Below are 230,686 nucleotides of genomic sequence, written 5' to 3'. Positions count from 1 at the left end.
GAAGCGCAGGTCGTCCAGCACCTCGACGAGCCGCTCCGAGCGGAAGGTGACGCTGACGTTGTGGAACAGCTCGCCGTTACCCGTCTGGGGGATCCGGAGGGCTTCCCTGACGGGACTGCGCGGGCCGTCCGCCGCGATCAGGAAGTCGGAGCGCACCGTGACGTGCTCGCCCGTCTTGCGGTCCTTCACCACGGCGTTCACTCCCGTGGCGTCCTGGTCGAAGCTCATCAGTTCGGTGGAGAACCGGATCTCGGCGCCCTGTGCGCGGCTCTGCGCCGCCAGCACCGGCTCGATGTTGTTCTGGCTGCACAGGCACCAGCCGGTCGGGCTGAAGCGGGCCAGCGCCCCGGACGGATCGATCGACTTGATCAGCCAGTTGTGGTCGCTCCTGTCGGTCAGTGAACGGGCTTGCAGAATGCCCTCAATGCCCTCCAGTACGGACGCCGCCTGGCGGATCGCGCGCTCCGCCCCCGCCGTGCGGAAGAGCTCCATGGTCCGGGCGTTGATGCCGCGGCCCCGCGGGTGCGGGGAGGTACCGGAGTGCTTCTCGACCAGCAGGTGCCTCACTCCGTGGCGGCTCAGGAAAAGCGAGGTGGACAGGCCCACGAGGGAGCCGCCCACGACGAGAACCGGTACGCGAACATCGGCGTTGTCTTCCATCAGCTGCGGGCTCCTGTTTTCTGTGTGGGGGAGTGAACTCTTTATGCCCCCGATCCGAGATAAGGCCCGGTTGATTCGCCGGTTGTCACCCGCTTGATCCGGACATGTAGCGGTACGTCGCCACCCGGATGACGATGAGCGACAGCGGCTCCCCTGAGACGCGCCGGCCTGCCGTCCCCTCCGGAGGCGGCCGCCGGCCCCGGGTGGTCGCCACCGGTGACGGACGAGGGGTCCGTACGCGATGGATCTCCACCCCCTCATGAAGGAGTGAGTAGATGACAACCACCCTGTCCGAACGGGTGTCGCAGTCAGCCTTCGACGGCTCCATGCTCCGGGTCGTCCTGCTGATGGATCTCCACGAGGGGACCCAGCAGAGGTTCTTCGAGGCGTACGAGCAGCTCCGCCACGACATCGCGTCGGTCCCGGGCCACATCAGCGATCAGCTGTGCCAGTCCTTCGAGGACCCTTCGCAGTGGCTCATCACCAGTGAGTGGGAAAGCGCCCCGCAATACCTCGCGTGGGTCAACAGCGAGCACCACGCCGAACAGGTGAAGCCGCTGGGCGCGTGCGCCCGCACCATGCGCCCGCTCAAGTTCACCGTCCTGCGCGAGACCGGCCGGGGCTACGACCAGGCGGCCCGCCCCGTCACGGCGCGCCTCCAGTCCAACCCGCGCCTGGGCGCCGGCATCGTGCGCCACGCCCTCACCTTCACGGTCAAGCCGGGCAGCGAGAAGCAGGTGGCGGGCATCCTCTCCAGCTACGCCTCCCCGGCGGCCCGTGTCGACGACCACACCCGCCTGTGCCGCACGTCGCTCTTCATGCACGGCAACCGGGTCGTACGGACGGTCGAGGTCCAGGGCGACCTGGTCACGGCCCTGCGGCACGTCTCCGAGCAGCCCGAGGTACGCGCGGTCGAGGAGGCCATCAACCCCTACCTCGAACAGGACCGGAACCTGAACGACCCCGAGTCCGCCCGGATGTTCTTCATGCGCGCCGCGCTCCCGGCGGTCCACCACATCACCGCACCGGAGCCCGAATCCGCCGACGTGCAGCGGCACGCGCTCTTCTACCAGGCCAAGCCCGGCCTGGGGACGGCCCTCGCCAAGTTCCTCGCCCGGCAGGACGAGGCGGCCGCACACCGCCCGGCGAGCCCCGTTCGGAGCAGCAGCATCTTCCAGCGCGACGACATCGTCGTCCGCCTCATCGACGTGCGCGGCCCGCTCGACGCCGAGCCCGAGACCACCTTCGGCGTCTTCGGGCCGCGCAAGGCGGCGGTGCTCGACCGGCTGACGGTCCCGGCCGACGGGCGGGTCCGCGCCCCGCACCACACCATGAACCTGATCACCGACCGCCGGGCCCCCGCGCAGTCCTGATCCTCCCGGTCCACCCGTCCGGACCCGGTCCACCCGTCCGGACCCATCCCCGTCCCCTCCCCGTTCCACCCCCCGTCCCATCCCCGCATCCGCGTCCAGGCTCTGCCCACACGCCAGGAGGAACCCGCCATGACCAGACAGCGCCCACGCATCGTGGACCTCAGCGAGACGCCGCCGAACCGCCGGCGCGGCGGTGACCTGAGGGCGGTGCTCACCCCGACCTCCGTGGGTTCCACCAGCGGCTTCATGGGCCTGGCTCTCATGGCCCCCGGGGAGTCGATCGCCGAGCACTACCACCCGTACTCCGAGGAGTTCGTGTACGTGGTCAGCGGCCGGCTGGAGGTCGACCTCGACGGCGAGACCCACCCGCTGCGCACCGACCAGGGGCTGTTGGTCCCCCTCAACGTGCGCCACCGGTTCCGCAACGTCGGGGACACCGAGGCCCGCATGGTCTTCCACCTCGGCCCGCTCGCCCCGCGCCCCGAACTCGGGCACGTCGACACCGAGCAGGCCCCGCACCCGGAGGGCACCGCCTGGGAGCAGCCGCCGGACCGTACGGGGGTGGGCTCGTGAACCGCCGGCGGGTGGCCGTCACCGGAGTCGGAGTCGTCGCACCCGGCGGTATCGGCGTCCGCGACTTCTGGGACCTGCTGTCCAACGGCCGGACGGCGACACGGGCCATCAGCCTTTTCGACCCGACGGGATTCCGCTCCCGGATAGCCGCGGAGGTCGACTTCGACCCCGCCGCGCACGGCCTCGGCGAGGGCGAAGCGGCCCGGGCGGACCGGTACATCCAGTTCGCCCTGGTCGCCGCCCGTGAGGCCATCCGCGACGCGGGCCTCGACCTCACCACGGACGAGGCCTGGCGGACCGGCGTGTCCCTCGGCACGGCCGTCGGCGGAACCACCCGGCTGGAGCACGACTACGTCGCCGTGAGCCAGTCCGGCGCCTGGTGGGACGTGGACGAGAAGCGCGCCGGGCCCCACCTGCACCGGGCGTTCACGCCCGCCACCCTCGCCTCCGCCGTCGCGGAGGAGACGGGTGCACGCGGCCCGGTCCAGACGGTCTCCACCGGCTGCACCTCCGGACTCGACGCCATCGGGTACGCCGTCCACTCCATCGCGGAGGGCCGGATGGACGTGTGCATCGCGGGCGCGTCCGACTCACCCATATCGCCGATCACCGTGGCCTGCTTCGACGCCATCAAGGCCACCTCGCCGAACAACGACGACCCGGCCCACGCCTCCCGGCCGTTCGACGCCGACCGGGACGGGTTCGTCCTCGGCGAAGGCGGCGCCGTCCTCGTTCTCGAAGAGCTGGAACACGCCCGCGCCCGCGGTGCGACCGTCTACTGCGAGATCGGCGGCTACGCCACCTTCGGCAACGCCCACCACATGACCGGGCTGACCGCCGAGGGCCTGGAGATGGCCCGGGCCATCGAAACCGCCCTCGCCCAGGCCGGGATCCGCGCCGACGAGATCGACTACGTCAACGCGCACGGTTCCGGTACCAAGCAGAACGACCGCCACGAGACGGCGGCGGTCAAGCGGGTCCTGGGCGACCACGCGTACAAGACGCCGATGACCTCCATCAAATCCATGGTGGGTCACTCCCTCGGCGCCATCGGAGCGATCGAACTCGCGGCCTGCGTACTCGCCATGACCCACCAGGTGGTACCGCCGACCGCGAACTACGAGACGCCCGACCCCGAGTGCGACCTGGACTACGTGCCCCGCGTCGCCCGAGGCCGGAAACTGCGCAGCGTGCTCTCCGTGGGCAGCGGCTTCGGCGGCTTCCAGTCCGCCGTCGTCATGACCCGGCCGAAGGAGGAGGTCTCGTGACCAGCCGTACGGTCATCACGGGCATCGGGGTCATCGCGCCCAACGGCGTGGGCGCCGACGCCTTCTGGAAGGCGACCCAGTCCGGCGCCAGCGTGCTGGACCGCGTCACCAGGGCCGGGTGCGAGCACCTGCCGCTGCGCGTCGCGGGCGAGGTCCGGGGCTTCGATCCGGCCGCCATGGTCGAGGACCGCTTCCTCGTCCAGACCGACCGCTTCACCCACCACGCCCTGGCCGCGGCCGACCTGGCCCTGGTGGACGCCCGGCTCGGCCGGGCCGACTACGAGGGCGATCCCTTCTCCGTGGGCGTCGTCACCGCCGCCGGCTCCGGCGGCGGCGAGTTCGGCCAGCGCGAACTGCAGCACCTCTGGGAGCAGGGACCGCGGTTCGTGGGCCCGTACCAGTCGATCGCCTGGTTCTACGCGGCGAGCACCGGCCAGATCTCCATCCGGCGCGGGCTCAAGGGCCCCTGCGGTGTCGTGTGCAGCGACGAGGCGGGCGGACTGGACGCCTTCGCGCACGCCGCCCGGGCGATCCGCCAGGGCAGCCGGGCCATGCTGGTCGGGGCCACGGAGGCACCCCTCGCGCCGTACTCCATCGTCTGCCAGCTGGAGTACGAGGGACTGAGCACCCTGGACGACCCGGAGCGCGCCTACCGGCCGTTCACCGCGAAGGCCTGCGGGTTCGTCCCCGCCGAGGGCGGCGCGATGTTCGTCGTCGAGGACGAGGAGGAGGTCCGCCGCCGCGGGGCCACCGTCCGCGCGGTCCTGGCCGGCCACGCCGCGACCTTCACCGGCACCCGGCGACGGGAGGAGTCCGGCGAGGGGCTGGCCCACGCCATCCGCGGCGCCCTCCGGGAAGCCGGATGCGCCCCCGAGGAGGTCGACGTGGTCTTCGCCGACGCCCTCGGGACCCCGGAGGCCGACGCGGCGGAGGCGGCCGCCATCGCCGACGCCCTTGGCGGACACGGACGGAAGGTACCGGTCACGGCGCCCAAGTCCGGTACCGGCAGGGCCTACTGCGCGGCGCCCGCCCTCGACACGGCGGCCGCGGTCCTGGCCCTGGAGCACGGCGTTATCCCGCCGACCCCGAACGTCTACGACGTGTGCCACGACCTCGACGTGGTGACCGGCAGCGCCCGCCCCGCGGAGCTGCGCACCGCGCTCGTCCTCAGCCGCGGCCGGATGGGATCGAACTCCGCGCTCGTCCTCCGCAAAGGCTCCCCGGCGACCACGTAGTCGGAGTGGTCCGGCGGGACCCGTGCAGTCCCCTCACAGGAAGAGAGACCCCGCATGTCCGACCGACTGACCCTGGAGGAGCTGGCGGTGCTGATGAAGACCGCCGGCATCACCGTCGACCCCGCCGACATGGCGCGACGACCGGACTCGGCGTTCGACGAGTACGGCCTCGATTCGCTGGGCCTGCTCGGCATCGTCGGCGAACTGGAGAACCGGCGCGGGCGGGCACTGCCCACCGAAGCCGACCGCTGCAAGACCCCCGGGGAATTCCTCGACCTCGTCAACAACAGCCTGATGACCGGAGCCTGAGATGCCAGGACACACCGAGAACGAGATCACCGTCAACGCGCCCGTGGACGTCGTGTGGGAGATGACCAACGACCTCCCGAGCTGGCCGCAGCTGTTCAGCGAGTACGCGTCGCTGGAGATCCTCGAACAGGAGGGCGACACCACCCGGTTCCGCCTGACGATGCACCCCGACGAGAACGGCAAGGTGTGGAGCTGGGTCTCGGAGCGCACCGTCGACCGCAAGACCCTCTCGGTCCGGGCCCGGCGGGTGGAGACCGGCCCGTTCGCGCACATGGACATCCACTGGCAGTACTTCAAGGTGCCCGGCGGCACCCGGATGAAGTGGACCCAAGACTTCGCGATGAAGCCCGACGCACCCGTCGACGACGTGTGGATGACCGACAACATCAACCGCAACTCCCCGATCCAGATGGCGCTCATCCGGGACAAGATCGAGCAGCGCGAGCGCGAGAACCGCACTCCCGCCGTCAGCCGTCTCTGAAGCGAAAGGCAACCACCCGGATGAACCAGATGCACCGCGCCCTCATCGTCGCCCGCATGGCGCCGGGATCGGCGCCCGACATCGCCGAGCTCTTCGCGAGCTCGGACGCGGGCGAACTGCCGCACCTGGTAGGGGTCTCGCGCCGCAGCCTGTTCCAGTTCGGCGACGTCTACATGCACCTGATCGAGGCGGACCGGCCGCCCGGCCCGGCCATCGCGAAGGTCACCGGCCACCCGGAGTTCCGGGACCTCAGCGACCGGCTCACCGCCTACGTCAGCCCGCACAACCCGGAGACCTGGCGCAGCCCGAAGGACGCCATGGCCCACGAGTTCTACCGCTGGGAGAACCCCGGCGCGAAGTGACCCGCGGCCCGGACGGGACCCGCACACCGGAGTGTGCGGGTCCCGCCGCGCGTGCCGAGGACCCCGCAGCAGGTGCCCGAGAGCGCAGAGAACCGAGAACAGAGCGCAGAGAGCAGGAGACCGGCATGAACCCGACAGACAACGACCGCTTCCCGGCGGATCCGGCCCGTCCGCACGACGACGAGCACGCCCAGACCTCCCTGCGCGTGCTCGTCCTGTCCGGCTCCTCCCGCACCGGCTCGGTCAACGCCCGGCTCGCGGCACTGGTCGCCGCCCAGGTGGGCCGGGCCGGCGCCGTCGCGGAAGCCGCCACGCTCGGTGACTTCCCGATGTCGTCGTACGACGGGGACGCGGAGGCCGACGAGGGGCTGCCGAAGGCCGCCCTGGACCTCTGCCGGCGGATCGAGGACGCGCAGGCGCTGATCATCTCCTCGCCCGAGTACAACGCCTCCGTCCCGGGCGCGCTGAAGAACGCCATCGACTGGGTCTCCCGCTACAGCCCGCAGCCCTTCAAGGACAAGCAGACGCTGCTGGTGTCCGCCTCGCCCTCGATGGTCGGCGGCAACCGCGGCCTCTGGGCCCTGCGCGTACCGCTGGAACACCTCGGCGCCCGCGTCTACCCCGACATGTTCAGCCTCGCCAACGCCCACCACGCGTTCACCGAGGAGAGCGCACTCGCCGACCGGGAACTCGACGAACGGCTCAACGCGACGATCGGCTCCTTCCTCGACCTCGTCGAGGCCGACACCCGCTACCTGTGCCTGCAGCGCCGCTGGTACGAGTTCCTGGGCGACCGCACCGACGCCCCGGTGACCTCCCGCGCCCAGGACTGATCATCATCGGCCACAGGGCGTGAGCTATGTTGGAGCGCGAGTGACGTGAGAAGGAGGCCCTCCGGTGTCATCGGGGCAGCGGGCACGCGCGCAGGCGGCTGCGATCACGCCGAGCGGCCAGCCGAGCGGTCAGTCGTCCGAAGAGGTCCGCCCTCCGGCCGACCGGCTCCTCGCGCTCTTCGACGGCCGCCGCCTGTCACCGGGCCAGCGCCGCATCGCCCAGTACCTGATCGACCACCTCACCGAGGCCGCGTTCCTCTCGATCACCGAGCTCGCCGAACGGGTGGGCGTGAGCCAGCCCTCCGTCACCCGGTTCGCCGCCTCCCTCGGATTCAGCGGCTACCCCGCCCTGCGCGACGTGCTCCAGCCGATCGCGCTGAGCGCGGTCGCCGGCGCCACGGACACCCGCGAGCAGATCCGCCGCAATGAGCTCCAGGCGGCCGTCGACGCGGAGATCGAGAACCTGGAGAACGTGCGCCGGCTGCTCGCCGACACCAACCAGGTGCTGGACATCGGCCGCGAACTGGCCGCCTCGGTGCCGCTGACCATCCTCGGCCTGCGGATCTCGGTCTCCCTGGCGGAGTACTTCGCCTACGCCGCCCGGCGCATCCACCCCGACGTTCGGCTGGTGACGCGCGGCGGCAGCGTCGCCTTCGACGCGCTGCTCCAGTCCAGGGCGGCCGGCGGCACCTGGGTCCTGGCCTTCGCCATGCCGCGGCACGCCAAGGAGACCCTGGCCGCCATCCGGGCCGCCCGGAGCACGGGGCTGCGTGTGGTCCTGATCACGGATACCACCCTGGGGCCGCTGGTGGACGAGGCGGACGTGGCCCTGACGGCGGGGACGGGGTCCCGCCTGGTGTTCGACTCGTACGCGGCGCCCGGGATGCTGTCCGCGGCCCTGCTGCAGGCGATGGCCGACGCGGACCCCGAGCGGACGCAGGCGCGCCTGGAGGACTACGAGCACGTGGCCGATCAGCACGGCTTCTTCCTCTAGGGCATTCCAGTCGACTCCACCAGGGGATATTCAGCCGTCGAGGTGCATGAAATTTTTCATACTCTTGCTTACTCGACGGTATATATGTTTACTGACGACGGCGCTCCTGATCCACCAGATGCCAAGGAGGACGTCCCCACGTCCTTCCGAACGTACGCGCGGCACGACGAACCTCCTCACGTCGCGACCGCGTGTCGAGTCCAGGCTTTCGGATCCTGCAGAGCGCCCATGGCGGCCTCGGTCAACCCCTGGGCCGAGGCCGCCCCCAGAACGTCTCGATCAGAGCTTCGACACCACTCGGAAGTGACGAGAATGCCCCAGACGGCCACGTTTACGCTCAGCCCGGACTGGCCCATGCAGGTCAAGGCGCCCGGGACGCACGACTGGGAACGCACGGCCACGCGCTGGCTGCGGGACCTCCTCCCGGCCCGCTACGGCGGCTACCTCACCCTGACCCGCCACCACGCGCTCCTGGCCCGGCACGTCCAGCTCCAGCTGCAGCACGAGATGCGCGCCGTGCGGACGGCCCTGCAGACCAGCCGCGCGGAACTGCCGACGATGGGCATAGCCGAATCGGTCATCGAGAACTCGATCAAGATGTACGCGGTGGAGCTGGAGCAGCTCAGCCGCCTCGCCCGCGGCGCGCGGCTCGTCTCCGACGCGCTCCTCGTGGGCACCCCGGCCCAGCGCCGGCGCTGAGGGCGCGGACGGGCCTGGGCGGCGGGTCCGTACGACGGCCCGTACGACGGGCCCGGACCGGTCCGGCTCGGTCGGGTCCTAGGCGGGTTGCCAGGAGCGGAGCCGGGCGGCCACGCCGAAGACGTTCACGCGCAGCATGCGGATGTCGGTGATGAGGTCGCGCCACTGCTCGTACGAGGCCTCCACCGCCTTGCCGGAGGCCTCGATGTACGCGACGGCCACCCCGTAGGCGAAGTACTCGTTCGAGTCGGGGAGCGGCCGCAGCAGGACGATCGCGTCGAGCAGGGCGGCCGCACGCCAGTAGGCGTCGGGGTCGTCCACTTCCAGGCTGGGCGTGTTCACCCGGTGCCGGGCGACGGCGGCGACCAGGGCGGAGTGGTCGGCCACCTCCACGTCCTTGAACAGCGCCTCCTGCCGCTCCAACAGCCAGCGGTGATCGATGTGCAGTTCCACGCGTCCGAGTATCCCCGCCCGAGGCCCGGCCGCGGGGCGTTTCGCCCCGGGTGGGGATCCGCGCGGAACGTACGCCTCGGGCGGCACGGGGGGCCAGGGGCGGTTCGGCCCGTCCCGGAACCAAGCCGCAAGAGGGCAGGGCGAGTTGGATCCGGGGCCGCGAGAAGGACCCCCGGGCGGCGCCGGCGGCCGCGAGATCTGACCGGCGCAGGGGTGTTCCGCCGGGGACGCTTTGCCTCCTACGGTCTGTGCACCACAGTTCCGGACCAGGAGGCAGCGTGAAGCGCGAGATCGACATCGACCAGCTGGTGACGGCGATGAAGGCGGTCGACGAGGCGGGGCGGCTCTTCGAGGAGGCGCACGCCGTGTACGAGGCGCGCGGCCTCAAGCGCAACAGCGACGACTTCAAGGTGGCGGGCGGCTCCGTCCAGACCCTGCAGGGTGCCGAGGAGATGGCCCTCGGCACCCGGAAGTTCCTCACCGAACTCGCGCTGATCGCCGGGTACGCGGCCGCCGGACTCGAGGACCGCGTGAGCGGGAGATCGACGACCGCGCGGGCCGGATTCACCGGCCTCGCCGGAGGCGGGGCCCGGATGGCCCGCCCGCTGCTCGACCCGACCCTGCGGGGACTGCGGCTCCTGCTGGCCGTCGACTTCTTCGAGCCCGCCTTCAGGGCGGAGATCGAGGAGGTCGTGCGGGCCGAGAAGGCGACCTACCCGGACCCCTCGATGTTCCGCATCCCGGCCGCGTCGGACGGCGCCGCCACCGTCGGCCGTACGCCCTGAGCCCCCGGGGTGCCGGGCCGGGCCGGCGGAGCGAGGCTGGGGGTATGCATCATGCGCCCGTCGTCGTGCACCGGATCTTCCCGTCGGGAGGCCGGCAGGTGACCCTGCGGACCCCGAGCGGAGAAGAGTCCCTCGGCCTCGCCCGCTCGGACGAGGACGTCATCGAGTTCCTGCGGCGCGCCGGCATGCCGGACCCCGACGACGTGGTCCTCAGCGGCATCGAGCTGGTGGAGTGGGAAGGGGACACCCCCCACGTGTACGAGGCGGACCCGCCGACCGACGACCTCCCCTGACGGCCGCCGTCCCCGCGCGACGCCCGCGGGGCCGGCGTCCGGACCCTCGGCGGCGGTGGCCCGATCGCTCGGCTTACGCCGCCCGCTGCTTACGCCGCCCTCGGCTCACGCCGTGCCCCGGTGGAGGGCTTCCAGGACGGCCAGATCGTCCGCGGAGAGGCGCAGCGCTCCGGCGGCCACGTTCGCGTCCAGGTGGCCGGGGTTGCCGGTACCGGGGATGGCCAGCACGTGCGGCCCCCGGTGGAGCGTCCACGCCAGCCGTACCTGCGCCGGGCTCGCCCCGTGCGCCCGCGCGACGGCACGCACCTCCTCGCTCTCGGCGCCGCTCGCGCCCGCCTGCCCTCCGGCGGCGGCGATGGAGTAGAACGGCACGAACGCGATCCCCTGCTCGCCGCAGGTGTGCAGCAACGCGTCCTGCTCGGGCCGCACGCCGATCCCGTACATGTTCTGCACGCAGACCACCGGCGCGATGGCCCGGGCCTCGGCGAGGTGCTCGGGGGTGACGTTGGAGATCCCCAGGTGGCGGATGAGGCCGGTATCGCGGAGCCGGGCCAGCTCTCCGAAGCGCTCCGCGAGGGAATCGGTTCCGACGACGCGCAGGTTCACCACGTCGAGGTGGTCACGGCCGAGCTGGCGCAGGTTCTCCTCGACCTGGGCGCGCAGCTGCCCGGGGGAGGCGTGGGGAAGCCACGTCCCGGACGGGCCGCGGCCGGGCCCGACCTTGGTGGTGATCACGAGGTCCTCCGGATAGGGCGCCAGCGCCCGGTTGATCAGCTCGTTGGCGGAGCGCAGCGGCGAGAAGTAGAACGCGGCGGTGTCGATGTGGTTCACGCCCAGCTCGACCGCGCGGCGCAGCACGCCGATCGCCCGGCCGCGGTCGCTCGCCACGGCGTCGTCCGCGAAGGCCTCGCCCTGCTGCGTCAGGCGCATCGCGCCGAAGCCGATGCGGTTGATCTCCACGTCGCCGAGTGTCCACGTGCCGGATGCCGCAGCGGTGATGGTCTGTGAGGTCATGCCCGGATGATCGCCACCGGGTACGCTGCCAGGCCATTGATTCAGGCATGTGCGAATCCACGGGGTGGCTGTGCTGGCGGAGTTGTCCTTCTCGGTGAGTGATCTGGCGCAGATGCGGTTCGCCGTGTCGCCGATGTGGGAGGTCGGGCCCAGCTTCCGGCTGCTGCGCTCCGGGTCCACACCCCTCGTGCACCGGCCCTGGGCAGCGCAGGTACGGCCGCGGCTGGCGGCCGCCGGCCTGGACCGGGGCTGGCTGGCCGAGCTGATCCCGCCCTCGGGGTACGTGCCGGACTTCCTCAACCCGGCGCCGACCGGGCCGGCTCCGGACCTGGCCGAGGAGCTCGCCGGGATCCGGGCCTCTCCCGCCGACCGGGTACGCCGGGAGCTCGACCGCCTCGGGCAGGAGCAGGGAGGCCTCGGCCCGCGGGCGCGGACCCTGTACGCCGAACCGCGGGCCCGCCTGGGCCGGGTCACGGAAGAGATCGAGACCTACTGGGAGCTGGCGCTCGCGCCCTACTGGGCACGGATCCGGGCGGTACTCGAAGCCGACGTCTTCCACCGGTCCCGACGGGTCGCCGAGCACGGCGCGGGCCGTCTCTTCAACGCTCTGCACCCCTCGGTGAGCCGGGACGACAACGCGCTCCGGCTGGACCGCCGCCACCGGCCCCTGTCCCGGACGACGGCGGGCGCAGGGCTGCTGCTGATCCCCTCGGCCTTCACGGGGCCGGTCCCGTTCACCCGGGTGACGCCGCCCGAGCCGCCCCAACTCGCCTACCCGGCGCGCGGCACGGGCTCGCTGCGGGAACCCCGGCCCGTCACCCGGACCGAGGCCCTGGCCGCCGTACTCGGCCGCTCCCGGACCCTGCTGCTGACCGAACTGGAGACACCGGCCTCGACCACCGAACTGGCCCGCCGTACGGGGCTCTCGGCCGCCGGGGTGTCCCAGTGCCTCACCGCACTGCGCGACGCGGGTCTGGTCAGCGCCCACCGGGCCGGCCGCTCCGTGCTCTACGCCCGCACCGGCGTGGCCGAGTCCCTCCTCGCCGCCCGCCCGTGAGGGCACCGCCGCCGCCCGGGGCGCAAGGCCCGGGGGAGACCGAAAGGCTGCACGGGCCCCTCGTACACTTGCCTCTTTGATCCAACTCATCTTCATCGGGGGAAGAATGACGGTACGTGACATCCGCACCGCGGCGGGCATCATCGGCCGGCGCAACGCGCTGCGCTACCTGGCCATCGGCGTCGGCGCGTCCTTGCTCGCGGCCTGCACGGGCAAGGACCGGCAGGCGGCCACGGGGGCCACTTCCGGCGCCCCCGCTCCCTCCGGGGCCTCGGCTTCCCCGACCTCGGGCGCTTCCCCGACCTCGGCGGCGCCCGCGCAGCCCTCCGCCACCGCGGCCACCCCCACCAAGCGGGGCGTACTGGACCGCTCCTTCGAGGCGTTCGTCAAGGGCGCCTGGACCATCGAGTCGACCGTGCCGGGCGGCGACGTGGCCCGGGGCAAGGCCACGGTCGACCTCCACTCCTGGACCATCGAATGGGGCGGCAAGGCGGGCACCTGGCAGGGCGGCTACCGGCTGCACGGGAGCGGGGTCCTGGCGATCGAGGCCCACGAAGGCCCGGCGGCACTGACCCGCGAGCGGGGCACCCAGGCCCACGCGGTCCCGCTGACGGTGGGCGACCGCGTCGAACTCACGCTCCCCTGGCAGCCGCCGGGCCACAGGAACGCGGGCGACGGCCAGCGCCTCTCGGTCACCTACGCCGACAACAAGCTGACCGTCCGCCACATCGAAGCCTCGGGCAGCACCACCACCCACGTCTGCACCCGGGCCTAGGTCTGTCCGGCTGACGAGCGAAGCGCGGATCGCCTGAGCAGCTGTTGCTCTCCCCGTTCGCTGAGAACGCCGAGCCGCACGATGTCGATTGGACGGCTGAGAAACGGTCCAGCTGCTACGGAAGAGGAAGTCCGACTCAAGCACCGTGTGAAGAAGCCGCGACCCTCAGCGTCATGGCATGCCCTCCAGCAGGCCGACCGTGGCCCGGGCCGACGGCGGCTTCTAGGATCTCCGGCATGGCAACAAGACTCGTACAGATCAACATGAAGGCCCAGGACGACTCCGCGCTCGGCCGGTTCTGGGCGGAGGCACTCGGGTGGGGTGTCGACAGCGAGGGACCCGGCGTGACAAACCTCGAACCCGTGGGCTTCGCCTACCCCGACCCCGTGGCCGTCTGCATCGACATCATCGCCCGCCCGGAACCCAAAACGGTGAAGAACCGGGTACACCTTGATCTGGCCACCACCTCGACCGCCCATCAGGCGGAGTTGGTCGCGCGCCTGCAGGGTCTGGGCGCGACGCTCGCCGACGTGGGTCAGGGCAACGTCCCCTGGACGGTCATGGCCGATCCGGAGGGCAACGAGTTCTGCGTCCTGGAACCCCGTCCGATCCATCAGGACACCGGGCCGATCGCCGCGGTGGTGGTCGACTGCGCCGACCCACGAGCGATGGCCCGGTTCTGGGGCGAGGCGATGGACTGGACGCTCCATGAGGTCACCGACGACCACGCGACCATGCGTTCCGCCAAAGGCGTCGGCCCCTACCTGGAGTTCCTCCGCACCCCCGACACCAAGAGCGTGTGGAACCGCGTCCACCTCGACATCTGCCCCTACCCCGGTGACGACCTGGAAGCAGAAGAGGCCCGACTGCGCGCCCTGGGCGCCACCGACCCCGGTATTGACCAGTCTGCAATCTCCTGGACGGTTCTGGCCGACCCGGAGAGCAACGAGTTCTGTCTCCTCACCCCTCGCTGACCTTGAGCAACGGCTCCGGCCGGTTGCGGGCCAACGGCGCAGACCCGCCACGAGCGGGCCGCAGCCACCGGCGGTGCCCGTAGGGCCCCGGCGCCTACGGCGACGCTACGCGCCGGCCTTCGGCGACCTCCGGACGGTCCGGCACCGGCGGACGGGCGGCCTACGAACAGATCACGTGCGCGGGCAGCGCGGCGGCCTGGGCCGCGGCGAGCTCGCGCACCGTGGCCATGTCGCTGAAGGGGAGCAGTTCCTCCCCGACGATCTGGTAGGGCTCACTGCCCTTCCCGGCGATCAGGACGACGTCCTCGGGGCCCGCGGCCGACAGGGCGAACTCGATCGCCCGGCGGCGGTCGGCGCACCGTTCGAAGGGGGTGCCGGTCTTCGCGATGCCGGGGGCGACCTCGTCCAGGATGGCCTCGGGATCCTCGTTGCGGGGGTTGTCCGACGTGAGGACGCAGAGGTCGGAGTGGGTTCCGGCGATCGTCCCCATGTCGGCCCGCTTGGTGGTGTCGCGGTCGCCGCCGCAGCCGAAGACGGTGACGACCCGGCCGCGCGCGAAGCCGCGGATGGTGGTCAGGACCTTCTCCAGGGAATCCGGCGAGTGGGCGTAGTCCACGATCACGGAGGTGCCGAGCGGGGTCCGGAAGCGCTCGAACCGGCCCGGTACGGGAGGCATCAGGTCGAGCGCGGCGACCAGGGCGCCCAGGTCGTGGCCCAGGACGTGACAGGCCGCGACGGTGGCCAGCGCGTTGGCCACCGAGAACCTGCCCGGGACGGGGATCGACGCCGGATATGTGCGCCCGCCGTGATGGAGGGTGAACCGTGTCCCCGAGGCACTCACGGCGAGGTCGGTGGCCCGGTAGTCCGCCGGGGCGTCGAGTGCGTACGTGGTCACCGCCCCGGGCATCATCGCCTGGATGCCGGCGCCCACGGGGTCGTCGGCGTTGACCACCGCGTGCCGGCACAGGCCCTGGAACAGCCGGAGTTTGGCGTCCCGGTAGTTCGCCATCGTGCCGTGGTCGTCCAGGTGGTCCTGCGTCAGGTTCGTGAAGACGCCGACGTCGATGAAGGTACGGTCGACCCGGTGCGTCAGCAGGCCCATCGAGGTGGCCTCCAGCACCACGCTGCCGGCGCCGTGGTCGCGCATGTACCCCAGCAGGTACTGCAGGTCCGGCGACTCCGGCGTGGTCAGCACCGAGCGCGGCATCGGGATCTGCTCGTCGCCGATCCGGCTGCCGGCGGTGCCGATGACCCCCACCTTCGCGCCCTCGGAGATCCGCAGGGCGGACTCGACCATGTACGACACCGAGGTCTTGCCGTTGGTGCCGGTGATCGCCACCATGTCCATCTGCCGCCCGGGCTCGCCGAAATAGCGCGAGGTCACGATCGCGGCGGCGGTCCGGGTGTCGGGGACCCGTACGGCGCACGCGCCTGGCGGCCACACCGACGCCGGGAGAGCCGGTTCGCTGCCGTCGACGAGCACCGCGGCCGCTCCGCGCGCGAGTGCGGGAGACACGGAATCCGGTCCCCCCTCCCGGTGTCCTGGTACGGCGATGAACAGCGAGCCGGGCATCACCCGGTCGGCGTCGAACGTGGTTCCCGCGGTGATCGACGTCGTCTCCGGGTTCCCATGGAGTACGTGGTGCTCCTGGCCGGCCAGCAACTCGCTCAACTTCACAATGATCCCTTCGAGGTGGCTCGGCCCGGGCGTGCGGCCGTAGCCAGGCGGCAGCGCCGGCGGCATGCCGGGAAGCTGCGGTGGTGCCGTGGAGCGGGGCGGGGCGGGCCTTCGTCCGGTGAGAACGGAACGAGGCGGATCAGCCCGGCGGGAGAGGCCTGACGGTCGCGTGGGGCAGCGGCCCGCCCGGGAGGTGGGAAGCGCTAGCCGTGGCCGTGCAGGGCGATGCGGCGGGTCTCGGGCGCCTCGACGTCAGCCGCGAGGGCGGGGTGGACGACGGCCGGGCGCACGACGGAGGCGGCCTGCTGCAGGCACTGCCTCGTGGAACCCGGATGACCCATGGCCCGAGTGTACGGCCGATCGGCCTACGCGAAGCCCTGGCCGCAGACGATCGGGGCACCCCCTAGGGTGAGGCCGTGGTGACGAACGGGAGTGCGAGCATGAGTGGCGACCGGGTGCTGTACGGGTGCATGGGGCTGGGCGGGAGCTGGGACCCCGGTCCGTACGCGCCCGGCGACATCGACGAGGCCGAGGCGGCGGTCCATGCCGCCCTCGACAGCGGGATCACCACCTTCGACCACGCCGACATCTACCGGCACGGCAAGGCCGAGGCCGTGTTCGGCGAGGTGCTCGCGCGGACGCCGGGGCTGCGCGAACGCATCACGCTCCAGACCAAGTGCGGGATCCGGCTGGGCGACACGGACCGCCCGGGGATCTACGACCTGCGCGGCGAGAGCATCACGCGGCGGGTGGAGGAGAGCCTGACCCGGCTGCGGACCGATGTGATCGACGTCCTCCTGCTGCACCGCCCCGATCCGCTGGCGGACGTGGACGCGACCGCCGCCGCGCTGACCTCCCTGCACCGGCAGGGCCTCGTACGAAGCTTCGGCGTCTCCAACATGGGCGCCGCGCAGATCGCCCACCTCCAGGCCCGTCTCGACGTGCCGCTGGTGGCGAACCAGCTGGAGATGAGCCTGCACAGCCGCGACTGGGTCGAGGCCGGGGTGGTGCTCAACACCCCCGGATCCGCGGCCAACGGGTTCCCGTTCGGGACCCTGGAGCACTGCCGCGACCACGGCATCCGCCTCCAGGCCTGGGGGGCACTGGCGCAGGGCCGGTTCACCGGCCTCCAGCAGACACCGGCCGAACGGGCCACCGCGCAGCTGCTGGACGAGCTGGCCCGGCGCAAGGGCACGACGCCCGAGTCGGTCCTGCTGTGGTGGCTGATCCGGCACCCCGCCGCCATCGCGCCCGTCATCGGGACCGCCCGCCCCGACCGGATCCGCGCCTGCCGCGACGCGGCGCTGCGCGAGCCCGACCTCACGCACGAGGAGTGGTACGAGCTCTGGATCACGGCCCGCGGCGTCCCGCTCCCCTGATCGCGGCCGGGGAAGCCGCGCGGGTACCGCCTCCCGCGCGCGTGCGCAACCCGACGGCGCCACGATGGAGGGAGAACCCGTACCCCGCAGGCCTGGGGAGATGGCGCCATGAGCACGCACAAGGTGGGACCCGACATCACCGTCCTCGCGGATTGCCTGGAGGTACCGGGCATCGGCTTCCTCCCGGTCAACGCGTTCGTGCTGCACGCCGAGCAGCCGGTGGTCGTCGACACCGGCCTCGGACTGCCCGACCGGGACTTCCTCGACACGCTCGGTTCGGTGGTCGACCCCGCCGACGTGCGGTGGATCTGGCTGACGCACCCGGACCGCGATCACACGGGCGGCCTCTTCGCCCTCCTCGACGCCGCTCCCGAGGCGCGCCTGATCACCACGTTCCTGGGCGCCGGGATCATGTCCACCGAGCGGCCGCTGCCCATGGACCGGGTCTACCTCCTCAATCCGGGCCAGAGCCTGGACGTGGGCGACCGTACGCTGCACGCCTTCCGGCCGCCGCTGTTCGACAATCCGGCGACCGTCGGCTTCTACGACGACCATGCGCGGGCCTGTTTCAGCTCCGACTGCTTCGGCGGGCCCATGCCCAGCGCGGACACCGCCACGTGCACCGACGTCGGGGCGGTGCCGGCCGAGGACCTGAGAGCCGCCCAGCGGCTGTGGGCGAGCGTGGACAGTCCGTGGGTGCAACTGGTGGATCCGGACAGGTTCCTGACCACCGTGGACCCGCTGCGGTCGATGGACCCGCAGACCATCCTGTGCACGCACCTGCCGCCGGCGGTGGGCCTGACCACGCAGTTCATCGACACCATCGCCGCGGTCCCCGGCATCGATCCGTACACGGGGCCGGACCAGGCCGCACTGGAACAGATGCTCGCAGGCTTCGAACCTGGATGACCTGAATAGCCTTGGAATCGTAGGGGTAGGGGCGGTTGCACCCCGCTGAACATCTGTTACTGTGCCCGCGCTTGGTGTTCATCCGTCATTCCGTCCCCCCTCGCACGTCGCGCGTCGCGCGTCCGAGGGTGCTGCGAGGTGTCTCGTACGTGCACAAGCCGGTGTTTCCTCGCGAGTAACCCCCGCACCATCCGCACCATCCGCGGCGCGCGGGCGCCGTCAGTTTGCCGGCCCTGCGCAATCCCAACGGCGTCGCCCCGCTCTCCGGGCTGACGGCGCAGGCGGCCGGCCACCCCCGGTCCGCCGCCGCTCTCCGGGCCGCCGCAAGGGTCCCCGCCGGTGCGGCCGCCCTCCGCGGACCCCTTCCGATCCCGCGCCGACGCCCTTCCTGCACGGCCACGGCCTCCCATATCCATCCGTACTTGTGGGTACTGCGGCCGAATGGCGCCGGATTTGATAGTTCTGGACTGGTCCGGTGTGAGAAAGCTGCGGGAAGGACCCGGCATGTTCGATCTACTACGCCCGGAGACCGTTGTGTGTCCCTTCTGCAAGGCCACGGCCGCCGACGGTGTCGTGCGGACCCTGCGGACCGGAGCGGTCTCCCTGTCGGTGACCTGGCACGCCCTCAACTGCCCGCACTACGCGGCCGACCGGATCCTCGCCGAGAACGAGAACTGAGACACCAGCCGGGCCGGGGCCTCAGGAGGGCGCGCCGCTCGGTTCCTCCCGGGCGGCCCGGCGGCGCCGGGCGTCCTCGTCGGTGTGCGCGTCGTAGGAGATCAGCTTCGGCAGCAGCGCGGCCAGCACCGCCACCGATGCCACACAGGCCAGACCGCCGCTCCAGAAGGCCGGACGGGTACCGGTCCAGCCGGCCATGGTTCCCGCCCGGACCTGACCGAGCTGCGGGCCGACGCTGTACGAGAGCACCTCGATCCCCGCGAGCCGGCCCCGCAGCTCCTCGGGGATCGTCTGGTTCCAGATCGTGGCGCGGCCGAGCCCGCTCAGCATGTCGCCCGCGCCCGCCACCGCGAGGCACAGCAGCACGAGCCAGATGCCGGGCAACACGCCGGCCGCCGCGATCGCCACACCCCACACCGCGGCCCCGATGACCACCAGCAGCCCGTGCCGGCGGACCCGGGAGGTCCAGCCGCTGGTCATCCCCAGTACCAGGGAGCCCACCGCACCCGCCGCGTACATCAGCCCCAGCGCCCACACCGCGTCGAGCTCGTCCGCGAGGAAGGGGAAGATCGTGTTCGGGAAGGCGAAGAACATCGCCGCCAGGTCCACGGCGTACGTCCCCAGCAGCACGGGCCGGCTCCACGCGTACCGCGCGCCCTCGGCGATCCCGCGCAGCGACGGACGCTCGGCGTCCTTCGCGGGCGGAGCCGGGCTGAGCCGTAGGCACAGGAGCACGGAGACGAGGAAGCCCACGACCGTGACGCCGTAGGCCGAGGCGTGACCGGCGTACGCGACGACCAGGCCGGCCAGCGCCGGACCGGCGATCGCGCCGGCCTGGTAGCGCAGCCCGTTGAGCGCGGCGGCGGCGGTGAGCTGGTCGTGCGGCACGATCCGCGCCATCAGCGAGTCCAGGGCCGGCCGCTGGAGCCCGGCCAGCGCCGACACGCCGGCCGCGACCACGTACAGCGGCCACAGCAGCGGATCCGGCAGCAGGGCGTTCACCAGGAGCACCAGGGCCAGCACCCCGAGCCCCGCCTCGGTCAGCAGGATCATCCGCCGCCGGTCGACCGCGTCGGCGAGGGCGCCCCCGTACAGCCCGAAGACCACCAGCGGGACCAGCTCCACCGCGCCCATCGCGCCGACCGCCAGCGGCGAGTCCGTCAGGTGCTTGATCTGCAGCGGCAGCGCGATCATCGCCATGAACGAGCCGAAGTACGTGACCGTCCCCTGGTAGAACAGCAGCCGGAAGTCGCGGCTCGACCGCCACGGGGCGAGGTCGGGCAGTACGGCGGTCAGTCGGGAGGTGCTCACGAGAGGCCATCGTCGGCGAGCGTCACCCGCCGCGGCAACGGATTATTCCGGCACCGCCGCCGGATCCCGTCCGCCCGAACGCCTCCGTACCCGCCTCGGACGGGCGAATCAGGGGCCCGGCGCGTGGCATCGGCGGGCCGCGGTGGCACGCATGGGTCATGCCGCCGGTGTCACCGTTCCTGCGTACGGCCGCGGCGTACGCCTGGCGCCTGCTGGTCGTCGGCGCCGCCGTCTACGCGATCTTCGCCGTGCTCGGCCGGTTCCACGAGATCGCCGTGGCAGTCTTCCTCGGCCTCGTCGTCGCCGCGCTGCTGTGGGCTCCCACCCGGCGCCTGGAGCGTGCCATGCCCCGGACTCCGGCCGTCGCCCTGTGCCTCTTCGGCAGCGCGCTGCTCCTGCTGGGCGTGCTGACGCTGGTCGGCGAGGCGGTGGCGGGGGAGAGCACCACCTTGACCCGCGAGTTCCGGCAGGGCCTCGCCAGCATCGAGGACTGGCTGGAGCGGCCGCCCTTCCGGCTGAACCCGCACGCGCTCTCCGACATCCAGGCCCGGGCCGGACAGTACCTGTCGAGCCACCGCTCCACACTGCTCAGCCAGGCGGTCAGCGGGGCCGGGCGCCTGGTGCACGTGCTGACGGTGCTCGCCCTCGCGGTCTTCTGCTCGGTCTGCTTCCTGCACGGCGGCGACCGGCAGTGGACGTGGTTCCGCGCGCAGCTGCCCGGACCGGTCCGCGAGCGGGTGGCGATCGCCGGGAGCGCGGCCTGGCGCACCTTCACCGGGTACACCCACGGGATCCTGCTGGTCGCGGCGACGAACGCGGTCCTCGTCGGCGTCGCGCTGTACCTCCTCGGGGTTCCGCTGGCCGTCCCGCTGGCGCTGCTGGAGTTCTTCGCGGCCTTCATCCCCCTCATCGGATCACCGGTCGCGCTGGCCATCGCCGCGGTGGTCGCGCTCGCCGCGAAGGGGCCGCTGGTCGCGGCCCTGGTGGTCGCGCTGATCGTGGTCATCGGCCAGATCGAGGGACACGTCCTGCATCCGCTCGTGATGAGCCGGGCGGTCCGGCTGCACCCGCTGGTGGTGGCGATCTCGGTGGTCGCCGGGGCCATCGCCGCCGGAGTGGTCGGCGCGGTGGTCGCCGTCCCGCTGGTCTCGGTCGTCTGGTCGGTGCACTCGGCCCTGCGCCGGGCCCGTCTTCCTGCACAATCGCCTGATGAGCGATGAAGACCCCTACCTGTGGCTGGAAGACGTATCCGGCGAAAGCGCCCTCGCCTGGGTCCGGGAGCGCAATGCCGAGACCGTGGACGCGCTGACCGGTGCCCCCGGCTTCAAGGTGCTCGAGCAGGAGACGCGCGAGGTGCTGGACGACGACGGCCGCATCCCCCACGTCGTCCGCCGCGGCCCCCACCTCTACAACTTCTGGCAGGACGCCGACCACGTGCGCGGCCTGTGGCGGCGGACCACGCTCGAGGAGTACCGCACGGACCGGCCGGCCTGGGAGGTGCTCCTGGACCTCGACGCACTGGCCGAGGCCGAGGACGAGAAGTGGGCCTGGGCGGGCAGCCGGGTCCTGGCCCCCGAGCACCGGCACGCCCTGGTCCTGCTCTCGCGGGACGGCGCGGACGCCTGCGTCGTGCGCGAGTTCGACCTGGAGACCCTGGAGTTCGTCGCGGACGGGTTCGCGGTCGCGGAGGCCAAGACCCGCATCGGCTGGATCGACCGGGACCGGGTCTGGATCGGTACGGACTTCGGCCCCGGCTCGATGTCCCCCTCCGGCTACCCGCTCCAGGTGCGCCGCTGGCGGCGCGGCACCCCGATCGAGGACGCGGAGCCGGTCTACGAGGGCCGGCCCTCGGACCTGTCGGCCTCCGGATGGCGCGACGACACCCCCGGCTTCGAACGGGACTTCGTCCACCGGCAGATCGACTTCTGGAACCAGGAGCTGTTCCTCCTCCGGGAGGAGTCCGCCGAACCGCCGCTGAAGATCGACGTACCGGACGACGCGGGCGCCTCCGTCCACCGGCGGTGGCTCACCGTCACGACCAAGTCGCCGTGGCTCGGCCACCCCGCGGGCAGCCTGCTCGCCTTCGACTTCGACGCCTTCCTGGCGGGGGAGCGGGAGGCCGAGGTGCTGTTCACCCCGGACGAGCACATCGCGCTCGCCGGATACAGCTGGACCCGCAACCACCTCATCCTGAGCACCCGCGCCGACGTCTCCTCCCGGATGGAGCTGCTCACCCCGGGACCCGGCGGCTGGAGCCGGGCCCCGCTCCCGGGGGTCCCGCCGCTGTCCACGGCCTCGGTCACCTGCACCGACCCGGACGTGGGCGACGAGTACTTCCACCACGTCTCCGGCTTCCTGCAGCCCTCCACCCTCTACCGGGGCACGGCCGGCGGCGACAGCGGCGGCGACAGCGAGAGCGTCAAGCAGAGCCCGGCGCTCTTCGACACCGCCGGCCTCACCGTGCGCCAGTACTTCGCGACCTCCGCGGACGGCACCCGCGTGCCGTACTTCGTCGTCGGACCCGAGGACCGTCCCGGCCCCGGCCCCACGCTGCTGTACGGGTACGGCGGCTTCGAGATCTCCATGGTCCCGCAGTACAGCGCGGTCACCGGCCGCGCCTGGCTCGCGCGCGGCGGCACCTACGTCGTCGCGGGCATCCGCGGCGGGCACGAGTACGGGCCGGGCTGGCACAAGGCGGCCCTCGGCGCGAACCGGGTCCGGGCGTACGAGGACTTCGCCGCGGTCGCCCGGGACCTCACCGCCCGGGACATCACCACCCCCGCCCAGCTGGGCATCGAGGGCGGCAGCAACGGCGGCCTCCTCATGGGCGCCATGCTCACCCGCGACCCGGAACTGTTCGGCGCGGTCGTCGCTCACGTGCCGCTGCTGGACATGCTCCGCTTCCACAAGCTGCTCGCCGGCGCCAGCTGGATCGCCGAGTACGGGGATCCGGACGACCCGGCCGACCGCCCCCACCTGGAGCGGATCTCGCCGTACCACCAGGTCCGGGCGGACGGGCCGGCGTACCCGCCCCTGCTCCTGCTCACCTCCACCCGCGACGACCGCGTCCACCCGGGCCACGCCCGCAAGATGGCCGCCCGGCTGCGCGAGTTCGGGCACCCCGTCCTCTTTCACGAGCACCTCGGCGGCGGCCACGCGGGCGCCACCGACCACCGGCAGACGGCCTTCAACGAGGCCCTGGTCCACACCTTCCTGTGGGAGCGACTGACCCCGTCGAAGTGACCCCGGTCCGGGCCCGCGACCGTCGTCCGGGCCTGGCCCCGGTGGCGGTTGGGGCAAAGACCGCCGAGGCGCGGATGAGGTCCGTTACCCTTGCCGGGCGAGACGATCATGGAATGGGGGGCCGGTCCGGCATGTCGGTGAACGGGGCAGGTGAACGACTGCGGGCCGAGGATCCGCGGGAGATCGCGGGATACCGGCTGGTGGCCCGCATCGGCGAGGGCGGCATGGGAACCGTCTACCTCTCTCGCACCCGTGGCGGGCAGCCCGTCGCGCTGAAGGTGATCCGGCGCGAGTACGGCAGCGCCCCGGGTTTCCGCCGCCGCTTCGAGCAGGAGGTCCAGGCGGCGCGCCGGGTGCAGGGCTACCACGTCGTCCCGGTCGTCGACCACGACACCACCGGCGAACAGCCCTGGCTGGCCTCGGTGTTCGTGCCCGGTCTGTCCCTGCACGAGGCCCTTGCCGCGCACGGCCCGCTGCCGCTGCCCGCCGTTCTCCAGCTCGTCGGCTGCACCGCACGGGCCCTGACCGCGATCCACGCCGCCGGCATCGTGCACCGCGACCTCAAGCCCGGCAACGTCCTGCTGAGCGACCAGGGCCCGTACGTCATCGACTTCGGCATCGCCCGGGCCGCCGATGCCACCCAGCTCACCGCGTCCGGCGGCGTCGTCGGCACCCCGCAGTTCATGTCCCCTGAGCAGGCACTCGGCGACCCTGTAGGACCTGCCGCGGACGTCTTCTCGCTCGGCCTGATCGCCGCCGTCGCCGCCACCGGCCGCCACCCCTACGGCGAGGGCGGCGCCCTCACCCTCGCCGCGCAGATCGCCAACACGGGCGTACGTCCACCCCGCCTGGATCTCTACGACGACCGGCTCCGCCCGCTGCTCGAGCGCTGTCTCTCCGCCGACCCGGGGGCCCGCGTCGGCGCCGGGGAACTGGCCGCGCTGTGCGAGAAGGCCGCGGGCCGTTCCCTGAACGACTTCGCCGGTTGGCTGCCGCAGCCGCTGACCGAGGAGCTCGCCGCTCGTGGGCGTGCCGCACGCACCCCGACGCCCGATCCGACCGTCACCGACCCGGGGCCACGCCCGCCGCACGGCCCCACCTTCGCCACCGCGCCGACCGCCGCTCCGACCGAGGCGCCGACCCCGCCGCCGTACCCCCCGACGGCACCGGCCGCTCCACGGCGTACGCGGACCGGTCTCGTGGTCGCCGGCACCGCCATGGCCGTCGTCCTGGCCGTGGTCGTGACCTGGACGGTGGCCAAGGCCGGCAGTACCGCGGACGGCAGGCAGGAGAAGGGCGAAGGCAAGCCGTCGGGTCAGCCGTCCCACTCCACCGGGCCGGCTCCGACGCCCTCCGCCTCCGCTGCCGCCTCCGACGACTCCGGGTACACCGTCGTCTTCCGGGACCGGCCCTTCGCCCTGCGTTCGCCGAGCGGGGCCAACATCGTGGAGGCCGACCTCGACGTTCCCCAGGTCGTGCAGGACACCCCTGGCCGGGAGATCCAGCTCAGCGAGATCTCGGGCGGCGGCTGGGAGTTCTACACCCCGATGGGCAAGAGCGCCGGAAAGACCCCGCAGCAGTGCCTGCAGGGCGCCCAGTCCGACGTGCTGCCCGCCGAGATCAAGGCGAAGGACCTGCGCGGCACCCTGCCCGTCGGGGCGCTGCTGTGCACGATCACGACCGACAAGCGGCTGGCCATGCTGGAGGTCACCGACATCACCACCAGCCACGGCAACCTGCCCGACTACGCCACCCGGCTCACCCTCTGGCAGAAGCGGTAGCGGCGGGATCACGACCGTGGGGACCAGGCCGGCGGACGCGGTTCGACGGTCCCGGTGAGCCGGTCGGAAACCGGTCCTGGATCAGGCGCTCATTCACGGGACGGCGCTGAGGTCGCGCGGAGCGTCTCGACGCGCTTCTCGATCGCGGTGATCAGCGCCTCGACCCTGGCCAGGAAGATCTGCTCGTCCGTCACCTCGGCGAGCTGCGTGCTCAGTCGGGTGATGTGGGGGAACCCCTGGGGGTCGACCAGGCGGTACTCCCGGCTCCAGGAGGACTCGTCGGCCTCCCGGACGTCCGGGTCGAACAACAGGTAGGCCGCGCGCTGGCCGACGTACGCGAGGAGCGAGTCGCCGACCATCCGGTAGTGGACGGCCGCCTCGGCGCCGTCGAGCCCGGCCTCCGTGACGGCGCCGAGGATGAGCTCGACGACCCGGAACTCGTTGGGCCGCCGGGTGGTCCGGCTGGCCATGGTCGATCCGACCACCGGGTACTTCAGCGCGACCTCCAGCGAGCCGTCGGCGAGCGCCCGTAGCCGGCCCTTCCAGTCGAGGCCCTCGGGGATGCTGTCGAGCACCTCGCCGAGCGTGCGGTCGGCGACGGACAGCAGGAGCTCGTCCTTGTCGCGGAAGTGCCGGTAGATCGCGGTCGGGTCGGCGCCGAGCTCCTCGCCGAGGCGGCGGACGGTGAAGGCGTCCTCGCTGCCGCGAGCCGCGATGCGCAGGCTCGCTTCGATGATCGCGTCGGGTGTGAGCTGGCTGCCCGCGCGCTTGGACCGGGCGGGTGTGTCGGATGGCTTCGGCATGGTGCGGCCAGTGTATCGATTTGGAACAGAGCCAGCGCAACACCGTTGACAACATTGTTGCGCTCCCGTTCACTCCTCCTCAACAACAAGCCGAGCGGGTTCACCCGCCGAGCCGGAGGATGCGTCGATGTCCAACAACAGGCAGCGGGCCGACACCGTATTCGTGGGCGGGAAGGTGTTCACCGGGACCCGTCCGACGCCGATCGACGCCGCCGTCGCCATCGGGGGCGGGCGGATCCTCGCCGTCGCCGACACCGCCACGGTGCACTCCCTCGCCGACGCGGACACCGAGGTGGTCGACCTCGCGGGCGGACTGCTCGTCCCGGGGTTCCAGGACGCCCACGTCCACCCGGCGGTGGCCGGCGTCCAGATGCTCAGCTGCGACCTGAGCGAGGAGCGCTCCATCGACGGCTACCTGGCGGTGGTGGCCGGCTACGCCAAGGAGCACCCCGAGGCGGCCTGGATCCGCGGTGGCGGCTGGTCCATGGACGTCTTTCCCGGGGGAACCCCGACCCGCGCCATGCTCGACGCGGTCGTGCCGGACCGACCTGTCATGCTCACCAACCGGGACGGCCACGGGGCCTGGGTCAACACCCGCGCGCTCGAACTCTCGGGCGTCGACCGCACGACGGCCGACCCGGCGGACGGCCGGATCGAGCGGGAGGCCGACGGCACCCCGGCGGGCACCCTCCAGGAGGGCGCCATGGACCTGGTGGCCCGCCACGTGCCCATCGCCACGCCGGACGAGGCGCACGCGGGGCTGCTCGCCGCGCAGGAGCACCTGTTCTCGCTCGGTGTGACCAGCTGGCAGGACGCCATGATCGGCGCCTTCCCCGGCAACCCCGACAACTACGGCGTCTATCTGCGCGCCGCCCGCGAGGGTTCGCTGCGCGCCCGCGTCGTCGGCGCCCTGTGGTGGGACCGCGAACGAGGCCTGGAACAGATCCCCGAGCTGGAGGAGCGCCGCCGCACCGGCCGGGTGGGGCGCTTCAACGCCACCAGCGTCAAGATCATGCAGGACGGCATCGCCGAGAACTTCACGGCCGGCCTGCTGGAGCCCTACCTCGACGGCTGCGGCTGCGCCACCGCCAACTCCGGGCTGAGCTTCATAGACCCCGACGTGCTCACCGAAGCCGTGTCCCGCCTCGACCGCTCGGGCTTCCAGCTCCACTTCCACGCGCTCGGGGACCGTGCCGTGCGGGAGGTGCTCGACGCACTCGACGCCGCCCGTACGGCCAACGGCGCCAACGACAACCGCCACCACCTCGCCCACCTGCAGATCGTCCACCCCGACGACATCGCGCGCTTCGCGAGCCTGGGGGCGGCCGCGAACATCCAGGCGCTGTGGGCCGCGCACGAGCCGCAGATGGACGAGCTCACCATCCCCTTCCTGGGACCCGAACGGGCCGCCCTCCAGTACCCGTTCGGGGACCTGCAGCGCGCCGGAGCCCGCCTCGTCGCCGGCAGCGACTGGTCGGTGAGCAGCCCCAACCCGCTGTGGGGCATCCACGTCGCCGTCAACCGCGCCGTACCCGACGAGGCCCCCCACACGACCGGGACGTTCGAACCCCTGCCGCCCTTCTTCCCGGAGCAGGCCCTGACCCTGGCCCAGGCGCTGACCGCCTACACCGCGGGCAGCGCCTGGGTGAACCACCTCGACGAGGTCACCGGCACCGTCGAGGTGGGCAAGTACGCGGACCTCGTCGTCCTCGACCGGGATCCCTTCGCCCACCCCGGCGAGGAGATCGCGGAGACCCGCGTGCTCCGGACCTACCTCGACGGCGAACTCGTCTTCGCCGCGACGGACTGAGCAGCGGAGCCCCGGGCGCAACGGCGCAACGGCTCACCGGCGCAACGGCTCACCGGCGCAATGGCTCACCAGCGCACCGGCCGTCCGGCCCTCCCGGGCACGCGCGCCCCCGCGCCCCCGCGCCCCCGCGCCCCCGCGCTCCGAGCCACCCGCACATCGAGGCGCTGACGCGCTGATCACGGACTGCCGGCGGACCGCGCAGTCACCGGCCGGGCCGCCACCGGCCGAGCACCACGCACCCCACCACGCTCACCCCTCAGGGAGCCAGACGATGTCATCAGCCACATCGGGAACCCCGCTGTACCGGCGCAGCCGGATCCGCCACGCAGTGGCGGCCGCCCTCGCGGCGGCCGCGGTGCTCATCACCACCGCGTGCAGCGGCACCGCCGGCCAGGCGAAGGACGGCACCACCGCCTTCCAGCTCACCGACAGGACGCCCGACGCCACCGGCGACGTGGACTCCTTCACCTGGTCGATCTTCGCGGAGCCGGCCAGCATCGACTACGCCCACTCGTTCGACTACCCGCCGAACCAGATCCTCGCCAACGTCTGCGAGAGCCTGCTCCGCTGGAACCCCGATCTGACGACCTCGCCGAACCTCGCGTCCTCGTACACCAACCCGACCCCCACCACCTGGGTCTACCAGATCCGCCCCGGCGTGCGCTTCCACGACGGGACGACGCTCACCGCCGACGACGTCGTGGCCTCGCTGCGCCGCAACCTCGCCCCGGAGACGGCCAGTGTCTGGGCCTACCCCTTCCGGAACGTGAAGTCGGTCGACCGGACCGGGCCGCTGGAGGTCACCGTCACCCTGACCCAGCCCGACTCGACCTTCAACAAGTACCTCGCCGCCAGTCCGGGCACGGTGGAGTCCGCCGCCACCCTCGCCAAGTCCGGCCAGGACTACGGAAATCCGCAGACCGGCGTGAACTGCACCGGCCCCTTCTCCTTCGACTCCTGGACCTCCGGCCAGTCGCTCACGCTCAAGCGCTTCGACGACTACTGGAACCCCGCGCTCAAGGCCAGGTCCGGCCAGGTGAAGTTCGTCTTCCTGGCCGACGCCACGACCCGCGTCAACGCCTTCCAGAGCGGTGAGGTCGACGGCGGCTGGATGGTCCCGCCGAACGCCTACGCCCAACTGCGCGACACCCAGGCCGGAACGCTCTACTTCGGCCGCAACACCACGGTCGCCGACGAGGTGGTCAGCAACCTCAAGGGACCGCTGGGCGACGCCCGGGTGCGGCGCGCCCTGCTCATGGCCGTCGACCGCGAGGGCATCCTCAAGGCCGGCGCCGGCGGGGTCGGCGAGGTCGCCCACTCGCTGGTCACCGACAACCTCTGGAAGGACGCGCCCGACACGACCCGGGACGCGATCCTCAAGGACCTCCCCAGGTACCCGTACGACCCGGCCAAGGCCAAGGCGCTCGCCGCCGAGGCCGGCGTGAACGGCCAGAAGATCGTGATCGCGACCAGTCCGCTGGACTCCCAGACGACCATCATCACCCAGGCCGTCGCCCAGGCCGCCACGGCCATCGGACTGAAGCCGCAGATCGAGTCCCTCTCCGCGGAGAAGTACACGACTCTCTTCACCGACCCGGCCGCGCGCGAGGGCATCGACCTCTTCCTCACCTTCTGGTACACGTCCATCACCGACCCGCTGGACATGTACGGCTCCCTGCAGACCGGCGCGTTCAGCAACTACGGCGGCTGGTCCGACCCCGCCTTCGACGCGGCCGTCGACAAGGCCATCGGCACGTACGACGCCGTCGAGCACACCGCCGCCAACGCCGAGGCCCATCGGATCGCGACGCGGGAACTGCCCTGGCTGCCCCTGTACACCCAGCCCGTGAGCGTCTTCCTCGGCAAGCGGATCACCGGCGTCCAGCCGTCCATCGCCTACCTCTACTACCCGTGGGCGGCCGAGATCGGAGCCAAGGGATGACGGCCGCCGTGGCACGGGCCGGACGGGTGCTGCGCAAGCTGGCCGGCATGGCGGCGACCCTGCTCGTCACCTCCTTCCTCGTCTTCGCCTCCCTGTTCCTGGCGCCGGGGGACCCCGCCTCCTTCCTGGTGAAGGGGCGCAGCCCCAGCCCGCAGGAGCTCGCCGAGATCCGCCGGCAGTACGGCTTCGACGAGCCGTTCCTGGTCCGGTACTGGAACTGGCTGGACGGCGTCCTGCACGGCGACTTCGGCCGCTCGTACCTCTTCCACCAGGACGTCGGCGACGTCATCTGGTCGCGGCTGCCCGCCTCCATGCTGCTGATCGGCGTATCGGCCCTGATGATCGCGGTGGTGGGCATCGGGTCCGGCATCGTGGGCGCCCTGCGGCGGGGAACGCGGACCGACCGCTCCCTGATGCTCCTGGTGACGGTGGGGGCCGCCGCGCCCGCCTTCGTCGCCGCCCTGCTGCTCCGCTCGGTACTGGGCGTGCAGCTGGGCTGGTTCCCGACGATCGGGAACGGCACCGGCATCCTGGACCGGCTGCACCACGTGGTGCTTCCGGCCGCCGCCCTGTCCGTCACCTTCGTGGCCCTGGTGACCCGGGTGACCCGCTCCGCGATGCTCGACGAACTGCGCCGCGAACACGTCGAGGTCGCCCTGAGCCGGGGCACACCCCGCCGGACCGTCATCCGGCGCCACGTCCTGCGCAACGCGCTGGGGCCGATCGTGACCGTCTCCGCCCTCCTGGTCTCGGGGATGCTGGTCAGCACCGCGATCGTGGAGACCGCGTTCGGGATGTCCGGGGTGGGCTCGCTGCTGGTGCAGTCGGTGGACCAGCTGGACTTCCAGGTCGTCCAGGCGATCGTCCTGCTGGTCGTGGCCGCGTTCGTCGTGGTCAACGCCCTCGTCGACCTGGTGCACCCGCTGATCGATCCGCGCATGGCGGCAGCGGGGAGCGCACGATGAGCACACGCACCACACGCACCACACGCACCACACACGCCACAGGGACCGCACGGGGGGCCACCGCCCGCGGCCCGCTGACCCGGCTGCTGACCGGGCTCCGGACCCTCGGCGGCAGCAGGCTCCAGCAGTTCTGCCTGGTGCTGCTCGTCCTGTTCGTCCTGGTGGCGCTGCTGGCGCCGTGGCTCGCGCCCCAGGACCCGACCTTCGGCCGGCTCGGCGACACCCTCCTGGGCCCGAGCGCCGAGCACTGGCTGGGCACCGACCAGGGCGGCCACGACACGTTCTCCGCGCTGATCGAGGGCACCCGGACGAGCCTCGCCGGACCCCTCGCGGTGGTGCTGTTCTCCACCCTCATGGGCACGGCCGTCGGCCTGTTCACCGCGTGGCGCGGCGGATGGATCGACACCGTGGCCGGCCGGGTGCTCGACGTCGTGTTCGCCTTCCCCGCACTGCTGCTCGCGATCCTCGCGGTGGCCCTCTTCGGCAAGGGGATGACAGCGCCGGTGATCGCCATGGCGATCGCCTACATGCCGTACAGCGCACGCCTGGTGCGCGGCCTGGCCGTGCAGGAGAAGGCCCGGCCCTACATCGCCGCCTACCAGGTCCAGGGCCACTCCGCCCTGTTCGTGACGGTCCGCAGGATGCTGCCCAACATCGCCCCGACCCTGCTCGCCCAGTCGACGGTGAACTTCGGGTACGCACTGCTCGACCTCGCCGCCCTCTCGTTCCTCGGGCTGGGCGTGCAGCCACCGACCCCCGACTGGGGCGCCATGATCAACCAGGGGCAGGCCGCCGTGCTGCAGGGCCAGCCGCTCTCCGCGATCGCGCCGGCCGTCGCGGTCGTCCTGGTGGTCGTCGCCTTCAACGTCGTCGGGGAAAGCCTCGGCGACCGGCTCGCGGGGAGGGACTCCTGATGACACTGCTCGCCTACGACGCCCTCAGCGTCACGCTGCCCGCCATGGCCCGCCCGATCCTGGACGGCATCGACCTGCAGCTCCGCGCCGGGGAGGTCGTCGCCCTGGTCGGCGAATCCGGCTCGGGGAAATCGGTCACCGCCCGCGCCGCCCTCGGACTCTTCCCGGACGGTGCCGAAGTCGGCGGCCGGGTCCGCGTCGACGGAACCGACCTGGTCGGCGCCGACGCCGCGAGCCTGCGCGAGGTACGGACCGCCAAGGCCGCGATGATCTACCAGGACCCCCGGGCCGCCATCAACCCGGTACGCCGCGTCGGGGACTTCCTCACCGAGCCGCTGCGCCTGGTCCACGGCTGGTCCAAGGCCCAGGCCGCCGCCCGGGCGGTCGACCTGCTCGGCGCGGTCGGCCTGCCCGACCCCGCCCGGCACATGAACCAGTACCCGCACGAGCTCTCCGGCGGCATGCTCCAGCGCGTCGTCATCGCCGCGGCCCTCACCGCCGAACCGCGACTGCTGCTGTGCGACGAACCGACCACCGCGCTCGACGTCAGCACCCAGGCGGAGATCCTGGCGATCCTGGGCCGGCTCCAGCGCGAACGGGGCCTCGGCCTCCTCCTCATCACCCACGACATCGAGCTCGCGGCAGCGGTCAGCGACCGGATCTACGTGATGTACGCGGGCCGGATCGTCGAGACGGCGCCCGTCGGGGAACTCTTCGCCTCCCCCCGGCACCCCTACACCGCGGGCCTGCTCGGTTCGTCACCGCCGCTCGACGGCCCGCTCGACCGCCTCATCCCCATCCCCGGCGCCCCGATGGGACTGCTGGAGTCCGCTCCGGGCTGCAGCTTCGCGCCGCGCTGCCGGTTCGCCGAGCCCGGCCGCTGCGACCAGGCCCCGCCCGTGCTGCGGCGGCACGGCCCGGCGGAGGTCGCGTGCCACCGCACCGCCGAACTCGCCGGGGCGGCGGCGGCCCCGTCCCCCGCATCCCGCCAGGAGGACCGTTGACCACCGACCCCACTCCCGCGCTCCTGAGGGTGAGCGGACTGCGCAAGACCTACCGGACGGGCGGGAGCGAGGTCGTCGCGGTCGACGACCTGTCGTTCACCCTCCGGGCGGGCGGGGCCCTCGGCATCGTCGGCGAGTCCGGTTCCGGGAAGACCACCACGGCCCGGATGCTGATCGGCCTCGAACGCCCGGACGCGGGACAGATCCTCGTCCAGGGCGAGCCGTTGGCCGCGTCCGTACGGGGAAGGGCGGCGCGGCTGGCCCGGGCCAAGGCCGTCCAGATCGTCTTCCAGGACCCCTATCTCTCCCTGGACGCCCGGATCAGCATCGGCGCGACCATCGACGGCGTGCTCCGGCTGCACGGGACCCGCGACCGTACGGCCCGGGCCGCCCGGGTCGGGGAGCTGCTCGCCCAGGTGGGCCTGGGCGACCGGGAGGCGGCCGCCCTGCCCCGCCGCCTCTCGGGCGGGCAGCGCCAACGCGCGGCGATCGCCCGGGCGCTGGCGGTCGAACCCGCCGTGCTGGTGCTCGACGAGGCCGTGTCCGCCCTGGACGTGTCCGTCCAGGCGCAGGTGCTCAACCTGCTGTCGGACATCCGGCGCGACACCGGCATCGGCCTGGTCTTCGTCAGCCACGACCTGGCCGTCGTCCGCTACGTCTGCGACGAGGCCCTCGTCATGTACCGGGGCCGCACCATGGAGCACCGCCCCGTCTCGGAACTCCTCACCTCCCCCCGGGACCCCTACACCAAGCTGCTGCTGGCATCCGTACCCCGCCCGGGCTGGGACCCCGACTCGATCAGCCGCAACCGGCGCCGTCTCGCCCCGCCCACGGGCACAGCCTCCCGGGGAGGCAGCCGACCGGCCGCGGCGCCGTAGCGCCCCGCGGGCGACGCCGGCGGCGCCGGGGACACCTCGCGAAGCCGGGCGCCGACCGGGCGAAAACGGTTGTGGACATGGCAGGATACGAGGCATGACCATCCGAAAGGCCCATGCCTCGTAGGCTCCCCGGACGGCTCCGACACGAGTCGTCTCGTCACCGCCGGCCGTCCCGCCCACGGGCGGCGGCAACGTCCCCGCAGGACACCGCGGCCTTCTCGCCCGGGACCGCAGCCGGACAGCTGCGCCAAGACGCACCGATCCCGGCAGAGGCGTCCGAGGCCTGGAAAGCGCTGGCTTCCTTGCTCCCCGAACACACAGCCGACCCCTGCCGGCCGGCAGGGGTCCATGTGAACTGCACTCGGCTGATGCGGACGAGTCCGTACAGCCTTTGGGCACGCCTACGAGAACTGCTGGCCGAGCGCGGGCTGATCATCTCCACCACCGTCCTCGTCTACCTCTTCCCGGACGGGCCCCACTCGGAGACCGGTGTCGCCGTGTCGGACGGGGGTCGCGTCTACGAATTCGGCCTCGGCTACGACCGGACGAAGGCGGCAGGCGAACGCAACGCCGTCATCGAGCACTGGCGCGACATCACCGGCCAGTGGCAGGCGCATGCCTTCAGCGCCGAAATCGCAGACACGTTCATCTGGCGACCTCCCGCGCGCCGCACGCACCTCGTCCTCGCCCCGGGGGTGTCACAGGCCGGCTGATCATGGCCTCACGCCACGGCAGACATCCGTACGGGGGATTCGGGGCGCCACTCGCTGCCGAACTCCGGGTTGTGATTCACCATCGGCGGATGCAACCCCGGCCAGGGAGGACCCCATGAGCACCCCGTTCGCGTCCGCCGCCCCCTTTCACGCCCGCTACCGGCCGCCGTACCCGGCGGAGTTCTACAGGCTGCTCGCGGACCGGTTCGCCCTCGACGGCTGGCAGACCGTACTGGACCTCGGCGCCGGGCCGGGCGCGAACAGCATGGCCCTGGCGCCGCTGGTCGACCACGTCTACGCCGTCGACCCGGAACCGGCCATGCTCGCCGAAGGGCGCAGGCTCGCCGAGGAGCACGGCTGTACGAACGTCTCCTGGCTGGAGGGTGACGCCTCCGTGGTCAGCCGGCTGTGCCTGCCCCGGATCGACCTGTGCGTCATCGGCAGCGCGTTCCGCCGGATGGACCGGGTACGGGTGCTGGCCGACCTCGACGCCATGCTCGCGCCCCGGGGCGGGATCGTCCTCGTCTCCTCCGCGGCCGGTCCGGAGGGGCAGAGTCCGCCCTGGATCTCCGTCGTGGAGGAGGTGTGCGCGCACTTCCTCGGAGCCGACGGGCGCACGGAGGACGGCGTGGCCGGTCCGGATGACCCGGCCCGTCCGGAGGACCAGGCCCGTCCCGAGGACCTGGACGAGCACCTTGCGAAGTCGGCGTTCTCCCGTATCGACACGACCGTCTGGAACCAGCGTCTGCGCTTCACCGCGGACCAGCTGGTCGGCCTCCAGCTCTCCTTCCCCCGGTCCAGTCCGGCCCTGCTCGGCGACCGGCAGGGGGCCTTCGAGTCCGCGCTGCGTCAGGCCCTGCTGGACCACGACCCGGGCGGCACGTACACCCGGACCGTCGCCGTCACGGCCACCCTCGCGACGAGGCCTCGGCCGTGACCGGAGGCCCGGTTCACTGACCGGGCCCGGCCCGCCGCCGTCCAACCGTCACATGGTGGGATGGTCGCACTGGCCGCACTGGCCGAGGGAGGGTTCGGGAGAGTGCGGCTCGCGGAGTTGAGTGAGCGGAGCGGCGTCGCGATCGCCACGATCAAGTACTACCTGCGCGAAGGGCTGTTGCCGCCGGGCCATCGGGTCAGCGCGACGACCGCCGACTACGACGACGGCCACTTGCGCAGGCTGCGGCTGGTCCGCGCGATGATCCAGGTCGGCCAGGTCGGCCAGGTCCCGGTGGCAACGGTCCGTGAAGTGCTCCGGCACGTCGACGACGACTCCCTGGGCCGGACGATCCGCCTCGGCACGGCCCAGTGGGCGCTGCCCGAGGAGCCCGGGCCGGGCGACCAGCAGGGCGACGACGAGGCCGTGGTCACCGCGCGCGCCGAGGTCGGCGTGCTCGGCTGGTCCACCGCCCGGGAGTTGGGCGACCTGTCCCCCGTCCACCGGTCGCTCGTGGCGTGGGTGGCCACGCTCATCCGGCTCGGCCATCCGTGGGATGCCGCCCTGATGGCCCCGTACGCCCGGCTGATGCACCAAGCGGCCGTGCGCGACCTGGACTTGGTGGAGGCGTACCCCTCCGAGGCACAGAAGGCCGAGGCGGCCGTCGCGGCGGCCATACTCTTCCAGCCGGTGCTCAAGGCGCTGCACCGACTCGCCCAGGAGGAGGAGTCGGCCCGGCGGTACGGCCTGTCGTGACCCGCGGGTTCAGCCCCACCGTCGGCCGCCCCGGCCGCCCCCCGGACGCTCCGGGGCGCTCTCAGCCGTCGAGTGCGGTGAGCAGCTCGCGCTCGCGGGCCGTGCTCAGGCCGGCCCGTCGGGTCCGGTCCAGCCCCTCGGCGCGCTCCCACCGCAGCAGGTCCTCCAGCATCTCCACACGCGGCCGGTGCTGCAGCCCGGCCGCGCGCGCCGCGGCTCCGCTGCGCGCACAGAAGCCCGCCCACAGGGGATCCGGCATCCACATGGCCATCGACTCGGGGCCCATGAACGGCCCGACCCCCTGATCGAGCAGCCACTGGGCCTCCACCGACGCCACCGGCCCGGTGTGCCCGGCCACGCGCCGCGACAGGTCCACCCACTCGTCGAAGGGGACGACGGGCCCGACGGCGTCGAAGGTTCCGGCGGCGCGCTTCTCCGCGAGGTCCAGCAGCCAGCCCGCGAGGTCGCGCACGTCGACCGCCTGCGTCGGCAGGCCGGGGGAACGGGGGACGAGCATCGGCTGGTCCACCTCGCGAGCGGAGCGGGCCACCCAGTACCCCGACCGCCCGCTGTGGTCGCCGGGCCCTGCGATCAGGCCGGCCCGGGCGATGACGAGCCGGTCTCCCACCGCCGCGAGCGAGGCCGCCTCGCAGGTGACCTTGGCCTCGCCGTACTCCTCCCGCTCCACGTACGGCCCGTCGGCCGGGGCGAGCAGCGCGGCCGACTCGTCGGCGCCGACCGTGCCGTGGTCGGCGTAGGCGCTGATGGAGGAGACGTAGGTCCAGTGCCTGGCCCGCCCGGCGAGGGCCGCGAGCGCGCCCCGGACGAAGCCCGGCTGCCACGACACCTCCATCACCGCGTCCCAGTCGCGGTCGAGGAGCTCGTCGTAGGCGGACTCCTGCTTCCGGTCCGCCGCCACCAGCCGGGCACCGGGGGCGACGGCGCCGCTCTCGCCGCGCGCCAGGCAGGTCACCTCGTGCCCGCGCTCCAGTGCCTGCCGCGTGATCTCACGGCCCAACCATGCGGTCCCGCCCAGTATCAGAAGATCCATCCCGCTACCTCAGCACATCGGGGGTGCACCCGCGAGCTCGGTTCGCGCTCGGCGAAGGACAGGTGTGGGAGGGGTGCGGATGGGGAGAGGGCGGGGAGAAGGCGGGGTGCGGGTACGGATCCGGCCAGGCCCGCGAGGCGCCGTTGACTGCGTGACAGGGGCATGGAAATCTCAACGCGCGATCCTGGCAACGGATTTCCGGTACGGCGGGAGGGGCGGACATGGCGGTACGTTCACTCAGGCTTTCGGCGGTGGCACTGGTCGCCGCGGGTGCCCTGCTCGGGGCGGGCGCCGCGGTGCCCGCGCAGGCCGCCGGTGCCGCCGGCGGCCACCCGGTCACGGTGGGTGCGCCGGCCATCGAGAGCGATCCGACCCCCGAGGAGCAGGAGCGGCTGCGGGAGATCGCCGGTTCTATCTGGACCCCGGAACTGGCCGCGGGCTGGAACATGAACGCCGAGGTGGCGGACGTGCTGTCGGAGGTGACCGGCGGCATCCTCAAGTGCTCCGAGGCCTTCGCCCTGGTCCCCAGGCCCCCGGGTTTCGTGCCGGGGCTCAGCTACCTGCGCCAGTACTGGAAGCAGATCAGGGACTACTTCCTGGTGGTCAGGGACAACCGCACCTACCGCGCCTGCGTGGTGTCCGCGGCAGCCCATTACCGGTCGATCATCGAGATGGCGTCGGCCGGCATCTGAGCGGCGCGGACAGCCGCCGGGCAGCCGCCGGGCAGCGCCCGGTCGGCCCGGTCGTCACAGGTCCCGCCGCATGCAGGCGCGGGGCCACCGGTCCAGACCGTGTGCCGCCTCCTGCGCGCGGATCTCCCGCAGTCCGGGGGTGAGTCCGGCGTCGTTCAGGAGCCGGAAGCCGCAGCGCGCGTAGTACGGGGCGTTCCACGGGACCTCGGTGAAGGTGGTGAGGGTCAGCGCGGGGACCTCTTCGCGCACGGCCAGCCCTGCCAGGTGTTCCAGCAGGGACCGGCCCACGCCGCGGCGCGCATGGTCCGGATGGACGGACACCTGCTCGACGTGGAGGCTGCCGTCGACCCGGTCGGCGATCAGGTAGGCGACCGGTGCGTCGGCCCCGTCGACCGCGACCCAGGCCAGCCGGGCCCGCTGGTAGCGGGCGAGTTCACCGGTCGTCAGCGGTTCGTCGTCGGCGATCTCCGGCATGCCGATGTCCCGGAAGCAGCGACCGGCTGCCCGCTCGACGTCCTGGAGGACGGTCAGTTCGTCCGGGCGTACTGCGCGAATGGCCATGGACGCATTGTCCGGGGCGGGCCGCCCGGGGGCATCCGAGTATTCGGCTCACGTCCCGGCCGCGGCCGACCGGTTTGTGCTCCGTACGAGTTCTCTTGGGGTGCCGTTCGGCCGCAGGGCCGAGTCCATGATCATCATTTTGTCTCCCCATCGGTTTGATACGGCTATGCCACGAATGCGACGGACACAACCGACCAAGGCGTGGGGCGCCGTTGCGGCGGTGACGGGGGCCATGCTGGTCGTCGCCGCGGCACCGGGCCGGGCGCCCGGTGCGGACAACTCGGAGGGGACGTTCGCGGGTCCCCCGCGGGAAGCGGCGCTCACCCTGCTGGTCGGGAGGATGCTGGACGAGGGCCGCGAGGCCGGTGGGGCGGGGTGCGACGTCCGCATGTTCCGGTCCGGTCTGTGCAGCGGCTGGCAGGAACAGCGGGTACGGGCCACCGCGCGCGGAGTGGGATCCGTACTGAGGGAGCCCTCCCTCGGCGATGCGGCGCACACGGCCCGGACGGAGGTCCTTCCCACGGACGCCGGCGGCCCGCTGGAGATCACCCTCGCGGAACCGGGCCGCCTCACGGACGTGACCGTACGCGACGCGCACGGCCGCCACCTTTCCGGTGAACTCGCCCCGCACAGCGAGCGCTGGACGAACACCGAGCCGCTGCGGGCGGGGCAGGCCTACACCGTGCAGGTCGGCGCCCAGGACGAGGCGGGAACCCCGGTCGGCGTGACCATGGCCTTCCGGACCGCGCCGCCCGCGGACGGGGGCAGGCTGACCGTCGAGTTCGGGCCCCGCCCCGGCACGTACGGCGCGGGGGAGATCGTGACGGCCGCCCTCAGCCGGCCGGTTCCCGCCGACGACCTCCCGGCCCGCGCCCGGCTGGAGCAGGCACTGGAAGTGACCTCGGAGCCCCACGTCGAAGGCGCCTGGCACTGGGTCGACGATTCGACCCTGCACTTCCGGCCGCGCACGTACTGGCCCGCCCACACCGTCGTCCGCGTCCGCAGCGGTCTCGACGGGGTCCAGGTCGGGGACCACGACTACGGCGGCCCCTCCGACGCCCTGGAGTTCACCATCGCGGACCGGATCGAGGCCGTCACCGACTCCGCCACCCACCGGATGACCGTACGCCGCAACGGACGGGTCATCAAGACGATCCCGGTCACCACCGGCAAGGCGGGGTTCAGGACGCGCAGCGGCATCAAGGTCGTCCTGCGCAAGGAGCCCAAGGTCCGGATGCGCGGGGACAGCGTCGGCATCAAGCGCGGCACCAAGGAGTTCTACGACCTGCCCGTCCTCTACGCGACGCGCGTGACGTGGAGCGGCGAGTACATCCACGCCGCGCCCTGGTCGGTCGAGGCTCAGGGCGAGGAGAACGTCAGCCACGGCTGTACGGGCATGAGCACCGAGGACGCCGCCTGGTTCTTCCGGACGGTCCGCGAAGGGGACATCGTGGAGGTGGTCAACAGCGGGGGAGCGAAGATGGCCCCCTTCGACAACGGCATCGGCGACTGGAACATGGACTGGCGGAGCTGGCTGGCGGGCAGCGCCCTGGCCACCATGGATGCCGGCCCGCAGAGTTCACCGACCACTCCGTCCCGGCTGCACCCGACCACCTGACCGCCGCGGGCGCGGTCGGGGTCGCGGTCGCGGTCGGGGTCGGGGATGGTGCCCGGGGTCGGGTGGGCGGCGGACGGACCGGGGAGCCGCAGTACGGCGACCGCTCACGGGCGGGGCCGGGCCTGCCCTACGATCACCGCATGATCAAAGGAGTGATGTTCGACTTCTCCGGCACGCTGCTGCGCATCGAGTCGACCGAGGAGTGGCTCGCCACCACCCTCGCGGCGACCGGCATCACGCTGGCCGACGAGGAGTTCGCCGAGACGGCGCGGCGGCTGACGGAGTACGGAGCCCTGCCGGGCGGGCCGGCGCCCCGGCACATACCCGCGCACCTCGAAACGCTCTGGCACGAGCGGGACATGAGCGCCGAGCAGCACCGCGCCGCCTACGGCGGGCTGGCGGAGGCGGCCGGGCTGCCGGCAGCGGAGCTGGTGCAGGCGCTCTACGACCGCCACATGACCCCGGCCGCCTGGCAGCCGTACCCGGACACCGAACCGACGCTGCGTGAACTGCGGCGGCGGGGCGTCCCGGTGGCCGTGGTGAGCAACATCGGATGGGACCTCCGGCCGGTCTTCCGCGCGCACGGCCTGGACGCGCTGGTCGACACCTACGTGCTGTCCTTCGAGCTGGGCGCGCAGAAGCCCGATCCGGTCGTCTTCCGGACCGCCTGCGACCGGCTCGGCCTGGTGCCGGCCGACGTGCTGATGGTCGGCGACGACCGCAGGGCGGACGGCGGCGCGCGGGCCCTGGGCTGCCCGGTGCACTTCGTCGACCACCTGCCGGTCGATCAGCGCCCCGGGGGACTGGCGCCGCTCCTGGACCTGCTCGGGTCCTCGTAGCCGCCGACTCCGCGGACCGTCAGCGCCGGTAAAGGTGACGGTGACGGTGACGGTGCGTCATTGACCAGCAGGCATCGGCGTCAGAGGTGACTGCCGTCCACGTTCCACTCCGGCGGCAGTGCCCCGTCGCAGAACACGCAGACGAAGTCCCCGTCCCGCACGATGTTGAGCCGGCGACAGGCGGGGCAGCGCCGGAACACCACCGCGTGCGTGAACCCGGACGGGCGCTCGATCCCGGCCGCGTCCAGCGCGTCCGCGACAGCCGTCCACGACCCGACGTCGGGACAGTAGCCGGTCGACTGGTTGCTGACCTCGCAGACCGCCCATGCTCCGGACTCCGTGCGGAAGGCCATCTCACCGGCTCCCAGAACCGGTTCCGCCCCGGCACACGCCACGTGCTCGCTGCGCCGCGGCGCGAGACGCAGGACACCGGCGGTGTCGACGACGAAGGTGAAGGGCTCGGCCAGTTCCTCCGCCGGCAGCGCCGAAGCCCAGTCCCCGAGGTCCGCAGCCGAGCGAATCCTCCGGCCCTCGCACCCGGGCCGGACGAGCGCCAACAGCTCGGCAGGTCCAACGTACCGGTAAGCCCGCCCCCGCACACCCATACCCGCGCACCCCAGCCCTCGCCCTGTCCCGAGGAAGGAGGGTACGCCGACCGAGGCGCCCTGCGGATGGACGGACTCGGAGCAGGCTCCGTCGCAGGCACGGGGGCACACGGACGGTGGGCGGGGGTGGATGTGCGGCCGACGGGCGGCGCGGCGGCGGCTTCGGTGCGGGCAGCCGGTCTATACAGGGGCTGGAGAGGGTCCGTAGAGACTGGGTGCAGGGGAGAGGCAGGAGATCCGCGATGTCGGCACAGGGTCCCGAGAAGCAACCCGCGACGACCGAACTCGACGCCCGCTACAACTCCGCGCTCACTCCTCGCCCGGGTGCCGCGGACGTCACCGCCACCGAGTGGGCCGAGGCGCAGCGACAGCTGGAGGCGGCCGAGATCTTCTGGGTGTCCACGGTGCGCCCCGACGGCCGGCTCCACGTCACTCCCGTGATCGCCGCCTGGCACGCCGGGGTGCTGTACTTCTCCACCGGCCCGGGCGAGCAGAAGGCGAGGAACCTCGCTCACGACGGGCACTGCGCGCTGACCACCGGCGGCAACTCGCTCACCGAAGGGCTCGACCTCGTGATCGAGGGCACGGCGGAGCAGGTCGCCGACCGGGCGGTGCTGGAGGAGGTGATCGCGGCGTTCGAGACGAAGTACGGGCACCACATGACCTCGCCCGAAGGGACCTTCCACGGGATGGGGGACGCGATCCGGAAGGGGGACGACATGGTCTTCGCGGTGGCCCCGGGCACGGCGTACGGCTTCGGCCGGGACGACGGGGTCTACACCCACACCCGCTGGACGTTCTGAACGTTCTGGACGTTCTCGGCAACGGGCCCACGACCCCGTGGGTGGGCATCCCGTGCGGCCGGAGCGACGCCCGGTCGGTGGTGTCGTCAGAGCCACCCGTGGCGGCGGCCGCCACACTCCCCGGCCCGACTGTGGCGGGTGCGCACATGGGAACGGCCCGTCCGTGTCCCGGATGATTCCGACCATGACAAGCGGAACCCCTCCCGTGGACCACCCCACAGCAGCCGCAGCCGCGGGCATCGACCTGGCGGGCCGCACCGCCCTGGTGACCGGCGCCGGAAGCGGCATCGGGCGGGCCTGCGCCACCGCGCTCGCTGCCGCCGGGGCCCACGTACACGTGGTGGACGTCGATGCCGCCGCGGCCCGGTCCGTCGCCGAGTCGATCGGCGGGCGGGCCCACGTGGTGGACCTGGCGCAGGCCGGGCCCGTCGGGGAACTCCCCACCGACATCGACATCCTGGTCAACAACGCCGGACTCCAGCACATCGCCCCGCTGGACGAGTTCCCTCCGGACCGGTTCGAGCACATGCAGCGCGTGATGGTCCAGGCCCCCTTCCTCCTGCTCCGCCAGACCCTGCCGTACATGTACGCGCGGGGCTGGGGCCGCGTCGTCAACATCTCCAGCGTGCACGGCCATCGCGCCAGCGCGTTCAAGGCCGGCTACGTGACCGCGAAGCACGCCCTCGAAGGGCTGAGCAAGGTCGCGGCCGTCGAAGGCGCCCCGCACGGGGTCACCAGCAACTGCGTCAACCCCGGCTACGTCCGCACCCCGCTGGTGGAACGGCAGATCGCGGCCCAGGCCGCCGCCCACGGCATCGACGCCGATCAGGTCGTCGCCGACGTGATGCTCAGCCGCTCCGCGGTCAAGCGGCTGATCGAACCGGAGGAGGTCGCCGCCGCCGTCCTGTGGCTCTGCGGCCCGCACACCGGCTACGTCACGGGTGCCTCGATCCCCCTGGACGGCGGCTGGACCGCGGCCTGAACACCGCGGCCCGGGTCATGCGGTCATGCGGTCATACGGCCGGTCGGCCGTGCCTCGGCGGCCGCCCGGGATCGGCCCGGCGTATTCGCATACGCGTATGATCCGGCGGGCAGAACGGTCGGCGGAGAGGAAGCACCTTCATGTCACGGAGCGCGGCGTCGGGCGGGCAGTTGGACGAGCTCGCGGCGTTCGCCCTGGAGCACGTGTGCGACGCGCCGGCAGAGCGCGGGAACGCGGGCATCGGGGCCGTGTTCCTGTTCGCCGACGACATCGATGACCGGTACCTGTACACCTTCGCGGATCTCGCCGAGGCCCGCGCGCACCTGGCCGATCCGACGCACGGGTACCTCCGCTGCACGGTGGCCTGGCGACCCGCTCCGGACGTGTTCGCCGTCCAGGCCCAGGAGATCGGCAGCGCCACGTCCTTCCTGCTGACCCGGCGCCGCGTCGCGGACGGACCGGCCGACGAGGTCGTACGCACCGATGGAGCGCGAGCGCTCCTGCCGCCGTCCGGCCCGATGGCGAAGGTGACGACCGAGGCGCAGGCGACGACGGAGTCGGAAGCCGCCGATCCGGCGGAGTTGGAAGAGCTGGAAGAGCTGGAGTACGGCTTCGAGCGGGCCGTCGACTCCGGGGAGGTGCTGGCCGAGGCGGACGACCGGCTGCGGAGGTGGGTCGGCCGCGCGGGGGAGAGCGACTTGGTGACCGCCGAGAAGTGGTTGCTCAGCCGGTTTCCCCACGTGCAGGAGCATGACCCGGCGGACGACGTTCTCCCGGAGGAAGCCGCCGGCGGGACCTGGGTGCCCGGACGCTACGTGATCACCTTCCGCGCCGACGCTGCCCCGACCGGCCCGGTCGCGGCCCTCGCCACCTGGGACGGGGTCGCCCGGCAGGCCCGCGAGGTCCTGGGGCCGACCGCCGCCGCGGCCGCCGAGGCCGACGGGACGGCCGTGGTACATCCGGTCAGCGGGGTACGCCTGGCCTGGGACCGGACCTCGGACCGGTACGAGGTGTCGGCACCCCTGCCACGTGACTCCGTGCCGGCGCTGACGGCGCTGGAACAGCTCGTGCAGCTGGCGCTGACCGTCCAGTTGGAGACAGGCCGGCGCGCCGTCGACCCCCAGCTGGGTCTGTACGTCGACCGGCTCGGCGGAACGACGTGGCCCCGCCGGTTCCGGCTGTTCTCGCGAGCCGTACGGGCGTTCCGCCCCGGCCTGACGTAGGGCGGGACGGCCGCGCCGGGCCCCGTCACCCGATCGGCCACGGGCCGCGCCCGCCTTCGCTCGTACGGTGGACCTAGCATGCGGTCCATGACAGGGGTGTCCAAGAAGATCGAGGGCGTTCGCGTGCAGGTCGCCCTGAAGACGGCCGAGGACGTCATCCACCTGGTCGTCGCGGTGTTCCTGGTGCTGCTCGCCGCGCTGCTGGCGGTCGGAGTCGTCGGCGACGTCGTGGCGGCCTTCCGGGGACCGTACGAAGAGCAGACGATCGTGCTGTCGGCGCTGGACAGCAGCCTGGTGCTGTTCATCGTCGCCGAGCTCCTGCACACGGTGCGCCTGACCATCCGAGACCGGGCACTGAACGCGGAACCCTTCCTCGTCGTCGGCATGATCGCCGGTGTGCGCAAGGTGCTCATCGTGACCGCCGAGTCCGAGAAGTCCTTCAGCTGGCAGGTCCAGGGCATCGAACTGGTCATCCTCACGGCGCTGATCCTCGTCATGACGCTCGCGCTCTTCATCTGGCGTCGCGCCATGGCCATCGGCGCGCGCCCCGAGATGAAACTGCCGAGCTAGCGCCGCGAGCGAGCGAACAGGCGTGGCGTCATGCGGTGGAGCGTGAGGGGACGTGAGGGGACGTGACAAATGTAATGGCCTGTCAAGGTGCTTCTCCTTCTGCAGGTTGATGCCCGGTTCGTCCTGGCGGAGGAGTCCGCACCGCAGGTCGGGGGTCAAGAATTGAGGTGACCAAGATCGCCGGGCCCCAACGGGCCACCGACGAGGAGCCGCCGTGCCCCACACCCGTCCTGCCGACCGTCCTGCCCTCCGACCCGCCGACCGGCGCGCACGGCGACTGCGCCGCGCCGCCTCGGCGAGCGCCATCGCCGTGGCCCTGCTCGCCGGCCTCGCCCCGGCCGCCAGCGCCGCGGGCCAGGGCCCGCTGCCCGTTCAATCCCAGGCTGCGGCCCGGCAGCACCTCGACCGGGCCAAGCTGCAGGCCGGGCTGAACGCGGTCCAGGAGGCCGGCGTGTACGGCATCTTCTCCGCCGTCCGGGACGGCCGCCAGCGCTTCGACGGCGCCGCCGGCATCGCCGACGTCTCCACCGGGCGCCCGGTCCGCCCCGACCTCCGCCACCGCGTCGGCAGCGTGACGAAGACGTTCACCGCCGTCGCCGTGCTCCAGCAGTCCGCGAAGGGCCGGGTGGAGCTGGACCGGCCGGTCGGCGACTACGTGCCCGAACTCCTGCCCGGCGAGCGCGGCCGCAAGGTGACCGTGCGCATGCTCCTCAACCACACCAGCGGGATCAACGACTACATAGCGGGTGCCTTCCCCTCCCTGCTGGAGGGCAGCACGACCAGCCTGGACGACCACCGTTTCCGCACGATACGGCCCGCCGAGCTGATCAAGTACGGGGTGGACCGGCCGCAGCTGTTCGAGCCCGGCACCGACTGGACCTACTCCAACACCAACTACGTGCTGCTGGGCGAGATCCTCCGCAAGGTGACCGGCCAGGACCCGGAGCGGCTGATCACCCAGGACGTGATCCGGCGGGCGGGCCTGCGGGACACCTACTTCCCGGGCAACGACCCGCACATCCGCGGCGCGCACGCCCGCATGTACGAGAACTTCTACGGGCTCATCGACCCGCCGCGCGACTACAGCGTCTACAACATGACCTGGGCCGGCACCGCGGGCGCACTCATCTCGACCCCGCAGGACCTCAACACCTTCTACCGCGCCCTGCTGACGGGCGACCTGCTGCCGCGCCGCCAGCTGGACCAGATGCGCACCACCGTCGACGTCAAGGACGAGACGGGAGCCGTGGGCATGCGCTACGGCCTCGGCATCTACACCCTGGACACGCCGTGCGGCCCGGCCTGGGGCCACGACGGGGGCGTCTTCGGTGCCGGAACGTGGGCCATGTCCAGCCCGGACGGCAGCCGCCAGTTCGCCCTCGGGTACAACCTGATGAAGTACCAGCGCCTCACCGCGGACAACACGGCCTTCATCCCGCACCCGGCCGACGCCGCGATGAGGGACTACCGCGACCAGTCCCTGTGCGGCACCACCACGCCGCGCACACCGGACCCCGCCGCGAAGAACCGCTCGGCCGAGCCGCCGGCAACGCAGTCCCCGGCCGCACCCCCCGCCCTGCCCCCGACCGTCTCGCTCCTCCCCGCGCCCCTGCCCCTCCCCGCCCGCTGACCCGACGGCAGAGTCAGGACGAGGGGCCCTCTTCCCGTCGCTGTCCTGCCGGGGCAGCGACGGGGGAGGGCGGCACGCGCTGCGGTTGCGGCGCCGTTGCCGGCTCGGGCAACGGCGCCGGCTCCGGCGTGGTGGCCGGTCGTGCCGCCTCGCCGGCCGGTGGCACCGGCTCGTTGCGGCGGCGGGTCCACAGCAGGGCTCCGGCCAGCAGGGCCGTGCCCCCGAGCAGCCAGGGCAGCGGGCCCGCCGGAAGGATGCCGACGGCCAGGCCGGCCAGGGCAGCGGTCAGTTGCAGGGCGAGGGACTGCGTGGAGAGGGCGGTGGCGCGTCCCGATCCCGCGACCCGGCGGTGCAGCAGGTCGTTCTCGCTCGGGCCTGCCGAGCCGAGACCGAAGTAGACCAGGACGTACCCCGCGGCCGCGAGGCCCAGGGCGACCGGGCTCGTGGCCGCGACGGTGGCCGCGAGCAGGAGCAGGCCGCCCGCGCTGATGCCCAGGCTCGTGGTCACCGCGCGCTCGCCGCTGCCCGCGAGCCGCGCGACGAACGGCGCGAAGTGGCTGCCGAGAGCCGAGCAGACGAAACCGGCGCAGGCGAGACCCGCGAAGAGCACCGCACCGGACTCCGACGTACCGGTGAGCCCTGCGGCACGGCCTGGCGTCAGCAGTTCGAGCGTGGCCAAGGCGGCCCCGGCGGCCGCGGCGCTCAGGATCACCCGGCGGACGAGTGCGTCGCGTCCGGCGAGGCGCAGACCAGCCATGACGGTCGCCGGAACGTCCCGGACGACGCCGCGCAGGGTGGCAGGTGGCCGGGGCGGCTCGGGCAGGGCGGTCAGGACGTACAGCACGAACACGACCTCGACGGCAGCACCCAGCAGCAGTGGGAGGGAGAGCGGGAGCACCAGCCCGGAGGTGGACTCGCCCAGCCAGGTGCCGAGGCCGGGGGCGAGCCCGAAGAGCCACGGCAGACCTCCACCGAGAAGGGTGCCGGCCGCGAGCGCGGCGGAGGTCGCGGAACTGCCACGGGCCAGACCGGTGCGCAGTTCGGCGCCGGGGCCGGAGTGAGACTGGACGGTGTCGACGAACCAGGCTTCGGCCGGTCCGCTGGACAGGGCGCGGCCCGCGCCCATCAAGGTCATGCCGACGGCGAGCACCCAGGGAGTGGTGCCGAGGGCCACGAGGGTCAAAGCGGCCAGGTTCAGCAGACCGGCGGCGGCCAGCACCCTGCGACGCCCGACGACATCGGACAGGCCCCCGGTGGGCAGTTCCAGTACGGCGGCGGACAGGGAGTGTGCGGCGAAGAAGGCCGTGATGGCGACCAGGGCCATGCCGCGCTCGGTGAAGAGCAGGACCAGGGGGGAGATGGCCAGTCCCAGCGGCAGCCAGAAGAGGACGCTCACCGTGACGTACCGACGGCACGCGGCGGGTGGGTCCAGCGGCGGCCTGGTCACGATGCCTCCTCGGTATGCGGCTCGACCTCGGGCTCGGCATCCGGCTTCGCAGGGGAGGATGTCTCCGGCTCCCCGCCGGGGTCACGCGGTGCGAGGGGGAGTCCGGCTGTCAGGAGCACCACCTGTGCGGCACGCGGATCCCCCGCATCGCGGGCCGTCAGTTCCTCCAGCTTGCGGTCGATCGCCTGCCACAGTTCGGTGAGGGACTCCGGGGTCAGACGGGGCATCAGGTCGCTGATCCCTGACGGTTCCGTCCACTCCGGACCGAGGCGACCGGCGCCGGTGTCCGCCTCGTGCCGGACGAGAGACGACCGCAGGTGCTCGATCTGGGTCCTGCGCGACAGGCTGACGTAGGCGCGGCTGTCCGGTGAGGCTTCCATGGCCTTGTTGCTCCAGGAGGTCACGGCGTGCACCGCCTGCCAGCGCCGCTCCCGGCCGTCACGATGCTCGGCCTCGGCGACGAACGCGTACTTCGCCAGCACCCGCAGGTGATAACTGGTCGCGGCGGACGACTCCCCTGTTGCGACCGCGAGTTCGCTCGCGGTGGCGGGGCCGTCCTGCCGCAGCATGCCGAGCAGCCGGATGCGCAAGGGATGGGTGAGCGCCTTCAGGGCCGCCGCGTCCTGCTCGGGGTCGAGTACGCGCTCGTGCTCGTGCTGTTCGCTGACCATGACGGGAGGGTAAGGCAGCCCGGGAGTTTTCCCATAGTATTTTTGCAGACATTGTTTGGGGAATGGTTCGGAGTGCGGCTCGGGGGCTCGGCCCCAGCCCTGGGCAGGCCTGCTGCGGCGTGCGGAAAGGGCTGATGTCAGAACCAGCGCCTAGCCTCTGGGTCATGTCTGAGACTTCCGAGGGTGCGCCCCACGACGTGAGTGCCATGCTGTCGAATCCGGGGCTGCTGGTCGCGGCCGAACCGGGCCGCGCACTCGAGCTGTTGGACCGGGCGCGCGATCCGGAGGCCCGGTTCGTCGCGGCGGTGTACCGGTCCTCGGTCGACGTGCACCGGACCCTCGGGGCGGGCCTGCGCCGCCAGGTGTTGGCCCTGGACGCCGCCCGGCTCGGTGACCGGGAGCTGGCCGCATGGTTCGCGGCGGCTGAACTGCCCGGCGAAGCCCCTGCCGCGTGGACCGCGGACTGGGCGAGCGGGCCGGACCACCGACTGCTGCGCACCCTCGTCGGCCACGACGGCCCGGTGACGGCGGTGGCGACGGCGGTCGTCGACGGCACGCCGGTCGCGGTCTCCGGCAGCCGCGACGCCACGGTGCGCATATGGGACTTGGCAACGGGCGTCCCCTTCCACCATCCCGTCACCGGCCCCACCGACCTGGTGTCGTCGATGACGGCCGAGGTCCGGTCCGTGGCCACGGCGGTGCTCGACCGGAAGCCGGTGGCGTTCACGCTGTACGCCGACGAGACGGTCCTCGTCTGGGACCTGGCCACGGGCCGCGCGGCCGGGGAATGCGTCAGGTTCGTGGAGAGCACGGAGCTGGACGGGCGTGGTGTCGTCCTCACGCGGGGCGGGGCGCGGACCCTGCGTGTGTGGGACCTGCTCACCGGCCGCCAGGTCGGCTCGTTCCCCTGGGCGACGGGCCTTGCGACGCTGGACGGTCGCCGCGTCGTCCTCACCGTCGACGGCATCGACGCCGACCGCACCGTACGCGTATGGGACCTGAGTACGGGCAGCGAACTGGGAGAGTCCCTTGAGGTGGTGAGGACCGCCGAACTCGACGGGCACCTGGTCGCCTTCACCGCCGAGGTCGACCCGGCGCCCCGCGCGTGGGATCTGACCACCGGCCGCCCGGTGGACATCGCTCCGGGCGACGACCCGGCTCGCTCCGAGGCGGAGGACCTGCCCGCTGCGTCGACCGTGACCGTGGTGCAGGGGCGAGTCGTCGCCGTTGGCCTCGACCACGAAGAGCCCGAGCTCATCGGGGACCTCGCCCCCGCTCGCCGGAACGGCGTATCGGTACGGGGTCAGGAGACCGCAGTGCTCGCCGGGCGCACCGTCGCCCTCACCGCCGGAGCGGACGGGACGCTGCGCTTCTGGGACCTGACGACCGAACACCATCGCACGGACGGCATGCGCGTGATCGACAGCATCGCCCCGGAGGGCCGGCCGCCTGTTCCCTCCGCCGACTCGGCCCCCTCCGCCGACTCGGCCCCCTCGGTCGACGCGGAGGAGCAGGGCCCGCTGTGGCGCCTGCTCTCCGGCCGTGAGAACGGCGGGTCCAGCAGGGGCAGTACGGTCCAGGTGGGGAGTCGTGCGGTGCGGGAAGAGGGCGCGGTCGTCCTCACCGCGGAGAAGGACGGCACGGTGGTGGTCCGCGCGACGAACAAGCTTCCCGTGGGCCGGCCCCTCACCGGCCACACCGACCGGGTGTGGAGCATGGACATTACGGAGGCGGAGGCGGAGGGGCAGACGGAGGGGGAGCCGGGGGCCACCCTCGCCGTCACCACCGCTCTCGACCAGACCGTACGGGTGTGGGACGTGGCAGCCGGGCGTCAGCACGGCTCACCGCTGACCGGCCACACCGGCCAGGTCTGGGACGTGTCCACCACGACGGCGGCCGGACGTCCGGTGGCCGTCACCGCGGGCGCCGACCACACCCTTCGCGTCTGGGACCTCGCCGGGGCCCGCGATACCGGCCTGCGTGGAGCGGAGCACACCGGGTCCGTACTGGCGATCGCCACGGCAGTGCTCGAAGGCCGTTCCGTAGCCGTCACGGCCGGCGCGGACCGCACCCTGCGCACCTGGGACCTGACCACCGGGCAGCAGGCTGCCGCCCCCGTCACCGACCTCGAGGGTGAGACAGCCGCCATGTCCACGGCGGTCGTGGACGGGCGCGTCGTCGTCGTGACCGCTGGTCCGGGCGCCACGTTGCGCGTCGTGGATCTGGCCGGCGGGCGAGACGCCCACGAACCCGTACTCACCCACCACGGCCGGGTGTTGGCCATCGCCACCGCGACCTTGGACGGTCACCCCGTCGCGGTCACGGCCGGCAGCGACCGAACCGCGGCCATCTGGAACCTCGCCACCGGCCGGCAGATCGGCGAGCCTCTCACCGGGCACACCAGCAGGGTCACCGCCGTCGCCACGGCTGTCCTGGAGGGCCGGCCCGTCGCCGTCACGGGAAGCTGGGACAAGACCGTACGGCTGTGGGACCTCGCCACCGGCCGGCAGATCGGCGAACCCCTGACCGGCCACACCGACTGGGTGACGTCGGTGGCCGCCACGGTGGTGGACGGGCGGCCCGCCGCGATCAGCAAGAGCCGCGACAAGACCGTCCGCCTGTGGGACCTCGCCACCATGCGGCAGAACGGTGGCGCACAGCTCTCCGGGACGGATCCCAACGGGACGGTGGCCGTCACCGTCAGGGACGGACGGCCGGTGGTGGCCACCGGGCACGGGCGGACGGTGGAGTTCTGGGATCCGACGACAGGGCGCGAAGCCGACGAGCAGTACGTGCTCCCGCTGCCGGTGGACCTCCTGAGCACCGCGCCGTGCGGGCGGCTCGTGGTCGCCTTCGGCCCGGAGATCGCGGTACTCCGCCCGACCTCCCCGAGCTGACCTGGGCCTGGGGGCCTCCCTGCTCGGCAGTGCCGTGCGGTCGGCCCCGGAGCCCCGTTACTTCAGGCCGATCTCCTCGCAAGCGGACTTGAGCCGGTCGGTGCAGATCTCGGCGATCGTGTAGACGCCGTCGTCGACCACGGTGGTCTTGACGTTGCTCTTGGTCAGGGCGACGCCCGGGACGAGCATCGACGGCACGCGCTTGGTGGTCGGGCTGTCGACGAGCTGGTTGATGATGCCGTCGATCCTCTCGCCCCTGGCCAGGGCGACGGCCATCTCCGAGGCGGCCGCGGCCTCGGGGGCGTACCGCTTGTAGACGGTCATGAACTGCTCGCCCGCCACGATCCGCTGCACACCGGCGAGTTCGGCGTCCTGGCCGGTGACCGGCGGCAGCGGGGACACGCCGGCGGTCTTGAGGGCGCTGATGATGCCGCCCGCCATGCCGTCGTTGGCCGAGTAGACGCCGACGATCTTGCCCTTGCCGAGGGCAGAGATGGCGGCCGCCATGTTGGCGTTGGCGTTCTCCGGCTTCCAGTCGACCGTGTCGTACTCCTTGCCGACGTTCACCTTGCCGTCGAGGATGGCATGCGCGCCGGCCTTGAAGTCCTTGGCGTTCGGGTCGATGACCGAACCGTTCATCATGACGATCTGGCCGTCCTTGGCCTTGTCGCCCAGCGCCTCGAGCAGGGCCTTGCCCTGGACGGTGCCGACGTCCTCGTTGTCGAACGAGGTGTACGCGTCGATCGGGCCCTCGGCCAGGCGGTCGTAGGCGACGACCGGAATTCCGGCGTCCTTGGCCTTCTTGACCGCGCCGGCGATGGCCTTGGAGTCCACCGCGTCGATGATGAGGACGTCCACCTTCTTGGCGATCATCGCGTCGACCTGGGCGCTCTGGGCGGTCGCGTCCTGCTTGGCGTTGGCGTAAAGGACCTTGCCCTTGCCGCGCGTGAGCATGGCGACCTCCTTCTCGATCAGAGGCTTGTCGAACTTCTCGTAGCGCGAGGTCTGGTCCTCGGGAAGCAGAAGGCCGACCTTGATGTCGTCGCCCTTCGCGGAGCCCCCGGGTCTTCCGTCGGCGTCGTCCCCGCTACCGCAAGCGGTGAGCGAGACGGCGGCGAGTGCGGAAGCGGCGACTGCTACGGCGGCCCGACCCAGTTGTGCGTTCACGATGTAAACCTCCCTGACGAGGCCGTGTCGTTGCGGCCGAGGTAGGGGCAGTCAACTCGGCGTCGACACCCTCGTCAAGAAGTGAATAGTTAACGTAATGGCAACGTTGCCATCACCCTCCGCGCTCGAACATTCCGGTCTTTTGCCGGTCTTTTCAGCATCATTGGCTGTGATTCACCACTTCAACTTGTGAAGCGAAATTGGGGCCGTTGCGCTGCGAATGGCCCATGTCGATCTGACGTTGGTCGCGGGGGTGGTGACGGGCGTCGAACAGGCGGCAGAGCCGGCGACCAGCCTCAGGATCCGCCCGGACGAGGCCGCGGCCGCCCGGTTCCGCGCACACCCCGTTCCTGCAGCGGCCGGACGGCCACGGGGAGGGCGGGGACCGGAGTGGCGGCCATGCGTCCCGGAGAGGCAGGCTGTACTCATGAGAGCGCCCCTGCGCTCGCCCCCGGGACCGGGAGCCGGCGGACACCACCAGGTCCTTTTCGCGCTCGCGGAGTGCCTGCCCTTCGCGCTCGCCCTGCTGGTGCTCCTCATCGAGCTCACGCCCATGCACGTCGTGTACACCGGCCCCCTGCTGGTGGCCACACCCGCGCTGGCGGCCGTGACGCTGGGGCCCAAGGGCACGCTCGTGGCGGCGGGGGTGGCCGTCGGTGTCAGCGTGACCACCGCCACCTACAACCAATCCTGGGGTGGGCAGCAGGTCTATACGAACTTCCTCGCCCTGTTCCTGGTCACGGTGGCGAGCTTCATCACGAGCCGCGCCGCGCGCACGCGCCGGGAGGGCGAGCTCAACCAGGTCCGCCGGATCGCCACGGCCGCCCAGGACGTCCTGCTGCGGCCGGTGCCGGACCGGCTGGGCCCCGTACACGCGGCCAGCATGTACCTGGCGGCCGAGAAGGGCGCGCAGATCGGCGGGGATCTGTACGACGCGGTGCAGACCCGGTACGGGGTCAGGATGATCGTCGGGGACGTCCGGGGCAAGGGACTGCCCGCCGTACGGGCCGCCGCGGTCGTGCTGGGCGCCTTCCGGGAGGCCGTGCACTACGAGGACGACCTGGCGGAGGTCATCAACCACTGCGGAGCGGCCCTGCGGCGGGACGCCGTCGTCGCGGGCGCGGGCGCGGGTACGGCCGGCGCTGACGACGCCCTCCTGGAGGCTTTCGTCACGGCGCTCGTCGTCCAGATCCCGGACGGCCCTCACATCGAGGTGATCAACCGGGGCCATCCGCCACCGCTGCTGCTGCGCCACGGCACGGTCCAGCCCTTGTTGCCCACCGCCCCCCTGCCGCCGCTCGGCCTTGAGGAATTCATCAGCGGTCCTCCCGTGGGGACGGACAGCTACCCGTTCCAACCCGGGGACCGGCTGCTGCTGTGCACCGACGGCGTCATCGAGGCCCGCGACCGGAACAACACCTTCTTCGACCTGCCCGCGGCCATGGTGACCATGCGCGACCTCCCCCGGCAGGAGTTCCTGGACGGGCTGCGCCTGGCCCTGCTCCGCCACACGCAGAGCCCGCTGGCGGACGACGTGGCGATCATCCTCGTCGACCGGCGCGAAGACGAGGGGCACCGGTCGGCCGGCGGCCCGACGTGACCTGGTGACCCGTTGACCAGGGTGGTCGGACATGGTCGGACCTGGTCGGTGGACGTCGTGGTGGAGTGCCGCCACCGCCGTCACCGGGGCTGTCAGTGGGACGGTCTAGCCTCGTCACATGATCGAGGGGGAATTCGCGGCACCGTCACCGGGCGGGCTCGCCGACGAGGTCGCGGCCGTGCTGGCCGACCGGCGCGACCCCGGCGTGGAGACGTTCGAACGCGTGCTCAACGCCGTGGTGAGTCACGCCTACCGGGACCGGGAGGCAGTGACCGCGGCGCTGCGGTCCGTCCCGCGTGAGGTGACGGTGATGTCGCACTCCCAGGTGCGCTCGGTCGCCGGCATCGTCGGCGCCGCGGTGGGGCCGGTACGAGCCGACGAGTCCTGGGAGAACGCCGGGGCGGGCTGGCTGGAGCTGTGCCGACACGCGGCGCTCGACTACGTCGCGGGAGCGCGCCTCGTGGAACTGGGCGCGCGGCTGCGGGCCGGTGATCCCGTTCCGTTCCTGCTGTCCGTGCCGAGCAGGCCGACCGGGGCGGTGGAGCCGCACGAACTGGTCGCGCGCCTCGCCGAGTACGGGCGGCTGGGCGTCCGGCCCGGCCCGGCGGACCTGGGGCAGGCGCTGCTGCGCTGCGGCGGACCGATCGAGCCCGAAGTGGTGCGCGCCGCGGAGAAGCTGGAGCTGGAGGAGGGGCCCCGGGTGGCCGCCTGGCTGCGGCAGGGCGGTCTGCCCCCACCGGCGTGGTGGCGGGAGCGTGAGTCCGGTGAGCCCGAGCGCCCGAGCAAGCGCCGGGGAGCACGGACAGGCCGCAGGATCCTGGTGGGTCACGAGGCGGTCGAGGGCCGCGGTGCCTTCCCCCGGCGTTTCTGGTCGCTGTTCCGGACGTTCGAGCCGCACATCGGCTGCCCCCACGCGTCCCTGCCGGACGGCCGGGACGCGCACACCGTCGCGACCCTGCCCTGGCACCCGGAGATCGCCGCGGCCCGGCTGCTGACGGGTGTCGCCTCGGCGGCCGACCAGGACGGCCCGGGAGCGCCCGTGTTCCTGGAAGCGCTGGCCGCGGCCGAGGGCCCGGCCGGCCCTGCGGTGCACCTGGCCGTCGCGTACGGACTCGCCTCCGGCCGCGAGCGGGACCGGGAGGCCGCCGCGCGGGCACTGGTCCTGCTGGCCTCGCGGGGCCGGCTGGACGGGGAGCTGCTGGGCCGGGAGACGACCGAACTCGTGGGGCTGGGCACGTTGAAGGTGCCCCTGCTGACCGAGTCGCTACGGGCGGCGGCCGCCCTGCCCCAAGGAGCCGCGGCGGTGTGGGCGGTCCTGGCCCCGGCGCTCCCGGGCCTCCTGGCGTGCACCCGGCCGCAGGCGCACGGGGCGCTGCTGGCCGTCGCGGCGGACTCCGCTCGGCTGTCGGGCGCGCACGGGGAGTTGCCCGAGGTCACCGCTCTCGCGCAGCGGCCGGGTTCGTCGCAGCTGCTCAAGCAGGCCCGGCGCCTGCGCGACACGCTGGCCGTGCGCTGACCGCGGGGCCGACGGCGTCCTCGGCCGGCCGCCCGACGGGGCCGGTGGCGCCGCCTCCGCGCCGTGCAGCGCGCGGCGCCGGGGCGCCCGGGTACCGGACGTACTCGGGCGCCCCGAACCATGCGTGACCCGGGAGGGAGCTCAGGCCCCGGCGCCGGCGAGGCGGCGCATCGTGTCCATGAGCTCGGGCGGCGGGGCGATGCTCATCGTCTTGGTCTCGTCGTCGAGGACGGTGATCGTGGTCAGGCTGCCCGCCCGCCACCAGAACACCCGCGGCGAGAGGCTTCCGGGGCCGTTCTCGTAGGCGCCGAGGCCGAACTGGGCGAGGTCGTTGACGGCCTCGCCCACGTGGTGGTCGGCGAGCGGGTAGAAGACGAGGTTGTGCCGGTTCGGAACCGTCAGCAGCGCTCCCTCGGCGGGGATTTCGGGACCGCCCGCGGCGCGGACCGCCTCCTCGAAGACGAGTGCCTTGCTGGCGGCGTACACGGACTCGCCGCCGATGATGTGGAGGACGGCGCCGCCGGGCCGCTCCAGCGTGTCGTAACCCACCGGTTCGGCGAGCAGGTTGGCGCGCGCGGCCGCGTAGAGCACGTCGCGGTCCACCCGGGCGACGTCCTGGTCGTCCAGCAGGCGGACGCTGTCCGGGGTGTCGTACGCGATGCCCTCCAGCAGGTCGGTGGCCACGGGCCGCAGGTAGCCGAACTGGTGGGCGGCCTCCGCCGGTATGGTCGCGGCGGCGGCCAGCCGCAGGTAGACGTGGCGCAGCGGGTCCGCGGCCGCGTCCGGGGTGGTGGGGGGCGTCTGGTCGGTCATGCGTGCTTCCTTCGGCAGTGTCGGTGGTCGGCCGCGCCCGGCGTGGCGCGCCCGCCGGGTGGGCCGGCGCTGCCGTGCGGACCGGAGCGGGGCACCCCGGCGTGTCCGGCCGCCTGGCCGACGGCCGACCGACCGGGCCCGGCGGGAGGTCAGGGGCCGGCCGCACCGGCGGACCGTCCTTGCGGGGCGCGTCCCTGTCTGCGGGTCAGGTCCGGGATCAACCGGACACAGGCACCGTATCAGCGCGTTGTGGAGGGCTGCGGTCCGGGCCGGATGGGCCGATGTGAGCGGGCCTGGGGCCAGCGGGCCGATACGGGCGGGCCTGGGTCAGCGGGCCGGAACAGACGGGCTGAGCAGCCCCGGCCGCTGTGGTCGTGGGCGCCGGGTCAGGTGGTGGCCGAGACGCGCAGCAGGTTGTGGTCCGAGACGGCCGTGTCGAGGGGGAGGGCGTCGGCGCTCGCCGTGCCGAAGTGCGGGGCGCTGAGGAAGAGGTAGTCGAGCTTCTTCGCGCCGAAGGTCACCTCGCCCGACCGGCATGCGGAGGTTGTGGCAGGTGGGCAGACGGCGGCGTCGAAGAACTCGGGGTCGCTCTCGTCGGCCTCGGTGAAGGCCCCGTCGGCACCGTCCCCCCGCTCCGGCCGGTAGAAGCGCGACAGCGTGGCGGTGCGTGGGGAGTGGTTGAAGTCTCCGCCGAGGACGACCGTGAACCCTTCGTCCAGCCACCGGCGGGCCTGCGCCGCCAGCCGGTCGGCTTCGGGCACCGCGAGGGTGCCGTCGTCCCAGTAGAGGTGTACCGAGCAGGACCAGGTGGGCCGGTCCGCCAGGGAGTTCAGGGCGCAGGGCACCGTGATCGGCTCGCGTTCGCCGCCCACCGTCAGGTCGAGTTCGGCCGTGTCCGAGACCGGGCCGCGTACGAGCACGGCGTTCCCGTACGCGTGGCCCTCGCAGATGGCCGGGTTCCCGGCCGGGAGCGTGGCGGAGTGGAACCCGGCGTATCCGAGCGGGCCCAGGCGGTCGAGGAGCCCGCGGTACTGGTGCTCGCAGACCTCTTGGAGGAAGAGCTGGTCGGCGTCCCAGCCGCCGGGTTCGGCCTCGGCGGCCACGGCCGCGATCCGGCGCGCCGGATCGTACGGGGGACTGGAGCACATGTTGCCGCAGATGTTGTAGCTGGTCAGCCGGACCGTCCCGGCAGCCGCGGCGGCAGCAGCGGCAACAGATGCGGCGGCGGCCGAGGCTACGGCGGCAGGGGCCGCGGCAGCGGGCGGTCCGGGCGGGACGAGGACACAGAACGTGGCGGCGGTGAAGGCGAGGGCGGCCAGGGTGGGAGGGGTTCGGCGCACACCCGTGATGCTTCCCGCAGGCGCTCCGGCTACCCCGACATCGGTTGCTCGTACGCCAGAAGCCGCCAGAAGCCCGCCAGAAGCCCCCTATGGACGCATCGCCTGATTCTCGCTGGTGGGGCCGGGAACGTCCCGGCTAGCATCCGACGATGACGACGCCGGCAGACAAGTCCTTCCACGATGCGTTGTGTCGAGCCGACGTCGACTGGCTGACCGGCCATCTTGACGCGCGGCTCTGCACGCCGGCCGTCTTCGGACGTCTCCTCCGGCACGGCGATCCCCGCCTGCGGCACCTCGGGTTGTTCCTTCTGGCCGAGCGCGTCACGTCGGGCCGGACGGGCGACGAGTTCGAGACGACCGAGTTCGAGATGGCCGAGTTCGCCGGGCTGCTGCCGGCATCCGTGGAGGGACCTCCGGAGGCGGCGCTCCTCCTTGCGCGGCTCCACGAGCGACTGGGGCCGTACCTCCGGGGAGGTGGCCGGCCGTCGTGGCGTACGGCCGACCTGCCGGCCCGGGTACGGATCGCCTGGCTGCGCGCTGAGCTTCTGAACGAGCCGACCGCGATCCGCAAGGAGCCTCCCGGCGAACTGCTCTACCAGGCCGTGCGGGAAACGACCCTCACCCGGGTGCACCGGCCCGAGCAGCTCGTGGACGAGCTGGTGGACAGCGGCGACGCGGTGTTGCAGGCCGAGGCACTGCGGCTGGCCCGCGAAGGGCTGCACGCCGGTCTGCTGGCCCCCGCACTCGTGCGCGAACGTCTGATCAGCCTGCTCGGTGCCGCCGGCGCAGACGTCGTCGCCGCAACCCTGGGCGAACTCGGCCAGCCATGGGCGGCGTTGGACGGCCTGCCGCCGGGACTGCTGTCTCCCTTCCTCGCTGCCGCTGCGGTGCACACCCATCCCCAGGTGGCCGATGCCGCACTCGCGGCTGCGGCCCATCACAGGCACGGCGTCCTGCTGCGGCAGGTCGTCGAGGACCCCGGCCTGCCGCCGGGCCTTCGCCGGCGCGCGATGGAACTGTTCGGTGACCTGGCGGACCGCGGTGACATCGGCGCGGTGACGGCCATCGCCGCCCGGGACACGTTGCTGCTCGGCGGGCCGGCGCTGACGTGCCTGCGCGGGCTGCACCGGCGCGGGCACTTCCCGGACGCTCCGCACGTCCCGTCCCTCATCGGCCTGGCGCTGGCCGACCACTCGATTCCGGCCCACGAGGTCGCCACGATCCTGTTCACCTGCCGACAGGTGATGTTCCGCGTACTGGTGGACGCGGCCGCCGACGATCCGAGCTGGCCGCGGCGGCTCACACTGCTGGTCGCCCTGGCCCGGCAGGGGACGGGGGAGCTGCCGATCGGGGACGCGATCGCACGCCTTCTTCCCTCGGCTCCCGCCCCGGGGCCGTTCCTCGACGCGATCCGCGCGCTGCGCCATGCGGAGGCCGAAGACGCCGTGATCGCTCTCCTGCCATCGGCGCCGGCAGCCGCCCTGGGAGCGCTGGAGGCCATCGGCGGGCCCCGGACGGTGACAGCGCTGAGAGACGGGCTCGGTCTGGCCACGGACGAGAGCGTGGGTGTGATCGCACCGCATCTGCGCGCGGTGCGCCACCGCGCCCTTGAAGTGCTGTGGCATCTGACGCACGATCCGTCCCAGCGGCGCGGCCTCCTCGTCCGCCTCGATCCCGCCGATCTGCCGGCGCGCATCGCGGCGGATCTCGGTGGCCCGGACGAGCAGGAACTGGCCCTGCTGAGTTCCCACCTGGACCCGGACGAGCCGGTGGCGGCGCTGTGCAGGCTGGCGGCCCACGGCGGCGCCGGAACGCTGCCGGTCATCGCGGACCTGCTCCTGCGCATCGTGGCCGAGCTGGCGGTGTCCTGGGAGCCGGGCGCAAGCACCCCGCGGGACGAGAGCGGACAGCCGGCCGGGGAGCCCGTGGTACCCCAGGAGATCCTGCACGCCCTCCGTGGCCTGGGCCGTCGTCTCCACGAGCGGGGACGGATCAGGCCGTCCTGCCTGCTCGACGCGGCGACTCCGGACGAGGCCGGACACGCCCTCGTCGCGACCCTGGCGCTGGATCTGCTGGACCGGCCCGGACTGTCGAGCGGCGAGCAGGCGATCCTGCTCGAACTCCTGCTCCGTGCCCCGTACGCGGGAACCCGCGCGCGGGCACACCGCCTGCTGCGGCACCGGGACCGGCGCGTGCGCAAGCAGGTGATCGCGTTGCTCGCCCGCGACGCCACGGGGGACGACGCACAGGCGTTGTCGGCGACCCTGATCACGCTGACCGCCGCCCAGGACATCCAGACCGTCCGGCAGGCGCTGCTCGCCCTCGGTCACGCGCGGGCCCGCTGGGCCTCGACCGCGATCGCCGCATGTCTCGGCCATCCGAACATGAACATCAAGAAGACCGCCGCCGGGGTTCTCGTCCGCGCGAGCTCGCCCACGGCGGTGCCGGCCCTGCTCTTCTGGCTCGGGCAGCACGACAATCCAGGCCTGCGCGGCACGCTCGTCGAGGCGCTGCGCGCCATCCTCGGCGACGCGTACCCGGCGACCGTCCTCGCGGCCGCCGAACACAGCGAAGGCGGTCGCGCCCGCGAACTGCTGCTGGCAGGCCTCGACGGCGTCCTCTCCGCGCGCTCGGTCCTCGCACTGGACGACCAGGCGTCACGGGTCGCACCGACCCTGCTCACCCTGGTGGCGACCCGTCACGTCGGCCTCGCTTCCGGGACGGTCGAGGACCTGTCGACGGCCCTGGCCAAGCACGGGATCGCCACGCCCGCCGCGCCAAGCCCCGGGGCGGACCGCGGAGCGGACCTCGACATCAGGTCGCTGACCACGGAGGGCTGGAATCCGCCCGTCGCGCTACGCCTCGCCGTACGGCACGAGCTGCCGCACCCCACCCGGCTGCGGGTGCTGCGGCCCATGCTGCCGGACTGGCTTCGCCTGGCCGGCTCCGAACCCGCGGTCCGAGCTCGCGTACTGCGGCTCACGCTCCGGCTCTGCCCCGCACCGTGGACGACCGAGGAACTCGCGGCCTTCGCCCGCTCCATCCGGGTCCTGCTCGACGGGCTCGAAGGGCTCAACGGGCTCGACAGGCTCGACAGGCTCGACAGGCTCGAAGGCCTCGCCGAGGCCGAGGCGGAAGACCGGCACAGCCTCATCGCGGTACTCGAAGCGGTCGCGCCTACGCTGCCGACGGCTCTGAAGCCCGCGGTCGCCGACGTGGTACGCGGGCTGCCTGCCGCACCCGCGGGAAGCCCGGGGAGCCAGGGAGGCCCGGGAAGCCCGTCCACCTTGACGCTGCTCCGCAGTCTCGGCGCGGTGCTGGTCCGCGCCGACTTGGAGCAGGCACTCGCTTCGGCCCGGCTGGGCGCCCACCCCCGAAAGGCCGAGACCGCTGTGCTGCGGGACGCGTTCGCCGCCCCGCAGTCCCCGCAGTCCCCGCACCCCCTGCCGTCCCCGCAGTCCGTTGCGGCCACCGCGCCGGCCAGGGCCGAGGAGTGGCGAGCCGCGCTGGATGCCGCCGTACGCACACCGAGCGCCCTGGAGGAGTTCCGCCGACGCTGCGGGAAGCACGACGGCATCCCGGGCTCCCGGGACCGCCTGACCGCACTGATCGACGTCTACGCCTCCGCCGCGCCCGAGGTCCGCGCCGCCCTCATCGACTGGATGACGGACATCCAGCCCCTCGACGCACCACCCTGGACCATCGCCGAGACCACTCACGCGCCGCCGCCGCGACCGAGGACGGTTCGCATCGACGACCTCGACCAGCCTCGTTCGACCGCATTGCGCGAGCGCCTGCTGGCCATGCTCCAGGCGTCCGCTCCGGACCGCCGGCACACTGCGGCTGTGGCGCTCCTGGCGTGGCCCGAGCCCGAGACCAGGCTTCCCGTACTCCGGGCGTTTCTGCACGGCCGCATCGACGTGCCCGTAGACGCCGACCTGGCCCGCACGCTGAGCGCCCTCGGTGAGCCGGAACTCCGCGGGGACGACGTTTTGCACGACCGGGTGGCCCTCGTGGCCGGCCGGCTCGACCCGTGCGACCTCGAACCGCTGGTCCCGCTGCTGCTGGACTGGTGGGAGCACGGCCCGCCGTCCAGCGGCTCCGCAGCCGGGCAGGCGCTGCGCCGGGTCCCCGCCGACGTGCTGGCGGAGCACCTCGGCGAACGCCTCGACGCGGGCGCCTGGGGGTTCCTCGACCTGCTCGTCGGGCGGTCCCTGCTGCGCACCCCTGCGCTGCAGCGGACCTGCCGGCGGCTGCGCGCAGAAGGGCGCGACGACCTCGCGGACCGGCTGCTCCTCGTCGACGGTCCGCTGCGCCGCCCGGACGCCGTACGGAAGGACGCCGCCGCGCTGGCCGCACTCCGCGACCGCGCCCCGGCCGCGTCGACAGGCGCGTCACGACCTCCGTCCCGGGAGGAGCTGCTGGCCCTGGCCCGTACCGGCGACCCGGTGCGGATACGCCGGGCACTCACGCGACTGACCGAGGGACACAGCGGACCGGACCCGGACCGGGACCCCGGCCTGCGGAACCTGATCGGTGAGTTGCTCCATCACCCCAAGCCCAAGGTCCGCCTGCACGCCCACCGGACCTCGCGGGCCCTGCTGGACCGGCAGACCTACCTGCACCACACGTCGGTCCTGCTGGCCGACCCCCGGCCGGACGTGGTGCGCACGGCGATCCGGATCCTCTGTCACGCGACCTGGGAGGCGGCGATCCCCGCCGTGACCGGATTGCTGGAGCACCCCCATCCCGTCGTCCGCAGGACCGCGGCCGAGGGGCTCATCTCCCTGGGCACGCCGGCGATCCCCGCTCTCCGGCATGCCGCCGACCACGTGCGTCCCGACAAGCGGTCCCTCTACACAGCGGTCCTCGAACAGATCGTGACCGCCGAAGCCGAGTAGCGCCTGAGGAGGCGTGAGGCATGAGGCGCGAGACTTGACCGGCGAAAGTGTGAGTGGTTAAGTACTCACATGAAGCCGGAACGTCCCCGCCAGTTGTCCACCGCCGAAGAGCGCCGCGCGACGGTGCTGCACACCGCCATCGGCGCCTTCGCCGCACGCGGCTACTTCGGTACCACCACCACCGAGGTCGCCAAGGCGGCCGGCATCTCCCAGGCGTACGTCTACCGGCTGTTCCCGAGCAAGGAGTCGCTGTTCGTCGCCGTGGTGGAGCACTGCTTCGTGCAGGTGCGGGCCAGCCTGGAGCGGGCCGCGACCGAGGCTCCGGGGAGCAGCGCGGAAGCGGTGCTGGCGGCGATGGGCGAGTCCTACGCCAGGCTGATCAGCGACAACGACCTGATGCTGATCCAGCTCCAGGCGCAGGCGGCCGCGGCCTCCGAACCGGCGGTGCGCGAGGTCGTGCGCCAGGGCTACGCCCGCCTGGTGGAGTACGTACGGGGTGCCTCGGGCGGCAGTGAGCAGCAGGTCCAGGAGTTCTTCGCCCGCGGCATGCTGTGTCACCTGATCGCCTCGACGGGGGCGGACCAGGTGGACGCCCCCTGGAGCCGGACCCTGTCGGCGGGCATCAGGCACTACTGAGCCCGCGGCCCGGTCCGACGGGTGCTGTTGGCGGGGCATCGCTGCCCCGCCTCTTCTTCGGCCAAATCTGTGAGTGGTTGACCACACAATGGAGCTTGTCGTGCGGAAGCGTTCCGGAACCACCGCCCGCCCCGGGGCCGCGCTCGCGGCACTGGCAGCGGCCCAGTTCACCGTCATGCTCGCCACGTCGATCGTGAACGTGGCCCTGCCCCGGATCCGGTCCGGCGTCGGCTTGTCGGACAGCGGCACGACCTGGGTCGTCAACGCCTACGGCCTCGCCTTCGGGGCCCTGCTGCTGGCCGGCGGCCGGGCTGCGGACCTCCTGGGCGCTCGCCGGGTCCTGCTCGCCGGCCTCGGGCTCTTCGGGGCCGCTTCCCTGGCGGCCGGCCTGGCGACCTCGTCCTCGGCCCTGATCGCCGCACGCGCAGTCCAGGGCCTCGGCGCCGCCGCGATCGCCCCGGCCGCGCTCGCGCTGGTGATGGCCCTGTTCCCGCCCGGTCCCGGGCGGGGCAGGGCTCTGGGGGTGTGGGGAGCGGTCTCCGGCGCCGGCGGCGCGGCCGGAGTACTCCTGGGCGGCGTCCTCACGCAGGCATGGGGCTGGCCCTGGATCTTCCACGCCGTCGCCATCGGGGCGTTCCTCGTCCTGGGCGCCGTAGCGGTGATCACGCCCTCGGCGCCCGTGACCGAGCGAGGCCGCTTCGACCTGCCGGGCACCGCGACCGTGTCGCTCGCGCTGACGGCCCTCGTCTGGGCACTGACGACCGCGCGCCGCTCGGGCTGGACGGACCCGCAGGTGCTCGGGGCGCTCGCCCTCGCGACCGTGCTCCTCGCGCTGTTCGTCCTGGTCGAGCGGCGGCACCCCCATCCGCTGCTGCCCCCGCGCCTGTTCACCACGGGCCGGGTCACGGCCGGGACCGTGCTCATGGCGCTCTTCGGGTCGGTGTGGATCGCCCTGTTCTTCTTCCTTCCGCTCTACCAGCAGCAGGTGCTCGGCTCCAGCCCGCTGGTGACGGGCCTGGGCCAGCTTCCGCTCGCCGGAGCCATCATGCTCGGCTCCACCCTCGCGCAGCGGATCTCGCACCGCTTCGGAGCGACGGCGACCGTGACGGCGGCCCTGCTCACCGAGGCCGGCGGGCTCTTGTGGCTCTCGCGGATCGGCGCCCAGGGCAGCTACCTCACGGGCGTACTCGGGCCGAGCGTCCTGATCGGCCTGGGCCTGGGCATCGCCTTCGTGCAGCTCACCGCGCTCTCCGTCGAGGGGGTGCCGCGGGCGGACGCGGGTCTGGCCGGCGGGTTGGTGAACACCACCCGCCAGGTCGGCGGCGCGATCGGACTCGCCGTACTCACCACGCTCGCCGGCTCTGTCACCGCACGGGCCGCGACCCATCAGCCGGTCCTGGACGCGCTCACGGCCGGCTACCGCACCGCCTTCGGCATCTCGGCCGCCGTCCTCACCGCCACCGCCCTCCTCGCCCTGGTCCTCGCCCGCCCACGCGGACGGGCAGCCGACCCGGCCGCGGCCGCGAAGCACGCGGCGTCGCTCACCCGGACGTCCTGACCCCGACCGACCGCCCCCGACCGACCCGCACCAACCGCCACCACGAGAGGAAACCCCGCCATGTTCACCATCGACGAGAACGCCCCCGTCGTCGCCCGCCTGTCCACCGTGATCGACGCCCCGCTGGAGACCGTGTGGCAGCTGCACACCGACATCGGTGCCTGGGCGACCTGGATCACGGACATCGACCAGGCCGTCCTCAACGGCCCGCTGGCGACCGGCTCCTCCTTCACCTGGAAGACCCACGGGCTCGACATCACCTCCACGGTCCGCGAACTGATCCCCGGTGAGCGCATCGTGTGGGGCGGCCCCGCCAGTGGCATCACCGGAATCCACGTGTGGACCTTCGAGCAGACCGGCGAGCAAGTCACCGTCCACACCGAGGAGTCCTGGAGCGGCGCCCCCGTCGACGCGGCGCCCGAGGAACTCGGCCGGGCCCTGCACCAGTCCCTGCAGAGCTGGCTCGCCTCCCTGAAGTCCCAGGCCGAGCAGAGCGCGTGACCGGGCCCCGGCCCTCCACCGATCCGCCCACGCACCACGCACCGCACACCACGCACAGCGCCACGCACCGCCCATCGAGAAGTGAGGTTCCTGCCATGACCCGCAAGCCTTTCCTGACCGGCCACTACGAGCCCGCCGTCGACGAGGTCACCGCCACCGGGCTGACCGTCGAGGGCAGCCTGCCGCCGGAGTTGAGCGGCCGGCTCATCCGCAACAGCCACAACCCCAAGCCGGGTGTCACCCCCACCCACTGGTTCAAGGGCAGCGGCATGGTGCACGGCATCCGCCTGCGCGAAGGCCGCGCCGAGTGGTACCGCAACCGCTGGGTGCACACCCCCGCCCTGGACGGCGCCCCCTACATGACCGAACACGGCCCCGATCTGACCGCCAGCACCGCCGGCACCCACGTCATCGAGCACGCCGGGCGCCTGCTCGCCCTGTGCGAGGCCAACTTCCCCTTCGAACTCACCCCGGACCTGGAAACCGTCGGCGCCCACGACTTCGGCGGCAAGCTGCGCAGCGCCATGACCGCCCACCCCAAGGCCGACCCGGTCACCGGCGAACTGCACTTCTTCGGCTCCTCGCCCTTCCCGCCCCACCTGATGTACTACGTCGCCGACGCCCGGGGCGACATCACGCACAGCGCCGAGATCCCCGGAGCCACGGCCTCCCTCAAGCACGACTTCGCCATCACCCGCCGGTACATCGTCTTCATCGAAGGCACGGTCACCTTCGACCCGACCGAGCACTCCGGCATCCCCTACGGCTGGAACGACGACCAGCCCGCCCGCATCGGCGTGATGCCCCGCGGTCCCGAAGGCGCCCGGCACATCCGCTGGTTCCCCATCGAGCCCGGCAACATGCTGCACGCCGCCAACGCCTACGAGGACAGCCGGGGCCGCATCGTCCTGGAAGGGCCCACCGTCGACCGCGAGGGCTTCCGGCTCTCCTGGAACTGGTGGGTCGGCGCCCCGGGCCGGGGCACCGAACCCAACACCCGCTCCTCCACGCGGCGCTGGGTCGTCGACCTGGCCGCCGGCAGCGTCGACGAGCAGATCATCGACGACCTGGCCGTCGAGTTCCCGACCCTCAACGACGAGTACCTCGGCGCGGAGCACCGCTACCAGTACGCCGTCTCCTTCCCCGACCAGAACGGCTTCGGCGGCTACGGCGTCGTCAAGTACGACCGCACCACGGGCGCCCGCCTCATCCACGAGGTCGGCGACGCCCGGCTGCCCGGCGAGGCCGTCTTCGTCCCCGCCGCCGGAGCCACCGGTGAAGACGACGGCTACCTGCTCACCGTGGTCTCCGACCTCAAGCAGGACGCCTCGCAGCTCCTCGTCCTGGACGCCTCCGGCCTCGACCGGATCGCCGCCGTCCACCTGCCCCGCCGCGTCACCGCCGGCATTCACGGCTCCTGGATCCCCGACACCGCCCTCGACGGCGTGCGGGACTGACGCACCCATCCCGGGGCACCCGGCACCCACCCGCGCCGGGGGACGAGCGGAAACCGTCCCCCGGATCCGCTCCGCCGGTCTTCGTCTCGCGCAGCCCTCCTCAGTCCTGCCAGTAGAACAGCAGCGTGTCGACGCTGAGAGGGTCGCGCGAACCGAAGTAGTAGACGCCGAGGCCGGTGACGCGGATCGAACCGGTGGCCCCGTCGATCCAGCGGAAGCCGGCCGCTTCGAGGGCGGCGCGAGCCGCGGGGTCGTCCTCGTGGTCGCCGGCGAACCGCCCCAGCGTGCTGATGAAGACCTCGCTGCCGCCGCCCTCCCCGTACCCGATCACGTGGTAGGTACCGTCGCCCTGCTGGTTGGCCTCGCCGCAGGAGACCGGGGTACGGGGAGCCAGCTCCGCCGCCGTCAGCGCGGCCGTGGCCAGGGCCAGTTGCCGCTCCTGGTCCGGCGGTTGCGGAGGCTCGGTGCACAGGGCCTCGATCCGCCAGCGCGGGTCGCTCTGCTTCTCGCACGTGTGCCCGTACTCGTGCACGATCGCCCGGCGGAGCTCCTCGTCCAGGCCGTCGACCTCCACCCGGGGGCGCCCCAACGCCTCGTACACGGCCCGGGTCTGCGCCACGTCATCGGTCATCCGGTGCAGCGCGTACGCGGCCCACAGGGCGGCGTCGGCCGTCGGAGCCCCGGCGAGGCAGGCGCGGATCTGGTCGGGGTCGGCCAGCAGCGACTGCGCGAGGTGGGCCACCTGCGGGTCGGGGTCGGCGAGCGCGTCGGTGACGTCCTCACCGGCACGGTCCCGCATGCACACGATGGCGGCCCGGTCCTCCGGCCGCCCACCACCGAGCTCGCAGAGCACCGCCTCCACCCCGTGCCGGTCCACGAGCGCGTCCAGTCCGGCCTCCCCGGCCGCCCGCCTGCTCCGCCAGGGGCTGAACGCGAGGGTCGCCAACTCGGCCGCCGCGGCGCGGTCCCCGAGGACCCCGCGCGCCTGGAGGATCGCCTCCGACATGCCGTACGCCCCCTCGCGCTGCCGGTCCTCGTGCCGCAGCCAGGGGAGGAGCTCGACCCGGTCCGAGAGGAGGCCCAGCAGGGCCTTGCGGACCGTCGCGGAGTCCTCGGCGTCGCGGACGCACGCGAGCAGTTCGTCCGCCCGGGCCCGGGGTACCCGGCCGGTGAGCGCGTCCACGCAGGCCGTTCGGCGCCACCAGGGCTGCGCACGGTCGACGGCGCACCGCGCGAGCAGGTCGGCGTCGTACGCCCGCAGCCCGGCGGCGTCGACCCGGCCGACCGCGGGCGTCAAGGTCTCGATGTTCGGCATCCGGGGATGCTACTGCGCACGCCGCCGTGCCCCGAAGGGGATTTTCCGGGTCGGCCCGGAGCCGGTCCTGGACGGAACGGCGCCGGACAGGCAGGAGGAGGGTCAACAGACCTTGCGCGCGAGATCCTCGAACGCCTTTCTCGTCATGGTGCCTTGAAGGGTCAACACCTCTCCGGCCGGCACCCCCGCGAGTTGCCCGGGGTCAAAGGTCACCGAGCCGTTGTAGGCATAGTCGTCATGGGGATCGGAGAACGCCAGCTCGTACGAGTAGCCGGCTTGCAGGGTCTGTGGGCCCCGGACCTCGGCCGCCCATCCCGAGGGCGGGGCGAACAGCGGGAAGTCCGCCGCCTCGTGCAGACCGCGGGTGTCCCAGCCGATCCAGGGATCCTCCGCCGGGGCTGCTTCCGGTGTGGTGTCCTGCGCCCCATCCGACGTTGCCTCTTCGGCAGCGCGGACGACCGAGCCCCGCAACCGGGGGGCGTGCACCCGATCGTCGTCGTCACACGGTCTCAGCAGCGCGTGTGCAGTGCCCTCTTGGTCCACGTACACCGCGGCCAGCGGATGCAGCGCCGGTGAGCACCCCGCCGCCGACAGCACGACCGCGCCGCTCAGCGCCGAAGCAAGGCACACCCGCATCGTCGTGCTCGTCCAGACCCTCACCGCTCCGTGCCTCCCCTGGCGGCCTACCCCGTCTCGCCTGCAGTCTCGCACGCGAAGATCCGCACAGACAGAGATCACCTGCCCGTCCGGTCTTCGGCGAACGGGGGGTCTTCGACACGACCCGGAACACCCACCTGACTGCCGATGCCGCCGGGTTCCGCACCCCGATTGGGTAGCCTCGGGCGGAAACGCCGGCGACGGAGGGGATGGCCGTGTCCGATGAGGTGACTGCCTGGCTGGCCCGGAGCGCGTTACCGCTGACCAGCCTGACGGCAGGCGCGCCCACCACCGACCTCCAACCGCTGAAGAGCGTGCTCGGCGGCGTACGGATCGTTGGCCTGGGGGAGGCCACCCACGGGACGCGCGAGTTCTTCCAGCTCAAGCACCGCCTGCTGGAGTTCCTGGTGACGGAGCTGGGATTCTCGGTCTTCGCCATGGAAGCGAGCGCCTCGGCGGGTGAAGCCGTGGACGCGTACGTACGCGAGGGAACCGGAGACGCCGCCAAGGTGCTTGCCGGGCTGGGGTTCTGGACCTGGCGGACCCAGGAGGTGCTGGCGATGCTCGCCTGGATGCGCACGTACAACCAGGGACGGCCGGACGACGTGAAGATACGTTTCGTAGGCATCGACCCCCAGAAGTGCGGCGATTCCCTGGCGATGCTCGATTCCTTCCTGCGTAAAGCGGCGCCCGACCGGGTGGCCGGGCTTCATTCCACGCTCGGTGTACTGGCCACGGCGCATCCGGGTTCGCGCCCCGATCCCGAGCGTCGCCTGGTGCGCGAGGCCGAGAACCTCCTGGAGTTCCTCCGGGAACACGGCCCCGAAGCGGACGACGCGCTGCGCCATGCCCGGATCCTGGTGCAGGCGGCCGACCTGGTGACGCGCGACGCACGGCACACGGACCCGGAGCAGACCGTCTTCGCGGCGCGCGACCGCTACATGGCCGACAACCTCGGCGAACTCCTGGACGAACCGTCCGTCAAGATCGCCCTGTGGGCGCACAACGGCCACATCGCCAAGAGCCGCGGCGACGGCGCCGTAGCGGCGCTGGGCGAGCACCTGGCCGCACGCTGCGGCGATGCGTACTACGCGCTCGGCCTGCTGTTCGGCAGCGGATCCTTCCGCGCCCGTCGGATGTGGCCCGGCCCCTGGACCCGCGCCGCGTCCTCCGCGGTCGTCGATCACCGGATCGGTCCCGCCCGCTCGACCGCCGTGGAAGCCCAGCTCGCCCGCGCCCACCCTGGCGACCACTTCCTGGAACTCCGCAGTGCGGCAGGTGCGCCGAGGGCCGTTCGAGAGTGGCTCGATGCCCGTCACGACATGCGGAGCTTCGGCGCCGCTGCGCCGCTGTGGACCTATCGCCTCCATCTGAGTCAGGTCACCCTGGCGAAGGAGTACGACGGGCTGGCGTACGTCGCGACCTCAACCGGCTCGGTTCCCCTCCCAGCCCCGTGAGCGACCGGTTCGCTCCGCTCCGTCGCGCGTGCGCGTCATCGGCGCAGTCGGTAACAGGAGGTGCCCTGTCGACGACTGGATGTCACAGGCCGAGGGTCACGGCCAGGCGGGTGAGCTCGGCGGTGGTGTGGACGTTCAGCTTGGCGCGGATGCGGCGGAGGTAGGCGTCGACGGTGTGCTTGGAGAGTCCCATCTGGCGGGCCGTCTGCAGGTAGGTGTGACCTGCGGCGATGTATCCCAGGGCCTCCTGCTCGCGCGGGGCCAGTGCCACTGCGGGGGCCTGCGTCTGGGGCTGGGTCTGCGGCATCGTGAGGGTGAGGCTCATGGGATTTCCTCCGCCGGATCGGCTCGGTCATCGCTGCTCACGGCTTCGGAAGCAGAGGGCTTAATGCCCTGGTTTGTTCCTGTATGAAGAGCTTGGCCGGGCGACTTCGCGAGCGTGTCCGCCGACTGTCACAGGCGTGTGACAGGCCACGAGCGCAGGCGCACGCGACGGTGTGGTCAGCCGGTACGCCGGCCCTGGATTCGGCCCGTTTCCCCAGGTCAAACCGGTACCCGGAGCGGATGACCGGCCGAGGGCCTTCGAGGATCGCCGGCGGCCCTGCCTCCGGTCGGCCTGCCGGCCGCAGGTGAGGCGACGCCATCGGGTGCCGATGCGGCGTCGGTGAACTGTGAGAAGGCCGGAGAGGTGCTGCAGGGTGCGGCTGGACAGATCGATGGCGGATGGGTCGTAGATCAGTCCTTCGCTTCGCGGACGTCCTTTCCCTGCTCGGCGAAGGCCTTGAAGTCCTGCATGTGCTGTTGCGACTGCTTGCGGAAGGTGCCGGGCATCAGGAGCCCCACCAGCCGCATCAGCAAACCGCTGAACCGGTATTCGCTCTCGCTCACCCAGAGCGTCGTCTCCGGGCCGGCTTCCGTCAGCCGGTCGCGCACGGCGCTCCACATGCCCTCGCCGACGATCTCGCGGTCGAAGTGAACGACGTGCCCTTTCGGGATCCCGCGCAGGTCTGCCGGTTCCCGGCGCGTGATGGTCTCGGTGCACTCGAACTTCTGCTTCCCCGTCTGCATCACGACCCGCGATTTGGTACCGACCTGCCCGTGCACCCCACTCAGCGGCTCGTGCAGTACCAGACCCCGCAGCCACTTCGACATGTGTGCCGGGTCGGCGAGCAGCTGTACCACCCTCTCCCGCGGCAGGGCGATCTCGATGGAAACGGTGTACTTCATGGCGGAGTGCTCCGGGTTCCCGAGTGAAATGGCATGCACGTGCAGCCTCGCCTCATGTTATTCAGTCACGTCATGTCAACGATTCCCCCGGTCCGCGTGGTCCTGGCGGATGTCGCCCTGTCAGCGGAGGGCGAGGGCACGCTGTGGCCGGCGATGACCTGCACGTTCATGCCGTGCCTCTTGGGCTTTCCTGAGCAGAGGGCCGGCCGTCGGCGATCCGGTCGATCGGCAGCCGGGTCCCGTCGAGGACCACGTACGCCTTGGCCGCGGCCGCCCGCATCGCCCGTCCACCAGGAGCTTCCGTGTGTCTGGACGCCACCCCCAACGTCAACTGCCGTCGTGCTCAAGCAGGTTGGAAACAGCTCAATGGCACTTCCCCTGCTTCAACGATGAGATGGGGGCGGCGGTCGACGCCACCCTCGGCGACTGAACCGCCTCCTGCACCCGGTCGCCGTGCGGGCGGCCGGTGCGGCGCAGGGCGGCCGGTGTGGTGCTGTACCAGCGGTGGACCGCCCGGCGCAGGGCGCGGGCGTCGGCGTAGTCGCTCCGGGCGGCTATCGCGTCGATGCTGAGGTCGGTGCTCCAGAGCAGCCGCGTGATGTGGTCCCGGCGCATGGTTTCGACCTCGTTGCTCCACGTGGTGCCGTGTTCGTCGAGGCGGCGCTGCAGGGTTCGCGTACTGACGGCCATGCGCCGCGCCACCGTGGACAGCGCGGGAGCGGTTCCGTTGTGGGCGGAGGCCAGGGCGGTACGGAACAGGTCCAGCCAGTTGTGCAGCGGGACCGCGGTGGCGAGCGTCTGCTCGGCGTGTCTGCGCAGTACGGTAGACAGGCCGGGCTGGGCGCGTGGTGTCGGGCCGGTCAGGTCGGAGGCGAGGAAGGTGATGGAGCTGACCGGGGCCTCGAACTCGATGGAGCTCGTACCGTAGAGCTCGATCAGGGCCTGGTGCCGGCGGGGTGCCTTGGCGGCCAGGGCGACGTGGACGGGAACGAGGCGCCGCTGTGCGGCTTCGCCGAGACGGCGCTGGTACAGGCCGAGCGCGCAGGCGCGGACGGCGCAGGCCGCCTCGTGGGCCAGATCGGCCTCGTTGATGTGGCTGATGGTGATCCGGTAGCCGTCCTCGGTGATCCGGAGGTTGTCCGTGCTGACGTCGACGACGGTGGCCAGGTAGGTCCCGGCGTCCCGGATCCCTTCGAGGGGGGTGGGCGCGGAGGTGATCAGGTAGTCCCAGACCCCGAGGGTGCCGATGGCCGACTGCTGTGTCAGCAGCTGGGCCACTTCGGTCCAGTGGGCGTGGACGGTCGCCAGTTCGGCGATGCGGATGCTCGTGAGCGCGGGGGGTCGGCACAGGTCGTCGTTGAGGTGCTCGGGCGCCATGCCCAGCAGGTGTGCGTATCCAGCCGCGGGTATGCCCAGCATACGTACGGCGTTGACGTTCAGCCGGGTGAGGGCGGAGGAGGTTGTTCCCTGATGTGCATGCGAGACCACAGGGGTTGAGCATAGACCAGCACGAAATACCAGATGAGTGGCGGTGCTTGGGACCTCGTGTCCCCATCACGGCGTGGAGAGTCCCCTTGTGGCGCGTTGGGTCCCCTTGCTGGCGCGCGGTGCCATGGGCCGAGGCACCTTCTCGGCCATAACGTGGCCAGGTCGGTCGGGTTGGTACGGGTGTCTCGTGCGGGCGGGCCGTGCGATGTGTGTCAGACGTGTCAGACGTGTCAGACGTGTCAGTCGTGTCAGTCGTGACCCCGGGAAACGGGGTCATCTCCGGCGCGGAGTGCGGAAGGTTCCCGCGGGAACGGACTCCCCCACGGGGGTGGGGGGCCCGCGATCCTGGGAGCGGGGTCACCTCCTGCACTCCGCGCACGTGAATCGGGTGGGTGACGGAGGGGATCCGGCGCCTCCTGCTGCCAGGCGGTACGGCAAGCGCTGCGTCGGGGCCGGGCAGGGCCTCACTGCCGGGAAAATCGTGTGCTTCGGCGGGCAGCGCCGCGTTATGGTCCCGCCATGAACGTCATCGGCTTCCACACCACCGCGACCGCGCGAGCGACCAGCTCGCCGGTTGCCGCCGCCTGACGTTCCCCTCTCCCCGGCGACCGGAAACGGTCCGTCGGTAGTGCCGTGGCACCCCTGCCCCGGTCGGATGACTGAACGGTCCCGTTCTCCGGTGCCTCCCCGCTGTGACGCGAAGGAGTCCACCTCATGAGGACGGAAGACCTGATCAGCACGTTCGTCGAGTACTTCGAAGAGCGCGGCCATCGCCGGATCGGCGGCTCGACGCTGCTGCCACCGCCCGGCGACCCTGTCCTGTTCACCACCTCCGGCATGCACCCCCTCACTCCGTACCTGGAGGGCCGCCCCCATCCGCTGGGCAAGCGGCTGGTCAACGTACAGCGCTGTCTGCGCACCACGGACCTGGAGGAGGTCGGCGACGCCACCCACCTCACGGTCTTCGAGATGCTCGGCACCTGGTCGCTGGGCGACTACGACGGCCCGCTCAGTCTCGACTGGGCCTACGGGCTGCTGACCGAGGGACTGGGCATCGACCCCGGCCTGCTGCACGCCACCGCCTACGCCGGCGACGGCGGCCGGACCCGACCGGACACCGATTCCCTTCGGCTGTGGCAGGACCGCGGGGTCCCCGTCGAACTCACCGTGGAGGACAACTGGTGGTCCAACGGACCCGTCGGACCGTGCGGCCCCGACTCGGAGATCTTCCTCTGGAGCGGCGACGGCCCGCCCCGGTCGACACCCACCCGCGACGACCGCTGGGTGGAGGTGTGGAACCACGTGACGATGAGCCACCGCCGGCTCGACGACGGTTCCCTCGTGCCCCTTCCCCAGCGCAACGTCGACACCGGACTCGGCCTGGAACGGCTGGCCTCACTGCTCCAGGGCAAGTCGTCCGTGTTCGAGTGCGACGTCTTCGACCCCTGGCGCCGCCTCGTGCCGGCCCTGTGGCCCCTGGACGAACGGTCCCTGCGTCTGGTCTGCGACCACCTGCGCTCGGCCGTCGTGGTGCTCGGCGACGGCGTGCGCCCGGCCGGCACCGGACGGGGCTACGTACTGCGCCGCCTGGTGCGGCGGGTGCTCACCGTGCTGTGGCGGGACGATCCCTCGCGAGGTGTCGAAGACCTGCCGGAGGAACTGGTCCAGCACACCCTGGACCACTTCCGGCAGGACGTGCGCCCGGGCGACGTGCTGGGGATGCTGCTGGAGGAGGAGCGCCGGTTCCGTCGGCTCCTGGAGCGTGGTCGGACGGTCCTCGCCCGCCCCCGCTTCCAAGGCCCGCTGACCGAGGAGGACTTCCACTACCTCCACGACACCCATGGTCTGCCCCGCGACCTGATCACGAGCCTGCGGCACGAGTGACGACGGGGGCAAGCGCCGCGTCCCGTCAGGACACCGGACCGCTCCCGTCCCGCAGTCGTTCCGCGAACGCCCGCGCGGCGGCCAGGTCCCCGGTGTCCGGCCGCTGCCTGTTGATGCCGCCGACGCCCGAGCCGAACCCCACGAGGTCGGCGCCGGCCAGTTCCCCCAGGTCGACCTCCGCGGGGGCGACGACCTTCGCGCCCAGTACCGGGGCCATGGTGTCGGCGACGCGACGGGTATTGCCGTGCGACACGGAGACGCACACGATGACGGTCCTCATCCTGACGATCCCTTCTCTCGCTTCCGAAGCGAGGACCGCGCAGCCGCCCCGGATGTGACGCCGCCCCCATGTGACCGCGGCCACATGCGCCGGGGGAGCGGCCGGCCGGCTGGCGGGCCCGGTGGCCGGTGCGGGGTGACCGCGGACGTGCGCGGACGCCGACGCGCAGGACCGGGAAACCTGCATTCATCACGATTCAGGCATATATCCTCACTTTCCGTAGCGAGGCTGACGTACTCCTGGAGGCATCATGAGCGAGCGGCCGGTCCTTCTGCCCTACGCCGACCCGGCCTTCGTCGCGGACCCCTTCTCGCTGTACCGGCGACTGCGCGAGGACGGCCCGGTGCGCCGGGTCGTCATCGCGGGCGGCCTGGACGCCTGGATCGTCACCCGTTACGAGGACGGTCTGGAGGCCCTGTCCGACCCGCGCCTCAGCAGTGACGTACGCGACGCCTCGGACACCCGGCTCCTGGCGCAGCTGCCCGACACGGAGCGCGAGTCGATGCTGAGCAACATGCTCCGCAGCGACCCGCCCGACCACACCCGCCTGCGCCGCCTGGTCTCCAAGGCGTTCACCGCGCGCAGGGTGGCCGAGATGCGGCCCCGGATCCAGTTCCTCACCGACCAGCTGCTGGACAAGGTCGTCCCGGCCGGCCGCGCCGATCTCGTCGCGGACTTCGCGCTGCCGCTCCCGGTCACGGTCATCAGCGAACTGCTCGGGGTGCCGGTGGACGACCGTCACGACTTCCAGCGCTGGACCGACCGCATGATCATGCGGGGCGCGGAGCCGCCGGACCCCGCCGTGGTGAACGAGGCGTGGCAGCACATGCGCGCCTACGTGACCGAGCTGATCCGGGCCAAACGGGCTCACCCCGGCGACGACCTGCTCAGCGGCCTCATCACCGCCCGGGACGAGGAACAGCGGCTCACCGAAGACGAGTTGATCGCCATGGTGTTCCTGCTGCTGGCCGCCGGCTACATCACCACGGTCAACCTGATCGCCGGCGGCATCGCCATGCTGCTCGCCCACCCCGGCCAGCTCGACCTGCTGCGCGCCGACCCCGAACTGCCGGCGGGCGCGATCGAGGAGTTCCTCCGCTACGACGGCCCGGTCAGCCCCGGCATCGCCCGGTTCGCGCGCGAGGACGTCGAGATCGCGGGCGTGGCCATCCCGCGCGGCGCGACCGTACTGATCGCCTCGGCCATCGCCGACCGCGACCCGGCACGGTTCCCCGACCCCGACCGCCTGGACGTCACCCGGCAGGACAACGCCCACCTCGCGTTCGGGCACGGCATCCACTACTGCCTGGGCGCCCCGCTGGCCCGGCTGGAGGGACACATCGCCATCGGCACCGCCCTGCGCCGCCTCCCCGGACTCGCTCTTGCCGTGGCTCCGGACGAGATCCGCTGGCGCCCGGGCGGCCTGCGCGGCCCCCTGAGCCTGCCGGTGACCTTCACCCCCGGCGGCCGGGACGCCAAGGGCTGACGCGGTCCCCAACGCCAGGTTCCACGGTCGCCCCCCGAACGACCAACAGCTGGGGCGGAGCGCATGGGAGTTCCGCACCGCGGTGGCTCGGCTCGTCTCGGGGGAGACGGAAACGAGGGCGCAGTCCGAGGTCGAACCGACCGCCGCGTACTCCTTCAGCTCCGGTCCCGGGAACTGGATGACGGACTCGTATGCTCCGAACTCACCGCATGCCCTGCCCGGTGAAGCGGGACCGTCCCGAATGCCTCGACGCCACAGGTGGCGTGCGGTGCGGCACCACGGTGCGCGCCCGGGCCGCCGGGCCCCTCGGCTCACCCGGACGGTACCGTCGCCGGCCGCAGGCGGATCCTGGTCGCGGACGGGAGCGCGGTGGGTTCCGCGGCCGGGTCCAGGGGGTGGTGGGCGGGGTCGCCGGGGAGTTGGTACTCCCAGGCCAGCGAGCGCGTCACCACGCCGGTGACGGGGTGGTCCCGGTAGTAGTGGACCCAGTCCGGCCAGCTCAGGGTCCGGGCCTCGGCGGCCTGCGCGCCGAGCCGCCGGCGCTCCTCCGCCACGGTCTCCTCGATCCGCTTCGCGGTGCGCTGGACCAGGGTGATGCTGTCGGCCCGCATCGGGGTCTTGTAGCCGTTCGGGCAGCGGAAGGGGGCCGTGGTGCGGGTGACCCGGTCCCCATCGGTCCACTCGACGGTGACCCGGCCGTTGTCCTCCAGGGTGATCACCGCGTCGATCGAGGCGTTCCACCACAGTGCGCCGCGCCCGATCCAGCCGATCGTCAGCGTCCGGTCGGGTTCCAGGCCGTGGCGGGACACGGTGCGTTCGGCCCGTTCGTGCGAGGGTACCCCGAGGCGGGCCGCGGCCCGCTTCACGGACTTCACCAGGACGCCATGCGGATGCATCGAGGTGGTGACCTGGTAGTGCAGGGTCCACAGCGCCTCCATGGCGCCGGGGCCGGGCAGATCGCCGAGGGCGGTGAACGCGGCGCCGGCGATGCCGTGGTCCACGCGGTAGTAGGTGTCCATGGCCTGCGCGTTCTTGCGCGCGACGAGGGCGAGGGCGGCGCTCAGTCCGTCGGTGTCCTCGCGCAGCCAGCCGGCGGCGAGGAGGAAGCCGATCGCCAGGCTGCGGGCCCGGGAGGGCGGCTTGACCTGCCCGAGGTCGCGGATCACCGCGTCGGGGTCGCTCATGTTGTGGAAGGACCCGTCCCGGGCCAGTTCGCGCACCGCGTAGCGCACCAGTTCAGCGGCGCCGTCCGCCTTGAGCAGTGCCTTCGCCCGCCGCTTCCACACCGCGTCGACCTTGTAGCGCCAGTTCCAGAACGCATCGGCCGTCGCGAGGTGCAGCAGCAGTTCGGTCAGGTCGGGCGACAGGCCGGTGAGCCGTTCGCGGGTGCGGCCGCTCCAGTCGTTGCCGGGTTCGAACAGGTTCGTCACAAGATCGTTCATACGGTCATCCTGCGGCACGCCGCTGACAGCGCCGGGAGCCGGCTCCGCCCAGGTGAGACGAGCGGGGCGGCCCGCCCGCAATCGGCTTGTCAACTCCCTTGTACGGCACGCAAGGTAGGTGGCCATGACCGTGGGGAGCTGGAAGCGCGGCGATGTCGTCCTCGGGCTGTACGAGGTGCTCGACGTGCTCGACGGCGGCGGCATGGGGCTGGTGTACCGGGTCCGGCACCGCGAGTGGAACACGGATCTCGCGATCAAGGTGCCGCGTTCGGAGCCGGCCGCCACGGCCGCGCAGCGCGCCCGCTTCGAGGGCGAGGCGGCACCTGGGTCGGGCTCGGCCTGCATCCGAACGTGGTCAACTGCCTGTACGTGCGCCGGGTCGAGGATCACCCGCGCGTGTTCGCCGAGTGGGTCGACGAGGGCCTCGGGGTCGGCGGCCGCGTCCTGCGGGGCGAGCGCCGCCAGTCGGTCGAGCAGGACGGGCGGGAGCGAGGCGCTCAGCAGGCTCTGCTCGGGCGGGGCCGCCGCCACGGTACCGAGGAGGTGTCCGGCGGAGCCGCCCAGCCCGACGACGGTGTGCTCGCTGCGGCCGCCGAAGTGGACGGTGCCGCCGTCGCCGATCGCGCCCCACTGCATCGGCAGGACCCCGTGGACGTACTGCCCCGGCTCGTCCACGTGCCCGAGGTCGGCGTGATCCTCCAGGTGACGCGGTACGCGCTCCAGCCGGGCGACGCGGTCGGCCCCGGGAGCCTCGATGCTCCGCTTCGCGCCCGCCACGGTCAGCCCGAGGCTCAGCTCCGTGACCCGCTTGCGCCCCCATGCCGGATCGATCTGCGACAGCAGCATGTCGACCTTGGCGTCACTGATGTACAGGTAATAGCGGACCGACATTCCCGCTGTCTCCCCTGCGCGGCACGAGCCTGGCCATGGTACCCACCAACTCCCGCCCATGGCCGAACGATCCGGCCAACCGCCCGCGGCTGCCGGGAGCCGCGGGCGGCACCGCTCAGCGCTCGTCGTGGGTGCCGACCGCAGCGCCGGCGAAGGAGGAGGCGGCTGAGCCCCGCTGAGGAGCCCCCAAGGTCAACGACGGGCCGACTGTCCCGAACATGCCGAATCCGCGCCGAGTGGCGCCGCGTCACGCCTCGGGCCGGTCCCGGAGGCCGAGCCCGCGGCGTGCGGGGGGCGTGGGTACGGGGGTGCCCTCGCGCAGATCAGGGGAGGCGGCCGCTGCCTTCTCGTGCCAGCGGCCGTACCGCTCGGCGAGGGGTACGGCGGAGACGCCGTGCAGGAGGACACTGAGGCCGACGGTGATCGCGACCACCCTCCCCAGGAGTTCCACCCCCGGAACGTGTTCCTCCACGACGAGCAGCGCCAGCACCACGGACGCGAGACCGCGTGGCCCGAACCAGCCGATGTACGCCACCGTGCGGGGCCGTAGTCCGCTCCCGGCAAGCGAGAGGGCCACCGGCAGCATCCTGACCACGGTGAGGCTCAGCACCGCGTACAGACAGATCCGCCAGCTCAGATGCTCCAGTGCAGGGCCGAGCAGCACCGCCCCGAAGACGAGGAGGCTGATCGCCGCCAGGAGTCCTCCGAGGGTTTCGCTGAACTCGACCGTCCGGTCGGGGTCTTCCTTCTCACCGCCGACCGGGGAGTGGCGCATGGCGAACCCGCAGGCGAAGCCGGCCACCCAGGCGGCGATGAAGCCGCTGCCTTCCGTCACGACGGCGAGTTCGTACGCCGCTGCCGCGACGGCCGGCAGGTAGACCTGCCGCCACTCCCATGCGACCCATCCCCGGGAGCGTGACCACTGGAGCAGTCGGCCTCCCAGCCACCCGATCAGCAGACCGATGGCCGTGCTCAGCACCAGGGCGCGCCAGAAGACTCCCGCGACGCCCTCCTGTGCGTAGTGCGTGCCCGGGATGGCTGCGAGGAAGAGGATGAAGAAGGGCAGCACCATGCCGTCGTTCAGGCCGCTTTCGACATTCAGTCCGTGACGTACGAGCGCCGGTACCCGCGGGTGGGACATCGCGGTCTTTCCGAGGGCGGCGTCGGTCGGGGCGAGGATGGTGCCGACCAAGGCGAGCTCCCACATCGTCAGCCCCGGCAGCAGGGGCCACGCGAGGAGCCAGCCCGCGCCGATGCTCAGGGGCAGTCCGATACTCAGCAGACGACCGGGCAGAAAGCCACCGGTCCGAAGGTCCCGTCTGCGCACCGACAGGGCATCGGTGAACAGCACGAGCACCAGAGTGACTTCGAGCAGCGCAACGATCGGCGCGGCGTCCTGCTCCAGGTTGACGATGTCCAGCACGGCCGGCCCGAGGAGAACGCCGCAGCCGACGAACACGATCGCCGACGACAGCGGCGTCGAGGACAGCCGACGCGAGCCCAGCGCGTACGCCGCCGTGACGGCCGCCACCGTCGCAACGGTCCAGGCGCCACTGCTCATGTACCAGCCCTCCAGATTCACCCGCCGGACCCTGCCGGCCGGTCGTCGGCGCCTTCGCCCCGGTCTGCGACGGCCCCGCTGATCCCGCAGGACCACACCCGTGACCACCTTCTACAGGTCGACTGAGCGCGACAGGCCGACGTCGGCAAGGACACGCCGCGTGGGGCCACCCAGGAGCTGGAGCGGCGGGGGGCCTGGCCACGGCGCGCCCGTTCGGTCCGCGTCGCCATGTCGGCGGACCACATCACTGCACCGCGTGTCATCCGGATGCCGCAACGGAGACTGCATCACCCGTCTGGCCGACCTGGAGTGCCGTCCGCTGCCGCACCCGGAAGCCTAGGATCCGCCACTAGACGGAGGGACGTCGCCTGCCCCCGTCGGGAGTCGCCGGGCCACCTCGTGATCGGAGGAGACGGAATGCTGCTTCGCGCCGGCAGGACTTCCTGGAAGCGCTTCGCCGCCGTTCTCGTCCCCAGTGTCACGGCGGCAGCGGCCCTGGGTATCAGCATGGCGCAAGGGGCGCTGGCCGCGTCGTTCTTCATCTCCGGCCAGAAGTTCCCGGTGTCCGTGGACACTCTGAACGCCCATGGACTGAGCATCTACGGCATGGTGGACGTGACCAGGAAGGGCGCCCTCGTGCCGGTCGTGGTCACCGGGGCCAGCCGTGCGGAAATCAGCGGGCTGTGCTTGTCGGTGGTGGTCCCGATCCCGGTCCTGGGCCCGTACACGCTCAGGCTCACCGGCGGCGAAAAGAGCCAGGTCCAGGCGAAGAACTTGTTCCTCGACGCGACCTCCCTGTCGATCGGGCAGGCAAATTTCGACGGCATCGACATCGGTGTGGCGGCCGGAGCCGTCAGCAAGGGCCCCATCAATCCGGCGGACAGGAGTTCCCGGTTCTTCGATCCCAACGGCTTTGCCCAGCAGGCGGATTCGGCCACCCTGAGCGACGTGCACGCGACCACGGTCGCGGTCTCGGCCGCGACGTTCAACATTCCGGACCTCGATGTGCAACTCAAGCAAGGCCAACACGAGTGCTTCTGACCCCCGGAACGGAACACTCACCTTTCACGCCCACTCGCCCCATGCACCCGCCCGCCGCGCACGAGGGAAAGGCCACGTGTTCCCCAATCCATTCGGCAGACGCCGGAATTCACGCGTCGCTGCCGCCGGCGCCCGACAGCGATTCAGGATCTGGCGGAACGAACGTCCCTTCTGGGCGGGACTGTTCACGCTCGCGGCGGGGCTGCCCGTCATCTACATCCCGTACGCAAACCTGAACTTCGGCGCCATCCCACTGGCACTGTCGACCGTTGGCGGCTCGGGGTCGCTGATCATCGGGGTCCTCCTCGTGGCCCTGGGCATCTCCCTCTGGTTCCACCAGCAGGTGCGCGTGCTCGCCGGGATCACGGTCATTCTGCTTGCCCTCATCTCGTTTCCCGTCGCCAATTTCGGAGGCCTCCTCATCGGGTTGTTCTCCGGCCTGATCGGCGGATCCCTGGCCTGTGCCTGGATCCCTCCGACGGGCACCACCGAGCCACAGCCCGCAACGAACCGTGCACCAACGACCATCCCCGCGCGTGAGGAGCACGGTGAGAAGTGACGACCTGACCGGTCGTACAGCAAGCGGACAGGAACCAGGGCCCGGCCATCCGAGCAGCGCGATGAAGAGCCGCGTGACCGGCCGACTGCTGAGGCCCCTCGTCTGCGCGCTGGCAGCAGCAGCGCTGTCCGTGGTCCTACCGCTCGCCACACCAGCGGCCTCGAAGGCGTTACTCGCCGACGGTATCCGCACCTCCAAGACACCAGCCGGGACCGGCACGCCGACCGACCACCCGCCGACCCGCCCGGCGAACGCCCCCTGGGTACTGCGCGCCGACAGGCTCGTGCTCCACGACAGTGCCTTCCACGGCGTGGTCACCGTGCGGACTGCGGCCGGGTCCGAGCGGGCCCTGAAGTTCACCGTGCGGTCGCTGGACATCGGCGATCTCGACCTGACGGTGGGCCGCGGCAGCTCCGCAATGCGCCTGCGGGCCAAGCCCACGACCACATCCACGGTCACGGGCAAGGACGTGGTGACTCTGTACACCCAGAAGCTGTCCGGCACAGTGATCGGCCTGGGCGGCGCTCCGCTGCCGACGGACCGCAGCGTCACCGTCACACCCGACGCCCTGCCCCCGTGGCTCGCTCACCCCGCTGTTCCCACCCGCACCCTTACCTTCGAGAATGTGACCGTCTCACAGATCGCCTCGGTCAGCGGCAACATGTCCATCACCGGGCCGGCCCTCAGCACCACTGACGGGTAACCCGCGCAATTCGGCCGCCCGCGGAGAGGGACGCGTGGCTGGACACTGTGGTCATCCAGCGGGCGAGGCCTCCGACGTGCAACTTCCCCCACACGCTACAGGCGGTGGCGTACTGCGGCGCCGGTGATGCCGGGTGCGTGCCAGGCTACCGAGGCTGAAGGGTCTTTACCGTGGTGAGCGTGGCATGCGGTCCAGTTGCTGCATCGCTTTGCCGAAGGTCTTGTCCACACGACTGCGGCCGGCGCGCAGGCCCTCGGCTTGGACGCGGTGCGGCTCCTGCGCTCCGGCGGGGCCAGTCCTTGCGGGAGAGCTCGGCGAGGACGTGGGAGGGTGCCGTGGCACCAGCCGAGGTAGCCGGCGGCTGGTCCCTCTACGTCAAGGACGGCCACCTCCACTACGCCCACAACTACGTCCAGCGAGCCCTGCACCACGTGGTCTCCGGCGAGAGCGTGCCCGAGGGGCGGCATGCGCTGCGTTTCGAGTTCGAGCCCACCGGCGCCCCGGACATCGCCCACGGCAAGGGCGCACCCGGCCTCGCCCAGCTCTACATCGACGGCCGCCTCGTCGGACAGAGCGACATGCCGGTCACCACCCCGATCACCTTCAATCCGGGCGGCATGGCCTGCGGCGCCAACCCCGGTTCTGCCGTCACCCCCGACTACCAGGCCCCGTTCCCCTTCACCGGCACCCTCCACAGCGTCACCGTCGACCTGTCCGGCGACCTCATCGTCGACGCCGAAAGCGAGATGCGCATGCACATGGCCCGCCAGTAGGCCGGCTGCCCCACGACAGGCCGGTCACCGGCGAGTCCACGCGGGCAGGTGCAGGCCAGCACCACCCGGCCGGGTGCGCGCAGTCCAGGAGCTTCCTCCATCGGTGGTTGAGCCCGCCGCGCCGCCCGCGGCCGCAGCGTCCCAGTCGGCGAAGACGCCCGACGGACGGGTTGATCGGCGACAGCGTCCGCGCAGACGTGTCCTGAACGGCACGACGCGACGCCCCCGCGGCCGACGGGCCGCGGGGGCGTCGAGCCGAGCATGGGCGCGCCGTGGTCGACGTACCCCTGTGCACCTCCGTCCTCGCCCTTGATCACCGCAGTGAGATCATCGGACCTGGACCGGACGTGCGCAGAGAGGCTGAGCGTGACCCAGGGGCGAGTGACGTATGAAGTGATGACCACGGTGCACCCACCAGCCGTCGCCTGGAGCGATCAACATGGGCAGCAGGGCGGAGCCGCCCGGCTCTGCCGCGATGTCAACGCCCCCGCGTTGGACCGGCTCCGCTCCGTACGGGCCTTCCACATCGTTCCGGATGGCCAGGCTCCGAGCGCCCGTGTCGTCACCGAGCAGGCCCTGGGATCGCGCCTCAGCGGCCGCCCCGCCGTCTACCGTGTCGAGGACCCGTTCGGCATGCCGCTCGGGCGGATCACGCTGCGCCGCCGCCGTTTCCTCCGGTTCGGCCGGAAGCGGTGGACCGTGGAGCCCGCGGCGGGCCCCGTGCTCCACGGCTACCGGGGCCGCCTCGTGTGGTGGGCGTTGTGGTGGCCGTTCGGCCTCCCCGTGAGTTTGCTGTGCCTCATCCTCTCCATCCTGGGCGATGGTGACGGCGGGTTCGATTCACCCCGGCGCATCATCTGGCGCGACGACTCGGGCCGGGCGCACTTCGTCTTCCGCGGCATGGAGGCCGACGACTTCCAGGTGCTGGTCCCCGGCTGGGACCCCCGCCTGGTCACCGCGCTCGTGGGTCTCCACCAGGCATGTGAGCCATCGGAGGCAGCGGGAGCCGACGGCTGGTACGGGCCGTGAGGGAGCCGGGAAGGGAGGGGAGGCGCTCCGGCTGTCAGAGGAAGTCCGGGCACGCCGCGACGAAGCCCTCCGAGACGGGCTGCCACACGCCGTGGTCCTCGCGCGCACTCAGCCGGTCCGCTTCCTCGGTGGCCTCGGTCAGCTGGGCGGTGGTCAAGTGGACGGCGGCCTCGAACACCCGCCCGAGGTGACGGCAGAGGAGTATCGGGCGCAGTTCGTCCGAGTACGGCTCATCGACGACCGCGAACAGATCGGGCAGGGTCCAGCCCAGCGGGCCGGCTATGGCACAGAGTTGGTACCGCCGGTGCGGACTGGGGTCCCAGTTCGACACCATCTGGAACAGCGTGCTGCGGGACAGTCCCATGAACGGTAGTTCCTGGAGGCCGAAGCCTCGGTTCCGGATCAGCCCGTTGAGCACGGAGGCGAGGCCCGTCTCGGCGGGGCGGTGGTACCGCGAGGTCGGCTGCACGAAGGGTCCTGGGGCGGCGACGCGCGGCAGCGAGCGGACGAAGCCCTCCAGCGGGGCCAGTTGCGCGTGGTCGCAGTGGCTGGCGCTGTAGGCGAACTGCCTCATGACCTCGGCGTCACGCTCCGGGGGAAGGAGTTCCGCCGGCACCGGGTGGCCCGCGATGACGAGCAGGTCGGCGGCTGGTAAGTCGAGTTCGGTGGCGAGTTGAGTGAGTCGCTGCTCCGTGATGTCGGTTCCGTTGGCGGCGAGGTTGCTGAGAAGGTGGGCCCGTTCCATACGAGGAAGGTAGTGGGTGGGCCGCCAAGTCCGCCCAGCTGGAAGGCCCTTCCGGCAGGCCGTGGGCCGCGCCGCCCGCACCCGCACCCGCACCCGCACCCGTACGGCCCGCCGCCGACCGGTCGGCCACACGGCGGCGCTTTCCGGACGTTCGCACCGTCGGGGCCCTGCTCCGTGACAGCGGGCCGGTGTTCGGGGCACCCGCGGGAGTGGCTGCGACGTGCAGACCGTGCGACACCACCAGAACAGGGAGGAACAACCATGCTGATCACGGTTACCCGATCCGGAGGCTTCGCCGGCTTCGAGAAGCTCCGCGCACTCGACACTTCGGGCCGCGCGGACGCGGCGGAGTTGGAGGAACTCGCGCAGCGGGCCGTCGCCCCCGTGGCCGACGGCTACCACTACCGGATCACCGTCGACGACGAGGTGCTCGACCTCCAGGACTCCTGCCTGTCCGACGCCCAGCGGACACTGATCCGCACCGTCCTCGGCGAAGGCGCCTGACGACCAGGGAGTGATCCCGCCCCTACCAGTACTCCTACCCGCCGCGCTCCACCTACCGCCCGTTGGAGGAAGGTGCCTGGAACACCCGGGACATCTGGGCCAGGGACCTGGAGGCGTACCAGGTCCCCGAACTCAACCTCTACCTCCACGTCCCCTTCTGTCGCTACAAGTGCGGCTTCTGCAACCTCTACACCGTCATTTCCACCGACGAGGACCTCTACGACGCCTACACCGACGCCCTCTGTACCCAGATCCGCGACCACGCCGAGGTCATCCAGGCCCGCCGGCTCCGCACCGTCTAGACCTGTACGTCGCGGCGGGCGGCGGCGGAGACCCGGTCGGTACGACGATCACGGCAGCGGCCCTCACCAGAGCCGGGGCCTTCACAGGAGCCTCGGCCCTCACGGGAGCCTCGGCCGATACCGGCGCCGTGGCCGGCACCCCCGGTACGGCTGGAGCCCGCCCCCTGATCGCGACCTACGCCTGGGAGCGCCCGGAGGTCGACCCGACCCCCGGCCCCCTGGGCGCGGCCGACTTCACCGGCCCCGCGCCGGAGGGCGGACGGTACGGCGACACCCTCCTGCTGACCCCGGCGTCGCGGCCCGTCCCGCCCGCCGGATCCACCCTGCCGCGCCTGGCCGGGGACCTGCCGGCCCGGCTGCTGCTCCTGGACCCCTGCCGGGGCCTCGCGGCCATGGCCGCGCAGATCCGCCGGCTGGCCGACACCGTCGGCGCGCGGCACGTCCGGATCGTGGACATGGGCGGCGACATCCTCGCGCACGGCGACGAGGAGATCCTGCGCACCCGGCTGAAGGACGACTCCCCGCTCCTCACCCTCCGCTGACCAGGCGGCCGTCAGGACGAGGGGAGCCGGCCGAGCCGGATCAGGGCCGGTGGAAGCGCACTTCCGGGAAGCGGGCCGTCGGGCGGTCCAGGAGCGGGGTGTTCCGTCCGCGCAGGTGGGTGTCGACGAACGCCGTCAGGTAGGTCCTGGTGATGGCGTCGGCGCGGTCGCCGTCCAGTTGCTGGAGCGGCATGCCGAGCTGTTTGGCCAGCGGTGCCAGGTCGGTGAAGGACAGGTGCCCGGTGTCGTCGACGCTCAGCCAGCGCTTCCATCCGGTCAGTTCGGTCCAGGTCTCGTCCCAGGTCGGGTCGGCGCCGCCGGGGATGTGGCTGGGCTGGCCCAGCATCAGGAGCGGCCGGTCCAAGGGGGTGTCGTTCGGGAACCGGAAGTTGCCGTCCATGTTGACCGCCGCCTTGACGCGGGGGTCGCGCAGCATGGCCGGGATCGTGCTGAATCCGCCGGCCGAGTGCCCGACGACGGCGACGCGGTCGGGGTCGATGGGTGCGCCGCGCTTCCAGGCCGTCCGTGCGCCGGTGAGCTCGTCGAGCACGAAGGAGATGTCCTCCGCGCGGACGGCGCCGACCTTGGGGTAGTCCCTGTCCACGCACGCCAGGCAGGAGGTGGTGCGGCCGTCGGGGAACGAGATGCCGTCCGCCTCGTAGTTGTGTCCGATGCCGGCGACGGCGTATCCGCGGGCCGCGAACTCCTCGGCGAGGCCGGTGAGGGTGGCGCGTGGCATGCCGAAGCCCGGTGACAGGACGACGAGGGGCAGTCCGCCGCGGACCCTCGCCGGTGTGGCGTCCACCGTCGAGTGGGTCGCCACCTTGGCGAACAGGTCGGCCGGCAGGTCCAGTCCGCTGGAGGCCACGTACTGCGCGGACTCCTCGGCCGTCATGTAGGGCGCGGGCGTGCCCGAGGGCCTGACGGCCGGGTACCAGAGGGAGACCATCAACTCCCGCTTCTCCGAGGGGACCCACGGGTCGGCCCGGTTCTCGTCCTTGAGGTGGACGGTGGCCCGGCCGACCGGGTGGTGCCCGGACGGCGCGGGCAGCACGAGTGCGGCCGAGGGCGGTGGTGAGGGGCGGGTGTCGGCTTGGGCGGTCGTGGCGGACAGGGTGCCCGCCAGGGCCGTGGCAACGGCGGCACCGACCAGGAACAAGCGTCGTCGCATCGAGTCGTCTCCATCGATGTCTCTCGTGGCATCCGGCCCCGTGCGGGCCGATGCCTCGAACGCTATGCGGGGCGCGAACGGCTGCCATCGGCTCGGGGATGTACGTCGGCAACCGCCGTACATCCCCGGGTTGACGCCCGCCGGCCGATGTTCTCGGGATGCCGTGGGAGCGTGTCGAATGCAGGCTGGGGGCATGTCGGACCGTACGGAGATCGTCGTTCATCCGGTGTCGCCGAAGGGCGGCCGGAAGGTCACGGTGCACGCACTGGGTGTGGACGCGGACCTGGGCCGGGCCTTCGCGCCCGGCGACGTGAGTGAGTTGCTGCGCCTGGCCGGCCTGGAGGACGTGGACCTCTCCGAGGACGGGCCGATCAGCTGGGAGGGCGGAGGGCCGGAGGTGTGGACCGCCGGCAGCTGACCCGGTCGGTGGCGCGGGCACATCGCCTGCCAGCGATCCGCCGGCGTGCACTACATGACCTTCACGGTGTTCGCGAACGCCGGGCGCCGCGTGCTCCCGCTGATCACGGACCCGGCGGCAGGCGTGCGGACCGGCAGCGCCTGGGTCCTGCGTGCGATCCGCTGCGAGGACCCGGCCGCACTCGACGCGGTGCGGCGCCAGGCCGCCGTGGAGGACGACCCGACGGCCCTCGTCTCGCAACTCCTCACGGTGGGCACGCTGTCCGGACTGTCCTCCTCCGTCGTCGCCGATCCGTCGCAGGAGGGCAGAGCGTGGCTCCGGCCCTGGCTGGAACACGCACACCCCCTGGTCCGGCTGGCGGCCGCCGAGGGCGTCCTGTCCGCGGGTACCCCGGACGGCGAGGTGACGGCAGGGGCGGGGCGGGCGGTGGCCCGTACGTTCACCGACACCGGGAGGGGCTCGCTGCCGGACGTACCGTGGTGGCCCGGTGGCAATGGACCTGTCGGGCGCTTCGCCGAGCTCTTGGCGCCCCACCCGCAGGAGACCGCGACCCTGGGCCGCGTGGGCGCACTGGCGGATCACCGGCGACCCCGAGACGGCACTCCGGGTGTGCGGCGCGGCGGCACGGGCCGGCCTCGGCCGCCCGGTGCTGCGCTACCTGGCCGACCTGGGCCCGCTGGCCGCGCCGTACGCCGACGCGGTACGGCCGCTGCTGACCTGCCCGGGGGAGTGGAGCCGGGTCGGAGCGGCCGAGGCCTGGTGGCGCATCACCGGTGACGCGGCGCCGGCGGTCGAGGCCCTGCTGCCGGAACTGGCGCCGCTGGCCAGTCACCGGGTCACCCCTGTGACCCTGCGGACCGTACGGGCGCGGGGCGCGATCGGCCGCCCCGCCGCGGCGGCCCTGCCCGTACTGCAAGCGGTCATGTCCTCGCGTCGCCGCCACGGCGGCGACATCCTGCGGGACGAGGAACTGTTCCGGGTCACGCGGAAGGCCTTGTCCTGCATCGTCCAGCCCGTCACTCCTCCGGGGGATGGATCACCTCCACGCCCCGGTCCCGCAACTCCTTGACCACCGGCGAGTCGTCCGGCGCGTCCGTGACGATGAGCGTGATCTGGTCCACCGAACAGATCCGTCCCAGCGCCGTACGGCCGAGCTTGTCCGCTGTCGCGACCAGGATGACGCGTTGCGCGGCGGCCACGGCGGCGCGCTTCACCTGTACGTCGTCGAGGTTGTACGCGGTGGCGCCCTGGACCGGGTCGATGCCGCAGCAGCCCAGGATGAACGTGTCGAAGCACAGGTCCTTGAACGTCTGGACCGGAGTGTGGCCGTAGAAGGAGAGCTCCTCGGGGCGCACCTGCCCGCCGGGCATCAGCAGCCGGATGCCCGGATGGCCGGACAGCGTGAAGGTGGCGTGCAGGGAGAGCGGGGCCACCGTGAGCTGCCGGGCGGCCATGGCGTGGGCGACGGCCACCGCCGTCGTGCCGGTGTCCAGGGCAACGGTCTCGCCGTCGGTCAGCAGCGCGACCACCGTGCGCGCCAGGCGTTCCTTGGACCGCGCGCCGGACATCGCGCGGATCGCGTACGGCGGCTCGACTCCGCCCGGCAGGTTGCTCACCGCGCCGCCGCGCACCCGGCGCAGTGCGCCGCGGGACTCCAGGACCTCCAGGTCCCTGCGGATGGTCATCTCGGATGCCCCGGTGGCCGCGGCCAGCTCCGCGACCGTCGCGCGGTTCTCCTTGATGAGCAGCGCCACGACGAGCTTGTGTCTCTCCATCACGTTCACATGTCTGCTTTTAGCACAGACGGAGGCCTGGAGGGAGCCGATGTGCACACCGGATCTGTTGAAATGAACATTCTGTGTGAGTAATCTTCGGTCGGTGGTGTGGGATACGCGCCGTAATGAACATCATTCATGTTCATTTGTTGATGAGTCAGGGGAGGGCGATGTCCGCGATGTCTGCCACCACCAGTGAGGCCGACCTGCCGGATGCGGGCAGGCCCCGCCTCCTGACCACCGTCGCGATCATCGCCTCCTGCGTGGCGTTCGTGGTGATCGGCGCTCTGCAGGCGCTGTACGGTCCGGCCATCCCGGCCCTGCGCGAGGAGTTCGGCATCAGCCCTGCCGTGGCCGGGCTCAGCCTCAGTGCCCACTTCGTCGGCGCGCTCCTCGGCGTGCTGATCTACCACCCGCTGCGGGGGCGGCTGAGCAACCGCCTGCTGCTCGGTGGCTCGTACGTCCTCATGGCGGCCGGCGCCGTGGTCTTCGCGTTCTCGCCGAGCTGGATCCCGGCGCTGGGCGGCACCTTCGTCATCGGCCTCGGGTTCGGCGGCATCGACTACGGCCTCAACCAGCTGTTCTCCATCGGCTTCGGCCACCGCAGCACGGCCATGCTCAACCTGCTCAACGGGCACTTCGGCGTGGGCGCGATCGCGGGTCCCGCCCTCGTCGGGTGGCTGGGTGCGGAGCACTACCCGGAGATCTTCATCGGCATGGGTGTCGTGTGCCTGCTCCTCCTGTTCACCCTGGGCGGGGTGGCGGCGCGCGAACCCGGGCCCGTCGCCGGGGAGGGTGCGAAGGCGGGAGGGGCGCGCGCCTTGCCGGTCATCGCCGCGTTCATCGGCGTCTACGTCCTGCACGTGGCCATCGAGACAGGAGTCGGCGGCTGGGAGCCCACCCACCTGGAGGCCGTCGGATACGGAGCCGCCACCGCCGCCTCGGCGACGTCCGCCTACTGGGCCGCGATGACCATCGGCCGCTTCGTCGTCGCGCCCCTCAGCCTGCGCTGGTCCGCGCCGTCGATCCTGACCGTCTGCTGCGTGGGCATGGCGGGCTTCCTCCTCCTGGCGACCGTCCCGGCCCTCGCCCCGTACGCGTACTTCGGCGTCGGCCTGATGATCGCGCCCATCTTCCCCACGTGCCTGCCCTGGCTGAACCGGGCCGTACCGGGCGTCGCCGCAGCCGGGGCCTTCGTGATCGCCGCCTCGATGATCGGCGGCGTGGCCTTCCCGCCGCTGCTGGGCGGCGTGATCGACACGATGAACATCACGATGGTGCCGTTGGTGCTGTTCGTCCTGGCCGCAGCCTGCGCCGCGCTCAGCCTCTGGCTGCGCGGGAAGGCCCCGGACCCTGGAGCCGTGCCGGGCCCGCGTGGCGGCGGCGTCCAGCGGGACACGATCACAGCCGACGGAACAAACGGAACAAACAGAACCCACGGAACCTAGGAAGGAACCATGCGAGCCATTCTCTTCGACCTCTTCGGTGTCATCGCGCGCGTGCAGTCGCCCGAGTCGCAGGCCGTACTGGAGCGTAAGGCCGGCGCCGCCGACCCCGACCGCTTCTGGGGCGCGTACTGGTCGCAGCGCACCCCCTACGACCGGGGCGATGTGGCGGGACCCGCCTACTGGAAGGGGATCTGCGACACCCTGGGGATCCCGCTCGACGCGCGTCTGACCGCCGATCTGATCGCTGCGGACCTCGCGAGCTGGAGCGAGGTCGATCAGCGCAGCGTGGACCTGCTCGGCGAGCTCGCCGGCCAGGGGTTCAGCCTCGGCCTGCTCTCCAACATCCCCGAGGAGCTGGCCGAACGGTACGTGGCCACGCAGCCGTGGCTCGACCGGTTCTCCGTGGTCGGCTTCTCCTGCCGCCTCCGCAGCGCCAAGCCGGAACCCGCGGCCTACGAGTGGTGCGTACGGGGACTGGGTGTGCCCGTCGAGGAGATCCTCTTCGTCGACGACCGGGCCGAGAACGTGGAGGCGGCCCAAGCCCTGGGCCTGCGCGGACACGTGTTCACCTCGGTCGACGCGCTGACGGCCGCACTCGCCGCAGCCTCGTGGTGAACGACCGCGTCCCGGCGAACGGCGCGCCGGTGCATTTGTGGACGACCCTCTGCCGACGTACAGCGACGCGGCGATACTGAATCTAGGCCGACCGCTCGATCCTTGGTCTCTGATCACCGTGGGTGGTCGCTGCGGGCATACCCGCCGAGCGTTCCGTTCGGCAGGTCGAAGGGTCGAAGGGTCGAAGGGTCGAAGGGCGGTAGTGATGGACGCACCGGCGCCTGGGTTGGGCGAGGGGCCCGAGGACCCGTTCGCGCTGCACAACTCGGCCTCGGCGGTACTGGACGACCACGGCAGGGTCGTCGGCTGGAGCGAGCGCGCACAGGAGCACCTCGGCTTCCCGCCCGAGGAGGTGCTGGGCCGGGCAGCGATCGAGTTCCTGTTCGATGCCCGTGACCATGAGGCGGTCATGGAGGCGGTGGCCGCGTGCCTGCGCGACCGGGGCTGGTCCGGAATCCTGCCCGTCCGGCATCGCAGCGGGCAGCGGGTGGAGCTGGGCTTCCGCGCCCGCGCCGTCATCCGCGCCGGCTCGGCCCGCGAGTGGTTCCTCGTCGTCGCCCCGGCGGAGGAGGTGCGCCAGTGGGAGACGGACCGGTCGGTCCTGGACGGTCTGTTCCTGCGCTCCCCGATCGGTCTGTCCGTCCACGCCCCCGACCTGAGCATCCTGCGGATCAACCGGGCGCTGGCCCGGTTCACACAACTCCCCGCGATGGAGATCCGGGGCCTGCGCATCGGCGACTTCCTCATCGGTCCGGACCTGAAGACCATCGAAACCCGGCTGCAACGGGTGCTGGAGACGGGCCAACCCCTGATCTTCACCGAGCAGCCCTGCCGCCTGAGGAGTGACCCCGGCAACGAGCGGGTGGTGTCGGTGTCCGCGTTCCGGATGGAGGACCCCTCCGGCGGGATCCTCGGCGTCACCCAACTGGTGGAGGACGTCACCGACCGCTACCGGGCCCGGCGACGGCTTGCCCTGCTCAACCGGGCGAGCGCCCGCATCGGGACCACACTGGACCTCGGCCAGACCACCCGGGAGCTGGCCGACGTCGCCGTCCCCGACCTCGCCGACGCCGTCTCGGTGGATCTGCTGGAGTCGGTGGCCCGCGGCGAAGAGGCCGCCGAGGAGACGAGCGGACTGGTCCGGAGGATGGCCGTCCACTCGGTCGTGACAGAGGCACTGCAGGTGATGTACTCCGCCGGAGAGGTCTTCCACTTCGACCCCCGTACCCCGCAGGCCAGGTGCCTCGCCGGACAGCAGCCCGTCCTCGAACCAGTGCTCGAGAGCAGCCCCGCCTGGTATTTCAAGGATCCGGAGCGCACACGGCGCGCCCTCGGTCTGGGGGCCCACTCGCTGATCGTCGTACCGCTGACGGCCCGCGGTCTGCTCCTCGGCCTGCTCAGCCTGTGGCGCGCCAAGCGGCCCGAACCGTTCGAGGAGGACGACCTCACCCTCGCGGAGGAATTCGCCGCGCGCGCCGCCCTGTGCATCGACAACGCCCGCCGCTACACCCAGCAGCACGAGGCCGCGCTCATGTTGCAGCGCAGTCTGCTGCCGCGGGAGTTGCCCGAACACAGCGCGGTCGAGGTCGCGCACCGCTATCTGCCGGCCGATCCCGCCACCGGCGTCGGCGGCGACTGGTTCGATGTCATCCCGCTCTCCGGAGCCCGCGTCGCCCTCGTCGTCGGCGACGTCGTCGGCCACGGTCTGCACGCTGCGGCCACCATGGGCCGCCTGCGCACGGCGGTGCACACCCTGGCCAGCCTCGACTACGCCCCGGACGAGGTCCTCTCCCACCTGGACGACCTGGTCAACCGCCTGGCAGCCGAGCAGGAGCCCGGTGACGGGGGCGCACAGGGCGAGCAGATCGTCGGCGCGACCTGCCTCTACGCGGTCTACGACCCCACCTCCCGGCGCTGCACCCTGGCCCGAGCGGGCCATCTGCCGCCCGTCGTGGTGACCTCCGACGGCATCGTGAGCGTGCCCGACCTCCCCGAGGGGCCGCCGCTGGGCCTGGGCGGACTCCCGTTCGAGTCCGCCGAACTGGAACTCGCCGAGGGAAGCCTGCTGGCGCTGTACACCGACGGCCTGGTCGAGGCCCGTGGCCTCGACGTCGACGAGGGACTCGCGCGGCTGCGAGACGTCCTGTCCCGGCCCGGCCGGTCGCTGGAGGAGACCTGTACGGCGGTGCAGGCCGCCCTGCTGCCGGAGCACCCACCGGACGACGTCGCACTGCTCCTCGCCCGCACCCGCGTGCTGGCACCGGAGCAGGTCGCGTCCTGGGAGCTGCCCGCGGAGCCGACCGCCGCCGCACGGGCGCGGCACCTGACGGAGGCCACACTGACCGGGTGGGGCCTGGAAGAGATGGCCTTCACCGCCGAACTGGTCGTCAGCGAACTGGTCACCAACGCCTACCGGTACGGCGGCGGCACGCCGCTGACCCTGCGGCTCATCCGCGACCGCAGCCTGATCTGCGAGGTCTCCGACCGCAGCAGCACCGCTCCGCACCTACGGCGGGCGCGCACCACCGATGAGGGCGGGCGCGGTCTCTTCCTGGTGGCCCAGTTCACCGAACGGTGGGGCACGCGCTACACCCGGGACGGCAAGACCGTCTGGACGGAGCTCCCCCTGGCCACAGCGGCGGAGGGGCACTCCGCGGCAGCGGCGACCCTCGCGCTCAACTGGTGACTTCGGGGTGGCCGCTCGGAGTCACCCTGCTGGGAGGGATCACCACGGGACCTGCCGGTAGTCCTTGAGGAGGATGCCGTGGACGGGTGCGCCGGCCTGCCCTTGCACGATGGGGTGGTAGATGCGGGCGGCGCCGTCGACGATGTCCAGCGGCGGGCGCCAGCCGGTGGCGGCGTGCCATTGCCGGGCGGGGAGGGGCTTCTCGTCGGTGATCCAGCCGGTGTCGACGCTGCAGGTGTGGATGCCGCGGGTGGCCAGGTCTGCGGCGCTGGTGCGGGTGAGCATGTTCAAGGCGGCCTTGGCCATGTTGGTGTGCGGGTGGTCGCTGGTCTTGTTCCGCACGGTGAACTGGCCCTCGACTGCCGAGACGTTGATCAGGTAGCGGTCCGGGTGCGGGGAGGCATCGAGAAGAGGGAGCAGGCGGTCGGCGAGCAGGAACGGTGCGACGGCGTTGACCAGCTGGACTTCCAGCAGCTCAGTCGGGTCGACCCTTCCCAGACGCAGCGTCCAGGAATTGGTCGCGGTCGTCTCGGGCAGCAGACCCGCCTCGTCGACGGCCTCCGGTGGCAGGGGCGCGGCTGCTGCTGAGGCGCCGGCCGTGTGTGCGGTGCCGGCCAGGGCGTGGGGCGCTCGGAGCCGTGGGGCGAGTTCCGCTGTCCACGGCAGAGGCGCGGTGCGCGGGCCGGGTACGGAGAACCCTGGAGCGGTCCAGATCTGTGGCGCGGTGAGTGACGCGGGGGCCGGGGTGGTTTCGGCGGCGGACAGCGCGGTGTACGCCTCAGGAGAGCGGCGTAGGGTCTGGGCGGCGTTGTTGATCAGAACGTCCAGGGGCAGACCCCGGGAGAGCATGTGGTCGGTGAAGGCGAGGACCTGCCGGGGATCGCGCAGGTCCAGGGCGGCGATCTGCAGCCGGTGCCACCACTCCGCGGCGCCGGGGGCCGCCGCGAACCGGCGCACCGTGTCCTGGGGGAAGCGGCTGGTCACCGTGAGCTCGGCTCCGTCCCGAAGGAGCATCAGCGCGGCCTGGTAGCCGATCTTGACGCGCCCGCCGGTCAGCAGCGCGCGTCGGCCGGTGAGGTCGGTGCGGGCCGTGCGGTGGGCGAGATTCTCGCCGGCGCACTCGGGGCACAACAGGTGGTAGAAGTCGTGGACTTGCCGGTAGTGGTTCTTGCAGACATAACAGAGTTGGGGGCGGTTCAGCAGTCGTGACGGTCCGTCACTGTTCGGCGTACCGTCCGGCAGCTGTCGCGCCGCCGACGCTCCGGGGCGGGGCTGAACGTACTCGCGGTCCGCCAGGCCTCGTTCGGGCGCGGCCGGGGTGGTCAGAGCGGCCGGAGCGGCCGGGGCGGTCAGAGCGGCGTCCATCACGCGGTCGGAGGCGCCCATCGCGGTGGCCGCGAGCAGCCTCGCGTCGGCCGCGGCCCGTTCCGCGCGCGCCTCGGCACGGCGTCGAAGCCGGCCGTCGCGAACGAGGGTGCCGGCAGCCCGTTCCAGCAGACGGCGCTGGGCATCGTCCACGGGCAGCTGCCGTGCCCGGTGCAGCAGGTCCAGACAGGTCTGTATGAGCTCACTATCCATGGGGTGCCTCACGTGTGATGGGTCGTTCGCGGCTCTCTCCCCACCCCCGCCTGGTGGCGTCGCTCGCACGGGGAAGACCGGGCCCCGCGGAGTGAAGGGCAGCCGGGCTCCGGTGGGGAGGAGGAAGGCGTGCTCACGGCGGACGCGCAGCACGTCGCCGCGTCCGTCGGTGGTGATCAGAATAGGCCGTCGGCAGAAAAGGCAGGTCGGTTTATCAGCCAGGACCCGGCTGTCCACGGTGCGGGCAGCTGTTTGACCGGCTCGCGCCGCCCCGGCTATGTTGCGCGTCATGTACCGATCCGCGCTGCTGACGACACGAGGTCATGTCGACCTGAAGCGTGTCTGCTCCGCCGCGTGTCAGTGGTCCTGACCGTACGGCGACCGCGCGGATCCCTCGTCTTCGTCCTGCCCCCAGTGGGCCCGGATTCCGAACTCCCGCAGTGTCCCCGCGTTCTGGTGAACAGCGCTCCCTCCGTGGAGCTTCCCGCGCACGCCCATGCCCGGAGTCGGCCTCCCGTCGCGAGCCCGCCAGGCCCGGCTGTTGCGTGCCACCGCACAGGACCTGGAAGGCCCCCATGGACCGATCGAAGACCTCAGCCGAACGCCTTGCCCCGCTGCGCCGTTCCGACATCCCGTCGGCCGGCGCGAACCCGCTGCGGAGGACGTCCGGTACCGGAGCGGTGCTGGGCGCGGTCCTCGACCACGGCCCCGTCGCCCGCAGTACCATCGCCCGGCTCACCGGACTTTCGCCCGCGTCGGTCAGCGGCCACTGCGCGGCTCTGCTGGACAGAGGACTGGTCAGGGAAGGCCCCGAGACCGCCGGTCCCCGTGGGCTGGGCCGCCCGTACATCCGGGTCGAGATCGACACCAGTCGCTTCCTCGTGGCCGGGGCGCACATCGCGGTGCTCCATACGACGCTTTCCCTGATGGACCTGACCGGGCGGATCGTCGTGGAGGAGCGCCGGCCGCACGAGGGCACCGAACCCGGGCGGGTGCTCGCCCGGGTGGCCGCGGGACTGCCGCGGCTGCTGGCCGCGCACGGGGCGGGGCGGACCGCCCTCGCCCTGGGAGTTGCCACCGGGCACTGGGTCGATCCCGAGGCCGGAGCCGTGGTGCACCATCCCCAACTGGGCTGGCGGGACGTCCCCGTACGGGACGCGCTCGCCAGGGCGACCGGTGTGCCCGTCCACCTCGACAGCCATTCGAGGGCCCTCGCGCGCGCCGAGCAGCTCTTCGGCGACGCGGCCACCCGCGGCAGTGCCGTCGTGCTGTTCGTCGGCAACGTCGTCGACGCGGCGTTCGTCACCGCGGGCGCCGTGCACCAGGGGCCGCGCTTCGGCGCGGGCAACGTGGCGCACCTGCCGGTGGGCACCACCTCCGCCGGCGCGTTCTGCACCTGCGGTACGGCAGGCTGCCTCCAGTCCGAGGTCTCGGAGCCGGCCATGGTGCGCCGCGCCACCGAGCGGGGCCTGCCCGTGACGAGGTTCGCCGAACTGCTGGACCTGGCCGTCGCGGGTGATCCCGTGGCGGAGGTGCTGTTCCGGCAGCGGGCCAGGCTCATGGGCAGGGCGGCGGCGGTGCTGCTGGACATGTTCGATCCCGAGGTGTTGGTCGTGGTCGAACCGGGAACGGGCCGACTGCCCGCGTGCATCGACGAGTTGCGGGCAGAGGTGGAGGCGCGGTCCCTGGTGTGCGACGACGCCGGCCGGTCCGTCGTGCCGAGCAGTTTCACGGGTTCGGTGCTCGCCACCGCGGGCGCGGCCGTCGCGTTGGGCGCCCTGCACGACGACCCGCTCGGTCCGTGGCCGGCGCTGCCCGCCGTCTCATGACCCGGTCGCCGGCTGCCTGCCCGCCCCGCCTCCGGGCGGCAGCCGGAAACCGACTTAATTCAGAAAGTTGCATTGTTGACCGGGTCGTCTCCCGAAAGGGAGGATGGATTCATGAACAGCCCGCAGAGGAATCGACGGTACGCGCACCGCTCCTGTTGTTGACACGAGAGCCGGCGGCGCTTCCACTGCCGTCATGACGCGCTGCGCCCTTCCTTTCGCGTACGCCTTTCCCCGGCATTTCTGAGCTCGACCGGCACCGTGCCGGTCCGCGCTCTGCCGCGCCCATTCCGCCGTGATCCGCTTCCTGCTGCCCATTTCCGTACCCCGATTCCGGCGGACACCGCGCAAAGGCAGCGCACGGCACCCTTCACCCTGGGGGAACATTGAGCATTTCCTTGTATTCGAATCCGGCACCGAGCCTGGTCGAGCCGGCCCGCTTCAAGCAGATCTTCCGGGCCTATCCGGGCGGGGTCGTGGTCGTCACGGCCGACTCCGGGGCGGGTCCGGTCGGCTTCACCGCCACCTCGCTGACGTCGGTGTCGCTCGAACCGCCCCTCGTCTCCTTCGGTATCGCGAAGAGCTCCTCCTCGTGGCCGCACCTGGAGCGGGCCGGGTCGGTCGTGGTCAACTTCCTCGACTCCGCGCAGGAGGACCTGGCCAGGCGTTTCGCGACCAGCGGCATCGACCGGTTCGCCGCGCCGACCCGATGGCACCGGCTGCCGCAGGGCGAGCCGGTGCTCGACGGGGTCACCGGCTGGCTGCGCCTCGCCGTCGAACAGCTCGTCCCCGCGGGAGACGCGCACATCGTCGTGGCCCGCGTCACCGAGGCCTGGCAGGCGGAGGACGGCCGGCCCCTGCTCTTCCACAACGGCGCTTACCACTCCCTGTGAACACCGGCGACCGGCTCATCCCCGTCATGAGAACAGGAACTTCCATGCCCACCCCTCACCCTCTCCCCGATTGGGGCGCAGAGGATTCCTCGCCCTCGCCGGCGGCACTCTTCTGGCCGCCGCAGGATGCGCCCCCCAGACCACGAACGCGGCCCATTCCGAACCCGCGGGCGAGCTGCCCACCGGGCCGCCGCCCGCGGGAACGTCGCTGGCCGTGGCGGTGCGGACCTCGCAGATCCAACTGGCCGCATCCGGACTCGACAAGAACCTTCCCTTCAAGGTCTCCTCGTGGATCAACCTCAACGCGGGACCCGACATCATCCAGGGATTCCGGGCACGCTCGATCGACGTCGCGAGCAATGCGGGAATTCCGCCGATCCAGGCCGAAGCCATCGGTGTGAAGGCCCGGATCGTCGCCGTGCAGGAACGCCACCACCCCACCTACACGTTCGCCACGGCGCCCGCCTCGTCCATCAGGACCGCCGAGGACTTCAAGGGCAAGAAGATCGCCTTCTCCCAGGGGCAGGCCCAGGGCGTGGTCGTCCTGCGGGCCCTGAAGAAGGCCGGACTCGCCAACTCCGATGTCCAGCTGGTGGCGCTGCCGAGCACGCAGTTCCTCACCGCGCTCCAGTCGAAGCAGGTCGACGTCGCGCCCCTCGGCGAACCGACGCTGACCAAGTACCTGACCCAGTACGGCAAGGACGGAGCCCGCGGCGTGCCGACCGACGTGGTCGACCTGCTCACCGTCCTGTGGGCGCCCCTGGAGGTCCTGAACGACCCGGCGAAGGCGGCCGCCGTGCGCAGCTACGTCACGCTCTGGGCGCAGGGCGTGGCCTGGGCGTGGGACAACTCCGACCAGTGGATCGACGCGTACTACGTCAAGGACCAGGGCGTCAGCGCGGCCGACGGCCGGCGCATCGTCGATTCCCTCGCGAAGCCCCGGTTCCCGGCGAACTGGGACAACGCCATCGCGTGGGAGCAGGAGACCGCGGACCTGATGGCCGAAGGCGGCTTCGTGCCGAAGCTCGACGTCAAGACGCTGTTCGACCGGCGGTTCGAGGGCCTCGCGGCCGCCGCCGTGCCGGCCGGATTCCGGGCGGGCGCATGAGCGAGGCACTGACGGGTCTGCGCGTGCAGGCACCGGCACCCGAGCCCGTGGCGGACCGGCCCGAGTCGGTGACGCCCGAGCAGGTGGCGGACCGGCCTGAGTCCGTGACGCCCGAGCCCGTGGCGGACCGGCCCGAGGCAGTGACGCCCGAGCCCGTGACGCCCGAGCAGGTGGCGGACCGGCCCGGGCCCGTGACGCCCGAGCCCGTATCGGACCGGACCGGCGCCGAGGCGGAGCCCTCCGGTCCGGCCGCCGGACGACGGCGCCCCGCGGCCCGCAAGGCCCGGCGGCTGGGACCCGGGCGCGGCGTCCCCTTCGGCCGGCTCCTGGGGCCCGCGCTGCTCGTCGCCGTCTGGTGGGCGGCGTCCGCCGCGGGCCTCCTCGACCCCCGCATCCTCTCCGGTCCCGGCACCGTGATCGCCACCGCGGGTGATCTCGTGGCGGACGGCCGCCTGCAGGGCAACGTGCTCATCTCGCTCCAACGAGCCGGTCTCGGCCTGCTGTTCGGTGTCCTGACGGGCGTCGCGGCCGCCGTGCTCGCCGGACTCAGCCGCACGGGCGAGTACCTCGTCGACGGGCCGCTCCAGATCAAGCGCGCCATTCCGTCGCTGGCCATGCTGCCCCTGCTCATCCTCTGGCTCGGCATCGGCGAGCAGATGAAGGTCACGGTCATCGCCCTCGGCGTCGGGGTGAACATGTACATCAACACCTACGCGTCGCTCACCAGCATCGACAACCGCCACGTCGAACTCGCCGAGGTGCTGGGGCTGAGCAGATGGCGGTTCCTGCGCAAGGTGGTCCTGCCGGGCTCCCTGCCCGGATTCTTCGTCGGGCTGCGGCTCGGCGTCACCTCGGCCTGGCTGGGCCTGATCGTCGTCGAGCAGATCAACGCCACCAGCGGCATCGGCTACATGATGTTCCAGGCCCAGCAGTACGCGCAGTCCGACGTGATCATCGTCGGCCTGGTGGCCTACGGGATCTTCGGCTTCTCCTCCGACGCACTGGTGCGCGCGATCGAACGGAGGGCCCTGTCATGGCGACGTACGCTGGCGGGCTGACGGCCGCATCCGGCACCCGGGTACGGGACCTCGCCCCCGCGGTGCGCACCAGCGGGCTGATACGCCGCTTCGGTGATCGGATCATCCTCGAGGAACTCGACCTGACCCTGGGCGCGGGCGAGTTCACGGCGCTCCTGGGCCGCAGCGGCTCCGGCAAGTCGACCCTGCTGCGCGCCGTGGCCGGCCTCGACCACGATGTCGAGGGATCGGGTGAACTGACCGTACCCGAGCGGGTCTCCCTCTCCTTCCAGGACTCCCGCCTGCTGCCCTGGCTGCGGATCCTGGACAACGTCACCCTCGGACTGCGCGGACCCGGCGTACGCGAACGCGGAGTACGGGCCCTCGCCGAGGTCGGACTCGAGGGCCGGGAGCGTGCCTGGTCCCACGAGCTGTCCGGCGGCGAACAGCAGCGTGCCGCCCTGGCCCGCGCCCTGGTGAGCGACCCCGAACTGCTCCTGGCGGACGAACCGTTCGGCGCCCTCGACGCCCTGACCCGCATCCGCATGCACGGACTGCTGTGCGAACTCTACGAACGCCACCGCCCCGCGGTCCTCCTCGTCACCCACGACGTGGACGAGGCGGTCGAGCTCGCCGACCGCGTGCTCGTCCTGGACCAGGGCCGGATCTCGGTCGACCTCGCCGTCGACCTGCCCACCCCCCGGAGCCGGCGCCACCCTCGCTTCCAGGAGTACCGGGACACCCTGCTCGCCGCGCTCGGCGTGGCGGAGCACCCCGTACCCACCCACCACCAGAAGGACGACCCCGATGTCGCGAACGCCTGAGCGCAAACCACTCCACCTCAACGCCTTCCTGATGTCGGTGGGCCACCACGAGGCATCCTGGCGGCTCCCCGAGAGCCCCTCCGACGGCGGCACCGGCATCGCGCACTACCAGAACCTCGCCCGCATCGCCGAACGCGGCCTGCTCGACTCGGTGTTCCTCGCCGACGGCCCCGTCCTGCAGGGCGACCCCGGCCGACGGCCCTCCAGCAAGCTGGAGCCGACCGTCCTGCTGAGCGCGCTCGCGGCGGTGACCAGCCGGATCGGACTCATCGCCACCGCCTCCACCAGCTACAACGAACCCTTCAACCTGGCCCGGCGGTTCGCCTCCCTCGACCACGTCTCGAACGGCCGCGCCGGATGGAACATCGTCACCACGGCCGGCGCCGAAGCCGCCCGCAACTTCGGCCTCGACGACACCCCGCTGCACCACGACCGCTACCGGCGCGCCGCCGAGTTCGTCGAGGTCGCCACCAAGCTCTGGGACAGCTGGGCCGACGACGCAGTCGTGGCGGACAAAGAAGCCGGCGTCCACACCCTGGCCGACCGGGTCCGCCCCATCGACCACCGCGGTGAGTTCTTCCGCGTCGACGGCCCGCTCAACGTGGAACGCTCCCCCCAGGGGCACCCGCTCCTCGTGCAGGCCGGATCCAGCGAGGACGGCAAGGACTTCGCGGCACGCTACGCAGAAGCGGTATTCACCGCACAGCAGACCCTCGACGAGGGCATCGCCTTCTACAAGGACGTCAAACAGCGCGCCCTCGCACTCGGCCGGGACCCGGACGGCATCAAGATCCTGCCCGGAATCGTCCCCGTCATCGGCGACACCGAGGCCGAGGCCCGCGCACTCGACGCCGAACTGGACCGGCTCATCGTCCCCGAGTACGCCAAGCGGCAGCTCGCCCAGCGACTCGGCATCGCCCCGGACGCCCTGGACCTCGACTCCGAACTGCCCGACGACATCCCCACCGAGGACGAGATCGAAGGCGCGAAGAGCCGCTACACCCTCGTCGTGGAACTGGCCCGCCGCGAACGGCTCACCGTACGGCAGCTGATCGGCCGGCTCGGCGGAGGCCGGGGGCACCGCACCTTCGCGGGCACCGCGGAGCAGGTCGCCGACACGATCGAGCACTGGTACGACAGCGGGGCAGCCGACGGCTTCAACATCATGCCCGCCGTCCTGCCCTCCGGGCTGGAGGTGTTCGTGGACCGGGTGGTCCCGATCCTCCAGGAACGCGGCCTGTTCCGCACCGAGTACGCCGGCACGACCCTGCGCGAGCACTACGGCCTCCCGCGCCCCGCCAACCGCCTGTTCGACGACCCCGCCGCGCAGGCGGTCCGGCCCGGCACCGGCCTGGTGGAGGCCCGGTGACGGGCTGTCCCACGGCCACGACGGAACCGGCCGCCGCGCACGACACGGCGGCCGGCCCCGGCGGCTCACCACCGGCCGACGGCTGGGCACGGCGGATCGCCGGCTACACCCTGCGCCACCGCACCGACCTCGTCCTGGCCTTCGGAGGCGCCGCGGTGGCGGCCGTCGCCACCGCCGTACTGCCGCTCGTGCTGCGCCACGTCGTGGACGACGTCGCCGCCCGCGACGGCGGAGCCCTCGCACCCTGGATCGTGCTCCTGGCCTGCGTCGGAGCGGTCCGCTTCGGGGTGTCCTACGTCCGCCGCTACCGCTCGGGACGCCTCTCCCTCGGCGTCCAGTACGACCTGCGCAACGACGCCTTCGCCGCCCTGCTGCGGTTCGGCGGAGCTACGGCCGGCCGGACGCCACCGACACGGAGGTGGAGGCCGCCGCCCGGGCCGTCGGAGCCCACGAGATGGTGGCCGGACTCGCGCACGGGTACCTCACCCAGGTCGGGGAACGCGGCCGGGGCCTCTCCGCGGGCCAGCGCCAACTGCTCGCCCTCGCCCGGGCCGAGCTCGTCGACCCCGACATCCTGCTGCTCGACGAGGCGACCGCGTCGCTCGACCTCGCCACCGAACGCCGGGTCACCGCCGCCGTCGAGGCGCTCACCCGGCGCCGCACCACCGTCGTGGTCGCCCACCGCCTCACCACGGCGGCCCGCGCGGACCGCGTGGTGGTCCTCGACGGCGGGACCGTGGTCGAGACCGGCACCCATGCCCAACTGCTGGCCGCACAGGGGCCGTACCGGCGCCTGTGGGACACCTACCGGACGGGCACCGTCGGCACCCGTCCGGTTCCGGCCGACACCCTTACCGATCAACTCGTCAACGGGAGTGCACGATGACCGCATACCGCCTGCTCGGACGCACCGGCGTCAAGGTGAGCCCGCTCTGTCTGGGCACCATGATGTTCGGGGCCCGCGGCAACACCGACCACGCCGACAGCGTCCGCATCATCCACCGGGCCCTCGACTCGGGCATCAATTTCGTCGACACGGCCGACGTGTACTCGGCCGGGGAGTCGGAGAGCATCGTCGGCAAGGCGCTCGCCGGCGGCCGCCGGGACCAGGTGGTGCTGGCCACCAAGTTCCACGGCAGCCTCGGTACGGACCCCAACGAGCAGGGCAACAGCCGGCGCTGGATCATCCGCGAGGTGGAGAACAGCCTGCGCCGGCTCGGCACCGACTGGATCGACCTCTACCAGGTGCACCGGCCCGAGCCGGAGAACGACTTCGACGAGACGCTGGGCGCACTCAGCGACCTCGTCCACCAGGGCAAGATCCGCTACATCGGCACCTCCACCTTCGAGCCCTCCGCGATCGTCGAGGGCCAGTGGCTCGCCGAGCGCCGGGGCCGCGAACGGGTGGTGGCCGAGCAGCCCCCGTACTCGCTGCTCGCGCGGGGCATCGAGCGCGAGGTGCTGCCCGTCGCCCAGCGGTACGGGCTCGGAGTGCTCAGCTGGAGCCCCCTCGCCGGCGGCTGGCTGTCCGGCCGCTACCGCAAGGGTGCCGAACAGCCCTCGTCCAGCCGGATCGACCGGCAGGCCGCGCGCTTCGACATCGCCGACCCCGAGAACGCGGCCAAGCTGGACGCCGCCGAGGCCCTGGCCCAGCTCGCGGAGGAGGCCGGACTGACCCTGGTCCACCTCGCCCTGGCCTTCGTCCTGGAGCACCCCGCCGTCACCTCGGCCATCATCGGGCCGCGCACCTTCGAGCAGCTGGAGAGCCAGCTGGGCGCCGACCGGGTACGACTCGGCACGGACGTGCTCGACCGCATCGACAAGATCGTGCCGCCGGGCACCAACCTGTCCACCCGGGACGCCGGATACGTGCCTCCCGCACTGTCCGACCCGCAGCTCCGCCGCCGCCCGCGCACCTGACCGGGCGACCGACCGACGCCCGCCTGCCTGTCCGCCCGCTCCTGGCTCCCGTCGATCGGATCCCCCGTGCTTCCCGCCGGCTATACGGGCTGCTCTCGGGCCCGGGTGTTCGAGGACCGCACGGCAAGGATCGCGATGTCGTCGTCGAGCCGTCCGTCACTGTGGTGGAGCAGGGCCCGATGAAGCCGCTCGAGCAGTTCGCGGGGCGGCGCCGGGCTCTGCTCGCGCATCCACTCCGGCAGCGGGAAGAACTCGCCGTCGCGGTCCCTCGTCTCCGTGACACCGTCCGTGTAGAGCAGCAGCTGGTCACCCGGAGTGAACATGAGGGTGTCGACGCAGTAGTGGTCGCCGATGAGCGACGCGAGGTTGAGGGGCGGAGAGGGGGTGGTGGGCTCTACGACGCGGATCTCGCCGCGGCGCACGAGCAGGGGCGGCGGGTGCCCGCAGTTGAGAATTCTGACGCGGCCTCCGCCGTGCGGGATCTCCGCGAGGAGAGCGGTCGCGAAGCGCTCGGGCAGGTCCAGGGCGGGGAACGCGGCGCTGTGGCGGGAGATGCTGGCCTCCAGGCGATGGACGACGCCCCGCAGATCGGGTTCGTCGTACACGGCCTCCCTGAAGCTGTTGATCACCGCTGAGGCCGCCCCCACCGCGGACAGGCCCTTGCCGCGCACGTCGCCGATGAGCAGCCGGACCCCGAACGGCGTGTCGACCGCCTCGTAGAAGTCTCCGCCGATCCGGGCCTGCTCCTGGGCCGCCACATACAGCGACTCGATCTCGACGTCCTCGATGCGGCGCGGCAGCGGGCGCAGCAGTACCTTCTGGGCCGCGTCGGCGACGAGCCGGACGTGGAGGAGCGTTTTCTCGCGTTGGAGCCGGACATGGCTCGCGTAGGCGGCCGCCAAGGTGACCGCGATGATCGCAGCCGCCGTGTAGGGCGTCCCCAGGTCGGTGTAGGCGAAGCTCAGGCCGATCATGGCCATCAGGCAGAACGTCCCCAGCAGGATCGTGGGGAGCACCGGCCACATCGCGGCGGCGAGGGCGGGTGCGGCAGGAAGGAGCCGGCTGAAGGCGAACTCCCTCGGCGTGGAGAACGCCAGGGCGGTGATGAGGACGGTAACGATCACCGGTGACAGCAGCGCTGCGTCCCACCGGCGTCCGTAGAGAGGGCGATGGCGCCCCGACCGTCTTGGCCTGATCACAGAATGCATCATATCGGTGTAAAAAGACCTCGGCTGCGACAGTACCTACCGCTCACGCTCGGTGATCAGCCGCCGGCGCCTCAGACGCGCCCGGTCCGCTCGATCGAGGCCCCCACGCTCGGCCGCCACGACGAGATCGCCGTCCCGCACACAGGCCACCGAAGCCGCGGCAACCCAGCGGCACCCGCTCAGCCGAAGCTCACACACAGTAACCACGATCCGGACCTCGGTCACGGACCCGCGGCGGCCAGGCAGGCCGGGACGGGACACCCGTCGCAGTGGGCATCCGGACGGCAGCTGCTGTTCGTGAACATCTCGTTGCCGGCCTGCGCCTTTGCGGCCAGGTCCGTCGATACTGACCCCGCGATCGAGGAGCGGTGGGGGCAGCGGTGGACTGGACGATCTGGGCTGGGCTGGCGGCCGGCCTGCTGATCTCGACGGTGACCGCGCCGGTCGGCGTGTCCGGGGCGGTGTTCCTGCTCCCGGTCCAGCTCAGTGTCCTCGGTGTGCCCAGCCCCGCGGTCACGCCGACGAACCTGCTGTTCAACGTGGTGGCCGGGCCCGGCGCTCTCTGGCGGTACCGCCGCGACGGCGCTCTGGGCGGCGGACTGGCGCGGCGCCTGGTTCTCTGGACGCTGCCCGGCGTCATCGTCGGCGCCGCGGTCCGCGTCTTCGCCCTCCCCGGCCCGGACGTCTTCCGCGTACTGGTCGCCGCCCTCCTGCTGCCCCTCGGAGCGTGGCTGTGCCTCCGCACCCTGCGCCCGGCCCGTCAGCACCCCGACGCGGGTCCCGACGCGGCCGATCCGTCGGCGCCCGTGCTCGCCGGCCTGGCCCTGACGGTCGGGGTGGTGGGCGGGATCTACGGGATCGGAGGCGGTTCCCTGCTAGGGCCCATCCTCGCCGCGCGCGGCATGCCCATGGCACGCATCGCACCGGCCACGCTCGCCGCCACCTTCACCACCTCCGTCGCCGGGGCCGCCGCCTACGCCGTACTGGCCCTGACGAGCCCCGGCGCCGTCGCGCCCGACTGGTGGCTGGGCCTGGCCTGCGGCCTCGGCGGACTGATCGGCGGCTACCTCGGCGCCCGCCTTCAGTCCCACCTCCCCGAAGCCGCCCTGTGCCTGCTCCTCGGCGCCCTCGCCGCCGGCCTCGGCGCGCTGTACGCCGTCCAGGCCCTGCGGTGGGCCGTGGCGCCAGTAGGGTGATGTACGCCCGCGTCGCCGCCGCCGACGGCACCGTCGACCCCTCCGAGCGGCAGCGGGTCACCCGGCTGATCACCAGGACGGAGGGGGTCCGCCAGCGCATGCCGAGCCGAAAGGGACTGTCATGGACCACCTCCCCGCGGACCCGACGGCGCTTCACCCCTTTCCCGACCAGCCGCGCGTGGTGTTGCTGAAGCCGCTGGTGACCTCCGAGCTGATCGAGGTCGGGGAGTACTCCTACTACGACGATCCGGAGGACCCGACCGCGTTCGAGACCCGGAACGTGCTCTACCACTACGGGCCGGAGCGACTCGTCATCGGGAAGTTCTGCGCGCTGGGCACGGGGGTGCGGTTCATCATGAACGGCGCCAACCACCGTATGGACGGCCCCTCCACGTTCCCCTTCCCCATCATGGGCGGCTCCTGGGCCGACCACTTCGACCTGCTCACCGGCCTGCCCGGCAGGGGAGACACGGTCGTCGGCAACGACGTCTGGTTCGGCTACGGCACCATGGTCATGCCCGGAGTGCGCATCGGGCACGGCGCGATCATCGCCTCCGGCGCTGTCGTCGTCGACGACGTCCCTGACTACGGCATCGTCGGCGGCAACCCGGCCAGGCTCATCCGCACCCGGTACAACGACGACGACATCGCCCGCCTGCTCTCCCTCGCATGGTGGGACTGGCCCGCGGAACACCTCACCGCACACGTCCGGACCATCATGTCCGGCACCATCGACGACCTCGAAGAGATCGCGCCCCGAGTCTGACCCGCCGACAAGGCCCGCGTGTCGCGGCAGGGCAGGGCAGGGCAGGGCAGACCGGCAGGGCGGGGCAAACGTCTGCCCGGTCCGCCACCACAGCGGGGTGGCGGCCTCAAGGGGGGCCGCTCCGTGTCCGCGTGGGTCACACACAATATTTCCACGCAATGTAGATTCCAGGCTCCGACACCTGGTGCATCGGAACCCCTGCGTCCCGATGCCCGGACACGAGAGGGATGCGACATGGGTGTGAGCCTGTCCAAGGGCGGCAATGTCTCGCTGAGCAAGGAGGCTCCCGGTCTGACCGCGGTACTGGTCGGCCTGGGCTGGGACGTCCGCACGACCACCGGCACCGACTACGACCTCGACGCGAGCGCGCTGCTCGTCGGCGAGTCGGGCAAGGTCGCCTCCAGCGGCAACTTCGTGTTCTACAACAACCTCAAGAGCCCGGACGGTTCGGTCGAGCACACCGGGGACAACCTCACGGGTGAGGGCGAGGGTGACGACGAGGTCATCAAGGTCAACCTCGCCGCCGTCCCCGCGGACGTCTCGAAGATCACCTTCCCCGTCTCCATCCACGAGGCCGAGAGCCGCGGCCACAGCTTCGGTCAGGTCCGCAACGCCTTCATCCGAGTCGTCAACCAGGCCGACGGCGCCGAACTCGCCCGCTACGACCTCTCCGAGGACGCTGCCACCGAGACCGCGATGATCTTCGGCGAGCTCTACCGCAACGGCGCGGAGTGGAAGTTCCGCGCCGTCGGACAGGGCTACGCCTCCGGCCTGGCCGGCATCACCGCCGACTTCGGGGTGTAACGAGACAGGTGGCTGTGGCGGGCCGGGGTGCACCCGACCCGCCACAACAACCCGGTCCGGCTCGGGTGATCCGGCCAGGGCACGACTGGAGGGCCGCCGTTCGCTCCACGCCGCGTGGGTCGGTCACCTGGTGCTCGGCGCAGATGCCCGCACGCGACTCACGACGCCTGCGGGCTGTCATCGCTGCCTTCCACGCCTTGAGCGACGGCCCCCCGGCAACCTCGCCCGAGGCGATCGGGCTGCAACAACGGCCTGAGACGCTGGTCCCTTTGCCTCCGAAGGGAGACCGTGCCGGGGACGGTCGAGGGAGGTTCGGCGTAGGCCACGCAATCGGCAATTTTGCCGCCGCCCGCGGGCTCCGTCAACAACCGTCACCTGTCCAGCGCACACCGACACCGCGCTGCACCGTGAGGACGACCGTTCACCGGACCAGTACAACCTTCCGCCCGCCGCGCGAGTCGCATCCCGGACGTACCTGATCCACCAGGGAGAACGCATGAACATCGCGGGCGGCAGACCAGACGGCAGACGAGGCAAGGCGGCCGCGGGGCTGCTGCTGGCGGCGGCCCTGACCGCGGGCTGCACCGCCGCGGACCCGGCCGGTCCCGCGGCTCCGAAACCGCTCCAGGCCACGGCCACCGCCGCGGGGGGCGGCGCACCCTCCACGCCGGTGCCGCCACCCGCAACCCGCCCGCTCGACGCCGCCGAACTGCTCACGGCCGCCCTGCCGGACGGCGAGATCGGCCCCGCCGGATCCAGCGAGAAGAAGGTGTACGCACGCGACCTGGCGTGGGCCCCCAAGTCCATCAGCGTTCCCGATTGCGTGCTGATCGTCGACCCGTACCGGGACAGGTCGCAGCCCACGACCGTGGTCCAGACCTTCCGCAGCGAGGAGAATCTCGAGTGGACCGGCGCGACCACACTCACCGCCCACCCCGGACCGGCCGCGGCCGCCGCGGAGTTCAACCGGCTCCGCAAGGGCCTGCAGGGCTGCCGCGAGTTCCGCACGCCCGGCGCCGGCGTCGGCACACGTACCACCCTCGCCGAGGGACGGGCGCCCGCGCAGGGCGACGAGGCCGTGGCCTACACCCTGACGTCCTGGACCGATGTCAGTGACATCAACCCCGACGCGAAGGAGATCCGCACCATCCGCAGGTCCACGGTGGTGCGGATCGGCTCGGTGATCGCCGAGTTCGAGCTGGAGCCGTCCCCCTCGGTGGAAACCATGGAGTTCCCCACCGAGCTCATGACCCGTCAGGTACAGCGGCTACGCAACCTCCGCTGACCGCCGACCGCGGCTTGTCGATCAGACGCTCGGCGATCCCGCCGAAGGCGGGGAGAGCGAGGAGGGCCGCCGCGTGGTCGACGGGAGCGGCGAGGGCGAGGACGATCCAGGCGGCTGAACGGGCGTCACGGGTGGCGTTCGAGATAGATGCTGGTGAAGACGGCAACCTTGGCCCGCAGGACCCAGGGGTCGAAGGGCTTGGCGATGTAGTCGACCGCTCCGGCGGCGTAACCGCGGGCGGAGTGTTCGGGATCCGTGCCCATCGCGGTGAGGAAGATGATCGGCACGTCACGGGTGCGTGGTCGGCGTTTGATGTGCGCGGCGGTCTCGTAGCCGTCCATGTCGGGCATCTGCACGTCCATGATGATGACCGCGAAGTCGTCGTGGTCCAGGAGGGCTTTGAGTGCTTCGCGCCCCGAGGAGACGGCGACGAGTTCCTGGTCGAGGGTGGACAGTACGGCGCTCATGGCGAGCAGGTTGTTGGGCTGATCGTCCACCACGAGGATCTTGGGCATGCCCTTGGGCGCCGGCCCGGTGGCGGGCAGGGGGACCGCGGTCTGCTGAACCTGTTCGACGGCCTCGAGCTGCCGTTCCAGGAGCGCGCACCGTTCTTCCGCTTCGCTGTGCTGCTTCTGGGCGGCGAGCAGCTCCGTGCAGAGCCGGGCCACTTCGTCCTGCAGGGTGTCCCGTTCCCGAAGGAGTTCGGAGACGTCGGGGTGGGCGGCCGCCAGGCGGTCCGCCCGTTCCCGCTCGGTGCTCCATTCGGCTTCCAGGTGGTTCAGGCGCACTTCCAGGTCGGCGATGCGGTGCTGGCGATCCAGCAGGGCGTCCCCCAGTACGTCGCCGCGGACGGTAGAGCGGCGCGAGACCCTGTCGGCGTCGGCGAGCTGCTGTTCCAGTACTTCCATGGCGTGCTTGGGCGAGGTGCTGACGGTGAGGGCGGCGCGGTGCAGGCCGCGTAGGAGCTCGATGGCCTCGGGGGTGGCGCTCAGCCCCCGGTGCTCGGCGAGGTCGGTGAACAGATCCATCACCACCTCCCAAGGAGGCACTCGGGTTCCGCTCAGGTAGCGGGAGAGCGTGCCCGGATCACGGGTCCGGCGGGCAGCATACCTGCGCACCGAGACGTCCAGCCCGTCGAACAGTTCCCGTAACGCCTGTGCCAGAGCCCGGGCTTCCTGCGGTAGAGCGTGCCCGAGCGGCCGGAGTTCACCCACGACGGTTCCCCCTCCCGGCGCCCTTCCGGGAGGGGGACTGCCCCTCGGAGTCCGCCGCGACCAGCCGATTGAAGAACGGCACCGCGAGGCCGGCGGCCGCCAGACCGCACAGCAGGCTGCGGGCCGTCCCTTCGCCGGCGAATGCCGTCAGCACGCCGGCGACGGCTCCTGCCAGGGCTGCCAGCAAGAGCACCAGAGCCGCCCGCAGCGACAACAGTGAATGGTCCATCACGTCCCTCGTCTTGAAATTCGCACCAGGCCGGACCGGGCGCTCCACGGCTCTTCCGGCAGAAGCCGGAGGAGAGACCCACAGCATGGAACGTGAACGGACCGTTGCGCCCGGGCAACAGGGATATCGGCAACGTTGGCGGACATCTGGCACCACGGGGCAGTCCTTGCAACGCCGTTCCCGCCCGTCAGCGGGCATACCGACGGATCCGGAAGCGTGGCAACGGCCGCATCGGTGTCGGGTGTTGCAACAGGCCGAGACCGAGACGCCGCCGACGGCAATCGTTCGGGCAGGGTGCGGGGTGATGAGCTACCACGACGAGACGTCCCGCACCCTTTCATACGCCTCCCACGACTGCCTGGAGGGCCTGCTGCAGCGGGGGCGCGGCCTGGGCGCGATACGGGCGCACCAGGATGCGGACGAGGCCGCCGCGTTCGTGTACGACGGGATCCGCCGGGACTGGAATTAGGACTACCAGACCGACATCCGCTACCTCTACCAGGCGCGGCTGATCCGGGACTTGAACCTGTCGCCGAAGCCGGTCGTCGACCAGCTGGCGGGGGACGAGGAGGAGTGGTCGCGGGCGGCCGACGTGCTGGTGCTGCTCGCCGTCGCCGGTTCGGACGAGGCCCGCGAGGGGCTTCGGACGTACGTACGGGAGGGTGAGCACTGGGCCCGCGTACTGGAGTCGGTCGCGGACAGCTGGCCGGGCGAGTGGTGGGAGGACCTGGGCGACGTCGCGCGGGCCCGGATCGGCGGGGAGGAGGATCTTCCGTGGTCCTTCGAGCCGTGGAGCCGGTTCGGGCTCGAGGTGCCGGGCCGGCGGTTTCCTCCGCGACCCTCGCTGGACGGGCTGAGCGACGAGGAGCTGCTCCTTCTGCTGGCCGCCGACGACACGGAGTCCGGCACGACCTCCGGCACGACCTCCGGCACGAAGGCCGACGCACTGCGGGCGCTGGCCGGCCGGGAGCCGGCCGAGGGACTGCTCCCGCTGGTGCCCTCACTCGGCACCGGGAACGGCCGTCGGCCCCTGCCCTTCCTCCGGCGGGCGGTCGACCGACTGGGAGCCCTCGCGGTGCCGGCGGCCCGCGGGTGGGCCGTGGACGAGCGGGAGTGGCTGTCCCGGCTGGGGACGGACGTCCTGGCCGACCACCCCGGCCCCGAGGCGATACCGGGGCTCGTGGCCGAACTCGCCGACCAGTGGGAGGCACGCGTCTGGTGCGGCCCCGACGAGACGGCGAAGCGGCTGGCCCGCTTCGGACCCGAAGCCGCCGACGCCGTTCCCGTCCTGCGGGCCTACTGGCTGCACACCCCGCACTCGTACGAACGGGCCGGCTACCTGCAAGCGCTCGCCGCGATCGACCCGACCGGGCTGGACGACGCGTACACCGAGTCGCTCTGGGACTGCGAGAAGCGGACACGGCTGCTGGGCATTGCCTCGGCACCCCACCGACCACAGACCATGGAACGGATCGCCGTGCTGCGCGACGACACGATGCGCTGACGCGATGTTGACGCGGCCCTCGCGGAGGTCGGTCGTCGGAGGAGCCGATGGTGCGCGAGCCCTCCGTGGTCCAAGGGCTCAATCGGCCCGGACTCCCGCGCGCGGGTCGACCGGTGTGAGGACTCCGAGCCGGTCCTCGATCGCCTGGGCCGCGCCCAGGCACAGGTCTTCCCGGAACGCGCGCCCGACGATCTGTACTCCGCAGGGGAGCCCGTCGGCCATCCCGGTCGGTACGGCCACACCGGGTACGCCCACGAAACTCGTCACGGTGCACAGACGCATTCCCGACCCGACCCGGTCCCTGCCAGACCTGTCACGCGACTCCAGCCCCGGCTCGACCGGCGGCTCGGTGAAGACCGGGCCGAGCAACAGCGGGTAGTCGTCGAGGAATTCGGCCCACGAGCGGCGGATGTTCATCCAGGTGCCCATCAACTTCATGAACTCGTCCGCGCTCGCGGGCGGAGTCTGCTCCATCATCATCTCGATATAGCGGTCCCCGCCCTCGCCGAGCAGTTTGCGCACCACCGGCCAGGTCGGGGCGAACTCGGTCACGGTGATCCGGCCGTACGCCTCCAGGGCCTCGTCCATCCGCGGTACGTCCTGCACCTCGCGCACGTCGTACCCGGCGTCGCGGAGCGCGTCGGCCGCGGTCGCGACGGCTCCGCGAATCGTCGGGTGGACGCCGTGCCCGCCAGGATCCGCCACCACCGCGACCTTCACCCGTCCGGAGAGCGGCTCGCCGTACGCCGGCACCGGCACGGCGCGCGGGTCTCGCGGATCGGTCCCGGCCAGCGCTTCGTAAGCGAGCCGAAGATCGCCCACGCTCCGGGCCAACGGACCGTCGGTGACCAGGATCTGGGACGCCGGGCCGGGGTCGTCCGGGCCGAGAATGCGGTGGTCGGCGGGGAACCGGCCCGTGGACGGCTTCAGCCCGGCCACACCGCAGAACTGGGCCGGGATGCGCACCGACCCGCCGGAGTCGTTGCCGAGCCCGAGCGCCGCCATGCCCGTGGCCACGGCCACCGCGTCGCCCCCGCTGGAGCCGCCCGGAGTCCGGCTGCGGTCCCACGGGTTGACCGTGTCCCCGAACAGCTCGCTGCGCGTGTGCATCCCCGCCAGGATCAGGGTGGGGATGTTGCTGTGCCCGATGGGGATGGCCCCTGCCGCGCGCAGCCGAGCCACGGGGGGCGCGTCGGCCGGCGCCACCAGATCGCGGAAACGCTCCGTGCCGAACGTGGTCGGCACGCCTTCGATCGCGGTGCTCTCCTTCACCGTGAAGGGCACGCCCGCGAGCGGCCCCAGCGCTTCACCGGCGGCCCGCCGACGGTCCATCTGTGCCGCGGCCTCACGTGCGCGCTCCGCCAGGAGCTGCGTGACCGCGTTCACCTGCGGGTTGACCTCGGCGATCCGCTCCAGGTGGCTGTCGACCAGTTCGACCGCCGAGACTTGTGCGCTGCGCACCGCCTCCGCCTGCGCGGCGGCCGGCATCTTCCACAGGGCGTCCTGCATGGCTGTTCCCTCCCCATCCCGTACCGATGCGCTTGCATCGGAATCGAACCGTACCCCTGGAAGCGATGCGAGCGCATCGGATAAAGTGCTGCGCAAGCAGAGCGCCGTGCGATGTGCAACGAGGAGGGGACCAGGCATGCCCAGGCAGGTGGATCACGTGGGCCGGCGCCGCCTCATCGCCGAGGCCGTCTGCCACCTCGCCGACGAACGGGGGCTGGAGGGTGTGACCCTTCGCGACGTCGCGGCCCGCGCGCAAGTGTCGATGGGCGCCGTTCAACGGTGCTTCCGCACCAAGGAAGAGATGCTCGTGTTCGCTCTCGGGTACATCGGCGAGCGGATCATGGAGCGCGTTCAAGTCCGCCTCGTCAGGAGTCCTGCCCAGTCGGCCGGCACCGCCCTGGGGTACGCGGCCACCGAGATCTCGCTGCTCCGGGAAGAACACCGGGCCGAGGCCAGGGTCTGGCTCGCCTTCGTTGCGCAGGCGACGGTCAGCGAGGTGCTCGCGAGGACGCTCAAGGCGAACTACGCCACTTTGCAGGAGGCGTTCACCCGCCTCATCTCGGAAGCCGGTGAGGGCGCCGGCCATGCCGTGCCCCTCGATCCGCAACGCGAGGCCCGCGCGCTACTGGCCCTCGCGGACGGCCTCACCGCGCACGTCCTCATCGGCCACCTCACCTCGCAGGAGGCGTACGACGTCCTCCACGCACACCTGGCCGGCCTCTGGGGGCACCGGTCGTAGGGCGAGACCAGGAGACCAGGAGACCAGGAGACCAGGAGGCCGGGGCACCCGTCCCCGCCGGCGCCTCAGCCGGGTGTGCTTCGCCTCGTGGCATCGGCCTGCCGCCATTCCTCGGCTGCCTTGACCATGGTCCGGCCGACGTGCTCGAAGAAGTGGCCGATGTCTTGCATCCGGGTGCCGGCGGGTGTCGCGGTACCGAGGACCTGGGCGCCGCGCAGGGCGAAGTCGGCCAGCATGGTGTTCTGACGGGCGCTGGCCATCCAGCCGCGGAACCAGGCATCGGCGTCGATGACGTACCGGTCGCGTCGTCGGCCGGTGTCGCGCTCGCGCCGGATGAGCTCCTGCTGTTCGAGTTCGCCGACGGCCTTGGAGACGGAGGCGGGGCTGACCTGGAGGCGCTGAGCGAGCTCGGTGGCGGTCAGGCTGCCGCCATCGGTGACGTAGAGGCACGTCAGTACCCGGGCGGTCATTCGCGGGAGACCCGTGCCGATCATCATCTCCGTGAACTGTTCCTCCAGTTCGAGGACGGCCTCCGGGTCGCGTCCGTGTACGTCGCTCACGGTCGGGGAGGTGGTCGGGGCCGCGGGCTGCTTGCGGCGGCGGGCGCGTCCTGTGGTCGCGCGATGTGCCGCGTCGGCCCGATAGGCGGCGGGGCCGCCGTTGCGGGCCACCTCCCGGGTGACGGTGGAGATGGGCCGGTCCAGGCGGCCGGCGATGTCGGTGTAGGTGAGTCCCTCCCTCAACCCCTCGGCGATCTCCTGTCGTTCGTGGTGGGTCAGTCTGCCTCCGGGCATCGGCATTGCCTCCGTATCAGGTCCGCGGGTGTGGCCAGTATTGCGTTCGCGGCCAGCCCATTGCAAACATCGTTGAGGTTGTATTTGCATTCGCCTCCATGGTCATTGCAAGAGATTCTCGCTCCTACCTGCGCAATCTCTGATCTAGCCGCCTTTCTGATTGACGAAAGAGTGAATGCAATTTAGCGTTCAGTCATTCGCGAACGAGCGAAGTGATCTGAGCAGGCCCGGACACGGGCTGCTCGCCGGCCTGATCGGAGCTCTCATGACGCCCTTACTCACGCACGTGCGTGCCTGGCACCGGCCGCTGGTGGTCTGTGCCGCCCTCATGCTCGGCTTGGTGCTCGTCTCCGGCGTCGGGACCGTCGTCGACGGACGGATGCTGCTGGACGAGTCGGTGTGGGTGAAGCCGCTCAAGTTCGGCTTCGGCTTCGGCCTTTACGCGGTCACGCTGGCATGGCTGCTGACCAAGCTGACCAGGGGCAGGCGGCTGGGACGATGGCTGGGCACCGTCTTCGCGGTAGCCGCCACCGTCGAGGTGGGCGCCATCACCGCCCAGGCGGCGCGCGGCACCTTCAGTCACTTCAACGCGGACCAGACCGACCCGGTCACCTTGGCCCTGGTTCCCCTCCTCACCTTCGGCGTGATGGTCATCGTCATCGCGCAGTTGATCCTCGCGATCGTCGTCCTGATCCAGCGCACGGGCGGAGCGGCGCTGAACCGTGCCATCCGCTCCGGTCTCGCGCTCGCCACCTTCGGCATGGTCGTGCCGGTCTTCTGGATGGTCACCGAGATCCACTCCCGTACGGTGACCGACGCCAACGGCCACTCCGTGCAGATGTACCAGGGCCACGGCATCGGTGACCCCGACGGCCACGGCATGCCCCTCACCAACTGGAGCGTGACCGGGGGCGACTTCCGGGTACCGCACTTCTTCGCCCTGCACGGCATCCAGGTGCTCCTCCTGATCGCCGCGGTACTGGCCGCATTGGCCGCCGAGCACGTATGGCTGCGCGACGAGAAGGTACGGGCCCGCCTGGTCGGCAGTGCCGCCCTCGGCTACACGGGGCTGGTCGCGGTGGTGACCTGGCAGGCGTGGCGCGGACAGTCCCTCATCCATCCGGACGCCGCCACCCTCCTGGCCCTCGTCGCGGTGCTGCTGCTCACCGCGGTGACCACCGCACGAGTGATCGTGACCGCCAAGCGCGCCACGGCCCGACCGGCCGAGAGCCCGGAACCTTCCCGGTCGGCGCGCTGACACCACTTCCCTGCCCCGAACGAACCGAACTCCTGCCCACCGCAAGGGGGGCGGACAACCGCCCCGGCCACCTCCTGGCCTGGTCGGCCGGCTTCCGCCTGACCCGCGAGTACGTCCACTACGCCACGGGCCCCTCGCGCCGCACAGCAGAGTGCCGCGCCGGACGGACGTGCGGGTGTCCGTGTCGAGACGCCGCCACATCGCGGGATCGCGGACGAGGACGGCCGGGTCGATCACGGCCCGGCCGCCTTCCGTGTCCCGGAGGATCATCCGCTGAGACACCCCGTCGGACCACCGGATCGAGACGGGGGAGTCGGTGCGGACGGTGTCCGTCACCAGCAGTCCGCGGGCGCTCAGCAGACCGGGCCGGGTGGAGACCCGGGGCGGCAGCAGGATCACGAAGACGAGGGCGGCCAGGCCGGTCCAGAGGGCGCCGCGGGTCGTGTCGAGCCGGCCGACGCCCGCGTCCAGCGCGAGCAGGGCAGCGAGCAGCAGGGAAGCGACGCCAATCGCCGATCGCCTCTCGCCTTCACCCTGGTCGCGTTCCTGGTGACCTGGATCTTCGGCGCCGACGTGGACGCTCAGGGCGGCGCGTACGCCACCGGTGTCCTCGTCCTGATCACCTCGGCGGCCGTCGCCGTGACCATCGCCGCCCGCCGGGCGCGCGAGCGCGGCTGGACCATCGGCTTCGGCGTCATCTCGGCCGCCCTCCTCCTCCACGTACGCGACGAGACCGGGCAGCGCCCCCACATCTGCTTCGAGTGGACCGAGGGAACCCGATGGCCAACTTCCTCCGGTTCTGCCTCTTCGGCCAGCGCGAAGTCGCCCCCGTCACCCGCGAGGTCATCCGCGAGGCCGAACCGGACCGCGCCCGCCGCCCCCACGTCCACGCCGGCTGAGCATCCGCGTCAAGACGCCGACAGGAATCCCGCCGGACCCTCGCCACAGGAAGGGTCCGGCGGGATTCTCACTGATGTGACCACTCGCTCCCGCCCCGACCGCGCCATGCACCGGACCGTACTCGTCCTCGCGGCGGCCGGCCTGACCCTCATCGCCACCGGCGCCGTCCTGGACGCCCTGTGGCTGCTCGGCATCGGCGTCTGGGGAGTGATCACCGCGATCGCGATCGAGCTCGTCTACCGCCCCTAGCCGCCGATGTCCCTGCTGCGGAAGTCCTCCAGCGTCTCGCGCCTGACCAGCACGCGGGACGTGCCCTCGTGGACGGCGATCACCGGAGGACGCCCCACCATGTTGTATCCGGAGGCCATGGACAGCTGGTACGCGCCCGCCACCGGTACGGCCAGCAGGTCACCGGGGTGGATGTCGCCCGGCAGCTCCACGTCTGCGGCGAGGACGTCCCCGGCCTCGCAGTGCCGGCCGACGACCGTGGCCGTGCAGGTGTCGGCGGTGGAGTGGCGGCCGATCAGGCGGGGTGCGTAGCGCACCCCGTACAGGGCGGGGCGCGGGTTGTCGCTCATGCCGCCGTCGACGGCGACGAAGACCGTTTCGCCCGTGTGCTTGACGGCGAGCACGCGGTACAGGGCGACCCCTGCGGGACCGGCGACGGCCCGCCCCGGTTCGATGACGAGCCGGGGCACGGTCAGACCCGCGGCGGCGCAGCTCTCGCGGACCTCGGCGCGGAGGCAGCGGGCGAGGGCGGTGAGGTCGAGGGCGGGTTCGCCGGGCCGGTAGGCGATGCCGTGGCCGCCGCCCATGTCCAGCTCCGGCAGGATGATGCCGTGCGCGTCGCGGATGCGGGCCATCAGGCCGACCATGCGGCGCAGGGCCACCAGGTAGGGCTGCACCTCGGTGATCTGCGAGCCGATGTGGCAGTGCAGGCCCGTCAGTTCGAGCTGACGCCGGCCGAGTATGCGCGCGATGGCGTCCTGCGCCGACCCGTCGGTGAGTGAGAGCCCGAACTTCTGGTCCTCCGTACCGGTGCGGATCTTCTCGTGGCCGCCGGCCGAGACGCCCGGCACCACCCGCACCGTCACCTTCTGGATCCCCTCGGGCCCGACGGCGGCCGCGATCCGGGCGATCTCGGACGGACTGTCGATGACGATCCGGCCGACCCCGAACCGCAGCGCCGCCTCGATGTCCCGCGGCGACTTCGCGTTGCCGTGCAGCACGATGCGCTCGGGCGGGAACCCCGCGGTGACGGCGAGCTCCAGCTCACCGGCGGAGCAGACGTCCAGGCCCAGTCCTTCCTCCTCCACCCAGCGCACCATCGCGCGGGAGAGGAAGGCCTTGGCGGCGTAGAGGACGTCCGCTCCGGGGAAGGCGTCCCGGTACCTGCGGCACCGCCCGCGGACCTCGCCCTCGTCCAGGACGTAGGCCGGTGTGTCGAACCGGTCGGCGATCTCTCTCAGGGACACCCCGCCGACGGCCAGGTCGCCGTGCGGAAGCGGGGTCGTGGACGCGGGCCATACGGACAGTTCACCGGTACTGGTACTGGTACTGGTACTGGTACCGGCACCGGCCGGAGTCGAGGAGAGGGCGGCGGTGGTCATGGTGAAGGTCCCCTTCAGGCGGTCCGGGCAGCGATGTCGGGTGTCTGCAGGACCGGAGCAGTGACCGGACCAGTCGCCGTCCCGGTGACCGCGGGTGCGGTGAGGGCCGGGTCGACGGTCAGCAGCGACGCTCCGATCGGTTCGGCCATCGTGCGGAGCGCGGCCTCGGAGAGCCGGATCCAGCGCTGGCCGGCGCCGAGCGTCGCGGCCAGCCGCTCCGCACTGGTGAAGCCCACGGCAGTACGCGCTCCCAGCGGGGTGCGGAACAGGCGTACCGCCACCTCAGCCCTTCCCGGCAGGACCGGCACGTACAGGGGCCCGGCCGGGACACGTTCTTCAGGCTCCGGGTCGTCTTCGTACTGGAACAAACACATGAGGCCCTCCCAGAGGAACCACGAGTGGCGGTTGAGGCCCCGGATGCGGGGAGGCAGCCCGGGGCACGGCAACGAAGCTATCCCCGCGTTCCCCCGTCCGAGGCTGCTCCGTAACGGGGCTCTAACGGCGAGCGGCCAAGTCCATACGGATCACTGACGCCGGATCCGGGCTGCGTCGGGAAACCGGCATGGTCACCGCTCTCGGCGTGAGAGAGCCGTCAACAGCCGCACCGAATTCTCCGCGGAGCCCTTTCATGTGAACCAGCGGACGAGGAAGCAGGAGGCACAAGCCGTGCGGAGAGTCGTGGTCGGTGTGACGGGCAGCCCGGGAAGTCTGACCGCGCTGCACAGGGCGGCAGCGGAAGCCCGCGTGCGCGATGCGGAACTGCGGGTTGTCCTGGCCTGGCAGTCGCCGGGCGGTGAACTCGGCAGCCGCAACGGGCTCGGGCCCGCTGCCCTGGAGGAATGCCGCGCCGCGGCCGTCGAAAGACTCCGCGAGGTCCTCGGTACGGCCTTCGGGGCGGCGAAAGCGGGTGTCACTCTTGCCGGGCTCACGGTGCGGGGCACTGCGGGCGCGGCCCTCGTGGACACCGCCCGCGGCCCGGAGGACCTCCTCGTGGTCGGCACGGGCTCCCGCGCCCCGCTGCGCCGCCTCGTCCGCCCCTCGGTGGCCCGCTACTGCCTCGCGCACGCCGCCTGCCCCGTCCTGGTGGTACCGCCGTCTCCGCTCCAGGCCGAGCCGCAGTCCGTACACCGTCGCAACGTCTGGAGAATTCCGCTGGACCCGCGGGAGCCGGCCCCATGACGGGAACCCATCACGGTCACCCGTGCGTGAACAGTTCGCTCGTGCGCGTCAGCCGGTGGTGGCCGCCCGACGGCGTGGACGGGCCCGTGCGGACCGAGCCGGCCGTCACCAGGATCCGGCCGTCGGCCAGGGGCACCGCGGCGAAGCCGGTGCGGCCCACCGTCATTCCGGCCGCGGCCGACCAGCTCCGGGACAGCGGGTCGTAGCGTACGGCGCTGCTCAGGCCCGCGTCGTGCAAGGGCTCCGTGCTGCCGCCGACGACCAGGACCTCGCCCGAGGCCAGCGCGACCGCCCGGTGCAGGGACCGGCCGCAGGGCATGTCCGGCTCCCGGGTCCAGGTGCCCCGCCCCGGGTGGTAGCGCTCGGCGGTGGACAGACTGTACGGGTCCACCCGTCCGTCGGGACCGATGTCTCCGCCCGGGCCGCCGCCGGTGGCCAGCACGGATCCGTCCGGCAGCGGTGTCAGTTGGTGGGCGGTGCGCGGCGAGGCCAGACCAGCCGTGGGAGCCAAGGTACCCGTGCCGGGGTCGTAGCGCTCGCAGTGCGCGAGAGCGACGCCCCCCGACACGTCCCGGCTCGTCGCGGTCCAGCCGCCGGCGACCAGGACGCTGCCGTCCGCCAGGGCCACCGCCGGGTGGTGCGCCCTGCCGTCGGCGAGGTCGCCCGTCGCGGTCCACCGTCCGCCGCCCGCCGGGTCGTAGACCTCGGCCGAGGTCAGCGAGCGCTCCGAGTCCCCCGAGCGGCGGTCGCTGCCGCCCACCACGAGGACCCGGCCGTCGGCGAGCACCGTCGCGGAGTGCGCACAACGGGGCTGACCCATGGGCGCGGTGTCCGTCCAGTGTCCGGCCACCGGGTCGTAGACCTCGGCCGTGGTCAGCGGACGGACCGGGAAGGCCAGTGGGCCGCTGTAGCCACCGGTCACCAGGACCCGGCCGTCGGCGAGGACCGTGGTCGTGTGCATCCGCCGGGCCGTGCGCAGCGGCGCCGTCGGCGACCAGGTTCCCGTGGCCGGCGTGAACAGGGCGGCCTCGGCCGTCGCGGTCAGCCGCGCGTCCGCCCCGCCCGCGAGGAGGACCCGGCCGTCGCAGAGCCGCACCGCGCCGCTCGCCGCGCCGAACACGTTGCGCTCCCACGGCAGGTCGCCGACGGGCGCCCAGTGTCCCGTGCTCATGGTGTGAACACCTCCGCTTCGCTCGCGGCGACGTCCGCGGCGAACACCGGTGCGGCGACGCCCGTACGGGAGACTCCGCCCGCCGCGAGCACCCGGCCGTCGGCGAGCGAGGTCGCGCCGAACGCCCAGCGCCCGGTGTGCAGGGGCCCGGCCGGGGACCAGCGGCGGGCGACCGGGTCGAAGCGCAGCGCGCTGGGGAAGCCCACGTCCAGGGCAGCGGGGTCGGCGCCCCCGAGCACCAGGACCTCTCCGGAGGGCAGCGGCAGCGCCCGGGGGTAGGCACGGGTCCACGGCAGCGGCGCCTCGTCGTGCCAGGTGCCGGCCGCCGGGTCGTAGCGCTCCACCCCGGTCGGGCCGTACGGGTCGAAGCGGGCGTCGTCCGAGCCCGAACGTCCGCCGCCCACGGCGAGGACGGTGCCGTCGGGCAGCGGGACGGCCTGATGGCCGAACCGGGCGTCGCGCATCGCCCCGGCCGCGCTCCAGGTGTCGGTCTGCGGGTCGTAGATCTCGCAGAGGGCCAGCGCGGTCGGCACGATGCGCCCCGCGGCCGCCATGCCGCCGACCGCGAGGGGGCGTCCGCCCGGCAGCGGCGCCGCGATGTGGTGCCAGCGGGCGTCGGCCATCTCCCGGGCGGGTGACCAGGTACCGGTGTCCGGGTCGAAGAGCTCGGCGGTCGTCAGGGTGGCGACGGTCCGTGCGTCACGGGGCCGGTTGCCGCCCGCCACGAGCACCCGGCCGTCCGGCAGCAGCGTGGCCGAATGCCCGTACCGGGCACCGGACATGGGTTCGGCCGGTGTCCAGGTCCCGCCCTCGGGGTGGTAGAGCTCGGCGCTCGCGAGGGTGCGCGGCGGGAAGGCCTGAGGCCCGGTGATGCCGCCCGCGGCCAGGACCCGGCCGTCCCGGAGCACCGTCAGCGAGTGGGTGCGGCGCGCCTCGGACAGCCCGCCCGTCCCGGTCCATGTGCCCCGGGCCGGGTCGTGGAGCGCCGCGGCGGGCAGGGCCTGCAACAGTCTGCCCGCGCCGCCGGCGGCGAGGACCCGGCCGTCGAGGAGGGTGACGGGGCCTTCGTACTGGCCGTGCCAGTAGACCAGCGGGAACGGCAGGGCACCGGCCGGGGCCCAGCGGCCCGAGACCGCCGACAGCGGCGGCGGCCGGTCACCCCCGTCCGTCACGACCAGACGCATCGTCGTCCTCCTCCCGGGTGAGGTTCGCGGGGGTGTAGATCTCGGTGGTGGCGGTGACCTCGTCCTCGCCGAGGACGGGCGCCGCAGGCCCTGAGCGGGTGAGTCCGCCGATGGCAAGGGCCCGGCCGTCGTGGAGCGCGACCGCGGCCGGCGCCCAACGGCCCTCCACCGTGCCGAACTCCGTCGACCAGGTGCGGGTGCCCGGGGCGTAAACCATGGCGTTCTGGTAGCCGACGGCGAGCGAGATGTCGTCCGTGCCGCCGACCACGAGCACCTCGCCCGAGCGCAGCAGGACCGCCCGGTGGTGGCTGCGGCCCCACGGCATGTCCGTGTCGGGGCTCCACGTGCCGGTGCCGGGGTCGAACCGCTCCGTGACCCACTGGCTGTAGGGGTCGAACGCCCAGTCGTCGGGGCGGAAGCCGCGCATGTCGCCGCCGGTCACGAGCACCCCGCCGTCGGGCAGGAGGGTCGCCTGGTGACCCTTGCGGGCGCTGGTCAGGGTGCCGGCCGGTGTCCAGTCGCCGCTGTCCGGATCGTACGTCTCGCAGTACCCCAGCGCCCCGTAGTGGCCCCGGCCGGCCGCGAGGACGCCGCCGACCATCAGGACCCGGCCGTCGTCGAGCGGCACCGCCGGGTGTCCGAAACGGGCGTCGGTCATCGGCCGGGCCTGCGTCCACTGCCCGGTGACCGGGTCGTACAGCTCGGCCGTGCGCAGGGTGTACGGGGAGGGTCCGGGGCGGGCGGTGGCGCCGCCGGCCACGAGGACGCGGCCGTCCGGGAGCCGGGTCGCCGAGTGGGAGAAGCGGGCCTGACGCAGGCCGCCGGTGGGCGTCCAGCGTCCGGCGGCCGGGTCGAGGACCTCGGCGATGGCGAGTCCCTCGGCCGGGCCGTCGGGAGCGCGGGAGATGCCGCCGACGGCGAGGACCCGGCCGTCGTCGAGAAGGGTCACGGTGTGCAACCTGCGGGGTGTCCACATCGGTTCGGGCGCCGACCAAGCGCCGGCGACCGGATCGTAGACGGCCGTGGCAGCGGTGGGCGTGCGGCGCCCGTCCTCCCCGCCGGCGAGGACCACCCGACCGTCGTCGAGGAGGACGGCGGCGTCGGCGGGCTGGCCCCAGAAACCGGGATGGGGAAGCGGGCCAGTGGCGGTCCACGTGCCGGGGGCCGCGGCGGCCCCGGCCCGGCTCGCGCCCTCCGGACCCCTGCAGGGCCCGACGGGCCGACTGATGTGTACGCCTATGGAGAGGAAGCGCCGCGGGCCCGCGTGAGGGTGAGGCGAGGCGGGTCCGAGACCACGGACCGAAGCGTCGATCCGGTCCGATCGGTCCGATCGGACCGATCGGATTGGTCTGGGGGCATGCAAAACATGTGGTGCGGGCTGCTGCCCGAGGGGATCATGGGCTGCCGCTGTCCCGCACCGGGACGGCGGTTGTTCGCGTACCGCCCCGGGAGGGACCCTGTATGACCCTTGTGCCTTTCGTCCGACGCGTCTTCGGCGACGGGCCGTTCGCCGAGGTCGGAGAACCGGCTCTGGCCGTCGTTGACGATCGCTCACGGCTGGTCGCGGTGGGCGGGGACCTTGGGCACCTTCAATGGAGCGGCAGTGCGGCCGCCGACAGCAAGTGGACCGGCCACCGGATCGGGGTCTACGAGCGGGACGGCCTGCGGTGCCGGCACCTGGTGCGCTCCCGGTATCCCGTGCAATCCCTCGCCTTCCACCCCGTACTTCCCCTGCTGGCAGTCGGGACGGGACGCTACGACGGCGGCTACTCCTTCGAAGGCGAACTGCTGCTGATCCACTTGGACACCGGCGACGTGGTGTCCGCGCTGCGGTACCCGCGGGAAGTGCTCAGCGCGGAATGGCTCAGCCGGACGGAACTGCGACTGGTCCTGGCGCCGTGCGATGACTGGGACAACCCGCACGCGCGGGAGCAGGGGCATGCAGCCGTCATCGCTCGCACCGACTGGCGCGCAGTCGGGCAGAAGGCGATCGAAGCGGAGGAGCTGGCCGCCCCCGCAGAGCCGACCGTCCGCATGGATCTCAGCGGGGAGGCACGCCGCCTCCTGGCGGATCTCGCGACGGCAGCCGGCCGGCACTGGTCCGTACGCCGGCGGGTGTGGGCCGTCGAAGGACTGGCGGACGGCCGCGTGCTGGGCGCCCTGGACGGGACCCTGGCGGAGTCGTGGCTGCCGTCGGGCGAGCGGCAGTGGGCGGTTGAGGACGAGGAGGGCGGTCGGCAGCTGCTGCTGTCTTCCGACGGCACATCGGTCTGGACCAACGCCGAACGTCAAGGCCGCCGGAAGGGAGGGCGCTGGGAGACGTCCGCGCCCCGCATCGCCCGGATCTCGGTGGACGACGGGCAGGTGCTGGAGACCCTGAGCCCGGACGTGTGCGCGGTCCTCGTCGCAGGTGGCAACCGGATGGTCCTGAGGCCACTGGGTGGCCGCCGGAAGCACCCTGCACGGCTGATGCTGTTCGATCTCGACGGCCCTCGGACCGGACCGGACGTCGGCCCGTTCGACGTGTTCAACCACCCGTTTCCCGTCCGTGGCGCGCGCCGCCCGTACGCCTTGGTCGGCATGGACCCGGACAAGCCACACCGGGACAAGTGGGTCACTGCTCTGGATGCCGACGGGACACCGCGCCGGCTCTTTCCGCACTCCTGGGTACCGGAGGAGCATCATTTCGGCGGTCCGGCGGCCGAGATCGGGCAGTCCCTGGTGTACGCCGGCACCGTCCACCACGGTCACGGTCTTCAACCTGGCGGCGCCTACGTGGTACGGCGGTCCCTGAGCGGCGCCGTGCAGTGGGAGCACCGCACCGATCACCCGGCCACCGCCCTCGATACCGACGGGAAGACGGTGTACGTGGCCTACAGCTCCGGAGCCCTGGCAGCGCTGGACGCCGACGACGGTTCGCTGCGCCGGCACACGCACCTTGAAGTCGACGGCGCGCCCACGGCTGCGCTGTCCCTTTCTGTAGCGCCCCAAGGCCACTTGCTCGTGGGGACCGTCGACGGCCGGATCCTGGAGTGCTCGGTTGGGCGGTGACCGAGCCGCCCTACCGGTGGGGCCGTCCCGCCTTGATCAAGTAATCGGCTTCCTCGGACAGTTTCGCCCGTCGGCTTCCTTCGTCGGCGATTTCGATCTCCCCCCGCAAGGCCAACTCCGTGCGCATCACCGTCGATCTGGGGACGGGTACTCGATGGCCGGGCTTTTCCGTGAACGGCCGCAGCTCTGCCGCCAGAGCCTTCGCATCCGCCGATGCGCCACGACGGAGTAACAGGAAGACCCGGGCCAGCCAGTCCGCGGGGATCTGCACCATGAAGTCGGTTATGCCGGCGCAACGACACGTCCAGCCGATCCGTGTCGCCCAGCCGCCCGCACGGCCCAAGGGCTGTGTTGAGCGCCAAGGCCGTGGTCAGTTGATGGATTCGCCGTCGTGACTGCCGCTCACGCAGGTCCAGATGCCGGCACCGGAGTCGTACTCCACCGTTCCGCCACCCTGCACACACGCCGGCCCGTCGATGGCAGGTACAGCAGGTACGGCTGCCTGCGCAGTGGGACCCAGGGCGCCAAGAGCGGCCAGTAGCAGAGCAGCGGTGAACCCGAGAAGTCGTGTACGCATGGGAGTTCCTCTGAGGATGAGCGACACCAACACGTCATGACCAGCTTCACCCCGCGCCGGGTCGAGCGCACTCCGATGGGTGTGACCCCGCAGGGAGGGGTAGTACGGACCGCTCCAGGGGCGCGTCCTGCGGACACGCGGCAGGCTGATGGTATGGCGAACACGCCCGAGGTAACCGTAGGGGCGCCTGATGACCTCGGCTGGCGGAAAGTCACCATCGACGGGAAATCCGCGGGCAAGGTGCGGTCCCTCAGGGAACTCGAAATACTCCTGCGCCATGCCGGTTCGGAAGTCGGGCACGACATCCATTGGGTCGGCGGGGGCGACGCTGTCTGGCCGGATCGAGTGGTGCATCGACGAGCGGTCGGCGGAATCATGTTTGTCGGCTTCCTCCTGCCCGCATGCCTGCTCATCAAGATCGGCTGGGCGGACAGCCGTGATGCCCTGACCTTCGGCGGACGAATCGCCGGATATACGATCCTTGCCGCAGGCCTGATGATGCTGATCGCCTCGGCGGCCACTCTCGACTATTGGCACAAGCGAAAATGGCGCTATTCGGGAGTCGCTGTTCTGGTCGGAGTCGTCATCGTATTTCTCGGCAGTTCCTCGCTTCTCCTCCTGCAGATCGGCGAACATTTCAACAGATGGTCCGCGATCGCAATATTCTTCCTCATCGGGTCTGTGGCGGCGGGTATCGGACTCATCAGATCCCGGGCGTGGAAGGGTCTGCGCAATCCCGGGAGAATCGCGATCGGGGCGATCATCCCCACCCTCCTGGCCAGCATCAACCTGGCGTATGCGCAGTTCTACGTCCCCTATGCGACCATCCCGCTGATCATGAGCGGAGCCGAATTCAAGGAGGCGAGCGCGGATGGAACGGGGGCGGTGGTGTACGTGACGGTGCATCTCTATGTAAAGAACGACGGCCAGATTCCGGTCTATGTGCTCGGCAGTATCTACTGGATCCATGGCGGGCCCGCGAACATTACTTCCGAGGACAGGCCCCCTTTGTTCAAAAAGATCTATGATGGCGAGTTCGTCACGCCGGCGGGTCGCGTTCTGAATCCAGGGGAAGAAATCGCGCAGGATGCGGTCGTCGAGATCCCCAAAAACGCGGACTACGAGGCAATCAGGGCGCAGACCGAAGTGTACGTGGTCAGGAAAGACAGGATGATACTGCCTGCCGGTTACGAGCAGTCCCGGGTGACCGTCGAGGAGCTCACGAGGCAAGGGAAGGGGCTGGGCCCTCGGGAACCTCACGATGCGAAATACAAGAATGAATCCCGGATTTCAAACAGCAGTGAGATTCTCAATGTGACCCGGGGTCAGCAGCGTATAATGGTGTGGCGCGTCTCCAATGGTGAGTGGCCGCGCATAGATGTGGCCATGTCGCCGCCGGGCGACAGGATAATTTTCGATCCTAAATTTCCCTACTTCAACCAAAAGATCATTGATCGGTATGGTCTCGCGAAGGTGCGGGGCTCCACCGCGCAGACGCCCTTCAAGGAACTCCAGGAGCAGGCCGGCTCCACCGAAGAAGGCGCAGGCCAGGACCAGTCCCAGTCGGGCGGGTAGCGGGCCGACGGCACGACGCGGCCCCGTGCGCGGCGCAGTCGGCCCGGTGCCGGCCGAGTTCTGCGTACCACCGGCCCCAGTTTGTCGGCGCCGGTGGCGAACGGCACGATGACCGCGGCTGCCAGAATGAGCGGGGCGCAGACGGCGAGCAGAAGCCCGGGCTACTCGGCATGCGGATAGAGCACATCGCGCTCCGGTCCCGTCACCACCGCTCACGCCGCCCAGATGACGACGCAGGCCACCAGAGTCCGATGGCGGTGAGAGCCTTGCCGACCAACGGCTCGGTACAGCCTGCTCGGGCCCTGTGGGACACATTGCGTGGCGGGGGCTGTGCCGGGGGCTCCCGGCCTGCCTCCACGCTGATGGCCTGCCTTGACCCGTCGGAAACAGCGCCTTCGAGCGACTCGCCGGCCCCGGCGATGGCTGTGCCCTCGTCAAGCAGGGTTTTCCAACTGGACGGCCGGTGCTGGCCTCATGGGCTTGCCCACACAACTCCTCCAGCTGCTCGCGCACCCCTGCGTCCAGCGGCCGCCCGCACTCCGCGAGGAAGCTGTTCAGGGTGGCTATGAAGCCGAGGTCAGCGAAATGAGTCGATGTTCTCGCTTACCCAGTCGTCGTAGGTGCGCAGCGGACGGCCGGTGATGTCACCCACGGACGGCCGCTGGTCGGCCGTCCACTGAACGAGTTCGGTGAATCGGGCGCCGTACTCTTCAAGGGCGTACAGCGTCACGTCGATCGCACCGGCGGGCCAGCCAAGATGTTGCCAGATCGCCCGGCTCTCGTCCGGCGCCAGCTCGATCGTATCGATGTCGCGGCCGAGAGCAGCAGCGATGCTCCGTACGCGTGAACGTGTGCTCAGCGGCGGGCCCACCGCCTCGATGACCGTCCCGGTGAAGTCATCGCCGATCAGGGCCGCAGCCGCTACGGCGGCGAGGTCCTCCTCGTGAATGAAGGGGTAGTGGCCCTGGTCGAGGAAAGCCTCACGGATCACCCCGTCGGCGCGGACGGTGTCAGGCCAGTCCGACCCTGTGGCCGGGTAGGTCCCCTCGATGACGGCACCCATCACAGCCGACGGCCGGATGTGCGTCCAGGCGATGCCCGAGCGCTCCACCGCCTTCTCGATCGCCAGCCAGAACCAGGTCTCCGGCGGATTCGCCTCCTCGTACTCCGGCCCGTGTGACGACAACAGGACGATCCTCCTGGCGGCGGCGTTCCGCGCCAGGGTCAAGGCGTCCTGGACCGTGGAGGGATGGGCTCCGGCGAGGAACGCGGACTCGACCCCGTCGAAGGCTCGGGCGCACTCCAGCGGCCGGGTGATGGAGCCTTCGACGACTTCGACCGTGTCAGGCCAGCCGCCGCACTGGTCCCGCTCGGCGATGACCCGCACGTGCCGGCCCATGGTGAGCAGTTGCCGTGCCAGGCACCGGCCGACGATCCCGGTCGGGCTGGTGCCTTCGCCCTTACGGGGGCTGACGACGGTCAGCAGGTAAACGCCTTCGGCTTCCGGTGCCGTCTCATTCTGCTCGAACCTCTTCACAGCAAGACCCTTCGACGCGTTGGCGTGGATCTTGCACCTGGCCCGTCACCGGACGGCCGCTGCCGTGCCGCATGGACGCAGAACCAAGGCTGCGGATCGAGATCGAGGATCCTACCAGGGGCTACGACAGGCATGCAGTAGGCCATAGCGTCGAGTTGGGAGAGGCTCACGCCGGCTGCCCGGTCGAGTGCGCCCGGTTGCTCAGCGGCTGCTGTCAGACCCGTGGGCGATGATCGGGCCATGCTGCGCGCGAGAGATGAACATGGTCGCCTGGTGGGAAACCCGAAGCCGTCGGCGTTGAGCCGGATGGTGGCGAACCTCGGCCGGGGCAACGCCTTTGTGATCGTCGAGCGAGTCGACGACGGGGCGGACGGCGACTGGTACGTGCAGGTGTGGCTGAGGGATGACAACACCTATCAGCTGGAGTTCCGTGAGGGGACCGCGGCGGAGCACTACCAGACCCGGACGATCTCCCAGGATCGGGTGATCGCTGCCTTGAGCGGCTGGGCTGAAGGGCGTCCGGACTGGAAGGACGCCTTCATATGGAACAACATCAGCACCTTGTTCGCGGACGCGGACTGACCCTGCCGTCCAGAGGGTCGGCAGGGTCGGTGGCCTGCGTCTGTCGAGTTGCGGCGCATCGGGATGACGTCCCCTGGTTCGCCGTCGGCATGGCCTGGTTTGCGAGTTGCTCGTCGGCATCAGGACGTCTGTGGTCGCTGAAGTCCCTGGAGGAGGAGGGCGATCAGCCGTCGGGGGTCGTAGCGGGGGTCGTTGTCGCGTCCGATGCAGAGGTTGCCGATGCCGCGCATCAGCTCGTAGGGCTGTGTGCCGGGCCTGATGTCGCCGGCCTCGACTGCGGCGTCGAGCAGGTGGGCGCAGACGGGCAGCAGGCGGTCGAGGAAGTAGGCGTGCAGCGCGGCGAAGCGGTCGCTGTCGGACTGCAGGGCGTCGGCGAGGCCGTGCTTGGTGACGAGGAAGTCGACGAAGAGATCGATCCATTGGTGCAGTGCGTCGAGCGGTGAGTCGGCCATGGCCAGCAGGTTCGGGCCGGCTTCGGCGCATGCCTCGATCTGGTGCTGGTACACGGCGGTGACGAGGTCCGCCCGGGTCGGGAAGTGGCGGTAGATCGTGGCCATCCCGACGCCCGCCTGCGCCGCGATCTGGCGGATCGGCGCGTCGACGCCGGAGGTGACGAACACCTCGGCCGCGGCAGTGAGCACCGTCTCCCGATTGCGCTGGGCGTCAGCCCGCTTGCTTCGGGACGGCGCATTCCCCGCAGGATCCTCGGCGGCCATCACGTTCTCCTTCGACACCGTCGATACCGATTGACAAAACGGAGCGACGCTCCGGATACTAAATGGAGCAACGTTCCGTTTCAGCTTAGCCGAAACGGGATGCCCCTGACCGTCTTCTCCGCCCGCCGGCTACAGGAGGCCGGCGGGCGGCAGGCGCCACCGAAAGGGAGCCCACATCGTGAGCACATCCACCGCCGCCGACGCCTTGCCCGCGCCCGTCCCGGTTCTGTCCTTCAGCCCTGTGGTCCTGTCCGTGCCCGGACGTCCCGTGGATCTCCAGGTACGCGTCTCCGCACCCGCGACCGGTACCGCCCTCCCCGTCATCCTCCTCTCCCATGGCCACGGCCCCTCGAACCACCTCTCCTCGCTCAACGGCTACGCTCCGCTCGCCAACTTCTGGGCGGCACACGGATTCGTCGTCGTCCAACCCACCCACCTCACTTCCAGCACACTGACCCACCTGGTCGCCGACGCCCCCGGCGCACCCGACTTCTGGCGCTCCCGAGCCGAGGACATGACCCACATCCTCGACCGGCTCGACGTGATCGAGAACGCCGTGCCGCAGCTCGCCGGACGGATCGACCACACCAAGGTCGCCCTCGCGGGACACTCGCTCGGAGGCTTCACTGCCGCCCTCCTGCTGGGTGCCGGGCTCACCGACCCCGACACCGGGAACGTGGTGCATGTCGTCGAGCCCCGGATCAAGGCGGGAGTACTGCTCGCCGCGCCCGGCAGGGGCGGTGACGTCCTCAACGGACCCATGGCCGAGCGGTGGCCGATCATCGGGGCCGTCGACTTCTCGACCATGACCGCACCCGCGCTGGTCGTCGCCGGCGACAAGGACGACTCCCGGCACTTCACCGACATGGGGCCGGCCTGGCACGCCGACTCCTACACTCTGGCCCCCGGCCCCAAGACCCTGCTCACCCTGTTCGACGCGGAGCACGGGCTCGGCGGGATCGCCGGCTACGACGCCGCCGAGACCACCGACGAGAACCCCGAGCGAGTCGCCGCCCTGGCCCGGCTCACGGCGGCCTACCTCCACACCCAGCTCCACCCCGGCGCCTCTGCCTGGCAGGTCGCCTGCGAGGCGCTGGCGACCGGACCCGACCCGGTGGGACACGTCGAATCGAAGTAGAAGCCCTCCGCAGCCACGGTCCCGTAACTGTTCGCGTCGCAGCCGACCGCGGACACTGCTCCGACTGATGAACAAGTGCTGCTGGTGCTCGGGTTCCGGCACGACTCCTGTGATCCCGTGGCGGCGGTTGGCGGTGTCCCGGAAATGGACTCGCCCGCGGAGAGCGAGATCTCTACCCTGGGTCGGAGCGGGAGCGCGCGCATTCCCGCAGGTTGCGGTGCCGTGGCAGAGCGGCCCATTGCGATCGACGTGGGCGAGGTCCTTCCCACGGCGACTGACGGAGACGGGGCGGGCCTGCCCCTATCTGTCCGCGGGTTCGAATCCCGTCGGCACCGCGGCCGACCTGGACTTGGTCCAGCGCAAGGAGTCACCACGTCTGCAGCCGTGGGTCGATGGCGGGGCGTTGATACCGAGTGCGGTAGCCGGTCGGCCTGTCGTGACGAGGTGTTGGTGTCACGCCGCACCAGACCGGCCTCACGCCGACGGCCCGGTCCGCCGGACGGGCTGGTCCGCACCACCTCGGGTGTGCGCCAGTGGAGCCGGTCTGGGCCGGAATCGCAGTGCCCGTCAGCGAGGAGGAGCAGGACGCAGTCCGCTGTCCCACTCGCTGGTGTGCCTGCGAGTGGGACAGCGGGGTTGAGCCGCGTTCGACCGTCCGGTTACCTCTGATGCGTCCGGGGATCAGCGACCCGGGCGCACTTGAACCGGAGCGTCGTCGGCCTCTTTTCTGCTCGCCCGGGAAGGATGGGTCAAGGATCTCGTTCGACCCACGATGCCCCGAGTCTGCCGTGAGACCGAATGTCTACTTGGTCAGATACGCGTGGGAGATGGTCTGTTCAACGGCGTTGCCCTGCTTGTCGACGGCCTTGGCCTTGAAGGAAACGCTGCCGCCGGCCTTGGGGTTGGTCACCTCGACCCGACCGTCACGCACGGTCAGCTTGTGCCAGTGGGCTCCCCCGTCGTACGAGGCGTACACCGACAGGGACTTGAGGTTGTTCCCGGCGGCAGAGCCCTTCACGGTCACGGGGACCCGCATCTTCGCCCCCGCCTTGGCGGTGTTGTCGAGGGACAGCGCGGGGGTGAAGCGGACCACGGAGACGGGGAGAGCGGTGACTCCGGGGGCGTATTCGGAGGAGAACGTCCAGCTCGAGGTGACGCGCGTGGAGACACGGGGGGCCAGCGTGCTCCGGTCGATCATGGCTGTCAGGCGGTAGTCGGCTCGTTCGGGCTCCGCGATGTAGAAGACGTCCATCGGGTTGATGCTCGAACTGACCAGCTCGCCGTTGCGGTAGAGCTCGGTGCGGGCTTCCGTGTGGGGCATCCCGTTGAGGTTGAAGTGACCGTTGCCGTCCGAGAAGAGGGGAAGATCGCCGTTCAGGGTTTCGTCGGCGCGTATGAGGCCGGCGCCCGGAGGCAGGTCGGGGCCGAAGACACCCACGTTGAATGTCTGCTTGTACGAGCGACCCGGCTTGAACTGCTGTCCGTCCTCGTAGTGGGAACTCTGCTCAACGTCGTTCATGTCGACCTGGGTGAACTTGGACCACCAGGTGGGGCTGGACGAGAGAAGGTGCATGGTACCGGTGTAAGGAAGGGCGCGCGGAGTGCCGAAGCCGCCGCCCTGCTCCGAGCGCATGGTGACGAAGCCGAGCTGGTTCTTGGCTGTTGCCCCGAGCCGTTGTTCGACCTTGGCGAAGTCGCGGGACTTGGGGTGGTGGGTGAAGCCGGTCAGGAGCGTGTCGCCCTTCGGCGCGTAGGTCAGGTGGTAGTCGTCGTGCCCGGTCGCGCCGGTGGTGAACGTGACGGACAGCGCCTGACTCAGCGGCTGTTCGCTGAGGTCCACCTTCGGACCCATGTGAGCGGTGCGGAACCGCTCGAACGACTTCGTGATGAGTCCGTACCCGATTCCTGCTCCGCTCGCCTGCGCCGTGTACAGGGCGATGTGGCCCATCGCCTGCTGGGCGTGCTCGTTCGGTACGGTGACATCGATCGGCTTGGTGGTGCGTGCGTCCAGCGTCACCGTGGTGTCCGCGGTGATGTCGAGTCTGGGCTGGTTGATCCAGTCCATGCCCTGGGCGTAGGAACCAGCCGGATCCACCTTGAGTACGGAGTTGACGAGGTATCGGCCCTTGGGGACGCGTATCGAGTACTGGCCCTCGTTCAGGGGCGCGAAGGTGGTCTCCGCGGGGCCGGCCAGGCCCTGCAGGGTGGCATTCCAAGCCGGGGCCGGCATGGGCTTGCCCGTGCGGTCCAGGGGTTTGAATGTGACGGTGTACCGCTCCGACTCGCGCTCCACGCCCACGGCGGTGCCGACGCTCTGTCCGCCGCCCGTGGCGGTGATCCGCCCGGAGTAGGTACCGTGCAGGTCACCTCCGAGGCGGGTGTCGGCGGTGACCTGCACCGTGGCCTCGCCGTGCGCCGCGATCGTGACCTGCTCGTCAACCGTGAACATGCCCTGGGGCGCGGGGTTGCCGTCCGGCCCGGTCGCGTTCACGGTCAGCTTCAGCGTGACCGAAGCACTCCCCGTGTTGCGGTACGTGAGGTTCTTGGCGACCGGCTGGTCGCCGGTGTGCGGCCACTGCGCGAGACCGAAGGAGAGTGAGGTCTCCCGGCTGATCACGGACTGCTTGAGTGCCCTGCCCAGGTCGACCCTGCCGGAGCCCTGCTCGAACGCCGTGTGGGCGCCCGGCTTCGTCGAGCCGACCAGCGCCTTCTTGATGTCGTCGGCGCTCCAGTCGGGATGCTGCTGGGCGAGAATGGCCGCTGCACCGGCCACGTGCGGCGTGGCCATCGACGTGCCGTTGAGACCCTTGTAGCCATTCACGGGCGGAGCGCCGATGTTGGCCAGCAGGCTGTCTTCCGGGATGGCGGCCGCGATGTCCACTCCGGGTGCCGTCAGGTCCGGCTTGATCGCACTGTCACCCACGCGCGGGCCGGCGCTGGAGAAACTGGCGAGCTGGTCCTGCTTGTCCACCGCGCCGACGGTGAGGGCGGCGTCCGCGCTGCCGGGCGTGGCGACCGTGCCGGCACCGCCACTGTTGCCGGCCGCGATGACGAAGAGGGTTCCACTCTCCGCCGACAGCTTTTCGACGGCCGCTTCCATCGGGTCGGTCCCCGGAGCATCGGTCGAGCCGAGGCTGAGATTGGCTATGTCGACCTTCTCGGCCGCCGCCCACTCCATGCCGGCGATGACACCGGACATGGAGCCTGTGCCCTTGTCGTCGAGGACCTTGGCGTTGAGGATCCGAGCGCCCGGCGCCACACCCTTGTGGGTGCCGCCGGACTTCGCCCCCGTGCCGGCCGCGATGGACGCGACGTGCGTGCCGTGACCGTACAGGTCCTTCATGTTCGGTGACGCGGAGAAGTTGCGCTCGGCGACCACCTGCCCGGCCAGGTCGGGATGCGTGGAGTCGACTCCGCTGTCCAGGACCGCGATGCGGACGCCGGCTCCGTCGAACCCGGCGTCCCAGGCCGCGGGAGCGCCGATCTGAGGCACGCTCTTGTCGAGGGTGGCCTCGACGACACCGTCGAGCCACACCGAGGCGATGCCCGGCGCGGCTGTGCGGTTCGTGGCGTCGGCCGTCCCGCTGGTGAGCGTGGACCACAGCTTCGCGGCACTGTTCACGGGTGCGGTCACGGCATCCGCGTTGATGCTCGGCAGGGTGCGCTGCACCTCGGCGCCGGCGGTTGAGTACAGCGCCGTCCTGGCCGCCGGGCGAGCCCCCTCGTACATGACGATGAGCCGCACGTCCTGGTGCTTCGCGTGGAAGGGCGAGCTCAGCGTGGTCACATCGAACAGGCGCCGGTCCAGCCGGCCACTGTCGATGAGAGCCCGCGCGTCAGCGGGCACAGCGTAGGTATGTTTGCCGACGGTCTCAGTGAAGATGGGGATGTCTTCACGTCCCTTGGCGGGATATCTGGCGACGACCTCGCCCTTCGCGTTCACCGCCACCCGGTCGCCGGTGATCAGCGGGATCCACTGCTGCGCGCCGGCCGAGGCATCCTTGCCGGGGAGGCTGGACGTCGAAGCCGAAGGCGATGCTGTGCCGGCGGGATTTGCAAGTGCCAGGGATGTCGACGGTGTGCCGGCGACCAGCAGCATGCTGATCCCCACGACCGTGCTGAACGCTGGTCTCGTGAACTCGAACCTCATGGTTTCCTCTCGCTCGTACACCTTGCGCCCACGGATGGATCGCAGGGTCCGACCCGAGACGAAGGCGCGCCTTGCAGCACGGAACCCCCGGCAGGGCAGTGGGACGTACGGCTGTACTGCCGCCGACACACCGCCGCCGATCGATGTCGACCCTGTTGACATCCGGCCCCGGACGGGCCGAAGCCACGAGCGGGAGCCTTCTTCCGTGCACCGGTGATCACCGGCTGTGGGAATGATCCGCCGATCAGGCCGAGGCGACACCGGCTTCATGCGGCGCAACTGCGACATGACCCAACTGCGACATGCACGCGTGCGCCATCAGGCTGGAGCAGCCGGCTGGGCAACGCGGGGGAGCAGATGCCCCCTTAGCCGGATGATCGTGATCTTCCCTCTCCCGGGCCGAGCCTGCTCTCGTGCCGCTCCTCCTCGACACCTGTGCGGCCCCACCTCGCAGAGGGGTGCCCGATTGCTGCCTGTTGATACCGGGACAGGTGTGTGTGCCCGCCGTGGTACGGGATAACGGAAGCCAAATCGGGCAATGATCGCGGAAGGCGCCGCCTGTGTCTCAGGAGCAACGTAAACCGGGGCAGAGGCTGCGGCTGCCCGTGAGTGCGGCCCTGCCCGGCCGCCACCCGCACGAGGACAAGGCGCCCGTCACCGACCGGGTGGTCTTCGGCGTGACGGCCGTGCTGACCTTGGGCTTTGTGATCTGGGGCGTCACGGCCACCAGCGCGCTGGAGCGCGTCTCCGACACCCTGTTGAGCGGCCTGATGCACAACGGCGGCTGGGCCTTCGTCCTGGCCGCCTCGGGGTTCGTCGTCTTCGCGCTCTGGCTCGCCATCAGCCGGTACGGACGGATCGAGCTCGGCCAGGAGCACGAGAAGCCGGAGTTCAGCACCGTCTCCTGGGTCGCCATGATGTTCAGCGCCGGCATGGGCATCGGCCTGATGTTCTGCGGCGTCAGCGAACCCCTCGCGCACTACACCTCTCCGCCGCCTGGCACCGACCCCGCCGACTCGGCGGAGGCCATGCAGACGGCGCTCGCCACCACGCTCTTCCACTGGACGCTGCACCCGTGGGCCATCTACGCGGTCGTCGGGCTGGCCATCGCGTACAGCACCTTCCGGCGCCGCAGGCGGCAGACGATCAGCGCCGTCTTCATCCCGCTCCTCGGGAAGAAGCGCGCCGAGGGCGCAGCCGGCCGGGTGATCGACATCCTGGCGATCTTCGCCACGCTGTTCGGCTCCGCCACGTCCCTGGGGCTCGGCGCGCTCCAGATCGGCAGCGGCCTGCACGAGGTGGGCTGGCTGAGCAAGGCCGGGACGGGGCTGCTCGTCGCCATCATCGGCGTACTGACCGTCTGCTTCATCTTCTCCGCCGTCTCCGGCGTGGACAAGGGCATCCAGTGGCTCTCCAACATCAACATGGTGCTGGCCGTCATCCTCGCGGCCTTCGTGTTCGTCGTCGGCCCCACCGTCCTGGTCCTCGACCTGATCCCGACGTCCCTCGCCGCCTACTTCGGCGAGCTGCCCCAGCTGATCGGCCGCACCGAGGCGTCCACGGGCGGCGGTGACGTCGCCGACTGGCTGAGCAGCTGGACGGTCTTCTACTGGGCCTGGTGGATCTCCTGGACGCCGTTCGTCGGCATGTTCATCGCCCGCATCAGCCGGGGCCGTACGATCCGTCAGTTCGTCGGCGGCGTCATCCTGGTGCCCAGCACCGTGAGTCTCGTCTGGTTCGCCGTCTTCGGCGGTACGGCCATGCGCCTGAAGGAGCAGGGGAAACTCGGCGAAGCGACCACGCCCGAGGCGCAGCTCTTCGGTGTGCTCCAGGAGTTCCCGATCGCCGGCGTGATGAGCCTGCTCGTGATGGTTCTGGTCGGCATCTTCTTCGTCTCCGGCGCCGACGCCGCGTCGATCGTGATGGGCACCCTCTCCCAGAAGGGCACCTTCGAACCCGCCCGGTTCATCGTCATCTTCTGGGGCGTGGTGACCGGGAGCGTGGCGGCCGTGATGCTGCTCGTCGGCGAGGGCAAGGGCGACGCCCTCGCGGGCCTGCAGCACTTGACGATCCTCGTCGCGGCACCGTTCGTCCTGGTGATGATCGGCATGTGCTGGGCCCTCTGCGGGACCTCCGCCAGGACCCGCTGATCGTACGCGGCGAACTCGCCGAGGAGGCGCTGGAGGACGCCGTGATCGCGGGCCACGAGAAGTACGCGGGCGGCTTCGAGTTCCGCATCGGCCCGGCGCAGGACGAGGCACCCGGGGGGAAGAAGGACGACCGCGACCGCAAGGACCCGGGAGCCCCGCCCCCGCCCCCGGCCTCCTGACGGTCGCAGCCGCCGGACGCCGCCCGACCGGCCCCGGCCGGTCCCTGCCTGCCGGGTCCCTGCCCCCCGGATGGATGAGACTATGCGGGATTCAGGAAGCCGCGCCGTCTGACGTTGCTCCCCGGGCAGCAACCGGACGGCGGCGGCCCAGCAGGGCGCTTCCTGCGAGTACCAGGCCGATGGCGAGGACCTTGGCGGCCTGGTAGTAGCCGGTCGCCAGGTTCTCCGGGGTGCCGGGCAGCCGGAGGAAGACCCACAGGGCCGAGACAACCCCGACGACGATCAGTCCGACAGCCCCCCACGCACCGAGTTCCGCCCACCAGGGCCCCGGGCCGTAACCCCGCTCGTCGGTCTGCTCAACTTCCTTGTCGGTCAACGGTCTCTTCTCCTGTGCGTGTAGTGACGATCGAGAGAGAAGACGCAGGCCCGGTACGGGAGGTTCACCGGGCGACCGTTCCCTGTGGGGAGCCGGCATCCCCGACTCGGGTCGAGGTTGTCCCTCACCCCTACGATCCCCTGCGGCTCCTGGTCGGACAGACTCTGCATGCGCTGCAGCGTCTCCTGCCCGATGCCCCGGATGAAGTCGGCGAGGGCAGGGTTCATTCCCTCGTGCACGAGGGGGACGCGCACCTTCCTGCCGACCACACGGAACTCATCCTTCTCCACGACCCGGTACCGCATGCTGCTGCTCCCTTCGACGGTGAGGCGGAAGGACAGCCGTGGCGGGGACTGCAGACTCGCACCGGACCGCCTGGCCTCGCCGGGACCGTCGCCGTGCACGGCGCGGAATGCACGCGTGCGCCACGGCCGGCCCGGTCCTGTCGCTGCTGGGCGCCCCGGACGACCTGATCGGGCCGGGCGCCGCCTCCCTGCGGGTGATGGCCTTCGCCGTTGCCTTCGCCGCCGTCTCGTTCACCCTCCAGGGCGTGCGCCGGCATCGGAGCCACGCGGGTCTCGATGTACACCGCCCTCAACCTGCCCCTCGGCCGCGACACCACTGGCACTGCTGAGCCTGGCCCCCTTCGTCGTGGCCATGTCCCACGCCGCACTGCTGCGGGCCGCCGGTGACACCCGGGCGGTCATGTTCGCCTCCGTGACCAGCGACTACCGGCGGCAGCCTCGGCAGACGGGTAGCCGTCATCCCCGGCCCGCTCGCCCGCTCGCCCGGCCCGCCAGGGAGGGGCCGTGACCGTACGGGGTGCGAAGCGGATGGGGGCGTGGAAGCGGGCCTTGCGGGCGGCGCGGCGGAAGACGGTCAGGACGGCCGGGCCGGCCAGGCAGATGCAGACGAAGTTGGTGACGGCCCGGCCGGTGTCCCAGCCGAGGGAGGTGGCCAGGTCGAAGGCGAGGTAGCGCTGGAACTGCTCGGTGAAGGGAAGACCGGGGAGGTAGGCGATGGAGCTGTTCGGGTCGAGGGAGAAGGGCCAGAAGGAGAGGTTGAGGAGGAAACCGAAGAGGTAGCCGGACACGGAGCCGTAGACGGCGAGCAGGGCGACCTCCCGGCGCCCCGTGGCCTTCGGCAGGAAGCCGGCCAGCATGCCGACGAAGGCGCAGCCGAACATCTGGTACGGCATCCAGGGCCCGACGCCGCCCGTGATGAGGGCGGAGGCGAAGAGCGAGGTGCAGCCCAGGGTGAAGCCGAAGCCGGGGCCGTAGACGCGGCCGGCCAGGACGAGGATGAAGAACACCGTCTCGATGCCGGCGGTCCCCGCGCCCAGCGGGCGGATGGCGGCGTTGACGGCCGACAGGACACCCAGCATCGCCAGGGCCTTGGAGTTGATGCCGCCCTCGGCGATCTCGGAGATCACCACGCACAGCACGATGACGAGCAGGACACCGAAGATCAGGGGCGGCGCGTAGTTCGAGCCGAACTTGCCCGGGGCGACGAGGAACGGCCAAAAGAACGCGACGACCCCGAGGAAGGCCGCCATGCCGATGACGATCCCGGCCCGGGCGCGGATGCGGATGGCCGCGGTGTACGTGCTCACGCGTCCGGGTCCGTTCCGTCGGCGGGGAGTACGGCGGCCAGCTGGTCCACGGTGAGGAAGGGCAGCGGGGCCAGGATCTTCGCGGTCTGCGGGGCGAAGACGGGGGAGGCGACGATGACCTCGGTGGTCGGGCCGTCGGCGACGACGTCACCCTCGGCCATGACCACGACGCGGTCGGCGGCCCGGGCGACGAACTCCACGTCGTGCGTGGAGATCACCACGGCGCGCCCCTCGGCGGCCAGGTCGTCGACGATGCGGATCAGTTCGCCCTTGGCGCGGTAGTCGAGTCCGCGGGTGGGCTCGTCCAGCAGCAGCACCCGGGGGGCGGCGGTCAGCTGGATCGCGAGGACGAGGGCGAGCTTCTGGCCCTCCGACAGGTCGCGGGGGTGGGTGGTGTCGGGGATGCCGGGAGCCAGTCGGTCCAGGATCGTGCGGGCCCGGATCCCGTCCGCCGACACCCCGGACTCGGCGTCTGCCTGGTCGAGTTCCTGCTTGACCGACTCCAGGTAGAGGAGGTCGGTTGGGGTCTGCGGGACCAGGCCGACCAACTGCCGCGCGTCCGCGGCGGAGAGCTTCTGCGGATCCCGCGGTTTCGGGCCGTCGGGAGCACCGACGGCCACGGAGCCGGCCTTGCGGGGACCGGACCCCTGGAGGGCCCACAGGAGGGAGGACTTGCCGGAGCCGTTGCGGCCCATGAGCGCGGTGACCTCGCCTCCGTGCAGGGTCAGATCGACCTCCCGTACGGCCGGCACGCCGTGGTAGGCGACGGTGACGCCGCGCGCGGTGAGCAGCTCCGTGCCGTCCGCGGCGGGAGCGGGCCGTACCGGCGGGGGAGCGGCGCCGGCCAGCCGGGTGCGCAGCGGTGCCGCGGCCCGGCGGGCGTCGCGGATCGAGAGGGGGAGCGGGTTCCAGCCCGCGGCGCGGCCGAGCTCCACGATGGGCGGGGCGATGGAGGACGTACGGAAGATCTCGGCGGGCGTACCGGAGACGACGCGGCCGTCGCCGGGGAGGTGGATGACGCGGTCGGCGTACTGGACCACGCGTTCCAGACGGTGTTCGGCGAGCAGGACGGTGACGCCCAGGTCGTGCACGAGCCGGGTGACGGCGGCGAGCACCTCCTCCGCCGCGGTCGGGTCCAGGGCCGAGGTGGGCTCGTCGAGGACCAGGATCCGGGGGTGGGCGGTGAGGACCGAGCCGATGGCGACACGCTGTTGCTGCCCGCCGGAGAGCTCGTGCAGGGCGCGGTGGCGGAGGTCGGCGAGGCCGAGGAGGTCGAGGGTCTCCTCGACGCGTTTGCGCATGGTGGCCGGGGGGACCGCCAACTGTTCCATGGCGTAGGCGAGTTCCTCCTCGACGGTGTCGGTGACGAAACCGTCGAGCGGGTCCTGTCCCACGACGCCGACCACATCCGCGAGTTCGCGCGGCGGGTGGTCGGCGGTGTCGCGGCCGTCGACGAGGACGCGCCCGTAGAGAGTGCCGCCGGTGAAGTGCGGGACGAGCCCGTTGACGGCGCCGAGCAGGGTGGACTTGCCGACGCCGGTGTGGCCGACGACGAGGCAGAGTTCGCCCTCCTCGACGGTCAGGTCCACGTCGCGCAGCACGGGTTCGGCCGTGTCCTCGTACTGGACGGTGACCTGGTCGAAGTGGATCACTTGGGTTCCTCGGTGCGCTGTACGGGGGCGGTCGATCGGGCGGGAGCGGCCGGTCGGGCGGGGGCGGCCGGGGGCGGTGCCAGGAAGCCGGCGGTCCCGGCGAGGAGGATCGCCGCGGCGGGTACCAGCGGCAGCGCGGGCCAGCTGAGCGGGTAGATGGACGGGTTGAGCTCGGCGGCGTTGAAGCCGGCGTTGCTGAAGAGGAGTACCGCGGACAGGACGCCGCAGCCCGCGACGGCCCACTCCGCGGCCCGCCAGGGGTCGGGCCGGTAGGTGGTGCGGGTGATGCGGCGGCCGCCGAGGCGGAGTCCGGCGAAGCACAGCAGGGCGCCCGCGCCCATGGCGGGGAGCCCGAGCAGCTTCGGCGCGGTGGCGTCGAGGAGGCCGTACGCCCCGGCGCACAGGCCGCACATGCCGAGCAGCATCAGGGCGCCCGTCAGACGGCGGGAGCGGCGGGTGGCCGTGCCGGCGCGGCCGTAGCCGCGGGAGTCCATGGCAGCGGCCAGCCGCAGGGACCGCTCCAGGGCGTCTTCGAGGACGGGGACGATGATGCCGCGCAGGGCCCGGAGCCCCTTGGCGCGGCCGGCCCGCAGCCGCTTGGCCCGGTGGACGCGCTGGACGCTCTGCACCAGCTGGGGTGCGACGCTGATGGACACGGTGACGGCGACCCCGAGTTCGTAGAGGGCGCCGGGCAGGACGCGCAGGGCCCGTTTGGGGTTGGCGAGGGTGTTGGCGGCGCCGATGCAGCACAGCATGCAGGCCAGGCGCAGCCCGTCGGTCGCGGCCGAGAGCAGCGCTTCCAGCGACACCGGCCCGCCGAGCTGGATGCCCGCGTACCAGTCGGGGGTGGGGATGTGGGGGAGGGAGAAGAGGAAGTGGTCGCGGGGCGTGATGCCCGTGGCGAAGACGGCGCGGAAGACGACGCGGATCGCGACGACGGTGAGCGCGAGGTAGAGGTAGTACTTGAAGCCCCGCGCCCAGGGGGCCTCGGTACGGCGCATGGTGATCACGTAGCCGAGGACCGCGAGGACGAGGAACAGCAGCAGCGGGTTGTTGGTGCGGCTCACCGCCGTGGCCAGGGCCAGGGCCCAGATCCACCACGCGACGGGATGCACGGTGCGGGGCAGACGGCGGCCGCCCGCATCCGGCGCGAGGCCGGACGCGGGCGGCTTGGCCGCGGCCGTGATGGTGCGTGACACGCGGCTACTCCGCACGACGGCGGCGCTTGGCCGCGAACACGGCGGCGGCGCCGATCAGCAGCACCAGCGCTCCGGTGGCGACGGCGGGCAGGTACGAGCCCGCGTCGTGCTGGGTGTCGGCGGCGGGCGCCGCGTCGACGACCGCGGGGCCGGGTGCGGGCGCGGCCTCGGCGGGGGCACTGGACGAAGGTGGCGCGGAGGGCGTGGGCGAGACGCTCTCGGAGGGGCTCGCCGAGGCCGAGGGGCTTTCCGAAGCCGTGGGGCCGGGCGCCGTGGTCGGCGGCGGCGGGTTCTCCGGTTTGGGGCCCGTGTTGACGCTCGGGGGGAGGGGAGCGGCCGTGCGGGTGTCCTTGGGCGCGGGCCCGCCGGTCGGCCTGGTGTTCTTGGCGCGCAACTGGTCGGGGGTGACCGTGGGTTTGCCCTCGGTGCCCTCGATGTTCGTGCCGCCGAAGATCCACAGGTCGACGCTGCCGGGCTTCGGCTTGTAGAGCATGGCGCCGAGCTGGCTGTACTCCCAGGTGTTCTGGCCGGGGTTCGCGTGCCAGTACGACCAGTAGGCGGAGGCGGGCGGGGTGAGGACGCAGTCGTCCTGCTGCGGGGTCGGGTACTGCTTGCCGCCCTGGTGGCCGCTGTAGCCGATCCGGCAGATGAAGGCGGGGCCGTCGTGGCCGGTGCCGGTGGTCGCCCAGCCGCCCTGGTTCAGGAGTTCGTAGCCGGTGGTGGGCGCGGTGCCGCAGGAGCGGTAGACGGGCCCGCCCCAGTGGCTGAAGTCCACCGCGAGGACGACACCGGACGAGGTCGTGCACTGGCCCATCGGCTGCGGGGCGGCCCCGGCCGGGCCGGCGGTGGCGGCGAACGCCGCAACCGTCAGTCCGAGCACGGACGTTGCGCGGGCGAGGGCGCGCATGAAGCGGGAGTTCATCGGTCCGCCTCCGCGGGGTTGCGGCGTGCGCGCGCCATGACGACGAGGCGCCAGCCGGCCAGCGTCAGCGCGGCTGCGGTACCCGCCAGCACACCGACCTGGACGCCGGTGGAGGCGAGGTTGCCGCCCGGACCGCCCGGACCGCCCGGACCGCCCGGACCGCCCGGACCGCCCGGACCGCCCTGCGCGACGGCGACGCCGCTGCCCGCGCCGCCCGTGGTCTCGCCGGGCGTCACGATGACCGGCGTACCACCCGTACCACCGCTGCCACTCGTACCACCGGTGCCGCCCGAGGTGGCCGTGGAGCTGGGGACGGGCTGCGGGGTGGTGCCGTCCAGGCTGCGGGTGAGGGTGCCGAAGGAGACGCCGGTGGTGCCGCTGATGGCCTGGGTGGAGGCCCGGACGTCGGAACCGGGCTGGCTGCCCTTGGCGACGTTGAAGCCGCCGTCGGCGTTCTGCTGGCTCGCGAGGAACGTGCGGGCCTTGGCGATCTGGGCGCTGTACTTGGCCGCGTCCAGCGAGAGCCCTTGGATGGCGAGGGCGGCGGAGTTGACGGAGTTCCCGGAGGCGCCTTCGAAACCGCCGTCTGCCTTCTGCTGCGCCGCGAGCCAGGCCAGCGCCTGGTCCACGGCACGCTGCGAGTCGGCGTCGGGCAGCAGGTCCACGGTCATGGCGGCCATGGCGGTGGAGTCGACCTCGGTGGTGCTGGGCTCGCCGATCAGGCTGACCCAGCCGCCGGAGGGGTCCTGGAGGCTCTTGAGGTACGCGATCGGCTCGGCCGCGGCGGCCGTCTCGCCGGCGCGGACCTGGGCGATGACGCCGAGCGACTGCTTGAAGACGGAGGTGGCGTAGGCGTAGTTGCCCTTGGACGCACACTCCTGGCGGGTCGAGGTCTTGGCCTGGCAGGTGATCTTGGCGAGCGCGGAGATCAGGTCCTGGCCGCCGAAGTTGCGGGGGTCGCGGCCCACGGCCTCGGCGAGCACGGCGGCCTTGCCGATGGAGCCGCCGGACGCGTACTTCGTGCCGACGAGGGTCCAGTCGTGGATGCCGCGGTTCTGGGCGTCCTTGCCGCCCTTGTCGAAGAAGTCGACGATGTTGCGCAGCGTCGCGTTGTCACCGCCGGTGGCCGCGAGGGCGTAGGCGCCGTCGATGGTCATGCCGTAGTCGGCACGGCCCCCACCGGGCTCGCTCTCGTAGTAGCGGCCCTGGATCAGCTGCTTGGGGGCGGTGAGGTACGCCACGCCCTTCTTGATGTCCGGTCCGTCGCCCGGCGGGACCGTCGGCTTGGGGGCGGTGGGCGTGGGCTTCGGTTCAGTCGGTGTGGGCTTCGGTTCGGTGGGCGTCGGCTTGGGCTCGGTCGGTGTGGGCTTGGGATCCGTGGGCGTCGGCTTGGGCTCGGTCGGCGTCGGCGTCGGGTCGGCCTTCTTGCCCGTCAGGGCCACCAGGTCGCTCTTGGCACCCGCGACGGCGACGGGGACGGTGGCGAACACGCGCGATGCGGTGTCGTCCGCCTCGAAGCCGAAACCGCCCTCGGGGAACTGGTGCTTGGAGAGCCACGAGAGGCCCGCGTCCGCGTGGCCGGCGTCGCCGAGGGCGCGCAGGGCCTGGGCGGCCCAACCGGTGGAAGCCGGGCTGCCGGTGGTCATGAAGGAGGCGGAGGGCCAGGCGCCGCTCGCCAGTTGGGACTTCTTGAGCTGGGCCCGCGCCCTTTCGACGGCCGCGTCGTGGCCGCCGGCCCGCTTGAGGGCCAGGGCGATCAGGCCCGTGGAGCTCGCGTCGCTGTCGCACCATTCGCCGGCGCGGATGAGGATGCCGGTGAAGCCGCCGTCCTCGCACTGCAGGCCATTCAGCCGGTTCACGGCGTCGGCGGGAGGCGTCACGCCACCGTTGAGGAGGGCGATGACGGCCATGGCCTGGGCGTCGGCCTGGCCGGTGGTCCGGAAGTCCCCCCTGGTCAGACAGCCTTCGACGGTCTCACCGTCACCGATGTCCCTGGGGCAGACGTACTTGACGAGGTCGCCGAGCAGGTCGTGGCCGCCGAAGGCACGGGGGTCCTTGCCGGTGGCCTCGGCGACGAGCGCGAGGCGCGCGGCGGCGCCGGCGTCGGGGATCCCGTCCTTGCCGGCCGGGTAGGCGTACGCGTCCGTCTGCTCGGGCGTGGCGAGGAAGTCGGCGGCCTTCCGGGCCGCCGGGCTCTCCCTGTCGGTGGCGGCCAGGGCGAATACGACCTCGCTGGTGAGGAAGTGGTTCGGAGTGGTGGAGCCCTCGTCGACGACGCGCTCCCCGTCCGTCAGCTTCCCGGTGAGCCAGCGGGTGGCGGCGGCCACGTCGACCGCGCCCGGCGGAACGGTCGGCGGCACGGTCGGCCCGGTCGGGTCCGGTGAGGGGGCGCCGCCGCCCGCGCGCACGTCGTCGGGGGAGAAGGTGGGCTTGCCCGAAGTGCCGCCGATGTCGGTGCCGCCGAACACCCAGGCGTCCACGTCACCGGGCTTCGGGGTGCGCGACATGGCACCGAGCGGGCTGTAGGTCCAGTTCTTCTGACCGGGCGAGGCGATCCAGTACGACCAGTACGCGGTGGCCTGCGGGGTGAGGACGCAGTCCTCCTTGTCCGGAGTGGGGTACTGCGTACCGGAGTTGAAGGAGCCGTTGCCCATGCGGCAGATGAAGGCCGGGCCGTCGTGGACGGTGCCCTCGGTCGTGAAGCCGCCGGTGTGCAGCAGCTCGTAACCGGTCGTCGGCGTGGTGTCGCAGCCGCGCTCGACCTTGCCGCCGAAGGGTCCGAAGTCGACGGCGACGACGGCGCCGGTGGTGGCCGTGCACTGCTCGATCGGGTCGGCGTTGGCGGACGAGGGAACCGTGAGGAGGGCCACTCCCGCACCGAGCGTCAGGAAGGTCGCGGTCACGAGGGAGAGGAGCCGCCGTCTCGTCCCCGATTGCCGTTTTGCCTGCTGTTCGGTCCCCACCGCAGCCCTCGTCTCTGCCGGGCGGCTGCGTACGTGGCGATGCGCCCCTGCACGGCCTGAGGCCATGGAGAGGCTGCGACGACCACACCGCAATCCGCGACGGCGCTCTTCGTACTGTGGCCCAACACCAGGCATTCCGGCTCGCCCGGGAAGAACCGGGCCTACGGTTGCGGGACAGCGCCGGAATTCGACCGGCTTCCCCTGGTGCTGAGCAGTTATCAGGCGGAGTGCAACACGGATCCCGACGACGCGTCAAGGTGGCCTGAGTCTCAGCGGACCAGCCCCGGGCGGAGGCGGTCCGCGTCACGGATCCGGTGGCTGGCGGTCCCTTGATCACTCGGGTAGCGTCCTGGGCTGCCACGTGGGGGAATCCGGTGCGATGCCGGAGCTGACGCGCAGCGGTGTGGGACGGCGGGGGCCGTTTCCGAGCCCGAATGCCCATCCGGCGATGCACCACAGAAGCCGTACCACGCGTTCCGGACGGCGGCTCTCCGGCCATGCCCCTGCCCCGCCACCGTGAGCGGGCTCCTTGCGGCGTGTCCAGGCAGTGGCCGGCGTCCGCCGATTCCAGGAGCAGGCCATGTCCCGTCCCCGCACGCCCCGTCCCCGCACGCCCCGCCGCCTCGCGCTCGCGGTGCCCGCCGCCCTCGGCGCCCTCGCCCTCACCGCGCTGCCCGCCTTCGCGACCTCGTCGCCGGCGCAGATCGCCACGTCGAAGACCAACGGCGTCGCCTACCTCAAGTCCCTCCAGGCGGCCGACGGTTCGTACGCCGGCTCCGGCCTGTCCAACGAGTGGGCGTTCAGCACCTTCGCCGCCGCCGGCACCGCGGTCGTCGACGTCGCCCCCGGCGGGGACACCACGAAGAACGCCCGGACCGTCTACCGCAACCTTCTGTCCACCGCGGGCTGGCCCTCCGGCGCACCGGTGGTCACCGACTACGAGCGCGGCACCCTGAACGCGTACGCCGCGGGCATCGACCCGGCCCGCGTGTCGGCCTCCCGCAACCTCATCGCGCACGTCTACTCGTACTGGCAGACCGCCGAGGCGGGCTACTTCGGGCCGTCCGGCAACTTCAACGGCACCGTCTTCGCGGCCCTCTCCCTGGGCGGCGCGAAGACCCAGGCCGGCGGCGCCCGTGTTCCGCAGGCACTCACCGACTCGATGGTCACGCGCATCCGGGCCAACCAGCACGTCGACGGCGGCTGGACCTACCAGAAGGCCGAGGGCAACCCCACCGTCCTCAACTCCGCGAGCGACGTCGACATGACCGGCGCCGCGATGGCCGCCCTCTGCGTCTCCGGCGTCCCCAACACCGACACCGACGTCGTCCAGGCCAAGAACTTCCTCAAGGGCAAGCTCGTCGCCAACTCCGGTGCCTTCAACTCCCTGTACGGGGTCAACACCAGCTCCAACGGCTGGGGCGTCGCCGGCCTCAACGCCTGCAGCATCAACCCGCAGACCGGTGACTTCCTCACCGTCAACGGCAAGACCCCGATCGACTTCCTGATCGCCAACCAGTACAACCCGGCGGGCGGCTTCAAGTACAAGCCGTCCGACACCACCCCGACCGCCTACGCGTCGATCGACGCGCTGCGCGCCGTGGCCGGTGGCGGATTCACCACGGCCCCGCCCGTCCCGGTCACCCCCGGGGCCCCGCAGTGGGTCGCGCAGTCCACCTTGACCGCCGGCACCGCCACCAAGCTCGCCCTGACCGTCGACGACGGCGCCGGCAACCTCAAGGTCTGCTCGGTGGCCTTCACGCCGACCGGTACGACCACCACCCTCGGCGACGTCCTGAACGCGGCGACCAGCGGCGCCACCCCGTCGGGCTGTGTCACCGGCGTCACCCCCTCGTCGGGCACCGGCACCATCACTAACGTCAACGGCAAGGCCAACAGCGGCGGCAACACCTGGAAGGTGAGCGTCGACGGCTCCGCCTTCGCCGGCGCGCTCCGCGAGAAGGTGATCAACGTGGGCGACACGATCGCCCTGCGCTGGGGCGCCTGATCCCCTCCGGGTGCGGGGACCCGCGTACGGGCCCCCGCACCCGGAGGCCGGAGTACGGGCCCCGCACCCGGAGGCACGAGTGCGGGCCCGGTGCGCACGGAGCCCGACGAGCCTCCGTGCGCGACCGGGCCGCGGCGATCAGTCCGTCAGATAGGCCCGGGTGATCGTGATCTCCGACTTGCTGCCCGAGGCGTCGGTCACCGTGCCCCGCAGGGACACGTGGCCGCCCTTCGGCGGGTTCTTCACCGTCACCGCGCCGGACGCGACCGGGGCCCTGCGCCAGGTGTAGCCGTCGTCGTACGAGATGGACCGTCAGGGACTTCGGCTTGCCGCCGACGACGGTGACCGGGACGCGGACCCTCCGGTCCGCCGGCGAGGTAGCCGCCAGGATGGGTGCTGATCGGCACGCCTCGGGTGGCGTACGGCCGACGGCGCGCGGCGTCGGGTGATCGGCGAGGTGCGGAGAAAGGGTGACAGGATCTGTCGGGATTGGCGTGAACGATGGATGACATGAGCAACGAGGACATCACCATCCGGAACGCCGGCCCCGACCACCCGCGGCGCCCGCTCGCCGGCCGGATCGCGCTCGTGGCGGGGGCCACCCGCGGTGCCGGACGCGCCCAGGCCGTCGAGCTCGGCCGGGCCGGCGCCACCGTGTACGTCACCGGCCGCACCACCCGTACCCGGGCCAGCGAGGTCGGCCGGACGAGCGAAACCATCGAGGAGACAGCCGAGTTGGTCACCGCGGCCGGCGGCACCGGCATCGCGGTGCCCACGGACCACCTCGACGAGGACCAGGTACGCGCCCTCGTCGAGCGGATCGACCGGGAACAGGGGCGGCTCGACATCCTCGTCAACGACCTGTGGGGCGGTGAGCACCTCCTCGCCGGCTCCGTATTCGGGAAGAAGAGCTGGGAGACCCCCCTCGCCGACGGCCTGCGCATCCTGGAACTCGGCGCGCGCTCTCACGTGATCACCGCGGCGCTGCTGCTGCCCTTGCTGATCCGTTCGGACGCGCCGCTGCACGTGGAGGTCACCGACGGCACGGCGCGCTCCAACCGCCGCTACCGCGAGAACATGTACTACGACCTGGCGAAGAACGCCCCGATCCGGCTCGCGTTCGGGCTGGGCCAGGAGCTGGCGGAGTACGGGGGTACGGCGGTCGCGGTCTCGCCGGGTTTCCTGCGCTCGGAGCAGATGCTCGCCCACTTCGGGGTGAGCGAGGAGAACTGGCGCGACGCGATCGCCCGGGAGCCGGCCTTCGCCATCGCCGAGTCCCCGCAGTACCTGGCCCGCGCGGTCGCCGCGCTGGCCGCCGATCCCGGCCGGGCCGCCCGCTGGAACGGGAAGTCCACCTCCAGCGGGGAGCTCGCGAAGACCTACGGGGTGCGGGACGCGGACGGCAGCCGCCCGGACGCCTGGGCCTACTTCGAGGACGTCATCCACGGCGGCAGGGAAGCCTCCGCCGAGGACTACCGCTGACCCTTCGCCCCGGCTGCCCCCTTCGCCCCTTCCGCGCCCTTCGGCTCCGGCCGGTAGAGGGCGGCCAGGGCCGCCGCGCGCTCACGGAAGCGGGCGCGCAGGGAGGCCGGGGCGAGCACCTCGGCGTCCGCGCCGAGCCCGGCCAGCTGGTCGAAGGCGACCTCCTCGGACTCCGCGGTCAGGTCGAGGGTGACCAGACCGGCGGAGTCCGGGGCGCTCGCGGAGGCCAGCGCGTCCTCGACGGCGGCTCCGTCCACGACGGCCGGCAGCCGGCGCAGCCCCCACGCGGTCAGCCGCACCGTGACGGTGGTGCGCAACAGCGCGCGGGCGAAGTCGTGCGAGCGCGCCTCCCAGTGCGCGGCCAGGTCGAAGGCCGCATCGCGTACGAACGGCTCCTGGACGCCGGGGGCGGGCGCCAGGGCCGTGACACGGTCGACGCGGTACGTGCGCCAATCGCCGTCGCGCCCCTCCCCAGCGGCGTCCCCATCCCCATCCCCGTCCCCGGTACGGAGACGTGCCACGACGTACCAGGTGCCGGCCTTCAGGACGAGCCCGTACGGGTCCACCACCCGCGACACCGCGGAAGGCGGCGAGCCGTCCCGGCCCGGCCGGGCGTAGGACAGCTCGACGGTCCGGTCCGACCACACCGCGCGGGCCAGCTCCGGCAGCAGCTCGGGTGCGGAGGGCTCGCGGAACCAGGCCGGGGCGTCGAGGTGGAAGCGGCGTACCGACGCCTCGGCGGCCGCGCGTACGGACGGGAGCAGGGTGGCGGTCAGTTTCAGCCGGGCGGTGTCCGCCGCGTCCGACAGTCCCAGGTCCCGCAGGGCCGACGGCAGCCCGGACAGGAACAGGGTTTCCGCCTCGGCCGGATGCAGCGTGGTCAGCCGGGTCCGGTAGCCGGGGGCCAGGTGGTAGCCGCCGGTCCGGCCGCGCTCCGACCGGACGGGGATGCCGGCCTCCTGCAGGGCCTGGGCATCGCGGATCACCGTCCGCTCGGAAACGTCCAGCTCGCGGGCGAGAGCGGCGGCGGTCAGGCCGGGGCTCGACTGGATGAGCAGGGCCATACGGATCAGACGGGCGGCACGCATGCCTCCAGGATCACGGACCCGGCGAACGAAAGGCCTCACCGCCCTCCGCGGTGCGCGGCGGCCTGCCCGTGCGATCGCGGGGCGGGTGTGAGGGGTTCGCCGTTCAGGTCGGTCGTGCCGGATCCGTCCCACCACACGGTGCCCTGCGTGGTCAGGAAGGGGACGGCCCCGTCGACCTCGGAGCCGTGCTCGAAGGCATCGGCCACCGCGGTCAGGTAGGTGGCGAGGCAGGGCCAGCCGTCGTCGAAGTGGCCGGTGTCGCCGTGCGACGCGCTGCCCAGGCGGCCCTGGCCGGGCCCTTCGCGCATGTCGATGACGTCGGAGTCGCCGTCGCTCTGGGCCCAGGGGATCCACTGCGGGTGCCACCAGGGCTCGTCGTTCCACTCGGAGGCCTCGGTCAGGTCGGGGTCGTCCCCGGCGATCTCGACGCACATCTGCCAGTGGCCGAGGATCCCCGCGACGGACAGGGGCGGTCGGCCCGGGAGCAGGTTGTCCCACTCGGTGATCCCGTTGTGGCAGGCCAGTGAGTCCAGCAGGTCGGCGGGGAAACGTATCCCCATCGCTTCCTGCGCGGCCTCGACCTCGGCGTGATCGGCCGGGGGCGCGAGCAGGGCGTAGGAGGCGGGGGAGTGCCGTCGCATCCACGCGTCGATCCTGGCCCAGGAGTCGGCCACCGGTCGCGCTGCCGGGAAGGTGAGGACCCGGCGCAGCAGGTGCAGGCTGCGCAGCCAGTGGAGGTACCGGTCGGTCTCCTCCCAGAGCTCCCGCAGCTCCGACGGCGGGGCCGTGATCCGGTCCAGGGCGCGGACGGCGGTGTCCCGCAGGTCGGCCGGGAGCTCCGGGACGGGCAGGTCCGGCGCGTAGGCGCTGGTGAGGGGACGGCCACCGGGGCACTGGGCGGCGACGAGGGCCGCGGCGGCCACCGCCTCGACCGCCAGGTGCTGATCGAGCGGGTCGCCGGCGTCGAGGACCCGGACGAGCGCGTCCCGCACGAGGCCGGGCCGGCCGGCTTCCGGGGTCTCGTCGAGGGAGCCGCAGAAGTCCGCCGCGGTGTCGTTGTCGAAGGGGCCGACGTCCCAGGTGCCCATGGGTCTCCTCGAGGCGGGTTGTCCGCGATACTGACAGGTGGCACCGACAGCGGGCGTCCGGGGGCGGCTCCACCGGAGCGGGCTTCGCCATCAGGGGTTCTGACAGGGCGTCCGCCCGAACGGCGCGCCCTGCGCGGCACGTCCGTACGGGACGACTTGTACGGCACGTCCGTCCGTACGGCGCGTCCTCCGCGGCTCGCGGCCGTGGCTACGGACCGGGCGGCGGGGCGAGTCGTGCGGGCGGGAGCGTCCGGTGGACCATCCGGAGGGCGAAGGAGCGCGGAGGCTGCCAGACGTGCCGGTCGTCGAACGGCCAGGCGTAGATCGGGGCTCCTTCACGGACGCAGCCGAGCAGGCCCGGCGCGGAGAGTTCGTGAGCCGACCACTCGTAGAGCTGTTGCAGGCGCGGAACGATCACCCCGAAATCGAGGAGCCGGCCGAACCCGATCTCCCTGTCGAGGTGCCACTGCACCGTGCCGCGGAGCGGGTACTCGTCGGGGAGCACCCGCGACAGCTGCAGGAAGATCCCGGTCATGCCCAGCCTCGGATCACCGAGGAACGGGGCGAGCGGACGCAGCGGCCCGAGTGAGATCCGGGGCGCCGCGACGAGGGTGTGGGCGTAGAGCACGCGGCAGAGGACGACGTTCATGAAGAACCGCTCGCTCTCGTTCTCCGCCTCCGCGAGGCCGCGGTTCTCGAGGTAGGCGGCTACCACGCTCCCGTTGTGCGCCCGGTACCAGGCCCGGGCGGTGGGGCGTTCGGCGAAGGACAGCCAGTGGTCGACCGTACGCGAGGAGGGCGGCCCCGCAAGTCCGCCGCTGAGCCCCACCGCCTCGCAGCCGTCCCGGAGAATGCGTTCGTTCACCTCACGCCACCACGGACTGCCTGGCAGGTCGCCGGACGCCGGCCGCAGCACGCCCCGCCGTACCTGCCAGCGCATGAACGACAGCGCGGCCCGGCGGAACGGCAGGTGCTGGGGCGCCTTGCCGAACGGGCCGGAATAGCAGCGCTCCATCAAGGCCGTCCGCCCGGCAGGGTCATCGCGGACCTGGGCGACCTGTCGCGCCGCCCACGCCGCGGCCGTGACCTCGGACGTCATGCCCACAGGATGCCACTTCGCGCTTCGCGCGGCGGCCCGCGCGCGGGGGAACGTCACGTGCCGGGCGAGCCGCCCCGGTCCGCGACCAGGCGGATCGCCGCGATCGTGAGGTCCGGGTCGTGGAGCTGGACGTAGTGGTCGCTGCCGGTCGCCAACAGGTGCGGGGTCTGCGGCCGCAGACCCACCAGCGCCTGCTGCGCCTTCGGCCAGGCCGCCTCCAGCTCGGCGAGCAGGTCTTTCGACATGGTGGGCGGAGCCGCGAAGGGAGCGGTCTTGCTGAGTGCCGCCACCGGTACCGGCGGCAGTGGGCCGCCCTCGGCGATGGCGGTGACCCCGCCGTCGATGTCGACCTGCTCGAAGGCGGGGTCGGCGTCGAAGGGCGTCCCGGGATGCCGCAGGGCGTCGACGTACGCCGCCCAGTCCGCCCCCATCGCGGGCTTCAGCCCGGGCCCGAGGGCGTCGACCAGGACCAGCCCGCGGACGTGTTCCGGATGCGCCTGCGCGTACCTCAGGGCGAGCATCCCGCCGAAGGAGTGCCCCACCAGCAGGTAGGGCCCGGGTACGCGCCCGGCGGACAGCAGCCGGTCCAGGTCCTGGACCATGGCGGCCAGGGGCCGGGTGCCCCGTACGGGGGAACTGCGCGTGGTGAGCGTCGGTGGCTGGGTGTAGCGGAGGGTGCCCGGTCGGTCGTAGGTGCACACCCGTGTGAACGCGGCCACCCCGGGCAGCACCGCGGGCTCCTTCGGCACGGGTGGGGTGGTGTCGGTCAGCGACCAGGAGTCGGATGCCTCGTGCAGCCCCGCGAGCAGCACCACGGTGGGGCTCCCGGACCCCGCGCACTGCAGGTACAGGCTCCGCCCGCCGCCGATGTCCACCGGGCGTCCGGGATCTCCGGCGCCGGGAGATCCCGGACCGGTGGACGCCGCCACCAGCAGAACGGCGGCCAGCGTGGCTGCCAGCCGGCCCGCGCCATGCCCTCGCATACCCCCAGCCTCCCGCGCCGCCGGCCGCCCCGCCATCCCGGTCGAGCAGGTACCAGCGGTACGGCGCGACGAGGGTCAAGCGGGCTGCCACAGCTCGATCCGATGGCCCTCGGGGTCGGTGACCCAGCCGAAGCGGCCGACACCCTCCATGTCCTGCGTTTCTTCGGCCACGTCCGCTCCCCTGGCGCGCAACTGCGCGAGCATCGCATCCAGATCGCGGACCCGGAAGTTGAGCATGGTCTGCTGGGCGCGGGACCCGAAGTGGTCGGTCTCGGACTCGAACGTTGCGAACACCGTCGGCCCGACCCCCTGATGCCACAGGCCGTTCTCCCGTGCGCCGCGGGTCGCCGGGTCTCCCGCCGGGGACGATACTGAAGGTCACGGTGCGTGGAGGCGACATGCGTGAACCGGAGCGTCGTGGCCCGAGGCCGGCCTCGGTGCCCGTCAGCGAAACGGCAGCGGTCGTACTGGACGACGCAGGCGTGGTCGTCGCCCGTTCGGAGCGGGCCGCGACGCTGCTGGATTGCCCGCCGGGCCGGACCTGTGCTCCGTTGCTGGGGCTGCTGCCGCGCGCCGGAACGGAGGCGGGACCGGCCGGGCGCCTGGTGAGACTTCCAGACGGAGACCATGCGGGTCACAAGGTCCCACTGTTCTGCACGGTTGTCCGGCTTGCAGCTCAAGCCCGCACTCCAGGTGGTTGCGACGGCGACGCCGAGGCGCAGTGGCTCGTCCTGGTCACCCCGGCGGAAACCGCGGCGGAGGCGGCGGAGCGAGATGCGTCGCGACGCCGGACGGGGCTGTCGCACGCCGCCGCCGCGGGCATCGGCGCCTCCCTGGACGTGATCGAGATGGCCGAGACCCTCGTGGATCTGCTCGTCCCCGATTTCGCCGACCTGGCGACCGTGGACATCGCCGAACAGGTGCTCGTGGGCGACGAGCCCCCACACCTCGACACCAGCGGCGACGTCCGCCTGCGCCGGACCGCGGCCGCGCAGAGCCCGGAGATATCCGCCGAGGACCTCCTGGCGGTGGGAGAGGCGATTCCCCCCGTAACGGACAGTGCGTTGATGCGTCCCCTCATGAAGGGGCTGCCCGTGCTGGTGCCGGACGTCGCCATCCTGCACGCGAGACTCGGCGTGGATCCGGAGAGCCTGCCGTTGTTCGTCCCGCGGGGGGCGCACTCCTCCGTGGCGGTGTCGCTCTACGCGCGAGGCCTGATCCTCGGCTGCGTCACGGTGTGGCGCAGTCAGCTGCCTTCCGCGTTCAGCGAGGAGGACGCGGCCCTGCTCCAGGACGTCGCCGCCAGGGCCGCCCTCGGCGTGGACAACGCGCGCCGCTACACGAAGGAACACCGGTCGGCGGTGGCCCTGCAGCGAAGCCTGCTGCCGCGCTCGGCCTCGGACTCCGCCGCCGCGGAGACGGTGGGCGTCTACCAGCCGGCGGGCGGCGGCTTGGGAGTCGGCGGGGACTGGTTCGATGTGATCCCGCTGCCGTCGTTGCGCGTGGCGTTCGTCGTCGGGGACGTCGTCGGCCACGGACTCGAGGCCACCGCGGCCATGGCGCGGCTGCGGACCGCGGTGCGGACCCTGGCCGACCTCGATCTGGATCCGGGTGAGCTGCTCACGCACTTGGACGATCTGGTGCTCGGTTTCTCCAGCGAGCAGGTGACCGGCGCATCCCGCGCGGAGCCCGCGGTGCTCGGAGCGACGTGTCTCTACGCCGTCTACGACCCGGTGACGGGGCGGTGCGCCGCCGCCACCGCAGGACATCCGCCGCCGGTCCTTCTGCCGCCGGGTGACGAGCCCGCCTTCGTCGGCATGGTGCCGGGACCACCGCTCGGAGTCGGCGGAATTCCTTTTGAGGTCACGGAGTTCGACGTACGGCCCGGCAGCATTCTGACGTTCTTCACGGACGGACTCGTCGACAGCCGCGGCGGCGACATCGAGGAGGGAATGGAGAGACTGCGGAGAGCGCTCGCCGGCGCGAACTCGAGCCGGAGCCTGGGCGAGATCAGTCAGGGCGTTTTCGACAGCGTGCTGCCCCAAGAGCCCGCCGACGACATCGCCCTGCTGCTCGCCCGCACCCACGCCCTCGCGTCCGATCAGGTCGCCGCGTGGGAACTCGAACCGGACCTTTCCCTCGTCGCGCACGCCCGTGAGCTGGTGGTGGGCCGGCTCTCCGACTGGGAGTTGGACGAACTGGGCTTCGTGACGGAACTCGTCGTCAGCGAGCTCGTCACGAACGCGATCCGCTACGCGGGCGGCCCGGTCGGGCTCCGGCTGATCCGCGACCGGGTGCTCGTGTGCGAGGTTTCCGACCCCAGCAGTACGCAGCCGCGCCTGCGTCGCGCACGGGAGACGGACGAAGGCGGACGTGGCCTCTTCCTCGTGGCCCAGCTCACCGACCGTTGGGGCTGCCGGTTCACCGGCTCGGGGAAGACCATCTGGACGGAGCAGCCCATAGGCGGGCCCCTCAGCGCGGCGTGAGAGGGGAAACGGTCGTGGTGACGGTGTCGAAGCTCATGGTGGTGCGGGATGGCCGGTCGTACCGGTCCCAGCGCGGCATGGCCGGGTGGTTGGGGTCGCCGGTGCGTATGAACGAGATCCATGCCTGGTGCATGGTCCTGGCGAGGCCGTCCCTGATCCTGGTGTCCATTCCCGTCAGGAACGGCGCGTGCGACCACCTGTCGAAATTGTCGAAGACGAACGGAAGTTCCAGGCAGTGCGGGGCACCCAGGCGGCCGTCGTGCGCGGGTGTGGGGAAGCAGAACTCGTACGCCCAGACCGGGCGGCCCCGTGCCGCCCGCGCTTCCGCGAACGCCAGGGTGGGCTTCCTGAACAGCTCGTCGGTGGTCAGGTCGACGAGGACGTCGACGGGCCGTGCGCCCGGGCGGGCGGCCGCGTACGCCGCGTACGCCTCGGCCGCGCCGTCGCCGAGGCTGTCCCGCGCCCGGCCGAGCACCTGCTCCTCGGTCGACGACGCGTACGTCTCGCCCAGCGCGAAGGTGAAGGCGGACTCTTCCCTGGTCCAGCCGATGAGGACGTCGATGTCGGCGCCCGGACCGTCGAGCAGGTTCTCGACGGGCTGCCGCGCCGCCGTCCCCTTGTCGAGCACCGGCATGAACGGCGCGGTCCAGTGTCCCCATTCCATGGTGGCCGTGAGGAGTCCGGCGGTGGCCTCGACCAGCCGAGGCCACGGCACCGTGCGCAGCTCGTCCACGTCCTTCGCGCCGACGATCTCCAGATAGGCGGCGGTTCGGGCCAGGGACTCGGCAGGCGTGGCGAGGGGCATGGCGAGCGGGACGCTCTGGAGGATGGCCCGGCGGAACGGACGGCCGTCACCTCCGTGGCCCGCGAGTGCCGCGGTGGACAGGGCGCCGGCGGACTGGCCGGCGACGGTGACGTTGTCGGGATCCCCGCCGAAGGCGGCGATGTTGTCCTGGACCCAGTGCAGCGCCGCCAGTTGGTCCGTCAGCCAGACGTTGTGGTGCTCCGCGCCGTCGTCCGATGTGCAGGACAGGAGGCCGAGCGGTCCGAGCCGGTAGTTGAGGTTCACCACCACCAGGTCGCCGTCCCGTGCGAAGGTCTCGCCGGAGTAGTTGGGCATGGCGCCGGACCCGGAGATGAAGGCGCCCCCGTGGATCCAGACCAGGACGGGACGGCGGGCGTCGTCGGTGCCGGGCGTCCACACGTTGAGCGTCAGACAGTCCTCGTCGAAGGGCGGGAAGCCGTGGCCGCCGAGTATCGGTCGCCCTCGCGGACGGCCTGCGGGGAACCGGGCCCGTACGCCGTCGCGTCGAGGGTGCCGCTCCAGCCCGGATGCGGCTGCGCGGGGCGCCACCGGAGGGGCCCGACGGGCGGCGCCGCGTACGGCACGCCCTTGAACACGGCCAGGTCGCCTTCGACGACGCCGCGGATCGGGCCCGAGCGCGTGTTCACGACGGGAGCAGGGCGGTCCTGAGTGAAACCCATCCAGTGCGTCCTTCCAGAACGGAATCGATGCCATCGGACCCTCAAGTTATTGCGAAATTATGGCGAGCGTCAATATTATTCGATCCGCCGAGATGGGCAGGTACATGTCGACGCGCCCCACCCGAAGCCTCGGCCGGGTCGGCCACACCCTCCTGGATCCTGCTGTACGGCGACTCCGACACAGGCGGTGAGATCGGCCTGCTGGCCGCGCCGGTCCGTGCGGGGTCGTACCAGGCGGCGTCCGGACAGCCTGCGTCGCGCAGCACATCCCTCGCTGCGAGCAGACTGAGCAACTGGACGAGCCCGATCGAGTCGAGGGAAGCCGGCGGGCACCGCCGCCCCCCGCCCCGGCGGTGATGCTGCGTCAGCCCAGCGCGCGGTCGAGGTTGAAGGCGGCGCTGATCAGCGAGAGGTGGGTGAAGGCCTGGGGGAAGTTGCCCAGTTGTTCTCCGGTCGGGCCGATCTCCTCCGCGAACAGGCCGAGGTGGTTGCCGTAGGTGAGCATCTTCTCGAAGGCGAGCCTGGCCTCCTCCAGCCGGCCTGCGCGGGCCAGCGCCTCCACGTACCAGAACGAGCAGATCGAGAAAGTGCCCTCGGGGCCGTACAGGCCGTCCGGGCTGGCGGTCGGGTCGTAGCGGTACACCAGCGAGTCGGAGACCAGGTCCGTGGTGAGCGCGTCCAGGGTGGAGAGCCACTTGGGGTCGGTGGGCGAGATGAACTTGGCCATCGGCATCATCAGCAGCGAGGCGTCCAGCACGTGGTCGTCCAGTCCCTGGACGAACGCCCCCCGCTCGGCCGACCAGCCGCGCCGCATGATCTGCCGGTAGATCGCGTCCCGGGACTCCCGCCAGCGGGGCAGGTCCGCCGGCAGGCCGCGGCGGTTCGCCATGCGCATCGCGCGTTCCAGCGCCACCCAGCACATCAGGCGCGAGTACACGAAGTTCCGCCGGCCCGCCCTGGTCTCCCACACCCCCTCGTCGGGCTGGTCCCAGTGCTCGCACAGCCAGTCCACCACGGCACCGACCTCGTCCCAGCGGTCACTGCTGATCGGCTGCCCCCACTTGTCGTAGAGGTAGATCGAGTCGATCAGCGCGCCGTAGATGTCCAGCTGGAGCTGGCCGGTGGCGGCGTTGCCCACCCGGACCGGTGCGGAGCCGAGGTATCCCTCCAGGTGCGGAAGGTCGTACTCGGGCAGATCCGTGCGACCGTCGATGCCGTACATGATCTGCAACGGACCGGCCTCCCCTCTGCCCCGCAGGATGCCCCGCTCGGAGATGAACCCCATGAACGCCTCGGCCTCCGAGGTGAACCCCAGGCGCAGCATCGCGTAGACACAGAAGGCGGCGTCGCGGACCCAGACGTAGCGGTAGTCCCAGTTGCGCTCGCCGCCGATCTGCTCGGGCAGGCTGGTGGTGGGGGCGGCGACGATCGCACCGGTCGGCGCGTAGGTGAGCAGCTTCAGCACCAGCGCGGAGCGGTTCACCATTTCCCGCCACCGCCCGTGGTAGCGCGACCCGGCCAGCCAGTGGCGCCAGAACCGGACGGTCGCCTCGGCCTGCTCCTGCGCCTCGGCGCGAGGGCATGACCGGGGCGGGACGCCGTCGCCGATCTGGTCGAGGGCGAACACGTGGGACTCGCCCTCAAGGAGCTTGAAGTGCGACCACACGTCCAGGCCGTCGCCTTCCAGGGGTGCGGTGGCGGTCAGCGCGAGCGTCAGTGACGGGGAGCGGAACACCGCCGTGTGGCCTTCGAGGTGCGCGGTGTGCGCTTCGGCGCCGTAGCCGAAGCGGGGGGCGATCCGTGCCCTGAACGGGAGGGTTCCGCGGACGCAGATCACCCGTCGGATCAGCCGGTGACGGGCCGCCTCGCGCGACTCGTCGACCACGGGCATGAAGTCCTGGATCTCAGCCACCCCGTCCGCGGCGAAGAACCGCGTGATCAGCACGTTCGTGTCGGGGAAGTAGAACTGTCGGGTGCGGGTCGGGACCTCGGCGGCCAACTCGAACGACCCGCCCCGGTCGGCGTCGAGGATGGACCCGAAGACGCTGGGCGCATCGAAGCGCGGGCAGCAGTACCAGTCGATGGTGCCGTCAGTGCCGACCAGGGCGGCTGTACGGAGATCGCCGATCAGGCCGTGCTCGGAGATCGGGATGTAACGGCCGCTGTCCGCCTGCTCGAAGCCAGACCTGTCGAACGCCATGCCGGCCTCCCTGCCGCCGTGGCCGGGCCAGGGGATGAAGCCCCGGTCCGCCTGATGTCGAGCTGAGGACGGCGCCGTGGCGGGCGGATCCGATGGCGGGCACGGAGCGCGTACGGCCGCCGTGGCAGCCGACGAGCTCCTGGCGCGTCACCGGTGTTCGTTCACGCCGTCGACGATGAGGGAGACGCCGATGCCCAGCAGCCAGACGTCCTTGGCCAGCGTGAGTCCCTGTTCGGTCGGGCGCAGGCTGCCTTCCTCCCGCATCCCCGGCGTACGCAGGTAGAGCCCCAGGGTGCCGAGGGAGAAGGCGGTCAGTGCAGCCCCGGCGACAGCGGCGGGGACGACCGGCACGAGCAGCGTGGCGGCAATGGCGATCTCCCCGGCGGAGAGCAGCCGGACGAATTTCTGGGCGTCCTGCTTGCCCAGGAAGGGGTAGGTCATGGCGGCGAACTGCTTCAGCCCCTCAGCGGTGGCCTCATCCGCACCGTGTTTCGAGATCCCGGAGTTCAGGAAGAAGACGCCAGCCGTGAGCCTGAGCGGAAGTTGCCGCGCTGCGGAACACCATGCCGAACCGGATGCCATGCCGAGCCTCCCAGCCTTGACCCCGCCTCCTACCACCCTGCCATCCGCCCGAGCCGTGTCAAACCGGAGTCAATCACCCTGCTGATCCTGGAGCCCCGTACCAGGTCAGTGCAGGTGAAGCTGCCAGTCCGTCGGGGCGGGCGGCACCCCGCGGCGGCCGCGCCTCTCTCCGTGCGGGGGATACGGTCCCGACCTGCGGACGATGCCCGGACACCGGATGGGTGGCGGCGATCAAGGCGCATGTCATCACACTCCGAAATCGGAGCCTCACCGTGCTGAAGTGGACCCTGCGCGCCACCGCCGTGGTTGGACCTTCCAGGAGGCCCGGGAACGCTCGGGCCTCTGGGGTCGTCCTCCCGGGCCGGGCCGGCACACGTCAGCCCTGGCAGCAGCGGAGTACCGGCCCGAGATGTTCAGGGCACAGCCGTCACGCACATCGACCCTTCGTCGCGGCGGCGGGTGCCTCCCGGAGTCCTGAGCCGCCGCTGCACATCTGACACCAGGTGCTGAAGTCGTCCAGGCCCCAGCCCTTCGCTCTCCATCCACTCGTCCAGGCGCGGACGTATGTACCTCACCATGCCTGGGCCGTGGCGACGCAGCACTGAACGGCTGATCGAAATCTCTTCCTGGATCTCGCGCCGGAGTTCATCGGTCCAGCCCTGGCTCCGGTCGGTCACCCCCAGAGGAGCCTTGAGGGCAGTCACCGCCTCATCGAGAACCGCAAGCAGGTCCAAATCTCCTCCGAAGGTCGCAACAACTGCCCTGCGCATCTGTCGCGGCGGCCAACAGTCATGGGCTGGGCTCGGCAACTATCGCTCAAAAAGGAACCGGACTAGCGGCCGAGTAGCGGCAGTGCGGGGAAGGCGTGGTCCTGCCAGATCAGGCGGGAGGCCTCCTCCGGGTAGGCGGCGAGGGTCGGTCGGGCGCCGAAGAGCCGTACGAGGCGCTGCTCCGTGTCGTACGCGGGCCAGCCGGGGTCGCCGTGGGCGGCGAACGCGGTCCAGGCGGCCCGCATCCGTGCGGACAGCTCTTCCGCCTCCGGGAACGGGCGTTCCCCGATCAGCACGGCGGGCTGGCCGCGGTCCAGGTTTCCGAAGACCAGCGGCACGTCGAGGCCGTGACAGGCACCGAGGGCGCCGCCCATGCCCGGGGCGGACCAGGTCAGCTCGTAGACGTGGGCACGGCCGCCGGCGGCAGCCTGGGCCTGGGCGAGGTGGAGGGACGGCATGCGGAACAGCCAGTCGGAGTTGACCAGCTCGTACAGCTCGTCCGGGCCCGCGGTGGGAAACGCGTCGCGGTAGCGGCGCGCGGCGTCCCGGCCTGGGCCGAAGATGTTCAGGGCGGTCTCCGCCTGCTCCGGAGTGACCTGGCCGAGCAATCCGTCGAGCGCGGCGAGCAGACGTGTTTCGTCGCGGGTGTGGCCGACGAGGAGTTCGACGTCCCGACCGGCGCCGTCGGCCAGAGCCTGCCACGGCGTGACCGGCAGGACGTCTCCGTCGACGACCGGCGAGAACGGGATCGCCCGGTGTGCGACCGGACCCCAGCGGTCCGCCCACCGCTCCATCTTGGCGCCGACCGCGTCACCTGCGGCGGACAGCCTTACGGGGTCGACCCCGGACAGGTCGCCCACCGTGGGCTCCAACCCCAGCTCGGCAGCGCAAGCGGCGGCGATGTCGGCGGCCAGCTCCGGCGAGAAGAACGTGCCCTGCACACTCTGTGCCACGGCCCGGCCGAAGAGCCCGGCCGCGCGCGGCATCGCCAGCAGCGCGGCGACCGATCCGGCGCCCGCCGACTGGCCGAAGACGGTGACGCGCCCCGGGTCACCGCCGAAGGCCCGGATGTTGTCGCGCACCCATTCCAGGGCGGCGACCTGGTCCAGCAGGCCCCGGTTGGCGGGCGCTCCCTCGATCTGCCCGAACCCCTCAAGTCCCACACGGTAGTTGAACGTCACCACGACGACACCGCCGTCACGGGCCAGGCGGCAGCCGTCGTACTCGGGGAGACCGGACATGCCGATCGAGTAGGCGCCGCCCTGGATCCACACCATCACCGGCAGCCCTGCGCCCGGGCTCGGTTCGGGCGACCAGACGTTGACCGTCAGCCAGTCGTCGCCCGCCGCGTCCCGCGCCAGCGCATCCATGCCGAAGTGGCCGCCCTGAGGGGGCGGCGGGCCGTACGACGCCGCCGGCCGCACGCCGTCCCATCCTCGTACGGGCCTCGGTGCGGCGAAACGCAGCGCGCCGACGGGCGGCTCGGCGAACGGGATGCCGCGGAAGACCGCCACACCCTCCTCGCAGGTTCCACGGAGCGCCCCGCCCGCCACGCGGACTTCCGGCTGGGCCGGCTGGGACCCGGAGGCCTCGGACGCGACAACGGTCATCACAACTCCCTCACTGGGCGGCCCGGACGTTCCGGATCATCCCGCTGCCGCCCGGCGCGCGCCAGCGATTTAGGGCGGGCGGGAGGGCTCTGCGCGAGCCGGAGGACGGCCCAAGATCAGAAAGAGACGGAGGCGTAGGGGTGGAGGAGCCACCAGAAGTCCCGGACCGGCTGGTTGGACCGGTCCTGGCTGCCTGATGCCGCTGCCGCTGTCGCTGGGCGCTCTGTTCTCGCTGCCGCTCCTGCCCCTGCTCCTGCTCCTGCTCCCGATCGTGTTGGGACCTCTGGGCAGTTCCTCCGCGCGGAACGCGGTCTCCTGCCTCTCCTCGCACCAACGCAACGGCGCAGCGCCCCGGCGGGCTCGTGGCGTCTTGCCGGCGCCGAGTAGGTGCTACTCGCCGACCAGCAACGGGGCCGCCCAGCGGGCGAACTCCTTGAAGCCGCGCGGTTCACGGCCCGTCAGTTCCCGCACCGAGCTGGTGGTGGAAGCGTTCTCACCGCCGCGCAGCGCCTCGAAGACGGCCACCACCTGCTCCGCGAGCCACTGCGGCAGGCCGGCCTGGGCCATTCCCGCGACCGCTGCATCGTCCGGGACGTTCACGTACTCGACCGGGCGGCCCAAGGCGCTCGACAGCAGCCGTGCGACCTCGGCGTAGGTGATCGCCTCCGGGCCGGTGAGGACGTGAGTCCGGCCGTCATGCCTGGACGTGACCAACGCCGCGGCAGCGGCGGTGGCGACATCATGTGGATCGACCATTGCGATGCGCGCGTCGCCGGCAGGCAGGAAGAAGCGGCCGGCCTGCCGGATGGTCGTGGCAGAACCGAGGATGTTCGACATCATGTGGCTTGAGCGCAGCACCACCGCAGGGATGCCCGAGCCGCGCAGGTGCTCCTCAATGCGGCCGTGCTGGTCGAAGAAGACCGTCGAGGAACCGGCCCGTGCCCCGATCGTGGACAGCATGACCACCTGTCGGACACCCGCGGCCGCTGCCGCGTCGATCGCGTTCGTCCCGTACTCCACCTGTCTGGGGTCGTTCGCGCAGAGTAGGAACATCCGCTCGACACCGTCGAGTGCCCGCCGGACCGACGCCGGCTCTGCGAAGTCGCCGTGCGCCATCTCGGTCTTGCCGTCGAGAACGGCGGCCGCACGATCCAGGTCACGGACGAAGGCACGAACCGAAATGCCACGCTCACGCAGCTCCGTGGCGACCTTCGAACCGACGTTCCCTGTCGCGCCCGTCACCAGCACCGTCGCCATGATCGCTCACTCCCCGAGGTCGGCCCGCGTCGGCTCAAAGTATCCGAATGGTGACACTGGGTTGCGGGGACGTGGCCGCTTGGTACTCCGGCCGTCATGATCTTGCGGGTCGGGGCCGGTCCAGGGACGGGTGAGGCCGCCGGCGATCACCGGTGTGTGAAGACGGAGGATCAGACGGTGGCCGCAGATCACGGCATAGATCCGGCCCGCTGGCAGGAGATGTTCGAGGTTCTGATGGGCTGCATCGCGAGGCGTTCTGCGCGAGTGGAACCGCGGCGGCGGGCCCGGGAGTTCGCGCTCGGGCTCTTGTCGGACTTGCCACGCAAGAGCTGCTGGACGCTGGCCGAGAACGCCGGGGGTGCCACCGGTCGGCCGGGATCCCCGAGGAGGTCGGCTTCGCCACGCAGCCCGCACGCGCCGCCCGCGTGATCAACAATTCCCCGGCGTCGCAGGTGGTGGCGGATGGTGCGGGAGGAGTAGGCGGGGTCGGTCGTCGGCGGAAGACGGAGGTGGACGGTGGAGCGACCTCATGCCGTCACCGTTCCGTCCGCGAGTCGCCCGAATTGGTCGGCTGCCTTCTGGCCCCACGCCCGTTCCTCTCCGGCTCGGGCATCATGACGGAGGTCTCCAATGGCGGGGGCCGAGGCGACGGGAGAATCGCGTGGTGCAGTGGAGGCGTCTGAGTTCCGGTGTTCGTCCGGTGCCCCGACCCGTCGCAACTCCTTCCGTGTGGGCAGCCGCAGGTGCCGCGGCTCTCGTGCTGGTCACCGTCCTCAACTACCTGAACGGCCACGGCGACCCCACGATCGACCTCCTTGTGCTGTCTGTGGTGTGCGCGGTGCTGAGCACCGGAGCCCGGCTCGTCGCCGCACCGGGTACGGCCCTGGTCTGCTGGCTCGCCCTCAACGGCTTTGCCACACCACCCATGGGCGAACTCACCTGGTCCGCCGGCTACGACCTGGGTCGTCTCGGATGTCTCCTGGCGGCGGCGAGCACCGGAACCGCCATCGCCCGCATCGCCAGTGCCCGCGCCGCCTACCGCCGACTGACTCCTCACAACCCTGCGGGCTCCTGACCGCCCGTGGGCGGCTCCGGAGGCGGCCGACCTCTCAGGAGGTGGGTGGGGCTCATCCGGCAAACGGGCCTACGTATTTCACGGCACGGCACGGCACGGTCACCGCAGCCGTGATCCGCTTGTCGCTCCGCGCGTGAGCCGGGCAGTCTCTAGCCGGTGAAGGGGTCTTCCAGCTTCGGGATACACGGAGACAGCAGTGCCTCCGTGTGCTGCGTGATCGTGCCCCGAGCGAGTCTGAGCACGCGTGCCTCGTTCTCGTGGCCCGGGTCCTCGTCATCGTGCATATGAAGAAGCCCGTAAGAGCCGGGTGCCACCTCAGCCACATGCTCGAACAAGTCAATGACATCGGTCGCTGAGCGGTGATTGGCGTTGCCTCCCAGGTGGATGAACGGCTCACCGTTCATCCACCTGAGGTCGAGGAGGTACGGGTCGGCCATCTCGGCGATGCGAAGCCGAAGCTCATCGATGATCTGCCGCAGCCGGACATCATCATCCTCGTTGGCCGCGGTCTCCCTGATCGTGATCCACCCGTGGTACTCGAACACACCGCGATCCTAGTCAGGGTCAGGCCGGCCCTGTGTGACTGCGTCGACCGGGCAAGATCAACCAGCCCCCTGGAGTCTGTTCGGCGGATCATGCCGCGGCCGCAGGGACACCGCAGGCTGCGGCGTGACCGAAGCGCGTCATGGCCCGCACCTGGTCAGAGGCGCGGGGCATGGACGAGCAGTCCCGGAAGGACCTTCTCGCCGAGGTGGAAAGCAGCGCTCTCTACGCCTACCGGGAAATGAAGCCCTGGCCCGATTCCGGCGCCGCCCTTCTGCACGGGCGGATTCCCCGGCAGACGCAGGCCACCGGGCACCCACCCGGGCCGGGTACCCCGAACGGCATCCGGCCCGAAGGGTTCGAAGATCACTGCCGATGTCGGTGGCGCCGTAGAGCGAGGTGGGGTGGGAGCCGGTGCTCCGGCCGGTGTGGGGTGCAGCGTCACTTATGATTCAAGGCGGCCGTGGGCCGGTGACTCGTCGCCGTCCGCGGCAACTGCGAAGCGGTCGGTCCGGTCGGTCCGGTCGGTCCGGTCGGTCCGGCCGGTCGCGGAGGGGGTCCTGCGTCGGGCCCCGGTCCGGACAGGGACCAGATGGCGCTGATCATGAAGATCTCGGGGAATCGAGTGACCGCCGATACGCGTCTCAGTGGTGTGGGGCGCTCAGCCCACTCGCCCGCGAACAGAAGACCCCCGGGGAGAAGTGAGGTATGTCAGTGATCTGCGTCGGTGGCATGATCGGAATAGGCAAGACGAGCGTGGCCGAAGTGCTTGCCAAGGAGCTGGGCAGCGAGGTCTTCTACGAGAGCGTGGAAGACAATCCGATCCTTCCGCTCTTCTACACGGCGAGCCCCGAGGAGATCGAGGCGAAGCGCTACCCCTTCCTCCTCCAGCTCTACTTCCTGCAGACCCGGTTCGCCTCGATCAAGGAGGCGTACAAGCAGGGCGACAACGTCCTCGACCGGTCCATCTACGAGGACTGGTACTTCGCCAAGGTCAATCACGACCTGGGCCGGATCAGCTCCCTCGAGATGCGGGTGTACGAGGGGCTGCTCGAGGAGATGATGCGCGAGATCGACGGCCTGCCGTACCGCAAGGCACCCGATCTCATGGTCTACCTCAAGGCGGACTTCGAGACGGTCCTGCACCGCATCGGGCTGCGGGGCCGCGATTTCGAGCAGGACGAGAACCTCATCGAGTACTACCGGACGCTGTGGTCCGGCTACGACGACTGGGTGCACAAGCACTACTCGGCCAGCGAAGTCCTCGTCGTCGACATGAACCACACGGACGTGGTGAACAACCCCGAGGACGCGGCGCGCGTGGCGCGGGAGGTCAAGGAGGCCCTGGCAGCGGGCGGGCTTCGGGCCTGAAGCTGTGCCACGCGGCGCGTCCAGCTCCCTCGTGTCGCGTTCCCTCGTGTCGCGTTCCCTTGCCTTGCCTTGCCTTGCCCTGCCCGCGTCCGGCCGACAGCTGCTGCGCACCCGTGCACGCTCCATGAGCGCGCCGACGGGCATGCTCACTCCTTGAAAGCCCCGGCCGCACCAGCAACGGCTTCGCCGCGACGCTCGGCGTACCGGTCGGCGTACCGGTCGGCGTACCGGTCGGCGTACTGCTCGGCGTACTGGCCGCCGTGCCGGCCGAGCTGACCGGCGTCCGCCCTGCGGCCAACGGCCGCGCATCGGCACCTGAGGTCGTCGACACGGCCGCGCTCGTCTGGGAGGTCCGGCACGTGACCCGGGACCAGGAAAGTCGGCTCACCGAGTACGCCGAGGTGCTGGGCGGGGCGTGAGGTGCCGGTGGCGGCGGAGGGGGGAGTTGACGCCCGGCACGGCGCGGAGCGGCCCGCGAAGCGGGCCTCGTCTCCCTGTCCTACGTGGAGATGTCGCTCCGCCGCGAAGAGGCCTCGGCCATTTGCCGCCCGGCCGGGACACCCCACCCGTCCGGGAGCTCACGGCACCCGAGCGCGCTGCCCCGCCGTCGGCGGGACTTGGAGGCCAGCTTCGCGCTGAGTTCCGCCTCGGTCGTGCCGACGGGGGTGGACCGAGTGGTTCCGGACAGGTTTTCGAGGGCGTGGGTGCCGCCGAGAGCGGCGGAGGCTCTGGTTCTGCTTGATGCCAGGGTGGCGACGGGTGGCCGATATTCGACCGTATCTTCCGGATTTGCGAATCCCTGACATCTCGGGGACATCTCCGTACGCTACGGTAACTTGACTGTCCGTTATTCCTCGGGCTCCTCTTGAATCCCTCTGTCAACCACCGCTCTGGCACTCCCATGCCCTCGGTGGAACGCTACGGAGAACGACACACATGAGCACCACCGCATACAGCCGAATAGAAGCCTTAGGCATCTGCCTTCCGGCCACAGTCCAGACCACCCCCCAACTCGCCGCCCTGGTCCCGGGGCTGGGGGAGGTGGACATCGAGAAGATCACCGGGATCGCCGAGCGGCGCGTCCACGACCCCGAACCGGCGGCCGGCGAGGACTCGTTCGGGATGGCCCTGTCCGCCGCGCGGGACGCGCTCGAGTCCTCCCGCTACCGGGCCGCCGACCTCGACATCGTCATCTCCGCCTCGATCACGCGCTTCAAGGACGGCGGCCGGTTCACCTTCGAACCGTCCTTCGCCGCGATGCTGGCCAGGGAGCTGGGCGCCCGCTCCGCCATCCACTTCGACGTCTCCAACGCCTGCGCCGGAATGATGACCGGCGTGTGGCTGCTCGACCGCATGATCCGCTCCGGTGCCGTGCGCCGCGGGCTGGTCGTCAGCGGCGAGCAGGCCACCCGCGTCGCGCAGACCGCCGCACGCGAGATGACCGACTCCTACGACCCGCAGTTCGCCTCGCTCTCGGTCGGGGATTCGGCGTCCGCAGTCGTCCTCGACGTTTCCGCCGACGCAGCCGACCGCATCCACTACATCGAGCTGATGACCTGCTCCGAGTACTCCCACCTGTGCATGGGCATGCCCAGCGACCGCACCCCGGGCATCGCCCTGTACACAGACAACAAGAAGATGCACAACCGCGACCGGCTCAAGCTGTGGCCGCGGTTCCACGGGGACTTCCTGGCCAAGAGGGGGCGGACGTTCGCCGGTGAGGAGTTCGACTACGTCATCCAGCACCAGGTCGGCACCCGCTTCATCGACTACGCCAACCAGACGGCCGAGGCCGAGTTCGCCGCTCCGATGCCTGCCTCCCTCTCCGTGGTCGAGCGGTACGGAAACACCGCCACGACCTCGCACTTCCTGACGCTGTGCGAGCACCTCAGGGCGGGCGACGCCCGCCCCGGGGCCACGTACCTGCTGGTGCCGGCCGCCTCCGGTGTGGTCACCGGTGCCCTGTCCGCGACGCTCACGAACGTGGGGGTCTGAGTCATGGGCATGGTCATCACGGCAGCCGGCACAGCCCTGCCCGACACGTCCGCCCCGACGTCCGTCGTGGACCTCGCAGGCCGGGCCGCCCGTGGCGCCCTGGCTCGGGCGCGGGTGTCGGCATCCTCCATCGGCGTACTCATCAACGTCGGCGTCTACCGCGAGCACAACACCTTCGAACCGGCCATGTCGGCCCTGGTCCAGAAGGAGGTCGGCATCAACCTCGACTACATCGCCGACCCCGAACCGGCCGCCGGCTTCTCCTTCGACCTGATGAACGGAGCCTGCGGCGTACTCAACGCCGTCCAGGTGGGCCAGGCCCTGCTGGACACGGGCAGCACCGAGCGGCTGCTGATCACCGCTGCCGATGTCCACCCCGGCGGCGACGCGGACCGCGACACCGGCTACCCGTACGCGGACCTGGCCGGCGCCCTCCTGCTGGAGCGCAGCGCCGACCCCCACGCCGGGTTCGGGCCGGTACGCCACTACACCGCCGACCGGCCCACCGATGTCGAGGGCTACCTCGACACCGACACCATGGGCCGGCACGGGCGGACCACGATCACCGTCCGGCGCGAGCCGGGCCACGCGGAGCGGCTGAGCGCGTTCGCGGCGAGCGCCGCCGCCGACTACGCGCAGGAGATCGGCATCGACCTCGACCGGACGCTGGTGATCGGCCCGTCCGCGGGCGCGTCCCCGTCCGCGTCCCCGTCGCCGCCCGCGTCCCCGTCCGCGGGCGCATCCGCTGACGCGGCCGCGGTCCGGGGGGAGCCGCACACCGCGGCGCCGGTACTCGGCTACCTCCAGGCGATGGACGGCGTACGCCGCGACGACCACGACCAGATCCTGTTCGTGTCGGTCGGCGCCGGCCCCAGCGCGGCGTGCGCCCTCTACCGGCCCGAGGGGTGGTGAGCCCCGTGCCGCAGACGAGGTTGACCGACGGCGGCGGCCGGGCCGCGGAGCAGCCGGCCACCGTTACCGACAGCGTGGCCGGGTGGCTCGAGCGAAACGCCCGTGCCTTTCCCGACAAACCTGCCGTCATCCATCCCGACGGCCGAGGCTCCGGCAGCTACGGCACCATCACCTACGGCGAGTTACAGCAGACGGTCGAGGAGCTGGCCCGCGGATTCCGGCGCGCCGGGATCACCCGGGGCACCAGGACGGTGCTGATGGCCCCACCCGGGCCGGAGCTCTTCGCCCTCTGCTTCGCGCTGTTCCGGGTCGGGGCCGTGCCCGTCGTCGTGGATCCCGGCATGGGGGTACGGCGCATGCTGCACTGCTACCGGGCCGTGGGCGCCGAGGCGTTCATCGGGCCGCCCCTCGCCCAGCTCGTGCGCGTCCTGGGCCGCCGTACCTTCGCCGGTGTACGCGTGCCCGTCACCCTGGGACGGCGCCGGCTCGGCCGCGGCCACACCCTCTCCGCGCTGCGCACCACCCCCGCGACCGGAAGCCGTGCGGACGCGGCGGCACCGGCCGGCGGGGACGACCTGCTGATGATCGGCTTCACCACCGGAAGCACGGGCCCCGCCAAGGGAGTCGAATACACCCACCGCATGGCGTTGTCCATCGCCCGCCAGATAGAAGCCGTCCACGGCCGCACCCGCGACGACGTATCCCTGGTCACGCTGCCCTTCTACGGGGTGCTCGACCTGGTCTACGGATCCACCCTGGTCCTCGCGCCGCTGGCCCCCGCCCGGGTCGCCCAGGCGGACCCCGCGCTGCTCGTGGACGCGCTGGAACGATTCCGCGTCACCACGATGTTCGCCTCGCCGGCCCTGCTGCGGAACCTGGCCGGTCACCTCACAGGCGCCGCTCGCGGCCGCCACCCGCTGCCCGACCTGCGCTGCGTCGTCTCCGGCGGGGCCCCCGTGCCAGACGCGGTCGTGGCCGCGCTGCGCCGCGTACTCGACGAGAAGGCGCGGATCCATGTGACGTACGGGGCCACGGAGGTTCTGCCGATCACCTCGATCGAGGCGGCCGAGATCCTCGGTGACGACGCCGATGTCGACGCCGATGCCGGTGCCGACACCGACACCCGCCGCGGAAGCGGCGGTACCGCGGCCCGCGCCGCCGCGGGCGAAGGGACCTGCGTCGGCCGGCCCGTCCCCGGCACCCGCGTGATCATCGCCCCCGTCACCGACGGCCCGCTCGCTCGACTGGACTCCACAACCAGCCTGCCGACCGGGCGCGTCGGCGAGATCCTGGTCCACGGCGACTCCGTCAGCCGGCGCTACCACCGGGCACCCCAGTCCGACGCCGCCCACAAGGTGACCGAGGAACGACCCGGCGGCGAAGACCCCCGCACCTGGCACCGGACCGGCGACCTCGGCCACCTCGACGCCGACGGACGGCTGTGGTTCTGCGGACGCGCCGCACAGCGGGTCCGCACCGGCTACCGGGACCTGCACACCGTGCGCTGCGAGGGAGTCTTCAACGCCCACCCCCTGGTCCGGCGCACCGCCCTGGTCGGCATCGGGCCGGCCGGAGCGCAACGGCCCGTCGTCTGCGTGGAGACCGAGACAGGGGCGGACGGGGCAGCGCTCGACGAAAGCACATGGACGGAGCTGGTCGCCGAACTGCGCACGATGGCCGGGGCACACGCCGCGACCGCCGGCCTCCAGGAGTTCCTGCGCCACCCGGCCTTCCCCGTGGACATCCGGCACAACGCCAAGATCGGCCGCGAGGAGCTGGCCCGCTGGGCCGAGCAGCAGGAGGCCCGGCCCACATCCTCCCCGGGTCGCCGCGCGGTCCGGATCGTGCCGCTCGCCGGATGGGCGTACCTCGTCGGCGGAGCGGTGTGGGCCGCGGCCGGGGGAGTCCCCGACATCCCGGTGCTGCGGTGGCTGTGGTGGGCCGACGCATTCCTCAGCATCGGCGTGCACGCCGCGCAGATCCCGCTCGCGCTGCCGCGCGGCAGGGCGGCCGGACACGGGACCGCCGCGGTGGTCGGGCGCACCATGCTCTACGGCGCGACCTGGTGGCGGGCGCTGTGAAGATCCTGGTCACCGGAGCATCCGGATTCCTGGGCGGGCACCTGGTCGACGGCGCGCTGCGCCAGGGCCATCAGGTCCGCGCCCTCGTACGGGGAGGCAGCGATGCCGCACGGCTGCGCTCCCTGCCCGGCGTCGAGGTCGTCACCGGCGACCTCACCGACGATGGTTCGCTCGGGCGGGCGGCAGAGGGCTGCGAGGCGGTCCTGCACAGCGCGGCGCGGGTCGTCGACCACGGCAGCCGCGCGCAGTTCGAGGCCGCCAACGTCACCGGTACGCAGCGGCTGCTGGCGGCGGCGCGGTCGGCGGGCGCGCGGCGGTTCGTGTTCGTCTCCAGCCCGAGCGCGCTGATGCGGGTACGGGAGGGCGACCGTCTCGGCATCGACGAGAGCACCCCGTACCCGGAGCGGTGGTTCAACCACTACTGCGAGACGAAGGCGATCGCCGAGCAGTACGTACGGGCGGCGGACGGGCCGGAGTTCACCACCTGCGCCCTACGGCCGCGCGGCATCTGGGGGCCGCGCGACCACGCCGGATTCCTGCCGCGCATGGTCGACGCCATGCGCGCGGGACGACTGCCCGACCTGTCGGGCGGCAAACGGGTGCTGGTCTCGCTCTGCCACGTCGACAACGCGGTGGACGCCTGCCTGCGGGCCGTGCTCGCCCCCGCCGGGCAGGTCGGCGGCAAGGCCTACTTCGTCGTGGACCGCGAAGAGACGGACCTGTGGCCGTTTTTGGCCCGGGTCGGCGCCCTCTTCGACTGCCCGCCGCCCGCCCCGCGCATCCCGCTCGTCCTCGGCCGCGCGATGGCCGCGGCGGTCGAGACGGGCTGGCACCTGCGCCACCGGTCCGCGGGCAGCGGAGGAAGAGGCGGTACGGAGGCGGCTCCGCCCCTGAGCCGCTACATGATGGCGCTGCTGACCCGCTCGGCGACGTACGACACCCATGCCGCCCGACACGACCTCGGCTACACGGCTCCGCGCACCCAGACCGACGGGCTGCGAGCGCTGCAGGAATGGGTGACGGAGGTGGGCGGCGTCGCCGCCTGGACCGCCGGCCCGGCCGCCCGGAGCGGTACCGCCGCACCGGCCCGCCGCCCCGCACCCGAACACACCGAACAAGGGAACACACAGTCATGACATCCACTCAGGTCGGTGCGGGTGCGGGTGCGGGTGCGGGTGCGGGTGCGAGTACGGGTGCCGGTGTCGGTGGCCGTGCCGACGCCCGCTACCGGCGCCCGGTATCGCCCACCGAACGCCTCTACCTCGCCGCCGGGGACGCCCGCGGGGCCATGGCTCTGCGCATCGTCGTCGAGGGCGACGGCGTACCCGACCCCGAGCACTTCCAGTCAGCCCTGGCACGGGCCGCCGAGTCGTGCCCGGGATCGCGGCTCGTGCGCGCCGGGGCGATGTGGCGCGCCGAAGGGCCGTTGCCGCAGGTCCGGTACGAGGTACCGCGCGCCGGTGCGTACGCCGACTCGGCGCCGGGGACGGTCGAGTTGCCCACCGGGCCGTCGCGCCGAGCGGTGCCGCCGGGCTGCGAGGTGCTGATCGTGCCCGGCGCGGACGGGAAGGCGACCACCGTCGTCTTCAGCGCCTCGCACGCCGTGATGGACGGTCACGGCGCCCTGACCTGGGTACGGGAGGTCTTCCGGGCCCTGCGCGGCGAGCCCGCCCGGCCCGCGCTCGACGCGGACACCGACATCGGGCTGCTGCGCCGGCTCGGCAGTAAGGGGCCGCGGCCCACGCCGAGTCCTCCCCGGCGTTCCCCGCTCGGTCCGCTCGTTCTGCTTGGCCCGGGCAGCGGTGGCAGCCGCCCCCTCCGGACACTGTGGCTGCGCCGCACCCTGCCCGGCCGCCATCCCGCGCTCACCGCCCGCCTCGCCCAGGCCCTGACCGACGCCGCGCGGATCGACACCCGTGTCATGGTCCCCGTCGACCTGCGCCGCCACCGCCCAGGGATCGCGGCCACGGGCAACCTGAGCCTGCCACTGTTCCTGGACCTGCGGCCCGGGGCGGACTGGACGGCCGCGCACACCACCCTGCTGACCGCCCTGGCCGAAGGCCGTGAACTCGCCGCCGGATTCGAGACCGCCCTCGCGCCGCTGCCGCTGCCCGTGACCGCCGGGCTGCTGCGCACCGCCCAGGCCGTGGCCTCACGTACCGACCGGCACCTCGCTTCGGCCGTCGTCTCCCACCTCGGCCGCCTGGACTTGGCGGAACTCTCCGGCGGCGGCTTCACGGCGTCGACGGTCTACGCGCTGCCGGTGCATGCCCCACTGGTCCCGCTCTCCCTGGTGGCCGCCGAGAGCGGCACGGCGACCGAGATCACGCTCGGCGTTCGCGGCGGGGGCCGGGACCTCGAGGCCCGCGCCGCGGAGTTACTGGGCACGGTCCTGGCCGGCTTCGAGGGCGAGGACATGGCCCCGGGAGTTCGCCGGGCCGGGCCGGATGCGGATGCCGATGCCGATGCCGATGCCGAAGGGGGCGGCGTACTCGCGGGGTCGCACGAAGCCCGGTCGGCGACGCCGGCGCGGCTCTACCCGGGCACCGCGACCGGCTCCGACGGTCGGGCGGCCGCTCCGGCGACCGCATCTCCTCCCGCGTCGGCAGCCATACCGGCGCGCGGTCCCGCAGGAGAGGCCTCGGCCACGGGCCCCGCACCACAGGCGGCGCTGCCGCAGGCGGATCCGGCCGCCCCGGACCTGAATCCAGCGGCCGTCCTGGATCCGGCCGCCCCGGACCTGAATCCGGCGGCCGTCCTGGATCCGGCCGTTCCGGACCCGAATCCGGCGGCCGTCGCGGATCCGGCCGTCCCGGACTCGAATCCGGCGGCCGACAAGCTCACCGTCGTGGACGCCTTCCGCGCCCAGGCCGCCCGCACGCCCGACGCGCCCGCGCTCGACGGGCCCGAGGGCGTGGTCACGTACGCCGAACTCGACCGGCGCTCCGACGCCGTCGCGGCCCGGCTCGCGCGGCGCGGCGTGGGGCGCGAGGACCTGGTGGGGCTGGTCGTCGACCGCACGTCCGCCGGAGTGTGCGCCCTGTGGGGCATCCTCAAGGCGGGCGCCGCCTACGTGCCGCTCGACCCCGGCCATCCCGGCGCACGGATCGGAGAGATCCTCCAGGGATCAGCCGTCGCGCTCTGTCTGACCGGGCGACACCTGGCCGAGGAACTCGCCCCCTTCGTACCCGGGACCCTGCTCGCGGTCGAGGACCTCCTCGACGGTCCTGCCCCTGGCTCTGACCCCGGCACCGGCCCGGACACGGACGCGGATGCGGATGCGGACGCGGACACGGAGGATGTCCGCGAGGTCCGTGCTGCCGGACCCGCTGCCTCGGCAGACGTGCGGCCCGCGGACCTCGCGTACGTCATCCACACCTCCGGTTCCACCGGCCGCCCCAAGGGCGTGCAGATCGAGCACGGAAGCCTCATGGGATTCGTCCGCTGGATGACGGACGTCTGCCGGGTCACCGGTCGTACGCGCTTCGGCTTCGCCTCCTCCTACGCGTTCGACATCTCGTGCTTCCCCCTCTTCCTGCCGCTGCTGGCCGGTGGCACGGCCGTACTCGCCCCCGGCACCCCTTCACCCGCCGCCCTGCGCGAGCTCGTCGCAGAGCACCGCGCGGACACCCTCGCGCTCACGCCCTCCCACCTCGCCCTCCTCGGCGCCGCGGGCAGCGGTCACACGCACTCCCTGCGCACCCTGCTGCTGGGTGGCGAGCCCCTCACCCCCGCCGCCGTACGGTCCGCACGCGCCGCTTTCGGGGCGGATTGCCGTGTGATCAATGCGTACGGGCCCACCGAGGCGGCCGTCGCCGTGCTCGCCCACACCGTGGACGGTGGCGAGACCGGCGCCACCGTCCCGATCGGCCTCCCCGGCCCGTACGCCCAGGTCGACCTCGTCACCGACGGCGAGACCATCGGCAGCGGACCGGACCACACCGGCCGCACCGGCGAGATCGTCGTACGCGGGGTACAGGTGGCCCGCGGCTACCTCGGGCCGTCCGACGGCCGTCCCTCCCCCTTCACCACCGGCCCCGACGGCGTCCGCTCCTATCGCACCGGTGACCTCGGACGCCGACTGGCCGACGGCTCCGTCGAGTTCGCCGGGCGCATCGACGAGCAGATGAAGATCGCCGGGCACCGCGTCGACCCCGCCGAGGTCGTCGCCGCCCTCGAAGCCCACACCGCCGTCCACCGCGCCGTCGTCGTGCCCCGTCGCCGCCCGCACTCCACGGCGGCGGTGCTCTGTGCGTACGTCCTGCCGGACGCCACCGTCGGCCCCGCGATACGCGCGGATCTGGCCCGGGCCCTGCGGACCGAGTTGATCCGGACACTCCCCGCGTACCTCGTCCCCGCCCATGTCGTCGTGCTCGACACACTGCCCAGCACGGTCAGCGGCAAGGCCGATCTCGACGCCTTACCGGACCCCTTCGCCCACACCGCGCCGGTCGCGTCCCCACCTGCCACCCTGGAGGCCCGGGTCAGGCACCACTGGTCGGAGATCCTCGGCGTCGACGGCGAACTGCTGTCGGCGGACTCCGACTTCCACGCCCTCGGCGGCGATTCCCTGGCCCTCGTCGAGATGGTCACCGCCGTCTCCTCGGACCTGCTGACTCCCGGTCAGGCCCAGCGGTTCACAGGCCGTCTCGACTGCCTCGTACGGAACCTGACGCTCGGGCAGGTCTGCGCACACCTGACCGCCGCCCGCGAGGAGGCCGCCGCATGATCTTCGTCGGAGAGGGAGCCCTGCTCCGCCGCGCCGTCACCCACGCGGCCACCCGCGGCCACCCGGTCGACCTGGTCTGCTCCGCCGACCCGCTGGACGCCGCGGCCGCCGACGCACCCCACCTCGCGGCGGCGGACATCAACACCCACGCCGACACGCTGGCCCGGGCCTGCACCGACGGCATCGTCTGGTCCCTCAACAACCGGCAGATCTTCCGGGAGCCCCTGCTCCGGGCCGACGGCCTGCGCATCCTCAACATCCACAACGGTCTACTGCCTCGACATCGCGGACTGCCCTCCGTCGCCGTCCTGTTCGCCCTGCTGCACGGCGACACGGAGTACGGCGCCACCGCCCACGAGGTTGACGCCGGCATCGACACCGGTCCGGTCCTGGCCGAACACCGCTTCCCCATCGGGCCCGAGGACCGATACCACCACGTCATGCTCCGCGGGATCCGCGCCTGTCACGCCCTCTTCGAGCAGATCCTCCCGGCCGTCGCCGCCGGAACCGCCCACTCAGCACGCGTTGCGGCGGCGGAACCGTCCGCGTACTACGGTCTGCGGGCCCTGGACCGGCTCGACACCTATCGACACCACCCTGCCTACGCCCGCGCCACCGACCTCGGCCCCTTCGCCGCCCATGCCCCCGAGCTCACCCGCGCGCTGCTCCTACCGTCCCCGCACGAAACGCTCGTATGACCGGTCATGCGCGGGGGATGACGTGTTCGACGGTTCCCGCGAGTCGGGCGCGTTCGGCCGCGAGGACTGCGAGGTGGCTGAGGAGGGATTCACGGGGGCCGGAGCGGACCAGCGAGGCATCGCCGGTTGCGACGGCCGTGACGAAGGCGTCCATCAGTCCGGCGTCGCCGCCCCCGTGGCCGCCGGCGGCGGACATGCCGCCCGCGGGCGTGGTGTCGATGATCTCGTCGTGTCCGGTGAGGAAGTCGTGGACGCGCAGGGTGGCGCCGTCGCCGTGCAGCTCGCCCCGGGTGCCGAAGACCACCGTACGGCGATTGGCCATCTGGCTGAGACCCGTCATGGTGAAGGTGGCCGTCGTGCCGCCGGCGAACTCCATTGCCACGACCTGATGATCCACCACGTCGTTGTCGCAGGCATAGACACAGCGGCCGTAGGGACCGGACCGCAGAGCCGCGTCGAGTGCCTTCTCGGTCGGCTCGTCCACGACGGCGGACAGCGGCCAGCCGTGGTTACCACCGGCCAGCCGCTCCCCGTAGATGCGCCGGGCGGAGAAGGCGCACTGCGGCTCGATGGAGCAGTCCAGGCAGCGGTCGGCAGCGCCGGCAGGGCGGTTCGCGGGGGTGAAGTGGGAGAGGCGTCCGAAGCTCGAGACGCGAGTGGGGGGTTGGCCGATGACGTACTGGAGCCAGTCCAGGTCGTGACAGGACTTGGCCATCAGCATGGACGTGGCCTCGTCCGTACGGCGCCAGTTCCCGCGGACGAAGGAGTGCGCCTGGTGCCAGTGGCCGACCGGTTCGGTGTGCTGGACGCTCACGACGTCGCCGAGCCGTCCGGAATCGAGAACGTCTTTGAACACCTGGGTGTAAGGGGTGTAGCGCAGGACATGGCCGACGGCCAGGACCACCCCTGCCCGCTCGACGGCGTCGACGATGGCGCGACATGACGGCTCGTCCAGCGCCATCGGCTTCTCCAGCATGATGTGGTAGCCGAGTTCGGCGAAGGCCAGCGCGGGCTCCAGGTGCATCCGGTCCTGCGTACAGATCAGCACGGCATCGGCGATCCGGCCGCGCGCGGCCAGCTCCCGCCAGTCGCAGACCGCTCCGTCGGCGGCGATGCCGTGTTCGGCCGCGAATCGCCGACGCCGCGTTGGCCGGGGCTCGGCGACGGCGACGACCTGGGCCCGATCGGGATGCTTCAGCGCCCAGCGGGCGTGTCCGGTGCCGCGGTCGCCCGCGCCGAGGACGATCAGAGACAAAGGTGCCATGACCGGGCAGGCTACCCGTCGCGTGCGGGCATGGAAGGCGCTTTCTCCGGTCCGCTGCACGGACTCACGCTCACGTAGGGCCGCCGAGCGGCTCCTGCACGAGGTGGTGACGCGGGCGACGCGGCGGGCTGATCCCTCGCCGGCGCCGGCGCCGCCTACCCAACCGACAGGGTCACCGGGCCGGTCGTTGTGAGGCGGCTTTCTGATCCATGGGGGTCCGCGGCTGAGCTCTACGGCCTGCTCGGCCGTCCAGTGAGGCAGGCGAGTCCCAGATCTGGGGGTAGACCTCGGCCTGTGTGGTGAAGTGCCGCGCCTCTGCCGGTGCAGGCTCACCCTCCGCCTGCACGTCCTGAATCTCCTCGGCGAGATCCCGCGCCCACTCGGGATCCTTCAGGGCCCGGTCCAGTTCGGCAGGCGTGACGCGCAGGTATCCCCGTTCATGCTCATGGGCGGCAGCATACGGAGCGTGTCCGACAGTGGCGTCGGTCGAAGCACGTTCGCACGTGGGTTCCTGAACGCCCTGCGGACCCTGGCCGGCGTGAGCTTGTTCGGTTCCGCCGGTCTTTCCCAGGGGCCGACGAAGGTCGTGTGCCACCTCCATGAAGTCGGCCGACGGCCCTCCGGATCAGCGTCGTTCCGCACAGCAGCAGCACCTGCTGCTGTGCTTCACCGGCGTATGCGAGCATATGCTCTTAAGGGCCGAGGTTCAGCCCTGGCTGCTGCCTGCAGTCAACCGATCGGTACATGACAGTGAGCAGCTCGAGGGGCGGTAGCGATGTGTCGCACGCGCGGTAGAGATCGCAAGGACGCGAGCGGGCGCCTGCTGCTTCCCATCGATCGAGCAAGGAACATCCTGTGACTGCCTTTGCTGTCGCTGGCGCGGGCGCTCTCGATACCGTCTCGGCTGTCGTACGGCAAGGCGGCTCCGGCGCCACTTTTGGCGCAGTGGCCCTCGGGGTTCCCGCCGTCGTCGGGCCCGGAACGGCAGGGCTCAGCGGCAAGCGCAACGTCTCGCGGCAACCGGAGCGGGGGCGGCGCTGGTCGCAGCTGCTCGCCGACCCTACGTTCACGCGTGCGGCATTCCGCATTCGTGAAGAAATATCCACCATGCCGACGGTCGTCCATGGCGCATGAGGGAAATTGTTGGTTGGAACACGAAGAGGAATCAATGAATATCAGGCCTACCGATAACGCGTTCGCTCGCATCGATGCCGTATCCGCGGAGATGCGAGGGAAAATCATCGATTATCTCGATGTCGTGGCCGGTCATCCGGAGATGAAGCGAGTCCGGACTGCCGCTTCGGCGATCTTCGCGCCGTCCGAAGGTGAGCGGTTGCTGGACGCCGGGTGTGGTGCAGGAGAGGTCGCGCGAGAGCTCGGAGCGCAGGTGGGGAGCGCCGGCGCCGTGTTTGCGATTGATCGGTCCCAGCAGGCGGTGGCGGTCGCCCAGGCCCGGCATGACGGCGGGCCGGTGACGTATCAGTCCGGGGATGTCACGGCGCTCGACTTTCCGGATGGCCATTTCGACGGAGTGCGCTGCGAACGAGTGGTGCAGCACCTGGCGGACCCTGATGCCGCGATCGCCGAACTGGCCCGGGTAACGCGGCCGGGAGGCCGGGTGTGTGTCATCGACACCGACTGGTCCTCGTCCGTCGGAGACGGCTTCGACCACCTGGACGAAGTGGTCGGCAGCTTCTTCCCGGGCCACTCTGCCGGACGGTGCGTCCGGTCGCGCATGGTGAGGTCCGGTCTGCGGGAGACCAGCGTGCTGCCCGTGACGCTTCGCTTCCTCTCTCCGGCGGATGCGGGAGTTGTGGCACCGATCTTCAATCGCGTCCTCATGCGAGAGTACCTGTCGGAGGAGTTGTTCGACCGCTTCTGCTCATCAGTGGACCGGTCTGCGGACCGAGGCGACTTCCTCTACGCCTTCACCATGTGGATCTCCCTGGGGCGCGTCGCTTGACGTGAGCAGGGCTGACGCGAAGCCGTCGTGACCTTGTGGGTGCGATCGCCGCGTGCGAGGTGACGGCGGCTGCAGTGAGGCAGACGCAGACGCAGAGGCAGCCGGGGGCTCCGGCAACTCCGAACGCGACGAATGAGGGAGGCGATCCGTCATTTCTTCACGGCCTCCGGCAACACCTACGGCTCGCTGCGAATCACCTTGGATCTGTGGGCGGAAGGCCGGCAGGTCTCCGAGAACACCGTTGCCAAGAACGTGGCCGCGCTCAGCCTTCAGGGCGGCAAGCCCCCGCCGGCCAACGGCTGCCCGACGTGAGGACCGCGTCCGGCTCTGGGGAGTGGTCGCCCAGGAAGTCCGGACGGAGGAGGCGGGCCAGGCCGGTGGGGCGCCCGCGGGGTCGGGTCGCGGTGGTTTCGCCACGCTGGAGGCGTGGGACCGAAAGGCGGTGCGGCCATGGACGGTGACGCGGTTGTCGATCACGACCAGGTCGCCCGGATTCAGGCGCAGGGTGCGGGCGGTCGCCTCGCAGGCGCGGCCGAATTCGGTCAGTGCGGACGCACGGACCATGAGACCGCTCGGGGGCAGTCCGTCCCGCAGGCCGAGGACCCGTTCGAGCGGCTTCCGTTGCCGGCGGGGCAGCTCCCCGGAAACCTTCTTTTCGTCCCCTTGACGATATGGGCGCGTCTCGTTATCGTCGTACTGACGAAATGAAGGGGGTTAGCCATGGCCGACATCACCCGGCGCTTCGGCTGGCGTCATCTGCGCTCCGCGCCCACCGCCCACATCCGCCACCACAAGCGCGGCCGACTCGTCCACGACGGACGGGGGCTCAGCTTCTGGTACCGGTCGCTGTCGGCGGCGCTCTCCGAAGTGCCGGTCGACGACCGGGAGCTGGCCATGGCCTTCCACGCCCGTACGTCCGACTTCCAGGACGTCGCCGTGCAGGCCACCGTCACCTACCGGATCAGCGACCCGGCCGAGGCCGCGAACCGACTCGACTTCTCCGTCGACCCGGACACCGGGAGCTGGCGCGGCGCTCCCTTGGAACAGATCGCCACTCTCCTCACCGAGACCGCGCAGCAGCACACGCTGGACGTACTGGCCCGGACTCCGCTGGCCGTCGCCCTGGTGGACGGCGTCGCCTCCGTGCGCGGGAGCGTCGCCGCCGGTCTCGCCGCTGAGCCCAGACTCCCGGCCACCGGCATCGATGTGGTGACCGTGCGCGTCGTGGCGATCCGCCCCGAGGCCGAGGTCGAGCGCGCCCTGCGGACCCCGGCCCGCGAGCAGATCCAGCAGGAGGCGGACCGGGCCACCTACGAACGGCGGGCCGTCGCCGTCGAGCGCGAGCGTGCCATCGCCGAGAACGAGCTGGCCAGCCAGATCGAACTGGCCAGGCGCGAGGAGCAGCTGATCGACCAGCGCGGCACCAACTCCCGCCGCGAAGCCGAGGAGAAGGCGGCGGCGGACGGCATACGCACCGAGACCGAGGCGGCCCGCAAGGTCCGCCTGGCCCGCGCGGACGCCGAGGCGGCGCGCGAGACGGGCGCCGCGCGCGCCGAGGTCCAGGCCGCCTGGCTGCGCGTGCACGACGAAGCCGGCCCGGGCACGCTGCACGCCCTGGCGGTGACCCGGCTGGCGGAGAACCTGCCGCGGATCGAGAGCATCACGCTCTCTCCTGACGTCCTCACCGGCCTCCTCTCCAGGCTCGGACGTCCGGAAGGCGGCGCGGGCGCGTGAGCCTGGCCCCGCGGGCGGTGCTCGTGTACCGCAGGACCGAGTACGAGGAACTGCTCGCCCGGCACGGGACGCACGGGCAGGCCGCGTTCTTCCTCTCCAGCCGGGGCCGGTCGATCGACGAGGTGGTACGCCGCCACGACCGCACGCGGCAGGCGCTGCGGGAGGTGGCGGCGGCGGTGCCGCTCACCTGGCGCAGCTCCCGGGTGGAACGGGCGGACCTGGACCGCTTCCTGTTCGCCCCGGAGGACGTGGTCGTCGTGGTCGGCCAGGACGGCCTGGTCGCCAACACCGCGAAGTACCTGCGCGGACAGCCGGTGGTCGGCATCGACACCGACCCGGGACGCAATCCGGGGGTCCTGGTCCGTCACCGCTGCGCCGACGCGCCCGCCCTGCTGCGTGCGGCGACCGCCGCCGGGAGCCGGGCGGAGGAACTGACCATGGTCGAGGCCGTCGCCGACGACACCCAGCGCCTCCTCGCACTGAACGAGATCTACCTGGGCTCGCCCGGCCACCAGACGGCCCGCTACCGCCTGGGCTCCGACGGCGAGAAGGGCCCGGGCGAGGCCCAGGCATCCTCCGGGGTGCTGGTGGGCACCGGCACGGGCGCCACCGGCTGGCTGCGTTCCCTGTGGCTGGAGCGCGGCAGCTCCGCAGGACTGCCCGCACCCTGCGACCGGCGGCTCCTGTGGTTCGTGCGCGAGGCCTGGCCTTCCCCCACGACCGGAACGACGAAGGTCGCCGGTGAGCTGGGGCGGGGGCAGGGGCTGCAGCTGACCGTGGAGTCGGACCGGATCGTGGTCTTCGGCGACGGGATGGAGAGCGACGCCCTGGAGCTGACCTGGGGCCAGAGCGTACGCCTGGCCATCGCGGAAACGTCGCTGCACCTGGTGACGTGAGCACCCTGCCCGACCGGCTCTCTCCACTGCGGACCCACAGGGGGACGTGATCGGCGCGGGACGCACGCAGAGGATCGGCGAGAGCGATGGCACACATGCCGTCGCCCGGCACCTGAACCGCCTGACGGCCGGCACCTCCTGGAAGTAGACCTCGGGTACTGCCCTGGTGGGCCGCCTCGTGGACGCGACCCTCCACTCCCTGATGCCTGGTGTCCGAGAGGTTCCGGTCGAGGGCAGGCGGACTCCGGCTGGGGCTGTCCTGGCCGACCCGGATGCGGGCACGGGGAGGAGTGCATGTGCAAGCGGCGCGAGTGCGGGGGCATCCCGCTCCCGGGCCACCGGGGCACCGGGGCGCTGGCGCGCGGTGCGAGGGTGACCGCTGCTTGGTAGGGCTCGGCGCTTTCGTCGGAGCGGTGGCGAGGCCGCGCCGCTGCTTCAAGGCGGGCACATGTCCGACCCGGCTGTTTCCATGGGTCGAGACGGGGCCCGGTCGGGCCCCCATGCGCGAGGGAGCGAGGCCATGGGTAATCCGCAGGTGACGGTGGAACGGCGGATCACCGCGTCCCCGGAACGGGTCTGGCAGGGGTTGACGGACCTGGCGAACATGCCGGCCGTCCTGAGCGGCGTGGACAGCGTGGAGGTGCTCAGCGATGGACCATTCGCGGTGGGTACACGGTGGCGTGAGACACGGCGGATGTTCGGCAAGCAGGCCACCGAGGAGATGCGGGTCACGGCCTGTACGGTCGCCGAGCGCTATGTCGTCGAGGCCGAGTCCCACAAGACGCACTACATCTCGGAGTTCACGCTGCGCGCGGAGAGCCCCGAAGTGACCGTCGTACGGATGACGTTCTCGGCCCGGCCGCCCGGCGGGTTCGGCGGACTCCTCGCCAAGGTGTTCGGCGCGTTGGGCGCCAAGGCCGTGGCCAAGGCCATCGCCCAGGACCTGAAGGACGTCGCAGCCTCGGTGGAGGGCGCTCCCGCTTCCTGAGGAGTTGTGCTCTGGCACCACGAAGGCCATGCGTTCGATGTGAAGTTCGGCGCATCCGGCTACCGCCAGTACGTCCGGCAGGCGCCGACGCTCTTATCTCGACAGGCACTGTCTCACGCAGAGCGGGGTGGGTGTGCCTTCACCGAGGTCGGCTTCCGCTGACACACGAGCTCCTCGACCGGTGGTGAGCAGCAGCTCCGGCAACACGGCATCGGTCAGATCTCCAACGCGGTCTGAGGACCGGATTGACACGGGCGAGAATCCGGGCGTGGCCTGCTTGACCGGCCGGGCCGCCGCCTGCAGAGTCGGGGTGCAGCACCGCAGCACCGCCGCCCGACTCTGCCGACCGGTCCCGCCCGTCCACACGTGGCAGAGGGTCCTGACACCCAGGAGCGGCTGATCCGATGGTCCTCGACTTGGTGGTGATCGGTACGGCCGTCACCTTGGGGCCTTTGCACAACAGTGCCTTCATCCTGCTTCTCTCCTCACGGCACGGTGTCCGCCAGGGCCTGGCGTTCCTGTTGTCGTGGCTGGCCAACCTGATCGCGGTCATCGCCTGCGTGATGCTGCTGACCGGCGGACAGCCCCCGGCCCGTCACAGCGCGCCCTCGACCGCCGCGATCGCCGCGAAACTCGCCATCGGCGTGGCTCTGGTGCTGTACGGCGCCCACCGGCACCGCCGACCGCCCCGCCCGCACGGCCCACCGCGCTGGACCGCCCGGATCGACAACGCCTCCCCGGCCACCGCAGCCGGCCTGGCATGGCTGCTGCAACCCTGGGCACTGGTCGGCGCCGGCGCCGCGACCGCCGTCGACGCGGACCTCTCCACCGCCACCGACTGGCTCGCACTGACCGGCTACTGCCTGCTGGCCACCCTCAGCCTCATCGTCATGGAGATGTACGCGGTCTGGGCGCCCGCGGCCGCGGACGCCCGGTTGAACGCCCTGCGGAGCTGGCTGGAGCAGCACCAGGAGCAGCTGATCGTCACGCTCTCCCTGCTCGCCGGCCTGTGGCTGACGGCCCGGAGCATCTACGAGCTGGTCGCCTGACACGTCGGCCCCGAGTGCTGACCTCGCCTTCGAGCGGGCAGGCTGACGAGCGGCGACGGCGGCGGCCGGCCGGCCCGAGGTCCGGCCGGCCCGAGGTCCGGCCGGCCACGGTCGGCATGGCCCCCTGGGCGTCGAGGTGGGACGGCGGACAGCGGGTCTGATTCGACCGGCCGCGTCCTTCGCCGGCCGGCAGTCTGCGGCGGGGAGCGGCAAGCCGGACGTCTCCCGGTCACTTGGTGAAGGAGTCCACCTCACCCGGCTCCGTCTCCAGTGCCTGGCGGTCGAACGTGAGCATGGCGGCGAAGAACAGTCCACCTAGGAACAGGAGGCCCACCACGATCACGACGGAGACCAATGCCTCTTCCGGGGCGACCAGTACGAACAACGCGAAGAGTGTCCACACCAGGGCGCAGATCGCGACCGGCAGTTCGAAGCGTCCGAGGTTGAAGGCCCCCTTCTGGCGGCTCAGGCGTCCGCGTACTGCCAGGTAGAGCACGATCGTCGAGCCGTAGGTGAGTGCGGGGAGGATGGTCGAGGCCGTGATCAGTTCCAGCAGGGCGGCGCCGGGCAGCGCGACCATCAGGACGACGCCCAGGGCGAAGACCAGCACGGTCGCCGGGATGGGCGTCCTCGTGCGGGGATTCACGCGCCGCATCAGGCGGTGGGCGGGGAAGCGCGCGTCGCGCGACATGGCGAAGACGAGCCGTGAGCACGCGACCATCGCCACGATCCCGGCGCCGAAGAACGCGATGGTGATCGCGACCAGCAGCGTCCTTTCCATCGCCGGACCGAGCTGGTCACGCATGATCGCCGCGACGGGTGAGCCGGTGTTGCTGATGCGCGGGATGTCGTCGATCGCGACGGTGAGCGTGATCAGGAACAGCAATCCCAGGACACCGGCCGCTACGACCGATCCCACGATCGCGCGTGGAACGGTGCGGAACGGATCCTTGGCTTCTTCGGCCAGGTTCGCGGCCGAGTCGAAGCCGACGAGTGTCGCGAGCCCCATGATCATCGCAAGCATCAACCCGCCGCCGACTGCGAAGTAGTCGGGGGAGTGCTCGACGACACCGCGCGAGGTGAGGTTGCCGGCCGAGCCGTCGCCCGTGACCGCGACGGCGATGACCAGGGCGACAGCCACCACCACGACGAGCGCCAGTTCGAGCCCCACCGCGACCGTGTTGATCAGGCTGACGAGGCGCGTGGAGGCCACGGCCAGCGCGGTCTGGACGAGCAGCACCACGAGCGTGATCAGGCGTGCGGTGCCCTCGTCCGGTGTGATGCCGGCGAGGGGCATGAATGCCTGGCTCGCCAGCGCGTTGTCGACCGCCACCACGCCGATCGCCAGGTAGCAGAAGGTCAGCCAGCCGAACCACCAGCCGATCTTCGGGTTGGCCAGCCGCGAGGCCCATTGATACGAGGAGCCGCTGAGCGGGATGCGGGCCGCGAACTGTGCCACCACCAGCGCCACGAGGGTCTGCCCCACGGCCGCGACGATCCACAGCCAGATGCCGACCGGCCCCGCGGTCAGCAGGACTTCGTCGTACGTCGCGAAGATGCCGACCGCCACCGAGATGAACGCGAACGAGATCGCGAACACCTGAAAGGGGCCGAGCGTGCGTTTCAGCTCCTGCCGGTAGCCTCCGGCCTCGACGGCCCCCGCATCCTGGGCCTCGGACGAAGGCTCCGCCATCTGGGCCACCTCACCTTCCAGGAGCTCCTCCGGGGCCGCGGCACACGGCATGCAGTGCCCCGACCAGTGCCCCATTTTCACCATTTTTCCACGTCTGTGTGCTGTTCGACTCACACGAGCGGCCCAGAGATGCGGCCACACCTCGGCGACGCAGGACTGGTCAGGCGGAAGCGTTCCGGAAGGAGACTTCGATGTAGTCGATGTCGGTGAACTCGACTTCGAGCTGGTCGGCGCGGGTTCCGCCGTCCTTGAAGTAGATGTGGCCCCTCGGGAACCGTGCGGTTCCTGAGGGGCCGCGGTTGCTGCGGTCAGTGCTCCCAGGCGGCGGCGCCACGCAGGAGGTGATGGTCCGACATACCCGGAGTGCAGGCTGCGGAGTCACCGCGGACGGTGGTGAACCAGTAGTAGCTCAGGAAGATGTAATCGATCTTCCCGGGTTCGCTGACCTTGGGTGAACACCCCGGCTCAGCGGTTGCTTCACCGCTGCGGCAGCGATCCCCGCTCTGCGGACAGTCGATGTGAGTGTTGCAGGCACGGACCGTGCGCCCGGTAACGGTCGTCCTGGCGCACAGAAGGATACGGTCCTCTCCCGGTGTCTCCTCGGGAAGGAAGTTGACGGACCGAGTGCCGTTGTTGATCGTACCGGGGGCACCCTTGGCGAAGATGGCCAGACCGTAACGCGTGTCGGTGCCTCACTTCGCACACCCGCTCGTGGACGCCAGTGTCGCGCCCCAGACCGAGTCGTACTTGTTGCCACTGGGGCGGCCCTCCAGCGAGTCGCGCAGCAGGGTCCACTGCCCGTGACACATCTCCTGCAGCATGACCAGATCAGCGTCCCAGCCGTCCATGGCGTTCACGATCTTGTCGCGCCACGCGTCCTTGGACCCCTCGTAGATGGCGCACGCGGCCCCGCAGACGTTGTAGCTGATGAACCTCGGCTTCGGCCAGTTCTGCGCATCGGGAGTGTCGGCCTGCGCGGGACTGGGCCCGGAAGCAAGAACCAGTCCTATGGCGAAGAGCGCTGCGAAGAACGCTCTGAGTGCCGCTCGCATCGGCAAACCCTTTCGTGATCATTCGGATGCGCATCGTGGCAGTCATGCAGCATCCGAACGGGCGGTGGCTGGACAAGGCGTCCCTGTCTGATACGACTGCCGTATCTCGACGGAGAAGTCGAATCACTCGGTCAGTCGCCGGTGGTCGATCCGTGCGGTGGCGATGGCGGTGTGAGCCCCCCGCTCGCGGAGCCATCGCGAAACGACGTCCAAGCCGGGACCCCGTCGGCCTTGCGGGCAGCCGCGCCGCGCGTCGGGACGTAGGCCCACAGCGCGACGGCGATGAAGATCACCTGCTCGGGGATCCTGAACCACAGCGGCGTCGCCGGCTCCCCGTTGAACGGGATCTGCTCGACGGCCGCGTGGATGTTGGCCGGGAGCATCAGGACGAACAGCGCGGCGAGGCCGAGCCCGGCCGTCGGCCGGGTGGACTCCCGGACGAGTCCGGCGGCGCCGAGGAGTTCCAGGACGCCGGTCGCGTAGACCGCGAGGCGGGGGAACGGCACGAACGGCGGGACCATCGCGACCAGGTCGTGGTGGCCGGGCACGGGGCCGAGGGCGGACGGGACGAAGTGCGCGCTCGCCGTGAACACGAGCATGACCGCAAGGCCGTGCAGGACGGACACCCGCCAGGTCGCGAACCGTTCGACGCAGAAGGCGCCGAGCAGCCGGAACAGCACGGTGGGAACGGCGATGAGCATGAGTGTGCCGAACATGGGAGGAGAATCCCTTCACTGGGTGGGTCTGCCGGTCGCGCTCGGGCCGGGTGCACGTGCCCGGCATGGCATGTGCACAGAACAGAAGCGTTCCGCCATCCCCGGCTGACGCCGACCCGACCCGACCCGACCCGACTGGCTCATCACCGCGCCCGCGCGCCGGGCGCGGCCGACCGGTCACCCGAGAACGGTGATCCCGATCATGCGCGCCCCGGTCTCCGTGCGCGGGCGGTGCGTGCTGCCCGGCGCGAACACCACGTAGCTGCCCGCCGCGAGGCGTCGGCCGCAGTCGATGAACTCGCCGGACACCACGTAGTAGCGTTCCTCGGTCTCGTGCACGTCCTCTTCGGGCCATTGCGCACCCGGGGCGAAGTCGTACACCCACCCACGTGCCCACTCCGTGGCGGGCAAGCGCCTGCGGGTGATGCCGGGAGCGACCTCGGTCGGGTCGATGTCATCGACGTGGACGATCTGTACGAGGTCGGGTTCTTGAGTCACGTAGATCATGCTCGCGGCCGCTCCGCCTCCGCCCCAGAGTCAGGATTGACGTGGAGAGGTACTTTTCTGCCATGAGCCTTCACCGCGTGGTGTGCCTTCTCCTGCCGCCTCAGTCCACGTTCGAGCTGGCCAGCGCCGCAGAGGTCTTCGGCCTGAACCGGCCAGGCCTGCCCGCCCGTTACACGTTCGACGTCTGCACCGAGCGGCCCGGCCCCCTGCCGACGCTGGCCGGCTACGACATGGCGGTCATGCACGGGCTGTCGGCCTTGCAGCGCGCGCAGACGGTTCTCATCCCCGGCTGGGTGCAGCGCGCGAGCGCTCCCTCGCCCGGCGTCGTGGACGCGCTACGGCGGGCGCATCGCCGCGGCGCCCGTATTGTCGCGTTGTGCTCCGCCGCCTTCCTGCTCGCCGAGGCCGGACTGCTGGAGGGTCGCAGGGCGACCACTCACTGGCGCATGGCCGACGAACTCGCCGCGCGGCATCCCGGGATCCAGGTCGACCCGGACGTGCTCTACGTCGACCTGGGCGACGTGGCCACGAGCGCGGGCACAGCCGCGGGCATCGACCTGTGCCTACACCTGATCCGCACCGACCAGGGCGCCGCCTACGCGAACCAGGTCGCCCGGCACATGGTCATGCCGCCTCATCGCGAGGGCGGCCAGCTTCAATACGCCACGCTCCCCCTCACCGACCGCACCCCCGACTCCCTGGCCCCCGTCCTGGACTGGGCCGCCGAGCGGCTGCACGAGCCGCTGACCGTCGACGACCTCGCCTCGTTCGGGGCCGTCTCCACGCGCACGCTCGCCCGCAGGTTCGCCGAGCAGCTCGGTACGAGCCCGGGCAACTGGCTGCTGCGGCAGCGGGTGATGGCGGCCCGGGCCCTCCTGGAGGAGACGGATCTGGCCGTCGAGACGATCGCGGCCAGGACCGGCTTGTCCTCGGCCGCCAACCTCCGCCGGCGCTTCCACGCTCTGGTGCACACCACGCCCGCCGCCTATCGCCGCTCCTTCCGGCACGAGGCCGCGGGAACGCGCACGCGGGGCTCCGACGTGGCCCCCGCCTGACCGGGTGCGGTACGGCCCCTGGTCCAGCGTCGCGACGCCGGCGCGAGGCGGCGGCGCACCCAAAGGAACTCCGCACCGTTGCCGGTGCACTGCTACGGCCAACGGCTCGTCGCCGCCCGCAGTAGGGAGGCATGCCACATCCCCGCCTGCCTCGCGCGCAACACGTGCGCCCTCCACGCGTACCTCGCGGAGAACGAGAAGGTCTGGCTCGACGAGCTCGACCGCGACGGCGGCTGCGTCAGCGTCAACGAGCGCAGCCTGGACGAGGCCTACTGACCCTGGCGGCCGTGGCTTCGGCCTTGTGATGCGCGGCACCAGACCCCGCTCACTGATCCGGCCTGACCCGAAGGACACGACCTGCGGCCGTTGTCACAGCCGGCGGCTCCCTTGCACAGGCGCGAGGCGCGAGGCGCGAGGCGCGAGGCGCGAGGTACGAGGCACAGGGAGCGGTCATGGTCGTCGCGGTGGGGTACGCGCAGGCGTGGGACCTGGAGGCCCGCGAGGCCTGGCGGCCGATGTCGGCCGGGGAGGCCCGGGAGCGGGATGCCACCGGGCTTCCGTACGTGGTGGTGTACCGGGAGCCGGGTCGGGAGGCTCCGCTGGAGGTCCGGCTCGTCTCCTGGCGGGACCACTACGTGGGGCTGTGGGTCTACGACGCCCAGGGCCGCCGCACCTACGACCTGGACATGCGGCTGCTGGACGACCCGGCGCGGCTGCTGCGCCGGTACACGGTCGCCTGGAACTACACCGGTCCGGTGATGGCGGAGTTCGACCCGAAGTGCCCGCGCGTCATAGTGGACCTCTTCCCGGACGGTCGGGGGCGGCGGACGGAGGAGCCTCGGGGGTACTCCACCTCGCCCACCCACCGCGACGACGAGCAGTGGATGGTCCGGCCCGCCTTCGGGGAGTGGCCGCTGCTCTCCGCGCAGGTGCACGGCTTCACCGAGCCGCCGGTCTTCGAGGTCGCCGAGGTCGCCGAGGGCGGCCACGGGGACGCCCCTGCCACGTGCTGGCGGCCGCCGCGGCCCGCGCAGCCCGGGCCGATCGGCGCGTTGTTCCGGCCCGGGGTGCGGGTGACCGACGGGTACCACCCCGAGCAGACCGTCGTGGAGCCCCGCCGGGTCGGCACCCTGCGCGTGCCCAGCGGGTTGCTGGCCGTCGCCGGCCCGGACAACGTGGACGAAGAGCCGGCGATCACCGTCCCCGTCCCGCCCGGGGAGTACGTACTCGACGAGGCGCGGGTCCGCTTCAGCTACCACTGCGAGTGGCGGGACAGGGAGGTCACGACCACGGGACCCACCGCGGTACGCCTGCTCGTCGACGAGACCCCCGCCGCGACCTGGGAGATGGCCCTGGGTCCGGACGACGACCCCCGGCTGTTCATCGAGGAACAGATCGCCGGATTCGACACCGACGGCGCCACCGGCTGCTTCGCCGACGCCGCCGCCTGGGAGCCACTCGTCGCGCTCTACGAGCGGGGGCTGATCCAGGGAGAGCCGGACCTGGACGGGTACGAGGACATCGACGACGGTTCCATGTTCATGCAGCGCACCTGGGACGAGGCTTCCGGCGGCGAACTCATGGCCTTCGCCACCACCGGGGACGGTACCTACCCCGTGTGGATCGGCCGCTGCGACGCCGGTGAGGTCGTCGCCGTCGTCGTGCTGGTGGAGGGGATGCCCGAACTGCTCCCGGAGCGGGACGGAACCACCGCCGATGCCTGAGACGGCGTGCGGGGGCCTTTGGTGCAGGGGTAAGCGGCCGGCGCTGTGCGGGCCGCAGGCACGGCGGCATCGTCATGTATTTGTGGGGGCGGGCAGGATGGCTTGGGCTGTTGCGCTACCAGGCCGGTCGCGGGTCTTGAGGTTCGGTCGAGAAGCCTGCGGGCACCTTGGCTTTCCCGTCCGTCCGCCAGAGATATCCCGGGCTTGGCGAGAACTCATCTGACGTTGGTGCCGGGGCGTGGAACCGCTGTACACGAGGAAGCGGCACCTCGACGAGAGCGCCGTCGTAGATCATCCACAGGCCGAAGCAGTCGTCCTCCTCGTCATGGATCAGTACCTGTACCTGCTCGGGGTTGGGCCACGGCAGCGATTCCAAGTGCTTCAACAGACCCGAGCGCGTGTACTGCCTGTAGAACTCCATAACCCAGCCGCCGACGAACAACCCGAGCGGCTCGAACTTGCCCGCCCAGCTGCGTGACTCGTCAAAGCGGGTGAGAGGCTCCATGACTTCGTCCGCGTACGTCGCCAACACCATGACCTGCGCAATCCTGCTCATGCAGGAGTATCACCGCACGCGACACGTCGACGGCAACCGATTTCGAACACGCGCCGCGTGGTTCCGTCCCCTTGGCTCGCACCAGGTCAGCGCCGTGGCAGGAACGTTCAGGGACAGCAGTCCAGCATCACCGCGCCCAGTCGAGTCCCGATGTGCCGATGGTGGGACCCGGCGAAAGTCTCAATTTTGAGCGTGTTCAAATAGGGGGTGCGGCTGCAGGGCCGGCTATCCAACCTCTGGGGAGAGGCGTGTGAACATGCGTGCTGGGGCTGCGGTGAAGAGGGTGACAGGTGGATGGGGGCTCGTTGCTGTACTGATCGCTGCTGCGGTGGTCACTTCGGGGTGTGCGGGCTCGGTCGATCCTGATGAGCTGCCTGGCGTGTACCGCAACGACAAGACGGGCGGCGAGATCCTGCTCGATGCCGACGGAACGTTCTCCGCCACGGACATCTCGGAAGGCGAGGTCACGGGGTGGGGAAGTGCTGACCCCGTCGACTTCAGTGGTCAATGGGACTTCACCCGCAGCAACTTCGTTTACCTGGAGGCCGATGACGGTGAGCTGGACGTCGACGTCCAGCTCTACATGGCGGGTCCGAAGAAGGTGTATCTCCGCCCCGATCCGGACGGACCGGTGACCCTGAAGCTCACCAAAGCAGCCGCGCCGTAGATCCTGCGTGCCCAGTGCGGTGCGTGGCGGGCTTGGGGCGGTTGGTCTGGTGACAGGGCGCCGAGTCCAGGGTGGTGACAGGTGATGATGTTGTCACCGGACAGGGTGTTGCAGATTCCTTGAACGCGCCCGACCGTCGACCCGGTGAGCTGCAGTGTGGCCAGCGCTACCACGGCGACGTTGCCGGCGAACGAGGCCCGGCCGATGACTACCAGGCGGTCGGGCTGCGCGAGGCCCACCAGCACCACCTGCTGGACATCACCATCGCCGCCCTGCGCTGTGCCCGTGCCCGCGACCCGACCTTCCCGCCTCGGCCGACCAGCGCGGCGTCGAACTCCTCTGCGGTGTCGGCGACCTGAAGACGTGTCAGCATCTTGTAGGTCGGCCGTGATGTAGGTCCGGTAGCTGCCGGCTTCCCGGACGCCGGCGCGGGCGTTAAAGGCCGGGCCGGAGGCGATGCCGACGCTGTTGAGGCGACGGCTTGGCACCTGCCGCGCCCCGAAGGGCTCGCTTCTGAGCTCTCCGGCACGCTTCCAGGGGCCAGCGGTCAACCGGTCGCACGACACCTTGATCAAAGTCGCCCTGGTCACCTTCATTCGGTGCCCCGGCGGGTCCCATCCGGGAGGATCGGCAATCGGTGCTCACCGCGGGCCGAACGTGTTGCCGGGGTCCTCGGCCGTGAGCCCGAGGGCGAACCGCCGAACGAGCTCCCGAACGGGTTCCTGACCGGTCATGAGCAGGTCGCGGACCAAATCCTCCCCCGGTGCCCACGCAACACCTTGGCGGCCCAAGCGCACCGTCACGCGTGCGGGCTCCGTACGCTTCGGTGTGACGGCGATCACTGCGCGCTCCCCGTGCTCTGGGCCTGTCAGTCCGCAAGTTCCTGGGCCAGCAGCCGGGCGGCGGTGTCCACTGGCTCTTCCCAGCTGACGTCCGCGCCTGCCCTGGCCAGTTCGGCGTCGTACTGGGCCGCGTCGAAGTGCAGGTCGGTGGGAAAGGGAATCCGGTTGTCGTGTGTGTTCTCCCAGGACGTCCAGAGCACCCGGTCGCCCTGGCGCCGGATGGTGACGAAGATGCCTCCGCAGCACGAGGTGACACAGCCGTTGTTGGACAGCTCGACCCGGCGCGGTTCGTCCGAGGCCGCGAACGGCCATCCCTCGGCGGGGCCAGGCAAAATGCCGGCTTGAGCAGCTCGACGTGCCGTCCGGGTGGACTTCCGCCAGCAGGTCCCGGCCGTCGACCAACGGACGCACCTCGTCCTCCGTACGTGGGGCGGGGCCGCTGGAGCCTGATGGGCGTCCTGTGATGTGCACTGGGTGTGCGTCATCGGATTTCACCGGTGCTGGGCTGGGGTGTGGCGGAACGCCGGAAGGTGCCGCCCTCGGGCAGGCGTTTCACCGCCCTGTCGGCCGCCGCGGCCTCCGGCGCCGCTTCTCGTACGCCTCCCGGATCCCGCCGGCCAGCCCCAGGAGCACGGCCGCCCCGACCGCCACCTCGGCTGCGATGCGCAGGCCCCGGCCGTGGACGTCCCCGGCAGCCCGCGGGGAGACCTTGCCCTGCGGGTCGTGCACCACCGCCAGGGACCCGCCCTCCTCCGCGAGCCGCGAGGGGGTGTCCAGGTGCTCCGGGCCGCCCGCGGGGCAGTCCAGGCGGTGGTCGTACGAGGTCCGGGTCGTGGAGGTCCAGTGGCCCTCGGCGTCCATGGAGGACTGCGTCTCGGTGTGCTCGGTGACCTTCAGCACGACGCAGCTGATCTCGACGCCCCGGTCCTCCAGCGCGCTGTGCCCCACGGACGCCAGTGCCAGGATGGCGCCGAGGCCGGCAGGGAGGGCGGACAGCGCGATGAGCGAGGCCCCGCGCCGCGCGGCGAGGGCGGCGTGCCAGCCGAGCAGGACCAGCGGGAGCAGCAGCCCGCCGAGGAAGAACCCCCAGTTGCCCAGCGACCCGTACGCCGACTTCCAGGCCACCCCGAACGCCAGGGCCGCGGTCAGCGGCGGCGCGGCCAGCGCCACTGCGGTCCGCCAGAGCCCGCGTGCCCATCCTCCATGCCAGCCCGCCATGCCCGCCCCCGTGGCTCGTCCTTGTGCGCTCCAGGTAACCGCGACGGCACGGGGCACGTAAAGAGCGCGGCTGCCCGGTCCGACTGAGGAGGGAGGCACCTGGTGACGCTGCGACCGCCGGTTGAGCCGATGCCGGCGCAGGCCGCCGAGGCGCTGCCGGGCCCGGGAGTGCCGGCGGGCGGCGCCGCCTTCGAGTAGGAGTTCGACGGGCACCGCGCGATCTTCTTCACCCCGGCCTCCCCGGGCGGGCAGGTGGTGTTGCAGACCCGCGGCGGCTCTCTGATTCAGGACCGGTTCCCGGACCTGGTGGCCGCAGCGGAGGAGCAGTCGCTGACCGCATGTGAACGCTACCTCCACCCCAACCACTACCGCGTCGGCGGGATTCGGGCGCTGCTCGCCCGCATGGCCTCCGCCTGAGCGTCGTCTGCGACGCGGGGTGGACGGCTGCGCCCGATGGCGCGGTGAAGACCGAGACCTGGCCTCCCGGTTTCCTCGTGCTTCCCCGACTCGCGCCAGACAGCATCTCTCGTACTGCGGCCGCGGTGGGAGCCGGCCTGACCCGCGCCGTGCCGGCCCTGGTACGCGGGGTGGTGGCCGGGCAGGTAGTTTGCTCGGATGAGTCTCCTTGATGATGTGGCCGAGCGCGACGGCTGGCAGTGCTGGGTGTGTGACGAACCGGTCGACCCCGACGAGTCGGTGAACGACCCGCGGGGGCCCAGTGTCGACAGCCGGACCGCCGACCGGAAGGCCAAGGTCGCCGAGCGGCTCGCGCACCGCGGGTGCAACACGCGCAAGGGCGCGGTCAAGGTGGTCATCGCCTGGCCGGAGCGCCTGTACGTAGTCGAACCCGCGCCGCTGATCGCCGTTGCCGAGAGGCTGGAGCGCAAGGGCGGCCGCGAGGTGGTGGGTCGTTGTCCGTCCAGGAAGGACGCCCAGGAGGCGGCGGATTGGCTGGTGGACCGCTTCTCCCGGCTGGTACCGGGGCTGCCGGTGACCGCCGGCATCGAGGCGGGCGGTGGCCAGTTCCTCGTCATCCTGGCCACTGGCCGCCGCTGACAGGGGACCCCAGGCGCACACTCGCGTCGAGGTGGAGCCGGGATTCGCGGAACGCGTCGAGAAGGACGTCGAGCCGAAGCCGTCATCGGGACGTCCGCCTCTGGAGACCTGACCGCGGTCGTCCGGGTCAGGTCTCGATGTAGGCGACCACGACGACGGTGCGCAGTGCGGTGACGAAGTACAGGACGCGGACTTCCTCGATCTCGTCGGCGTACTGGCGCAGCTCGGGCCCGGTGCCGTCGGCCGGGATCGGCCCGCCGATCTCGGGGTCGACGGAGATGGCGACCAGTGCGCGGTCCAGGGCGTGGAGTTCGCGTTCGGTGGTGAGGTCTTCGAGCTGTTTGGCCGCGGACTCGCCGAACGCGATTCTGGCGCGCCGTCCGGCCATCAGGCGACGGCCGGACGCTGGGCGGCGAGGCGGGCGAGATGGGCCTCGCGCAGTTCCTCCCAGGGCGTGCACTCCTCCACCGCGGGCAGGCCGTTGGTGGCGATGTCCTCGAGGACGGCGGCGAGCCGGTCGGCGTTCTCGCGGGTCTTGGCGGCGTAGGCGCGGACCGCGTCGGCGGCCGCGGGCTCCAGTTGCTGCCGCACGGTGCTGGCGGGGGCCGGCTGTTCGCTCATCAAGTGCTCCTGGGCATCATTCGGCGTCGGTCACCACCGTAGCGCCGGGGCGGGCCTCTGAGCCCCGGTAGAGACGAACCGGCCCCGGCTGTCCCTGAAGAGGGAGGGCGCTCTCATGCAGGAAGCACTCCCTGTGCCACTGACAGCAAGAGGCGCACGTCGTATGGTCGATCTGCTGCGCGAGCGCGTCGCTGGGTAGGCGGTAGGTCTGGTGAGACTGGGCGTTCCAGTGGGCGCTTCGGCTGGCTGCTTGGCCCGTACCGAGACCGTGACGGCCGTCGCGCGGGACCGTCGTGGACGGACCGTGGAGATCGACTGGGAGCTGCTCCCGGACGGTGCCTGGGCGGGACACGTCCGCGAAGGCGTCGCCCGATGAGCCGTTCCGACGCCGCCGCACCACCACGCCGCCACCCCGCCCGAGCACTGGCGCTACAGCCGCCACCTGGAGTCCCTGGCCGTAGCGCCGGGGGAGAGCCGGGGGAGAGCCGGGGGAGCGCCGGGGGAGCGCCGGGGGAGAGCCAGAGGCCGAGGCCGTGGCCGCCGTGCCGCGCGATCCCGGCCCGGTGACGGCCGAGAGCGCGGTGGTCACCCGTCTGAACGGCCGCGCGGCGCAGTTGCCGGCGGACGAGGGCTTCCCGGCATGGTCCCGGGCCGTGACCGGCGTGCTCGCGGCCCGGGTGTTCCCCGATCGGCGGCAGCGCGAGTGGACGCTGCCCAAGGTCATCACCCGCGGCGAGCCCCGGTCCGCCGAGCAGCTCACCGAGGCGTCCGACTGGTGCCGGCGCCCCGCCGTCCAGCACCAGGACGGGTACGAGGCGCTGTACCAGCTCGCGACCGCCGCCCGGACCCGGCGCGTCCGCAACGCCGCCATCGAGCGGCTGCGCGGCCGGACCGAGGTCTGAGCGCACGGGGTGCGCGGGCAGGAATCACAGATCGATCCCGCTCACGTCTCGTCACACCTCCGCCCAGGGCTTAGGGTTCCGTTACCCGGCCGGGTATCAGCGTGAAAACCGATGCCACTCCGCTGGAGGATGACTCTCCGTGTCGCACGTTTCACAAGCTTCCGTCACGACCCCCGACGGTGAGCCGACCCCGCTCGTCCCCACCACGTACGACGAGGTCAAAGGCTGGTTCTCGGCGTACGACCAGGTGCTCTTCGACTGGTTCCTGACACGTCAGAACAGCGGTGAGGGGCAGCCGGGCGACTTGCTGGAGCTCGGTGCCTTCATGGGGAAGAGCGCGATCTTCCTCGGACGGTACCTCCGGCCCGGTGAGGAGTTCACCGTCTGCGACCTCTTCGACTCGCCCGCGACGGACGATTTCAACGTCGCGGAGAACCGCAGCTCCTACCCCACGCTCACCCGGCGCGGCTTCGAGACGAACTACCTGGCCTTCCACGAGGCGCTGCCGACACTGATCCAAGCCCCCACCTCGGTCGTCGCCGACCGGGTCAAGCCGACGAGCTGCCGGTTCGTGCACGTCGACGCCTCGCACCTCTACGAGCACGTCGTCACGGACATCGCGTCCTCGCGTCTCGTCGCGACCCCGGATGCCGTGGTGGTCTTCGACGACTACCGCTCCGAGCACTGCCCCGGCGTCGCGGCCGCCGTCTGGACCGCCGTGATCACGGGCGAACTGCACCCCATCTGCGTCTCGGCCTCGAAGCTCTACGCAACCTGGGGCGACCCGGCGCCCCACCAGGCGGCACTGCTCGCGTGGCTGGAGGAGCGCACCGACCTCTGGCACGGCGTGGACGTGATCGACGGCCGCCCCCTGGTACGCATCGGGGACCAGGGCGTGGTCGCGCCGGTGCCCCCGCAGCCGCTACACCCCGCGCCGCCGGCGGAACCGGCGCCGGCCCCCGCTCCCGCCCCCGCTCCCGCCCCCGCGCGCCGGCCCGGTGCCCGCTGGCGCAAGCTGGCCAAGGACCTGCTCCCGCCCGTGGTCACCCGCGCGATCGTCGCCCGGAACCGCCGACGCAGGGGCTGACACCGAAAGGGCTGACACCACACCCCCGGACCGGATCCGGTCCGGGGGCCGGCGTACGTCTGGAGGATGACCCTGCCGTCAGGGTGTGCAACCCGTACAGGGAGGCCCAGGGCGTTGTACTCGGCTTGCGACTGGCGGCCGTCTGGGCGGGTCACGCTGCTCAGTCGGCCCGCTTCGTCGTATGTGAAACGGGTGGTGTGGCCCAGCGGGTCGGTGCGCGCGAGGAGTCGGTCTCGGCTGTCGTGCTCGAAGCGGGTCGTCGCGCCGGTGGGATCGATCTCTGCGGTGATCTGGGCGCGGTCGTTGACCAGGAACTGCGTGGTGCGACCGAAACCCCTACCCCCAGCCTGAGCCCGAGGCCGGACCGGAAGGCGGGCCGGAATCGGGAGCAGGCGACCGACGTCGCCACGGTGGAGCAGACCCGCCGGACGTTGGAGGCCGCCGCCCGGATGACTGCCAAGCTCCAGGGCGGTATCCGGAAACGGGCCGCCGCTCGCCGCACCCAACCGCAGCCCGCCACGGCGACGCCGCGCACCCAGCAGCCCGCGGCGCTCGCGCCGGGCCGGACCACATCCACTGGAGGAGTCGCATGACCGTGCCGCCTGAGGACCCGAGGATCGAAGCGGTCGCGGCCCGGCTGAGGGAGGCAGTCCAGGAGCGCGCCGCAGCGTACGGCCCGCTGCCGGCCTGGGAGGCGATCTGGAAGCGGCCCCGGAAGCCGAAGACCGACCGGGAGAAGAAGCAGGAGCTGCGCAAGCAGCGCAAGGCGGCCGGGATACGCCGGTTCTACGCAGGGCAGTCGCGTCGGCCCGGCCCCGGCCCCGGCAGAACCGCATCGGCAGTGCCGCCGCGCGCCGCGATGCCCGCGCCCTGTCCCGGATGCGGCACTCCACCGCCTGGCTGTGGTGACGATGCTGCCAGAGCATGAACACCCGGTTCAGCGCTGGTTCCCGTCGAGGCGGATAGTGCGCCGTGCCGCTCGGCGAAGGCCCTGCGGAGCCCTACGTCGACAGCGCGCCAGCGGCCCGAGATCGCCAACTTGGCAAGCCGGACGGTACGTTCATCACTCGGTGAAGAGCACGATGAACGGGAGGGGCAGCATGTCGATTGGCAACCGCGTCATGCGCGAACTGGGCGACGCGATGAGAACCGGCGCAGTCCGTGTTTTCGACGCTGAATACAACGACGGCTTCAACGCGGCGGCCAGCATCTGTTTGGAGGTTCTGTCGGACGCCATTGACGGATTGGTGGCAAGGATGAAGTCCGGAGACTACCTGTCTGACCAGGAACAGGCGCTGTTCTCGCGGCTGACTGAACTGCGGGCTGAGATGGACGAACGTCTGCGGAACGCCTTCGAGCCGGAGCCCGCGGGAGACACCCTGCCGTAGCGTCCGGCACCGATCCCGGCAGCCAAGCGGGGTGTGCTGACGGTCACTTCTTCGGGTCGGCGCCGTAGGTCACGACATCCGGGACGCCGAGCGGGACATGCCAGTGGTGCAGCCCTCGTTCCACGCCTCGCGCTCGTCGCCACCCAGGCCGTCGGGCAGAGCGTCGGCGCACTCCCGCCGTCCTGCGGAAGCGGGGTACCGGGTGTCCACGCCGCCAGGCCGAGTACACATGTCCTGCCGGGAAGCCACCTCTCCGCCGGTCGTGCAGAACGTGAAGTTGGTGTCGAGGACGCGCCTCGCGTAGTCCGTCGCCGTCTGCTCGCCGAACCGGTGGCCGTCCCAGTACCTCGCAGCCTTGTCCTGCTCGGTGGTGCACCCGGTCAGCGCGAGAGCGGCGACGGCGAGCGGCATGAAGGTGCGTCGCATGCGTCGGAGCATACGAGAAGGACCCGGCCTCACCGGCATGCGAGTGCATAGTAGGTAAAAAAATATACTTTCTGGCTTTTTTGGCCAGGTTTGCTGCCAGGGTGCGGCGTATTCCTCGTGGGTGACCGTGCCGTCGCCGTCGACGTCGAAGACGCGTGCGGCTTCCGCGGCGTCGTCCTCGCTGAGGCCGCCGCGGGTGAACATCGTGGTCAGGACCGAAAGGGGGATCTGGTTGTCGTCGTCGGAGTCCATCGCGGTGAACACCGCGTCCACTGACCAGCTCGCTCGGCTGTTCGTCGATCGTGTCCAGGACCTGGCGGACCTCGCCCGATCCCAGGAGGTCTCCAAGGCATCTCGGTCATGTTCGCGTTGCAGGTCGAGGAGCACTGGCCGCCAGGCACCGTCGGCCTCGGCCTCGGCCGCGACAGCACCGACGGGCCGCCGGCTTTCGGTGTCCGGGAGGAGGCAGGCTTCGACGGCAGCGCCGAGCCCGGCCTGCTGGGCGGTTACGGTGGCAGCCGGGAAGTCCCCTTCCAGCCCCTCGATCAGGTCGGTGTACTGCCCGCTCCGCTGGGCGGCCCGGTACAGCATGATCGCCACGTCTTCGGTGTAGTGCTCCACGTAGCGGCGCGTTCCCGGTACCGGATGGAAACCGAACCGTTCGTGGAAGCGGTCCTGCCCGTCCGCCGTACCCGACGTCCCGATCATCGCCTTGGCGCCGAGGCAGCGTGCGGCCGCGATGGCGAAGGCGTTCAGATAGACCCCCAGACCCAGTTTGCGGGCCTGGTGCTCGACCACCAAGCGGCTGTGCTCAAACGTTTCCGCCACACCGAGCCCGTGCGCACGAAGCACGTCCTCGTAGCGCTCCGCACCCAGATACGCGCGGGTCTGGAAGAGCTCCCCGGTCTCCGGCGTCGAGAGCCTCACGTAGCCCAGCGGCCGGCCGCCCGCCTCCCGGCGGGCGATGAAGTGCCAGGCGCCGAAATCCAGATCCTGATTGTCCGTATAGGCGCCATCCGCCGTCCGGAAGTCCGGCCGACGCCCGCGATCGAACAGAGTCCGCGCCCGCAACTCCCGGATCAGGCCGACCAACTCGGCCGCCCCCGGCTCCTCCTGCCCCAAACGGAATGCCGACACATGCCACGACACCTCCGCGCCCGTCGAAATAGCCTTCATGAACAACCACCCCGTCTGCCCAGCGCACACCATCCGGCTGCACTCCGGGGCGTGCACCCAGCGCACACCCGCAGTCACAACGAGCGCCCGAAGATCGGTTTCACATGGAAACGGAATCAGCCCGAGGCGCCTCCGCGAACTCGGGGGCGAGTCCCCGCCCAAGCCGGAGCCGACGCCGCTCCTGGGCACGCCCCGCCGACACCACCACTGGTCAGCGGTCAAAATGCGGCTCGGGGAGCGGGCCGAAGGCCCAGGCTTCCGTCCCCCGACGACCGGCTCTCAGTACCGAGCGTGATTCCCTGCCCGTTCCAGGTGCAGCTACGCCGGGCATCCGGATGCCTCGGCGCGACTGCCCCGGGTCGACGGCCGTGGGACGCGCCGGTTCCGGTTGGAGGACTGGCATTGCGGCGGGCACCCGCGGGGCGGGCGGACCGCGTCGGCGACGGTGGGCGTGTCATCCCAATGGGGCGATGTGCTGCACGGTGGATCAGGCAAGACTCTCGCCAAGCCCAACTTCGCCTGCCCCGGAGGTTCCATGTCGAAAAGCGGCGCGCCTCGCACCGACGTTCCGCGTGAGGCCCCGGCGCGGGCGTCGCTCGTTCTGGCGTCCCTGATCGTCGTTGCCGCGGTGGCCAACTTGAACCTGTCGGTGGCCAACGTGGCGCTGCCCGCGATCGGGAAGGCCTTCGACTCCTCCCAGACCACGCTGAACATGATCGCCGTGGGGTACTCCCTCGGCCTGGCCGCATCGGTGCTCTATCTGGGTGCGGTCGGCGACCGTCACGGGCGCAAGCTGCTGCTGCTCCTCGGCATCGCTCTGTCCGTCCCCGCCTGCCTGCTCGCCGCGTACGCGCCGAACGACACCGTCCTCGTGGTGGCCCGGATCCTCGGCGGGCTCTCGGCCGGCATGGCCTACCCCACCACCCTGGCACTGATCACCGCCCTGTGGGCGGGGCCGGAGCGGACGAAGTCGATCGCGCTGTGGTCGGCCCTGGGCGGCGGCATCTCCCTGCTCGGGCCGGTGATCGCGGGCGCGCTGCTCGAACGCTTCTACTGGGGGTCGGTGTTCCTGGTCACCCTTCCCCTCGCCGTGGTCGCGCTGGTCATGGCCCTGCTGTTCGTCCCCGCGCACGCCAACGAGTCAGCCGAACCGGTGGACAACCTCGGCGGCATCCTGTCCGTCCTCCTGATCGCGGGACTGGTGCTGGCGATCAATTTCGCCGCCGTGCCCGGCCAGGGGGCACTGGTCGTCGGCCTCGTCGTGATCGCCCTGGCTGCCGGAGCGGCGTTCTTCTGGCGTCAGCGCCGGGCTCCCAACCCGTTGTACGACCTCCACATCGCCGGCCGGCGCACGTTCTGGGTCGCCGCATGCGCGGGAATCATCGTGTACGGCGCCATGATGGGGTCGGCGTTCATCAGCCAGCAGTACCTGCAGAACGTGCTCGAGTACAACCCCGTCGAAGCCGGCGCCGCCATCCTCCCCCTCGTCGTGATGATCGTGCTCGTGGCACCACGGTCCGCGAAGCTGGTCGAGACACGCGGCGCCCGCACGACCCTGCTGATCGGTTACACATTCCTCTTCCTCGCCTTCGCCTGGATGCTGCTGTTCTGGGGCGAGGACAGCAGCTACTGGCAGATCGGCTTCGCCTACGTGCTCATCGGAATCGGCGCCGGCTTCGCCGGGACGCCCGCATCCCACTCGCTGACCGGATCGGTGCCCGTGCGACGGGCCGGCATGGCCTCAGGCACCGCCGACCTGCAACGGGACCTCGGCGGGGCCATCATGCAGTCCGTCATGGGCGTGCTCCTCACGGCCGGCTATGCCTCGGCCTTCAGCGCGGCGATCGCCGCTTCCCCCGAGAGCAAGGACGTGTCGGACCAAGTCCAGAGCGAGCTGACGAAGTCGTTCGCCTCCGCCGGGCAGGTCGCCCAGCAGCACCCCCAGTACGCCGACCAGATCGTCGCGGCAGCACGCCAGTCGTTCCTCCACGGCGACGACTGGGCGTACACCGTCGGCCTGGCCGCGATCGCCCTGGGTGCGCTGCTGATCTTCTTCATGTTCCCGCACCGGGACGCCGAGCGGGAACTCCTACGGCGCTACTACACCGAGGACTCCGCCCCCGCCGCCCCCGCCGCCACCGCCGCCCCCGCCGTCACCGAGAGGCCGAGCGGACCGGGAGCCTGAGAGCTCGGCCGGTCAGCCGGTCGCCGACCGTGTCGCCGTCAACTGGGCAGTGACCTACGCCAGCGGCCCACGAGGGACGTGGCTGATCGTGTTCGCCGCCAACCCCGAACGCCTGCCCATGACCGCCTTCGACGACACCACCGGCATGCAGGAGGCACTGCAGCCGCTCCTGCCCGGCGTCGAGGTCGAATTCGTCGTCGGCCGGGACTGGGCCAGCGACCCCCTCGCCCTGGGCACCTGGTGCATCTACCGGCCCGGACGACTCGCACAGGTGTTGCCCGACCTGCGCACCACCGAGGGCCGGCTGCTCTTCGCGGGCGCCGACTCCGCGAAAGCGTGGCAGTCCTTCATCGACGGGGCCACCGAAAGCGGCTACCGCGCCGCCCGCGACATCGACAACCACCTGACCGGCTGACGCCGGCATAACCACCCCCAGCCACCAGACCTGTTGCTACGGGTCCCCTGTACCGGTCAGGGCCGACGGAGCCGGCACCCACGACAGCGCCTGGCCGGTCAGGGGCGTGGTGGCGATCAGAGTCAGGTCCGGGCATGGGCCTATTGCTCCAGGCGGGACGTGTCGGGTGCGCGGGCGCCGGCTGCTTCCGTGAACGTGTTGTTCAGTGCCTGGAGGAGGGAGCCGGGCAGCGTGATCTGTGTGGCGGACGCGTTCTCGCTGAGGTGGGTGCGCCGACGGACGCCGGGCAGCGGGAAGATGTCTTCTCCCTGGGCGAGGAGCCAGGCCAGTACCAGTTGTGCGGGGGTGCAGCCGGCGGCGGATGCGAGGGCATGGATGCGCGCGGCCTGTTCGAGGTTGGCGGTGAGGTTGTCGCCGAGGAAGCGGGGCTGGTTCCGCCGGATGTCCTCCTCGGCGAGGTCCTCGATGTTCACGGTGCCGGTGAGTAGGCCGCGCCCGAGTGGGGCGTACGCCACCAGTGCGACTCCCAGTTCACGTGCGGTCGGGAGGATTTCACGTTCCAGGCCGCGAGTGAACGGCGAGTACTCGCTTTGCAGGGCGCGGATGGGCGCCTGCGCGCACGCCCGCCGCAGGGTTGCCGCGCTGACCTCCGACAGTCCCAGGTGGCGGACCTTCCCCTCGGTCACCAGGTCGTGCATCGCCCCGACGGTCTCCTCGATCGGGACGTCCGGATTACGGCGGTGCAGGTACAGCAGCCGCGCATCAGCTCCGACCCTCGCAACTCACCCTGTCTGCGAGCGGGACCCGCTGGCGCAGTCCGAAGGCGGCGAATCGGCCCTGCCGCCGGTCTTCATCGCGCGCCCGCCGGACCACGACCGGCTGCGCCGCATCACGAATCGGCCCTTCGGGCCGCCACACTCCCCGCACAGGGTCCACGACGTGCGGGGCGAGCTCGGCGGCATCGTCGTCTCCGGCCGGCACCTCGGCCTGGGCAGCGGTATCCACAGCTGCTTCGGAGCCCCATTGGCGCCCCCGGGGGCACCTCGGCGCTGCGCCCGGAGCCCCCTGTGGGTGCTCCGGGCGCAGCGGTGTGTCAGGCCTTGTCGGGTGTCATGGCGCCGATCATCTCTGCCAGCACGGTCCGCCGGTCCTCTCCCGCGCGTGCGCGCAGAGGCCGGGCCAGGCGTGCGCTGTCGTAGTGCCAGCGGTGGTCGAGGTCCTGGGGTACCGCCTCGGTCGTGCGGAAGTCCGCGCGGGTGCCGAGGAGTTCCGTGAGGTCCTGCGCCAGGTCGTGCCAGGACACGTGGCCGCTGCACGCGTTGGCGACTCCGTGGACGGGCCGGTCCAGGCTCTCGGCCACCGCGCGGGCCAGGGCGGCCGCGTGCACCCAGGCGGCTCCGTACCAGCGGTGTCCACCAGTACCGGGACGTGGCAGGTCGATCGGCCGGCCCTGGCGGGCGGACTGGTAGAGGGTGCCGATGGCGCCCCAGCGCAGCTGTTCGCGCAGCCGGTCGTGCGCGCCCCAGACGATCGGTGACCGCACGGCGCTCGCGCCCCCGCGTCCCTCGGTCCCCGCGGCGCGCAGCACCATCGCCTCGCAGTCGAGCTTCGCCCTCCCGTACGGGCTCACGGGCTCGCGGGGCGCCGACTCCTCGGCGACCCGCTCCGTCCCGGGGTGTCCGTAGGCGTCGACGCTGCTGACGAAGACGAACGGTCCGCGCCGCCAGGCGTCGACCATCGTCTCCATCGCCGCCCGGTCCACGTCGTGCCGGGTGAAGGTGCAGGCGGCGTGGACGACCGCGTCGGCCTGCGCGACGGCGTCCCGCAGCCCGGCCAGGTCGGAGAGGTCGCCTTCGATGACGTCGACGCCCTCGGTGGCGATCAGATGGGCGGACTCGGGCCGGGCGAGCGCCAGCACGGGGCGGCCTTGCGCGGCGAGTTCACGCACGACGAACGCGCCCACTCCGCCCGTCGCGCCGGTGACCAGCACCGTGCCCGGGCGGATGTCCCGGGAGCGGGGGGCCGGCCTGCTCGCGGCCTTCGCGGCGCTCTGCCGTGCCTCCCGTTCGTCGAGCAGCGCGGTCAGCGCCCGGGGCGTACGGGCCTGGAGCACGTCGAGGCCCGTGAGCGGCAGTCCGAGGTGTGTACGCAGCCGTTCGGCGAGCTGCACGGCTTTCAGCGAGTGGCCACCGAGGGCGAAGAAGTCGTCGTCCGGCGACGGGGCGACACCGAGCACAGCCGCGAAGGTCTCCCTGACCGCTTCGGCCCGGGGGCCGGACGGGGCGTCCGGTGTGGACGGCCCGGGCAGCCGGGCGTGGTCGAGCGGCCCGGCGGCCGAGCGCGGCAGCGCGTCGAGCACTGTGACCGCGGCGGGCACGGCCTCGGGCGCGAGCGACCGGCGCAGCAGGCCCAGCAGTTCGTGACCGGACGGGCCGACGCTGTCGCGCAGGACGGCATAGGCCACGGGCGGTCCCTGCTCGGGCTGGACCACCGTGGCGTCGGCGACGCCCGGGTGGGTGCGCAGGGCCTGCGCGGCAGGGTGGCCGTCGCCCTCCGGATCGGCGGCGTCCCGGGGGCCGGAGCTGTCGTTCGGGCCGGGAAGAGGCAGCTTGCTCAAGGCCAGTTGCGGGTCGGCCGCGACCGCGTGGAGCAGCGCCGCGTAGTCCCGTACGGCCGCCTCCGCCACGGTGTCGTCCAGCGCGTTCGCGTCGTACTGGACGAGTGCCAGGGGCTGTGCGGCGTCGCCGCCCGGCACCAGGCCGTAGGACAGGGTGAACTTCGCGCCGTCGGAGGGGACGTCGACGTACTCGGCCGACGTACCCGGCAGCCGCAGTACCGTCGGCTCGCCGAGGACGTCGGAGGTGACGCGGACCAGTGCGGTGCCGTCGGCGCCGCGGGCCCCGGCGCCGAGACGTTCGAGGACCAGGTCGAAGGGGATGTGCCGGTGGCGCTGGGCTTCGAGGAGCGCGTCGCTCACGCGTCGCAGCAGTTCGGCGAACGACGGGTCGCCGGAGACGTCCACCCGTACGGGCAGGGTGTTTACGCACAGGCCGACCAGGCCACGCATGGCGGTTCCGCTGCGATGGGTGCCCGCCACGCCGATGACGAGGTCGTCGTCGCCGGTGAGGCGGTGCAGTGCGGCGAAGGCCGCGGCGAGCGACACCGCGAAGAGCGTGGCCTGCCGCTGTGCACCCAGCGCCCGCAGGGCGTCAGGCACGGCGGGCGCCAGAGGCACGCTGCACACGGCCCCGGGACGCACGGCCGTCTGCGGCGCTGCCGCCGCCGGCTGGGGCAGGCGCGGTGGGGCGGCGTCGGCCAGCAGGTCGCTGCAGCGGTTCAGTTCCGCCTCGAAGCCGGGCAGGCCGTCGTGCTCGCGGCGCGCGTGGTCGGCGTACTGCGGCGGTGCGGCCAGTGTGTGCCGGCCCGTTCCGTCGGTGGCCGCCGTGTAGAGAACGGCGAGTTCGGTGGCCACGGTCTCCAGTGAGGCGGCGTCCACGGCGATGTGATGGAACGTCAGCAGCAGGGTGTGGTCCTGCGGGCCGTGGCGCAGGACGAACGCCCGTACGGCGTCGCCGGCCGCGAGGTCGAACGGCCGGACCGCCTCGCGCCGCAGCAGCGCCGGGGCGTCCGCCACATCGGTGTCGACGACGTGTACGGGGACCGTCCGCGGCGTCGGCAGCACCTCCTGGCAGGGCTCGCCCTCGTGCTCCGCGTAGCGGGTGCGGAGGATGGCGTGCCGGGCCACCAGCCGGGTGAGGGCGGTGGCGAACGCCGCCGCATCGAACGGACCGCGCACACGGGTGGCGAACGGCACGTGGTACGAGTCGCCCGCGCCGCCGAGCCGTTCCATCAGCCACATGCGGCGCTGAGCGCGGGAGAGGGGGACGCTTCCGGCCGGTGCGCTGGTGGCGCCGGGGTGGGCGGTGTCCTGCGGTGCGTGGCCTTCCGCAGCGGCGCTCGCACCGGCGGTGGGCCCGGCCGTCGTGCGCCGGGCGGTTCCGGCGCGGGCCCGGCGCAGCAGCTCCTGCTGGAGCTGCTCCTTGCGGTCGCGGGCCGCGGAGTCGGTGTCAGTGGACATCGCTGTGCTCCGGGATCTCGGGGTGGAGGTCTGCGTGGGCGGCCAGGAGGGCGCGTTCGACCAGCGCGGCCTGCGCGGCTACGGTCGGGGCGGCGAAGAAGTCGGCGAGGGAGAGCTCTACGCCGAGTTCCTCCCGCAGGTCTTCGGTGACGGCGAGGGCGAGGAGGGAATGGCCGCCGACGAGGAGGAACTCGTCCTCGGCGCGGGTGACCTCGATGCCCAGTGCCTGGCTCCACACCGCGGCGACGGCCTGTTCCAGCGGTGTCATCCGCGCCGCCGGCTGGTCGGCGGGCTGATTCCCGGCGGCGTGCGCGCGTCCGGTGAGCGCGCGCCGGTCGACCTTGCCGGCCGGGGTGAGGGGAAGCCGCTCCAGCACGGTGACCGCGTCGGGAACCAGGTGGGCCGGCAGGACTGCGGTGAGCCGCTCGCGCAGTGCCGCGCCGTGGGGCACGGGGCCGGGCGCGGCAACGACGAACGCGACGAGGCGTGCCTCGGGGGAGCCGGCGCCGTCGACGGTGACGGCGGCGTCGTCCACGTCCGGCTGCTGGCGGAGGGCGTGTTCGACCTCGGCGGGTTCGATGCGGAAGCCGCGGACCTTCACCTGGTCGTCGTTGCGGCCGTGGAACCGGAGGATGCCGTCGGGCCGGAGGGAGACGATGTCGCCCGTACGGTAGAGCCGCCCGTCGGCGGCGGGATGCTCGACGAACCGTTCGGCGGTGAGTGCGGGCAGGCCCGTGTATCCGTGGGCGAGCCTGCTGCCGCCGATCCACAGTTCGCCCCGGTCGCCGTCGGCCACCGGGTGACCGTCGGCGTCCAGGACGTGCGCCGTGGCCCCGGCGACGGGCCTGCCGATCGGTATGGGGCCCTCGCAGTCCTGCGCGGTGACCCGGTGGGCGGTGGCGAAGGTGGTCGTCTCGGTCGGCCCGTAGCCGTTGACGAGCTCCAGCCAGGGGAAGGCGGTGAGCACCTCACGGGCCTGTGCTGCAGCCATCGCCTCGCCGCCCACGACGACCGAGCGGAGCTGGGCGAAGACGCGGGAGCGGCGGGCGGCGAGCTGGTGGAAGAGGGCCGTGGTGAAGAACGCCACCGTCACGCCGTGCCGCTCGACGTGCCGGGCCAGGTCCTCCAGGGAGGGCCGCTGCTCGGTGCAGACGACGACTGCGGCGCCGTTGGCGAGCGCTGCCCAGACTTCGAACGTCGAGGCGTCGAAGGTCATGGACGAGTGGAACAGGACGCGGTCGCGGCCGGTGAGGGTGACGTAACCGGGTCCGGTGACCAGCTCGGCGATGGCCCGGTGCGGCACGAGAACGCCCTTGGGGCGGCCGGTGGAACCGGAGGTGAACATGATGAATGCCGGGCTGTCCGGGTCGGACTCGTCGACCGGCCGACCGGTCGTGAGCGGCTCCTCGGGCAGGGCGAGCACGGGGCCGGGAAACGTGGCCGCGTCCAGCAGCTTCGCGTCGCCGACGGTGAGCTTCACCTCCGCGTCCGCGATCATCGCCTCGGTGCGCGGGCGGGGCTGGGCGGGATCCAGCGGCACGCACACGGCTCCCGCCAGCCACAGCCCGAGCTGCGCCACGATCGTGCGGGACGAGCGCGTCGTCAGGAGCGCCACCCGGTCGCCGCGCGTCACGTGGTGTTCGCGCAGGTGTGCCGCGAGAGCGCGGCCGGCCTGGAGGAGACGGCCGTAGGTGAGGGTGGTGTCGCCGTCCACGACGGCGAGGGCGTCGGGGGTGAGTCCGGCGTGCCGCGCGACGAGTGCCGGCAGGGCGGTGGGCGTCATGTCAGGCTCCTTCCGGGCGCGCAGTCAGGCGCTGGTCGAGGAGGGCGGCGAACGCCCGCAGGTCGGTGCTGCGCAGCAGCTCGGGGGCGCGCAGGCGTACTCCGGTCTCGCGTTCGACGGTTGCCAGCAGCCGTGCGGCGACCATGGAGGTGCCGCCGGCGTCGGTGAAGTTGTCACCGAGGCCGGTTCCGGGCCGGCCGAGGAGTTCGCGCACGGTCGTCAGCACCAGCCGCTCGGTGGCGGTGGCGGCGGCGGCAAGGTCGTCGGCGAGGTCGCCCGTGGTGGTGCTCCTGGGCGGCACCGTGGCCTGGGACCCGGACTGGGCCTGGGCTGCCAGGGCGGGGCGATCCACCTTGCCGTTGGCGTCGAGCGGGAAGCCGTCGACGATCCGAACGGCGGTGGGGACGGCCTGCTCGGGGAGCCAGGCCCGGACCGCGGCGAGGAGATCCCCGGCAGGGGGTTCGGCGCCGTCGGCGGGCCGTACGTGTGCGACGAGGCGACCGTGGCCGGAGCTGTCGCGCAGCACGGTGACGACCGCGGTGCGTACCCGGGGGTCCTGCTCGAAGGCGGCTTCCACCTCGACCGGTTCGATCCGCACCCCGCTGATCTTCACCTGGTCGTCGAGGCGGCCGAGGAAGTCCAGGCTGCCGTCGGCGTTCATCCGTACCCGGTCGCCGGTGCGGTAGAGGCGGTCGACCGCGGGCAGCGCCAGTTCTTGCGGAGGGGCGGTGAACCGGCGTGCGGTGAGTTCGGGGTCAAGATAGCCGAGCGCCAGGCAGTGGCCGCCGACGCGCAGTTCACCCTCCTGCCCGCGGGCGACGGGGCGGCCCTCGACGTCCGTGACCACGAGGGTGACGCCCGGCAGCGCGGTGCCGATGGGCGGCGGGGCCTGGTCGCCGGCCTCCGGGTCGGTGCCGCGCATGGTGTGGGTGGTGGTGACGACGGTGGCTTCCGCGGGGCCGTAGGCGTTGTGGACGGTCGCGGTGACGTCGGCGGCGGGGCGGCGGCGCATGCGGTCGCCGCCGACCACGAGGTGACGTAGCTTCAGGTCCTGCGGCCACGGCCGGTCCAGGAGCGGTTCCACGGTGGGGGTGGCCGCCACGGCGTGGGTGAGGGCGGTGTCACGCCACCAGTCGGTGAGCACGTGCGAGTCCCAGCGGGTGTCGTCCGGGGCCGGGACGAGGGCGGCGCCCGAGGTCAGGGCGGCCCACAGTTCCAGCAGGTGCGGGTCGAACGCGACACCGATGAGCAGGGACTGGCGGTCGCCCGGTGCGAGGCCGGTCTCGGCCCGGTACCAGTCGAGGGCGACGGAGAGCGAGGACTCGGCCACGGCGACCGCCTTGGGGCGGCCGGTGGAACCGGAGGTGAGGACGGCGTACAGGGCGCCTTCGGGTGCGCGCCGGGTGCCACGGACGGAGTCGGAGAAGGCCGCCACCGCGGCGGCCGGGGCGTTGACGCCGTCAGTGGGCAGCAGCAGCGGGAAGTGCTCCCCGCCGCGGTGTTCCGCGGGAAGGACATCGGGGTCGCCGATGAGGCAGGCGACGTCGAGGTCCTCGGTGACGGCCTGGATGCGGCGTTCGCCGGGGCGGGGGCCGAGCGGCAGGTAGACGGCGCCGAGCCGGGCGAGCGCGACGGCGGTCACCACGAGGGCGGTGGACCGGTCGAGGCAGACGCCGACCAGGTCACCGGGCCGGACACGATCGGCCAGGTCGGCGGCGACCAGGGCGGCCGCCGCGTCGAGGTCCTGGTACGTCCAGATCTGTGTGCGGTCGATCACTGCCGGGGCCTGCGGGGTACGCCGGGCCCAGTCCTCGAAGCGGGCGAGCACCCGGGTCGGTTCGGCGGAGGGGCCATGGGCGATGCTCAGCGAGGTGTCGGTGACGAGGCCGGTGTCGAAGAGCATGGCGGGGACGGCGGGGATGGCGGGCGCGGTCGGGGACTGGGTCATCACGACTCCGTGGAAAGGGCGGTGGTGGCGAGGGCGTCGGCCTGGTCGGCGAGCACGGGGTTGCGGAAGAGCACCTTCAACGGCGGGCGGGTGCCCAGCCGGGGCTCCAGCCAGGCGGCCAGCTCGGCGGCCAGCAGGGAATGGCCCCCGCTGTGGAAGAAGTGGGAGCGGGCGTCGAAGCGGCTGTGGCCGAGCACCTTGCGCCAGCCTTCGGTGAGCAGAGCCGTCATCGGATCGTCCGACACCGCGGACACCGCGGACACCGCGGACACCGCGGACACCGCGGACACCGCGGACACCGCGGACACGGCGGTGGCCGTAGGCCCGGGCTCGGCGCTGGTTCCGGGCTGGGACGTCGCGGCGTCGTCGGGGTCGAGCGCCGCCGCTCGGCGCGACAGAGCCGTACGGTCGGGCTTGCCGCCGGCGAGGGTCGGCATGCTGTCCAGCCGTGCCCACCGGGCGGGCACGAGGGGGCCGGGCAGGCGGCGGCTCAACTCGGCGTGCAGCGCCTTCTCGTCGAAGGCCGCGCCGTCGGCTCGGTCTTGGAGGAAGCCGACGAGCCTGGGCCCGCCGGGGCTCTCCCGGTCCAGTACGACGGCGCAGGACCGCCCGCCCAGAGCCGCGGACGCCGCCGCCTCGATCTCCTCCAGCTCGATGCGGTGACCGCGCAGCTTGACCTGGTTGTCGCGCCGCCCGAGGAAGTACAGCAGACCGTCCAGACCGCGGTAGCCGAGGTCGCCGGTCAGGTAGACACGCTGCCCGTCGAGTGCGTCGACGGTGACGAACCGGGCGGCCGTCGCCTCCGCGTTGCCCGCGTAGCCCTCGGCGAGACCGGGCCCGGCGACGGCGAGTTCGCCGACCGCGCCGGACGGCAGCGGGCGGTGGTGGGCGTCCAGGACGTGGACCCGCTCGCCCGGGAGCTCGGTGCCCAGGGGGATCTCGGCGCCCTCGGCAAGGGCGTCGCGGGAGATCTCGTGGACGGTCGAGCTGATGGCCGCCTCCGTGACGCCGTACACGTTGAGCACGGTGGCGTCGGTGTCGGCGAGGACGCCGTGCAGTGCCTCCACGGGCAGGCGCTCGCCGCCGAGGACCAGGAGCCTGGGCGCCCAGCTCCCGTCACGCAGCGGGGGACGCAGGTCCTCGCGGGTGGCGAGGAAGTAGCTGGTGGGCAGGTTGGCTACGGTGACCCGGGCGGACGCCAGCAGTTCGGCGAGCTCCGCGCCCGTGGGCACCTCGTACTCGGGCAGGACCAGGCAGGCACCGGCGTGCAGAGCCGGCAGCACCTCCTCGAGCGCCACGTCGAAGGACGGCTGGGCGAACATCAGGACCCGGTCCGAGGTGGTGAGGCCGAACCGGTCGGCGGCCGCCGTCAGATGGTGCACCAGCGCCGCGTGGCCGACGGCGACCGGCTTCGGCGTCCCGGTGGAGCCCGAGGTGTGGATGACGTAGGCGGTGCCGGGAAGTTCGGCCGTTCCGCGCGCGGGGGGCAGGACCGGCGCGTCGATCCGGGCGGTCGGCAGTGCTTCCGGCAGGGCCGGGGTGCCGTCACCGGTGAGGACCAGCGCAGGGGCGAGCCGCTCCAGCAGCAGCCCGAGCCGGGCCGGCGGATCGGACGGGGACAGCGGGCAGTAGACGGCGCCGGTCCGCAGGCATGCGAGCAGGGCGACGAGCGAGTCGGTCCCTCTGGGCAGGACCACGGCCACCGGCCGGCCGGCCGTCACACCGGCGGCGCGCAGTCGCTCGGCGAGCGAGCCGACGCGGTCGTCGAGTTCGCCGTAGGTGAGCCGGCGGGCTCCGCACAGCAGGGCCGGCTGCGACGGGTGGTGCGCGGCCACGGGATCCAGCGGATCGCGGTCGGCCGGAACGGGCACGGGCTCGGCGGCCGGCTCCACGGCGGTCGGTACCAGTTCGGCCAGGGGAGTCTCGGGGCTGTCGAGATAGGCGCGCAGCAGGTCCAGGAAGCGGCCGGAGAGCAATCGGGCGACGTCTTCGCCGAAGAGGTCCACGTCGTAGTCCCAGACCAGGGTCATACCGGGCGAGCCGTGGCGCGGGGTGACGCCGCGACGGTCGTCCGGGAGCAGGACCACGTCGAGGTCGAAGCGGGTGGTGCCGGTGTTGAAGCCCTCGAAGAGGGTGATGTCGAGACCGGGTATGTCGATCTCGGGCAGCGGTGCGTCGTGGGCGCTGAACATGACGGAGAAGAGGGGGTTGTCGGCGCCGGAGGTGTGCATGCCGAGCGCCCGGGTCAGCTCCTGGACCGGTACGTCCTGGTGCGGCAGAGCCCGGATGAGGGTGTCGGTGACCTCGTCCATGGTGTCCTGGGCGGGGGCGGCGCCGTCCAGGGCGAGCGGCAGCGGGATGGTGTTGACGAACATGCCGACGGCGTCCTCGTAACCGAGGGGGCGGTTGCCGACGGCGGTGCCGATGACCATCCGGGAGCGGCCGCTGTGCCGGCGCAGGAGTTCGGCGAACAGCCCCAGGAGCGTGGAGAAGGGGGTGAGGCCGCGTGAACGGGCGTGTCCGCGCAGGTGTTCGGCGAGATCGGCGCCGATCGTCTGGCGCAGCTGTCCGCCGTGGTGCTTGCGGCGGGCACCGGGGCGGGTCAGGCCCGGGAGCGGCAGGTCGTGCTGCTGGTCGTGCAGTTCGGCCCGCCAGAAGTCGAGCGATTCGGGCGCGTACGCGGCCTCGGTCCGCTCCAGGACGTGGTCCGCGTAGGACGAGGCGGGCGGGAGCTCGAGGGTCTCGCCGAGGACGTGGGCGCGGTATACGCGGAAGACGTCGTCGAGCAGGATCGCGAAGGAGTGCCCGTCGTGGATCAGGTGGTGCTCGACGTGGATCAGCCGGTGGTGGCGCTCGGCCAGTCGTACGAGCGTCCAGCGGATCAGCGGCGCCTCGAACGTGTCGAGCGGTGTCTCGGCCTCGGTACGCAGGAGACGGGCGAATGCCGCCTCGGGGTCCTCCTCCGTGCCGAGGTCGATCGTGTGCAGCCTCGGCGCACACTGCGGCGCGACCCGCTGCGCCGGTACGGACCCGGCGGAGGCGACGAGTTCGAGCCGCAGACCGGGGTGGCGCGCCAAGGTGGCGTCGAGCCCCCGGCGCAGCGCCTCGGTGTCGAGCGTGCCCCACAGGTCCAGTGAGGCGGTGAAGTTGTAGGCGCGACTGCCGGGCTGCATCTGCTCGTGCAGCCAGACGATCTCCTGCGAGGAGGAGAGGGGAAGCATGGGCGATCCCTGAGGTTGTCGGGTCGGACTCCGGTGCCGGTCACGGTCGTGTCCGGTGGTCGTGCGGGCGGATTCGCGGGTCGCGCGGCGCCGCTTTCTGCGTGGGGGGATGCCGTGGAGGGAAGCTCGGGTGCGCGGCGGCGTGGGCTGCGCTGCGGTGCGGTGTGCCGGGTGGTGCGGTGTGGTGTGCCGGTGGTGCGGGCTGCCTGTGAGCGCCGGCGCGGGGTGGCCGCGGGGCGGTGACGCGCCCGGGGGCGCCGGAGTCGGGCATCCTGGGTGCCGCCGTGGGACGCGGGGACCTGCGGCGGAGGGGCGGCGGCGGGCGGTGGGGTCACTGCACGGTGGGCTCCGAGGGGCGCAGCGCGTGGGTGAGCGCCTCGAACGCCCGCTGCGCGGTCTCGTCGTCGAGCACCGCCCGGTCCCACACCATCCGCAGGCGGATCTCCGCTCCCTGGGTGATGGAGACGGCGAAGGGACCGCGGACCGGTCGGCCGTCGACGTGGACCTCCCGTCCCTCGACACCGGCCAGCACGAGCGGCGGGCGACGGTTGTCGTCGTCCACGGTGAGCAGTCCGTCGAGGCCTCCGGTCCAGCCCGAGCCGGCGGCCCGCGCGGCCGTCACGATCGCGTCGAACGGTACGTCGGCCCGGTCGAGGTCGTCCCACCACGCGTCGGCCGTCGCCTCCGAGCCGGTTCCGGTGCCGGGCTCGTCGCCGGTTCCGTAGTCGGTGTCGGCCGGGAAGACGAGGGTGTTGAGGAAGCAGCCGACGACCGGCTCCGCTCCAGGGGGACGGCCGCCCCACGGGTAGCCGAGCGGGACCGTGCGGCCGCGTCCGTACAGCTCGCGGGCTGCGGAGCGGCAGGCGTCGAGCAGTCCGGGGAAGGACACGCCGCCGTCGTACGCGGGCAGCCGGGCCTGCGCGGCTCCACTGGGCCGGGTGCCCTCGGGCACGCGGGCCGGACTGGGCGCCGGAGCGTGGGCATGCAGCGTGCGCAGCCGGTCAGCCCAGTACGCGGCCGCTTCGGGCGTCTCCGCCCTTTCCTCGGCGGCGAGTTGACGCAGGACCGCGTCCCGGTACGCGGCGAGTTCGCCTTCCGTCTCCCCTGGCGCGGCGTGGGAATCGGTGGCCTCCTCGCTGTAGGCGGCGCCGAGCTCGTCGACGATCCGCGCCAGCGAACGGCCGTCGCAGACGGCGTGGTCCAGGGCGACGGCGAGGATCTCCTCCTCGCGCTCCTCGTCGCGTACGAGGAAGAGCCGCAAGGGGGGACCCTGGGCATCCCAGGATTCCAGAGCGCGACGGAGCGCGTCGGCGGGCGACTCTCCCGGTACGAGGGCCGGCCGGGTCACGCCGACGTCCGGATCGGCGACGCACAGGACGGGAGTGCCTCGGACGACGGCGGGCCGTGAGCGCAGGGCCGTGTGCCGTGCGGCGAGCCTGGACGCCGCTGCCTGCAGGCGTTCGGGGTCGATGGTTCCGTGAGGGAACGCGAAGAACATCGGCACCACGTCGGGGCGTCCCGACGGGTCCAGCGAACGCACCAGCAGGAAGCGGCGCTGTGCTCCGGTGACCGGCAGCACGCTGTCGGACCGGTCGCCGGTGAGGCGCCGGTAGCGGGCCAGGTACTGACTCGTGATGCTGCGCACGTGGTCCTCTGTGTCGTGGCCGCGGTCGCGCGGAACGCCGGCGCGGCCCTTGCGGGTATGGCGGTGTGGTCGGTGGCGGCGGGCGGTGCCCGCGCAGGGGTCGTCCTTGGCGGCAGATGGTGGCCGGGCGGCGGTCAGCCCGTGGTCAGCCCGTGGTCAGCCGGTGGTCAGCCGGTGGGTGCGGGGGTCGGCCGTTCGTCGCCGTCGGCGGAGGCAGTGTCCCGCCGTGTCCCGTGGCCGGCACCGGCACCGGCACCGGCCTCGGCCTTGGTGTCGGCGTCGGCCTTGGCGTCGGTGCCGGCGCCACCGTCGTCCTGTGGACCGGGCAGGTCCCGCATCCGCCGCAGCGGGGAGAGCATCAGCGGCAGCGGTACGGCGAGGATGCCGACGGCGCACCAGGCGAGCGCCGTACGCGACCCGTAGGACTGGGCGAGGGTTCCGCCGAGGAGCGCGCCCAGTGGCAACGTGCCCCACATGAGGAAGCGCAGGGTGGCGTTCATCCGGCCGAGCAGCCGAGGTGGGCACATTCCTTGGCGGAAGCTGACCTGGGCGACGTTGTAGACGACGGCGCCGAAGGAGACGACCGCCGATCCGGCGGCGAACAGGACCGCCCCGGGGAGACCGTGCCCGGACAGGGGCCACAGCAGCGCGAACGGGCCGGTCACGAGGACGGACAGGAGCATGACCCGGGCCTGCCCCAGGATTGCCGCGAGGCGCCCGGCGCACAGGGCGCCCAGGAGCCCTCCCACGGCCGACGCGGACAGCACCAGCCCGAGTCCGCCGGCCTCCAGCCCGACGACACGGACGAGATGCACGGTCTGCGTCGCCATGAGGACGGCCGTACAGAAGTTGGCGAGGCCGGTGGTGAGGGCGATGACACGGAGCAGCGGATGGCCGAAGACGAAGCGGACGCCCTCGCCGATCTCCTTGCGCAGGGAGCCCCCGGCGGCTGCGGGCTCGGGCGCCTCCTCGGTCTGCTCGACGCGTAGGAGGAAGAGGGCGGAGAGCAGGTAGCCGATGGCGTCGACGATGACGGCGAACTGCGCTCCGACGAGCTGGACCAGTCCGCCGCCGATGCCGGGGCCGGTCACGTGGGCGGTGGAACGGACGGTCTCCAGTGCGCCGTTGCCGGCCATGAGCTGATCACGGGGCAGGATCTGCGGCAGGTAACTCTGATGAGCGACGTCGAAGAACACGGTCGCCACGCCGGTCACGAGCGCGACGGCGTAGAGCTGGGCCATGGTCAGGACGTCGGCGAGCGCGGCAGCGGGGATGCTGGCCATGGCCACGGCGCGCAGCAGATCCGTGCGGATCATCAGGGGCCGCTTGCGCATCCGGTCGGTGAGCGCTCCGGCAGGCAGCCCGACGAGCAGGAAGGCGGCGGTCTCCGCGGCGGTCAGGAGGCCCACCTGGAAGGCAGGAGCGTCGAGTTCGAGGACGGCGACGAGGGGCAGCGCCACGAGTGTCACTTGTGCACCGAGCTGTCCGGTCGCAGCTCCCGCGAGTAACAGTCGGAAGTCGCGCAAGCGCATAGGGCCACCGGCGGTGGCTCGGGATGTGTCGGACATGTGAACGACATTCACGGATCGATCGCTCAAGAGTCAAAGCAAACCTGCCATTTTCGGACTTGTTTTGCGGCGTGGTGGGCACGGATCAGGAAATCCTTTGCACTACCCGGGGTACGGCCGCGTGAATTCCTGCCCGTTGTACGCGCACCGTGGGGCGGGTGGGGCAAGGGGGATCAGGGGGCCCAAGGGGGAGCCGGGCGACCTCCCTTACCCTGAGTAACGGGTTCCATCCTGACCGAAAAGACTCACCCGTGATCATGTTCCTGCGGAAGGTTTCATTCCGTCCGCTATGAGCGGCACCCGACGTCGGCCGGTACCCCTGCCGGGGCGGGAGGGGTGCAGGCCGCATGTGCAGGCCGGCGATTCCGGCCCGTACGAACTCCTCGTCGCCGGAGTCGGTCAGTGCGTCGCCTACGTGCGGGTACAGCGCGGCGACGACGGCCTCGGGCGCGGTCTCCCGCAACGTCTCAGGGTGCAACAGCGGACCGCCGAGTCCCGAGTGGCCCGCCTGCCACGACGTCCGCATCCCCGATGTCGTCGTTCACCCCTGCACCCGCCTCCCAGACGACCACCAGGTCGTCACTGACGAGCAAGCGGGTGGCGGCAGATTCCCGTCCCTCGAAGTACTCGCCGCCATGCTCGTACTTGCTGCCCGGCCTGCCGTCCGGGCGGAAATCCAACCTGGCGCGGACCGGATCGCTGCCGCCGCCTCGGGGTCCGGGGGCGGATCCGTGCAGGGGCCGCCAGTAGCGCCGCACCCGGTGATTCCTTCGCCGGCACCGCGACGGACCGCCACCTTCTGTGACAAGGACCATTTACATTGAGACAAGGTCCCTTTACGTTTGTTTGGCGTATGGGGAAATCATCAGAGAACCGGCAGAGCCGAAGCGACACGGTCCGCACCCGCGCCTGGTTCGTCGACTGGTTGCCGGCCGTCATCGCCCTGGGGCTGCTCAGCCTGATCTCGGAGTTCGGCCTCTTCGGTTCGGCGGACTCGGGAAAGCTGTTCTGGTCGCTGCTGAACCTCGCCCCCGGGCTGTGGATCGTCCGGGCCGTGATCAGGAGCCTGCGCCGCGCCGACGAGTACCAGCGCCGTTGCCAGCTCGAAGCCCTGGTGATCGGATTCGGCGTGTTGATCACGGCGATCTACACCGTCGGGCTCCTCCAGGCGGCCGGGGTCGGCGACCTGCGCCAGCTGGTCCAGATCAGCTTCCTCGCAAGCATCCTGACCTGGATCGCAGCCCTGCTGTTCAAGACCCCTCGAACCCGGTGAAGAACCGGCTCAGGGAACTGAGGGCGGTACGCCGCTGGAGCCAGACCGACCTCGCCGACCACCTCGACGTATCCCGGCAAACCATCTACGCCATCGAAACAGGCCGCTACGACCCCAGCCTGCCCCTCGCATTCAAGATCGCCGCCCTGTTCGGCGAACCCATCGAGAACCTCTTCCACCCCGACGACGAGACGGACTGCAAACCGTGACCGCCGGCAGCGGCTGCCGGCGCGGGCCGCTGCAACGGCGCCGCAGGAGCCATACCCGAAGACCACGACGAGGCGGCAGTCGAGCACGCTCGTGCCGTACTCGATGCTGCCCAGCACCTCCGGACCCAGGACATGCCCTGCGGTGCGGACCATGATGAAGGCGTCGTCGCTTACCGCGCCGAGGATCAGGGCGGGACTCACCCCAGCCCGCTCCAGGCCGCGGCCTCCTTGAAGCCGATGACGTGCGCGCTGCCGGTGGGCCAGGAAGTCCACCGCCGGCGACACCACCCCGTCGCGGCGAACACTGCCCACAACCAGAGCGGGACCGCGAGCACGCCAGCCACCATCCCGTGCAGCCAGTACACCGATGGCCGAGCCGGAAGGCGCGGACGCGGCGTGCCTCGTAGGTTGGCAGGAGCACCCGCGACCAGCGGAAGGACCGGCGCAAGGCCAGTGGTAAGCCAGATCGATCACCAGTTGTTGTTCGCGGCCACGCCCAGTCCCTATCTGGTGCTGGACCCCGACCTGGTGATCGTCGATGTCAATGATGCCTACCTGAGGGTGACCGCGCGGGGTCGGCAGGAGCTGGTCGGGCAGTACCTGTTCGATGCCTTCCCGGACAATCCGGAGGATCCGAACGCCGACGGGGTGCGGAACCTGGGGGCCTCGCTGCACCGGGTCCTGCGGTCGAAGGAACCGGACACGATGGCAGTGCAGAAGTACGACATCCCAGTGGTGTCCCAGCCCGGCATGTTCGAGGAGCGGTGGTGGTCCCCCATCAACACCCCTGTTCTCGGGCCGGACGGGGAGGTGGTGTGGATCATCCACCGGGTGGAGGACGTGACCGAGTTCGTCCTCTCCCGCCCCGGCCACCCACAGAGCGGCACGCTGGGTAAGCGGGAGGCGATGGAAGCCGAGCTCTACGCGCGAGCACGGGAGTTGCAACGGCTGAACGAGGAACTGCGCCAGGCGCACGCCCGCGAACGCCAGATCGCCGTGACGCTGCAGGAGGCGATGCTGCACTCGCCCGACCTCGACGCGCACCGGAACATTGCCGTGCGCTATCTGCCCGCCGTCGGGTCACTGAACGTGTGCGGCGACTGGTACGACGTAGTCGACCTTCCCGGTGACTGCTTCGGTGTCGCAGTCGGGGACGTCGTCGGCCACGGCCTGGAGGCCGCCACCATCATGGGCATGCTCCGCAGCGCACTGAGCGCCGCCACCAGGGCACTCCACGAGCCCGCCAGATCGTTGGAGGTCCTCGGCCTCTACGCCCGATCGGTCGAAGGAGCAGTGGCCACCACCGCCTTCAAAGCCGTAATCGACGCCAGCCGGCACCGGATCACCTACAGCAGCGCCGGCCACCCCCCACCGGTCCTGCTGCACCCCGACGGAACCTGCGACCTGCTGGACCAGGCGACCGACCCGCCCCTTGGAGCCCGACCCGAACACGTCACCCGGCCCCAGGCCGCCACGCCCTACACCAGTGGCGACACCCTGGTGCTCTACACCGACGGCCTCATCGAACGCCGCAGCGAGGACATCGACACCAGCCTGCACCGGCTCACCCACGCCCTGGCCGACTATGCCCGCATGAGCCCCAACCAACTCGCCGACGCCCTGCTGTCCCGCCTCGGCGTAGCCGGCGGCGCCCGCGACGACATCGCCCTGGTCGTCGTGCGCCTCTGACCACGCACACCCCCGCACTTGCGGATCGGCAGCCGGACCGCGTCGTACCGGGCACGATCAGTACGCAGCAGATCGCCGGCGAGACGGCCACCTCAGACTGGCCCACCTCGCGTACGAGCCGGAGGGCGTCGCCTCCTCCATGGCCGACAGGCCGTCTGCCCGACCATCGGGCATTGCACGCCGAGCCAGGAACGGATCACGCGAAAGGCTGACGCCATCTCAGGTGAGGTCCGCCTGCGAGGCCTTCGGCAGGGTCTCCTCCGCTTGGTCATCGCGTGTGAACCGCCTGCGGTACCGGGGGAGGAGCAGTGCGCAGTAGAGGGTGCCTTGCGTTCGCGCTGGAGTGGATCCCCCGCCTCGCGGCGTTCTTCCTGGCCGGATCGATGGTCGACCGGCACGGTACCAAGCGGGTCTTCCGCATCGCCTCGGCGCTGCGTGCCCTGGTGGTCCTGGCCGCGGCGGCCATCCTGCCCACCCAGGCCGGAGGACCTGGAGCCGCCATCACGGTGATGGCGCTCGCCGCCATCACCGGTGTGGCCACTGAGTTCTCCTACATCGCCGCCTAGACCGCGGGCGCCACCGCGAGCAAGGACGCGGGGGAGCGGGCCCACCGCGTGCAATCGGTGCTCCTGGGGATCGACCAGACCGCCACCCTCGCCGGCCCCGCCCTTGCCGGGTTCCTCCTGCACTGGGCCGGAGTCACCGGCAATCTGATCACCATCGCGGCCTGCTCCCTCCTGGGCGCCGCCCTCGCCCCCTGGCACCGCGAGCCCCGTTTCGTCCCCGCCGCCCCATCCGCGCTCACCGGACTGCGCACGGGATGGAAGACCCTCGTCTCCCTCCCGGCCCTCGCGTGGTTGATCGCCGGACTCACTGTCTCCAACATCGCCACCGGCATGCTCCAGGCCGCCGCACCGATCACCGTCGTCCAGCACCTGGGCTACTCCAGTGCCGCCGTCGGCCTCATCCGGTCGGCCGCAGCGGCTGCCTCCCTCCTCGCGGTCGCCTGCTGCCGCTTCGCCATCGACCGCGTCGGCCTCTGGCCGCCGGAGCCGCCTGCGCGGCCGTTGCCGCGCTGGCCGGCCTCGCCGTCTCCCAGGCCGGCACCTACACCCACTTCCTCGTCCTGACCGCCGTACTGATGGCCGGCGAAGGCGGCATGACCGTCGTCCTGCGCACCCTGCGCTCCGACCTCATCCCCGAACAGGTCTTCGGCGTCACCCTCAGCATCACCATCCTGATCATGCTCCTGCCTTCCCGCTCGCCGGGATCCTCGTCGCCGTCACACCGGCGACCGCACTCGGCAGCCACGGCCTGACGGCCTGCGCTGCCCTCCAGGCCATCGGCTTCCTCGCTGCCTTCTGGCGCCTGCGCCGCGAACCCGCCTTGCGCCACCGGCGCAACCCCGGCATGCCGGGCGCTCCCTGACCCGCCGTGCCCCGCCGAGCTCGGGCACCTTGAAGCCGCACAGGAGTCGCACCCGCCGGCTGGTTCACGGGCAGTGCAGGTTCTCGTTTCTCATGACGACAGCCAGTGGCCTGGCCTGTGGAGGTCCTCTGACGCCAGTGTCTGTAGTGCCTGCCGTGCGGTCTTCCCAGCAGCTCACGCGTCGGGGCCGTAGGTGATCCAGCGGATCAACCCGGCCACCCGCGCCCGGCAGGTGGAAGGGCAGTTCCGCCCGGGCCGCCTGTGGAATCTCACCACCAAAGGACACTGCCCGGTCCGGCCGTATATCGCGATCAGGGCCCGCATGCCTCCGGCGGTTGTTAGCCTTCGTGGACATTGCGCTTTGCCATGGGGAGGCGGTTGATGGAGTCGCGCCTGGTATTCGTCCACGGGATCGGCGGCCTTCGCAACCCGGCTCGGGAGCTCACCGCCTGGAATCGGGCGTTGGCCGCCGGGATGCGGGAGGCCGGGCACTCCGCAGCCGCCCGTGACCTGGTCTCCGACGAATCGGGCAGGCACGCGTTCGTCCATTACGCCGACCTCTTCGGGCGCGGGCAGGCCCAGGGCGGGGACGCCCCCGACGCCCCCGACGCCGCCGGTGGGGTCGGGGCGGAGGCGGAGATCCTTTCGGATCTGCTCGTCGCATGGGTGGACGGGCTGGCCGCGGAGCATTCCGACGAGCGGGATCGCAAGATCCTCGATCACGCCCGGTCGGAGGCCGAGCCGAGAGCGCAGGAGCAGGGCAGCCTGGCCGTCGTACGCCGCGCGCTCAACGTCGCGACCACACTGCTGGCCCTCAAGCCGTGGGGAGCCGCGGCCCGGTGGATCACCCCCAAGATGATGGTGAGCCACCTCGGCCAGGTGGCCCGCTACTTGGCGCGTGCCGAGCCCGACGCTCAGGGCATCAGCCTCGACCGCCGCATCCGCGCCCGGGTCGCCGAGGCGATCGGGGACGGACCGGCCGTCGTGGTGGCGCATTCCCTGGGTTCGGTCGTCGCCCTGGAGACCCTGCATCAACTCGGCACACCGGTCCCGTTGTTCGTGACCCTCGGATCGCCGATCGCCACGCGGACCGTGGTGTGGCCCCGGCTCCTCCCTCAGCCCCCGAGTGTCCCCGAGAGCGTCGGCGAGTGGCTCAACTTCTGGGACCGGGACGACATCATCGCCGTTCGGCCCCACCTGGAAAAGGAGTTACGCCCCAGCGGAGGCGGAGTCGCCCCAACCAGCCGGCGCGTGGACTCTGACGGCACCTGGGTCCACGACGCCGCAAAGTACCTCGCCCAGCCGGCCGTCGCCGGTCCCGTCGCGCAAGCTCTGGCCGGAACGGCGGGTGGGCCCGGCAGCGGCGGTGGCTCCGGGTGAGAGGCGGCCTGGGCGGCCGCCGTCACGTCCTGGTGGTGGCCCCGCACTGTGGATCGATGGTGCGGCTGGAGCGTCTGGAGGAGGCCGCCAACGGGCTGTACGAGGTACTGACCGACCCCTCGCTCGGAGCGTGCGAACCCGGCCTGCCGGACGGGCGCAGCGCGCTGGTCGCCGGTGACGGCCTGACCAGCAGCGCCGTCCGGGGAACGGTGGACGAGGCGATCGGATACGCGGCGCGGCACCATGCCGCGCTGGTCCTCGCCTTCCTCGGCCACGGATTCACGCCGGGCCGGACCAGCACCCTGCACCTCATGTGCGAGGACTCCACGGAAGACCTCCGGCACGACTCCGTGAACGTGCGCGATCTGCTGGCCGTCGCCGTGGACCACCCCGGAATCGACGGCGTACTCGGCCTCGTCGACACCTGCCACGCGGGCGGGGCGCCACCCCCGGCCGAGGACCTCGCCGGGGGCGCACGCAACGGCCGCACCCGGCTGGGCCTGCTGATGGCCTCGTCCCTGGGCCAGCCGGCGGTCGATCTCGTATTCTCCCGGCACCTGACCGAACTCCTGCGCGCCGGGCGGCCCGGGGCGGGCAGCACCCTGGGCGTGAGCGAGGTGCGCGACGCCCTGCGCACCGTCGTCATCGGCCAGAACGTCACTGGATTCGACTACGACGGAGACGGCTCGGCCCGGGAGACGCTGTGGATCGCGCGCAACGCGCGGGTCCGCGAGGGTCTGCTCGGTGGGCTCGGCGGCCGACTTGCCGCGGAGGAGCTGACCGAGGCGCTCGCTGCCGTGGACCCGCGGATGCCCGTGCCCGACGCCACCCCGGACCTGGGGGCGGCTCTGCGGTGCCGAGCAGAACTCCTGTCGCACCCGCCCGCCGCGGCCCGTGAACGCGCGCTGCGCGGCGTCGACGGGCTGCTCGTCGCAGTGCGCACGGTGCAGTTCGTCCGGGGCTGGATCGGCAGCGAGCTCACCACCGCCCGGATCCGGCACGCGCTGCACACCATGCTCGCGGCCGAGGGCCGGCTGCCGGCCGACCACCCCCACCTCACCGACATCGCCGTCATCGACGAGCTGACCTTCAACCATCCCGCCAACGACCCGGACGGCAGGCGCGCCGTCGCCCGTTTCGTGGCGCTGCTCGGCCAGGCTTGCGGGAAGGACCTCAAGGACCCCGAACTGCGTTCCTGGGCCGAGCGGATCGAAGCCCCCGTCGAGGTCAACGACGCCATCGAGCACGCCGCCCGGCGTACGGAGGGCCAGCGACTCGGCCTGGTCGTCAGTCTGCACTCCTCCCTCATCGGGGACTGGCCCGAAGTGCTGGACGGCTGGCTGCTCCTGGACGGTGCGATGATCCACCACGAGCAGTTTTCCAGTGAGACGGCGGACCGCAAGGGAGCCGAGAACGCGGTCGAGGACGCGGTGCTGTGGGCCGAGGAGCATGCCCGGTTGCTGGATCTCCCCCTGAAACGGCTTGACTTGGCGGTGCCCAGCGGGCTGCTCCTGGCCTGGCGGCCCGAGGAGGCCGGAGTCGCCATGCTGCTGGGGGTCCGCTACGAGGTGCGGCTGCACTGGAGCAACCGGCTCACACCAGACGCCGTGCTGCGCAGCGTCGAGCCCGTTGTCGCCGAGCGCTGGCAGTCGATCTCGCAGCACCAGGCCGGTACGCCCGTCGACTGGCTCGCGTACGAGGACCTCGCCGATCCGCACCTCCTGCGCGGGCACCTCCGTAGCGGCCGCTACACGCGGGGCATCGGCCTCACCCAGCACCCCGGCGCCGACGCCCGGCTCATGGAGATGCTGCTCGCCTACACGCCCGTCCTGCTGTGGCCGCACGCGCCGGACGGATTCCCGCGGGAGCGGCACGGCTGCCTGGACCGGAGCTGGTGGGCCATGCCGGGCGCCCTCGCGCATGCCTACCGTGACCGCTGGCGCGGAGTCTCCGGCGCGGACCTGGCCGATCTCCGGGCGGTCTGGGACGACGAGGACTGGCTGCGCTTCTGCCGGTTCTTCAGGACCGTGACTCCCCCGACCCGTACCCGAGATGAGGGGACTCCATGACCCAGGACGCGTACTACCGGGGCGACGGCGTGCCGAGGGGCGGCACGGCCCTGCCCGAACCGCCCCCTGGCGCACCTTCCCGAGGAGCTCGGCGGCCGGCGTGTTCCGGCCGCCGGCCGGGCTGACCGAGGCGGTGAACGCGGCCCTCGCGCTGCGTCGGCCGCTGCTGATCACCGGCGGCCCCGGCACCGGGAAGTCCACGGTGATCGAGCAGGTCGCCGCGGAGCTGGCGCTGGGGCCCGTACTGCTCTGGCACATCACCTCGCGCAGCAGCCTCGCGGACGCGCTCTACCGCTACGACGCCCTCGGCCGGATCCACGCCCACCGGCTCCAGCAGGAGAAGGCGCAGGCGGGCGGGGACGCGGGGGTGGACGATGTGGCGGCCTTCCTGACCCTCGGGCCGCTGGGCACCGCGCTGCTGCCGTCGAAGCGTCCGCGCGCGCTGCTCATCGACGAGATCGACAAGGCCGACCTCGACCTGCCGGGAGACCTCCTCGACGTCCTGGAACGCGGGGAGTTCCGCATCGCCGAGCTGATGCGCGAGGAACAGCAGACCGCCCGCGTGCGGACCTGGGAGAGCGATGTGCGGCACGTGGTGGAAGACGGCCACGTGCAGTGCACCGAGTTCCCCTTCATCGTGATGACGAGCAACGGTGAACAGGAGCTGCCCGCGCCCTTCCTGCGCCGCTGCGTGCGCTACACCATGCCCAAGCCGACCGCCGCACTCATCCGTGACGTGGTACACGGCCATCTGGGGCTGGAAGTAGGTGAATCGGGGCCGACCGCGGAACTCGTCGACGAGTTCGTACGTCGGGTAGCGTCGGGCGAGAGCGTGGCCGTCGACCAGCTCCTGGGCACCCTGCATCTGTTGAACGGTCCCACCCGGTCGCACGGGACCGAACGCGAGCGGCTCATCGCCCTCCTCATGAAGGACCTCTCGGGTGTCTGAGGAACGCCCGGGGCTCCTGGAGCCCCAGGCGCCCCAGGACCCGCTGGCGGCCGTGGTGTCGGCGCTCCACGGACTCGGCCGGGACCTGGACGGACTCTCCGTCGCCGAGCTCCTCTGGCTCGCCGCCCGTACGCGGAGCGGTCGTGCGGAGGATGAGGGCGGGGCGGACCCGAGCAGGGCCGCGGACGGCTCCGTCGGGGCTGTCGACCCGCGTGAACGCCTCAGCTCCTGGGGGCCGTTGACGACTCCGGTGTACGGCCCTTCGGTCCCCGGCGGCGACGGTGTGCCCGCCCGGGAGGTGTCCGTACCCCGGGCATCCGCACTGCCCCGAGCCCGGGAGATCGCCCG

199 protein-coding genes, 1 tRNA gene, 12 pseudogenes and 2 riboswitches (2 of these 214 running past the window's edge) are annotated in these 230,686 nt (G+C 71.8%); of the genes and pseudogenes, 128 read left to right on the top strand and 84 right to left on the bottom strand.

The window, feature by feature from the left end:
* A protein-coding gene (locus OG534_RS02280) for an FAD-dependent oxidoreductase (RefSeq protein WP_326586376.1) crosses the window boundary here: on the bottom strand, positions 1-660 show its 5' end (the start). The gene continues 975 nt to the left of window position 1, outside the view; only the first 660 of its 1,635 coding nucleotides appear in the window; its start codon is at positions 658-660; its stop codon lies beyond the left edge, outside the window.
* Positions 661-935: 275 nt separating this feature from the next.
* On the opposite strand from OG534_RS02280, the gene OG534_RS02275 reads away from it, so the two are divergent.
* The 10 genes from OG534_RS02275 (at position 936) to OG534_RS02230 (ending at position 8,787) form a co-directional block, all read left to right on the top strand.
* Positions 936-2,033 (top strand): SchA/CurD-like domain-containing protein, encoded by a 1,098-nt coding sequence (locus OG534_RS02275; protein ID WP_326586375.1) that lies wholly within the window; start codon positions 936-938, stop codon positions 2,031-2,033.
* Between the two features lie 129 nt (positions 2,034-2,162).
* On the top strand, positions 2,163-2,606 hold the full coding sequence (locus OG534_RS02270; protein WP_326586374.1) for a cupin domain-containing protein: 444 nt from the start codon (positions 2,163-2,165) through the stop codon (positions 2,604-2,606).
* Positions 2,603-3,874, top strand: coding sequence for a beta-ketoacyl-[acyl-carrier-protein] synthase family protein (locus OG534_RS02265; protein WP_326586373.1), 1,272 nt, complete (start codon positions 2,603-2,605; stop codon positions 3,872-3,874). Before OG534_RS02270 ends, OG534_RS02265 begins: the two co-directional genes overlap by 4 nt.
* The gene (locus OG534_RS02260) at positions 3,871-5,109 is read left to right on the top strand and encodes a beta-ketoacyl synthase N-terminal-like domain-containing protein (protein ID WP_326586372.1); all 1,239 of its coding nucleotides are present in this window, start codon (positions 3,871-3,873) and stop codon (positions 5,107-5,109) included. The genes OG534_RS02265 and OG534_RS02260 overlap by 4 nt, the downstream gene beginning before the upstream one ends.
* Before the next feature lie 54 nt (positions 5,110-5,163).
* Positions 5,164-5,418, top strand: coding sequence for an acyl carrier protein (locus OG534_RS02255; protein WP_326586371.1), 255 nt, complete (start codon positions 5,164-5,166; stop codon positions 5,416-5,418).
* Position 5,419: 1 nt separating this feature from the next.
* The gene (locus OG534_RS02250; RefSeq protein ID WP_326586370.1) at positions 5,420-5,899 is read left to right on the top strand and encodes an SRPBCC family protein; all 480 of its coding nucleotides are present in this window, start codon (positions 5,420-5,422) and stop codon (positions 5,897-5,899) included.
* Positions 5,900-5,928: 29 nt separating this feature from the next.
* Positions 5,929-6,261 carry a TcmI family type II polyketide cyclase gene (locus tag OG534_RS02245; RefSeq protein ID WP_326593423.1) on the top strand — a complete coding sequence of 111 codons (333 nt, stop codon included), beginning with the start codon at positions 5,929-5,931 and terminating at the stop codon, positions 6,259-6,261.
* A 125-nt stretch (positions 6,262-6,386) separates the two neighbouring features.
* Positions 6,387-7,094 (top strand): NADPH-dependent FMN reductase, encoded by a 708-nt coding sequence (locus OG534_RS02240; RefSeq protein ID WP_326586369.1) that lies wholly within the window; start codon positions 6,387-6,389, stop codon positions 7,092-7,094.
* 64 nt (positions 7,095-7,158) lie between these two features.
* Entirely contained in the window at positions 7,159-8,088 is a 930-nt protein-coding gene (locus OG534_RS02235; protein WP_326586368.1) for a MurR/RpiR family transcriptional regulator, read from the top strand.
* A 312-nt stretch (positions 8,089-8,400) separates the two neighbouring features.
* Positions 8,401-8,787 (top strand): hypothetical protein, encoded by a 387-nt coding sequence (locus OG534_RS02230; RefSeq protein ID WP_326593422.1) that lies wholly within the window; start codon positions 8,401-8,403, stop codon positions 8,785-8,787.
* 78 nt (positions 8,788-8,865) lie between these two features.
* Here the strand turns inward: OG534_RS02230 and OG534_RS02225 are convergent, their stop codons facing one another.
* The gene (locus OG534_RS02225) at positions 8,866-9,240 is read right to left on the bottom strand and encodes a toxin Doc (protein WP_326586367.1); all 375 of its coding nucleotides are present in this window, start codon (positions 9,238-9,240) and stop codon (positions 8,866-8,868) included.
* Between the two features lie 278 nt (positions 9,241-9,518).
* On the opposite strand from OG534_RS02225, the gene OG534_RS02220 reads away from it, so the two are divergent.
* A complete protein-coding gene (locus tag OG534_RS02220; RefSeq protein ID WP_326586366.1) occupies positions 9,519-10,025 on the top strand; it encodes a hypothetical protein in 507 nt (168 codons plus the stop codon).
* 44 nt (positions 10,026-10,069) lie between these two features.
* Positions 10,070-10,318: a hypothetical protein gene (locus tag OG534_RS02215; RefSeq protein ID WP_326586365.1), complete on the top strand. Its 249-nt coding sequence runs from the start codon at positions 10,070-10,072 to the stop codon at positions 10,316-10,318.
* A 105-nt stretch (positions 10,319-10,423) separates the two neighbouring features.
* Here OG534_RS02215 and OG534_RS02210 read toward each other — a convergent pair whose 3' ends face one another.
* Positions 10,424-11,332: an oxidoreductase gene (locus tag OG534_RS02210; protein ID WP_326586364.1), complete on the bottom strand. Its 909-nt coding sequence runs from the start codon at positions 11,330-11,332 to the stop codon at positions 10,424-10,426.
* Between the two features lie 112 nt (positions 11,333-11,444).
* Between OG534_RS02210 and OG534_RS02205 the strand changes: the two genes are divergently transcribed.
* The 3 genes from OG534_RS02205 to OG534_RS02195 all read left to right on the top strand — a co-directional run bounded on the left by OG534_RS02205 (position 11,445) and on the right by OG534_RS02195 (position 14,138).
* On the top strand, positions 11,445-12,389 hold the full coding sequence (locus tag OG534_RS02205; RefSeq protein WP_442807206.1) for a DUF5937 family protein: 945 nt from the start codon (positions 11,445-11,447) through the stop codon (positions 12,387-12,389).
* A 106-nt stretch (positions 12,390-12,495) separates the two neighbouring features.
* Complete coding sequence (locus tag OG534_RS02200) at positions 12,496-13,164, top strand: hypothetical protein (RefSeq protein WP_326586363.1); 669 nt, start codon at positions 12,496-12,498, stop codon at positions 13,162-13,164.
* A gap of 236 nt (positions 13,165-13,400) precedes the next feature.
* Positions 13,401-14,138 (top strand): VOC family protein, encoded by a 738-nt coding sequence (locus tag OG534_RS02195; protein WP_326586362.1) that lies wholly within the window; start codon positions 13,401-13,403, stop codon positions 14,136-14,138.
* 160 nt (positions 14,139-14,298) lie between these two features.
* On the opposite strand, the gene OG534_RS02190 is transcribed toward OG534_RS02195, so the two are convergent.
* Positions 14,299-15,816, bottom strand: a complete 1,518-nt coding sequence (locus OG534_RS02190; protein ID WP_326586361.1) for a UDP-N-acetylmuramoyl-L-alanyl-D-glutamate--2,6-diaminopimelate ligase — start codon at positions 15,814-15,816, stop codon at positions 14,299-14,301.
* Positions 15,817-16,019: 203 nt separating this feature from the next.
* A complete protein-coding gene (locus OG534_RS02185; protein WP_326586360.1) occupies positions 16,020-16,157 on the bottom strand; it encodes a hypothetical protein in 138 nt (45 codons plus the stop codon).
* A gap of 99 nt (positions 16,158-16,256) precedes the next feature.
* On the opposite strand from OG534_RS02185, the gene OG534_RS02180 reads away from it, so the two are divergent.
* The 3 genes from OG534_RS02180 (at position 16,257) to OG534_RS02170 (ending at position 18,782) form a co-directional block, all read left to right on the top strand.
* The gene (locus OG534_RS02180; RefSeq protein ID WP_326586359.1) at positions 16,257-17,195 is read left to right on the top strand and encodes an aldo/keto reductase; all 939 of its coding nucleotides are present in this window, start codon (positions 16,257-16,259) and stop codon (positions 17,193-17,195) included.
* Positions 17,196-17,303: 108 nt separating this feature from the next.
* Entirely contained in the window at positions 17,304-18,104 is an 801-nt protein-coding gene (locus tag OG534_RS02175) for an MBL fold metallo-hydrolase (RefSeq protein WP_326586358.1), read from the top strand.
* A 504-nt stretch (positions 18,105-18,608) separates the two neighbouring features.
* Complete coding sequence (locus tag OG534_RS02170; protein WP_326586357.1) at positions 18,609-18,782, top strand: hypothetical protein; 174 nt, start codon at positions 18,609-18,611, stop codon at positions 18,780-18,782.
* Between the two features lie 21 nt (positions 18,783-18,803).
* Here OG534_RS02170 and OG534_RS02165 read toward each other — a convergent pair whose 3' ends face one another.
* A complete protein-coding gene (locus tag OG534_RS02165; RefSeq protein WP_326586356.1) occupies positions 18,804-20,093 on the bottom strand; it encodes an MFS transporter in 1,290 nt (429 codons plus the stop codon).
* A 158-nt stretch (positions 20,094-20,251) separates the two neighbouring features.
* On the opposite strand from OG534_RS02165, the gene OG534_RS02160 reads away from it, so the two are divergent.
* The 3 genes from OG534_RS02160 (at position 20,252) to OG534_RS02150 (ending at position 25,117) form a co-directional block, all read left to right on the top strand.
* Entirely contained in the window at positions 20,252-21,313 is a 1,062-nt protein-coding gene (locus tag OG534_RS02160; RefSeq protein WP_326586355.1) for an AI-2E family transporter, read from the top strand.
* Entirely contained in the window at positions 21,303-23,336 is a 2,034-nt protein-coding gene (locus OG534_RS02155; protein ID WP_326586354.1) for a prolyl oligopeptidase family serine peptidase, read from the top strand. The genes OG534_RS02160 and OG534_RS02155 overlap by 11 nt, the downstream gene beginning before the upstream one ends.
* 113 nt (positions 23,337-23,449) lie before the next feature.
* On the top strand, positions 23,450-25,117 hold the full coding sequence (locus OG534_RS02150) for a serine/threonine-protein kinase (protein ID WP_326586353.1): 1,668 nt from the start codon (positions 23,450-23,452) through the stop codon (positions 25,115-25,117).
* An 89-nt stretch (positions 25,118-25,206) separates the two neighbouring features.
* Here the strand turns inward: OG534_RS02150 and OG534_RS02145 are convergent, their stop codons facing one another.
* Entirely contained in the window at positions 25,207-25,920 is a 714-nt protein-coding gene (locus OG534_RS02145) for a TetR/AcrR family transcriptional regulator (protein WP_326586352.1), read from the bottom strand.
* A gap of 127 nt (positions 25,921-26,047) precedes the next feature.
* On the opposite strand from OG534_RS02145, the gene OG534_RS02140 reads away from it, so the two are divergent.
* From OG534_RS02140 to OG534_RS02100, 9 genes are all read left to right on the top strand, one after another.
* The gene (locus OG534_RS02140; RefSeq protein WP_326586351.1) at positions 26,048-27,730 is read left to right on the top strand and encodes an amidohydrolase; all 1,683 of its coding nucleotides are present in this window, start codon (positions 26,048-26,050) and stop codon (positions 27,728-27,730) included.
* A gap of 271 nt (positions 27,731-28,001) precedes the next feature.
* Positions 28,002-29,672, top strand: coding sequence for an ABC transporter substrate-binding protein (locus OG534_RS02135; protein WP_326586350.1), 1,671 nt, complete (start codon positions 28,002-28,004; stop codon positions 29,670-29,672).
* The gene (locus OG534_RS02130; protein ID WP_326586349.1) at positions 29,669-30,637 is read left to right on the top strand and encodes an ABC transporter permease; all 969 of its coding nucleotides are present in this window, start codon (positions 29,669-29,671) and stop codon (positions 30,635-30,637) included. The genes OG534_RS02135 and OG534_RS02130 overlap by 4 nt, the downstream gene beginning before the upstream one ends.
* A complete protein-coding gene (locus OG534_RS02125) occupies positions 30,634-31,551 on the top strand; it encodes an ABC transporter permease (protein WP_326586348.1) in 918 nt (305 codons plus the stop codon). Before OG534_RS02130 ends, OG534_RS02125 begins: the two co-directional genes overlap by 4 nt.
* Positions 31,551-32,555, top strand: coding sequence for an ABC transporter ATP-binding protein (locus OG534_RS02120; protein ID WP_326586347.1), 1,005 nt, complete (start codon positions 31,551-31,553; stop codon positions 32,553-32,555). The genes OG534_RS02125 and OG534_RS02120 overlap by 1 nt, the downstream gene beginning before the upstream one ends.
* Positions 32,552-33,433, top strand: coding sequence for an ABC transporter ATP-binding protein (locus OG534_RS02115; RefSeq protein WP_326586346.1), 882 nt, complete (start codon positions 32,552-32,554; stop codon positions 33,431-33,433). The genes OG534_RS02120 and OG534_RS02115 overlap by 4 nt, the downstream gene beginning before the upstream one ends.
* Positions 33,434-33,801: 368 nt before the next feature.
* Positions 33,802-34,146: a hypothetical protein gene (locus OG534_RS02110; protein ID WP_326586345.1), complete on the top strand. Its 345-nt coding sequence runs from the start codon at positions 33,802-33,804 to the stop codon at positions 34,144-34,146.
* A 115-nt stretch (positions 34,147-34,261) separates the two neighbouring features.
* Positions 34,262-35,083, top strand: coding sequence for a class I SAM-dependent methyltransferase (locus OG534_RS02105; protein ID WP_326586344.1), 822 nt, complete (start codon positions 34,262-34,264; stop codon positions 35,081-35,083).
* A gap of 102 nt (positions 35,084-35,185) precedes the next feature.
* The gene (locus OG534_RS02100) at positions 35,186-35,836 is read left to right on the top strand and encodes a MerR family transcriptional regulator (protein WP_326593418.1); all 651 of its coding nucleotides are present in this window, start codon (positions 35,186-35,188) and stop codon (positions 35,834-35,836) included.
* A 61-nt stretch (positions 35,837-35,897) separates the two neighbouring features.
* Here the strand turns inward: OG534_RS02100 and OG534_RS02095 are convergent, their stop codons facing one another.
* A complete protein-coding gene (locus OG534_RS02095) occupies positions 35,898-36,887 on the bottom strand; it encodes an NAD-dependent epimerase/dehydratase family protein (RefSeq protein ID WP_326586343.1) in 990 nt (329 codons plus the stop codon).
* 221 nt (positions 36,888-37,108) lie between these two features.
* On the opposite strand from OG534_RS02095, the gene OG534_RS02090 reads away from it, so the two are divergent.
* Entirely contained in the window at positions 37,109-37,579 is a 471-nt protein-coding gene (locus OG534_RS02090) for a hypothetical protein (RefSeq protein ID WP_326586342.1), read from the top strand.
* Positions 37,580-37,633: 54 nt separating this feature from the next.
* Here OG534_RS02090 and OG534_RS02085 read toward each other — a convergent pair whose 3' ends face one another.
* On the bottom strand, positions 37,634-38,140 hold the full coding sequence (locus OG534_RS02085; RefSeq protein ID WP_326586341.1) for a GNAT family N-acetyltransferase: 507 nt from the start codon (positions 38,138-38,140) through the stop codon (positions 37,634-37,636).
* A 166-nt stretch (positions 38,141-38,306) separates the two neighbouring features.
* Here OG534_RS02085 and OG534_RS02080 point away from each other — a divergent pair, with 166 nt between their 5' ends.
* The gene (locus OG534_RS02080) at positions 38,307-39,758 is read left to right on the top strand and encodes a L,D-transpeptidase (RefSeq protein WP_326586340.1); all 1,452 of its coding nucleotides are present in this window, start codon (positions 38,307-38,309) and stop codon (positions 39,756-39,758) included.
* A 140-nt stretch (positions 39,759-39,898) separates the two neighbouring features.
* A complete protein-coding gene (locus OG534_RS02075; RefSeq protein ID WP_326586339.1) occupies positions 39,899-40,597 on the top strand; it encodes an HAD family hydrolase in 699 nt (232 codons plus the stop codon).
* Positions 40,598-40,677: 80 nt separating this feature from the next.
* Here the strand turns inward: OG534_RS02075 and OG534_RS02070 are convergent, their stop codons facing one another.
* Positions 40,678-41,202, bottom strand: coding sequence for a hypothetical protein (locus OG534_RS02070; protein ID WP_326586338.1), 525 nt, complete (start codon positions 41,200-41,202; stop codon positions 40,678-40,680).
* 242 nt (positions 41,203-41,444) lie between these two features.
* Between OG534_RS02070 and OG534_RS02065 the strand changes: the two genes are divergently transcribed.
* From OG534_RS02065 to OG534_RS02045, 5 genes are all read left to right on the top strand, one after another.
* The gene (locus tag OG534_RS02065) at positions 41,445-42,005 is read left to right on the top strand and encodes a pyridoxamine 5'-phosphate oxidase family protein (protein ID WP_326586337.1); all 561 of its coding nucleotides are present in this window, start codon (positions 41,445-41,447) and stop codon (positions 42,003-42,005) included.
* Between the two features lie 184 nt (positions 42,006-42,189).
* Positions 42,190-42,987: a 3-hydroxybutyrate dehydrogenase gene (locus OG534_RS02060; RefSeq protein ID WP_326586336.1), complete on the top strand. Its 798-nt coding sequence runs from the start codon at positions 42,190-42,192 to the stop codon at positions 42,985-42,987.
* Positions 42,988-43,127: 140 nt separating this feature from the next.
* Positions 43,128-44,210, top strand: a complete 1,083-nt coding sequence (locus tag OG534_RS02055) for a hypothetical protein (protein ID WP_326586335.1) — start codon at positions 43,128-43,130, stop codon at positions 44,208-44,210.
* Between the two features lie 87 nt (positions 44,211-44,297).
* Entirely contained in the window at positions 44,298-44,780 is a 483-nt protein-coding gene (locus tag OG534_RS02050) for a phosphate-starvation-inducible PsiE family protein (protein WP_326586334.1), read from the top strand.
* A 214-nt stretch (positions 44,781-44,994) separates the two neighbouring features.
* A complete protein-coding gene (locus OG534_RS02045) occupies positions 44,995-46,410 on the top strand; it encodes a serine hydrolase domain-containing protein (protein ID WP_326586333.1) in 1,416 nt (471 codons plus the stop codon).
* Positions 46,411-46,423: 13 nt separating this feature from the next.
* Here OG534_RS02045 and OG534_RS02040 read toward each other — a convergent pair whose 3' ends face one another.
* Complete coding sequence (locus OG534_RS02040) at positions 46,424-47,857, bottom strand: MFS transporter (RefSeq protein ID WP_326586332.1); 1,434 nt, start codon at positions 47,855-47,857, stop codon at positions 46,424-46,426.
* A complete protein-coding gene (locus OG534_RS02035) occupies positions 47,854-48,528 on the bottom strand; it encodes an ArsR/SmtB family transcription factor (RefSeq protein ID WP_326586331.1) in 675 nt (224 codons plus the stop codon). The genes OG534_RS02040 and OG534_RS02035 overlap by 4 nt, the downstream gene beginning before the upstream one ends.
* Positions 48,529-48,692: 164 nt before the next feature.
* Here OG534_RS02035 and OG534_RS02030 point away from each other — a divergent pair, with 164 nt between their 5' ends.
* Positions 48,693-51,425 (top strand): WD40 repeat domain-containing protein, encoded by a 2,733-nt coding sequence (locus OG534_RS02030; RefSeq protein WP_326586330.1) that lies wholly within the window; start codon positions 48,693-48,695, stop codon positions 51,423-51,425.
* A gap of 57 nt (positions 51,426-51,482) precedes the next feature.
* Here the strand turns inward: OG534_RS02030 and OG534_RS02025 are convergent, their stop codons facing one another.
* Complete coding sequence (locus tag OG534_RS02025; protein WP_326586329.1) at positions 51,483-52,592, bottom strand: sugar ABC transporter substrate-binding protein; 1,110 nt, start codon at positions 52,590-52,592, stop codon at positions 51,483-51,485.
* Between the two features lie 427 nt (positions 52,593-53,019).
* Here OG534_RS02025 and OG534_RS02020 point away from each other — a divergent pair, with 427 nt between their 5' ends.
* Together OG534_RS02020 and OG534_RS02015 are read left to right on the top strand one after the other, a co-directional pair.
* Positions 53,020-54,192 (top strand): PP2C family protein-serine/threonine phosphatase, encoded by a 1,173-nt coding sequence (locus tag OG534_RS02020; protein WP_326586328.1) that lies wholly within the window; start codon positions 53,020-53,022, stop codon positions 54,190-54,192.
* A gap of 118 nt (positions 54,193-54,310) precedes the next feature.
* The gene (locus OG534_RS02015; RefSeq protein ID WP_326586327.1) at positions 54,311-55,708 is read left to right on the top strand and encodes a hypothetical protein; all 1,398 of its coding nucleotides are present in this window, start codon (positions 54,311-54,313) and stop codon (positions 55,706-55,708) included.
* Positions 55,709-55,849: 141 nt separating this feature from the next.
* Here OG534_RS02015 and OG534_RS02010 read toward each other — a convergent pair whose 3' ends face one another.
* Positions 55,850-56,521 (bottom strand): hypothetical protein, encoded by a 672-nt coding sequence (locus OG534_RS02010; RefSeq protein ID WP_326586326.1) that lies wholly within the window; start codon positions 56,519-56,521, stop codon positions 55,850-55,852.
* A gap of 386 nt (positions 56,522-56,907) precedes the next feature.
* Positions 56,908-57,861 (bottom strand): endonuclease/exonuclease/phosphatase family protein, encoded by a 954-nt coding sequence (locus OG534_RS02005; RefSeq protein WP_326586325.1) that lies wholly within the window; start codon positions 57,859-57,861, stop codon positions 56,908-56,910.
* Positions 57,862-58,010: 149 nt separating this feature from the next.
* Between OG534_RS02005 and OG534_RS02000 the strand changes: the two genes are divergently transcribed.
* The 5 genes from OG534_RS02000 (at position 58,011) to OG534_RS01980 (ending at position 66,914) form a co-directional block, all read left to right on the top strand.
* The gene (locus OG534_RS02000; protein WP_326586324.1) at positions 58,011-62,762 is read left to right on the top strand and encodes a HEAT repeat domain-containing protein; all 4,752 of its coding nucleotides are present in this window, start codon (positions 58,011-58,013) and stop codon (positions 62,760-62,762) included.
* Between the two features lie 69 nt (positions 62,763-62,831).
* Positions 62,832-63,398 (top strand): TetR/AcrR family transcriptional regulator, encoded by a 567-nt coding sequence (locus OG534_RS01995; RefSeq protein WP_326586323.1) that lies wholly within the window; start codon positions 62,832-62,834, stop codon positions 63,396-63,398.
* Positions 63,399-63,498: 100 nt separating this feature from the next.
* Positions 63,499-64,956, top strand: a complete 1,458-nt coding sequence (locus tag OG534_RS01990) for an MFS transporter (RefSeq protein ID WP_326586322.1) — start codon at positions 63,499-63,501, stop codon at positions 64,954-64,956.
* A 60-nt stretch (positions 64,957-65,016) separates the two neighbouring features.
* Positions 65,017-65,457 carry an SRPBCC family protein gene (locus tag OG534_RS01985; RefSeq protein ID WP_326586321.1) on the top strand — a complete coding sequence of 147 codons (441 nt, stop codon included), beginning with the start codon at positions 65,017-65,019 and terminating at the stop codon, positions 65,455-65,457.
* Between the two features lie 95 nt (positions 65,458-65,552).
* Positions 65,553-66,914, top strand: a complete 1,362-nt coding sequence (locus OG534_RS01980) for a carotenoid oxygenase family protein (protein ID WP_326586320.1) — start codon at positions 65,553-65,555, stop codon at positions 66,912-66,914.
* A gap of 100 nt (positions 66,915-67,014) precedes the next feature.
* Here OG534_RS01980 and OG534_RS01975 read toward each other — a convergent pair whose 3' ends face one another.
* Positions 67,015-68,229: a hypothetical protein gene (locus tag OG534_RS01975; protein ID WP_326586319.1), complete on the bottom strand. Its 1,215-nt coding sequence runs from the start codon at positions 68,227-68,229 to the stop codon at positions 67,015-67,017.
* A 102-nt stretch (positions 68,230-68,331) separates the two neighbouring features.
* Positions 68,332-68,889, bottom strand: coding sequence for a hypothetical protein (locus OG534_RS01970; protein WP_326586318.1), 558 nt, complete (start codon positions 68,887-68,889; stop codon positions 68,332-68,334).
* Positions 68,890-69,095: 206 nt separating this feature from the next.
* Here OG534_RS01970 and OG534_RS01965 point away from each other — a divergent pair, with 206 nt between their 5' ends.
* Positions 69,096-70,343 (top strand): erythromycin esterase family protein, encoded by a 1,248-nt coding sequence (locus OG534_RS01965; protein ID WP_326586317.1) that lies wholly within the window; start codon positions 69,096-69,098, stop codon positions 70,341-70,343.
* Between the two features lie 82 nt (positions 70,344-70,425).
* Here the strand turns inward: OG534_RS01965 and OG534_RS01960 are convergent, their stop codons facing one another.
* The 4 genes and pseudogenes from OG534_RS01960 to OG534_RS01940 all read right to left on the bottom strand — a co-directional run bounded on the left by OG534_RS01960 (position 70,426) and on the right by OG534_RS01940 (position 72,989).
* Entirely contained in the window at positions 70,426-70,668 is a 243-nt protein-coding gene (locus OG534_RS01960) for a response regulator transcription factor (RefSeq protein WP_326586316.1), read from the bottom strand.
* Positions 70,669-71,078: 410 nt separating this feature from the next.
* Positions 71,079-71,570 carry an SRPBCC family protein gene (locus tag OG534_RS01950; protein WP_326586315.1) on the bottom strand — a complete coding sequence of 164 codons (492 nt, stop codon included), beginning with the start codon at positions 71,568-71,570 and terminating at the stop codon, positions 71,079-71,081.
* A 149-nt stretch (positions 71,571-71,719) separates the two neighbouring features.
* A pseudogene (locus tag OG534_RS01945) lies at positions 71,720-71,853 on the bottom strand (IS5/IS1182 family transposase); the annotation flags it as partial.
* An 80-nt stretch (positions 71,854-71,933) separates the two neighbouring features.
* Positions 71,934-72,989 (bottom strand): helix-turn-helix domain-containing protein, encoded by a 1,056-nt coding sequence (locus tag OG534_RS01940; protein ID WP_326586314.1) that lies wholly within the window; start codon positions 72,987-72,989, stop codon positions 71,934-71,936.
* Between the two features lie 783 nt (positions 72,990-73,772).
* Here OG534_RS01940 and OG534_RS01935 point away from each other — a divergent pair.
* Positions 73,773-74,942, top strand: a complete 1,170-nt coding sequence (locus OG534_RS01935; RefSeq protein ID WP_326586313.1) for an alanine--tRNA ligase-related protein — start codon at positions 73,773-73,775, stop codon at positions 74,940-74,942.
* Between the two features lie 25 nt (positions 74,943-74,967).
* On the opposite strand, the gene OG534_RS01930 is transcribed toward OG534_RS01935, so the two are convergent.
* On the bottom strand, positions 74,968-75,222 hold the full coding sequence (locus OG534_RS01930) for a hypothetical protein (protein ID WP_326586312.1): 255 nt from the start codon (positions 75,220-75,222) through the stop codon (positions 74,968-74,970).
* Between the two features lie 250 nt (positions 75,223-75,472).
* Here OG534_RS01930 and OG534_RS01925 point away from each other — a divergent pair, with 250 nt between their 5' ends.
* Complete coding sequence (locus OG534_RS01925) at positions 75,473-76,708, top strand: cytochrome P450 family protein (protein WP_326586311.1); 1,236 nt, start codon at positions 75,473-75,475, stop codon at positions 76,706-76,708.
* A gap of 311 nt (positions 76,709-77,019) precedes the next feature.
* Here the strand turns inward: OG534_RS01925 and OG534_RS01920 are convergent, their stop codons facing one another.
* Positions 77,020-79,041 carry a DUF7019 family protein gene (locus tag OG534_RS01920; RefSeq protein ID WP_326586310.1) on the bottom strand — a complete coding sequence of 674 codons (2,022 nt, stop codon included), beginning with the start codon at positions 79,039-79,041 and terminating at the stop codon, positions 77,020-77,022.
* Between the two features lie 247 nt (positions 79,042-79,288).
* A complete protein-coding gene (locus OG534_RS01915; protein WP_326586309.1) occupies positions 79,289-80,602 on the bottom strand; it encodes a cation:proton antiporter in 1,314 nt (437 codons plus the stop codon).
* 417 nt (positions 80,603-81,019) lie between these two features.
* Between OG534_RS01915 and OG534_RS01910 the strand changes: the two genes are divergently transcribed.
* The 5 genes from OG534_RS01910 (at position 81,020) to OG534_RS01890 (ending at position 84,707) form a co-directional block, all read left to right on the top strand.
* Positions 81,020-81,643: a DUF6230 family protein gene (locus OG534_RS01910; protein ID WP_326586308.1), complete on the top strand. Its 624-nt coding sequence runs from the start codon at positions 81,020-81,022 to the stop codon at positions 81,641-81,643.
* Between the two features lie 76 nt (positions 81,644-81,719).
* The gene (locus OG534_RS01905; protein WP_326586307.1) at positions 81,720-82,202 is read left to right on the top strand and encodes a DUF6114 domain-containing protein; all 483 of its coding nucleotides are present in this window, start codon (positions 81,720-81,722) and stop codon (positions 82,200-82,202) included.
* 73 nt (positions 82,203-82,275) lie between these two features.
* Positions 82,276-82,905 carry a hypothetical protein gene (locus tag OG534_RS01900; RefSeq protein WP_326586306.1) on the top strand — a complete coding sequence of 210 codons (630 nt, stop codon included), beginning with the start codon at positions 82,276-82,278 and terminating at the stop codon, positions 82,903-82,905.
* A gap of 335 nt (positions 82,906-83,240) precedes the next feature.
* A complete protein-coding gene (locus OG534_RS01895; RefSeq protein ID WP_326586305.1) occupies positions 83,241-83,678 on the top strand; it encodes a hypothetical protein in 438 nt (145 codons plus the stop codon).
* A gap of 396 nt (positions 83,679-84,074) precedes the next feature.
* Entirely contained in the window at positions 84,075-84,707 is a 633-nt protein-coding gene (locus OG534_RS01890) for a hypothetical protein (RefSeq protein ID WP_326586304.1), read from the top strand.
* Positions 84,708-84,741: 34 nt separating this feature from the next.
* On the opposite strand, the gene OG534_RS01885 is transcribed toward OG534_RS01890, so the two are convergent.
* Entirely contained in the window at positions 84,742-85,452 is a 711-nt protein-coding gene (locus tag OG534_RS01885; RefSeq protein ID WP_326586303.1) for a hypothetical protein, read from the bottom strand.
* Positions 85,453-85,713: 261 nt separating this feature from the next.
* On the opposite strand from OG534_RS01885, the gene OG534_RS01880 reads away from it, so the two are divergent.
* The 3 genes from OG534_RS01880 to OG534_RS01870 all read left to right on the top strand — a co-directional run bounded on the left by OG534_RS01880 (position 85,714) and on the right by OG534_RS01870 (position 86,800).
* Positions 85,714-85,956 carry a protealysin inhibitor emfourin gene (locus OG534_RS01880; RefSeq protein WP_326586302.1) on the top strand — a complete coding sequence of 81 codons (243 nt, stop codon included), beginning with the start codon at positions 85,714-85,716 and terminating at the stop codon, positions 85,954-85,956.
* Between the two features lie 62 nt (positions 85,957-86,018).
* Complete coding sequence (locus OG534_RS01875) at positions 86,019-86,258, top strand: hypothetical protein (protein WP_326586301.1); 240 nt, start codon at positions 86,019-86,021, stop codon at positions 86,256-86,258.
* A gap of 128 nt (positions 86,259-86,386) precedes the next feature.
* Complete coding sequence (locus OG534_RS01870; RefSeq protein WP_326586300.1) at positions 86,387-86,800, top strand: DUF1152 domain-containing protein; 414 nt, start codon at positions 86,387-86,389, stop codon at positions 86,798-86,800.
* Positions 86,801-86,840: 40 nt separating this feature from the next.
* On the opposite strand, the gene OG534_RS01865 is transcribed toward OG534_RS01870, so the two are convergent.
* Complete coding sequence (locus OG534_RS01865) at positions 86,841-87,971, bottom strand: alpha/beta hydrolase family protein (RefSeq protein ID WP_326586299.1); 1,131 nt, start codon at positions 87,969-87,971, stop codon at positions 86,841-86,843.
* Between the two features lie 193 nt (positions 87,972-88,164).
* On the opposite strand from OG534_RS01865, the gene OG534_RS01860 reads away from it, so the two are divergent.
* Both OG534_RS01860 and OG534_RS01855 read left to right on the top strand, forming a co-directional pair.
* Positions 88,165-88,389, top strand: a complete 225-nt coding sequence (locus OG534_RS01860) for a hypothetical protein (RefSeq protein WP_326586298.1) — start codon at positions 88,165-88,167, stop codon at positions 88,387-88,389.
* 487 nt (positions 88,390-88,876) lie between these two features.
* Positions 88,877-89,458, top strand: coding sequence for a hypothetical protein (locus tag OG534_RS01855; protein WP_326586297.1), 582 nt, complete (start codon positions 88,877-88,879; stop codon positions 89,456-89,458).
* Here the strand turns inward: OG534_RS01855 and OG534_RS01850 are convergent.
* Positions 89,406-90,164 (bottom strand): DeoR/GlpR family DNA-binding transcription regulator, encoded by a 759-nt coding sequence (locus OG534_RS01850; protein ID WP_326586296.1) that lies wholly within the window; start codon positions 90,162-90,164, stop codon positions 89,406-89,408. The genes OG534_RS01855 and OG534_RS01850 overlap by 53 nt on opposite strands.
* 170 nt (positions 90,165-90,334) lie before the next feature.
* Here OG534_RS01850 and OG534_RS01845 point away from each other — a divergent pair, with 170 nt between their 5' ends.
* The 3 genes from OG534_RS01845 to OG534_RS01835 all read left to right on the top strand — a co-directional run bounded on the left by OG534_RS01845 (position 90,335) and on the right by OG534_RS01835 (position 94,913).
* Positions 90,335-91,612 carry an MFS transporter gene (locus tag OG534_RS01845; protein ID WP_326586295.1) on the top strand — a complete coding sequence of 426 codons (1,278 nt, stop codon included), beginning with the start codon at positions 90,335-90,337 and terminating at the stop codon, positions 91,610-91,612.
* A gap of 9 nt (positions 91,613-91,621) precedes the next feature.
* Complete coding sequence (locus OG534_RS01840) at positions 91,622-92,227, top strand: HAD family hydrolase (protein ID WP_326586294.1); 606 nt, start codon at positions 91,622-91,624, stop codon at positions 92,225-92,227.
* Positions 92,228-92,432: 205 nt separating this feature from the next.
* A complete protein-coding gene (locus OG534_RS01835; RefSeq protein WP_326586293.1) occupies positions 92,433-94,913 on the top strand; it encodes a SpoIIE family protein phosphatase in 2,481 nt (826 codons plus the stop codon).
* A gap of 39 nt (positions 94,914-94,952) precedes the next feature.
* Here the strand turns inward: OG534_RS01835 and OG534_RS01830 are convergent, their stop codons facing one another.
* On the bottom strand, positions 94,953-96,491 hold the full coding sequence (locus OG534_RS01830) for an SDR family NAD(P)-dependent oxidoreductase (RefSeq protein ID WP_326586292.1): 1,539 nt from the start codon (positions 96,489-96,491) through the stop codon (positions 94,953-94,955).
* Positions 96,492-97,066: 575 nt separating this feature from the next.
* On the opposite strand from OG534_RS01830, the gene OG534_RS01825 reads away from it, so the two are divergent.
* The 8 genes and pseudogenes from OG534_RS01825 (at position 97,067) to OG534_RS01790 (ending at position 105,447) form a co-directional block, all read left to right on the top strand.
* On the top strand, positions 97,067-98,320 hold the full coding sequence (locus tag OG534_RS01825) for an ROK family transcriptional regulator (RefSeq protein WP_326586291.1): 1,254 nt from the start codon (positions 97,067-97,069) through the stop codon (positions 98,318-98,320).
* Between the two features lie 395 nt (positions 98,321-98,715).
* Complete coding sequence (locus tag OG534_RS01820; protein ID WP_326586290.1) at positions 98,716-99,210, top strand: flavin reductase family protein; 495 nt, start codon at positions 98,716-98,718, stop codon at positions 99,208-99,210.
* A 70-nt stretch (positions 99,211-99,280) separates the two neighbouring features.
* Complete coding sequence (locus OG534_RS01815) at positions 99,281-100,318, top strand: ABC transporter substrate-binding protein (protein WP_326586289.1); 1,038 nt, start codon at positions 99,281-99,283, stop codon at positions 100,316-100,318.
* The gene (locus OG534_RS01810; protein ID WP_326586288.1) at positions 100,315-101,376 is read left to right on the top strand and encodes an ABC transporter permease; all 1,062 of its coding nucleotides are present in this window, start codon (positions 100,315-100,317) and stop codon (positions 101,374-101,376) included. The genes OG534_RS01815 and OG534_RS01810 overlap by 4 nt, the downstream gene beginning before the upstream one ends.
* On the top strand, positions 101,352-102,158 hold the full coding sequence (locus OG534_RS01805; RefSeq protein ID WP_326586287.1) for an ABC transporter ATP-binding protein: 807 nt from the start codon (positions 101,352-101,354) through the stop codon (positions 102,156-102,158). Before OG534_RS01810 ends, OG534_RS01805 begins: the two co-directional genes overlap by 25 nt.
* The gene (locus tag OG534_RS01800; protein ID WP_326586286.1) at positions 102,142-103,527 is read left to right on the top strand and encodes an LLM class flavin-dependent oxidoreductase; all 1,386 of its coding nucleotides are present in this window, start codon (positions 102,142-102,144) and stop codon (positions 103,525-103,527) included. The genes OG534_RS01805 and OG534_RS01800 overlap by 17 nt, the downstream gene beginning before the upstream one ends.
* Positions 103,528-103,912: 385 nt before the next feature.
* Positions 103,913-104,413 (top strand): annotated as a pseudogene (locus OG534_RS01795) (ATP-binding cassette domain-containing protein); the annotation flags it as partial.
* The gene (locus OG534_RS01790) at positions 104,410-105,447 is read left to right on the top strand and encodes an aldo/keto reductase (protein WP_326586285.1); all 1,038 of its coding nucleotides are present in this window, start codon (positions 104,410-104,412) and stop codon (positions 105,445-105,447) included. The pseudogene OG534_RS01795 and the gene OG534_RS01790, both read left to right, overlap by 4 nt.
* A gap of 80 nt (positions 105,448-105,527) precedes the next feature.
* Here OG534_RS01790 and OG534_RS01785 read toward each other — a convergent pair whose 3' ends face one another.
* Positions 105,528-106,571 (bottom strand): PP2C family protein-serine/threonine phosphatase, encoded by a 1,044-nt coding sequence (locus OG534_RS01785; RefSeq protein ID WP_326586284.1) that lies wholly within the window; start codon positions 106,569-106,571, stop codon positions 105,528-105,530.
* A 464-nt stretch (positions 106,572-107,035) separates the two neighbouring features.
* Between OG534_RS01785 and OG534_RS01780 the strand changes: the two genes are divergently transcribed.
* The 4 genes from OG534_RS01780 to OG534_RS01765 all read left to right on the top strand — a co-directional run bounded on the left by OG534_RS01780 (position 107,036) and on the right by OG534_RS01765 (position 110,706).
* The gene (locus tag OG534_RS01780) at positions 107,036-107,851 is read left to right on the top strand and encodes a sulfite exporter TauE/SafE family protein (protein WP_326593416.1); all 816 of its coding nucleotides are present in this window, start codon (positions 107,036-107,038) and stop codon (positions 107,849-107,851) included.
* Between the two features lie 121 nt (positions 107,852-107,972).
* A complete protein-coding gene (locus tag OG534_RS01775; RefSeq protein WP_326586283.1) occupies positions 107,973-108,617 on the top strand; it encodes a CatB-related O-acetyltransferase in 645 nt (214 codons plus the stop codon).
* Between the two features lie 234 nt (positions 108,618-108,851).
* Complete coding sequence (locus OG534_RS01770) at positions 108,852-109,421, top strand: TerD family protein (protein WP_326586282.1); 570 nt, start codon at positions 108,852-108,854, stop codon at positions 109,419-109,421.
* 496 nt (positions 109,422-109,917) lie between these two features.
* Positions 109,918-110,706: a hypothetical protein gene (locus tag OG534_RS01765; protein ID WP_326586281.1), complete on the top strand. Its 789-nt coding sequence runs from the start codon at positions 109,918-109,920 to the stop codon at positions 110,704-110,706.
* 125 nt (positions 110,707-110,831) lie between these two features.
* Here the strand turns inward: OG534_RS01765 and OG534_RS01760 are convergent, their stop codons facing one another.
* Together OG534_RS01760 and OG534_RS01755 are read right to left on the bottom strand one after the other, a co-directional pair.
* A complete protein-coding gene (locus OG534_RS01760) occupies positions 110,832-111,920 on the bottom strand; it encodes a response regulator (RefSeq protein ID WP_326586280.1) in 1,089 nt (362 codons plus the stop codon).
* Positions 111,913-112,149 (bottom strand): hypothetical protein, encoded by a 237-nt coding sequence (locus OG534_RS01755; protein ID WP_326586279.1) that lies wholly within the window; start codon positions 112,147-112,149, stop codon positions 111,913-111,915. The genes OG534_RS01760 and OG534_RS01755 overlap by 8 nt, the downstream gene beginning before the upstream one ends.
* A gap of 304 nt (positions 112,150-112,453) precedes the next feature.
* Between OG534_RS01755 and OG534_RS01750 the strand changes: the two genes are divergently transcribed.
* Both OG534_RS01750 and OG534_RS01745 read left to right on the top strand, forming a co-directional pair.
* A complete protein-coding gene (locus tag OG534_RS01750; protein WP_326586278.1) occupies positions 112,454-112,618 on the top strand; it encodes a hypothetical protein in 165 nt (54 codons plus the stop codon).
* A 51-nt stretch (positions 112,619-112,669) separates the two neighbouring features.
* Positions 112,670-113,653 (top strand): hypothetical protein, encoded by a 984-nt coding sequence (locus OG534_RS01745; RefSeq protein WP_326586277.1) that lies wholly within the window; start codon positions 112,670-112,672, stop codon positions 113,651-113,653.
* Positions 113,654-113,731: 78 nt separating this feature from the next.
* Here the strand turns inward: OG534_RS01745 and OG534_RS01740 are convergent, their stop codons facing one another.
* Complete coding sequence (locus OG534_RS01740; RefSeq protein WP_326586276.1) at positions 113,732-115,162, bottom strand: amidase; 1,431 nt, start codon at positions 115,160-115,162, stop codon at positions 113,732-113,734.
* Between the two features lie 136 nt (positions 115,163-115,298).
* On the opposite strand from OG534_RS01740, the gene OG534_RS01735 reads away from it, so the two are divergent.
* Positions 115,299-115,901, top strand: a complete 603-nt coding sequence (locus OG534_RS01735; protein WP_326586275.1) for a TetR/AcrR family transcriptional regulator — start codon at positions 115,299-115,301, stop codon at positions 115,899-115,901.
* A 65-nt stretch (positions 115,902-115,966) separates the two neighbouring features.
* On the opposite strand, the gene OG534_RS01730 is transcribed toward OG534_RS01735, so the two are convergent.
* Positions 115,967-116,695: a GbsR/MarR family transcriptional regulator gene (locus OG534_RS01730; RefSeq protein WP_326586274.1), complete on the bottom strand. Its 729-nt coding sequence runs from the start codon at positions 116,693-116,695 to the stop codon at positions 115,967-115,969.
* 265 nt (positions 116,696-116,960) lie between these two features.
* Between OG534_RS01730 and OG534_RS01725 the strand changes: the two genes are divergently transcribed.
* The 3 genes and pseudogenes from OG534_RS01725 (at position 116,961) to OG534_RS01715 (ending at position 119,102) form a co-directional block, all read left to right on the top strand.
* The gene (locus OG534_RS01725; protein ID WP_326586273.1) at positions 116,961-117,953 is read left to right on the top strand and encodes a hypothetical protein; all 993 of its coding nucleotides are present in this window, start codon (positions 116,961-116,963) and stop codon (positions 117,951-117,953) included.
* A 417-nt stretch (positions 117,954-118,370) separates the two neighbouring features.
* Positions 118,371-118,852: pseudogene (locus OG534_RS01720) on the top strand (hypothetical protein); the annotation flags it as partial.
* 76 nt (positions 118,853-118,928) lie between these two features.
* The gene (locus OG534_RS01715; protein WP_326586272.1) at positions 118,929-119,102 is read left to right on the top strand and encodes a hypothetical protein; all 174 of its coding nucleotides are present in this window, start codon (positions 118,929-118,931) and stop codon (positions 119,100-119,102) included.
* Here OG534_RS01715 and lysA read toward each other — a convergent pair.
* Both lysA and OG534_RS01705 read right to left on the bottom strand, forming a co-directional pair.
* On the bottom strand, positions 119,099-120,463 hold the full coding sequence (lysA, locus tag OG534_RS01710; protein ID WP_326586271.1) for a diaminopimelate decarboxylase: 1,365 nt from the start codon (positions 120,461-120,463) through the stop codon (positions 119,099-119,101). The two genes, OG534_RS01715 and lysA, sit on opposite strands and share 4 nt — an antisense overlap.
* A gap of 14 nt (positions 120,464-120,477) precedes the next feature.
* Positions 120,478-120,744: an SAV_915 family protein gene (locus tag OG534_RS01705; RefSeq protein WP_442807023.1), complete on the bottom strand. Its 267-nt coding sequence runs from the start codon at positions 120,742-120,744 to the stop codon at positions 120,478-120,480.
* Positions 120,745-121,129: 385 nt separating this feature from the next.
* On the opposite strand from OG534_RS01705, the gene OG534_RS01700 reads away from it, so the two are divergent.
* Positions 121,130-121,642 (top strand): universal stress protein, encoded by a 513-nt coding sequence (locus OG534_RS01700; RefSeq protein ID WP_326586269.1) that lies wholly within the window; start codon positions 121,130-121,132, stop codon positions 121,640-121,642.
* A 16-nt stretch (positions 121,643-121,658) separates the two neighbouring features.
* Here OG534_RS01700 and OG534_RS01695 read toward each other — a convergent pair whose 3' ends face one another.
* Genes OG534_RS01695 through OG534_RS01685 form a run of 3 tightly spaced genes read right to left on the bottom strand, consistent with a single transcriptional unit; the run spans position 121,659 to position 124,946 of the window.
* The gene (locus OG534_RS01695) at positions 121,659-122,813 is read right to left on the bottom strand and encodes a Kelch repeat-containing protein (RefSeq protein WP_326586268.1); all 1,155 of its coding nucleotides are present in this window, start codon (positions 122,811-122,813) and stop codon (positions 121,659-121,661) included.
* Positions 122,810-123,997: a Kelch repeat-containing protein gene (locus tag OG534_RS01690; RefSeq protein WP_326586267.1), complete on the bottom strand. Its 1,188-nt coding sequence runs from the start codon at positions 123,995-123,997 to the stop codon at positions 122,810-122,812. Before OG534_RS01690 ends, OG534_RS01695 begins: the two co-directional genes overlap by 4 nt.
* Positions 123,969-124,946: a Kelch repeat-containing protein gene (locus OG534_RS01685; protein WP_326586266.1), complete on the bottom strand. Its 978-nt coding sequence runs from the start codon at positions 124,944-124,946 to the stop codon at positions 123,969-123,971. The genes OG534_RS01690 and OG534_RS01685 overlap by 29 nt, the downstream gene beginning before the upstream one ends.
* A gap of 512 nt (positions 124,947-125,458) precedes the next feature.
* Here OG534_RS01685 and OG534_RS01680 point away from each other — a divergent pair.
* Positions 125,459-127,048 carry a hypothetical protein gene (locus tag OG534_RS01680; RefSeq protein WP_326586265.1) on the top strand — a complete coding sequence of 530 codons (1,590 nt, stop codon included), beginning with the start codon at positions 125,459-125,461 and terminating at the stop codon, positions 127,046-127,048.
* A gap of 10 nt (positions 127,049-127,058) precedes the next feature.
* On the opposite strand, the gene OG534_RS01675 is transcribed toward OG534_RS01680, so the two are convergent.
* Positions 127,059-127,322, bottom strand: a complete 264-nt coding sequence (locus OG534_RS01675) for a hypothetical protein (protein WP_326586264.1) — start codon at positions 127,320-127,322, stop codon at positions 127,059-127,061.
* 339 nt (positions 127,323-127,661) lie between these two features.
* Between OG534_RS01675 and OG534_RS01670 the strand changes: the two genes are divergently transcribed.
* On the top strand, positions 127,662-129,200 hold the full coding sequence (locus tag OG534_RS01670) for a hypothetical protein (RefSeq protein WP_326586263.1): 1,539 nt from the start codon (positions 127,662-127,664) through the stop codon (positions 129,198-129,200).
* Between the two features lie 577 nt (positions 129,201-129,777).
* Here OG534_RS01670 and OG534_RS01665 read toward each other — a convergent pair.
* Positions 129,778-130,737, bottom strand: a complete 960-nt coding sequence (locus tag OG534_RS01665; protein ID WP_326586262.1) for an SDR family oxidoreductase — start codon at positions 130,735-130,737, stop codon at positions 129,778-129,780.
* 240 nt (positions 130,738-130,977) lie between these two features.
* On the opposite strand from OG534_RS01665, the gene OG534_RS01660 reads away from it, so the two are divergent.
* Entirely contained in the window at positions 130,978-131,319 is a 342-nt protein-coding gene (locus OG534_RS01660; protein ID WP_326586261.1) for a hypothetical protein, read from the top strand.
* Positions 131,320-131,438: 119 nt separating this feature from the next.
* Here OG534_RS01660 and OG534_RS01655 read toward each other — a convergent pair whose 3' ends face one another.
* A complete protein-coding gene (locus tag OG534_RS01655) occupies positions 131,439-132,035 on the bottom strand; it encodes a TetR/AcrR family transcriptional regulator (RefSeq protein WP_326586260.1) in 597 nt (198 codons plus the stop codon).
* Positions 132,036-132,213: 178 nt separating this feature from the next.
* Here OG534_RS01655 and OG534_RS01650 point away from each other — a divergent pair, with 178 nt between their 5' ends.
* Entirely contained in the window at positions 132,214-133,173 is a 960-nt protein-coding gene (locus OG534_RS01650) for an alpha/beta hydrolase family protein (RefSeq protein WP_326586259.1), read from the top strand.
* A 216-nt stretch (positions 133,174-133,389) separates the two neighbouring features.
* Positions 133,390-133,508: transfer RNA gene (locus OG534_RS01645), tRNA-Gly, on the top strand.
* Positions 133,509-133,975: 467 nt separating this feature from the next.
* On the opposite strand, the gene OG534_RS01640 is transcribed toward OG534_RS01645, so the two are convergent.
* Positions 133,976-137,323: a S8 family peptidase gene (locus tag OG534_RS01640; RefSeq protein WP_326586258.1), complete on the bottom strand. Its 3,348-nt coding sequence runs from the start codon at positions 137,321-137,323 to the stop codon at positions 133,976-133,978.
* A gap of 599 nt (positions 137,324-137,922) precedes the next feature.
* Between OG534_RS01640 and OG534_RS01635 the strand changes: the two are divergent.
* Positions 137,923-139,652 (top strand): annotated as a pseudogene (locus OG534_RS01635) (BCCT family transporter).
* Positions 139,653-139,743: 91 nt separating this feature from the next.
* Here the strand turns inward: OG534_RS01635 and OG534_RS01630 are convergent.
* The 7 genes and pseudogenes from OG534_RS01630 to OG534_RS01600 all read right to left on the bottom strand — a co-directional run bounded on the left by OG534_RS01630 (position 139,744) and on the right by OG534_RS01600 (position 148,376).
* Positions 139,744-140,028 (bottom strand): hypothetical protein, encoded by a 285-nt coding sequence (locus tag OG534_RS01630; protein ID WP_326586257.1) that lies wholly within the window; start codon positions 140,026-140,028, stop codon positions 139,744-139,746.
* Between the two features lie 101 nt (positions 140,029-140,129).
* A pseudogene (locus tag OG534_RS01625) lies at positions 140,130-140,447 on the bottom strand (GyrI-like domain-containing protein); the annotation flags it as partial.
* Between the two features lie 284 nt (positions 140,448-140,731).
* Complete coding sequence (locus OG534_RS01620; RefSeq protein WP_442807205.1) at positions 140,732-141,583, bottom strand: ECF transporter S component; 852 nt, start codon at positions 141,581-141,583, stop codon at positions 140,732-140,734.
* A 53-nt stretch (positions 141,584-141,636) separates the two neighbouring features.
* Positions 141,637-143,292, bottom strand: a complete 1,656-nt coding sequence (locus tag OG534_RS01615) for an ABC transporter ATP-binding protein (protein ID WP_326586255.1) — start codon at positions 143,290-143,292, stop codon at positions 141,637-141,639.
* The gene (locus tag OG534_RS01610; RefSeq protein WP_326586254.1) at positions 143,289-144,491 is read right to left on the bottom strand and encodes an energy-coupling factor transporter transmembrane component T; all 1,203 of its coding nucleotides are present in this window, start codon (positions 144,489-144,491) and stop codon (positions 143,289-143,291) included. Before OG534_RS01610 ends, OG534_RS01615 begins: the two co-directional genes overlap by 4 nt.
* Before the next feature lie 4 nt (positions 144,492-144,495).
* The gene (locus tag OG534_RS01605) at positions 144,496-145,413 is read right to left on the bottom strand and encodes a hypothetical protein (protein ID WP_326586253.1); all 918 of its coding nucleotides are present in this window, start codon (positions 145,411-145,413) and stop codon (positions 144,496-144,498) included.
* Positions 145,410-148,376 (bottom strand): prenyltransferase/squalene oxidase repeat-containing protein, encoded by a 2,967-nt coding sequence (locus OG534_RS01600; RefSeq protein ID WP_326586252.1) that lies wholly within the window; start codon positions 148,374-148,376, stop codon positions 145,410-145,412. The genes OG534_RS01605 and OG534_RS01600 overlap by 4 nt, the downstream gene beginning before the upstream one ends.
* Positions 148,377-148,485: 109 nt before the next feature.
* Positions 148,486-148,618: riboswitch (cobalamin riboswitch) on the bottom strand.
* Positions 148,619-148,698: 80 nt separating this feature from the next.
* Positions 148,699-148,836, top strand: a riboswitch (cobalamin riboswitch).
* A gap of 120 nt (positions 148,837-148,956) precedes the next feature.
* On the opposite strand from OG534_RS01600, the gene OG534_RS01595 reads away from it, so the two are divergent.
* The gene (locus OG534_RS01595) at positions 148,957-150,384 is read left to right on the top strand and encodes a hypothetical protein (RefSeq protein ID WP_326586251.1); all 1,428 of its coding nucleotides are present in this window, start codon (positions 148,957-148,959) and stop codon (positions 150,382-150,384) included.
* Positions 150,385-150,894: 510 nt separating this feature from the next.
* Complete coding sequence (locus OG534_RS01590) at positions 150,895-151,866, top strand: SDR family oxidoreductase (protein ID WP_326586250.1); 972 nt, start codon at positions 150,895-150,897, stop codon at positions 151,864-151,866.
* Here OG534_RS01590 and OG534_RS01585 read toward each other — a convergent pair.
* The 5 genes and pseudogenes from OG534_RS01585 to OG534_RS01565 all read right to left on the bottom strand — a co-directional run.
* Positions 151,857-152,954 carry a helix-turn-helix transcriptional regulator gene (locus OG534_RS01585; protein ID WP_326586249.1) on the bottom strand — a complete coding sequence of 366 codons (1,098 nt, stop codon included), beginning with the start codon at positions 152,952-152,954 and terminating at the stop codon, positions 151,857-151,859. The genes OG534_RS01590 and OG534_RS01585 overlap by 10 nt on opposite strands.
* 35 nt (positions 152,955-152,989) lie before the next feature.
* Positions 152,990-154,042 carry a DUF4259 domain-containing protein gene (locus OG534_RS01580; protein ID WP_326586248.1) on the bottom strand — a complete coding sequence of 351 codons (1,053 nt, stop codon included), beginning with the start codon at positions 154,040-154,042 and terminating at the stop codon, positions 152,990-152,992.
* A 208-nt stretch (positions 154,043-154,250) separates the two neighbouring features.
* Positions 154,251-155,141 carry a hypothetical protein gene (locus OG534_RS01575; RefSeq protein ID WP_326586247.1) on the bottom strand — a complete coding sequence of 297 codons (891 nt, stop codon included), beginning with the start codon at positions 155,139-155,141 and terminating at the stop codon, positions 154,251-154,253.
* 53 nt (positions 155,142-155,194) lie between these two features.
* On the bottom strand, positions 155,195-156,124 hold the full coding sequence (locus OG534_RS01570; protein WP_326586246.1) for an alpha/beta fold hydrolase: 930 nt from the start codon (positions 156,122-156,124) through the stop codon (positions 155,195-155,197).
* A 75-nt stretch (positions 156,125-156,199) separates the two neighbouring features.
* Positions 156,200-156,460, bottom strand: a pseudogene (locus OG534_RS01565) (VOC family protein); the annotation flags it as partial.
* A 101-nt stretch (positions 156,461-156,561) separates the two neighbouring features.
* Between OG534_RS01565 and OG534_RS01560 the strand changes: the two are divergent.
* Positions 156,562-158,610: an ATP-binding SpoIIE family protein phosphatase gene (locus OG534_RS01560; protein WP_326586245.1), complete on the top strand. Its 2,049-nt coding sequence runs from the start codon at positions 156,562-156,564 to the stop codon at positions 158,608-158,610.
* Here the strand turns inward: OG534_RS01560 and OG534_RS01555 are convergent.
* The 7 genes from OG534_RS01555 to OG534_RS01525 form a co-directional block, all read right to left on the bottom strand.
* A complete protein-coding gene (locus OG534_RS01555) occupies positions 158,597-159,814 on the bottom strand; it encodes a carboxylesterase/lipase family protein (RefSeq protein ID WP_326586244.1) in 1,218 nt (405 codons plus the stop codon). The genes OG534_RS01560 and OG534_RS01555 overlap by 14 nt on opposite strands.
* Before the next feature lie 8 nt (positions 159,815-159,822).
* Positions 159,823-160,095: a carboxylesterase family protein gene (locus tag OG534_RS01550; RefSeq protein WP_326586243.1), complete on the bottom strand. Its 273-nt coding sequence runs from the start codon at positions 160,093-160,095 to the stop codon at positions 159,823-159,825.
* Positions 160,096-160,459: 364 nt separating this feature from the next.
* Positions 160,460-162,295, bottom strand: coding sequence for a glycoside hydrolase family 15 protein (locus OG534_RS01545; RefSeq protein WP_326586242.1), 1,836 nt, complete (start codon positions 162,293-162,295; stop codon positions 160,460-160,462).
* A gap of 147 nt (positions 162,296-162,442) precedes the next feature.
* Positions 162,443-162,736 carry a hypothetical protein gene (locus tag OG534_RS01540; RefSeq protein ID WP_326586241.1) on the bottom strand — a complete coding sequence of 98 codons (294 nt, stop codon included), beginning with the start codon at positions 162,734-162,736 and terminating at the stop codon, positions 162,443-162,445.
* Positions 162,737-163,290: 554 nt separating this feature from the next.
* Positions 163,291-163,611 carry a hypothetical protein gene (locus OG534_RS01535; RefSeq protein WP_326586240.1) on the bottom strand — a complete coding sequence of 107 codons (321 nt, stop codon included), beginning with the start codon at positions 163,609-163,611 and terminating at the stop codon, positions 163,291-163,293.
* A 98-nt stretch (positions 163,612-163,709) separates the two neighbouring features.
* A complete protein-coding gene (locus tag OG534_RS01530; RefSeq protein ID WP_326586239.1) occupies positions 163,710-165,257 on the bottom strand; it encodes a carboxylesterase/lipase family protein in 1,548 nt (515 codons plus the stop codon).
* A 390-nt stretch (positions 165,258-165,647) separates the two neighbouring features.
* Entirely contained in the window at positions 165,648-166,514 is an 867-nt protein-coding gene (locus tag OG534_RS01525) for an SDR family oxidoreductase (protein ID WP_326586238.1), read from the bottom strand.
* A 234-nt stretch (positions 166,515-166,748) separates the two neighbouring features.
* On the opposite strand from OG534_RS01525, the pseudogene OG534_RS01520 reads away from it, so the two are divergent.
* A pseudogene (locus OG534_RS01520) lies at positions 166,749-166,880 on the top strand (IS701 family transposase); the annotation flags it as partial.
* 391 nt (positions 166,881-167,271) lie between these two features.
* Positions 167,272-167,589 carry a hypothetical protein gene (locus OG534_RS01515; RefSeq protein WP_326586237.1) on the top strand — a complete coding sequence of 106 codons (318 nt, stop codon included), beginning with the start codon at positions 167,272-167,274 and terminating at the stop codon, positions 167,587-167,589.
* A 149-nt stretch (positions 167,590-167,738) separates the two neighbouring features.
* Here OG534_RS01515 and OG534_RS01510 read toward each other — a convergent pair whose 3' ends face one another.
* Entirely contained in the window at positions 167,739-168,134 is a 396-nt protein-coding gene (locus OG534_RS01510; protein ID WP_326586236.1) for an Imm7 family immunity protein, read from the bottom strand.
* A 706-nt stretch (positions 168,135-168,840) separates the two neighbouring features.
* Here OG534_RS01510 and OG534_RS01505 point away from each other — a divergent pair.
* The 8 genes from OG534_RS01505 (at position 168,841) to OG534_RS01470 (ending at position 179,918) form a co-directional block, all read left to right on the top strand.
* Positions 168,841-169,503, top strand: a complete 663-nt coding sequence (locus tag OG534_RS01505) for a deoxynucleoside kinase (RefSeq protein ID WP_326586235.1) — start codon at positions 168,841-168,843, stop codon at positions 169,501-169,503.
* Between the two features lie 260 nt (positions 169,504-169,763).
* Positions 169,764-169,922 (top strand): hypothetical protein, encoded by a 159-nt coding sequence (locus OG534_RS01500; RefSeq protein ID WP_326586234.1) that lies wholly within the window; start codon positions 169,764-169,766, stop codon positions 169,920-169,922.
* A 517-nt stretch (positions 169,923-170,439) separates the two neighbouring features.
* The gene (locus OG534_RS01495; protein WP_326586233.1) at positions 170,440-171,498 is read left to right on the top strand and encodes a 3-oxoacyl-ACP synthase III family protein; all 1,059 of its coding nucleotides are present in this window, start codon (positions 170,440-170,442) and stop codon (positions 171,496-171,498) included.
* Positions 171,499-171,507: 9 nt separating this feature from the next.
* Positions 171,508-172,410 (top strand): hypothetical protein, encoded by a 903-nt coding sequence (locus OG534_RS01490; protein WP_326586232.1) that lies wholly within the window; start codon positions 171,508-171,510, stop codon positions 172,408-172,410.
* A 5-nt stretch (positions 172,411-172,415) separates the two neighbouring features.
* A complete protein-coding gene (locus tag OG534_RS01485) occupies positions 172,416-174,491 on the top strand; it encodes a fatty acid CoA ligase family protein (protein WP_326586230.1) in 2,076 nt (691 codons plus the stop codon).
* Complete coding sequence (locus tag OG534_RS01480) at positions 174,476-175,627, top strand: NAD-dependent epimerase/dehydratase family protein (protein WP_326586229.1); 1,152 nt, start codon at positions 174,476-174,478, stop codon at positions 175,625-175,627. The genes OG534_RS01485 and OG534_RS01480 overlap by 16 nt, the downstream gene beginning before the upstream one ends.
* Positions 175,624-179,220 carry an amino acid adenylation domain-containing protein gene (locus OG534_RS01475; RefSeq protein WP_326586228.1) on the top strand — a complete coding sequence of 1,199 codons (3,597 nt, stop codon included), beginning with the start codon at positions 175,624-175,626 and terminating at the stop codon, positions 179,218-179,220. Before OG534_RS01480 ends, OG534_RS01475 begins: the two co-directional genes overlap by 4 nt.
* Positions 179,217-179,918, top strand: coding sequence for a formyltransferase family protein (locus OG534_RS01470; protein ID WP_326586227.1), 702 nt, complete (start codon positions 179,217-179,219; stop codon positions 179,916-179,918). Before OG534_RS01475 ends, OG534_RS01470 begins: the two co-directional genes overlap by 4 nt.
* A 4-nt stretch (positions 179,919-179,922) precedes the next feature.
* On the opposite strand, the gene OG534_RS01465 is transcribed toward OG534_RS01470, so the two are convergent.
* Entirely contained in the window at positions 179,923-181,182 is a 1,260-nt protein-coding gene (locus tag OG534_RS01465; protein WP_326586226.1) for a Gfo/Idh/MocA family protein, read from the bottom strand.
* A gap of 1,147 nt (positions 181,183-182,329) precedes the next feature.
* Between OG534_RS01465 and OG534_RS01460 the strand changes: the two genes are divergently transcribed.
* Both OG534_RS01460 and OG534_RS01455 read left to right on the top strand, forming a co-directional pair.
* On the top strand, positions 182,330-183,145 hold the full coding sequence (locus OG534_RS01460) for a methyltransferase domain-containing protein (RefSeq protein ID WP_326586225.1): 816 nt from the start codon (positions 182,330-182,332) through the stop codon (positions 183,143-183,145).
* 132 nt (positions 183,146-183,277) lie between these two features.
* Complete coding sequence (locus OG534_RS01455) at positions 183,278-183,457, top strand: transposase (protein WP_326586224.1); 180 nt, start codon at positions 183,278-183,280, stop codon at positions 183,455-183,457.
* Between the two features lie 129 nt (positions 183,458-183,586).
* Here OG534_RS01455 and OG534_RS01450 read toward each other — a convergent pair.
* Positions 183,587-183,709: pseudogene (locus tag OG534_RS01450) on the bottom strand (TauD/TfdA family dioxygenase); the annotation flags it as partial.
* A 156-nt stretch (positions 183,710-183,865) separates the two neighbouring features.
* Here OG534_RS01450 and OG534_RS01445 point away from each other — a divergent pair.
* From OG534_RS01445 to OG534_RS01430, 4 genes are all read left to right on the top strand, one after another.
* Positions 183,866-184,879: an SPFH domain-containing protein gene (locus OG534_RS01445; RefSeq protein ID WP_326586223.1), complete on the top strand. Its 1,014-nt coding sequence runs from the start codon at positions 183,866-183,868 to the stop codon at positions 184,877-184,879.
* Positions 184,876-185,775 carry a hypothetical protein gene (locus OG534_RS01440; protein ID WP_326586222.1) on the top strand — a complete coding sequence of 300 codons (900 nt, stop codon included), beginning with the start codon at positions 184,876-184,878 and terminating at the stop codon, positions 185,773-185,775. Before OG534_RS01445 ends, OG534_RS01440 begins: the two co-directional genes overlap by 4 nt.
* A 520-nt stretch (positions 185,776-186,295) precedes the next feature.
* Complete coding sequence (locus OG534_RS01435) at positions 186,296-186,763, top strand: SRPBCC family protein (protein ID WP_326586221.1); 468 nt, start codon at positions 186,296-186,298, stop codon at positions 186,761-186,763.
* Between the two features lie 404 nt (positions 186,764-187,167).
* Positions 187,168-187,812, top strand: a complete 645-nt coding sequence (locus OG534_RS01430) for a GAP family protein (RefSeq protein ID WP_326586220.1) — start codon at positions 187,168-187,170, stop codon at positions 187,810-187,812.
* A gap of 229 nt (positions 187,813-188,041) precedes the next feature.
* Here OG534_RS01430 and OG534_RS01425 read toward each other — a convergent pair whose 3' ends face one another.
* From OG534_RS01425 to OG534_RS01405, 5 genes are all read right to left on the bottom strand, one after another.
* On the bottom strand, positions 188,042-189,505 hold the full coding sequence (locus OG534_RS01425; RefSeq protein WP_326586219.1) for an APC family permease: 1,464 nt from the start codon (positions 189,503-189,505) through the stop codon (positions 188,042-188,044).
* Between the two features lie 160 nt (positions 189,506-189,665).
* Positions 189,666-189,839, bottom strand: coding sequence for a hypothetical protein (locus OG534_RS01420; protein WP_326586218.1), 174 nt, complete (start codon positions 189,837-189,839; stop codon positions 189,666-189,668).
* Positions 189,840-190,197: 358 nt separating this feature from the next.
* Complete coding sequence (locus OG534_RS01415) at positions 190,198-190,557, bottom strand: hypothetical protein (RefSeq protein WP_326586217.1); 360 nt, start codon at positions 190,555-190,557, stop codon at positions 190,198-190,200.
* Positions 190,558-190,688: 131 nt separating this feature from the next.
* The gene (locus OG534_RS01410; protein ID WP_326586216.1) at positions 190,689-191,273 is read right to left on the bottom strand and encodes a DoxX family protein; all 585 of its coding nucleotides are present in this window, start codon (positions 191,271-191,273) and stop codon (positions 190,689-190,691) included.
* 177 nt (positions 191,274-191,450) lie between these two features.
* Positions 191,451-191,771, bottom strand: coding sequence for a cupin domain-containing protein (locus OG534_RS01405; protein WP_326586215.1), 321 nt, complete (start codon positions 191,769-191,771; stop codon positions 191,451-191,453).
* A 71-nt stretch (positions 191,772-191,842) separates the two neighbouring features.
* Between OG534_RS01405 and OG534_RS01400 the strand changes: the two genes are divergently transcribed.
* The 3 genes from OG534_RS01400 to OG534_RS01390 all read left to right on the top strand — a co-directional run bounded on the left by OG534_RS01400 (position 191,843) and on the right by OG534_RS01390 (position 194,559).
* Positions 191,843-192,835: a GlxA family transcriptional regulator gene (locus OG534_RS01400; RefSeq protein ID WP_326586214.1), complete on the top strand. Its 993-nt coding sequence runs from the start codon at positions 191,843-191,845 to the stop codon at positions 192,833-192,835.
* A gap of 78 nt (positions 192,836-192,913) precedes the next feature.
* Positions 192,914-193,111 carry a hypothetical protein gene (locus tag OG534_RS01395; protein ID WP_326586213.1) on the top strand — a complete coding sequence of 66 codons (198 nt, stop codon included), beginning with the start codon at positions 192,914-192,916 and terminating at the stop codon, positions 193,109-193,111.
* A gap of 176 nt (positions 193,112-193,287) precedes the next feature.
* Complete coding sequence (locus tag OG534_RS01390) at positions 193,288-194,559, top strand: DUF4241 domain-containing protein (RefSeq protein WP_326586212.1); 1,272 nt, start codon at positions 193,288-193,290, stop codon at positions 194,557-194,559.
* Between the two features lie 115 nt (positions 194,560-194,674).
* Here OG534_RS01390 and OG534_RS01385 read toward each other — a convergent pair whose 3' ends face one another.
* Complete coding sequence (locus OG534_RS01385; RefSeq protein WP_326586211.1) at positions 194,675-195,115, bottom strand: hypothetical protein; 441 nt, start codon at positions 195,113-195,115, stop codon at positions 194,675-194,677.
* 256 nt (positions 195,116-195,371) lie between these two features.
* Between OG534_RS01385 and OG534_RS01380 the strand changes: the two genes are divergently transcribed.
* The gene (locus OG534_RS01380) at positions 195,372-195,782 is read left to right on the top strand and encodes a hypothetical protein (RefSeq protein ID WP_326593415.1); all 411 of its coding nucleotides are present in this window, start codon (positions 195,372-195,374) and stop codon (positions 195,780-195,782) included.
* Between the two features lie 119 nt (positions 195,783-195,901).
* A complete protein-coding gene (locus tag OG534_RS01375) occupies positions 195,902-196,141 on the top strand; it encodes a hypothetical protein (RefSeq protein ID WP_326586210.1) in 240 nt (79 codons plus the stop codon).
* Positions 196,142-196,650: 509 nt separating this feature from the next.
* On the opposite strand, the gene OG534_RS01370 is transcribed toward OG534_RS01375, so the two are convergent.
* Complete coding sequence (locus OG534_RS01370; RefSeq protein ID WP_326586209.1) at positions 196,651-196,956, bottom strand: hypothetical protein; 306 nt, start codon at positions 196,954-196,956, stop codon at positions 196,651-196,653.
* Positions 196,957-197,176: 220 nt separating this feature from the next.
* Positions 197,177-197,842: a hypothetical protein gene (locus OG534_RS01365; RefSeq protein ID WP_326586208.1), complete on the bottom strand. Its 666-nt coding sequence runs from the start codon at positions 197,840-197,842 to the stop codon at positions 197,177-197,179.
* A gap of 255 nt (positions 197,843-198,097) precedes the next feature.
* Between OG534_RS01365 and OG534_RS01360 the strand changes: the two genes are divergently transcribed.
* Both OG534_RS01360 and OG534_RS01355 read left to right on the top strand, forming a co-directional pair.
* A complete protein-coding gene (locus OG534_RS01360) occupies positions 198,098-198,259 on the top strand; it encodes a hypothetical protein (RefSeq protein ID WP_326586207.1) in 162 nt (53 codons plus the stop codon).
* 198 nt (positions 198,260-198,457) lie between these two features.
* Complete coding sequence (locus OG534_RS01355; protein WP_326586206.1) at positions 198,458-198,898, top strand: hypothetical protein; 441 nt, start codon at positions 198,458-198,460, stop codon at positions 198,896-198,898.
* Positions 198,899-199,025: 127 nt separating this feature from the next.
* Here the strand turns inward: OG534_RS01355 and OG534_RS01350 are convergent, their stop codons facing one another.
* Complete coding sequence (locus tag OG534_RS01350; RefSeq protein WP_326586205.1) at positions 199,026-199,286, bottom strand: hypothetical protein; 261 nt, start codon at positions 199,284-199,286, stop codon at positions 199,026-199,028.
* Positions 199,286-199,519 (bottom strand): hypothetical protein, encoded by a 234-nt coding sequence (locus OG534_RS01345; protein WP_326586204.1) that lies wholly within the window; start codon positions 199,517-199,519, stop codon positions 199,286-199,288. The genes OG534_RS01350 and OG534_RS01345 overlap by 1 nt, the downstream gene beginning before the upstream one ends.
* Positions 199,520-199,769: 250 nt before the next feature.
* On the opposite strand from OG534_RS01345, the gene OG534_RS01340 reads away from it, so the two are divergent.
* From OG534_RS01340 to OG534_RS01315, 5 genes are all read left to right on the top strand, one after another.
* A complete protein-coding gene (locus OG534_RS01340; protein ID WP_326586203.1) occupies positions 199,770-199,895 on the top strand; it encodes a hypothetical protein in 126 nt (41 codons plus the stop codon).
* 157 nt (positions 199,896-200,052) lie between these two features.
* Complete coding sequence (locus OG534_RS01335; protein WP_326586202.1) at positions 200,053-200,421, top strand: hypothetical protein; 369 nt, start codon at positions 200,053-200,055, stop codon at positions 200,419-200,421.
* A 139-nt stretch (positions 200,422-200,560) separates the two neighbouring features.
* A complete protein-coding gene (locus OG534_RS01330; RefSeq protein WP_326586201.1) occupies positions 200,561-201,508 on the top strand; it encodes a class I SAM-dependent methyltransferase in 948 nt (315 codons plus the stop codon).
* Positions 201,509-201,705: 197 nt separating this feature from the next.
* The gene (locus OG534_RS38625) at positions 201,706-202,101 is read left to right on the top strand and encodes a hypothetical protein (protein WP_326593265.1); all 396 of its coding nucleotides are present in this window, start codon (positions 201,706-201,708) and stop codon (positions 202,099-202,101) included.
* Between the two features lie 507 nt (positions 202,102-202,608).
* Positions 202,609-202,896, top strand: coding sequence for a hypothetical protein (locus OG534_RS01315; protein WP_326586200.1), 288 nt, complete (start codon positions 202,609-202,611; stop codon positions 202,894-202,896).
* 69 nt (positions 202,897-202,965) lie between these two features.
* On the opposite strand, the gene OG534_RS01310 is transcribed toward OG534_RS01315, so the two are convergent.
* Positions 202,966-204,498, bottom strand: a complete 1,533-nt coding sequence (locus OG534_RS01310; RefSeq protein WP_326586199.1) for a hypothetical protein — start codon at positions 204,496-204,498, stop codon at positions 202,966-202,968.
* 535 nt (positions 204,499-205,033) lie between these two features.
* Between OG534_RS01310 and OG534_RS01305 the strand changes: the two genes are divergently transcribed.
* Both OG534_RS01305 and OG534_RS01300 read left to right on the top strand, forming a co-directional pair.
* Positions 205,034-206,683, top strand: a complete 1,650-nt coding sequence (locus OG534_RS01305; protein ID WP_326586198.1) for an MFS transporter — start codon at positions 205,034-205,036, stop codon at positions 206,681-206,683.
* A 49-nt stretch (positions 206,684-206,732) separates the two neighbouring features.
* Positions 206,733-207,098, top strand: a complete 366-nt coding sequence (locus OG534_RS01300; protein ID WP_326586197.1) for an FAD-dependent oxidoreductase — start codon at positions 206,733-206,735, stop codon at positions 207,096-207,098.
* Between the two features lie 140 nt (positions 207,099-207,238).
* On the opposite strand, the gene OG534_RS01295 is transcribed toward OG534_RS01300, so the two are convergent.
* The 7 genes from OG534_RS01295 to OG534_RS01265 form a co-directional block, all read right to left on the bottom strand.
* Positions 207,239-207,796: an aldo/keto reductase gene (locus OG534_RS01295; RefSeq protein ID WP_326586196.1), complete on the bottom strand. Its 558-nt coding sequence runs from the start codon at positions 207,794-207,796 to the stop codon at positions 207,239-207,241.
* Positions 207,797-208,191: 395 nt separating this feature from the next.
* Positions 208,192-211,176, bottom strand: coding sequence for a condensation domain-containing protein (locus OG534_RS01290; protein ID WP_326586195.1), 2,985 nt, complete (start codon positions 211,174-211,176; stop codon positions 208,192-208,194).
* Entirely contained in the window at positions 211,166-212,959 is a 1,794-nt protein-coding gene (locus tag OG534_RS01285) for a non-ribosomal peptide synthetase (protein ID WP_326586194.1), read from the bottom strand. Before OG534_RS01285 ends, OG534_RS01290 begins: the two co-directional genes overlap by 11 nt.
* 1 nt (position 212,960) lies before the next feature.
* Positions 212,961-214,907, bottom strand: coding sequence for a non-ribosomal peptide synthetase (locus tag OG534_RS01280; protein WP_326586193.1), 1,947 nt, complete (start codon positions 214,905-214,907; stop codon positions 212,961-212,963).
* Positions 214,907-218,128: a non-ribosomal peptide synthetase gene (locus OG534_RS01275; protein WP_326586192.1), complete on the bottom strand. Its 3,222-nt coding sequence runs from the start codon at positions 218,126-218,128 to the stop codon at positions 214,907-214,909. The genes OG534_RS01280 and OG534_RS01275 overlap by 1 nt, the downstream gene beginning before the upstream one ends.
* 331 nt (positions 218,129-218,459) lie before the next feature.
* Positions 218,460-219,773, bottom strand: a complete 1,314-nt coding sequence (locus tag OG534_RS01270; RefSeq protein WP_326586191.1) for a condensation domain-containing protein — start codon at positions 219,771-219,773, stop codon at positions 218,460-218,462.
* A gap of 167 nt (positions 219,774-219,940) precedes the next feature.
* Positions 219,941-221,305, bottom strand: coding sequence for an MFS transporter (locus OG534_RS01265; RefSeq protein ID WP_442807022.1), 1,365 nt, complete (start codon positions 221,303-221,305; stop codon positions 219,941-219,943).
* Between the two features lie 889 nt (positions 221,306-222,194).
* Here OG534_RS01265 and OG534_RS01260 point away from each other — a divergent pair.
* Both OG534_RS01260 and OG534_RS01255 read left to right on the top strand, forming a co-directional pair.
* Positions 222,195-222,614 (top strand): hypothetical protein, encoded by a 420-nt coding sequence (locus OG534_RS01260; protein ID WP_326586189.1) that lies wholly within the window; start codon positions 222,195-222,197, stop codon positions 222,612-222,614.
* Complete coding sequence (locus OG534_RS01255; protein ID WP_326586188.1) at positions 222,611-222,823, top strand: helix-turn-helix transcriptional regulator; 213 nt, start codon at positions 222,611-222,613, stop codon at positions 222,821-222,823. The genes OG534_RS01260 and OG534_RS01255 overlap by 4 nt, the downstream gene beginning before the upstream one ends.
* A gap of 18 nt (positions 222,824-222,841) precedes the next feature.
* Here OG534_RS01255 and OG534_RS01250 read toward each other — a convergent pair.
* Together OG534_RS01250 and OG534_RS01245 are read right to left on the bottom strand one after the other, a co-directional pair.
* Positions 222,842-222,988 (bottom strand): annotated as a pseudogene (locus OG534_RS01250) (carbonic anhydrase); the annotation flags it as partial.
* Positions 222,989-223,026: 38 nt separating this feature from the next.
* A pseudogene (locus OG534_RS01245) lies at positions 223,027-223,170 on the bottom strand (TerC family protein); the annotation flags it as partial.
* A 106-nt stretch (positions 223,171-223,276) separates the two neighbouring features.
* On the opposite strand from OG534_RS01245, the gene OG534_RS01240 reads away from it, so the two are divergent.
* The 6 genes and pseudogenes from OG534_RS01240 to OG534_RS01215 form a co-directional block, all read left to right on the top strand.
* A complete protein-coding gene (locus tag OG534_RS01240) occupies positions 223,277-224,512 on the top strand; it encodes a PP2C family protein-serine/threonine phosphatase (RefSeq protein ID WP_326586187.1) in 1,236 nt (411 codons plus the stop codon).
* A gap of 329 nt (positions 224,513-224,841) precedes the next feature.
* Positions 224,842-225,940, top strand: a pseudogene (locus OG534_RS01235) (MFS transporter); the annotation flags it as partial.
* A gap of 381 nt (positions 225,941-226,321) precedes the next feature.
* Positions 226,322-227,320, top strand: a complete 999-nt coding sequence (locus OG534_RS01230) for a hypothetical protein (protein WP_326586186.1) — start codon at positions 226,322-226,324, stop codon at positions 227,318-227,320.
* Entirely contained in the window at positions 227,317-229,389 is a 2,073-nt protein-coding gene (locus OG534_RS01225; RefSeq protein ID WP_326586185.1) for a hypothetical protein, read from the top strand. The genes OG534_RS01230 and OG534_RS01225 overlap by 4 nt, the downstream gene beginning before the upstream one ends.
* Positions 229,386-230,338: pseudogene (locus OG534_RS01220) on the top strand (AAA family ATPase). The gene OG534_RS01225 and the pseudogene OG534_RS01220 overlap by 4 nt, the downstream one beginning before the upstream one ends.
* A protein-coding gene (locus OG534_RS01215) for a TIR-like protein FxsC (RefSeq protein ID WP_326586184.1) crosses the window boundary here: on the top strand, positions 230,331-230,686 show its 5' portion. It continues 2,488 nt past the right edge of the window; the window shows 356 of its 2,844 coding nt (coding positions 1-356); its start codon is at positions 230,331-230,333; its stop codon lies beyond the right edge, outside the window. The pseudogene OG534_RS01220 and the gene OG534_RS01215 overlap by 8 nt, the downstream one beginning before the upstream one ends.

The organism is Streptomyces sp. NBC_01294 (genome assembly GCF_035917235.1).
GTDB classification, from domain to species: Bacteria; Actinomycetota; Actinomycetes; order Streptomycetales; family Streptomycetaceae; genus Streptomyces; species Streptomyces caledonius.
This window is presented reverse-complemented; position numbering and strand designations above follow the sequence as displayed.

Coding starts and splice junctions, on each gene's coding strand:
- OG534_RS01355 (WP_326586206.1), top strand. CDS start 198,458: ATGAGTCTCCTTGATGATGTGGCCGAGCGCGACGGCTGGCAGTGCTGG.
- OG534_RS01310 (WP_326586199.1), bottom strand. CDS start 204,498: ATGAAGGCTATTTCGACGGGCGCGGAGGTGTCGTGGCATGTGTCGGCA.
- OG534_RS01660 (WP_326586261.1), top strand. CDS start 130,978: ATGCTGCGCGCGAGAGATGAACATGGTCGCCTGGTGGGAAACCCGAAG.
- OG534_RS02065 (WP_326586337.1), top strand. CDS start 41,445: ATGTCGGCACAGGGTCCCGAGAAGCAACCCGCGACGACCGAACTCGAC.
- OG534_RS01845 (WP_326586295.1), top strand. CDS start 90,335: ATGTCCGCGATGTCTGCCACCACCAGTGAGGCCGACCTGCCGGATGCG.
- OG534_RS02180 (WP_326586359.1), top strand. CDS start 16,257: ATGAGTGGCGACCGGGTGCTGTACGGGTGCATGGGGCTGGGCGGGAGC.
- OG534_RS02205 (WP_442807206.1), top strand. CDS start 11,445: ATGCGGTTCGCCGTGTCGCCGATGTGGGAGGTCGGGCCCAGCTTCCGG.
- OG534_RS01980 (WP_326586320.1), top strand. CDS start 65,553: ATGACCCGCAAGCCTTTCCTGACCGGCCACTACGAGCCCGCCGTCGAC.
- OG534_RS01550 (WP_326586243.1), bottom strand. CDS start 160,095: ATGGGTTTCACTCAGGACCGCCCTGCTCCCGTCGTGAACACGCGCTCG.
- OG534_RS02230 (WP_326593422.1), top strand. CDS start 8,401: ATGCCCCAGACGGCCACGTTTACGCTCAGCCCGGACTGGCCCATGCAG.
- OG534_RS02050 (WP_326586334.1), top strand. CDS start 44,298: ATGACAGGGGTGTCCAAGAAGATCGAGGGCGTTCGCGTGCAGGTCGCC.
- OG534_RS01435 (WP_326586221.1), top strand. CDS start 186,296: ATGGGTAATCCGCAGGTGACGGTGGAACGGCGGATCACCGCGTCCCCG.
- OG534_RS02000 (WP_326586324.1), top strand. CDS start 58,011: ATGACGACGCCGGCAGACAAGTCCTTCCACGATGCGTTGTGTCGAGCC.
- OG534_RS02095 (WP_326586343.1), bottom strand. CDS start 36,887: ATGGATCTTCTGATACTGGGCGGGACCGCATGGTTGGGCCGTGAGATC.
- OG534_RS01490 (WP_326586232.1), top strand. CDS start 171,508: ATGGTCATCACGGCAGCCGGCACAGCCCTGCCCGACACGTCCGCCCCG.
- OG534_RS02110 (WP_326586345.1), top strand. CDS start 33,802: ATGCGGACGAGTCCGTACAGCCTTTGGGCACGCCTACGAGAACTGCTG.
- OG534_RS01940 (WP_326586314.1), bottom strand. CDS start 72,989: ATGCTGGGCATACCCGCGGCTGGATACGCACACCTGCTGGGCATGGCG.
- OG534_RS02170 (WP_326586357.1), top strand. CDS start 18,609: ATGTTCGATCTACTACGCCCGGAGACCGTTGTGTGTCCCTTCTGCAAG.
- OG534_RS01275 (WP_326586192.1), bottom strand. CDS start 218,128: ATGCTTCCCCTCTCCTCCTCGCAGGAGATCGTCTGGCTGCACGAGCAG.
- OG534_RS01775 (WP_326586283.1), top strand. CDS start 107,973: ATGGACCACCTCCCCGCGGACCCGACGGCGCTTCACCCCTTTCCCGAC.
- OG534_RS01810 (WP_326586288.1), top strand. CDS start 100,315: ATGAGCGAGGCACTGACGGGTCTGCGCGTGCAGGCACCGGCACCCGAG.
- OG534_RS02020 (WP_326586328.1), top strand. CDS start 53,020: ATGAGAGCGCCCCTGCGCTCGCCCCCGGGACCGGGAGCCGGCGGACAC.
- OG534_RS01825 (WP_326586291.1), top strand. CDS start 97,067: ATGGACCGATCGAAGACCTCAGCCGAACGCCTTGCCCCGCTGCGCCGT.
- OG534_RS02255 (WP_326586371.1), top strand. CDS start 5,164: ATGTCCGACCGACTGACCCTGGAGGAGCTGGCGGTGCTGATGAAGACC.
- OG534_RS01925 (WP_326586311.1), top strand. CDS start 75,473: ATGAGCGAGCGGCCGGTCCTTCTGCCCTACGCCGACCCGGCCTTCGTC.
- OG534_RS01680 (WP_326586265.1), top strand. CDS start 125,459: ATGACCCTTGTGCCTTTCGTCCGACGCGTCTTCGGCGACGGGCCGTTC.
- OG534_RS01260 (WP_326586189.1), top strand. CDS start 222,195: ATGGGGAAATCATCAGAGAACCGGCAGAGCCGAAGCGACACGGTCCGC.
- OG534_RS01575 (WP_326586247.1), bottom strand. CDS start 155,141: ATGACGTCCGAGGTCACGGCCGCGGCGTGGGCGGCGCGACAGGTCGCC.
- OG534_RS02275 (WP_326586375.1), top strand. CDS start 936: ATGACAACCACCCTGTCCGAACGGGTGTCGCAGTCAGCCTTCGACGGC.
- OG534_RS01840 (WP_326586294.1), top strand. CDS start 91,622: ATGCGAGCCATTCTCTTCGACCTCTTCGGTGTCATCGCGCGCGTGCAG.
- OG534_RS01765 (WP_326586281.1), top strand. CDS start 109,918: ATGAACATCGCGGGCGGCAGACCAGACGGCAGACGAGGCAAGGCGGCC.
- OG534_RS01805 (WP_326586287.1), top strand. CDS start 101,352: ATGGCGACGTACGCTGGCGGGCTGACGGCCGCATCCGGCACCCGGGTA.
- OG534_RS02035 (WP_326586331.1), bottom strand. CDS start 48,528: ATGGTCAGCGAACAGCACGAGCACGAGCGCGTACTCGACCCCGAGCAG.
- OG534_RS01445 (WP_326586223.1), top strand. CDS start 183,866: ATGGCCGACATCACCCGGCGCTTCGGCTGGCGTCATCTGCGCTCCGCG.
- OG534_RS01675 (WP_326586264.1), bottom strand. CDS start 127,322: ATGGTGCAGATCCCCGCGGACTGGCTGGCCCGGGTCTTCCTGTTACTC.
- OG534_RS01880 (WP_326586302.1), top strand. CDS start 85,714: ATGCTGATCACGGTTACCCGATCCGGAGGCTTCGCCGGCTTCGAGAAG.
- OG534_RS01425 (WP_326586219.1), bottom strand. CDS start 189,505: ATGGCGGAGCCTTCGTCCGAGGCCCAGGATGCGGGGGCCGTCGAGGCC.
- OG534_RS01400 (WP_326586214.1), top strand. CDS start 191,843: ATGAGCCTTCACCGCGTGGTGTGCCTTCTCCTGCCGCCTCAGTCCACG.
- OG534_RS01495 (WP_326586233.1), top strand. CDS start 170,440: ATGAGCACCACCGCATACAGCCGAATAGAAGCCTTAGGCATCTGCCTT.
- OG534_RS01540 (WP_326586241.1), bottom strand. CDS start 162,736: ATGACCTACCCCTTCCTGGGCAAGCAGGACGCCCAGAAATTCGTCCGG.
- OG534_RS01965 (WP_326586317.1), top strand. CDS start 69,096: ATGGCCGTGTCCGATGAGGTGACTGCCTGGCTGGCCCGGAGCGCGTTA.
- OG534_RS02070 (WP_326586338.1), bottom strand. CDS start 41,202: ATGGGTGTGCGGGGGCGGGCTTACCGGTACGTTGGACCTGCCGAGCTG.
- OG534_RS01410 (WP_326586216.1), bottom strand. CDS start 191,273: ATGTTCGGCACACTCATGCTCATCGCCGTTCCCACCGTGCTGTTCCGG.
- OG534_RS01930 (WP_326586312.1), bottom strand. CDS start 75,222: ATGAGGACCGTCATCGTGTGCGTCTCCGTGTCGCACGGCAATACCCGT.
- OG534_RS01655 (WP_326586260.1), bottom strand. CDS start 132,035: ATGGCCGCCGAGGATCCTGCGGGGAATGCGCCGTCCCGAAGCAAGCGG.
- OG534_RS01950 (WP_326586315.1), bottom strand. CDS start 71,570: ATGAAGTACACCGTTTCCATCGAGATCGCCCTGCCGCGGGAGAGGGTG.
- OG534_RS02270 (WP_326586374.1), top strand. CDS start 2,163: ATGACCAGACAGCGCCCACGCATCGTGGACCTCAGCGAGACGCCGCCG.
- OG534_RS02245 (WP_326593423.1), top strand. CDS start 5,929: ATGCACCGCGCCCTCATCGTCGCCCGCATGGCGCCGGGATCGGCGCCC.
- OG534_RS02120 (WP_326586347.1), top strand. CDS start 31,551: ATGACACTGCTCGCCTACGACGCCCTCAGCGTCACGCTGCCCGCCATG.
- OG534_RS01265 (WP_442807022.1), bottom strand. CDS start 221,305: ATGCGCTTGCGCGACTTCCGACTGTTACTCGCGGGAGCTGCGACCGGA.
- OG534_RS02030 (WP_326586330.1), top strand. CDS start 48,693: ATGTCTGAGACTTCCGAGGGTGCGCCCCACGACGTGAGTGCCATGCTG.
- OG534_RS02145 (WP_326586352.1), bottom strand. CDS start 25,920: ATGCCGAAGCCATCCGACACACCCGCCCGGTCCAAGCGCGCGGGCAGC.
- OG534_RS01850 (WP_326586296.1), bottom strand. CDS start 90,164: ATGGAGAGACACAAGCTCGTCGTGGCGCTGCTCATCAAGGAGAACCGC.
- OG534_RS01835 (WP_326586293.1), top strand. CDS start 92,433: ATGGACGCACCGGCGCCTGGGTTGGGCGAGGGGCCCGAGGACCCGTTC.
- OG534_RS01790 (WP_326586285.1), top strand. CDS start 104,410: ATGACCGCATACCGCCTGCTCGGACGCACCGGCGTCAAGGTGAGCCCG.
- OG534_RS02010 (WP_326586326.1), bottom strand. CDS start 56,521: ATGACCGACCAGACGCCCCCCACCACCCCGGACGCGGCCGCGGACCCG.
- OG534_RS01290 (WP_326586195.1), bottom strand. CDS start 211,176: ATGTCCACTGACACCGACTCCGCGGCCCGCGACCGCAAGGAGCAGCTC.
- OG534_RS01995 (WP_326586323.1), top strand. CDS start 62,832: ATGAAGCCGGAACGTCCCCGCCAGTTGTCCACCGCCGAAGAGCGCCGC.
- OG534_RS01305 (WP_326586198.1), top strand. CDS start 205,034: ATGTCGAAAAGCGGCGCGCCTCGCACCGACGTTCCGCGTGAGGCCCCG.
- OG534_RS01730 (WP_326586274.1), bottom strand. CDS start 116,695: ATGCCCGGAGGCAGACTGACCCACCACGAACGACAGGAGATCGCCGAG.
- OG534_RS01380 (WP_326593415.1), top strand. CDS start 195,372: ATGCGTGCTGGGGCTGCGGTGAAGAGGGTGACAGGTGGATGGGGGCTC.
- OG534_RS01595 (WP_326586251.1), top strand. CDS start 148,957: ATGTCCCGTCCCCGCACGCCCCGTCCCCGCACGCCCCGCCGCCTCGCG.
- OG534_RS01725 (WP_326586273.1), top strand. CDS start 116,961: ATGACGCCCTTACTCACGCACGTGCGTGCCTGGCACCGGCCGCTGGTG.
- OG534_RS01620 (WP_442807205.1), bottom strand. CDS start 141,583: ATGGCGGCCTTCCTCGGGGTCGTCGCGTTCTTTTGGCCGTTCCTCGTC.
- OG534_RS02210 (WP_326586364.1), bottom strand. CDS start 11,332: ATGACCTCACAGACCATCACCGCTGCGGCATCCGGCACGTGGACACTC.
- OG534_RS01390 (WP_326586212.1), top strand. CDS start 193,288: ATGGTCGTCGCGGTGGGGTACGCGCAGGCGTGGGACCTGGAGGCCCGC.
- OG534_RS02055 (WP_326586335.1), top strand. CDS start 43,128: ATGTCACGGAGCGCGGCGTCGGGCGGGCAGTTGGACGAGCTCGCGGCG.
- OG534_RS01755 (WP_326586279.1), bottom strand. CDS start 112,149: ATGGACCATTCACTGTTGTCGCTGCGGGCGGCTCTGGTGCTCTTGCTG.
- OG534_RS02160 (WP_326586355.1), top strand. CDS start 20,252: ATGCCGCCGGTGTCACCGTTCCTGCGTACGGCCGCGGCGTACGCCTGG.
- OG534_RS02125 (WP_326586348.1), top strand. CDS start 30,634: ATGAGCACACGCACCACACGCACCACACGCACCACACACGCCACAGGG.
- OG534_RS01280 (WP_326586193.1), bottom strand. CDS start 214,907: ATGACCCAGTCCCCGACCGCGCCCGCCATCCCCGCCGTCCCCGCCATG.
- OG534_RS01470 (WP_326586227.1), top strand. CDS start 179,217: ATGATCTTCGTCGGAGAGGGAGCCCTGCTCCGCCGCGCCGTCACCCAC.
- OG534_RS01345 (WP_326586204.1), bottom strand. CDS start 199,519: ATGAGCGAACAGCCGGCCCCCGCCAGCACCGTGCGGCAGCAACTGGAG.
- OG534_RS01770 (WP_326586282.1), top strand. CDS start 108,852: ATGGGTGTGAGCCTGTCCAAGGGCGGCAATGTCTCGCTGAGCAAGGAG.
- OG534_RS01640 (WP_326586258.1), bottom strand. CDS start 137,323: ATGAGGTTCGAGTTCACGAGACCAGCGTTCAGCACGGTCGTGGGGATC.
- OG534_RS02195 (WP_326586362.1), top strand. CDS start 13,401: ATGGCAACAAGACTCGTACAGATCAACATGAAGGCCCAGGACGACTCC.
- OG534_RS01740 (WP_326586276.1), bottom strand. CDS start 115,162: ATGCAGGACGCCCTGTGGAAGATGCCGGCCGCCGCGCAGGCGGAGGCG.
- OG534_RS01750 (WP_326586278.1), top strand. CDS start 112,454: ATGAGCTACCACGACGAGACGTCCCGCACCCTTTCATACGCCTCCCAC.
- OG534_RS01985 (WP_326586321.1), top strand. CDS start 65,017: ATGTTCACCATCGACGAGAACGCCCCCGTCGTCGCCCGCCTGTCCACC.
- OG534_RS01975 (WP_326586319.1), bottom strand. CDS start 68,229: ATGCCGAACATCGAGACCTTGACGCCCGCGGTCGGCCGGGTCGACGCC.
- OG534_RS01920 (WP_326586310.1), bottom strand. CDS start 79,041: ATGTCGGTCCGCTATTACCTGTACATCAGTGACGCCAAGGTCGACATG.
- OG534_RS01385 (WP_326586211.1), bottom strand. CDS start 195,115: ATGAGCAGGATTGCGCAGGTCATGGTGTTGGCGACGTACGCGGACGAA.
- OG534_RS01670 (WP_326586263.1), top strand. CDS start 127,662: ATGACCAGCTTCACCCCGCGCCGGGTCGAGCGCACTCCGATGGGTGTG.
- OG534_RS01315 (WP_326586200.1), top strand. CDS start 202,609: ATGTCGATTGGCAACCGCGTCATGCGCGAACTGGGCGACGCGATGAGA.
- OG534_RS02140 (WP_326586351.1), top strand. CDS start 26,048: ATGTCCAACAACAGGCAGCGGGCCGACACCGTATTCGTGGGCGGGAAG.
- OG534_RS02085 (WP_326586341.1), bottom strand. CDS start 38,140: ATGGCCATTCGCGCAGTACGCCCGGACGAACTGACCGTCCTCCAGGAC.
- OG534_RS01415 (WP_326586217.1), bottom strand. CDS start 190,557: ATGCGAGCGGCACTCAGAGCGTTCTTCGCAGCGCTCTTCGCCATAGGA.
- OG534_RS02150 (WP_326586353.1), top strand. CDS start 23,450: ATGGGGGGCCGGTCCGGCATGTCGGTGAACGGGGCAGGTGAACGACTG.
- OG534_RS01545 (WP_326586242.1), bottom strand. CDS start 162,295: ATGGCGTTCGACAGGTCTGGCTTCGAGCAGGCGGACAGCGGCCGTTAC.
- OG534_RS01960 (WP_326586316.1), bottom strand. CDS start 70,668: ATGAGCCTCACCCTCACGATGCCGCAGACCCAGCCCCAGACGCAGGCC.
- OG534_RS01350 (WP_326586205.1), bottom strand. CDS start 199,286: ATGGCCGGACGGCGCGCCAGAATCGCGTTCGGCGAGTCCGCGGCCAAA.
- OG534_RS01735 (WP_326586275.1), top strand. CDS start 115,299: ATGCCCAGGCAGGTGGATCACGTGGGCCGGCGCCGCCTCATCGCCGAG.
- OG534_RS01865 (WP_326586299.1), bottom strand. CDS start 87,971: ATGCGACGACGCTTGTTCCTGGTCGGTGCCGCCGTTGCCACGGCCCTG.
- OG534_RS01605 (WP_326586253.1), bottom strand. CDS start 145,413: ATGAACTCCCGCTTCATGCGCGCCCTCGCCCGCGCAACGTCCGTGCTC.
- OG534_RS02090 (WP_326586342.1), top strand. CDS start 37,109: ATGGCGGTACGTTCACTCAGGCTTTCGGCGGTGGCACTGGTCGCCGCG.
- OG534_RS01590 (WP_326586250.1), top strand. CDS start 150,895: ATGAGCAACGAGGACATCACCATCCGGAACGCCGGCCCCGACCACCCG.
- OG534_RS01690 (WP_326586267.1), bottom strand. CDS start 123,997: ATGCGTCTGGTCGTGACGGACGGGGGTGACCGGCCGCCGCCGCTGTCG.
- OG534_RS02250 (WP_326586370.1), top strand. CDS start 5,420: ATGCCAGGACACACCGAGAACGAGATCACCGTCAACGCGCCCGTGGAC.
- OG534_RS01430 (WP_326586220.1), top strand. CDS start 187,168: ATGGTCCTCGACTTGGTGGTGATCGGTACGGCCGTCACCTTGGGGCCT.
- OG534_RS01885 (WP_326586303.1), bottom strand. CDS start 85,452: ATGGAACGGGCCCACCTTCTCAGCAACCTCGCCGCCAACGGAACCGAC.
- lysA (WP_326586271.1), bottom strand. CDS start 120,463: ATGACCACCGCCGCCCTCTCCTCGACTCCGGCCGGTGCCGGTACCAGT.
- OG534_RS02200 (WP_326586363.1), top strand. CDS start 12,496: ATGACGGTACGTGACATCCGCACCGCGGCGGGCATCATCGGCCGGCGC.
- OG534_RS01570 (WP_326586246.1), bottom strand. CDS start 156,124: ATGCGAGGGCATGGCGCGGGCCGGCTGGCAGCCACGCTGGCCGCCGTT.
- OG534_RS02185 (WP_326586360.1), bottom strand. CDS start 16,157: ATGGGTCATCCGGGTTCCACGAGGCAGTGCCTGCAGCAGGCCGCCTCC.
- OG534_RS01890 (WP_326586304.1), top strand. CDS start 84,075: ATGACCACGGTGCACCCACCAGCCGTCGCCTGGAGCGATCAACATGGG.
- OG534_RS02155 (WP_326586354.1), top strand. CDS start 21,303: ATGAGCGATGAAGACCCCTACCTGTGGCTGGAAGACGTATCCGGCGAA.
- OG534_RS02075 (WP_326586339.1), top strand. CDS start 39,899: ATGATCAAAGGAGTGATGTTCGACTTCTCCGGCACGCTGCTGCGCATC.
- OG534_RS02080 (WP_326586340.1), top strand. CDS start 38,307: ATGCCACGAATGCGACGGACACAACCGACCAAGGCGTGGGGCGCCGTT.
- OG534_RS01505 (WP_326586235.1), top strand. CDS start 168,841: ATGTCAGTGATCTGCGTCGGTGGCATGATCGGAATAGGCAAGACGAGC.
- OG534_RS02175 (WP_326586358.1), top strand. CDS start 17,304: ATGAGCACGCACAAGGTGGGACCCGACATCACCGTCCTCGCGGATTGC.
- OG534_RS01580 (WP_326586248.1), bottom strand. CDS start 154,042: ATGGGCACCTGGGACGTCGGCCCCTTCGACAACGACACCGCGGCGGAC.
- OG534_RS02240 (WP_326586369.1), top strand. CDS start 6,387: ATGAACCCGACAGACAACGACCGCTTCCCGGCGGATCCGGCCCGTCCG.
- OG534_RS02215 (WP_326586365.1), top strand. CDS start 10,070: ATGCATCATGCGCCCGTCGTCGTGCACCGGATCTTCCCGTCGGGAGGC.
- OG534_RS02130 (WP_326586349.1), top strand. CDS start 29,669: ATGACGGCCGCCGTGGCACGGGCCGGACGGGTGCTGCGCAAGCTGGCC.
- OG534_RS01915 (WP_326586309.1), bottom strand. CDS start 80,602: ATGAGCAGTGGCGCCTGGACCGTTGCGACGGTGGCGGCCGTCACGGCG.
- OG534_RS01800 (WP_326586286.1), top strand. CDS start 102,142: ATGTCGCGAACGCCTGAGCGCAAACCACTCCACCTCAACGCCTTCCTG.
- OG534_RS01585 (WP_326586249.1), bottom strand. CDS start 152,954: ATGCGTGCCGCCCGTCTGATCCGTATGGCCCTGCTCATCCAGTCGAGC.
- OG534_RS01935 (WP_326586313.1), top strand. CDS start 73,773: ATGAGGACGGAAGACCTGATCAGCACGTTCGTCGAGTACTTCGAAGAG.
- OG534_RS01285 (WP_326586194.1), bottom strand. CDS start 212,959: ATGACGCCCACCGCCCTGCCGGCACTCGTCGCGCGGCACGCCGGACTC.
- OG534_RS01860 (WP_326586298.1), top strand. CDS start 88,165: ATGTCGGACCGTACGGAGATCGTCGTTCATCCGGTGTCGCCGAAGGGC.
- OG534_RS01695 (WP_326586268.1), bottom strand. CDS start 122,813: ATGAGCACGGGACACTGGGCGCCCGTCGGCGACCTGCCGTGGGAGCGC.
- OG534_RS01910 (WP_326586308.1), top strand. CDS start 81,020: ATGCTGCTTCGCGCCGGCAGGACTTCCTGGAAGCGCTTCGCCGCCGTT.
- OG534_RS01465 (WP_326586226.1), bottom strand. CDS start 181,182: ATGGCACCTTTGTCTCTGATCGTCCTCGGCGCGGGCGACCGCGGCACC.
- OG534_RS01530 (WP_326586239.1), bottom strand. CDS start 165,257: ATGACCGTTGTCGCGTCCGAGGCCTCCGGGTCCCAGCCGGCCCAGCCG.
- OG534_RS01295 (WP_326586196.1), bottom strand. CDS start 207,796: ATGCACGACCTGGTGACCGAGGGGAAGGTCCGCCACCTGGGACTGTCG.
- OG534_RS01475 (WP_326586228.1), top strand. CDS start 175,624: ATGACATCCACTCAGGTCGGTGCGGGTGCGGGTGCGGGTGCGGGTGCG.
- OG534_RS02105 (WP_326586344.1), top strand. CDS start 34,262: ATGAGCACCCCGTTCGCGTCCGCCGCCCCCTTTCACGCCCGCTACCGG.
- OG534_RS01830 (WP_326586292.1), bottom strand. CDS start 96,491: ATGGATAGTGAGCTCATACAGACCTGTCTGGACCTGCTGCACCGGGCA.
- OG534_RS02015 (WP_326586327.1), top strand. CDS start 54,311: ATGATCGAGGGGGAATTCGCGGCACCGTCACCGGGCGGGCTCGCCGAC.
- OG534_RS01230 (WP_326586186.1), top strand. CDS start 226,322: ATGGAGTCGCGCCTGGTATTCGTCCACGGGATCGGCGGCCTTCGCAAC.
- OG534_RS02135 (WP_326586350.1), top strand. CDS start 28,002: ATGTCATCAGCCACATCGGGAACCCCGCTGTACCGGCGCAGCCGGATC.
- OG534_RS01525 (WP_326586238.1), bottom strand. CDS start 166,514: ATGGCGACGGTGCTGGTGACGGGCGCGACAGGGAACGTCGGTTCGAAG.
- OG534_RS02060 (WP_326586336.1), top strand. CDS start 42,190: ATGACAAGCGGAACCCCTCCCGTGGACCACCCCACAGCAGCCGCAGCC.
- OG534_RS01455 (WP_326586224.1), top strand. CDS start 183,278: ATGAGGGAGGCGATCCGTCATTTCTTCACGGCCTCCGGCAACACCTAC.
- OG534_RS01365 (WP_326586208.1), bottom strand. CDS start 197,842: ATGGCGGGCTGGCATGGAGGATGGGCACGCGGGCTCTGGCGGACCGCA.